This window comes from Pseudomonas algeriensis, assembly GCF_048847255.1.
GTDB lineage: Bacteria > Pseudomonadota > Gammaproteobacteria > Pseudomonadales > Pseudomonadaceae > Aquipseudomonas.
Genome location: NZ_JBKKRK010000011.1, coordinates 1 through 163,329 on the forward strand (window position 1 = coordinate 1; position 163,329 = coordinate 163,329).

The 163,329-nt window shown below is 61.6% G+C and carries 137 protein-coding genes and 1 pseudogene; 62 read left to right on the forward strand and 76 right to left on the reverse strand.

Features of this window, described 5'->3' with window-relative positions; all coding sequences use genetic code 11:
* On the reverse strand, positions 1 to 262 hold a 262-nt coding region (locus tag ACLK1G_RS17185), incomplete at its 3' end, for a carbon starvation CstA family protein (RefSeq protein ID WP_306110013.1).
* A 329-nt stretch (positions 263 to 591) separates the two neighbouring features.
* Between ACLK1G_RS17185 and ACLK1G_RS17190 the strand changes: the two genes are divergently transcribed.
* Both ACLK1G_RS17190 and ACLK1G_RS17195 read left to right on the forward strand, forming a co-directional pair.
* On the forward strand, positions 592 to 1,953 hold the full coding sequence (locus ACLK1G_RS17190) for a cache domain-containing protein (protein ID WP_420766510.1): 1,362 nt from the start codon (positions 592 to 594) through the stop codon (positions 1,951 to 1,953).
* Between the two features lie 31 nt (positions 1,954 to 1,984).
* Positions 1,985 to 2,617, forward strand: a complete 633-nt coding sequence (locus tag ACLK1G_RS17195; RefSeq protein WP_420766511.1) for a response regulator — start codon at positions 1,985 to 1,987, stop codon at positions 2,615 to 2,617.
* On the opposite strand, the gene ACLK1G_RS17200 is transcribed toward ACLK1G_RS17195, so the two are convergent.
* Positions 2,604 to 3,476, reverse strand: a complete 873-nt coding sequence (locus tag ACLK1G_RS17200; RefSeq protein ID WP_420766512.1) for an SDR family oxidoreductase — start codon at positions 3,474 to 3,476, stop codon at positions 2,604 to 2,606. The genes ACLK1G_RS17195 and ACLK1G_RS17200 overlap by 14 nt on opposite strands.
* A gap of 58 nt (positions 3,477 to 3,534) precedes the next feature.
* Positions 3,535 to 4,764 carry an arabinose transporter gene (locus ACLK1G_RS17205; RefSeq protein ID WP_420766513.1) on the reverse strand — a complete coding sequence of 410 codons (1,230 nt, stop codon included), beginning with the start codon at positions 4,762 to 4,764 and terminating at the stop codon, positions 3,535 to 3,537.
* Between the two features lie 143 nt (positions 4,765 to 4,907).
* Between ACLK1G_RS17205 and ACLK1G_RS17210 the strand changes: the two genes are divergently transcribed.
* The 4 genes from ACLK1G_RS17210 to ACLK1G_RS17225 all read left to right on the forward strand — a co-directional run bounded on the left by ACLK1G_RS17210 (position 4,908) and on the right by ACLK1G_RS17225 (position 9,120).
* A complete protein-coding gene (locus tag ACLK1G_RS17210) occupies positions 4,908 to 5,555 on the forward strand; it encodes a TetR/AcrR family transcriptional regulator (protein WP_420766632.1) in 648 nt (215 codons plus the stop codon).
* Between the two features lie 90 nt (positions 5,556 to 5,645).
* Positions 5,646 to 6,437, forward strand: a complete 792-nt coding sequence (locus tag ACLK1G_RS17215; protein WP_420766514.1) for a transporter substrate-binding domain-containing protein — start codon at positions 5,646 to 5,648, stop codon at positions 6,435 to 6,437.
* Positions 6,438 to 6,526: 89 nt separating this feature from the next.
* Positions 6,527 to 8,404, forward strand: coding sequence for a DUF294 nucleotidyltransferase-like domain-containing protein (locus ACLK1G_RS17220; protein WP_420766515.1), 1,878 nt, complete (start codon positions 6,527 to 6,529; stop codon positions 8,402 to 8,404).
* Positions 8,401 to 9,120: a 3'-5' exonuclease gene (locus ACLK1G_RS17225; protein WP_420766516.1), complete on the forward strand. Its 720-nt coding sequence runs from the start codon at positions 8,401 to 8,403 to the stop codon at positions 9,118 to 9,120. The genes ACLK1G_RS17220 and ACLK1G_RS17225 overlap by 4 nt, the downstream gene beginning before the upstream one ends.
* 39 nt (positions 9,121 to 9,159) lie before the next feature.
* Here the strand turns inward: ACLK1G_RS17225 and ACLK1G_RS17230 are convergent, their stop codons facing one another.
* The 4 genes from ACLK1G_RS17230 to ACLK1G_RS17245 all read right to left on the reverse strand — a co-directional run bounded on the left by ACLK1G_RS17230 (position 9,160) and on the right by ACLK1G_RS17245 (position 14,009).
* The gene (locus ACLK1G_RS17230; protein ID WP_420766517.1) at positions 9,160 to 10,830 is read right to left on the reverse strand and encodes a BCCT family transporter; all 1,671 of its coding nucleotides are present in this window, start codon (positions 10,828 to 10,830) and stop codon (positions 9,160 to 9,162) included.
* Positions 10,831 to 11,114: 284 nt separating this feature from the next.
* Positions 11,115 to 12,134, reverse strand: a complete 1,020-nt coding sequence (locus ACLK1G_RS17235; RefSeq protein ID WP_420766518.1) for a TRAP transporter substrate-binding protein — start codon at positions 12,132 to 12,134, stop codon at positions 11,115 to 11,117.
* Positions 12,135 to 12,186: 52 nt separating this feature from the next.
* Complete coding sequence (locus ACLK1G_RS17240; protein ID WP_420766519.1) at positions 12,187 to 13,467, reverse strand: TRAP transporter large permease subunit; 1,281 nt, start codon at positions 13,465 to 13,467, stop codon at positions 12,187 to 12,189.
* Entirely contained in the window at positions 13,464 to 14,009 is a 546-nt protein-coding gene (locus ACLK1G_RS17245; protein ID WP_420766520.1) for a TRAP transporter small permease, read from the reverse strand. The genes ACLK1G_RS17240 and ACLK1G_RS17245 overlap by 4 nt, the downstream gene beginning before the upstream one ends.
* Positions 14,010 to 14,513: 504 nt before the next feature.
* On the opposite strand from ACLK1G_RS17245, the gene ACLK1G_RS17250 reads away from it, so the two are divergent.
* A complete protein-coding gene (locus ACLK1G_RS17250) occupies positions 14,514 to 14,768 on the forward strand; it encodes a phage infection protein (RefSeq protein WP_420766521.1) in 255 nt (84 codons plus the stop codon).
* Positions 14,769 to 14,996: 228 nt separating this feature from the next.
* Here ACLK1G_RS17250 and ACLK1G_RS17255 read toward each other — a convergent pair whose 3' ends face one another.
* Positions 14,997 to 19,865 (reverse strand): NAD-glutamate dehydrogenase, encoded by a 4,869-nt coding sequence (locus tag ACLK1G_RS17255; protein WP_420766522.1) that lies wholly within the window; start codon positions 19,863 to 19,865, stop codon positions 14,997 to 14,999.
* A 476-nt stretch (positions 19,866 to 20,341) separates the two neighbouring features.
* On the opposite strand from ACLK1G_RS17255, the gene ACLK1G_RS17260 reads away from it, so the two are divergent.
* A complete protein-coding gene (locus tag ACLK1G_RS17260; RefSeq protein WP_420766523.1) occupies positions 20,342 to 20,695 on the forward strand; it encodes a hypothetical protein in 354 nt (117 codons plus the stop codon).
* Positions 20,696 to 20,924: 229 nt separating this feature from the next.
* Here the strand turns inward: ACLK1G_RS17260 and ACLK1G_RS17265 are convergent, their stop codons facing one another.
* On the reverse strand, positions 20,925 to 22,973 hold the full coding sequence (locus tag ACLK1G_RS17265; RefSeq protein ID WP_420766524.1) for a WG repeat-containing protein: 2,049 nt from the start codon (positions 22,971 to 22,973) through the stop codon (positions 20,925 to 20,927).
* Positions 22,974 to 23,256: 283 nt separating this feature from the next.
* On the opposite strand from ACLK1G_RS17265, the gene ACLK1G_RS17270 reads away from it, so the two are divergent.
* The 5 genes from ACLK1G_RS17270 to ACLK1G_RS17290 all read left to right on the forward strand — a co-directional run bounded on the left by ACLK1G_RS17270 (position 23,257) and on the right by ACLK1G_RS17290 (position 28,568).
* Complete coding sequence (locus ACLK1G_RS17270; RefSeq protein WP_420766525.1) at positions 23,257 to 24,282, forward strand: LacI family DNA-binding transcriptional regulator; 1,026 nt, start codon at positions 23,257 to 23,259, stop codon at positions 24,280 to 24,282.
* 155 nt (positions 24,283 to 24,437) lie between these two features.
* Positions 24,438 to 25,220 (forward strand): sugar phosphate isomerase/epimerase family protein, encoded by a 783-nt coding sequence (locus ACLK1G_RS17275; RefSeq protein WP_420766526.1) that lies wholly within the window; start codon positions 24,438 to 24,440, stop codon positions 25,218 to 25,220.
* On the forward strand, positions 25,213 to 26,223 hold the full coding sequence (locus ACLK1G_RS17280; RefSeq protein ID WP_420766527.1) for a sugar kinase: 1,011 nt from the start codon (positions 25,213 to 25,215) through the stop codon (positions 26,221 to 26,223). The genes ACLK1G_RS17275 and ACLK1G_RS17280 overlap by 8 nt, the downstream gene beginning before the upstream one ends.
* 55 nt (positions 26,224 to 26,278) lie before the next feature.
* Positions 26,279 to 27,574, forward strand: coding sequence for an MFS transporter (locus ACLK1G_RS17285; RefSeq protein WP_420766528.1), 1,296 nt, complete (start codon positions 26,279 to 26,281; stop codon positions 27,572 to 27,574).
* 16 nt (positions 27,575 to 27,590) lie between these two features.
* On the forward strand, positions 27,591 to 28,568 hold the full coding sequence (locus ACLK1G_RS17290) for an NAD(P)-dependent oxidoreductase (protein ID WP_420766529.1): 978 nt from the start codon (positions 27,591 to 27,593) through the stop codon (positions 28,566 to 28,568).
* 1,193 nt (positions 28,569 to 29,761) lie between these two features.
* Here the strand turns inward: ACLK1G_RS17290 and ACLK1G_RS17295 are convergent.
* Both ACLK1G_RS17295 and ACLK1G_RS17300 read right to left on the reverse strand, forming a co-directional pair.
* A pseudogene (locus ACLK1G_RS17295) lies at positions 29,762 to 30,072 on the reverse strand (transposase); the annotation flags it as partial.
* A gap of 423 nt (positions 30,073 to 30,495) precedes the next feature.
* Entirely contained in the window at positions 30,496 to 30,864 is a 369-nt protein-coding gene (locus ACLK1G_RS17300; RefSeq protein ID WP_420766530.1) for a DUF6124 family protein, read from the reverse strand.
* Positions 30,865 to 31,463: 599 nt separating this feature from the next.
* Here ACLK1G_RS17300 and ACLK1G_RS17305 point away from each other — a divergent pair.
* The 9 genes from ACLK1G_RS17305 (at position 31,464) to ACLK1G_RS17345 (ending at position 44,053) form a co-directional block, all read left to right on the forward strand.
* Positions 31,464 to 32,423, forward strand: coding sequence for an AAA family ATPase (locus ACLK1G_RS17305; RefSeq protein WP_420766531.1), 960 nt, complete (start codon positions 31,464 to 31,466; stop codon positions 32,421 to 32,423).
* Positions 32,424 to 32,432: 9 nt separating this feature from the next.
* Positions 32,433 to 33,377: a DUF58 domain-containing protein gene (locus ACLK1G_RS17310; protein WP_420766532.1), complete on the forward strand. Its 945-nt coding sequence runs from the start codon at positions 32,433 to 32,435 to the stop codon at positions 33,375 to 33,377.
* A complete protein-coding gene (locus ACLK1G_RS17315; RefSeq protein ID WP_420766533.1) occupies positions 33,374 to 33,868 on the forward strand; it encodes a DUF4381 domain-containing protein in 495 nt (164 codons plus the stop codon). Before ACLK1G_RS17310 ends, ACLK1G_RS17315 begins: the two co-directional genes overlap by 4 nt.
* Positions 33,861 to 34,940 carry a vWA domain-containing protein gene (locus ACLK1G_RS17320; RefSeq protein ID WP_420766534.1) on the forward strand — a complete coding sequence of 360 codons (1,080 nt, stop codon included), beginning with the start codon at positions 33,861 to 33,863 and terminating at the stop codon, positions 34,938 to 34,940. The genes ACLK1G_RS17315 and ACLK1G_RS17320 overlap by 8 nt, the downstream gene beginning before the upstream one ends.
* Positions 34,937 to 36,670, forward strand: coding sequence for a tetratricopeptide repeat protein (locus ACLK1G_RS17325; RefSeq protein ID WP_420766535.1), 1,734 nt, complete (start codon positions 34,937 to 34,939; stop codon positions 36,668 to 36,670). Before ACLK1G_RS17320 ends, ACLK1G_RS17325 begins: the two co-directional genes overlap by 4 nt.
* Positions 36,667 to 38,304: a BatD family protein gene (locus ACLK1G_RS17330; protein WP_420766536.1), complete on the forward strand. Its 1,638-nt coding sequence runs from the start codon at positions 36,667 to 36,669 to the stop codon at positions 38,302 to 38,304. Before ACLK1G_RS17325 ends, ACLK1G_RS17330 begins: the two co-directional genes overlap by 4 nt.
* Positions 38,305 to 38,571: 267 nt before the next feature.
* Positions 38,572 to 39,816, forward strand: a complete 1,245-nt coding sequence (locus ACLK1G_RS17335; protein WP_420766537.1) for an exonuclease SbcCD subunit D C-terminal domain-containing protein — start codon at positions 38,572 to 38,574, stop codon at positions 39,814 to 39,816.
* Positions 39,813 to 43,454 (forward strand): AAA family ATPase, encoded by a 3,642-nt coding sequence (locus tag ACLK1G_RS17340; protein ID WP_420766538.1) that lies wholly within the window; start codon positions 39,813 to 39,815, stop codon positions 43,452 to 43,454. Before ACLK1G_RS17335 ends, ACLK1G_RS17340 begins: the two co-directional genes overlap by 4 nt.
* Positions 43,451 to 44,053, forward strand: coding sequence for a glutathione S-transferase (locus ACLK1G_RS17345; RefSeq protein WP_420766539.1), 603 nt, complete (start codon positions 43,451 to 43,453; stop codon positions 44,051 to 44,053). The genes ACLK1G_RS17340 and ACLK1G_RS17345 overlap by 4 nt, the downstream gene beginning before the upstream one ends.
* Before the next feature lie 53 nt (positions 44,054 to 44,106).
* Here ACLK1G_RS17345 and ACLK1G_RS17350 read toward each other — a convergent pair whose 3' ends face one another.
* From ACLK1G_RS17350 to ACLK1G_RS17380, 7 genes are all read right to left on the reverse strand, one after another.
* Positions 44,107 to 44,232: a hypothetical protein gene (locus tag ACLK1G_RS17350; protein WP_264433351.1), complete on the reverse strand. Its 126-nt coding sequence runs from the start codon at positions 44,230 to 44,232 to the stop codon at positions 44,107 to 44,109.
* A gap of 166 nt (positions 44,233 to 44,398) precedes the next feature.
* Positions 44,399 to 44,578 (reverse strand): hypothetical protein, encoded by a 180-nt coding sequence (locus ACLK1G_RS17355; RefSeq protein WP_420766540.1) that lies wholly within the window; start codon positions 44,576 to 44,578, stop codon positions 44,399 to 44,401.
* A gap of 156 nt (positions 44,579 to 44,734) precedes the next feature.
* Positions 44,735 to 45,910 carry a lactonase family protein gene (locus ACLK1G_RS17360; RefSeq protein ID WP_420766541.1) on the reverse strand — a complete coding sequence of 392 codons (1,176 nt, stop codon included), beginning with the start codon at positions 45,908 to 45,910 and terminating at the stop codon, positions 44,735 to 44,737.
* Positions 45,897 to 46,193: a DUF5629 family protein gene (locus ACLK1G_RS17365; protein ID WP_420766542.1), complete on the reverse strand. Its 297-nt coding sequence runs from the start codon at positions 46,191 to 46,193 to the stop codon at positions 45,897 to 45,899. Before ACLK1G_RS17365 ends, ACLK1G_RS17360 begins: the two co-directional genes overlap by 14 nt.
* Positions 46,194 to 46,430: 237 nt before the next feature.
* Complete coding sequence (locus ACLK1G_RS17370) at positions 46,431 to 48,011, reverse strand: aldehyde dehydrogenase (NADP(+)) (protein ID WP_420766543.1); 1,581 nt, start codon at positions 48,009 to 48,011, stop codon at positions 46,431 to 46,433.
* 13 nt (positions 48,012 to 48,024) lie between these two features.
* Positions 48,025 to 49,017 (reverse strand): AraD1 family protein, encoded by a 993-nt coding sequence (araD1, locus tag ACLK1G_RS17375; protein ID WP_420766544.1) that lies wholly within the window; start codon positions 49,015 to 49,017, stop codon positions 48,025 to 48,027.
* Positions 49,018 to 49,175: 158 nt separating this feature from the next.
* On the reverse strand, positions 49,176 to 50,498 hold the full coding sequence (locus ACLK1G_RS17380) for an MFS transporter (RefSeq protein ID WP_420766545.1): 1,323 nt from the start codon (positions 50,496 to 50,498) through the stop codon (positions 49,176 to 49,178).
* A gap of 193 nt (positions 50,499 to 50,691) precedes the next feature.
* Between ACLK1G_RS17380 and ACLK1G_RS17385 the strand changes: the two genes are divergently transcribed.
* The 3 genes from ACLK1G_RS17385 to ACLK1G_RS17395 all read left to right on the forward strand — a co-directional run bounded on the left by ACLK1G_RS17385 (position 50,692) and on the right by ACLK1G_RS17395 (position 58,252).
* Positions 50,692 to 52,428, forward strand: coding sequence for an IlvD/Edd family dehydratase (locus tag ACLK1G_RS17385; protein ID WP_420766546.1), 1,737 nt, complete (start codon positions 50,692 to 50,694; stop codon positions 52,426 to 52,428).
* Positions 52,429 to 52,688: 260 nt separating this feature from the next.
* The gene (locus tag ACLK1G_RS17390) at positions 52,689 to 53,414 is read left to right on the forward strand and encodes a FadR/GntR family transcriptional regulator (protein WP_420766547.1); all 726 of its coding nucleotides are present in this window, start codon (positions 52,689 to 52,691) and stop codon (positions 53,412 to 53,414) included.
* Positions 53,415 to 53,527: 113 nt separating this feature from the next.
* Entirely contained in the window at positions 53,528 to 58,252 is a 4,725-nt protein-coding gene (locus ACLK1G_RS17395; RefSeq protein ID WP_420766548.1) for a dermonecrotic toxin domain-containing protein, read from the forward strand.
* A gap of 150 nt (positions 58,253 to 58,402) precedes the next feature.
* Here ACLK1G_RS17395 and ACLK1G_RS17400 read toward each other — a convergent pair whose 3' ends face one another.
* The 8 genes from ACLK1G_RS17400 to ACLK1G_RS17435 form a co-directional block, all read right to left on the reverse strand.
* The gene (locus tag ACLK1G_RS17400; RefSeq protein WP_420766549.1) at positions 58,403 to 60,778 is read right to left on the reverse strand and encodes an efflux RND transporter permease subunit; all 2,376 of its coding nucleotides are present in this window, start codon (positions 60,776 to 60,778) and stop codon (positions 58,403 to 58,405) included.
* Between the two features lie 43 nt (positions 60,779 to 60,821).
* Positions 60,822 to 61,874 carry a WD40/YVTN/BNR-like repeat-containing protein gene (locus ACLK1G_RS17405; protein WP_420766550.1) on the reverse strand — a complete coding sequence of 351 codons (1,053 nt, stop codon included), beginning with the start codon at positions 61,872 to 61,874 and terminating at the stop codon, positions 60,822 to 60,824.
* A gap of 359 nt (positions 61,875 to 62,233) precedes the next feature.
* The gene (pepN, locus tag ACLK1G_RS17410; protein WP_420766551.1) at positions 62,234 to 64,891 is read right to left on the reverse strand and encodes an aminopeptidase N; all 2,658 of its coding nucleotides are present in this window, start codon (positions 64,889 to 64,891) and stop codon (positions 62,234 to 62,236) included.
* 13 nt (positions 64,892 to 64,904) lie between these two features.
* A complete protein-coding gene (locus ACLK1G_RS17415; RefSeq protein WP_420766552.1) occupies positions 64,905 to 65,735 on the reverse strand; it encodes a DUF2797 domain-containing protein in 831 nt (276 codons plus the stop codon).
* On the reverse strand, positions 65,732 to 65,992 hold the full coding sequence (locus ACLK1G_RS17420; RefSeq protein ID WP_420766553.1) for a YeaC family protein: 261 nt from the start codon (positions 65,990 to 65,992) through the stop codon (positions 65,732 to 65,734). Before ACLK1G_RS17420 ends, ACLK1G_RS17415 begins: the two co-directional genes overlap by 4 nt.
* Positions 65,993 to 66,037: 45 nt before the next feature.
* Positions 66,038 to 66,910 (reverse strand): rhomboid family intramembrane serine protease, encoded by an 873-nt coding sequence (locus tag ACLK1G_RS17425; RefSeq protein WP_420766554.1) that lies wholly within the window; start codon positions 66,908 to 66,910, stop codon positions 66,038 to 66,040.
* Entirely contained in the window at positions 66,907 to 67,881 is a 975-nt protein-coding gene (locus ACLK1G_RS17430; protein WP_420766633.1) for a metallophosphoesterase, read from the reverse strand. Before ACLK1G_RS17430 ends, ACLK1G_RS17425 begins: the two co-directional genes overlap by 4 nt.
* Complete coding sequence (locus ACLK1G_RS17435) at positions 67,878 to 68,768, reverse strand: NAD(+) kinase (protein ID WP_003180647.1); 891 nt, start codon at positions 68,766 to 68,768, stop codon at positions 67,878 to 67,880. Before ACLK1G_RS17435 ends, ACLK1G_RS17430 begins: the two co-directional genes overlap by 4 nt.
* 105 nt (positions 68,769 to 68,873) lie before the next feature.
* Between ACLK1G_RS17435 and ACLK1G_RS17440 the strand changes: the two genes are divergently transcribed.
* Complete coding sequence (locus tag ACLK1G_RS17440; protein WP_420766555.1) at positions 68,874 to 69,824, forward strand: DUF1853 family protein; 951 nt, start codon at positions 68,874 to 68,876, stop codon at positions 69,822 to 69,824.
* 149 nt (positions 69,825 to 69,973) lie between these two features.
* Here the strand turns inward: ACLK1G_RS17440 and ACLK1G_RS17445 are convergent, their stop codons facing one another.
* A complete protein-coding gene (locus ACLK1G_RS17445) occupies positions 69,974 to 70,531 on the reverse strand; it encodes an NADPH-dependent FMN reductase (protein ID WP_420766556.1) in 558 nt (185 codons plus the stop codon).
* A 185-nt stretch (positions 70,532 to 70,716) separates the two neighbouring features.
* On the opposite strand from ACLK1G_RS17445, the gene ACLK1G_RS17450 reads away from it, so the two are divergent.
* Positions 70,717 to 70,947 carry a hypothetical protein gene (locus ACLK1G_RS17450; RefSeq protein WP_420766557.1) on the forward strand — a complete coding sequence of 77 codons (231 nt, stop codon included), beginning with the start codon at positions 70,717 to 70,719 and terminating at the stop codon, positions 70,945 to 70,947.
* Positions 70,948 to 71,033: 86 nt separating this feature from the next.
* Complete coding sequence (locus ACLK1G_RS17455; protein ID WP_420766558.1) at positions 71,034 to 71,927, forward strand: LysR substrate-binding domain-containing protein; 894 nt, start codon at positions 71,034 to 71,036, stop codon at positions 71,925 to 71,927.
* Here the strand turns inward: ACLK1G_RS17455 and ACLK1G_RS17460 are convergent.
* From ACLK1G_RS17460 to ACLK1G_RS17475, 4 genes are all read right to left on the reverse strand, one after another.
* Positions 71,893 to 72,507, reverse strand: a complete 615-nt coding sequence (locus ACLK1G_RS17460; protein ID WP_420766559.1) for a GNAT family N-acetyltransferase — start codon at positions 72,505 to 72,507, stop codon at positions 71,893 to 71,895. The two genes, ACLK1G_RS17455 and ACLK1G_RS17460, sit on opposite strands and share 35 nt — an antisense overlap.
* A gap of 169 nt (positions 72,508 to 72,676) precedes the next feature.
* Positions 72,677 to 73,438 carry a DNA polymerase III subunit epsilon gene (dnaQ, locus tag ACLK1G_RS17465; protein ID WP_420766560.1) on the reverse strand — a complete coding sequence of 254 codons (762 nt, stop codon included), beginning with the start codon at positions 73,436 to 73,438 and terminating at the stop codon, positions 72,677 to 72,679.
* 225 nt (positions 73,439 to 73,663) lie between these two features.
* Positions 73,664 to 74,116 (reverse strand): ribonuclease HI, encoded by a 453-nt coding sequence (gene rnhA / locus ACLK1G_RS17470; RefSeq protein ID WP_420766561.1) that lies wholly within the window; start codon positions 74,114 to 74,116, stop codon positions 73,664 to 73,666.
* 86 nt (positions 74,117 to 74,202) lie between these two features.
* Positions 74,203 to 74,961, reverse strand: coding sequence for a class I SAM-dependent methyltransferase (locus tag ACLK1G_RS17475; protein ID WP_420766562.1), 759 nt, complete (start codon positions 74,959 to 74,961; stop codon positions 74,203 to 74,205).
* Between the two features lie 65 nt (positions 74,962 to 75,026).
* On the opposite strand from ACLK1G_RS17475, the gene gloB reads away from it, so the two are divergent.
* From gloB to ACLK1G_RS17520, 9 genes are all read left to right on the forward strand, one after another.
* Positions 75,027 to 75,794: a hydroxyacylglutathione hydrolase gene (gene gloB, locus ACLK1G_RS17480; protein WP_420766563.1), complete on the forward strand. Its 768-nt coding sequence runs from the start codon at positions 75,027 to 75,029 to the stop codon at positions 75,792 to 75,794.
* A gap of 99 nt (positions 75,795 to 75,893) precedes the next feature.
* Positions 75,894 to 77,342 (forward strand): transglycosylase SLT domain-containing protein, encoded by a 1,449-nt coding sequence (locus ACLK1G_RS17485; protein ID WP_420766564.1) that lies wholly within the window; start codon positions 75,894 to 75,896, stop codon positions 77,340 to 77,342.
* Between the two features lie 194 nt (positions 77,343 to 77,536).
* Complete coding sequence (locus tag ACLK1G_RS17490; protein ID WP_420766634.1) at positions 77,537 to 79,366, forward strand: extracellular solute-binding protein; 1,830 nt, start codon at positions 77,537 to 77,539, stop codon at positions 79,364 to 79,366.
* A complete protein-coding gene (locus ACLK1G_RS17495) occupies positions 79,363 to 81,216 on the forward strand; it encodes an extracellular solute-binding protein (RefSeq protein WP_420766565.1) in 1,854 nt (617 codons plus the stop codon). The genes ACLK1G_RS17490 and ACLK1G_RS17495 overlap by 4 nt, the downstream gene beginning before the upstream one ends.
* A gap of 4 nt (positions 81,217 to 81,220) precedes the next feature.
* On the forward strand, positions 81,221 to 82,297 hold the full coding sequence (locus ACLK1G_RS17500; RefSeq protein ID WP_420766566.1) for a microcin C ABC transporter permease YejB: 1,077 nt from the start codon (positions 81,221 to 81,223) through the stop codon (positions 82,295 to 82,297).
* Position 82,298: 1 nt separating this feature from the next.
* Entirely contained in the window at positions 82,299 to 83,318 is a 1,020-nt protein-coding gene (locus ACLK1G_RS17505) for an ABC transporter permease (protein ID WP_420766567.1), read from the forward strand.
* Position 83,319: 1 nt separating this feature from the next.
* Positions 83,320 to 84,930, forward strand: coding sequence for an ABC transporter ATP-binding protein (locus ACLK1G_RS17510; RefSeq protein WP_420766568.1), 1,611 nt, complete (start codon positions 83,320 to 83,322; stop codon positions 84,928 to 84,930).
* A 19-nt stretch (positions 84,931 to 84,949) separates the two neighbouring features.
* Positions 84,950 to 85,744: an enoyl-ACP reductase FabI gene (fabI, locus tag ACLK1G_RS17515; protein ID WP_003202751.1), complete on the forward strand. Its 795-nt coding sequence runs from the start codon at positions 84,950 to 84,952 to the stop codon at positions 85,742 to 85,744.
* Positions 85,745 to 85,925: 181 nt separating this feature from the next.
* Positions 85,926 to 86,750, forward strand: a complete 825-nt coding sequence (locus ACLK1G_RS17520; protein WP_420766569.1) for an AraC family transcriptional regulator — start codon at positions 85,926 to 85,928, stop codon at positions 86,748 to 86,750.
* 137 nt (positions 86,751 to 86,887) lie between these two features.
* Here the strand turns inward: ACLK1G_RS17520 and ACLK1G_RS17525 are convergent, their stop codons facing one another.
* Entirely contained in the window at positions 86,888 to 87,475 is a 588-nt protein-coding gene (locus ACLK1G_RS17525) for a LysE family translocator (RefSeq protein ID WP_420766570.1), read from the reverse strand.
* Positions 87,476 to 87,649: 174 nt separating this feature from the next.
* Between ACLK1G_RS17525 and ACLK1G_RS17530 the strand changes: the two genes are divergently transcribed.
* From ACLK1G_RS17530 to ACLK1G_RS17545, 4 genes are all read left to right on the forward strand, one after another.
* Entirely contained in the window at positions 87,650 to 89,104 is a 1,455-nt protein-coding gene (locus ACLK1G_RS17530) for a TrkH family potassium uptake protein (RefSeq protein ID WP_420766571.1), read from the forward strand.
* A 64-nt stretch (positions 89,105 to 89,168) separates the two neighbouring features.
* On the forward strand, positions 89,169 to 90,251 hold the full coding sequence (locus ACLK1G_RS17535; RefSeq protein ID WP_420766572.1) for a bifunctional transcriptional activator/DNA repair enzyme AdaA: 1,083 nt from the start codon (positions 89,169 to 89,171) through the stop codon (positions 90,249 to 90,251).
* Positions 90,252 to 90,273: 22 nt separating this feature from the next.
* A complete protein-coding gene (locus tag ACLK1G_RS17540; RefSeq protein WP_420766573.1) occupies positions 90,274 to 90,900 on the forward strand; it encodes a DNA-3-methyladenine glycosylase family protein in 627 nt (208 codons plus the stop codon).
* Between the two features lie 113 nt (positions 90,901 to 91,013).
* Positions 91,014 to 91,502 (forward strand): GFA family protein, encoded by a 489-nt coding sequence (locus ACLK1G_RS17545; RefSeq protein WP_420766574.1) that lies wholly within the window; start codon positions 91,014 to 91,016, stop codon positions 91,500 to 91,502.
* On the opposite strand, the gene ACLK1G_RS17550 is transcribed toward ACLK1G_RS17545, so the two are convergent.
* Positions 91,499 to 92,101, reverse strand: coding sequence for a MiaE family protein (locus tag ACLK1G_RS17550; RefSeq protein ID WP_420766575.1), 603 nt, complete (start codon positions 92,099 to 92,101; stop codon positions 91,499 to 91,501). The genes ACLK1G_RS17545 and ACLK1G_RS17550 overlap by 4 nt on opposite strands.
* A gap of 158 nt (positions 92,102 to 92,259) precedes the next feature.
* Here ACLK1G_RS17550 and ACLK1G_RS17555 point away from each other — a divergent pair, with 158 nt between their 5' ends.
* The gene (locus ACLK1G_RS17555) at positions 92,260 to 93,123 is read left to right on the forward strand and encodes a universal stress protein (RefSeq protein WP_420766576.1); all 864 of its coding nucleotides are present in this window, start codon (positions 92,260 to 92,262) and stop codon (positions 93,121 to 93,123) included.
* An 83-nt stretch (positions 93,124 to 93,206) separates the two neighbouring features.
* On the opposite strand, the gene ACLK1G_RS17560 is transcribed toward ACLK1G_RS17555, so the two are convergent.
* On the reverse strand, positions 93,207 to 93,677 hold the full coding sequence (locus ACLK1G_RS17560; protein WP_420766577.1) for a DUF1289 domain-containing protein: 471 nt from the start codon (positions 93,675 to 93,677) through the stop codon (positions 93,207 to 93,209).
* A 407-nt stretch (positions 93,678 to 94,084) separates the two neighbouring features.
* Here ACLK1G_RS17560 and acnB point away from each other — a divergent pair, with 407 nt between their 5' ends.
* Entirely contained in the window at positions 94,085 to 96,694 is a 2,610-nt protein-coding gene (gene acnB / locus ACLK1G_RS17565; RefSeq protein ID WP_249877324.1) for a bifunctional aconitate hydratase 2/2-methylisocitrate dehydratase, read from the forward strand.
* A 281-nt stretch (positions 96,695 to 96,975) separates the two neighbouring features.
* Here acnB and ACLK1G_RS17570 read toward each other — a convergent pair whose 3' ends face one another.
* Complete coding sequence (locus tag ACLK1G_RS17570; RefSeq protein ID WP_420766578.1) at positions 96,976 to 98,256, reverse strand: serine/threonine transporter; 1,281 nt, start codon at positions 98,254 to 98,256, stop codon at positions 96,976 to 96,978.
* Between the two features lie 286 nt (positions 98,257 to 98,542).
* On the opposite strand from ACLK1G_RS17570, the gene ACLK1G_RS17575 reads away from it, so the two are divergent.
* The 4 genes from ACLK1G_RS17575 (at position 98,543) to ACLK1G_RS17590 (ending at position 102,856) form a co-directional block, all read left to right on the forward strand.
* A complete protein-coding gene (locus ACLK1G_RS17575) occupies positions 98,543 to 99,508 on the forward strand; it encodes a 2-hydroxyacid dehydrogenase (RefSeq protein WP_420766579.1) in 966 nt (321 codons plus the stop codon).
* A gap of 145 nt (positions 99,509 to 99,653) precedes the next feature.
* On the forward strand, positions 99,654 to 100,721 hold the full coding sequence (locus tag ACLK1G_RS17580) for a phosphotransferase family protein (protein WP_420766580.1): 1,068 nt from the start codon (positions 99,654 to 99,656) through the stop codon (positions 100,719 to 100,721).
* Between the two features lie 24 nt (positions 100,722 to 100,745).
* Positions 100,746 to 101,513, forward strand: a complete 768-nt coding sequence (locus ACLK1G_RS17585; protein WP_003180553.1) for an SDR family oxidoreductase — start codon at positions 100,746 to 100,748, stop codon at positions 101,511 to 101,513.
* 230 nt (positions 101,514 to 101,743) lie between these two features.
* Complete coding sequence (locus tag ACLK1G_RS17590) at positions 101,744 to 102,856, forward strand: Gfo/Idh/MocA family protein (protein ID WP_420766581.1); 1,113 nt, start codon at positions 101,744 to 101,746, stop codon at positions 102,854 to 102,856.
* A gap of 165 nt (positions 102,857 to 103,021) precedes the next feature.
* On the opposite strand, the gene ACLK1G_RS17595 is transcribed toward ACLK1G_RS17590, so the two are convergent.
* Together ACLK1G_RS17595 and ACLK1G_RS17600 are read right to left on the reverse strand one after the other, a co-directional pair.
* Positions 103,022 to 104,458: an FAD/NAD(P)-binding protein gene (locus ACLK1G_RS17595; protein WP_420766582.1), complete on the reverse strand. Its 1,437-nt coding sequence runs from the start codon at positions 104,456 to 104,458 to the stop codon at positions 103,022 to 103,024.
* A 15-nt stretch (positions 104,459 to 104,473) separates the two neighbouring features.
* Positions 104,474 to 105,037 (reverse strand): helix-turn-helix domain-containing protein, encoded by a 564-nt coding sequence (locus ACLK1G_RS17600; protein ID WP_420766583.1) that lies wholly within the window; start codon positions 105,035 to 105,037, stop codon positions 104,474 to 104,476.
* On the opposite strand from ACLK1G_RS17600, the gene ACLK1G_RS17605 reads away from it, so the two are divergent.
* Positions 105,032 to 106,054 carry a DMT family transporter gene (locus ACLK1G_RS17605; protein ID WP_420766584.1) on the forward strand — a complete coding sequence of 341 codons (1,023 nt, stop codon included), beginning with the start codon at positions 105,032 to 105,034 and terminating at the stop codon, positions 106,052 to 106,054. The two genes, ACLK1G_RS17600 and ACLK1G_RS17605, sit on opposite strands and share 6 nt — an antisense overlap.
* A gap of 25 nt (positions 106,055 to 106,079) precedes the next feature.
* On the opposite strand, the gene ACLK1G_RS17610 is transcribed toward ACLK1G_RS17605, so the two are convergent.
* The 3 genes from ACLK1G_RS17610 to ACLK1G_RS17620 all read right to left on the reverse strand — a co-directional run bounded on the left by ACLK1G_RS17610 (position 106,080) and on the right by ACLK1G_RS17620 (position 109,200).
* Positions 106,080 to 107,918: a bacteriocin immunity protein gene (locus ACLK1G_RS17610; protein ID WP_420766585.1), complete on the reverse strand. Its 1,839-nt coding sequence runs from the start codon at positions 107,916 to 107,918 to the stop codon at positions 106,080 to 106,082.
* Positions 107,919 to 108,001: 83 nt separating this feature from the next.
* Positions 108,002 to 108,280 (reverse strand): bacteriocin immunity protein, encoded by a 279-nt coding sequence (locus tag ACLK1G_RS17615; RefSeq protein WP_420766586.1) that lies wholly within the window; start codon positions 108,278 to 108,280, stop codon positions 108,002 to 108,004.
* Positions 108,277 to 109,200 carry an HNH endonuclease signature motif containing protein gene (locus ACLK1G_RS17620; protein WP_420766587.1) on the reverse strand — a complete coding sequence of 308 codons (924 nt, stop codon included), beginning with the start codon at positions 109,198 to 109,200 and terminating at the stop codon, positions 108,277 to 108,279. The genes ACLK1G_RS17615 and ACLK1G_RS17620 overlap by 4 nt, the downstream gene beginning before the upstream one ends.
* A gap of 251 nt (positions 109,201 to 109,451) precedes the next feature.
* Between ACLK1G_RS17620 and ACLK1G_RS17625 the strand changes: the two genes are divergently transcribed.
* From ACLK1G_RS17625 to ACLK1G_RS17650, 6 genes are read left to right on the forward strand one after another with little or no spacing between them, the layout of a single operon-like run.
* Positions 109,452 to 112,376, forward strand: a complete 2,925-nt coding sequence (locus ACLK1G_RS17625; RefSeq protein WP_420766588.1) for a monovalent cation/H+ antiporter subunit A — start codon at positions 109,452 to 109,454, stop codon at positions 112,374 to 112,376.
* Positions 112,376 to 112,720 (forward strand): Na+/H+ antiporter subunit C, encoded by a 345-nt coding sequence (locus ACLK1G_RS17630; RefSeq protein WP_005789164.1) that lies wholly within the window; start codon positions 112,376 to 112,378, stop codon positions 112,718 to 112,720. The genes ACLK1G_RS17625 and ACLK1G_RS17630 overlap by 1 nt, the downstream gene beginning before the upstream one ends.
* Positions 112,717 to 114,402, forward strand: coding sequence for a monovalent cation/H+ antiporter subunit D (locus ACLK1G_RS17635; protein WP_420766589.1), 1,686 nt, complete (start codon positions 112,717 to 112,719; stop codon positions 114,400 to 114,402). Before ACLK1G_RS17630 ends, ACLK1G_RS17635 begins: the two co-directional genes overlap by 4 nt.
* The gene (locus ACLK1G_RS17640; RefSeq protein ID WP_420766635.1) at positions 114,402 to 114,890 is read left to right on the forward strand and encodes a Na+/H+ antiporter subunit E; all 489 of its coding nucleotides are present in this window, start codon (positions 114,402 to 114,404) and stop codon (positions 114,888 to 114,890) included. The genes ACLK1G_RS17635 and ACLK1G_RS17640 overlap by 1 nt, the downstream gene beginning before the upstream one ends.
* Positions 114,887 to 115,165, forward strand: a complete 279-nt coding sequence (locus ACLK1G_RS17645) for a K+/H+ antiporter subunit F (protein ID WP_420766590.1) — start codon at positions 114,887 to 114,889, stop codon at positions 115,163 to 115,165. Before ACLK1G_RS17640 ends, ACLK1G_RS17645 begins: the two co-directional genes overlap by 4 nt.
* Positions 115,162 to 115,524, forward strand: a complete 363-nt coding sequence (locus ACLK1G_RS17650; RefSeq protein ID WP_420766591.1) for a Na+/H+ antiporter subunit G — start codon at positions 115,162 to 115,164, stop codon at positions 115,522 to 115,524. Before ACLK1G_RS17645 ends, ACLK1G_RS17650 begins: the two co-directional genes overlap by 4 nt.
* A gap of 74 nt (positions 115,525 to 115,598) precedes the next feature.
* Here ACLK1G_RS17650 and ACLK1G_RS17655 read toward each other — a convergent pair whose 3' ends face one another.
* From ACLK1G_RS17655 to ACLK1G_RS17665, 3 genes are all read right to left on the reverse strand, one after another.
* Complete coding sequence (locus tag ACLK1G_RS17655) at positions 115,599 to 116,036, reverse strand: DUF3995 domain-containing protein (RefSeq protein ID WP_420766592.1); 438 nt, start codon at positions 116,034 to 116,036, stop codon at positions 115,599 to 115,601.
* Positions 116,037 to 116,172: 136 nt separating this feature from the next.
* A complete protein-coding gene (locus ACLK1G_RS17660) occupies positions 116,173 to 117,183 on the reverse strand; it encodes an ABC transporter substrate-binding protein (RefSeq protein WP_420766593.1) in 1,011 nt (336 codons plus the stop codon).
* Positions 117,184 to 117,366: 183 nt separating this feature from the next.
* Positions 117,367 to 117,816: a hypothetical protein gene (locus tag ACLK1G_RS17665; protein ID WP_420766594.1), complete on the reverse strand. Its 450-nt coding sequence runs from the start codon at positions 117,814 to 117,816 to the stop codon at positions 117,367 to 117,369.
* A gap of 411 nt (positions 117,817 to 118,227) precedes the next feature.
* On the opposite strand from ACLK1G_RS17665, the gene ACLK1G_RS17670 reads away from it, so the two are divergent.
* From ACLK1G_RS17670 to ACLK1G_RS17680, 3 genes are all read left to right on the forward strand, one after another.
* The gene (locus tag ACLK1G_RS17670; protein ID WP_420766595.1) at positions 118,228 to 118,485 is read left to right on the forward strand and encodes a hypothetical protein; all 258 of its coding nucleotides are present in this window, start codon (positions 118,228 to 118,230) and stop codon (positions 118,483 to 118,485) included.
* A 99-nt stretch (positions 118,486 to 118,584) separates the two neighbouring features.
* Positions 118,585 to 118,815 (forward strand): hypothetical protein, encoded by a 231-nt coding sequence (locus ACLK1G_RS17675; protein ID WP_420766596.1) that lies wholly within the window; start codon positions 118,585 to 118,587, stop codon positions 118,813 to 118,815.
* A gap of 90 nt (positions 118,816 to 118,905) precedes the next feature.
* On the forward strand, positions 118,906 to 119,142 hold the full coding sequence (locus ACLK1G_RS17680) for a DUF2789 family protein (RefSeq protein WP_420766597.1): 237 nt from the start codon (positions 118,906 to 118,908) through the stop codon (positions 119,140 to 119,142).
* A 192-nt stretch (positions 119,143 to 119,334) separates the two neighbouring features.
* On the opposite strand, the gene ACLK1G_RS17685 is transcribed toward ACLK1G_RS17680, so the two are convergent.
* From ACLK1G_RS17685 to ACLK1G_RS17750, 14 genes are all read right to left on the reverse strand, one after another.
* Positions 119,335 to 120,942: a methyl-accepting chemotaxis protein gene (locus ACLK1G_RS17685; protein WP_420766598.1), complete on the reverse strand. Its 1,608-nt coding sequence runs from the start codon at positions 120,940 to 120,942 to the stop codon at positions 119,335 to 119,337.
* A 169-nt stretch (positions 120,943 to 121,111) separates the two neighbouring features.
* On the reverse strand, positions 121,112 to 121,516 hold the full coding sequence (locus ACLK1G_RS17690) for a TraR/DksA family transcriptional regulator (RefSeq protein ID WP_030141286.1): 405 nt from the start codon (positions 121,514 to 121,516) through the stop codon (positions 121,112 to 121,114).
* A gap of 326 nt (positions 121,517 to 121,842) precedes the next feature.
* Complete coding sequence (locus tag ACLK1G_RS17695; protein WP_420766599.1) at positions 121,843 to 122,865, reverse strand: ABC transporter permease; 1,023 nt, start codon at positions 122,863 to 122,865, stop codon at positions 121,843 to 121,845.
* 88 nt (positions 122,866 to 122,953) lie between these two features.
* On the reverse strand, positions 122,954 to 124,507 hold the full coding sequence (locus tag ACLK1G_RS17700; RefSeq protein ID WP_420766600.1) for a sugar ABC transporter ATP-binding protein: 1,554 nt from the start codon (positions 124,505 to 124,507) through the stop codon (positions 122,954 to 122,956).
* Between the two features lie 72 nt (positions 124,508 to 124,579).
* On the reverse strand, positions 124,580 to 125,506 hold the full coding sequence (locus tag ACLK1G_RS17705; RefSeq protein ID WP_420766601.1) for a sugar ABC transporter substrate-binding protein: 927 nt from the start codon (positions 125,504 to 125,506) through the stop codon (positions 124,580 to 124,582).
* Between the two features lie 53 nt (positions 125,507 to 125,559).
* Complete coding sequence (locus ACLK1G_RS17710; RefSeq protein ID WP_420766602.1) at positions 125,560 to 125,760, reverse strand: hypothetical protein; 201 nt, start codon at positions 125,758 to 125,760, stop codon at positions 125,560 to 125,562.
* 94 nt (positions 125,761 to 125,854) lie between these two features.
* Positions 125,855 to 126,907, reverse strand: coding sequence for a Gfo/Idh/MocA family protein (locus tag ACLK1G_RS17715; protein ID WP_420766603.1), 1,053 nt, complete (start codon positions 126,905 to 126,907; stop codon positions 125,855 to 125,857).
* Positions 126,908 to 127,061: 154 nt separating this feature from the next.
* Positions 127,062 to 128,072 (reverse strand): bifunctional inositol 2-dehydrogenase/D-chiro-inositol 1-dehydrogenase, encoded by a 1,011-nt coding sequence (iolG, locus tag ACLK1G_RS17720; RefSeq protein ID WP_420766604.1) that lies wholly within the window; start codon positions 128,070 to 128,072, stop codon positions 127,062 to 127,064.
* Positions 128,073 to 128,102: 30 nt separating this feature from the next.
* The gene (gene iolD, locus ACLK1G_RS17725; protein ID WP_420766605.1) at positions 128,103 to 130,034 is read right to left on the reverse strand and encodes a 3D-(3,5/4)-trihydroxycyclohexane-1,2-dione acylhydrolase (decyclizing); all 1,932 of its coding nucleotides are present in this window, start codon (positions 130,032 to 130,034) and stop codon (positions 128,103 to 128,105) included.
* Positions 130,035 to 130,198: 164 nt separating this feature from the next.
* Positions 130,199 to 131,020 (reverse strand): TIM barrel protein, encoded by an 822-nt coding sequence (locus tag ACLK1G_RS17730; RefSeq protein WP_420766606.1) that lies wholly within the window; start codon positions 131,018 to 131,020, stop codon positions 130,199 to 130,201.
* A gap of 32 nt (positions 131,021 to 131,052) precedes the next feature.
* Positions 131,053 to 132,555 (reverse strand): CoA-acylating methylmalonate-semialdehyde dehydrogenase, encoded by a 1,503-nt coding sequence (locus ACLK1G_RS17735; protein ID WP_420766607.1) that lies wholly within the window; start codon positions 132,553 to 132,555, stop codon positions 131,053 to 131,055.
* A 30-nt stretch (positions 132,556 to 132,585) separates the two neighbouring features.
* Positions 132,586 to 133,395, reverse strand: a complete 810-nt coding sequence (iolB, locus tag ACLK1G_RS17740) for a 5-deoxy-glucuronate isomerase (protein WP_420766608.1) — start codon at positions 133,393 to 133,395, stop codon at positions 132,586 to 132,588.
* Positions 133,392 to 134,285, reverse strand: coding sequence for a myo-inosose-2 dehydratase (iolE, locus tag ACLK1G_RS17745; protein WP_420766609.1), 894 nt, complete (start codon positions 134,283 to 134,285; stop codon positions 133,392 to 133,394). Before iolE ends, iolB begins: the two co-directional genes overlap by 4 nt.
* A gap of 189 nt (positions 134,286 to 134,474) precedes the next feature.
* Positions 134,475 to 136,412, reverse strand: a complete 1,938-nt coding sequence (locus ACLK1G_RS17750) for a bifunctional 5-dehydro-2-deoxygluconokinase/5-dehydro-2-deoxyphosphogluconate aldolase (RefSeq protein WP_420766610.1) — start codon at positions 136,410 to 136,412, stop codon at positions 134,475 to 134,477.
* A gap of 313 nt (positions 136,413 to 136,725) precedes the next feature.
* On the opposite strand from ACLK1G_RS17750, the gene ACLK1G_RS17755 reads away from it, so the two are divergent.
* Complete coding sequence (locus ACLK1G_RS17755; protein ID WP_420766611.1) at positions 136,726 to 137,646, forward strand: MurR/RpiR family transcriptional regulator; 921 nt, start codon at positions 136,726 to 136,728, stop codon at positions 137,644 to 137,646.
* Between the two features lie 33 nt (positions 137,647 to 137,679).
* Positions 137,680 to 138,291 (forward strand): glutathione S-transferase, encoded by a 612-nt coding sequence (locus tag ACLK1G_RS17760; protein ID WP_420766612.1) that lies wholly within the window; start codon positions 137,680 to 137,682, stop codon positions 138,289 to 138,291.
* Between the two features lie 50 nt (positions 138,292 to 138,341).
* On the opposite strand, the gene hcnC is transcribed toward ACLK1G_RS17760, so the two are convergent.
* Genes hcnC through hcnA form a run of 3 tightly spaced genes read right to left on the reverse strand, consistent with a single transcriptional unit; the run spans position 138,342 to position 141,320 of the window.
* Positions 138,342 to 139,601 (reverse strand): cyanide-forming glycine dehydrogenase subunit HcnC, encoded by a 1,260-nt coding sequence (gene hcnC, locus ACLK1G_RS17765; protein WP_420766613.1) that lies wholly within the window; start codon positions 139,599 to 139,601, stop codon positions 138,342 to 138,344.
* Positions 139,594 to 141,003, reverse strand: coding sequence for a cyanide-forming glycine dehydrogenase subunit HcnB (hcnB, locus tag ACLK1G_RS17770; protein ID WP_420766614.1), 1,410 nt, complete (start codon positions 141,001 to 141,003; stop codon positions 139,594 to 139,596). The genes hcnC and hcnB overlap by 8 nt, the downstream gene beginning before the upstream one ends.
* Positions 141,000 to 141,320 carry a cyanide-forming glycine dehydrogenase subunit HcnA gene (gene hcnA, locus ACLK1G_RS17775; RefSeq protein ID WP_420766636.1) on the reverse strand — a complete coding sequence of 107 codons (321 nt, stop codon included), beginning with the start codon at positions 141,318 to 141,320 and terminating at the stop codon, positions 141,000 to 141,002. Before hcnA ends, hcnB begins: the two co-directional genes overlap by 4 nt.
* A gap of 1 nt (position 141,321) precedes the next feature.
* On the opposite strand from hcnA, the gene ACLK1G_RS17780 reads away from it, so the two are divergent.
* The 3 genes from ACLK1G_RS17780 to ACLK1G_RS17790 all read left to right on the forward strand — a co-directional run bounded on the left by ACLK1G_RS17780 (position 141,322) and on the right by ACLK1G_RS17790 (position 143,647).
* Complete coding sequence (locus tag ACLK1G_RS17780) at positions 141,322 to 141,522, forward strand: hypothetical protein (protein ID WP_420766615.1); 201 nt, start codon at positions 141,322 to 141,324, stop codon at positions 141,520 to 141,522.
* 78 nt (positions 141,523 to 141,600) lie between these two features.
* Positions 141,601 to 142,284 carry a response regulator transcription factor gene (locus tag ACLK1G_RS17785; RefSeq protein WP_047230191.1) on the forward strand — a complete coding sequence of 228 codons (684 nt, stop codon included), beginning with the start codon at positions 141,601 to 141,603 and terminating at the stop codon, positions 142,282 to 142,284.
* Positions 142,262 to 143,647 (forward strand): sensor histidine kinase, encoded by a 1,386-nt coding sequence (locus ACLK1G_RS17790; protein ID WP_420766616.1) that lies wholly within the window; start codon positions 142,262 to 142,264, stop codon positions 143,645 to 143,647. The genes ACLK1G_RS17785 and ACLK1G_RS17790 overlap by 23 nt, the downstream gene beginning before the upstream one ends.
* Positions 143,648 to 143,692: 45 nt before the next feature.
* Here ACLK1G_RS17790 and ACLK1G_RS17795 read toward each other — a convergent pair whose 3' ends face one another.
* The 16 genes from ACLK1G_RS17795 to ACLK1G_RS17870 all read right to left on the reverse strand — a co-directional run bounded on the left by ACLK1G_RS17795 (position 143,693) and on the right by ACLK1G_RS17870 (position 163,115).
* Positions 143,693 to 143,941 carry a DUF1652 domain-containing protein gene (locus ACLK1G_RS17795; RefSeq protein WP_420766617.1) on the reverse strand — a complete coding sequence of 83 codons (249 nt, stop codon included), beginning with the start codon at positions 143,939 to 143,941 and terminating at the stop codon, positions 143,693 to 143,695.
* A 240-nt stretch (positions 143,942 to 144,181) separates the two neighbouring features.
* Complete coding sequence (locus tag ACLK1G_RS17800) at positions 144,182 to 145,666, reverse strand: PAS domain S-box protein (RefSeq protein ID WP_420766618.1); 1,485 nt, start codon at positions 145,664 to 145,666, stop codon at positions 144,182 to 144,184.
* Positions 145,667 to 145,748: 82 nt separating this feature from the next.
* The gene (locus tag ACLK1G_RS17805; RefSeq protein WP_420766619.1) at positions 145,749 to 146,828 is read right to left on the reverse strand and encodes a tartrate dehydrogenase; all 1,080 of its coding nucleotides are present in this window, start codon (positions 146,826 to 146,828) and stop codon (positions 145,749 to 145,751) included.
* Positions 146,829 to 146,868: 40 nt separating this feature from the next.
* Entirely contained in the window at positions 146,869 to 148,326 is a 1,458-nt protein-coding gene (locus tag ACLK1G_RS17810) for an NAD-dependent succinate-semialdehyde dehydrogenase (RefSeq protein ID WP_420766620.1), read from the reverse strand.
* 290 nt (positions 148,327 to 148,616) lie between these two features.
* Positions 148,617 to 149,774 carry an acetylornithine deacetylase gene (gene argE, locus ACLK1G_RS17815; protein ID WP_420766621.1) on the reverse strand — a complete coding sequence of 386 codons (1,158 nt, stop codon included), beginning with the start codon at positions 149,772 to 149,774 and terminating at the stop codon, positions 148,617 to 148,619.
* On the reverse strand, positions 149,771 to 150,922 hold the full coding sequence (locus tag ACLK1G_RS17820) for an NAD(P)/FAD-dependent oxidoreductase (RefSeq protein ID WP_420766622.1): 1,152 nt from the start codon (positions 150,920 to 150,922) through the stop codon (positions 149,771 to 149,773). The genes argE and ACLK1G_RS17820 overlap by 4 nt, the downstream gene beginning before the upstream one ends.
* Positions 150,919 to 152,295, reverse strand: a complete 1,377-nt coding sequence (locus ACLK1G_RS17825) for an FAD/NAD(P)-dependent oxidoreductase (RefSeq protein WP_420766623.1) — start codon at positions 152,293 to 152,295, stop codon at positions 150,919 to 150,921. Before ACLK1G_RS17825 ends, ACLK1G_RS17820 begins: the two co-directional genes overlap by 4 nt.
* Positions 152,277 to 152,585: a (2Fe-2S)-binding protein gene (locus ACLK1G_RS17830; protein ID WP_420766624.1), complete on the reverse strand. Its 309-nt coding sequence runs from the start codon at positions 152,583 to 152,585 to the stop codon at positions 152,277 to 152,279. The genes ACLK1G_RS17825 and ACLK1G_RS17830 overlap by 19 nt, the downstream gene beginning before the upstream one ends.
* Positions 152,582 to 154,426 carry an ABC transporter ATP-binding protein gene (locus ACLK1G_RS17835; protein ID WP_420766625.1) on the reverse strand — a complete coding sequence of 615 codons (1,845 nt, stop codon included), beginning with the start codon at positions 154,424 to 154,426 and terminating at the stop codon, positions 152,582 to 152,584. Before ACLK1G_RS17835 ends, ACLK1G_RS17830 begins: the two co-directional genes overlap by 4 nt.
* A gap of 1 nt (position 154,427) precedes the next feature.
* Positions 154,428 to 155,303, reverse strand: a complete 876-nt coding sequence (locus ACLK1G_RS17840) for an ABC transporter permease (RefSeq protein ID WP_420766626.1) — start codon at positions 155,301 to 155,303, stop codon at positions 154,428 to 154,430.
* A complete protein-coding gene (locus ACLK1G_RS17845) occupies positions 155,300 to 156,256 on the reverse strand; it encodes an ABC transporter permease (protein WP_420766627.1) in 957 nt (318 codons plus the stop codon). The genes ACLK1G_RS17840 and ACLK1G_RS17845 overlap by 4 nt, the downstream gene beginning before the upstream one ends.
* A gap of 42 nt (positions 156,257 to 156,298) precedes the next feature.
* On the reverse strand, positions 156,299 to 157,942 hold the full coding sequence (locus tag ACLK1G_RS17850; protein WP_420766628.1) for an ABC transporter substrate-binding protein: 1,644 nt from the start codon (positions 157,940 to 157,942) through the stop codon (positions 156,299 to 156,301).
* An 84-nt stretch (positions 157,943 to 158,026) separates the two neighbouring features.
* On the reverse strand, positions 158,027 to 159,301 hold the full coding sequence (locus ACLK1G_RS17855; protein ID WP_420766629.1) for an NAD(P)/FAD-dependent oxidoreductase: 1,275 nt from the start codon (positions 159,299 to 159,301) through the stop codon (positions 158,027 to 158,029).
* Between the two features lie 37 nt (positions 159,302 to 159,338).
* Positions 159,339 to 160,007, reverse strand: coding sequence for a haloacid dehalogenase type II (locus ACLK1G_RS17860; RefSeq protein WP_420766630.1), 669 nt, complete (start codon positions 160,005 to 160,007; stop codon positions 159,339 to 159,341).
* A 338-nt stretch (positions 160,008 to 160,345) separates the two neighbouring features.
* Positions 160,346 to 161,992 (reverse strand): phospholipase D-like domain-containing protein, encoded by a 1,647-nt coding sequence (locus tag ACLK1G_RS17865; RefSeq protein ID WP_420766631.1) that lies wholly within the window; start codon positions 161,990 to 161,992, stop codon positions 160,346 to 160,348.
* A 160-nt stretch (positions 161,993 to 162,152) separates the two neighbouring features.
* Positions 162,153 to 163,115, reverse strand: a complete 963-nt coding sequence (locus ACLK1G_RS17870; protein ID WP_420766129.1) for an IS110 family transposase — start codon at positions 163,113 to 163,115, stop codon at positions 162,153 to 162,155.
* Positions 163,116 to 163,329: the final 214 nt, after the last annotated feature.

The following is a 163,329-nucleotide window of genomic DNA, read 5'->3' on the forward strand; positions in this document are numbered from 1 at the left end:
TGTGCTTGTTGGTCGGGACGTAGTCCAGGCCATCGTTGTTGAGCACGGCAGGCGTGGCCCGGCGCGCATCGAGTTGCATCACGTTGTTGGCGATGAAGAGGCTGTAGTAGCGATAGGCGACCAGGTAGATGGCCACGGCTGCGACGACGATCCAGAGGGCGTTGATCGGCTCTCCGCGGCGCAAGGCCACGACACTCAGCGCACAAGCTCCCAGAACAGCCACGGCAAACCAGGCGAGGTGTTTAACCAGACGGGTTGTCATTGCGTGTCTCCTGCCGATATCCAATGGATTGCGGCGATTGTTTTTATAGTGTGCCCCGGCTATTCGGAGCCGGCCCAATATCCCTGCATGCCGTCAATAAATAAATCCGTAGTACTACGTAGAACCCCGATTCCCTTGTGGGAGCGAGCCTGCTCCGGGCGGCGATCCGACGAAAGCGGCGTGTCAGTTAATGATGATTTGACTGCCCCATCGCCTTCGTCGGATCGCCGCCCGGAGCAGGCTCGCTCCCACAGGTCTTATGCCGCGCGCACAGGTTTGGCATATGATGCCGCCATTCGCCTCCCCGCCGCGCCCGGACTGGAGTAAAGATGCTGCTCAAACACAAAATCGTTGCTCTCGGGATCCTGCCGCTGGTCCTGGCGATTGCTGTCATCGGTGCCTTGGTCATCTCGCTCAACCGCCAGTTGGGTGATCAACAGGCGCAACTGATCGAAGACAGCATCCTGGCGAGCAAGCGCGCCGAATTGAAGAACTACGTCGAGATGGCGCAGAGCCTGATCGCGCCGCTGTATGACAACGGCCAGGGCGACGCGCGGGCACAGCAGCAGGTACTGGAAGAGCTGCGCAAGCTCAGCTTCGGTATCAACGGATATTTCTTCGTGTACGACCGCCAGGGTCGCAGCCTGATGCACGCCCGGCAGTCGGAACTGGTCGGGCAATACCTTTGGGACATGAAAGATCCCCAGGGCTTGCCCGTCATCCAGGCGTTGCTCAAGAGCGCCGAATCGGGTGAAGGCTTCCAGCGTTATGCCTGGAACAAGCCGTCCTCCGGCCAGGTGACCGACAAACTGGCCTATGTCGTGATGCTCGATCGCTGGGGCTGGATGCTCGGCACCGGGATTTACCTGGAGGACGTGGAGCGTGCCACCCAACAAGCCCGCGCCGAAGTGGCCCAAGGCATCCACACCACGATGCAGGCAATCGCCGCCATTGCACTGATCGCAGTGCTGCTGGTGTTCGCCGGCGGCATTACCCTCAACGTCAGCGAGCATCGCCTGGCCGACAAGAAACTGCAGCGCTTGAACCAGCGCATTGTCAGCTTGCAAGAGGAAGAGCGCTCCCGGGTATCCCGTGAACTGCATGACGGCATCAGCCAACTGTTAGTGTCGATCAAGTTCCAGTTCGAGCTGGCCAGCCACGTCATCGAGAACGGCCAGGAAAATGGAGTGGGCATCTTGAAAAACGCCACGGACCGACTGGGTGAAGCCATCGGTGAAATCCGTAGCATCTCCCACGACCTGCGCTCGTCTTTGCTCGACACCCTGGGCCTGCCTGCCGCCATAGGCCAGCTTGCGGCCGAATTCGAGCAACGCAGCGGCCTGGAAGTGTCCTACCGAAGCAACGAATTCGACTGTCGCCTGGAAAACGGCGCACCGGTCTCGCTGTTTCGCATCGCCCAGGAAGCGCTGACCAACATCGAGCGTCACGCCGGGGCGAAGCGTGTCGCCATCACCCTGTTCGGCTCCGGCCAGTCCTTGCGACTGACCGTTGTGGATGACGGGATGGGCTTCAACGTTCCACAGGTCGAGCGCGGCCATACGGGCATCGGCTTGCGTAATATCCGCGAACGGGTCGAGCATTTCGGCGGGCGGCTGGACATGACATCGGTGCCAGGACGAAGCGAACTGGATATCCTCTTGCCCATGACCATGTCCACCACGGAAAGCTGATGCGCCTTGAATTCAACAAGAGCCCTTGTCGATGACCCTGTCTCCAGCCATACGCGTCGCCCTGGTCGACGATCATTCCCTGGTCCGGGACGGCATCCGCGCCCTGCTGTCCGTCATGCCCCGGCTGGATGTGGTTGGCGAAGCGGAGAATGGTGTACAGGCCATCGAAATGGTCGAACGCTGCCAGCCGGATCTTCTGTTGATGGACATCGGCCTCAAGGACATGAACGGCCTTGAGCTGACCCGGCTGCTGGGCAAGCAACACCCACGCCTGAAGATCCTGATGCTGAGCATGTACGACAATCATGAGTACGTCAGCGAATCGGTGCGCGCCGGCGCCAGCGGCTATGTCCTGAAGAACTCACCGTCCAAGGAAATCATCGCGGCCATCGAAGCCATCATCAGCGGCGGCACCTTCTACACCGCCGAGATTGCCCAGCGCCTCGTCACCGACCCGAACACCGACAGCGAGCTGACGCCGCGCGAGACCCAGGTACTGAAAAAAATGGTCGAGGGCCTCAATAACAAGGAAATGGCCCGCGAGCTGGACATCAGCGTCCGTACCGTCGAAACCCACCGCCTGAGCATCCGCCGCAAGCTCAACATCGACAAGCCCGCGGCCCTGGTGAAATACGCGATCGACCACGGGATCATTCCGCGCTGATGTAGTAACCAGGATGTTCAAGATCATCCAGCAACCCCGGCCCGCTCGGCACCCAACCCAATAAACCGCGGGTGTATTCACTGGATACCGCCATGTTCGCGCCTGCCATGTGAGCGAACCAGCCAAAATGCTCGCGCTCTCGGGACTCGATCGGCACCCCCAACCCACGTCCTATCGCGTGGGCAATTTCCTTGAAGGGCACGGCCTCGTCGGTAACGGCGTGGTAGACGGACTGGGTCACGCCCTGCTCCAGCGCCAATCGATAGACCCGTGCCGCATCCAGCCGATGCACGCCCGACCAGCAATGGCTACCGTCGCCGGGGTAAGCCGATACGCCCTGCTCACGGGCCAGACGAATCAGGATCGGTACGAATCCATAGTCGCCAGCGCCATGGACAGATGGCGCCAACCGTACCGTCGCCACGCGCACACCGCGCTCGGCCAGGTCCCTCGCCGTGGCCTCGGACTTGCGGGGCGAGGCCGGGCTGACCACTTCCAGCTCACTGGCGCCCCGGGTCAATCCGAACAAGCCCGAGGTCACCAATAGAGGTCGCTCGGAGCCTTGCAACGCGCCGCCCAATGCCAGAATCGCACGGCGGTCTTGCTCGGCATTCTCGGCAAATCGTGAAAAATCATGATTGAACGCGGTGTGAATTACCGCATCCGCCGCCAAAGCTGCGTGATGCAGGACATCCAGATCATCCAACGTCCCTTGAATTACTCTCGCGCCGGTGGCGGCGAGCGCGGCAACCTTTTCTTCGCAACGGGCCAGGCCGGTGACTTGATGCCCGGCGCCGAGCAAATCCTGCACCACGGCCGACCCAACCCAGCCCGTGGCACCGGTAACGAATACGTGCATGAGCAACGCTCCTGTCTGGAAAAGCGAGATAGAAAGTCTTCTATAACCTGAACAAGGCTCAGGATTTGTATTGAACTTGTATTTCCCGACTTCGGAGCAACATCAAGGCCACCCCGAACGACAACGCAACCGCAACAGCACCGCCCAGGTAAACCGCCTCGATGCCCCAACCACTGGCCAGCACACCAGCCAGCGGGCTGGTCATGCCCAGGGAAATATCGAGGAAGGCAACATAGGCGCCCATGGCGAGGCCACGTGACTGCGGCGGAGCACGCCGCACTGCTTCCACGCCAAAACCGGGAAACGCCAGGGAATAACCGAAGCCGGTAAACGCGGCGCCGAGATAGGCGATGAATGCCGTATCGGCGCCCCAGATGAGCAGCAGCCCAACGGCCTCGATCACGACGCAGACCAATGCGACACGCGCGCCACCGATCTTGTCTGGAAGATGCCCGAACAACAGCCGCGCGCTGATGAAGGCCAGACCGAACGCCGTGAACGCGAGCGAAGCGTTGCCCCAATCCCTGGCCGCGAATAACAAGGCAATGAATGCTGTGACGACACCAAAGCCGACGCTGCAAAACGCCAGGCCCATGCCGGGAACCCATACCGCGCCGAACATCTTGTAGAACGGTGTGCGCCGGGTCGCCGTAGGGGCTACGCCGCGGACGCCGGCGACAACCGCCAAGGCCAACAGCGCAATAAACGCCGACGCCACAACGATGCCCATGAATCCCCAACCCGAATCGAGCGCCACGCCAAGCGGGGCGCCCAGGGCGAACGCGCCATACATGGCAATGCCATTCCAGGCCATGACCTTGCCGGCATGCTGCCCCCCTACAAGACCGATGCCCCACCCCAACGCCCCGGTGACGATCAGGCTTTCACCGATCGCCAGCAGCACGCGACCGCCTACTAACAGCCAGACTGACAACACCGGCGTAGCGACGAACGCCAGGGACAGCAGATAGACCAAAGCGGAAACCGCCGCCGTCACCAGCCCGACCATGACCGCGCGCTTGCCACCGCGCAGATCGGCGAAATTGCCGGCCCAGGATCGCGACAGCAGCGCCGCGGCGAACTGTGCACCCACTACCAGGCCAATCACCAACGTGCCCATCCCCAGCGTGTCGTGCAAATGAAGCGGCAAAACTGGCAGTTGCATGCCGATGGTGAGAAAGCCGATGAACACGGTCAACGTGAGCGGCAACAACTTGAATACCGGATTGGTTTCGACGGCTGCCGGGGGCGCCGCAGAGGCACCCGGATGAATATCTTCTTGAGTCATAACCCTACCCATGGAAAGGGACGCGAAGTGAAGTTGAATGCCGCTTGCGCAGCCGCCTAAAATGCGATCAATTAGTCGCATTCAAGATACGAATAATCCGTCGTATTTCCTATTCGCATTCCTTTTCCGAGGCCGATGCCGCCATGTCCGATCGCCCAAGCCCGCAGATTTCCTCACGCAAGCAGCCTAAACAGGCACGGTCCACCGAGCTTGTGGCGGCAGTCCTCGAAGCGGCTGTTCAGGTTTTGGCGAGTCAGGGCGCCCAACGCTTCACCGTTGCCCGCGTTGCCGAGCGAGCGGGTGTGAGCGTCGGATCGGTGTATCAGTACTTTCCGAACAAGGCAGCGATCCTGTTTCGGCTGCAAAGTGATGAATGGCGGCAGACCAGCGATATGTTGCGAGACATTCTGGAAGATCCCTCCACGCCGCCCCTCTCGCGGTTACGAACCCTTGTGCAGGCGTTCATCCAGTCCGAGTGCGACGAAGCGCAGATTCGCGTCGCGCTCAACGACGCTGCGCCACTTTATCGGGATGCGCCTGAGCACCAGGCGGCACGTACTTCAGTGCAGGCATCGGTGGATGCGTTCATGCAGCAAGTGCTGCCGGACGCGAGTATGCAAACCCGCGCCCTGGCCGGTGAGCTGATCATCGCCACCCTCAGCTCCGTGGGGAAACGGTTTTCGGCAACGCCTCGCGTTCGGCAAGAAGTCCAGAGCTATGCCGATGCCATGGCAGATATGTTCTGCGCCTACCTGAAAAACCTCCAGGCGTGCGAGAGCACGGCAGGCTGAGCATTCGCGTCGACGTTCCAGTGACAGCCCGCCGGCAGTTTTACTACACTCCCCCGTCTTGTCCCCTTCCCTTGCGAGACGTCCCATCCCATGAAAACCATAACAAGCACGATGACGCTCTTTGGCCTGTTGGCATTCTGCGGCAGCGCCCTGGCCGAACCAACGGCTTCGCATCTGGACAAAGTGATCCAGCAAGGTGAACTGCGCGTGTGCACCACCGGCGACTACAAGCCCTACACCTACAAGGCCGAATCGGGGGAATACGAAGGCATCGACATCGACATGGCCCGCTCGCTGGCCGCCAGCCTGGGCGTCAAGGCGCAATGGGTCCAGACCACTTGGAAAACGTTGATGCCGGACATGCTGGCGGGCAAGTGCGACATCGGGATGGGCGGGATTTCGGTGACCCTGGAACGACAGAAGAAAGCCTATTTCAGCAACACCCTGGACGTGGATGGCAAGATCCCGCTGGTGCGTTGCGAAGACCAGTCGCGCTACCAGACCATCGAGCAGATGAACCAGCCTTCGGTGCGCCTCGTCGAGCCGGCCGGTGGCACCAACGAAGCCTTCGTGCGGGCATTCCTGCCCAAGGGCCAGCTCGCCTTCCATGACAACGTGACGATCTTCCAGGAGCTGTTGGACAAACGCGCCGACGTCATGATCACCGATGCCTCCGAAGCGCTCTACCAGCAGAAACTCAAGCCGGGCCTGTGCGCCGTCAACCCGACCCGCTACCTGCAATATGGCGAGAAAGCCTATCTGCTGCCCCGTGACGACAACACCTGGAAGATGTACGTCGACCAGTGGTTGCACCTGAGCAAGGCCAACGGCAGCTATCAGAAAGTCATCGGGCAGTGGCTGGCCGTGCCCCAAGCCCAATAACGAAGCGGTGGCCGTACACGCTCCCTGGTTTGTGTGCGGCGCCATGGTCTGGCATGTTGGGCCTTCAAACAGAACTGTCACGAGGCCCCATGCAGATCGAATTATTGGAAATCAGTGAGCACCTTCATCGTTTTCCGCCATTCGATGCCCTTCCCCAGGAGACCCTGGAGGAAATTGCCCGGCGCGTCGAAGTCGCGTATTTCAAGGCCTCAAGCCCGATCCTCGAAGCAGGTGCGGCCATCCATGACCTGCACTACGTACGCAGTGGCGCGGTCGAGATCTATCGGCGAAGCGGCGAATTGTACAACCGGCTGGTCGAGGGCGATATCTTTGGCCAGGCGGGCTTGCTGCGCAGCAACCGGGTGCGCTTCCCGGCCAAGGCCCTGGAAGACAGCCTGATCTATTTCATTCCGGCGGATGTATTCGCCCAGTTATGCGAGCGGCACGACAGTTTCGCCGACTTCGTCGAAGCCGAGGGGCATTCCAGGCTCAAGTCAGCCGTCGAGGCCCAAGGCCGTGCGAGCGAGCTGATCCAGCTCAAGTCCCGAGCATTGATTTCCCGGGATCTGGTCTGGGTTACGCCGCAAACCAGCGTCCGGGAAGCCGCACAGTTGATGACCGAACGAAGCGTTTCCTGTGTCGTGGTCCTTGAGCCAGCCGGGAAACACCCCGAGCAGATGCTCGGCATCGTGACCGACCGGGACCTGCGCACCCGCGTTGTGGCCGCCAACCGCAGCGGCGAAACCACCATCGGCGAAGTGATGTCGATCGACCCGGTGGCCATCCAGGCCGATGACTCGGTGTTCGAGGCGATGCTGTGCATGCTCAGGAGCAACATCCATCACCTTCCGGTGATGCACAAGGGCCGCACGCTGGGCTTGATCAATCTGTCGGACATCATCCGACACGAGTCTCAGAGCAGCCTGTACCTGGTGAACAGTATTTCCAACCAGACCAGTGTCGAGGGTCTTCGCTCATTACTGCGCGACCTACGCGGGACCTACATTCGCATGGTCCGCGACGGCGCGACCGCCCACATGATCGGCAGCGCCATCTCGGGCATTGGCCGTGCCTTCACCCAGCGCCTGCTTGAACTGGCCGAACGCGAACTGGGACCACCACCGGTTCCGTATTGCTTCATGGTGCTGGGCTCGATGGCCCGTGACGAACAATTGCTTGTCACCGACCAGGACAATGCCCTGGTGCTGGACGATCGTTTCGACCCAGCGCTGCATGACGATTACTTTCGCAAGCTGGCTGCGTTCGTCAGCGACGGGCTCGCCCAATGCGGCTACAGCTACTGCAAGGGCGGGATCATGGCGACCAACGTCCAGTGGCGCCAGCCATTGCGAGTGTGGCGTGGCTATTTCAGCCAGTGGATCGAGAAACCGAACGCCGCCACCCTGCTCAACAGCTGCATCTTTTTTGACTTGGACGGGGTCTATGGCGCGCTGGACATGGTCGAATCGCTCAAGACGCTTTGCGCGCAGAAGTCCAGGGATACTCCGGCTTTCCTAGCGGCGATGGCGCGCAACGCATTGAATCGCACGCCGCCCCTGGGTTTCTTTCGCACATTTGTCATGGAAACGGATGGGGAACAAAAACAGATCATCAACCTCAAGGGCCGTGGCACGGCGCCCCTCACCGACCTGATCCGCATCCACGCGCTGGCGTGTGGCACCACGGCGCAAAATTCATTCGATCGGCTCGATGCCATCGGCCAAACGCAATGGGTACCACCCGAGGCCATCGAGCATCTGCGCTACGCATTGGAGTTCCTGTCGATGGTGCGCATACGGCACCAGGTCGATGCCATCGAACAGGGTCGCAAACCGGATAATTACATCGAGCCCGAGCGCTTCTCAACCGCTGAGCGGCACAACCTCAAGGAAGCCTTCCAGGTGTTGAGCAATGCCCAGAAATTCCTGCGTTTCCGCTACCCCGGTCACGCCCGGCCATCCCGATGAACGCCCCACGAGTAGCGACCGAACGGACGATGCCGGACTGGGCGGCGCGCTTCGAACAACTGGCGCGACAAGCACGCCATCCCCTGCTGCAGCGTTTCTACCAGACAGGGGTGATCGACGGCCAGACCGCGTTGGAACAAGTGGAACTGCTGGCCATGGACTTGGAAACCACTGGTTTGAACGCCCGCAGCAACAGCATCGTCAGCATTGGCCTGATGCCTTTCACCCTCAAGCGAATACGTTGCGGCGAAGCCCTGTACTGGGTCATCAAACCTTCCACGCTGACCCATGAGTCGGTGACATTCCATCGCATTACCCATGCCGACATCCGTCATGCCCCTCGATTCCCGGACATCATGGACAACCTGCTGGAAGCATTGGCGGGGCGAATCATGGTGGTGCACTACCGGGCCATCGAGCGCGACTTTCTGGACGAGGCGTTTCGGCGTCACCTTGGAGAGGGCCTGCAGTTTCCGGTCATTGATACGATGCAGCTGGAGGCATGGCGGGTCAGGGGTCGTCGCCGTTGGCTGGACCGGCTGTTGCGGCGGCCACCGGCCTCCATCCGGCTGGCCGATACGCGTCTGCGTTATCGACTGCCCACCTATCACGCCCACCATGCATTGACCGATGCACTGGCCACGGCCGAGCTGTTGCAAGCGCAGGTAGCCACCCATTACAGCCCGTCCGTGGCGGTCGGGCAGCTCTGGGATTGAACGCTGGGGCGCGTCTCGCCCCAGCCAATCTTCAGGCGATCAGGATCGCGGTTCTGACATCAACCCCTTCACCAGGGAAATACAACCCAGCAGCAGAACGATGGCAAAGGGAAGCCCGGTCGAAACCGCCATGGCCTGCAAGGCGACCAGCCCCCCACCCAACAGCAGCGCAATCGCGATCACGCCCTCGATGACAGCCCAGAAAACCCGTTGGGGCACAGGCGCATCGACCTTGCCGCCGGCCGTGATGGTGTCGATTACCAGCGAGCCGGAGTCCGACGAAGTGATGAAGAACACGATCACCAGCACGATGCCCAGCAACGAGGAAATTTCCTTGAGGGGCAGCGCCTCCAGCATCGCGAACAGCTTAAGTTCCAACACTGCATCCTTTACCCCACTCAATCCCTGCAAGGTGGCCTGGTCGATGGCCGTCCCGCCAAAAGTGGTCATCCACAGCACCGATACCAGCGAAGGCACCAGCAAGACAGAAATCAGAAATTCCCGGACGGTCCGGCCCCGGCTGACCCGCGCAATGAACATGCCTACAAAGGGCGACCAGCTGATCCACCAGGCCCAGTAGAACGCTGTCCAGCCCTGGGTGAACTCGGCGTCCGTACGGCCGAAAGGATTGGACAATGCGGGCAGGTATTCAGCGTAGGTCACCACGTTCTTGAAGAAGCCGGTAAGAATGGCCAAGGTGGGACCGACCACGATGATGAAGAGCAGCAACAGGAGCGCCAGGCCCATATTGATTTCCGAGAGCAGCTTGACGCCCTTCTCCAGCCCGGCCAGAACCGACCACAGGGCAATCAGCGTGATACCGATGATCAGTACCACTTTGCTGACGTTGGACGATGGAATGCCGAACAGATGTTCAATCCCCGCCGCGGCCTGCTCGGCACCGATGCCCAGCGAGGTCGCCAGCCCGAACAGCGTGGCGAACACCGCCAGGATATCGATGATATGCCCTGGCCAGCCCCAGACGCGCTCCCCCAGCAACGGATAGAAAATCGAGCGAATCGACAGCGGCAAGCCTTTGTTGAACGAGAACAGCGCCAAGGACAACGCCACGATGGCGTAGATGGCCCAGGGATGCAGACCCCAGTGAAAAATCGTCGCAGCCATCGCCAGGTCCGCAGCGCCTTTCATATCGCCCGCTGCGCCATCGAGGGGGGCCCAGTCCGTGCGTACCCCGCTGGGATCGAGCGTCACGCCCCCCATCGCGGCGGCATAATGCGACATGGGCTCCGCTACGCCGTAGAACATGAGCCCGATGCCCATCCCGGCGGCGAACAACATGGAGAACCAACCCACATAGGTATGATCGGGCGTGGCATCGCGACCGCCCAATCGCACCTTGCCCAGTGGCGAAACGATCAACGCCAGGCACAACAGAACGAAAATATTGCCTGCGCTCATGAAGAACCAGGCCAGGTGCCGGGTCAGCCATCCGCGCATGGCGCTGAAAAGCGGCTCGACTTCATTTTGCAGCGCCAGCGTCACGATGACGAACAACAAAACGGTGGCGGCAGAGATGAGGAAAACCTTGCCATGGATGTCCAGGGAGAAAGAAAACTCACCGCGGAAATTGTCCTGTCCGATGACGTAGTCTGTTTCGATGAGATTTGCCCCGCCGCTAGGGGCAGGTATCCCCTCCGTACCGGGCGTCTGGGATTTTCCTGATAGATCGTCTACAGGATCTTTACCCACGTGAACCTCCTTTGATTATGCAACACGCACGCGCGCGTGATGGTCTGAAAAGCCCCGCTGTTCCAAGTGAAAACGAGAGTAAGTGCCATAGCCTAACAAGTCTGGAGGCATGCCTGTGACATCGACCGGCCATGACTGTTCCACAAACGACATCAGGTTGGGCCTACGAGACGCCGCGACCGTACTGGTTGCGCATCGAAGTCATCCGCCCCCAGGCAAAACGAAGGGCGCCGGGACAGTGTCCGGGCGCCCTTCGTATGGACCGTCCGTGGGGGTGCTTCAACTCACTGCGCGGCACGCACCTTGTTGATTTCGTCGTACATCATTTTCACCAGATCCCCGTCCAACGACTTGGCGAACTTGTCGACGACTGGCTTCACGCGCTCGCGAAAGCGGTCTTTCTCGGCCGGGGTGATTTCATTGACGGTCATCGCACCGGCCAGCGTCGCCTTGGCCTTTTCCATGCTCGTCTCGGTGACTTCACGCTGGAAGGTCTGCGCCTCGGCCGCGGCTGCGCGAATCATTGCCTTTTCGTCGTCGTTGAGGCGGTTCCAGGTTTTCTGGCTGATGATCAACGACTGCGGGTTGAAGATGTGGCCGGTGACGGAAAGATATTTCTGCACCTCGTAGAACTTGTTGCCCTCGATCACCGTGAACGGGTTTTCCTGGCCGTCGATGGTGTGCTGCTCAAGGCCCGTGTACACCTCGGGGAACGCCATCGGCACCGGGTTGGCGCCCAGGGCTGAGAAGGTTTCCAGGTAGATCGGTGACTGGATGACGCGCAGCTTCAAGCCCTGCAGGTCTTCGAGCTTGGTCACCGGGTGCTTGCTGTTGGTCAGGTTCCGGAACCCCAGGTCCCAATAACCCAGCCCTACCAGCCCCTTGCTGTCCAGCTGTGCCGCCAGTTTCTGCCCGACCGGCCCATCGATGACGGCATGGGCCTCCTTGACGTCGTTGAACAGGAAGGGGAAATCGAGCATGGCGTAATCCGGTGCCTGGGCGGCCAGGATGCCGGAGTTGAGCACGGTGATGTCCAAGGTGCCGCCCTGCAATGCCGACACCGTTTGCACGTCGCCGCCCAGGGTTCCGCCAGGGAACAGGCGGACCTTTATCTTGCCGCCGCTCTTTTCACTGAGCAGGTCGGCGAACTTCTGCGCGCCCTGGCCCTGGGGATGTTCCTTGACGTTCTGGAACGCGAATCGCAAGGTCCGCTCACGGATCTCGTCCGCGTGGCTGGCCACGCCGGTCAGCAGCAAGCCCGTCGCGCACGCCCCGGCCAGCAAGGTTTTCATCAGTTTTCCCATGTCACTCTCCGATCGTTATTGTTTTTAAAGGTCGAGCCAGCGAGCACCGGTGTCAGCCGGTGAAGAATTTCAACGGTCCCAGTACCAGTTGCGGAAACAGCACCAACAGCAACAGCACCACAAATTGCGCAATCATGAACGGCCAGACCCCCCGGACTATTTCCTCGAACTCCAGCTTCGCCACGCTGCAGACCACGTTCAGCACCGTGCCCACGGGCGGCGTGATCAAGCCAATCGCAGTGTTGATCAGAAACAGCACGCCGAAATACACCGGGTCGATCCCCGCCTGGATCACCGCTGGCATCAATACCGGCGTCAGGATGAGGATGGTCGGGGTCATGTCCATCACCGTACCGACCAGGATGATCAACGCCATCATCACCAGCAGCAGGAGCGTCTGGTTGTCCATGAACGGCGCGAGCAGTTCCGCCAGCTGGCCCGGCAGGTCGGCGATGGTCACCAGCCACGATGAAACCATGGCCGCCGCCACCAGCAGCATCACCACCGAGGTGGTCCTGGCCGAAGACAGGATCACTTCGTACAGCTGGCTGATCTTCATCTCCCGGTAGATCACCAGGGACACGAACAGCGAATAGACTGCCGCGACCACTGCTGCCTCCGTTGGCGTGAAGATGCCGAACTTGAGGCCCAGGATGATGATCAACGGCAAGCCCATCGCCCAACTGCCATCGAGCAACGTGCGTAGCACCTCGGCACGGGAACGCTTGGGCGCCGTCTCGACGTTCTCGCGCCGGGAGATCAACCACCAGGCGATGGCCAGCCCGACGCCGAGCATCAGCCCCGGCACGATACCGGCCAGGAACAGCTTGGAAATCGACACGCCGGACGCCACGCCAAAAACGATGAAGCCGATGCTGGGCGGAATCACTGGCGCAATGGTGCTGCCGGCGGCGATCAGCCCGGCCGAACGTCCCCGGTTGTGCCCCGCCAACACCATCATCGGCACCAGCAACGCCGCCAACGCCGCCGCATCGGCCACCGCCGAACCGGAAAGCGAGGCCAGCAGGCAGGAGGCAATGATCGCGACGTAACCCAGGCCGCCGCGCTTATGCCCAACCAGCGCCATGGCAATGTTGACGATGCGCTTGGATAACCCGCCGACATTCATGACTTCGCCGGCCAGCATGAAGAACGGCACGGCCATCAGCGGAAAGCTGTCGGCGCCATTGAGCAAATTCTGCGCAATGATCTGCGCGTCGAACAAGTCCAGGTAAAACATCAACGCGACGCTGACCACCAGCAAGGCAAAGGCAATCGGGATACCCAACGCCATGCTGCCCAGCAACGACCCGAGAAAAATAGCCAACGTCATGGGCGGGTACTCTTGAGGGTGTCAGAGTTGAGGCCGGCGGCTTCGCTTTCCTCGACTGACAAAGGATCGTCATCCCGCAGTTTGCCGAACAATGCCAGGTACAGTTCGTACAGCAGGATCGCCGTGGCGCTGACCCCGAACACCAGCCCGGCGGCGTAGAACAGCGCCATCGAAAGGCCCGAAGCCGGCGCGACCACGTTGAGGTTGATCACCGCCTGCTGCCAACTGCCGCTGACGATCAGTCCGCAAATGTAGAGCATCAGCAGATGCCCGATGACCAGGCAGGCACGCTTGCCTGCTGGCGGCAAGCGCTTGACCAGGCTGTTCATGCCCAGGTGCGCCCGGTCCTTGAGCGCCACGAGGGCACCTAGAAAAATCATCCAGACGAAGAACCAGCGCGACAGTTCCTCCGACACACTGATGCCGGAGTTGAAGGCATAGCGCAGCACTACATTGCCGAACACCAGCACGATCATCGCGACCATGCACAGCACGATCAGCAACTTGAGCAGCTTGAAATACAGATCGACGACTTTTGTCATCTTGACACCTCCAGGTTGATCCAGACACCGGCCGTGTAGCCGGCGACAGGGCGAGCGCTATCGGATCGACGCTGGAATATTCCGGAAAGCACCGCAAAGGGAGGTACGCAATGAGGACAAGTTCGGTTGACGGGCACGCATGAGGGGATCCTCTGTTTTTATTATGGCCTCGCCTGGACATGGCAAGGCTGGGTGACCGCTAAAATGTACTACCCAGTTAATCCGGTCAATAACCTTGCTTGACCGGATGACCGATCCAGGCGGAACTACCGTGCGATTATCGGTCACCGTTGCGAGGCGCCCCGCAGCCTCCCGGTTGGGCGAGGGATTTTTCGAATGCGTTTTGTATCGCTCTGTATAGGAGCAGCCGATTGATACGAATCCGCCGATTTCGGTCCTTTGCGGCACACATCCTCGATACACCCGGGCGCTTAACTGCACACACCGGACAGCAGCACACACCCGCTGCACTGGCCCACTCAATCAAGCGCAAGGAGAACTACCATGATCAACTTCTCGAAACTCTCGTCCCTGGCAATCGCCCTGACCCTGGTTGGCGGCGCCGGCCTGTCAAACATCGCCTCGGCCCAGGGTGCGCCGGCCGCTGACCACGCAGCGCATCAGCTGGCTGAAGGTGGATCGGATCGCCTGATCGAGAATCGCGTAGCCGAAGGCGGCTCCGATCGTTTGATCGAGAATCGCGTAGCCGAAGGCGGGGCTGATCGGTTGCAGGAGCTGCGTGAACGCAGCACTGTGTGACAGCGCTTTTCTGTGGCGAGGGGATTTATCCCCGCTGGGCTGCGCAGCAGCCCTAAAGCCTTCGCCTCTGTCTTACAGGCCCACCGAGCTGCCTGATTTGGGTCTGCTGCGCAGCCCAGCGGGGATAAATCCCCTCGCCACAAGAGCTTTCTGGCCTTCATGGGCTGGAACATCACCCATAAAAAAGCCCCGCATCTCTCGATGCGGGGCTTTTTATTCAACGGTGAATCAGTTGGCCGTCACGACCGCCTGACCACTCAGCGCCAGGTCCAGCAGCTCGCGGTTGGCCACCGCATACATGGCGTAGTCGGTGCCGCTGGCGGCACGGATGTCCACCAGCATGGCGCGCCAGCGCTCGACCATTTCACGATGCTGCTCGAGCCACAGCGCCAGGCGGGTTTCCACGTCCTGGCTACCGTCACCTTCCTGCAGGACCGAGATGGTGATCGCCCGTTGCTGCCAGTCGATGTCATCGCGGAACGCTTCACGGGCCAGGGCCTGCCAGTTGTTTTCAACCGGCAAGGCACTGATTTGCTGCAGGTACCAGGTGATGTCAAGCGCGCTGCCCACGGCGAAGTAAGCCTTGGCCACGTCGGCGGCGTTCTGGCCGGTGACGTCGGACGCCTCGATGATCGGCAACAAGGTGTACAGGTGCGTAGTACCGGCAACCATGCGCGCCAGCAGTTCCGGCACGCCGGCCGCCACGTAGGCCTGGTAGCGAGTCTGCCAACCTTCGCGGGTCGGGCCTTCCAACAGTTCGTCGAGCTTGAGGCCCAACGCCGCCAGGTGCGGACCGAAGTGAGCGACGTCACGGGCAGCGTTCTGCTCGTTGCGGCGGCTGCGCAGGAACCAACGCGTGGCGCGACGACCCAGGCGCATCAGCTCATCCATCAGCTCCAGCTGCACGTCGGCGGAAACCTGGTGGTCCAGGGCTTCGATCTGGCGGAACCAGTGTGGGAGATGGAAGATATCCCGCACGATCACATAAGCACCCGCCACGTTCGCCGGGCTCATGCCCGTCGACTCTTTCAACCGCTGGACGAAGGTGATGCCCATGTGGTTGACCAGGTCGTTGGCGATCTGGGTGCTGACGATCTCGCGCTTCAGGCGATGGCGACGCATGGCCTCGGAGAACTTGCTCACCAGCGTTGGCGGGAAAGCCGTCTCCATGTCACGGGTCAGGTAATCATCGTCCGGCACCAAGGAGTTGAGCAGCGCTTCCTTGAGGTCGATCTTGCTGTAAGAGATCAGCACCGACAGTTCGGCACGGGTCAGGCCATGGCCCGCCGCGACACGTTCGGCCAGTTGTTCTTCGGTCGGCAGGAACTCGATGGCGCGGTCCAGCTTGCCACGGGCTTCCAGGTCGTTCATCAAGCGCTTGTACTCGGCGATCCGCACGAAGGCGCGGCGTGCCGCCAGGGACAAGGCCTGGGTCTGCTTGTAGTTGTTGCCCAACACCAGGCCACCGACTTCGTCGGTCATGCTCGCCAGCAACTGGTTGCGTTGCTTGTCGGTCATGTCGCCGGCCTGCACCACTTCGTTGAGCAGGATCTTGATGTTCACTTCGTGGTCGGAGCAGTCCACGCCACCGGCGTTGTCGATGAAGTCGGTGTTGGTGGCGCCGCCATTGAGGCCGAACTCGACGCGACCCAGTTGGGTCATGCCCAGGTTACCGCCCTCGCCCACCACCTTGCAGCGCAATTCGTTGCCGTTCACGCGCAGTGCATCGTTGGCCTTGTCGCCGACATCGGCGTGGCTTTCGGTGCTGGCCTTGACGTAAGTGCCGATACCGCCGTTCCACAACAGGTCCACCGGCGCCTTGAGCAAGGCGTTCAGCAGTTCTGTCGGGGTCAGTTTGTCGGCCTTGATGTCGAAGCGCTCTTTCATCTGCGGCGAGATCGCGATGCTCTTCGCGCTGCGCGAGAAGATGCCGCCGCCCTCGGACATGATGCTGGTGTCGTAGTCGGTCCAGGCCGAACGCGGCAGCTCGAACAGACGCTTGCGTTCGGCAAAGCTGCTGGCAGGCTCTGGGTTCGGGTCGATGAAGATGTGCAGGTGGTTGAAAGCCGCGACCAGTTGCAGCTTGTCGGACATCAACAAGCCGTTGCCGAACACGTCGCCGGCCATGTCGCCGACGCCCACCACGGTGATGCTGTCTTGCTGGACGTTGATGCCGCGCTCGCGGAAGTGGCGCTGCACGCCGACCCACGCGCCCTTGGCGGTGATGCCCATTTTCTTGTGGTCGTAGCCGGCCGAACCGCCGGAGGCGAACGCATCGCCCAACCAGAAGCCGTAGTCGATGGCGATGCCGTTGGCGATGTCGGAGAAGGTCGCGGTGCCCTTGTCCGCCGCGACCACCAGGTACGGGTCATCGTCGTCATGCCGCACAACGTTGGCCGGCGGTACCAGCGCGCCGTCCTTCAGGTTGTCGGTGATGTCCAACAGGCCCGAAATGAAGATGCGGTAGCAGGCGATGCCCTCGGCCGCGATCTCGTCCCGGCTGCCGCCCAATGGCAGGCGACGCGGCAGGAAACCGCCCTTGGCGCCCACCGGCACGATCACCGAGTTCTTCACTTGCTGGGCTTTTACCAGGCCCAGCACTTCGGTGCGGTAGTCTTCTTCACGATCCGACCAGCGCAGACCGCCACGGGCAACGTTGCCGAAGCGCAGGTGCACGCCTTCGACCCGTGGCGAGTAGACGAAGATTTCGAACTTCGGCACCGGCTTCGGCAGTTCCGGAATCAGGTGCGGGTTGAACTTGAAGCTGAAGTACGACTTGTTCTGGCCGTTGGCGTCGGTCTGGTAGAAGTTGGTCCGCAAGGTAGCCTTGATCAGGTCCAGATAGCGACGCAGGATGCGGTCTTCGTTGAGTACCTGCACCTCGTCCAGGGCCGAGAGGATCGCTTGCTCCAGACGCAGTTGCTTGTCTTCCAGGTCGTCGCCGCTGAGCTTGCGCGCCAGGTAGAAACGGGTCTTGAACAACCGGGTCAATTCGCGAGCGATGTCGGTGTGGTTGTTCAGGGTACTGGCGATGTAGCCGAGGTCGAAGCCCAGGCGGATCTGTTTCAGGTAGCGGGCGTAGGCACGTAGCAACGCCACGTCGCGCCATGGCAGGCCGGCGGTCAGCACCAGGCGGTTGAACGCATCGTTCTCGGCATCACCACGCACGATGTGGACGAACGCGTCCTGCAAGGTGTCGTTGAGTTGCTGGATGTCGAGGTCCAGGCCTTCGGCGGCGGTGAAGGCGAAATCATGGATCCAGAACTCGCGGCCATTGGTGTGGCGCAGGCGGTACGGGAACTCGCCCAGCACGCGCAGGCCGAGGTTTTCCAGGATCGGCAGCACGTCGGACAGCGCCAGCGGCGTGTCGGCGTGATACAGCTTGCAGTGCAGCTCACGCTGGCCGGAGACCTGGCCCAACGGTTGGTAGAAGCTCATCACCAGCGGGTTGGTTTCACTCAGGCTCAGCAGGTGTTGCATGTCCACCACGGCGGAGTGCGCGGCAAAGCGCTCGCGGTAGCCGGCCGGGAAGCCTTTCGGGAAATCCGACAGCACGTTGGTGCCCTGGGCTTCGCCGAAGCTCTCGATGACCAGGCTGGCGTAGTCGTCCTTCCAACTGCGGCAGGCCTGCACGACTTCTTTTTCCAGCAGCAGCGGGTCGATGTCGATGCGGTTCTTCGGGTCCACCCGCAGGATCAATTGCACGCGGGCCAGTACGGACTCGGAGAAGAAGGTCCAGAACTCGCAATCCGACGCCTTCAGGCGATCCATCAGCACTTGCTGGATCTTCTGGCGAACTTCGGTGGAGTAGATGTCACGCGGCACGTAGGCCAGGCAGTAGCAGAAACGGCCGTACGGGTCCTTGCGCAGGAACACGCGAATCTTGTTGCGTTCCTGGATCTGCACGATCGACATGACGGTGCTGAACAGCTCGTCCACCGGGGTCTGGAACAGGTCGTCGCGGGGCAGCACTTCAACCACCTGGGCCAGTTCCTTGCCCAGGTGCGCCTTGGCCTGGAAGCCCGAGCGACGTTCGATTTCCTCGACCTTGCGGCGGATGTACGGAATGACCCGCACGCTCTCGCCATACACCGAGGAGGTGTAAAGGCCCATGAAGCGGCATTCCTTGACGACCTTGCCGTTGGCGTCGATCTCGCGGATCGATACGTAGTCCGGGTAGGCCGGACGGTGTACGCGGCTCGGGTGCGCGGCCTTGGCGAACGACAGCAGGGTCGGTTCGCGCAGGTAGTTGACGGCGTAGTCTTCGATGCGCAGGTCTTCGGCGGTCAGGCCGGCGCGCAGCAATTTGGTCAGGCCGAGGAAGGACTCGGGGTCGTACTCGATGTGACCGCCATCGGCTTCGTCGCGAACCACGAACTCTTCATAGCCCAGGAACGTGAAGTGGTTACCCACCAACCATTCCAGGAAGCTCTTGATCTCGGCCTTTTCGTCGGCGTCGGTGGCGTAGGCGCTGTTGTCCAGGCTCGCGAGGATTTCCTGCACCTTGGCTTTCATCGGCTCGAAATCAGCCACGGCGACGCGCACTTCGCCCAGCACCTGCTCAAGCTCCTTGCTCAGGACGTTGAGTTCGGCGGCGTTGGCGCAGCGGTCGATTTCCAGGTACATCAGCGACTCTTGCAGCACGTCGTCGCCCTGGGTGCCCTTCGGCAGGATCTCCAGCAACTCGCCCTTGCTGCCGCGACGCACGCTCAGGACGGTGGTTTGCAGGGTATGGATGCTGTAGCCGCGACGGTTCAGCTCGGTGCGGACCGAATCCACCAGGAACGGCAGGTCATGGTGCAGCACTTCGACGGCGGTGTGGGTCGATTGCCAGCCGTGGCGTTCGTAATCGGGGTTATAGACGCGCACCTGCGGTTGCGCGTGGTCGAAGCGCTCAAGCAGGCGCCAAGCGGACAGGGTGCAGCCGGCGAGGTCGGACAACCGGCGCTGGGTGAGTTCATCGAGGGAAATGATGCCGAAAAATTGTTCAGCGAACAGCGCCACTTGTGGCAGTGCCTGTTCACTGATGTGCTGCGCCAGTGCCGCTTGCAGTTGATGCTGGAAGTCGGCTTTGCTGGCTGCGGTGAAGAACGCCATCTGTGGTACTCCGCTTGGGCTTGTTATTGATGAAAGCGTCGCGTGCAGCCCCTTTCGGGGCCGTCGGCCATCCCGTTCCTGATTCTCGGGCAGAGGAAACAGGATGACAGGTGGGTGAAGCTGGACGCGACCCGCAGGTCACATCCTTTTCTCACCTAATTGCAACGTAATGACCACCTGCAAAAAACACTCCGCGATGCTCTTTGCAGGTACACATCCGTTGCGCAGCTTAACGAGTGCGACAACGTGCCTGCTTGCAGCGCTGCGACATATTCGGTCATCGGCTAGCTCCCCCGCTCGCCAGGCATCGAACAACCCTAGGCTGTGTATGAAATGTGCGCGAGCACATTTCATACAGACCCTAGCAGTCCCAGGGCCAAACGGCACCCTGCGGTGGTAATCCAGCAGAAATTCGCCGGGACTGGCAGAATCCCGTTTTTGCCCCCGCAAGGCTCATCGGAGCCAGGAGCCTTCCCATGCAAATGACCACCGCCCTGCTGATCGCCAACCCATGCGATGACGAAGAAGACAACATGGCCATGCTCTGCTGCCACAGCGCCCAGGGCGAAATGTTCCTGATGACGCGCTATCCGGACGAAGACGAACTGGAGATAACCCTGGACGGCGAGCCCTCGACGCTGGACGGCGTCAAGGTCACCCTCAGCCCGACCCTGCTGAAACTCGAAATCGCCGCGACGGACGCCGATGCGCTCAATGGCGATGATGTGCTGGAAATAACCTTCGATCCCAAGGTGACGGACGTGGCGGAAGTGGAGCTGACCTTGCAGAACATCCTCAGGGGCACGGGGACCTATATAAGCCAGCTCTGACGCCCAAGGCGACCGCACCTCTGTGGCGAGGGGATTTATCCCCGCTGGGCTGCGAAGCGGCCCCCAAACCAGGCAACTCGGTGCGCCAGGAGGATTGAGTTCACTGCTTTAGGGCTGCTTCGCAGCCCAGCGGGGATAAATCCCCTCGCCACAAGATCAGTGCGCCAGCTGTTATTCGTCGTTCTGCACCAGATTGCCATCGGCGTCATAGGCCAGGTACTCGTCACTGTTATTCCGATCCCTCACGTAATAACGGGCCTCGTTGCCGTTCTCCGGCACTTTCATGCTGGTGTACGAACCGAGTTCCTTGGACAGTTTGTTTTCCGGGCTGATCAAGACCAACGAGGTACCCCCCACCGGCCCGGATCGCCGCTGCATAACGGGTCTGAAACGCGTTGATCTGGTCGTAATCCAGCGGCACTTTCAACCGCCCCGCCAGGTCGATGGCACCGTAGCTGCCATCACGTCCCACCACCGCCATACCGTTGGAGAACGGCGTCACTTCGTCATAGGGCAACTTGATCGGTAGCCGCGCGCCCTGGCGATCGATAAAAGCGAACTTCCTGCTTTTGGTGTCCTGCACCAGCAGCGGCTGCTGCCCCGCGAACCGACCAATCACGTTGTAGCCCTGAAGGTTGATCCGTCTACCTTCCAGGTCGAAAACATCCTCACGACTCCTATCGGCGGAGCTGGCGTAGAGCAGACCCACGCTGTGCTCGATGCCCGAGAATTGCGTCGGCAGGATCTCCTTGCCGTCCAGGGTATAAGCGCCGTACAGGCCTTCCATGAGATCAGTTCGCTTGCCAATACGGGCAATGAACAGGCTGTCCGTTACGGTGGGGTTGACGAATTTCATCGGCAACACGAACCGATGATGCCTGGCATCGTAGAGCCCATAAGGACCGTTGGTTTCACGCTCCACCAGCAGCAGGCCATCGCTCAGCGCCTCGGTGATGTGTTCGAACGGCAGGTCGACAAGCTTGTTGCTGCCGGCGGGGAAATAGGCCAGCTGGCTGCGCAACGCCTGCCACTGCGACTCTGGGTCGCTGGGCTTCTCCGGAAAAGACAACGTGTAGGTATCGGCTACCTGGGTATCTTGTACCTGCACCCAACGGGGCTTGATCAGCCACTGGCCGGCCTGGTCGATAAAGCCATAGCGCTCGGCCTTGCGGTCCAAGGCGATGTACCGCGCCTGAGCTGCCAGGACGTTGTCGACCTGGGTGAACTCAACGGTGTAGTCCTCCATCGGGTCGAGCACATGGATGACGATACGTTGCGGGGTGGCTTCAAATCGATAGTCGACCTCGGTGTTTTTCAATGGCCCCGCCTGAGCGGCCAGCGCCTCGCTCAGGCGTTCCAACTGCTGTTGCACCGCCTGGCCGGTCTTGAGCTGCTTGAAGTCGTCCTTGGCCTGCAGCAGCGCGTTGTAATAGTCGTGCAACGCCGCGATGTCGCCATCGGAGGGGAACGCCCGGGAGCTGTTCCCGTTGCTGTAGAGCGCCCTGCCCTTATCGTCCAGCCCCTGCACCACGAAAGTCGATAGTTTCGGCGTACTCAAGCGCACGGAGGCGCTGCCATCACCCAGGGCCATGAGCTGGAAGGACTGGCCGTCCAGGGTCACTTTCGGCTGATCCTTATCCAGCACCACTTTCCGGAACGCGGGATAACTGCGGTAAGCGACCGTCAGACCCAGACTCGCCAGCGGTTTGTTCACCGCAAGTGCGAAGGCATCATGAGACGCGATCATGTCCTCGGACTCGACCTTGGGCGGCGCCTTGAACTCGGCGAAGGTTTTTTCGCTGCCATCGCGAAAAACCAAGCGCTGCGGCAGATACTGCTCGGCCGTCGGCTCATCCGGCATGGCGGCGCGCTTCCAGAGCGGATCAAGCGTGCTGGTATCGAGCCGCACCTCAGAACCATCGGCAAACAGCCTCTGGGCAAAACGCAGGCCTTGGATCGACGCCAATTCAGCTTTCAACTGCGCGCTGGTGTACGGAACAAACAGCGACTCGTATTGCAACGGCTGCTCGCCGGCAGGCTCGCTCGTCGAGAGGGTCAGGCTCAATTGCACGTCACTGAGCCGCTCCAGGGACCTGAGGGTTTCACCGGTATCCTGGATCAAGTAATTAAGGCGCTTCTGCACCTCGGAAGGCGCCAGCGCGCTGATGTCCTCGATGCCCCCTTCATTCAGTTCTTCGGCGCCAAAACCTTCATCGACCGGCGCACCGCCGTGGCGAAGCCAATAGAAGGACGCACAACCCACCACCAACAGGGCCACACTCCGACAGCAATCTCAAACGAGGCTGGGTAAAGTTCATAGTGGCTTTGGCAGTCTAAGAGCTGGGAAAGGCAGGCAGCTAACCACACGGCCTGGCGCGCTGCAAATCGCCTGGCTGGCCCGGTTCTGTTGAAGGCCTGCTTGGATCGTCGCGTCTGTCCTAGTGATGCGAAGCACCGTCGGTCGTACCTGTGACGCGCCGCCCTTGACGACCGAATGAGTTCTGGTGTTTCCTGAAACCGGTTTCAGAGCCTCAATAAATCTAAAAAGCAGGTTTCAATCCGTGAATTCTTTCTCCGCCGCCCAGCGCAGCCGCGTGACCATGCTCGACGTCGCCGAACGCGCTGGGGTCTCCAAGGCCAGTGTCTCGCGTTTCATTGGCGAGGACCGCGCCCTGCTCTCGGAAGCCATCGCCCGGCGCATCGAGCAGGCGATCAGCGAGCTGGGCTACCGGCCGAATCAGATGGCCCGCGGCCTCAAGCGCGGGCGCACGCGCCTGATCGGCATGCTCGTGGCCGATATCCGCAACCCCTATTCGATTGCCGTGATGCATGGCGTGGAAACCGCCTGCCGGCGCCACGGCTACAGCCTGGTGGTGTGCAACACCGACCGCGACGATGAGCAGGAGCGCCAGCACCTGGCGCTGCTGCGCGCCTATAACGTCGAAGGGCTGATTGTGAACACGCTGGGTCATCACCGCGATGAGCTGGTCGAACTGCGCAGCGAGATGCCCATGGTGCTGGTGGATCGCAAGGTCGATCGACTCGAAGCCGACCTCGTCGGGCTGGACAACCCGGCCGCCGTCGAGATGGCCCTCGATCACCTCGAACAGCGCGGCTACCGCGACCTGCTGTTGGTCACCGAGCCGTACGATGGCACCAGTTCGCGGATCGAGCGGGTCGACAGTTTCAAGGCCAGCATCGAACGACGCCCAGCCCTGGCCGGCACCGTGGTGGAAACCTGCGATCAACTGCTCCCGCGCATCAAGACCTTTCTCGCCCAGCCGGACCGTGGCCCCAAGGCGTTGTTTTGCGCTAACGGTATCGCCGCGCTGGCTGCGACCCAGGCATTACGCGATTTGGGTTGCCACTTGTTCGACGATATCGGTTTGATCGCCCTCGATGACCTGGACTGGTATCCCTTGGTGGGCAGCGGCATTACCGCCCTCGCCCAACCCACCGCTGAAATCGGCGCCCGCGCGTTCGAATGCCTGCTCAAGCGTCTGCGCGGCGATAACGGGCCGGTGCAGACGCTGGATTTCTCGGCGCGGTTGATTGAGCGTGGGTCGACGCTTGGGAATGTTCGGTGATGGTGAGGGCCTTATCGCGAGCAAGCTCGCTCCCATAAGGGATTTTCAGTGTCGCGCGGACCTGTGGGAGCGAGCTTGCTCGCGATAGGGCCCTCCAGCACACCACCTAAATTTTTTTGACCAAAACTGAAACCGGTTTCAGAGGTACAACAACAATGACCAAACCAGCCGTTTCCATCAGCCTCTCCAGTTACGGCGCCGACCTCGTACGCCAGCATGGTCAAGGCAGCTTCATCGCCCTGCTGGCCGCCGCCGGCGCGTCGCGCATCGAATGGCGCGAAGAGCTGCTCACCACCGAACAACCCGCCGAACTGGCCGCTGGGGCGCGGGCCCAGGGGTTGGAAAGTATCTTTTCATCGCCGATCGAACTCTGGCTCCCCGGCCAGCCCAGGCCCAATCCCGCCCTGGCGTCCACCCTGCAACGTTGCGAAGCGTTCGGCTCGGCTTGGCTGAAGGTTTCCCTCGGCCACTTCACTGACTCCCACGATGTATCAGCCCTGGCGGATGCCCTATCGGCAAGCCCGGTGCAACTGCTGGTGGAAAACGACCAGACCTTGCAAGGCGGGCGGATCGAGCCCTTGCAACGCTTCTTCGCGGCGGTGGAAGAACGCGGGGTACCCATCGGCATGACCTTCGACATCGGCAACTGGCAATGGCAGGACCAATCAGCCACCGTGGCCGCCCGGCAACTCGGACGGCACGTGGCATATGTGCATTGCAAGGCCGTGGCCCGACGCGCCGATGGCAAGCTGGTCGCGGTGCCGCCAGCCGCGACCGACCTGCACCTGTGGGAGCAATTGCTCAAACACATGCCGGTCGGCGTGATGCGCGCCGCCGAGTACCCGCTAGAAGGCGATGACCTGCTGCAACTGACCGCTGAACATGTCGCCACCCTGTCCCGCCTGGGGCAATCGCGCCGGGAGGCCGCTCATGTCTGAGATCGATGTGCTGTCGTTCGGTGAAACCATGGCCATGCTGGTGGCCGACGAGACCGGCGACCTGGCGGCCGTCAACCAGTTTCACAAACGCATCGCCGGGGCCGACAGCAATGTGGCCATCGGCTTGTCGCGGCTGGGCTTTCAAGTCGCGTGGCTCAGTCGGGTCGGCGCCGACTCGCTGGGCCGTTTCGTGGTGCAGACGCTGGAAAAGGAAGGCCTGGATTGCCGTCACGTGGCGGTTGATCCGGCGCACCCTACCGGGTTCCAGCTCAAGTCCCGTACCGACGATGGCAGCGACCCGCAAGTCGAATATTTCCGGCGTGGTTCGGCGGCCAGTCACTTGTCCGTGGACTCCATCGCACCGCCATTGCTCGCCGCCCGTCATTTGCATGCCACCGGTATCGTGCCAGCGCTGTCTGTGACTGCACGGGCGATGTCCTTCGAATTGATGACCCGCATGCGCGAGGCCGGCCGCAGCCTGTCGTTCGACCCCAACCTGCGCCCGAGCCTGTGGTCCAGCGAAGCGACGATGATCAGCGAGATCAATCGCCACGCCGCCCTCGCCCACTGGGTCTTGCCCGGCCTCGGTGAAGGTCGGTTGCTGACCGGTTTTGACGACCCGGCCGACATCGCCGCGTTCTACCTGGACCAGGGCGCCGAAGCCGTGGTGATCAAGCTCGGCCCGGACGGCGCTTATTACCGCACCTCGCGTGACCAGGGATTCATCGCCGGCGTGCCGGTGGCCCGGGTGGTGGACACCGTGGGCGCCGGGGATGGCTTCGCCGTCGGCCTGATCAGCGCATTGCTCGAAGGCCGCGACATCACCGAGGCGGTACGGCGGGCGAACTGGATTGGCAGCCGCGCGGTGCAGAACCGTGGAGATATGGAAGGGCTGCCGACGCGCCGGGAATTGTCGGCTGAATTTGAAACCGCCCATCGCGAGCAAGCTCGCTCCCACAAAGATTCGAGTTACCCCTGTGGAAGCGAGCTCGCTCGCGATTGAATCCACCGCTAAACGCACCTGCTGCATAAAAACAACAAGCTCAGGAGTCAACGACATGCAAACGCTCAACCTCGCCACCCGCCGCTGGTGGTACATCATGCCCATCGTCTTCATCACCTACAGTCTGGCCTACCTGGACCGGGCCAACTATGGTTTCGCCGCGGCTTCGGGCATGGCCGAAGACTTGATGATCACGCCAGGGCTGTCCTCGTTGCTCGGCGCGCTGTTTTTCCTCGGCTATTTTTTCTTCCAGGTCCCTGGGGCGATCTACGCGCAGAAGCACAGCGTGAAGAAGTTGATCTTCGTCAGCCTGATCCTCTGGGGCTCGCTGGCGACCCTCACGGGCGTGGTCTCCAATGCGTATTGGCTGATCGTGATCCGCTTCATGCTCGGCGTGGTGGAAGCCGCCGTGATGCCGGCGATGCTGGTCTATCTCTGCCATTGGTTCACCCGGGCCGAACGCTCGCGGGCCAACACCTTCCTGATCCTTGGCAACCCGGTCACCATGCTGTGGATGTCGGTGGTCTCGGGGTACCTCGTCGAGCAATTCGACTGGCGCTGGATGTTCATCATCGAGGGCCTGCCGGCGGTGCTCTGGGCTTTTGTCTGGTGGCGCCTGGCCGATGATCGTCCAGCCCAGGCCAAGTGGCTCAGCGAGCAGGAGAAGAAGGACCTGGAAAGCGTGCTGGCCGCCGAGCAGGTCGGTATCAAGGCCGTGAAGAACTATGCCGAGGCCTTCCGCTCGCCGAAAGTGATCATCCTGGCGTTGCAGTTTTTTTTCTGGAGCATTGGCGTCTACGGGTTCGTGCTGTGGTTGCCGTCGATCCTCAAGGCAGGCCTGAAGATGAACATGGTCGAGGCCGGATGGCTGTCATCGCTGCCTTATCTGGCGGCAGTGATCGCCATGCTGATCGTGTCCTGGGCGTCGGACAAGGTCCAGAAACGCAAGCGTTTCGTCTGGCCGCCGCTGCTGATCGCCTCCATCGCGTTTTACGCCTCCTATCTGCTCGGAGCTGAACACTTCTGGTGGTCCTATGCCTTGCTGGTGATTGCCGGCGCCTGCATGTACGCGCCCTACGGGCCGTTTTTCGCCATCGTTCCGGAGATTCTCCCGGCCAATGTCGCGGGTGGCGCCATGGCGCTGATCAACAGCATGGGCGCGCTGGGTTCGTTCGGCGGCTCCTATCTGGTGGGCTACCTCAACGGTTCCACCGGCTCCACCGGCATGTCCTTCCTGCTGATGAGCGGCGCCTTGCTGCTGTCGGTGGTGCTGACCCTGGCCCTCAAGCCCGGCGCCAGCGACCGGGTCGTGTCCAAAACCGCGACGCCTCACGCGGCGCCTGTCCGTTAACGAATCGGGAACCCCTATGAAAAAGCACGTGGTGTTGTACAAAAAGCTGTCAGCGCAACTGATGGATCGCTTGCAGGCGCATGCCCAGGTCACCCTCATCGAAAACCTGGACGCCCAGGGCCTGGCGCAACTGCGCACCGCCCTGCCCAGCGCCCATGCCCTGCTGGGCGCGAGCCACAGGCTCGATCCGTCGCTGCTGGACCTGGCCCCCAACCTTGAGGCGATCGCCAGCGTTTCGGTGGGCGTCGACAATTACGATATCGATTACCTGACCGAACGCCGGATCCTGCTCACCAACACGCCGGATGTGTTGACCGAAACCACCGCCGACACCGGCTTCGCCTTGATTCTGGCAACCGCCCGACGCGTGGTGGAGCTGGCCAACCTCGTCCGCGCAGGCGGTTGGCAACAGAGCATCGGGCCCCGACATTTCGGCAGCGACGTCCACGGCAAGACCCTGGGCATCGTCGGCATGGGCCGCATCGGCGAAGCCCTGGCCCAGCGCGGGCACTTTGGCTTCGGCATGCCGGTGCTCTATCACAGTCACTCGCCCAAGCCTGCGGTGGAGCAGCGTTTCAATGCGCGCTATTGCGATCTGGATACGCTGCTGCAACAGGCCGACTTCATATGCCTGACCTTGCCGTTGACCGCTGAAACCGAAGACCTGATCGATGCACGGGCGTTTGCGCAGATGCGCCCTGACAGCATCTTCATCAACATCTCCCGAGGCAAAGTCGTCGACGAAGCGGCAATGATCGACGCCTTGCGCAACGGGCAGATCCGTGGCGCCGGGCTGGACGTTTTCGAGCGCGAGCCCCTGGACCCGGGCTCGCCATTGTTACTGATGGACAACGTGGTGGCGACGCCGCACATCGGCTCGGCCACCCATGAGACAAGGGAAGCGATGGCCTGTTGTGCCGTGGACAACCTGCTGGCAGCGCTGGCGGGTGAGCGGCCGATGAATCTGGTAAATGCAGGGGTTTGGAAAGGCTGAGTCTCAAGTCGTCAATTCTATCGCCCTCACGGGCAGACTCGCATAGTTCGTCGGTGTTATTTCTGAACTTACGCCTCCCTACTTTTCACCTGTTGAGGCGCAAGACTGGAATCCGGTGCTGGAACAGGCCTCCTGGGGCCCGGCGCAACGCTTGCTGTCGCCGCTGTAAGGTCGGAGCGGTGCCGTTGCAGTGGGCTTTGGCGGCTACGAAGTTGGGGGTTCATCCGCCACAGCGGTGGTGAATTCGAAATTGCCTCGCGGGCAGGCCACTCTCATCACACAAAAATTAATCCATTGATTTCAAATAGAAAAAATCACGCCATTCTTACCAGATCCATACTTATGACGGTGCAGAGGGCCTGATGCAAGTGTGCTTGTTCCGGCGCCGACCGATGAGGACTGCGCTGGATTTTGGTGGCGGGCTGAGGCGCGTTTTGACGAACGGGCAACAGCTCCGCTGCTTGACCGATAAGCTTTAACTATAAAACTTATTGCAAAAGCGTATAAAACCTGTCAGAACTGACAGTAGATAAACACTCTGAAAAAAACTACTGTTTATACGAAAGCCGAGATCTTAAATCGACTTTCACATAGGCGAGAATCGAAATTACAAGTTGTTTTTTGTATATTTCATATTTCACTGCAAATTTTAATTTGGAGAAACAAATGGCTATGGATCCTAGAACCGCACCTATAATTAAAAACCTAACTAACAACAGTGTTACGGGCCCGACTCCGACAGTTATAGGGACGGGCGTTGAAAGCGCGACCCTTCAACTTTGCGAATCCGGCTATGGTACTCTGCTCGCGCAGACTACAACCGATTCTAATGGACATTGGAACGTTGGCTTAACTATCGGCCGCCCCGTTACAGTAACCGCTCGAACCATTAAGAATGGCGTTGAGTCGGCCTGGAGTACGTCGTACACCATCAGCCCTAATTAAAGATAAAACAGAGGCGGTTTTTTGTATTCGCCTCCCCTCAAGTTTTAGACTTTTTCTTTTTACTCAGAAATATTCTTTTTAACGCCCACTCAACCGCTCTAGGGATGGTCTGAAATAGCCGGATATTTTCCGGCTATTGAACCGTCAGCACTTTTCAAAAAACGACCCGTGTCATAATTTGATCCATTCTCTTCATTTTTCAGCCCTTCCGGGCGCAGCAAGGCGCTTCGCAGCGCTCATTTGCTGTACTACATGCGCACCTCTCCTGTGCTCGCCAATAATATCGACGTGCCATCCATAGGTTTGACAGGGCGAACAACGTCACCATCTGAGCAGTGTTCTTGGCCAACCCTCGAAAGCGCACCTTTTCATAACCAAACTGGCGCTTGATCACCCGAAACGGGTGCTCGACCTTGGCGCGAACATGAGCCTTGGCCTTCTCGATCGTGCGCACCGCTTTGTACAAGGCACTGTGTTTTCCATGTTTTTTGTAAGTGCTGCGCCGGGCTGCAATCTGCCAAATAACCTCACGCCCCTCGTGCTCTTCGCGCTTCTCGATTCGACGTTTTCGCCGGGCAGGGGCTGATATGTGTCACCCATGACATTGACCACCTGCATCGGTTTGACCGGGTCATTGTGATGCATGACGGGGCAATCGTGGAGGATGGTCGCTGGCTGGATCTTATCGACAGGCCAGCAATCAAGCTGCTGGTGGATGAGATTCGGATGCAGAACTAGCGAAATAGGGTGCTGGATCTGCTGCCGTCATCGTCGGATCGCCGCCGGAGCAGGCTCGCTCCCAAGGTTTTGCCGTTTGCCCAAATTTAAGGAATGACACAAGTCCCTTGTGGCGAAGGAGCTTGCTCCCGTTCGGCTGCGCAGCAGTCGCAGGCCCGGCGGGCGCGGTGTGTATGGGGAACCGCGCCGGCTCGGTTTGGGGCTGCTGCGCAGCCCAGCGGGAGCAAGCTCCCTCGCCACGGGGTTATGTCGGCTGACGGGTTTCGATGTTGTCCAGTGCACGGTTCGCCAGCAGGCTGCCCAGTTCGATCAGTTGCTGAATGCCCAGGAGGAAATGCCGGCGTGAACCGTCCAGGTCGAAAGCCAAGTCATTGGCCATGGCATTGGCCGAAGCCAGGGTTTCGCTGAGGTAGGCAAGCAAGCTTTCGGTGTCGATGTCTTTGTTGACGGTAAAGAGTTGGCCGGGGGCAGGTTCTGCTCCGGGTTTGGCCGGTTTGCGTTTTAGGTAATGGTCGAGGACTCGGTCGGTGACTTCGTCGTGTTTTTGGGACTTGGTTTTTGGGCGCGGTGAGGACGAATCGGTGTTCGGTGGGTTGGGCGTTACTTTGAACATAGATGAAACTCCAGATTAGAAAATTGGAGCCATCTCTCTCGCTACCAAACGAAGGGAGGTGGCCATACGAAGGTTGGTAGACCGGTTATCTGGCAACCCGGCGCGTCCAAGGACGCCCTGCGCATGACCACCATAAAACAGAGGACGAAAAGCCCCCTATATCAGGCTGCACCTGCGCCAGAAAACCGGGCTACCAAACCCGATCGCTGATTCCTCAACGACCCGGAAACGATAGAACCTGCCTTACAAGCGCACAAGCCGGCGGATTCTGGCGCAGTCGTAGGCAATGGCGCAAGACAACGTAGCCTGTTCCAGAGCACTCCTACGTCCGGATAAACACCCCTTCATTTTGAGAGTGCGTTGCACTGGAGCGCCAGCCCGGTCAAGCGGGAGCAAGCTTCCTCGCCACGGGGTAAGTGCGCCTGTCCGGGTGGGATTCTTGGCAAGCAAACCCACCCCCCAATGTTTCCAAGCCGATCACAATTCACACGGCCGATCAAAATCCCGTTAGTCGCCACCCCCCGCCATGCATTAAAGTAACGCCCCCAGCCCCGGCGTTATCCGAACGCCTGGGCCACCCTTTCCAGGAACAGTCATCGATGGAACATCGTGAAGCGCTGCTGGCGCTGCGAACCTTTCTTTCTACGCAGATTCTCGGCCAGGAAAAACTCATCGAGCGCCTGCTCATCGCCTTGCTCGCCGATGGGCATATGCTGGTGGAAGGCGCGCCAGGGCTGGCGAAGACCAAGGCGATCAAGGAGCTGGCCGAGGGGATCGAAGCGCAGTTCCATCGCATACAGTTCACCCCCGACCTGTTGCCGGCCGACATCACGGGCACTGAGATCTATCGTCCCGAAACCGGCAGTTTCGTGTTCCAGCAAGGGCCGATCTTTCACAACCTGGTGCTGGCGGATGAAATTAACCGGGCCCCGGCCAAGGTCCAGTCCGCCTTGCTCGAAGCGATGGCCGAGCGGCAAGTCAGCGTCGGGCGCAGCACTTATGAACTGTCGCCGCTGTTCCTGGTGATGGCGACACAGAACCCGATCGAGCAGGAAGGCACCTACCCCCTGCCCGAAGCCCAACTCGACCGATTCCTGATGCACGTCAAGATGGGTTTTCCCGACGCTGCGGTGGAACGCCGCATCCTGCAACAGGCCCGAGGCGAGGCACTGAACGGCGAGACCAAGCCGGAGCGGCGCGTCAGCCAGCAGGCGATCTTTTCGGCGCGCAAGGAAATCCTCGGGTTGTACATGGCCGATGCCGTGGAGGAATACCTGGTGCAACTGATCATGGCCACCCGCAACCCGGCCAAGTTCGATCCGGAAATGGCCGAGTGGATCGCCTACGGCGCCAGCCCACGGGGCTCGATTGCACTGGATCGCTGCGCCCGCGCCCACGCCTGGCTGGCCGGGCGTGACTTCGTCAGCCCGGAGGACATCCAGGCCGTGCTGTTCGACGTGCTGCGCCATCGCATCATCCTGTCGTTCGAGGCCGAAGCCGCCGGCATCGATCAGGACCGGGTCGTGCAGCGGATTCTCGACGTCGTCGCCGTCGCTTGAGTATCGACAATGAATAACCCACTGGCGCCCGTCCCGGGCATCCGCGTCAGCCTTTCGGAGCTGATCGAGATGCGCCATCGCGTGCGCGAAGTGCAGTTGTTCTCCACGCCCGGCCAGCGCAGCCCACTGATCGGCCTGCACCATTCCAAGCTGCGCGGGCGCGGGGTGGATTTCGATCAGGTGCGGGTCTACCAGGCCGGCGATGACGTGCGCACCATCGACTGGCGGGTCACCGCGCGGACCCAGGAACCCCACACCAAACTGTTCCACGAAGAACGCGAGCGGCCGATCTTCATCATGATCGAGCAGAGCCACCGCCTGTTCTTTGGCTCCGGGCTGATTTTCAAGTCGGTGCTGGCCGCTCGGGCCGCAAGCCTGATCGGCTGGGCCGCGCTGGGGCATAACGACCGGGTTGGCGGACTGGTATTCGGCAACAACGCCCATTACGAAGTCAAACCACGGCGCAGCAAGCAGAGCCTGTTGCAATTGCTCAACCGTCTGGTCCGGGTCAATCAGTCCCTCCAGCCCGACGGCGAGTCGGACCGCGACTCTTTCGGCGTTGCCTTGCGCCGGGCCCGGGAGGTGCTGCGCCCCGGCAGCCTGGCGATCATTATTTGCGACGAGCGCGCCTTGTCCGACAGCGCCGAGCAGCAGCTGACCCTTCTCTCGCGCCATTGCGACCTGCTGCTGTTGCCATTGTCCGACCCGCTGGATCACGCCCTCCCCGCTGCCGGATTGCTGCGTTTTGCCCAGGGCGGCGAGCAACTGGAACTCGACACGCTGAACCTGGAGTTACGCCAGACCTATCGCGCCAAGGCCGAAGCACGGCTGGAGCGCTGGGAGATGTTGGCCCAGAAGCTGCGGATCCTGATGCTCCCCTTGAGCACTCAAGGCGACATGGTCGAACAACTGCGTGAGTACCTGAATCCCAAGCGCCCGGGGAAAGCCCGATGAGCAGCCTGGATCAGTTGCAGCCACTGATGGCCCCGCCTCCCATCGGATTCTGGCCGCCCGCGCCGGGCTGGTGGCTGTTGCTGTTGTTACTGCCGATGCTGGGCCTGGGCTTGTGGCAGTTACGCCGATTCATCCCCATCAAACGCAGCAGCGCCCGGGCCGAACAACCGCTGGACCCGGTGCGTCTGGCCGCACTGGCCGAGCTCGCGCTGCTGCCCAAGCCCTACGACGGCGCACCGGCCGGCGCCTGGTTGCAACAACTCAACGGGCTGCTCAAGCGCTTGTGCCGCAATCACTATCCGTACAGCCAGAGCCACACACTCAATGGGCGCAAATGGCTGGCCTTCCTCGATAACCGCTGCCCGGCCGCCGGCCTGACCCGATGGATGATTCTCGTGGAGGGCGCCTACAAACCCGAATGCAAGCTCGATGACAAAGCCATCGCCGGCCTGACCCAAGCCGTCGAAATCTGGATTCGCAAACATGTTTGAATTCGCCTGGCCGTGGATCTTCGTCCTGTTGCCGCTGCCCTGGCTGATGCGCCTGGTGCTGCCGGCTGCAGACAGTGGCGAGCCGGCGCTCAAGGTCAGCTTCCTCGATGAACTCGAAGGGTTGGTGGGCCGCCGGGCCCGGGCCAATCTACCGACGTGGCGCCAGCAGGCCCCCTTCATCCTGCTTTGGCTCCTGTTGTTGATCGCCGCCGCCCGCCCGCAGTGGCTGGGCGAGCCGTTGCCGATCGCCGCGAGCGGTCGCGACCTGCTGGTGGCGGTGGATGTGTCGGGGTCGATGGACTTTCCCGACATGCAATGGAAGGACGAAGACGTCAGCCGTCTGGCGTTGGTCCAGCGCACGCTCGGCGATTTCCTCGAAAGCCGCGAAGGTGACCGGGTCGGCCTGATTCTGTTTGGCACCCAGGCGTATCTGCAAGCGCCCCTGACGTTCGATCGCCACACCGTGCGGCGCTGGCTCGACGAAGCGCGCGTAGGCATCGCCGGCAAAAACACCGCCATTGGCGACGCCATCGGGCTGGCCCTCAAGCGCCTGCGTCAACGCCCGGCGCAGAGCCGAGTATTGATTCTGGTGACCGATGGCGCCAACAACGGCGGCGAGATCGACCCGCTGACCGCCGCGCGGTTGGCTGCCGATGAAAACGTGAAAATCTATCCGATCGGCGTGGGCGCCGATCCGGAACAAAGTGGCACCGCCGGGTTCCTGGGCGTCAACCCGAGCCTGGACCTCGACGAAGCGACACTCCGAGAAATCGCCCAGGTGACCGGCGGCCAGTATTTCCGGGCCGAAGACGGCGAGCAACTGCAGGCGATCAAGACAACGCTTGACCAGCTCGAACCGGTGTCCCAGCAACCGACCCAGGCCCGCCCGGCCCACGCGCTGTATCAGTGGCCGCTAGCCGTCGCACTGGTGTTGAGTATGTTGCTGGTGGCACGGGAGCGCTGGCCGGACAATCCATTGCAGCGCCTGTTCACCCAGCCGCTGTTTCAACCCGCGCACCCTTCCGAATGGCGCCAGCGGCTCAAGCGCCTGCGACTGCGGAGGCGCCGATGATCGCGCTCTGGCCGCACTGGCTGCGCCCCGGTTTCATCCTGCTGCTGCCCTTGCTGGGCTGGCTGCTCTGGCAACTGTGGCATCGGCAGAAACGGGTGGGCCGTTGGCAGATGATCCTGCCCCCGGCATTCCATGGGGTGCTGCTCAGCGGCGGCAGCGGAAGTGAAAGCAAACTGCCCTGGATTGCCCTGGGCCTGGGCTGGCTGCTGATGGTGCTGGCCTTGCTTGGCCCCAGCTGGACACGGGTCGAGCAGACCAGCCAGAAACCCGCCGATCCGCTGGTGGTTATCCTCGAACTGACCCCGGAGATGCTTGCCACCGACGTCCCGCCCACGCGTTTGGAACAAGCCCGTCGCAAAATACTGGACGTGCTGCACAACCGCAGCGACGCCCAGACCGCGATCATTGTCTACGCCGGCAGTGCCCACACCCTGGTGCCGCTGTCCGATGACCTGGCCACCAGCGCCAACCTGCTCGAAGCCCTGCTGCCATCGATCATGCCCCAAGGCGGCCACCGCGCCGACCTTGCCGTCAACAAGGCCATGGCCCTGCTGGACCAGGCCGGGCTCGGCCACGGGCGTATCCTGCTGATCGCTTCGTCGCTGAACGAGCAGGAACGCATGGGCATTCGCCAGGTCCTGGACGGTTCCGCCACCCGCTTGCTGATGCTGGGCATTGGCACCCGCGAAGGCGCGCCGGTGGCCCAGGACGACGGCAGTTACCTCAAGGACGCCCAGGGCGCTATCCTCGTGCCGCGCCTGGACAGTCCGAGCCTCAAGTCCTTCGTCAATGAGCTGGACGGCCGTTACCGCGCCACGCATGTGGACGACAGCGACCTGCGCGGCCTGGGCCTGATGGACGCACCGCGCCAACTGCGCAGCGATGGCCAGACATTGCGCCTGGACACTTGGGCTGACCAGGGTTATTGGCTGCTTCTGCCGCTGTTGCTACTGGCGGCGTGCGCGGGGCGGCGCGGCTGGCTTTTCTGCCTGCCGCTGCTGTTCGTCCTGCCGCAAACGGGCCATGCCTTCGAATTCCAGGATTTGTGGTTGCGTCCCGACCAGCAAGGCCAGCACCTGCTCAAGCAAAAACGCCCGGCCGAGGCCGCCGCCCGTTTCGAGGACAGGCAATGGCAAGGCGTCGCCCTCTACGAAGCCGGCGAGTACAGCGAAGCGGCTCGGCGATTCGCCGAAGGCAACGACGCCCGCTCCCACTACAATCGCGGCAATGCACTGGCCCGCAGCGGTGAGCTGGAGGCGGCGATCGATGCCTATGAGCAGGCTTTGGAGTTGCAACCGGACCTGCGTCCGGCGCAGACCAACAAAGCCCTGGTGGAAAGCCTGCTCAAAGAACAGACTGCGCCACCGGACGAGCCCGAACCTGCCGAAAACCAGGAACCGCCTCCCACGGAGCAACCGCAGGAGACCGACAGGCCCAGCCAGTCGTCCGAGCAGGGCCACCCCTCCTCCGAAGCGACAGCCACGCCGGACGACTCCCAGGCGTCCGAGGCCCCACCGCCCGGCGCCCAGGATGTGCCGGGCAGCGAGTTGCCCGACGAGCAGACCACCACCCCGCCGCTTCGCCCGGCCGCGGGTCAACGCAACGAAGAAGAACAACGCCAGGCGCTGGAACAATGGCTGCGCCAGATCCCGGACAACCCGGGTGAGCTGCTCAGGCGTAAATTCTGGTATGAACAGCAAAGCCACCAGGCCCAGGAAAAAGATCAATGACCCGCTTCACCGTCTACCTCCTCGCCTTGCTGCTCTGGACTGCCGGGATCCAGGCTGCGCAGTTGACTGCCAGCGTGGATCGCAGCCGCCTGAATTCGGGGGAGACCGTGGAACTGACGCTGGAATCCAACGACGCCACGCTGTTCGGCAAACCCGATCTGAGCCCGCTCCAGGAATTGTTCGACGTACGAGGCACCCGCCAGGTCAACCAACTGACCACCCTCGACGGCGAGAATCGCGCCACGACCCGTTGGATCGTCACACTGCTTCCCCGCCAGAGCGGCACCGTGGTGATCCCGGCCCTGAAATTGGGGGAAGTGACCAGCCAGCCGATCACGTTGCAGGTGATCGAAAGCGAAACCCGCAACGCTTCCGGCACCCTCGCACCGGTGTTCATCGAAGCCAGCCTCGACCAGGCCGAAGTGTACGTGCAGGCCCAGGCGATCCTGACCTTGCGCATCTACCATTCGGTGTCGCTCTACGACGACAGCAGCCTGACACCCTTGCACATCCCCGATGCGCGCACCGAGCAACTGGGCGAATCGCGCACCTACGAGAAAGTCATCAATGACGTGCGCCACGGCGTGATCGAACTGCGTTATGGCATTTATCCGCAGCGCAGCGGCGAGCTGGCGGTCCCGGCCCAGACCTTCAGCGCCACGCTGGTCGAACCCACCGCCCAGGGCGGCGCATCGCCCGTCGCCAAGCCCGGCCAACTGATGCGCGTAAGCTCCACGCAGTTGCTGCTGACCGTCAAGCCAAAACCCGCCAGCTACCCGGCCGACCTTCCCTGGCTGCCGGCCCGCAGTCTGTCCTTGAGCGAAAGCTGGAGCCCGGAACCGACCCACAGCCAGGTCGGCGACTCATTGACCCGCAGCTTGACCCTGGAAGCCGAGGGTCTGACCAGCGCCCAATTGCCGCCACTGCCTGCTACCGAAATCAACGGCCTGCGCCGTTACCCCGACCAGCCGGTGCTGAGCAGCCGCAGCAGCGAACGTGGCCTGGTGGGCAGCCGCGAAGACCGCGAGGCACTGGTGCCCAACCGCAGCGGCACTATCGAGCTGCCGCCGGTTGAAGTGGTCTGGTGGAACACGCTGGAAGATCACCTGGACCGCACCAGCCTGCCCGCGCGCACGCTGCAAGTGGCGAACAATCCAAGCTTGATGGTCGACACGCCGGCGGGCACTGCGCAGATCGTCACGACCGTCGACAGCGAGACACTTTGGTATTGGCAGTTGAGCACGCTCATTCTGGCGTGTACGACGCTGCTCGGTTTCGGCCTGTGGTGGCGCGCCCGCTGGCAACCCGCCGTCCTGCGCTCGACCCAGGCCGGGCCAAGCCCGCGCACCCTGCTCGATGACCTCAAGCGTGCCTGCCTGGCCAACGACTCGCACGCTACTCGCCAGGCATTGGACGCCTGGGCCCGGCAGCAACCGGAAACCCTGGCCGACATGGCGGCGCGTTTCGTGCCGCTGTCCGATGCCCTCGACGGCTTGAACGGCGCCCTCTACAGCGAAACCGGCCAATATTGGCAAGGCGAAGACCTGTGGCGCGCCATCCGCGCCATTCCGCCGCTCGAGGGAACGCCGGACGCGGCGGGTGATTCCAGCTTGCCGCCGCTTTATCCCAAATAGCCGGGATGTTGGAAGCTGTTGTGGCGAGGGAGCTTGCTCCCGCTGGGGCGCGAAGCGGCCCTGAATCATCAATGCAACCCTTCTGACGCACCTGGGTGCCTGGTTTTTGGGCTGCTGCGCAGCCCAGCGGGAGCAAGCTCCCTCGCCACAAGTGCTGTGCGGGTCCCGACAAAGTTGAGCCGCCCCCTCCCCCGCGTTTCCCAGTAAACTATGCATTTTTGCGCCGCCTCTCTTCCCGCGGCCATCGTCTGTTTTCTGGAGTCTGCCTTGCGTCTGTTTCACACCTCCGACTGGCACCTGGGGCAAAACCTCCACGGCCAGGATCGCGACTTCGAACACGCCTGTTTCCTTGATTGGCTGCTGCGTCAGCTGGCCAGCGAAAAACCCGACGTCCTGTTGATCGCCGGCGACATTTTCGACACGGTCAACCCGCCCGTCAAAGCCCAGGAGCGTCTGTACGACTTCATCGTCAGCGCCCATGAACAAAACGCCAACCTGACCATCGTCATGATCGCGGGCAATCACGATTCCGGTTCGCGCATCGAATTGCCGGCGCCGCTGATGCGCCGCCTGCGCACCCATGCCCTGGGCCGCGTCCTGTGGCTGGACGATGGGCAACTGGACGTCGAGCGCCTGCTGCTGCCGCTGCCCGACGCCAAGGGCAAGGTCCGGGCCTGGTGCCTGGCCCTGCCGTTCCTGCGGCCGGCCGAGGTCACGGGCGCGCAACTGGGGGATGATTATTTGCGCGGCATCGGCCAGGTCCACGAATGGCTGATTGCCGCCGCCAACGCCAAGCGCAAGAAGGGCCAGGCGCTGATTGCCGTCAGCCATGCACACATGGCCGGTGGCTCGGTATCGGAGGATTCCGAGCGCAGCCTGATTATCGGCAACGCCGAAGCCCTGCCAGCCAGCCTGTTCGGCCCAAGCATCACTTATGTCGCTCTCGGTCACTTGCACAAGCCACAAAAGGTCAACGGTGAAGAACGCATCCGCTACAGCGGATCGCCGATTCCGTTGTCGTTTTCCGAAATCGGCTACCGGCACCAGATCCTCGACATCGCCCTAAACGGCGAAACCCTGGTCAGCGTCGAACCACGGCTGATTCCCCGCGCCGTCAACTTGCAACGCCTGGGCCCGGCGCCCCTGGCCGACATCCTGGTGCAACTGAAGGACTTGCCGGACATCGACTTGCTGGCCGACATCCATCGCCAGCCCTGGCTCGAAGTCCGGGTGCGCCTCGATGAACCGCAGCCGGACCTGCGACATCAGGTCGAAACCGCCCTGCAAGGCAAAGCCGTGCGACTGGTGCGGATCGCCGCCGAGTATGCCGGCAGCGGTGGCTCCGGCGATGCCGATGGAGGCGCGGCGCTGATTGAACTCGACCAGCTCAGCCCACAGGAACTGTTCAGCCGCGCCTGGCAGGACACCTACGGCAACCCAGTCGATGACCAGACCCTCAAGGACTTTGCCGTGCTGTTGCAGGATGTACAGATGGAGAGCGAACAGCCATGAAAATCCTCGCGATCCGTCTCAAGAACCTCGCCTCCCTGGCGGGGCCGTTCGAAATCGATTTCACCGCCGAACCCTTGGCCAGTGCCGGTCTGTTCGCCATCACCGGCCCCACGGGCGCCGGCAAGAGCACCTTGCTCGATGCCCTGTGCCTGGCGCTGTTCGGCGCGGTGCCACGGCTGAACAACACCGGTCGTGACGCCAAGGTGCCCGACGCCGACGGCGAAATCGGCACGGGCGATCCACGCACGCTGCTGCGTCGTGGGACCGGCGAGGGTTATGCCGAAGTGGATTTTCGCGGCATCGACGGTCGCCGCTACCGGGCTCGCTGGGAGGCCAATCGTGCCCGGGAAAAAGCCTCCGGCAAGCTGCAAGCCAGCCGCCAGAGCCTGCGTGACCTGGACAATGACCAACTGCTGGCCAGCCAGAAAGGCGAATACAAAGCGCAACTGGAAGCCGTCCTCGGTTTGAATTTCGAGCAGTTCACCCGTGCCGTGCTACTGGCCCAGAGCGAGTTCAGCGCCTTCCTCAAGGCTGACGACAACGACCGCAGCGAATTGCTGGAAAAGCTTACCGACACCGCGCTGTATACACGCCTTGGTCGTCGTGCTTTCGACAAGGCCAAGCAGGCCAAGGAAACCCACAAGCAATTGCAGGACCAGGCCACGGGCGTCACACCGCTATCGCCCGAAGCCCGCGCCGAGCTGGATCAGCACTTCAACGAAGCCCAGCAGCAGCTCAAAACCCAACAGGCGCAGCTCAAGCAACTGGAGCAGCAACAAGCCTGGCTCAAGGACCTGCGCCATCTGCAGGACGAACAGGCCAGCGCCGCCGAGCAATTGCAACGGGCCCAGGCCGATTGGGAGGCGCTGACAGACGAACGCCTGAAACTGACCCGCCTGGAACAGCTGGCACCCCAGCGGCATCAGTTCATCCGTCAGGCGGAACTGGCCCGGCAGCTGGACCCGCTCGCGGCCAGGATCCAACAGCTGACGCAGCAACACGTCGAGTTGCATGAACGGCAGGCCGAACTGGAAAAAGGCCTCGGCATCGCGCAGCTGGCCGTGGCCGCCGCCCGCCAGCAGAGCACCGACAGCACGCCACTGCTGCGTCAGGCCTTCGACGAACAAAGCAGCCTCGCCCGCCTGGCCAGGGAGGCCGAGCAAGGCGCCGAGCAGTTACAGCACGCCCAGCAGGCAAGCACCGACGGCCAGCGCACGATCGACACCTTGCTGGAACAACAGCAGCAGGTTGGCGAACGGCTTGAACGGATTGCCGGCGAACTGGAACAAAGCACAGACCTCGCATCACTGAGTGATGCATGGGGCGCCTACCGCGATCGCCTCCAGCAACTGATGCTGATCGGCAATCGACTGAACCAGGGCCAGGAAGAACTTGCGCTGCTGGAACAAACCGCCGCTCGTGCCGCCGAAGACCTCGCAACCCGCCGACAAAGTCTTGAGGTGCTCTACAAGGAGGCCGGTGCCGAACCGCAAGCCGTGGCCGAACAGATCCAACTGCTTGGCAACCTGCTGCAAGACAACCGCAAGCAGTTACGTGCATTCGAAGACCTTGCTCGGTTGTGGGCCAGCCAGCAGGATTTGGACAAGCGTGTCGCCGAACTGGAACAGCGCCAGCAGCAAGCCTTGCAGCAACGCGACCGACTGGTGCGTGAAGGCAGCGAAGCCAAGGCCGAGCTGGCGGTCGCCGAACAGACGCTGACCGTGACCCGCGAGCTGCTGGAACGCCAGCGCCTGGCCCGTAGCGAAAGCGTCGAGCAACTGCGCGAACAATTGCAGGACAACCAGCCCTGCCCGGTGTGTGGCAGTGTCGAACATCCCTACCACCAACCCGAAGCGCTGCTGCAAAGCCTCGGGCGCTTCGATGAAAGCGAACAGGCCAACGCTCGCAAGGCCGTCGACCTGCTCAATGAAAAAGTCATCGAACTGCGGGCCCAGTACAGCGGGGTCATTGCTCAGCTCAAGGAATTCAAGCAGCAGCAAGAACAACTCACCGACCAACAACGGAGCGTGGCGCCAAGCCTTGAAGCTCACCCGCTGTCAGCGCAGCTGCTGGCCCAGGATTCATCCAAGCGCGACGCCTGGCTGGCCCAGCAAACCGCACAGCTGAATCAACTCATCAGCCAGGACGAACATCGCCAGGCCGCCCTGCTTACGCTACAACAGGACGCCGCCAAGCTGGCGCAGCAACTGCGCGATGCAGAAACAGCCAGCCAACAAGCCTCGCAGCATCTGAACAACCAGCTACAGGCACTGGCCCGGGATCGCCAGCGCCTGGACGAGGAGCTTGAGCACTTCAGCGCACTGTTGCCGGCCGACACGTTGCAGGCCCTGCGCAGCGAACCTGCCGCCACGTTCATGCAACTCGACCAGCGGATCAGCCAGCGCCTCGCGCAACTGGAACAGCAACGCGAAGAGCTCGCCGACCAAGTCCAGCGCCAGCAAGCCCTGGAGAAAGAACAGGATCGCCAGCAGATACGCACACAGCAACTGGAATCGGCGCAGCGCCAGTTCAGCGCGTTGAACGCGCAACGACAGGCGTGCGAGGAAAAGCTTCACCAACTGCTCGGTGAACACGCCAGCGCCGAACAATGGCAGCACCAAATCGACCTGGCCCTGGAACAGGCTCGCCATGCCGAGACGACGGCCAATCAACAATTGCAGGATCTGCGCAACAGCCTCGTGCAACTGGCTGCCGAACTCCAGGCACGCCATGAGCAGGTCCAATCCCTGGAGGCCGAACAGCAGGCGTTGGCCGCGGGTATTGCCCAGTGGCGCGCAGCTCATCCGGAACTGGACAACGCCGCGCTGGGCGCGTTGCTTGGTCTCGACGACCAACAGGTCGCTCACCTGCGGCAACGCTTGCTCAACAGCGAAAAAGCCATCGAGCAGGCCCGCGTATTGCTCACCGAACGGGAGCACCGGCTGCAAAACCACCAGTCGCAACACAACGGCAACCTGCCGGCTGAACAATTGGCCGAAGCCCTCGCCACGCTTCACGGGCAGTTCGCGGCCAGCGAACAACGCTGCGCAGAGCTGCGTGCCAAACAGGCCGAGGACCAGCGCAGGCAGACTGCCAACCAGGCCCTGGCCCAACAAATCGAACGAGCCTACGCCGAGTACCAGCGCTGGGCACGCCTGGACGCATTGATCGGGTCGGCCACTGGCGATCGCTTCCGCAAACTGGCCCAGGCGTACAACCTCGACTTGCTGGTCCACCACGCCAACGCCCAGTTGCGACAATTGGTTCGCCGCTACCGCCTCAAGCGCGGCGGCAGCATGCTCGGCCTGCTGGTGATGGATACCGAGATGGGCGATGAATTGCGCTCGGTGCATTCGTTGTCCGGCGGCGAAACCTTCCTTGTTTCCCTTGCCCTGGCACTGGGCCTGGCCTCGATGGCGTCCAACACGCTGAGAATCGAATCGCTGTTCATCGACGAAGGTTTCGGCAGCCTCGACCCCGAGTCGCTGCAACTGGCGATGGACGCCTTGGATGGGTTGCAGGCCCAGGGGCGCAAGGTCGCGGTCATTTCCCACGTGCAGGAAATGCACGAGCGCATCCCGGTGCAAATCCAGGTTCGGCGCCAAGGCAACGGATTGAGCACGGTGGAGGTGAAATGAGCCGCGCCACGCTGTATTCGTTCCGCCGTTGCCCCTACGCCATGCGCGCCCGCATGGCGTTGCGCTACAGCGGTATCGCGCTGGACATCGTCGAAGTGAGCCTCAAGGCCAAACCACCGGAAATGCTCGCGCTGTCGAGCAAAGGCACGGTGCCGGTCTTGCATGCCGATGGACGGGTCATCGATGAAAGCCTGGAGATCATGCACTGGGCCTTGGGCTTGCATGATCCGCAGGATTGGACATTGCTGAATGATCCCGACGGTCGTGCCCTGACGGCGACCTTGATCGAAGAAAACGACCAGGTTTTCAAGCTTCACCTCAACCGTTACAAATATCCGGAGCGCCATCCGGACCACTCGGCGCTGCATTACCGGAGCGAGGGTGAAGCGTTCCTGCGCAAGCTGGACGGATTGCTTGAAAACCGCCAGTTCCTGGCCGCGGATCACCTGAGCCTGGCGGACGTGGCGCTGATGCCGTTCGTGCGCCAGTTCGCCCATGTAGATCGCGAGTGGTTTGCCCAGTCGCCCTACCCTCGGCTTCGGAAATGGTTGCAGGGTTTACTGGATTCAGAGCTGTTTGTGGCGATCATGGCCAAGTAACCGCTTGCATACAGCCACAAAAGCAGCACGCCCCCCCCCTGTTATCGAAGCTATCAGTCGCTGATCAGGCTCAACAATCGCTCGCGAGCCACTTCCAATTCACCGGGAACAGGCTGGGCCGCCGAAACAATCGGGGTGGAATAAAGGAACAGCAACATCACTGCCAGACGCATCGCCATGGTGTCGATCCTTATTAGCAAGGAGTCAATTAACTAGCGTCAAATTTAAACACATGGCTATGTGATATCACAACAAAACTTTCTCCTGAACGCACGAAGCCTGCGATCTTGTCTCTCCGTATTCGATGAGGAGATGAAAAGATCGCAGGCTTCAGTGTGAGCGTGCTCAGTGTTGAGTCTTGTGATCCAGCGCCGCGTAGAAGTTGGCGCTCTGTTGCAGGTATTTTTCGGTGTAGCTCTGGGTGCGGTTTTTCTTGTCGCTGATCTCGATGCTGGCACTGGCGGGCAATGCCACGGTGGCGGAGATGGCGGAAGCGGCGATCACGGAAAAAAGATTCATGTTCATGGCGGTAATCCTCGGATTCAGTTGGCTGACTTGCCCGGTGGGGCCGTGAAGCAAACTTACGCGCCGAGGCGTCTCGCCTTGAAATGCTTTGTAATACTAGCGACTATCAGTCTCGTTGATACAACTCCGAAAGCCCCCGAAAATCGGGGCCTCGGGTTATTGACGAACGAGGAATTTCACATCGCTCGGTGCGTCCATGGGCAGCTTCTGGACGGTCTTGCCCAGCAGGCCGGTCTTCGGATCGCGCTCGATGACCACGATCTGATTGCTTTTCTGATTGGCGACCAGAACGAATTTTCCGCTCGGGTCCAGGCTGAACTCCCGAGGATGGTCACCCTCGACGGAGCGTCGCTGCAGCTCTTTCAAGGTGCCTGAAGCCGGGTCGACGGCGAACACCAGCATCTCGTTTGTGGTGCCACGATTGCTGACGTACAGGAACTTGCCGTCTTTGGAAGCATGGAGCGCTGCCGCGGCTTTACCTGGCTGCGGCTTTCCATCGGCCAGCGCGACAAGCTGGCGCTGGGTCAGACGACCGTCCTGGTAATCGAACACGGCCACCTGGGCCGTCATTTCCATCGTCAGCCAGGCGTGCTTGCCGTCCCCACTGAACAATAGATGGCGCGGTCCGCTGCCCGGTGGCAACTGCACGAACGGCGGATCGGCAGGCGTCAGCGGCATTTCGGGGTTGGCCTTGGGGTCGTAACGGTAGACAAACACCTTGTCTGCCCCCAGGTCGTTGGAGAACACATATTTGCCATCGGGTGACGACACCGAGGAATGCACATGACCCGACTTCTGCCGCTCGGAATTGACCCGACTCGGCTGATGGCTGCCCATCTGCACCACCGGCGCCAACCTGCCGTCCGCGCCCACCGGCAACACCACCAAGGTGCCGCCCGGGTTTTCCAGGACGGAATAATTACTCACCAGCAAATGCTGGCCATCATGGCTCAGGCTGGAGTGGGTCGGCTCGTTGCCCAAAGATTGCACCTGATTGATCAGGCTCAGTTCAAAGGTCTTCGGGTCGATGGCGTAGCTGCTGACCTTGCCCACCGGGTCTTTCTGGCCCGGCCCGTTTTCGTTGACCACGAATAACCGGGTCATGTCCTTGGAAAGGGTGAGCCAGGAAGGGTTGTGCGTCTTGATCACTTGCAATGGGTTGGCATCGATCTGGCCGGTGCGGCTGTCGAATCGCAGGCGGTAGATGCCCTGGCTCTGGTCCGCCGTGTAGGAACCCACCAATAACTGATGGCGCTCGCCAGTGTCCGCCTGGACGCCCATGGCGCCGACGCTGCCGGCCATCAACAAGGGCCAGAAACTACGCATCTTCATGATCGGAGTCCTCATCGTCGTGGCCGCTGGTCGCTTCCACGCATTCCAAGTGGTGATCGCCCGAATCGCTGGTGATGATCCAATGCTTCAGGGCTTCGTCGAAGGTCGCGGCCTGCATCTGCGCCTCAGTGAAACGCCAATGCTCGCGGGTGCGACCGTTCATGCACTCGACGTGCAATTGGTCTTGCTCATCGAGGGAGAAATCGAACGCGTGCAGCCCGTCGATGATCAGCATGTCGCAGTGTTCGAGGGCATGCAGCAGGGTGTCGGTCAAGGCAATCATGGCGGTCAACGTTCATTGGGAAAGGCGGCATGATAACCCAATGTCAGAGTGAGCCTTGGGCCATAAGGTTCGAAAGCAGTGTTGCCTGACATATCGCTTTCGCGAGCAGGCTCGCTCCCACAGGGGATCTCCAGTGAATGCAAAATTTGTGTTCGCTGAAAATCCAACTGTGGGAGCGAGCCTGCTCGCGAAGAGGCCGGCACATTCAACTCGAATGTAACGACCTCACCGCAACCCTCAAAGCGCCTCGCGCCCCGGCACCCCATCCACCAACCGCAGGATGCCCAGCGGATTGGCGTTTTTCAGCGGTTCCGGCAGCAGGCTGTCCGGGTAGTTCTGGAAGCATACCGGACGCAGGAACCGGTCGATCGCCAGCGTACCCACCGACGTGCCACGGGCATCGGATGTCGCCGGATAAGGCCCGCCATGGACCATCGAATCACACACCTCCACGCCGGTTGGATAACCATTGAGCAAGATGCGCCCGACTTTCTGCTCCAGCAACGGCGTCAGTTCGCCAAACTGTTCGAAGTCCTCCGGCTCGCCAATCATCGTGGCGGTGAGCTGGCCATGAAGGCCGTTCAGGGCTGCGGTCAGTTGCGCCTGGTCCGCGACCTCGACGAACACCGTGGTCGGGCCGAAGACTTCTTCCTGCAACGCTTCGTCGCTGTTGATCAGCAGGCTGGCATCGGCCTTGAACAATTGCGGCTGGGCCTGGTTGCCCTGCTGTTCGCGACCGGCCAGGTGTTCGATGCCCGGGTGAGCCAGGAGCTTCTGCAAGCCCTTGCCGTAGCTTTGCAGCGTGCCGGCGTTGAGCATGGTCTGCGGCGCCTGGTCGCCGATCAGCGAAGCTACCTGCTGGGTGAACGCGGTGAATTCCGGCGAGCGGATGCCGATCACCAGGCCAGGGTTGGTGCAGAACTGACCGCAGCCCTGCACCACCGAGGCGGTCAAGTCGCGGGCAACGCTGTCAGCGCGGTTTTTCAAGGCCTGCGGCAATACGATCACCGGGTTGATGCTCGACATCTCGGCAAACACCGGAATCGGCTGGGGCCGAGCGGCCGCCATGTCGCACAGGGCGCGCCCGCCCTTGAGGGAACCGGTGAAACCGACGGCCTGGATCGCCGGATGCTTGACCAGCCATTCGCCAACGCCACCGCCGTAGATCATGTTGAACACGCCGGCCGGCATCGCGGTTTTTTCCGCTGCGCGAATGATCGCATCGGCCACGTGCTCGGCGGTCGCCATGTGGCCGCTGTGGGCCTTGAACACAACCGGGCAACCGGCGGCCAGGGCGGCGGCGGTGTCACCACCGGCGGTGGAAAATGCCAGCGGGAAGTTGCTGGCGCCGAACACGGCCACCGGACCCAGGCCGATGCGGTACTGACGCAGGTCCGGACGCGGCAGCGGCGTGCGCTCCGGCAAGGCGCGATCGATACGCGCACCGTAGAAATCGCCACGGCGCAGGACCTTGGCGAACAGGCGCATCTGGCCGCTGGTGCGACCGCGCTCGCCCTGGATGCGGGCCGCTGGCAAGGCGGTTTCGCGGCAGACCACGGCGACGAAATCATCGCCCAGGGCGTCCAGCTCATCGGCGATGGCGTCGAGGAACTCGGCCCGGCGCGCCGCGCTCAAGCTGCGGTAGATCGGATGCGCCGCCGCAGCGGCCTTGGCGGCCGCGTCGACTTCTTGCTCCGTGGCCTGGACGAATTCATGGGGCAAGGCTTCGCCGGTGCTGGCGTCGACGCTCTGCAGGCGAGTCTGGCCGGCCGCGCTGCGCGCACCGCCGATGTAGTTGTGACCAAGGATCTGGTTCATCGCAAGTCTCCTCTTAAAGTGTGCCGATAGTACCCGGATTGAATACCGCGTCTACCGGGGCAATGCCGTTGACCAGCGGCGCGCCGAACTCGGCCTGGCTGATTTCGAACACGTCCCCCGGCTGGGTGCGGATGCCGTCGGCGAACGACAGCGTCGCGGTGCCGAAGAAGTGAACGTGAACGTCCCCCGGGCGAAGGAACTGACTGTACTTGAAGTGGTGGAATTCCAGGTTTTCGAGGCTATGGCACATGTTCGCCTCGCCGCTGAGGAATTCGTTCTGCCACAACACTTCGCCGTTGCGCAGGATACGACTGGTCCCGGACAGATGTTGAGGCAATTCACCCACGCGAAGTTCCGGGCCAAAGCTGCAACTGCGCAGTTTCGAATGGGCCAGGTACAGATAATTCTTGCGCTCCATGACGTGATCGGAAAATTCGTTGCCCACCGCGAAGCCCAGTCGATACGGCTTGCCATCGTGCCCAATGACGTACAGGCCGCTGATCTCCGGCTCTTCGCCGGCGTCTTCGGCAAACGGTGGCAACGGGAACGGATGGCCCGGGCGGACCACGATGCTGCCGTCGCCCTTGTAGAACCATTCCGGCTGCACGCCGGCCTGCCCGGCCTGTGGTTTGCCGCCCTCGACGCCCCATTTGAAGATGCGCATGGTGTCGGTCATCGCTGCTTCGTCGCCGGCCTGTTGGTGCATCTTGTCCCGGGCCGAAGCGCTGCCCAGGTGGGTCAGACCGGTGCCGCTGACCAGCAAGTGCGCCGGGTCCGGGTGGTCCAGCGGCGGCAGGATACGCAGTCCGCCCAGCAGTTGCGCGTAGTCATGGCTCGCCCCCAGGCCCAAGCCGTTGACCTGCTGCTCAAGCTTCACGCCCGCCTCGATCGCGGCCAGCGCCAGCTCCCGCACAGTGGCGGTGCCCTGCACTTCACGTACCTGATCGCCCTCGACCACACCGACGCGGCGCTCGCCGTTACTCAATTCGAACTGAACTAAACGCATGGGTTTTTCTCCCGTAAACAAATTTTGACCTCTGTGCAGTCCCCTGTGGGAGCGAGCCTGCTCGCGAAAACGGTCTGACAGTCGACATTATTGGTGGATGGAAAACCGCTTTCGCGAGCAGGCTCGCTCCCACAGTTTTTCAGCGTCAGCCCTCAGGTTCAGCTACGCGTCGCCCCCCGGGCGCTCGCCGCGAACTGATCCGCCGGCAGCACATGCTTGCGCTCCAGCAGGCGATAGACCACGCCGGTCAGCACCAGGCCGAACACCATCACGCACGACAGGAAATAAAGCCCCGAAGCCAGGTTGCCGGTGTACTCCTTCAGCGCACCGATCACGAACGGCCCGATGTAGCCACCCAGGTTGCCCACCGAGTTGATCAACGCAATGCCCGCCGCCGCGCTGGCGCCAGCGAAGAAACGTCCTGGCAAGGTCCAGAACACCGCTGTGCAGGAGAACAGCGCGAATGCCACCAGGCACAGCGCGGCCAGTTGCAACACCGGTACCGACAGCCAGGCACTGAGGAACAGGCCGATGGCGCCCAGTACATACAACACGGCCAGGTGACCGTAGCGATCATTCAAGCGATCGGAACTGCGGGGAATGATCAACAGGCCGATGATGCCGAAGATATACGGTACGGAAGACACAAAACCGGTCACCAGGTCACTGCCGCCAAACTGCTTGATCAGTGTCGGCAACCACAAGCCCAGGCCGTAGATGCTCAAGGTCACTGGCAGGTAGAACAGCGCCAGCAGCAAGACTCGCTTGTCTTTCAGCGCATGCAGTGGATTGCCGTGGCGCGTCTGGCCGTATTGCTCGAGGTCTTTTTGCAGCTCGCCGGTCAGCCAGTCCTTCTCGGCCTGGTCCATCCACTTCACTTGTTGCGGGCCATCTGGCAGATAGCGCAGCACGGGCCAGGTCAACAGCACCGCCGGCAGGCCGATGACGATGAACAGCCACTGCCAGCCATGCAGGCCAAGGATGCCATCCATGCCCAGCAAGCCACCGGACACAGGGCCGGTGATCATCATCGCGATGGGCTGGGAAAGAATGAACAGCCCGAGGATCTTGCCACGATGGCGCACCGGGAACCATTGGGTGATGTAGTACAGCACGCCCGGGAAGAACCCGGCTTCGGCCGCACCCAGTAAAAAGCGCATCACGTAGAAACTGTGAGGCCCTTGTACAAACGCCATGCCGATGGTGATGGCGCCCCAGGTGATCATGATCCGGGCGAACCAGCGCCGGGCACCGAAGCGTTCGAGCATCAGGTTGCTGGGGATTTCGAGCAGGAAATAACCAATGAAGAAAAGTCCTGCGCCCAGGCCATAGGCGGCGTCGCCGATGCCGATGTCGGCACCCATGTGCAACTTGGCGAAGCCCACCGCAGAGCGGTCCACGTAGGCGATCAAGTACAGCAGGATCAGGAAGGGAATCAGTTTGAGAGTGATGCGACGAATAAGCCGCAATTCCTGGCTCATGGGGCCGGTCTCCGATTGTTGTTGTTATAGAACCTTGGGGGATTTCTCTCGCGAACGAACGCCAGGACAACCCCTCCGTTGAATCGGACTATATAGTAATACTATTTACTCAACAACACTTCCAAACCGCGCAAATTGCGCTTATGTTACGCTTCAGCTCGAACAATATAGTCATACAATAAGAGAATCGATCATGTCTGATAAGAAACCCTCCCTGCGCTCGGCCCAATGGTTTGGCACTGCCGACAAGAACGGCTTCATGTACCGCAGCTGGATGAAAAATCAGGGCATCGCCGACCATCAGTTCCACGGCAAGCCGATCATCGGCATCTGCAACACCTGGTCGGAGCTGACGCCGTGCAATGCGCACTTCCGCCAGATCGCCGAGCACGTCAAACGCGGCGTGATCGAGGCTGGGGGTTTCCCGGTGGAATTCCCGGTGTTCTCCAACGGCGAATCGAACCTGCGCCCGACCGCCATGCTGACCCGCAACCTGGCGAGCATGGACGTGGAAGAGGCGATTCGCGGCAACCCGATCGATGGCGTGGTGCTGCTCACCGGTTGCGACAAGACCACCCCGGCCTTGCTGATGGGCGCCGCCAGTTGCGACGTGCCGGCCATCGTCGTCACCGGTGGCCCGATGCTCAACGGCAAGCACAAGGGCCAGGACATCGGATCAGGCACGGTGGTTTGGCAGTTGAGCGAGCAGGTCAAGGCCGGCACCATCACCATTGACGACTTCCTCGCCGCCGAGGGCGGCATGTCCCGCTCTGCCGGCACCTGCAACACCATGGGCACGGCCTCGACCATGGCGTGCATGGCTGAAGCCCTCGGCACTTCCCTGCCCCACAACGCGGCGATTCCGGCCGTGGACGCCCGTCGTTATGTGCTGGCCCACATGTCCGGCATGCGCGCGGTGGAAATGGTCCGTGAAGACCTGAGATTGTCGAAGATCCTGACCAAGGAAGCCTTCGAAAACGCCATCCGCGTCAACGCCGCCATCGGCGGTTCGACCAACGCGGTCATTCACCTCAAGGCCATCGCCGGACGCATCGGCGTGCAACTGGACCTGGACGACTGGACCCGCATCGGTCGTGGCATGCCGACCATCGTCGACCTGCAGCCATCCGGGCGCTTCCTGATGGAAGAGTTCTACTATGCCGGCGGCCTGCCCGCCGTGCTGCGTCGCCTGGGTGAAGCCAACTTGATCCCTCACCCGAACGCGCTGACAGTCAACGGCAAGAGCCTCGGTGAAAACACCAAGGACGCGCCGATCTACGGCCAGGACGAAGTCATCCGCACCCTCGACAACCCGATCCGCGCCGACGGCGGTATCTGCGTGCTGCGCGGCAACCTGGCGCCATTGGGCGCAGTGCTCAAGCCATCCGCCGCCACGGCGCAACTGATGCAACATCGTGGTCGCGCGGTGGTGTTCGAGAACTTCGACGAGTACAAGGCACGGATCAACGACCCCGAGCTCGATGTGGACGCCGACTCGATCCTGGTGATGAAGAACTGCGGGCCGAAGGGTTATCCGGGCATGGCCGAAGTCGGCAACATGGGCTTGCCGGCCAAGCTGTTGGCCCAAGGCGTGACGGACATGGTGCGTATTTCGGACGCGCGCATGAGCGGCACCGCCTACGGCACCGTAGTGCTGCACGTGGCGCCGGAAGCCGCAGCCGGTGGGCCTTTGGCCGCCGTGAAGGAAGGCGACTGGATCGAGCTCGATTGCGCCAGCGGCCGCCTGCACCTGGACATCCCCGACGCCGAACTCGCCGCGCGCCTGGCCGACCTCGCGCCACCGCAACAACTATTGGTGGGCGGCTACCGCCAGTTGTACATTGACCATGTGCTGCAAGCGGACCAGGGTTGCGACTTCGACTTCCTGGTGGGCTGTCGCGGCGCCGAGGTGCCCCGCCACTCTCACTGACCCGAGATGCGCTACTGTGCAGGAGCTGTGTAGAGCTGTTGTAGGAGCTGCCGAGTGCAACGAGGCTGCGATCTTTCCCCAGCCACTTGAATCTCAAGCGAAAGATCAAAAGATCGCAGGCTTCGCCAGCTCCTACAGGGTCCAGCAGAAGCATTCTCTGGCCACAAGGCCACCAGGCCCAAGGGGTTTGGCCTGATGAATATCCGCCGCGCCTGCTATCATGCGCAACACTCCCCTCGCACAGGATCGCGCCGCGTCCCATGGATTACCGTAAACCCTCCGACCGCAAAAGCATGCATGCGCGCATCGTCCAGGAACTGGGCATGCAGATTGTCTCCGGGCGCTTCAAACCGGACGATAAACTGCCCGCCGAAGCCTTGTTGTGCGAAGAGTATGCAGTCAGCCGCCCGGTGCTGCGCGAAGCCACCCGGGTACTGGTCGCCAAAGGCCTGGTGTATTCGCGCCCGCGGGTGGGCACGGTGGTCAAGGCCCGTCGGGAATGGCACATGCTCGACCCGGACGTGCTGCACTGGTTGATGCAAAGCAGCCCGCAGAATGAATTCTTCGGCCTGCTCACCAGCGTGCGCAGCATCATCGAACCCGCCGCCGCCGCCCTCGCCGCCCAGTTCGCCACCTATGAAGACATCGCCGCCATCAGCGAAGCCTACCAGCGCATGGAAGCGGCCCCGACGCCCGAAGCGTTGCTGCAACCGGACCTGGACTTTCACAGCCGCATCGCCGACGCCACCCACAACGACCTGCTCGCCAATCTATGCAACATGTTGTCCGTGGCCATCGCCGAAGCGCTCAAGCACTCCAACCAGCGGCCCAACCTGCATGAACTGGCGATGCCGCGACACAAGGCGATCCTCACCGCCATCGAGAACCGCGACGCCCTCGGCGCGCGCCACGCGACGCTGGTGCAACTGGACGATGCCCGCAGCGCCCTGAACGTGGTGCTGGGCAGCGATCCCGACCAAGCCTGACACAACCCGCCCCAAGCGGGTGGTATCTATATACCGCACACAGAGGACGGGAATCCCGACACTTGACCCTCGTCGTCATTCCGACGGCCATGCGTTCGAGAAAAGGAATTCCCATGACCTCGCTATCCCCAACCGACAGCGTTACTGCGCTTGAAGAAAACAGCAGCCAACCCTTCGCCGACCGCCCGACCTTCGAGCAGGTCGTACAGCACATGCTTGAGCAGGCACTCAAGGAAAAATACCCCGAACTGACCATTGACCTCTCCAAGACCCGTCTCGCGGTCCCGGATGCAGCCGCCAAAGGCTGGAACTTCCAGCCCTTCATGCCGTTGGTGCTCGATTACCTGGCCCTCGGCACGCCCATCGATTTCAGTCCCCAGGGCGCGCTTGACTGCTATCTTTCCGACTCGCCCCCCAGCCGCCTATGGTCGGGCAATAGAAGGCTGGACATAACGGTTGTCGAAAAATGCTTGCTTGAATTGCCCTGGATCGTACCGATCGGGTTGGAAGATGCGCTGACCCGTTATTGGAATGGCGACATCAGCACGACCGCCCTGAGCGAAACCACGCTGCGCATCAGCCGCTGGCGAGGCCTCAGCGACACCCTCAGAAACGGCTTGCATATTCGCCGACTGCAACAACCCGGCTTGAGTGTACCGGCACGCCAAGCCCTGGACCAGATCGCCCGGTGGCCGGAGCGCGCCCAGCGTTTCCAGGCCAACGCCTCGCCTGTCTATGCCTATGGCCTGAAAAGCACTGTCACCCGTGGCTCCACCACTATCGAGCTGCCAGGCACCGATATCCTGCTGGTTCATTACACCGAATATGGCCTTACTCTCCTGCTGTGCAGTCCGGGTGGCACCGTACAGCCCTTCGAATCGATGGACGCGGTCAATCGCTACCGAGGTGAACAGATCGCCAAGCGCTACGTGGTCGACACGGTCACTTGCCAACGCTACGAGCTCGCCGGTGATGCCTTCGAAGCCCAGGCCGCCATGATACTGGGGCAGCAATTGGTTGATCTGCGGGCCATGCAATTGCCTGCCCGAATCGGCCTGGCAGATCTCAAGGCGCTGTACAGCGAATTGAGCGACCCGAGCCGCTACCTTCGCGATCTCCCAGGTCTAACGCCACAAGCATCGGCACGGCTGGACGCGCTACGGCCCGATTGGTTGAAAAAAGCATCGCCGACCGATGAGGCCCACTTCAGGCGCGCCACCCTGGCGCTGGCCAGCGCCACGAAAAATGCATCAGCGCAAACCGATATCACCGACATCAACGCTTATACCGTCGACGCGCTGCTCACGGAGATGGAGAAAATCAACGACAGCAGCCCGAACAAGGTTTCCACCAGCCAGTTCCACCCCGACGACATCGAGTTGATATTCACCGTTTCCGCGGGGTTCCCCGGTACCGTTGGCATCAGCGAAAAAAGAACCATGAGCCTGACGCAACTGGCCATCGCCAATCTTGTCGGCCGCCCAAGCGGGCACCTGAAAATCAGTCATCGCAAGGGCTTCGTACTGCCTGCCTGGCTGACCCAAGAGCTCATCACAGAAAAAAACGGATTGATCGAACGGGTCGACATCGGTGCGACCTATCCTCAATACCTGCGCAAAGAACTGTTGGGCGACTCCCCCCAGGCCCGGAAACATCAGCAAGTATTCGCCGAACAGCTCTCGGCGCAGTTGCCGCTTCAGGCGCTGCAGCAAATGCTGAACCACGAACATGGCCTGTCCCGCCAAGGGCTGCAGCTCATCGAAGCCCTGCTGCAACCCGACGCCGAAGACCGCCAGGTTGAGGGTCGCCCCGTCGTCATCCGGCACCTGGCCTTCCTGCGTAAACCCCAGGCCCAGCCCGATATCGTGGGCAACATGTTCATTGTCGAGGCGAAAGACGCTAAAACCGGGCCGCACCTGTTATATCGCCCATTGTGCAAGCCTTCGCTGGTGGAGTTTGCAACGCAGCAGGCGCTGCTCCAGGCCATCGCCACGGCCGGTGACGTGCAGAAAAGCGTCCTGACCTGGATGTCTGATGCCGCCCGGCCGGTGTATGCCAACGGTGGGTTCAAGGAACCGCATATTGTGCGCTTCCTCCAGGGCGACGAATTTACCGCGCCTGAAAAACCCGCCCCTGCGACGCTAGCCATCGACGGCGTTAACGAAGAATTGCTGCAATACCTGAAAAACGGCAAGTTGCTGCAGTACCTGTATGGCTGCAACGCACAGGCTCTGGTCACCCAGGCCGACCGCAACTCCGTCTCCAACAGCGAGAGCCGCTGGGCGATGTTGCTCGAAGGCGGCGGTCTGCTGTTCAACACGCTGCTGTTTCCCTTGCTGCGCGGTCCGGCCATGGCCATTGCCTGGCTATGGAACCTGATGGCCAGTGCCAGCCATGACCTCCCGGCCCTGGCCAGCGAAGACCCGGCAACACGGGAAAGCGCTTTCGTCGACTTTTTGGTCAACCTGGCCCTGCTGACAAGCCACGTGTTCTCAGGCCCTGCTCCGTCTCGTGCACCCATCGCCGAATCCCTCAAGGAGCAGGCGATGCGCCCCCCAGCCCCACGCGTCATTGCCGAGCAATGGCCCGCGCCGGCGAAGCCGGACATCCTGGAGGGGGCTGTCACCCTGCCAGACGCGCACGCCGATACCCTGAGCCAGATCCTGGACCTGAGTTTCACCAGCGCCCACCATCGCCTGACACCGGAACAACGCACTCAATTGCGAAACATGACAGTGCCGCGCCCCATGACGCTTCCCGAGCCCTTCTCTGTGGGCGCTTTCAACGGGCTGTATGTGATCGACAGCAAATGGCACGCCCTGGTAGACGAAACACTGTTTCGAGTCATACCGGAAATACAAGGCGACAAGCTCGTCGTCAGGGTCGTTGATCCACTTGACCCGCTCATCCCAGGCCCGCAGTTGCAATCGGACGGTCAGGGCAACTGGTCCATGGACCTGGACTTGCGCCTGAGAGGGGGAATGCCGCCCAAGCGCATCGCAGAGCAGCGGCGGCTCAAGGACCAGAGAAGGACGCAACTGAACGATGACTTGGCCGGCTTCTTGTTCCGACAACCCGAACAATATGCGGCGTTGAGAGTTGCTGAACAGGTACTGAAGAAAGTCGAAGAGGGAAGCACCTACACTGAAGCGCAGCGCGCTCCTAAACGTCAAACTTTCTACACACTGATAGAGCAGCAGATCGACATTCGCCGCAAACTGCTCGATAGCATGCCCGAACGCGACGAGCTGAACATAAGCTTGCCCGCTGACCGCGTCCGTGAACTGTTGGGGGACGTGGCCAGCTACGCCGGCATCGCCTCTGAAGCAACCCATACCGAACACCAAGCGCTCCAAGTCGAAAACTCGCGCTTTTTACCCCCTGCGCCCGAGGTATTACGTAACCACACGGAAAGCTATTTGGACTACCTTAAAAAAACACTCGACATCAACAGTCGGCGAATCCGTTGGCTGGAGCTCAACGAAGAACACCTGGAGAAACTATTCAATCAGGGCTCCGCAGGCGTCAAGGTGTATGAAAAACTGACAAAAAATCGCCCCTTGGATGCAATAAACTCAATGACTGCGAAATCCTTGCAGATGAGTACGCTCAATCTATTGTCATTGAAAAATCCCGGCAGCAGCCTGTCCGTGTACATGTACCGGGTTTTCGAGCCGCTTGGAAAACAAGTACGCACGCACTCCGATCTCCACCTGTATGAGCTGACCCCATCGGAGGAGCTGCTGGTTTTGGAAAGCCTGAGCGAGCAGTACGCCAGGACCCTGGACCATTTGCAGGGCATGAGGACTCTCTATCCCGACGATATAAACCAACCCTACTTCAACCAACTGACCGAGTTGATGGAAAGTCTGTACCAGGACGCCTCCAGCAAACTGGCCACTGAAGTCAAGCCCGAGCCGGAACCGGAACGCGTCAAGCAGCCACCGAAACGTCCCAACGCGGCCGAGGGACGCCCGCGGAAAAAAGTGATCAAGACCCGCAACAATGGGGTTTTGATCGGCGACTTCAAGCCGGCCGGCACCAGCCTGCCGATAGATGTCGTCGAGCTGCGCTCGGATATCAATGATGAGGTCGTCGCCACCTATTCGCTCCACGATGATGTGTGGGACCCGGTCGATGTGCGTAAACCGGAGCCTGCCGCTGCACCAGTACCCGCTCCAGCACCTAAAACGCGGCGTGTCGAAACGATAAGCCGCGATGCACGCAAATTGCTCGGTCAACTGAATCAGCGGTTGCGCCGCGCCGAAGATTACAAAACGCGCTGCCGTTATCCTCAGGAAATCGAGGAGATCCTGAACAATGAGGCGAGCAGATTCCGCGCCCTGTCCGACGAACTCGACAAAGCCATCGCAAGCTCACAAACGCCACGGACCCCGGAAGATGGGGCGCTGCGCACCCAATTGACGGATGCGATTACCCGGCTGACCAACAGGGGCAGCACCCTGCGCACCGAGCTGAGCCTGAGTTTGCCGCCCACCGATGGCAACCTGCGCTATCTGTTCGAAAAAGACCTGATCCAGGTTGCACGACTCGGCGGACGCGAGGCCTTGGCAGGCGCCCGCAAGGACTTTCTCCAGGAATACGCCGTCAACGACCGTGATGGTTTCCCGCTCTGGTATGCGCATTTTCATTATGAAGCGGTGGACACGCCGAAAGCCCACTACAGCGTTGCACACCTCAAGACCAACGCGCAGCGTCGAGAGCACTATTACTCGTTGCTCGCCAAGGCCAGCAATCCCTACGCGGTGATCGATGTGCACCGTGGCCAGATCGGCAGATCGCTGGCGCAAAGCAGGTTTCTACCGTTGGCGCCGTGATCGAGGTACATGAAAGCCTGTGGGAGCGAGCTTGCTCGCGATGGCGGATGGACATTCAACGCCTTAATTGACTGTCACACCGCTATCGCGAGCAAGCTCGCTCCCACATCAGTTCACCACCTGGGGCTGTGCTGAAGGTTCTGCCATCGGTCAATGGGCAAACAGCGAATTGCCCTTCTGCCCCGCCAGTTTTTCCGGCTTGATCAGAAAGCGCGCCAAGGCCGGCAGCAGCCACAACGCGCCGAACATGTTCCACAGCAGCATGAACGTCAGCATCAAGCCCATGTCAGCCTGGAACTTGATGGCCGAGAAGATCCACGTGCACACCCCGATCGCCAGGCACAGCCCGGTGAACAGCACCGCTTTGCCGGTGGACTTCAGCGTCTGGTAATACGCTTCCTGCAACGGCAGGCCGGCCCGCAGGAAACTCTCCAGGCGGCTGTAGATGTAAATGCCGTAGTCCACGCCGATCCCTACACCCAAGGCCACCACCGGCAGGGTCGCGACCTTCACGCCAATCCCCATGAAGGCCATCAACGCGTTGCCCAACACCGACGTCAGCACCAGCGGCAGGACGATGCACAGCGTCGCCGCCCAGGAGCGGAAGGTGATCATGCACATCGTCGCGACGCAGATATAAACCAGGATGAGGATGATCAGCTCCGATTCCTTGATCACTTCGTTGGTGGCGGCCTCGATGCCGGCGTTACCGGCGGCCAGGATGAATTCCAGGCCATCGCGGTTGTTCTCCTTGGCGAAGTCCTGCACCGCCTTCACCGCGCGGTCCAGGGTCTCGGCCTTGTGGTCGTTGAGGAACACCAGCACCGGCGCCAGGGAACAGCTGTTGTTGTACAGGCCATCGGCCCGGGCAATGGAGCTGTTGAGCACATCGGGGTTACGGGACAGGGTTTCCCATTTCAGGTTGCCCTCGTTCATGCCCTTGATCATTTGCTTGGACACGGTCACCAGGGAAATCGCCGATTGCACGCCCTCGGTGTTCTGCATCTTCCACATCAGCTCGTCGATCGGCGCCATGGCTTCATAGCGCGAGCAGCCTTCGGCCTTGGTCTTGACCATCACCACCAGCACATCGGAACTGGTGGAATAGTTACTGATGATGAAATTGTTGTCTTGGTTGTAGCGCGAATCCGGTCGCAGCTCGGGTGCGCCCTGGTCCAGGTCGCCGATCTTCAGGTTCTGGCTGTACCAGAGGCCGCCGCCGAAAGCGAGTACCGCCAAGGCAATCGACACCGGCGCGACCTTGGCACTGGCGAACTTCGACAGCAGGCGCCAGAACGGATGCTCGCGGGTCGCGTCTTTCTTGCTGCGCTCGACGGCCCGCTTGCTGATGCCTACATAGGAAATCGCCACCGGCAACAGGATCAGGTTGGTGAACACGATCACCGCCACACCGATGGAGGCGCCGATGGCCAGTTCGCGAATCACGCCGATGTCGATGATCAACAAGGTAATGAAGCCGACGGCATCGGCCAGGATCGCGATCATCCCCGGCAGGAACAACTGGCGGAAGGTACGCCGGGCAGCCGTCAGCGCGTTGTCCGCTTCGCTGGACTGCAAGGCGATGCCGTTGATTTTCTGTACGCCATGGGAAATGCCGATGGCAAAGATCAGGAACGGCACCAGCATCGAGTAGGGGTCAAGGCCAAAGCCCGCCGCGTGCATCAGCCCCAACTGCCAGACCACCGCCACCAATGTGGTGCTCAACACCGCCACGGTGCTGCGCATGCAGTTCGTGAACCAGTACAGGAGGATCAACGTAATCACGAAGGCCACGCCAAAGAACATCACCACCATGACCAGGCCGTCGATCAGGTCGCCGACCTTCTTGGCGAAACCGACGATATGGATCTGCACATTGGGGTTCTGGGCTTCGAACTTGTTGCGGATCTTGTCTTCAAGCTCATGGGAAAACTTGCGGTAGTCCAGGGCGAGCAACTTGCCTTGGTCTTGCGGGTCCGGGTAGGACTCCAGCAGCGGGATATCGATGATGCTCGATTTGAAATCGTTCGCCACCAGGCGTCCGACCTGGCCGGACTTGAGCACGTTGTTGCGCAACAAGTCGAGGCTGTCCGCCGAGCCATCGTAGCTCTGGGGAATCACCTCACCGCCGGCGAAGCCCTCCTCCGTCACTTCGGTCCAACGCACGCTGGGGCTCCACAACGACTTGAGCCCGGAACGGTCGACACCGGAGATGTAGAACACCTCGTCATGGATCTGGCGCAGGGTCTCCATGTAGTCCTTGGAGAAAATATCGCCGTTGGTGGCTTCCACGGAAATGCGCACCGTGTTGCCCAGGTTCGCCAGGTCGTTGCGGTGCTCAAGCATCTTCTCGATAAAAGGATGCTCGAGGGGAATCATTTTTTCGAAACTGGTGGAGGGCCGGATCAGCGTCGCCTGCCAGAAAAGGAAGATGCTGACCAGCAGGCAAATGACAATCACTGCCGGGCGGTTGTTGAAAATCAGGCGTTCGAGAAACGTCGCCTTGTCTTGGTGATGACTGCTCATGGGGTCCGCCTTGTTGTTATTGTGCCCGTCTGACAGGTCCGGCTCATTTGCTCAATTCGGCGCCAGTGGACGTGGTGGCGCGAACACCGCCCTGTCCCGCCAAGATCAGGTTACCGTTGCCCGCCGACGTGACGGCCGCCACGGAAATTCGATCCGGACGGTTGAACACGCTGAACGTCACGCCATCGTCGGTGCTGCGGATCACGCTGCCACCGTTGCCGACGATGACGATCGAGCCGTCCGGCAACAGCGTTGCACCCGACAAGCCGAACTCCAGCGCGCCACGGGCGGCCTTGAGCTCGACCTGCTCCCAGGTCGTGCCAAAATCGGTGGAACGATAAAGATTGCCGCGAAGGCCGTAGGCCAACAGGGTCGAAGGCTGGGCTGTGCCAACGACGCCAAACAGCGAGCCTTCATAAGGGCCTTGGATTTTTTCCCAGGTCTGCCCCCAATCGGAGGAACGGAACATGCTGCCGGCCTCGCCGACGATGAACAGCCCTGTATCTTTCACGGCGGTAACAGCATTGAGGTGGTATTGATCTTCATTGTCGAGGCGATCGCTGGCGTCTTCCCAGTGCTTGCCGCCATCGTTGGTCTCGTACAGCGCACCGTAGGCACCCACGGCGAACCCATGGCTGGGGTCCTGGAACCAGACGTCCAGCAAGGGCGCCTCGCGAGGCAGGTCTTCGAATTGCTTGGTCCAGGTGGTGCCGCCGTCGACGCTGGCGAGGATCTGCGCGTCGTGTCCTACGGCCCAGCCATGCTTGTCATCCACGAAGAACACCGCAGTGAGCAGCTGGCGGGTCGGAACCTTGGCCTGGGTCCAGGATTTACCCTGATCATCGGAATAGACGATGTGGCCACGGTCACCGACCGCCACCAGTCGCTGGCCGGCCTGGACCACATCAAGCATCAGGGTCTTGCTGGCCTTGGCCGACTCGACGGAATAGATGACATCGGATGTCGATGCGGCCACCGCCAGCACGGGTGCCGACAAGACGGCGGAGCCCAGCAGTGAGAGCGCCGAGGCCAGCAACGCCACACGGCGCAGCATCGGCGGCCGGCAGCGGCCCACAGCCATGACAGGCTCATTCATAGACCTTTCCCCCATTATTATTGTTATGGCTTGGTACGTTGCCAGGCTTGGAGCATAGCCCTGAAACCTGCAATCTAGAGCCACTCGCAAGCGGAACCTATCCTATCGGGCTTTCGAAAGGTCTGACAATCGACGCCACGTTATCTTTTGTTAACCATGGGGATAACGGGAGGGGGTGAATCAGAAGATATTCGTGAGAATGATGACTGTGGCGAGGGGATTTATCCCCGTTGGGCTGCGCAGCAGCCCCAAAGCAGTGAACTCAGTTTTCCTGACACACCGAGTTGCATGGTTTGGGGGCTGCTTCGCAGCCCAGCGGGGATAAATCCCCTCGCCACAAAAGGCAGCGCGAAGCCTGGTCAAGCCAGGCTCTTGCTCACCACTTCAAACACATCGGCCGACAACCCGCCAGACGCCAGGATGCGCTCCAGCTCGGCCTTCATCAGTGCCTGGCGGGCACTGTCGTATTTGCGCCACCGGGTCAGCGGCGCCAGTTGCCGCGAGGCGATCTGCGGGTTGAAACCGTTGAGCTGGATGACCAGATCCGCCAGGAAGCGGTAGCCCGAACCGTCGGCGGCGTGGAAGTTGATCAGGTTCTGCCCGGCGAACGCGCCGATCAACGCCCGCACCTTGTTCGGATTCTTGATGTTGAACGCAGGGTGCTCCATCAGCGCCTTGACCCGCGCCAGGCCACCCGGCAACGGGCTGCCCGCCTGTACGCTGAACCATTGGTCCATGACCAGTGGGTTGCCCTTGAAGTTTTCCGCGAACACTTCCAGGGCGCGAGCCTTCTCGGTTTCGAACGGAGAGTTGACCAGCACCGCCAGCGCCGTGAGGCGCTCGGTCATGTTGTCGGCAGTGTCGAACTGATCGAGCGTCGCGCTCAACACTTGCGGTTTGTCGGTCAGCATCAGGTACGACAGCGCAATGTTCTGCAACGCGCGACGGGCGAAGTGTTCAGCCTCGGCCACGTAAGGCGTGCGCCGGGACAGGTCGCGATTGGCCTCATAGCGCAGCCATAAGGCTTCGAACAGGTCCTGCGCCAACTGCCGGCGGGCAAACTCGCGGGCGACGTGGATCGCCTCGACGTCGGCGATTTCGCTGATTTCGGTCAGGTAGGCTTCGCTTGGCAACGAGAGCATTTCCGCGACCATCGCCTGATCCAGCGATTCATCCGACAGCACGGTGCGCAATGCGCTGACCAGCCGTGGATCCAGCACCAGGCTCTCGCCCCGCTGGTGCTGGCCGATCAGTTCCTGCAACACCTGCACCGACAACTGCTGGCCGGCATCCCAGCGGTTGAAGCCATCGCTGTCGTGCTGCATCAGGAACATCAGTTGGTCGCGGTCGTATGGGAAGCTCAGTTTCACCGGTGCGGAGAAACCGCGCAGCAACGAAGGCAGAGGCTTCTCGGCGATATCGACGAAGGTGAAGGTCTGCTCGGCTTCGGTCACCGAGATCACCCGGGTCGTGCCGCTGGCCGCCGCTTCGCCGTTCAGGCGTAGGGGCATTTCACCGCCCTGGCTGTCCAACAGGCCCAACTCGACGGGAATCACGAACGGCAGCTTTTCCGCTTTGTCCGGGGTTGGCGGGCAGCTCTGGCGGAAGGTCAGGCTGTAGGTCTTGGCCGCTGCGTCGTAGGACTCGCTCACCACCAGCCGTGGGGTACCGGCCTGGCTATACCAGCGCTTGAACTGGCTCAGGTCGACACCGTTGGCATCTTCCATGGCCTTGATGAAATCGTCGCAGGTTACGGCCTGGCCGTCGTGACGCTCGAAATACAGGTCGCTGCCCTTGCGGAAGCCTTCGGCCCCCAGCAGGGTGTGGATCATGCCGACCACTTCCGAGCCCTTTTCGTACACGGTCAGGGTATAGAAGTTGGAGATCTCGATGAAGCTGTCCGGGCGCACCGGGTGGGCCATTGGCCCCGCGTCCTCGGCAAACTGGTGGGTACGCAGGTACGCCACGTCCTGGATACGCTTGACGGTGGCCGAGTTCATGTCCGCCGAGAAGCCGGCGTCGCGGAACACCGTGAAGCCTTCCTTGAGCGACAACTGGAACCAGTCGCGGCAGGTCACGCGGTTGCCCGACCAGTTATGGAAATATTCGTGGGCAACGATCGCCTCGACCCGCTGGTGCGCGGCGTCGGTGGCGGTTTCGGCACGGGCCAGCACGGCGCTGGAGTTGAAGATATTGAGGCCCTTGTTTTCCATGGCGCCCATGTTGAAGTCGTTGACCGCGACAATCATGAAAATGTCGAGGTCGTATTCGCGACCGTACACCTCTTCGTCCCAGCGCATCGACTTCTTCAGGCTGGTCATGGCGTGCTGGCATTTGTCGATGTTTTCTGGCTCGACGTAGATGCGCAGCGCCACGGTGCGGTCGGTCATGGTGGTGAACGTGTCTTCGACGCACCACAGGTCACCGGCCACCAGTGCAAACAGGTAGGCGGGTTTCTTGAACGGATCTTCCCAGGTCGCCCAGTGCCGACCGTCCTCGCCGGGGCCGCTGGCAATCGGGTTGCCGTTGGACAGCAGCACCGGATAGCTGTGCTGCTCGGCCACCACCGTGGTGGTGAACTTGCTCATCACATCAGGGCGGTCGAGGTAGTAAGTGATCTTACGGAACCCCTCGGCCTCGCACTGGGTGCAAAACATACTGCCGGATTTATAGAGGCCTTCCAGCGCTGTATTGGTTTCCGGATGGATCCGCACAGTGGTATCGACCGTGAACGTCTGGGCCTTGGGCTGCAAGGTCAGGTGGCTGTCATCGAGCTGGTAGTCGCCCTGCCCCAGGTCGGCGTCGTCGAGCTTGATCGACAGCAATTCCAACTGCTGGCCATCGAGCACCAGCGGCGGCAGTCCGGCACCGCGCTCGGGGTTGCGGCGCATCACCAGTTGCGCATGGACCAGGCTGTGGTCCTCGAACAACTCGAAGGTCAGGTGTGTTTCGTCGATCAGGTACTCGGGGGCCTGATAGTCCTTGAGGTAGATCATCTTCGGTTGTTCGGTGCGCATGGGTCGAATCCTTCTACTGATGCACGGCGAGCTGGTAAGCCGTGTATTTACGAATATTGATCACGCCGGTGTCGAAAATCAGGTATTGGCCCTTGATTCCCAACAGCGTGCCCTCGGCGATCGGGTCCTTGTCCAGGTTGAAGCTGACGATCTTGGCCGGGTATTGCTCCACCGGGTAACGGATCTCGATGGGTTCGACGTCCGCTATGGTCTGGATCGCCTGCAAGCCGAATCGTTCCTGAAGGCCCTGCAAGCCCGGGGCGCAGCTTTCGAAGAGGGAATCGCGGATGGCGGGCAAGTCCACCGCCGCCGCGTCGCCCTTGAGCAAGGCGCGCCAGTTGGTCTTGTCCGCCACCTGGCTGCGGAACAGGTCCTCGACGAACCCCGACTGCTGGCGGCTGGCGACCCGCAGGATCGGCAGCGCCTGGCTCGCACCCTGGTCGAGCCAGCGGGTCGGCAACTGCGTGGCGCGGGTGATGCCGACTTTCACGCCCGACGAATTGGCGAGGTAGACCACGTGATCGGTCATGCAGAACTGCTCGCCCCACGCTGGGTCGCGGCAGGTGCCCGCGTCGAAATGGCAGCGCTCGGGGCTCATGATGCACAGGTCGCACTGGGCCAGCTTGGTCATGCAAGGGTAGCAATAACCCTGGCTGAAACTGGTCTTGGTCCGGCGTCCGCAATGGGTGCAGTGGATCGCACCAAGGTATTGCAGGCGAATCGTGCTGCCGATCAACGGATTGACCGGCACCTCGACGTCACCCAGGCGAAAGGCATATTGAACAGTCGGCCCGTCAAGGCGCGCCGACATCTTGCTGATTGCACCGCGGCCAATCTCGATCAATGGATGGCATCCGACTTGAACAGGATATTGGGCACTTCGATGGCTTTGGACTGGCATTCCTGCGGGCCCATGTAGCCGGTGCGCTCTTCCTCGGGCAGGTTCTGGATTTCCCAGGCGATCATCGCCTGCAGCGACAGCTCGCGCTGCTCGGCGGTGAGCTTGTTGCCATCGGCCCATTTACCGATCTCCACGGCCAACTTCAGGCTGCGGTAGATGTCGGGGGTGATGTTCTGGATCATTTCGTTGAAGGAAGACATGGATTCTCCGCGCAATCGCGCATTTTCAAAAGACACAGGCGCCTGTCAAAGAGACATTTTACGGCGAGCGAACAGCCCGCCCAACAGCCCGGTAAAGCAGCCGACGAGCAGCCCACCGACATGGGCCGCGTTGGCGATCTCGCCGAAACCGATAAGCGAAACCAGCCCGGACAGGCACAGCAGCAACCACACCAGCATCATCACCAGCACCCCTCGGGGCAAATGATAGGCCGGGTTCGGTGCGAGCAGTTGGTAGATCCAGCAATGCCCCAGCAGGCCGTACAACACTCCAGACAACCCGCCGAACAGGGTCGGTCCGCTGAAAAAATACTGGCTGAAGTTGGAGACCAGGCTGAACAGCAGCGTCAACCCCAACAGGTTGATGCCACCCTGGCGCGCTTCGATCCGCCGCCCCAGCTCCCAATACCACATGCCATTCATGGCGATGTGCAGGAAGCCGAAGTGAATCAGCATCGGCGTCACCAGGCGCCACCACTGCCCCGCCGCCAGGCTATCGGCCAGCGGTGTGAACTGGATGTACTCGCCGACGACGCGAAACTGGAGAAAGGTCAGCCAGCGCAAGGTTTCAAGATTGTCCCCCAGCAGGGTCACGGCGCTGACGATCAGGCTCAGCAGCAATACCAGGGCCGTCACCGGACTGCGGGTCAGCTGTTGCACGAACCCGGTTCGCCGGGAAGTGCTGCCCTTGTCCGGCAGTTCCAGCTGTTGCTCGGGATCGCCAGCAGGGAATCGCGCATACAACGAGCGCACGTCTTCACTGATCTCGTTCGGCACCCAGAGCACCTGCTCACCCGCCTCTTCACTGACGCGATGGGGGACCTGCATGCGTTGCAGCAGTTTGACGAAACCGCTGAGGTCTACCGCCAGGGGCAGGCGCAGGACCGCGACGACGCTCATTGCACCACCTCCGGTCGCTCGACATCGACCCAGACGAACTTGTGCGGATCCAGGCGGGTTTCCTGGTCGAGGCGATACGCAACGAGCTTGCCATAGAGCACCGCGCTGTAGTCCAGGCACGCCAGGTTCGAGCGGATCGGCGCAGGCTTGCCGCTGCGCCAATAATGGCCGACGAACAACATCGGCTGATCGACGCCATAACGCAGCAGGTTGTTTTTTTCATCCGGGGACAATGGCGTGCGGGCCACAGGTTCTGGCAATGCATCAGGCTGGAACACGATGTCGCCGTAGGTCTGCGGGTTGTCTTCCCAGAACTTGGTGCGGAAGAATGCCCGCGTCAGGCCATCGCCACCCGTCAGGGTCATGCCATGGGGCAGGCGCATGTCGGTGCCGCGCAGCAGGCGGTCGAAGACCGTACAGGCGAAACTGCCGGATTCGGCCGACGCCTGGAGAAAATGCTCGTCGACGCAGCCATTCGGAAACAGGCCACGCAAGGGTTCGATGAGGCCGGCATCCCAGCAAGCGTGCACGACCCGGAAACGGCCGGCATCGACAAACAACGGCAGCTCATAGAACCATTTGAGGAAATCGCGCCACTCGCCAGGGTGCTGCTCGAACTGGCTCAGCGTCTCGTTGAGCAGGCGGGCATGGCGCGGCGTGTGCTCACGCACGTAGCGCTGGCCGCTGCCCGGCAGTGCCGGCGTGCTCCAACCCAGCGCATTGAATTCATGGTTGCCCATGATGCACAGCGCCTGGCCGGCCTGCACCATGTCGTGGACGATGTGCAGCGCCTCGCGAATACGCGGGCCACGGTCGATGATATCTCCGAGGAACACAGCCATGCGCGACGGATGCCGCCAGACCCCGCCCTGCTTGTGGTAACCGAGCCGGTCAAGCAGGTGTTCCAGGGTCAAGGCGCATCCGTGCACGTCGCCGATCAGGTCGTAACTGCGCGCGGGATCGAGCATCAGTCGCCTCCACCCCCCAGACGACTGCCCCAGCCGAGCTTGGTCCGGCAGACTTCGTAGTAGTTGTGATCCAACGGGTGGATCAGGCGCAGCTTCTGGGCCTTTTTGCTGACGGTGATGGTGTCACCTGGCGCGCAGGTGAAATGGTTCTGGCCGTCGCACGATACTTGCGGGTAGATCTGCATATCCTTGGACACGACGATTTTCAGTTCACTGTTGCCATCGACCACGATGGGTCGCCCAGACAAGGTATGGGGGTACATGGGCACAATCACAATAGCGTCGAGCTTGGGATGCATGATCGGCCCGCCCGCCGACAGCGCATAGGCGGTGGAACCGGTGGGCGTCGCGACGATCAGGCCGTCGGCCTTCTGGCTGCAGACGAACTGGCCATCGATGTACAGCTCGAATTCGATCATGCGGGTGGACTTGCCGGGGTGCAGCACCACGTCGTTGAGGGCATCGCCTTGGCCGATGGCCTCGGCGTGACGACGGACCTCGGCTTGCAGCAGGAAGCGGTTCTCCACCAGATAATGGCCGTCCAGTACCTCGGCAACCTTGATTTCCAGCTCGTCCGGGCGGATATCGGTGAGGAAGCCAAGGCTGCCACGGTTGATGCCCAGTACCGGAATGTTGTGCCGCGCCAAGGCCCGGGCGGCGCCCAGCAGGCTGCCGTCGCCGCCGACGACGATGACCATGTCGCAGACTTCGCCGAGCATCTTGCGCGACGATGTCTGCAGACCGTGGCCCGGCAGCACTTCGGCGATGGTGTCTTCGAGGATCACATGCAGGTGCCGCTCCAGGAGGAAGCGTTTGAGACGGCGAACGGTGTCCAGCACCTGTGAACTGCCCAGGCGACCGATGATGCCGATATTGCGAAATTGCTCCATGAGGCTCCTGCGAGGGTCTGCGACGGGCGAAAAATACGATTATGGGCGAAAGCGCTCCGTAGACAAAATTCTTTAAGCCTCCAGCGCAACGGCTATGCTCGCAAGATGATCCTGTTCCCTGAGTTGCTGGACCTGCCCCGCCGCCTGCGCCATCCCGAAGTGCGGGATCTAGCGTGGGTGATCGTCGCCCCACCGATGCTCATCGACACCCCTTGGCCCCAGCGTCATCCGCTGGCGGGCAGCGACTGGGTCCAGCAACCCCATCGATTGGAGCACTGGCTGCGCCAGCTGGACCGCGACAGCTACCCGCTGCTGCAATGCCTGTCCCAAGGTCGGACGCGGCGCCTGGGCCTGTATTACGAAAGGTTGTGGCAGTTTGCCGTGCAACACGCGCCGGGCATCGAACTGATCGCGGCGAACCTGCCGATCCGTCGCGAAGGCCATACGCTGGGGGAACTGGACCTGCTGCTGCGCGATGGCGAAGGTGTGCACCACCTGGAACTGGCGATCAAGCTGTACCTGGGCCCGCAACAGGGCAACGGCCACGACACTGCGCAATGGCTCGGCCCCGGCTGCCATGACCGTCTCGACCGCAAGCTGGCGCACCTGCGCGAGCACCAACTGCCGATTTCAGCCCGCCCGGAAAGTCGTCAGGCCCTGGCTGCGCTGGGCATCGAATCGTTTCGCCCACACCTATGGCTCGGCGGTTATCTGCTCTACCCCTGGCCCGGCGAGGCCGAACCACCGAGCGGCGCGCACCCCAGGCATTTGCGCGGCCGTTGGCTGCATCAACGCGATTGGCCTGGGTTCATCGGCCAACGGCCTCCGGGCCGCTGGCAGCCCCTGCCCCGCGCCGCCTGGCTGGCCCCGGCCCATTATCCGCCGGACCAGGTCTGGACTGCCGCGCAACTGGACGCCTGGCGAACCGCACTCGACCCCATGGCGCCGGCACAACTGATGGTGCGCCTGACGGAAAATGCCGAGGGCGAATGGGAAGAAGCTGAGCGGGCGTTCCTTGTGGCGGATCTTTGGCCGGATGTGCCGGGCAACGGCTAAGCTTTGAAATGCCCTTCTGGGCACCATCGCGAGCAGGCTCGCTCCCACATTTGGAATGCAATTTCCTGTGGGAGCGAGCTTGCTCGCGATTGAGGCCGACGCCATCTAAGGGACAACCGCACAACCAACGCCGGCACCGTCAACACAGATCAAAGCTTCTTGTGCTGCTCGACCCACTTGCTATAGCTATCGATGAACTTCTGCAAAAACGGCCTGACCGAATCCGAGAGGTTGCCCGCTTCGTCGAACGCGGTCCCCGCGCCACTCAGGTAGGCTTCCGGTTGTTGCATGCAGGGCACATCGAGAAACACCAGGGATTGGCGCAGATGATGGTTGGCGCCGAAACCACCCATCGCACCGGGTGAAGCGCTGATCACCGCGCCTGGCTTGCCACTCAGGCAACTCTGGCCGTAAGGGCGCGAGCCAACGTCGATGGCGTTTTTCAGAGGGGCCGGCACCGAGCGGTTGTATTCCGGGGTTACGAACAGCAGCGCGTCGGCGGCGCCTACTTGCTCGCGAAACCTGGCGTAGGCTTGGGGCGGTGTCACGTCAATGTCTTCGTTGTACAGCGGCAGTTCGCCTATCTCGACGATATTCAGCTTGAGGTTGGTTGGCGCCAGCTCCGCCAACGCCAGCGCAATCTTGCGGTTGATCGACGCCTTGCGCAGGCTGCCCACCAAAACGGCAACGTTGTAGACATTACTCATCAGAGGTTCTCGATTGTCGGCTCATAGGAAGCCTGTAGTTATAGATGATCGGCACGACAATTGGACCAATGGAGCGTCGAAAACCTGCCGCACGGACTATTTTTTTCTTGTAGGAAAACTTACCGCGCTCGGCAAAGGTCTACAGAACCGCAAATCGAGTGATCTATTTCCAGAGGTTCTAAGCAATGGCAACAGTACTTGTCGGACAGTTTCATGCGCGGGACGCTGAAGGACGCGTCTATTCTGTGCATGAATTCCAAGAATCAGACCCGTCCCAGGACGGCATTGGCAAGGATGTCATCACCTATAAGCTGGCCATTGGCGATCGAGTCAGCAAGTTGGATGAGGAGAAATTTCTCCTGGTGCAGTCCGGCATCGAACTGATCCGCGAACCCGAACCGCAAATAGCGCTGTAACCCGGTTTCTTGAGCAGAAGTCGCACCCGTAATTGGGTTAGGATTCAGCCTCCCAATGGCTTACCTGCCTAAAACGGACTTCTTGCATGCGTTTACGCCACATCGAAGTGATCCAGGCGCTGCTGCAGACCGGCCACCTCGCAACCGCGGCCGAATGGCTGCAATTGCCGGTGGCCGAAGTCGAGTCGATCCTGCGCGATGCGGAAGCCCAGCTCGGTTTCATGCTGTTTGCCAGCGTTCGCGGACGATTGCAGCCCACCCGCGAAACCCTGGAGTTGCGCGAAGGCATTACGCAGCTTTACGACACCCTCGAGCCAATACAGCGGCTGGCCAGCAGCTTGAAACATCATCAGGCCCCGCCCCTGCGCATCATCTGCACCCCGCCGCTGGCGCAACAGTTGCTGCCCCTGGGCATTGCCGCCCTGCGTCGGCGCCATCCGGATGCGCCTTGCACCCTGCTCAGCGAACCAACCCGCGAAATCGTCAAGAGCCTGTTGCTGCGTGAAAGCGACTTGGGCCTGAGCCTGCACGATCCGGAACACCCGGACATCCAATGCCAGACAATCGCCCAAGGCAAACTGCAATTGCTGGCGCCCCACGGCTGGCTGCAACCTCGGCAGAAATACATTTCAATACAGGACTTGGCGGGCCAGTCGCTGGTGGGGCTTGATGGTCATGACCCGCTGAGCCCGGCATTCGACCACAAGCTCGCGGCGCTGCGCCCCGCACCGGTGATCCAGATTCGTGTGCAGACGCACCAGATGATGCGCGCGATGGTCGAAGCCGGCGAAGGCCTCGCCATCGTCGATCCATTCACCGCCTCGGGCGCCAAGGGCAGCGGGCTGGATATCTGCCCGGTGTCACCAGCCGTTCCGATCTGCCTTTACGCACTGAGCCTGAACGGCGTGCAGCCCTCGCCCACGGTCCAAGCGCTGCTGGAACGAATTACGGAACAAGCCGAGGCGTTGCTGAACCACTGATCGTCATGCCCAGCGGATCGTCGAACAACCGGTACCAGAACAGCGCCACCTCGGCGGTATGCCGATCGATGCCGCGATAGCGCAAATGATCGATCCCGCCGAGCACGTAGCCGCAACGTTCGTAGAGACGGCAGGCACCCAGGTTATTGTTCTGGGTTTCCAACATGATGCCCGGCAGTTTTTTCTTGCGGCTCCAGAACTGGGCCACGTCCAACAGTGCCTTGGCCACCCCATGCCGGCGAGCCGGGGCATGCACCGCCAACTCATCGATATGGGCATAGCCATTCCAGTTGGTGCTGATCACCAGGTGACCCACTGGCTGGTCGTCCAGGTAGGCCATGAAGATTTCGCTGTCGGGGGCATCCCGGAAACTGGCGAATTCTTCAGGATCGATACCGTAGCACTTGCGGTAGGGAACGATCGGCGTCACCGGCCATTGGCTCACCGGCCGGCCGATCTGCGGCGTACCGTAGGCGCTGACGTCAAAACTGAAATCACTGCCCCAGACATACACGGCAAAGCCGTCGTCGACGACGCGTACCGAGAGGCCGGGATGCTTGGGATTCTTGACCGGTTGCATACAGGGAAAGGTCCTCATTCCTTGAGGCAATCAACGGCACAGTGCCATCCATTGCCCTTGCCTCTCGAATCTTCACACATCAAGCGGGTATCCATGGCCTGCCTTGCTTCAGGTTAGAAGGTACTGGCGATTGTCGCGAGAAATGATCGGTATGAACCGTGGATCCGGATCAATTCGCGGCGGCCTGCGCCTCAGCCAGTTGCGTCCACAATGCCGGGGCGCCCGCGGACTTGGCGATCGCTTCCAGACGCGCGGCATGTTCGGCCAGGTCGCTTTCGCTGGCGCGGATGATCCGGGCCGGCTTGCGGTCCGCAGGCAAGCGACGGATTTCGGTCGCCTGGTTGCCCGAACCTTCGCCGGTGCCGTTGCCGTCCGAGGCGTTACCGGCCAGGGACAGGCTGGTCTGCCCGCCGGTCATGGTCAGGTAGACGTCGGCAAGGATTTCGGAGTCGAGCAAGGCGCCGTGCAGCTCACGGCCGGAGTTGTCGACGCCGTAGCGCTTGCACAAGGCGTCGAGACTGTTGCGCTGCCCCGGATGCCGTTCCCGGGCCATCATCAACGTGTCGAGAATAGTGCAGTGCTGGGTGATATCGGCGCGGTCGTGCTGGCCCAACAGGGCGAATTCATTGTTGATGAACCCGACGTCGAACGCCGCGTTATGAATGATCAGTTGGGCGCCCTGGATGAACTCGAAGAATTCATCGGCCACCTCGGCGAAACGCGGCTTGCCCACCAAAAATTCATTGGTGATGCCGTGCACGCCAATGGCACCCTCGTCACTTTCGCGGTCCGGTTGCAGGTAAACGTGGAAATGACGGCCGGTCAGGCGCCGACCCATCAGCTCGACACAGCCGATTTCAATAATCCGGTGACCGTCGGTCACCGGCATGCCGGTGGTTTCGGTATCCAGTACTACAGATCTGTTGGCCATCAGTGTTCAATTCTCAACGGGCAGTCTTGCAAAAGCGCGGATCTTACCATGCTATGAGGTGGGATTAGCCTGGGACCGCTTTTGTGGCGAGGGAGCTTGCTCCCGCTAGGTTGCGCAGCGACCGCCGAAAGGGGCCTGCTTCGCCCGAGGTGGCGGACCGGTCCAGCGGGAGCAAGCTCCCTCGCCACGATTATTTCCATCTGCCAAAAATCAGATCCGGCCGGATCAGGACTGCTTGTAGCCGCGCACCTCATCCACTCCTCGATTGGCCAACTGGTCGGCCCGTTCGTTTCCGTGGTGACCAATGTGGCCACGTACCCATTTCCAGGTAACGTTGTGGCGGTTGACCTGCTCGTCCAGCAGTTTCCAGAGGTCGGCGTTCTTGACCGGTTCCTTCGCCGCCGTCTTCCAGCCGCGCTTCTTCCAGTTCGCCATCCACTCGTTGATGCCTTTCATTACATACTGCGAGTCGGTCACCAGCAGCACGTCGCAAGGACGCTTGAGCTCTTCCAACCCCCGAATGGCGCCCATCAGCTCCATGCGGTTGTTGGTGGTATTGGCTTCGCCGCCCCAGAGCTCCTTTTCCACGCCCTTGCACACCAGCAATGCACCCCAGCCACCCGGGCCAGGGTTGCCCTTGCAGGCGCCATCAGTGAAGAGTTCCACGCTATCGCTCATGCCAATCAATCCAAAAAACAAAAGGCCGCCGCCCAGGGCCGATCAGCGCCCGGAGCCGGATACGGCCAGAACCATCGATAAAGGTATTACGGCTCGATGTGGCGACGGTTGACCTTGGCCATCGGCAAGGGAATCAGCTTGCCCATCGGCTCGCGTCGCGCCTGACGCACCGGGCGCAGCCCGACCGCGATCTTGCGCGCCACCAATAAATAGAAGCCGCCACCGGACAATTGCCAGTCACCCGCCTTGCGCTCCCAGCCAGCCAATCGGGCCTGCCACTTGGGCGACGCAAGCGGCGGACGATAGCACCCGAAGCGGCGTTTCTCCAGCGCGAAACCCAGCAGGTTGAGCCAGTCGCCGACCCGCGAGGCCGAAATGCAACGGGCCTGGCGCAGCGCATCGCTGGCGAATACATGGCGCAATCCCCAACTGCTCCAGGGGTTGATGCCGATGATCAACAGATGCCCACCGGGCCGCACGCTGCTGGCGGCTTCGCGCAACAGCCCATGGGGCGACAGGCAGAAATCCAGGCCGTGCTGCATCACCACCACATCGGCGGCATGCTCGCTCAAGGGCCAGGCCTGCTCCTCGCAAACGATCTCGACGCCCGGCAACGGCGCTCCCAAGCGCACGTTGCGCTGGACCTGAGGCGCCGACGGTGGCGTTTGCGCCGAAGGACCGTAATGCACCAGATAGCCGCCAAAGAACCGGCCCAACTCGTCTTCGAGCATGCGCCGTTCTTCTTCCAGCAGAAATTGCCCGACAGGGCCGGACAGCCACTCACGGGCAGAGCTGATCAATGCCAGCCAGTCAGGATCGGCCTGAGCGAACGCTTCATCGGTCATTGCATTCTCCAACGCGTCAGGAAGTTCTAAGATGCGCCTTTGTTTTGAGCTTGGCGAATTCGACGATGATACAGATCACTGCCCTGCCCGCGTTTAACGATAACTACATTTGGTTGTTACAAGATCACTCGACGCAGACTTGCGCCGTGGTCGATCCAGGCGACGCCGCGCCAGTGCAGGGGTGGCTCGAGGCTCATCCCGACTGGGTCTTGAGCGACATCCTGGTCACCCACCATCACCACGATCATGTCGGCGGTGTCGCCGCGCTGAAAAGCGCGACCGGCGCCACCGTCTACGGCCCGGCCAGCGAAAACATCCCGGCGCGAGACATCGCCCTTAACGACCACGCGAAAGTCAATGTGCTGGGCCTGGACTTCGATGTTTATGCGGTTCCCGGGCACACATTGGGGCATATCGCCTACTACCACCGTGGCCTGCTGTTCTGTGGCGACACGCTGTTCGCCGCCGGTTGCGGACGGCTTTTCGAGGGCACGCCCGAACAGATGCACCACTCCCTGGGCCGCCTCGCCGCGCTCCCTGAAGATACGCTTGTCTACTGCACCCATGAATACACCTTGAGCAATCTGAAATTCGCCGCCGCGGTCGAGCCGTCCAACCCAGACGTTGCCGCCCGCCTGGAGAAAGTCACCCAGCAGCGCAACCAGGGCATCATCACCCTGCCCTCGACCCTGGCTCTGGAAAAACTCACCAATCCGTTTTTGCGCACCGCTGAAACATCCGTTAAACAAAAAGCAGACGAACGGAACGGTCAACCCAACCAGACGGCGAGTGAGGTTTTTGCGGCCTTGAGGGCCTGGAAAGATAAGTTCTAAGGCAGCTACCGATTGATACAAAAATTCTGAATGGTTGACCTGCTGGGGTGCGCTTCCTAGAATCGGCCGACATTTTTGCCCGGAACTTACTTCCAGCCAATGTCGTCATCTATTCGCAGGTCCGTCCAGTCAGACACACTGACCCGCTTGGCCCAGGCCATCGCGGTGGCAGTGTCCGCCACGCTGGCGGGCTGTCAGAGCACCGGCCAGGTGCCACAGAGCGATGCTGCGCATAAGCCGAATGTCGCCGCGCGGGCCAAGCAAAAACCTGTGTGGCTCACGGAAAAGCCTACCCCCCAGGTGCCCCAGGATGTGTGGGAACGCATGCGCCAGGGCTTCCAACTCCAGGAAACCGCCGGCGTCAACCCGCGCATCGAGCAGCAGCGTTTGTGGTTCGCCAGCAACCCTTCATTCCTGGAAAATGCCGGCGAGCGCGGCAGCTTATATATCCACTACATCGTCGAGCGTCTTGAAGAACGCAACATGCCGCTGGAGCTGGCGCTGTTGCCGGTGATCGAAAGCGCCTACAACCCCATGGCCTATTCCCGGGCCAATGCAGTGGGACTGTGGCAATTCATCCCTTCCACCGGGCGCTATTTCAACCTGCGCCAGACCCGCTTCTACGACGGCCGTCGTGACATTACCGCGTCCACCACCGCCGCGATGGACTACCTGACGCGCCTGCACGACATGTTCAACGGTGACTGGTTGCTGGCACTGGCGGCCTATAACGCTGGTGAAGGCACGGTCAGCCGCGCCATCGAGCGCAACGAGAAGCTTGGCCTGCCCACCGACTACTGGAACCTGCCGCTGCCCAGCGAAACACAGGCCTACGTGCCCAAGCTGCTCGCGCTGTCCCAGGTCGTGTTGGCTCCGGACGCCTATGGCGTGAACCTCAACCCGATCGCCAACGAGCCGTACTTCCAGGTCGTCGAGATCAACCAGCGCATGGACCTGTCGAAGGTCGCGGCGGTGGCGAACATCGACGAGGACGAGCTGTTCCAGCTCAACCCGGCCTTCAAGCAGCGCACCACCATCGACGGCCCGCAGCACCTGCTGGTGCCGACCTCCAAGGCGCAACTGCTGACCGCCAGCCTGTCGACCATGCGCCCGGAAGAACTGATCAGCCCTCGCTCGCTCAAGCCAGTCTTCGAGACCGCCGATGACAGCGAAGTGGAAGGCGCAAGGCGCACCTACCGCGTCAAGCGCGGCGACAACCTGGCCCAGATCGCCAAGGCCAACAAGGTCCAGACCAAGGACTTGCAGCGCTGGAACAAGCTCAGCGGCAACAAGCTCAAGGTCGGTCAAACGTTGGTGATGCAGGACGTCAAGGCCACCAAGGCCCGCGGCAAGCGCATCAACACCGTCGTGGCCGCCAAGGGCAAGGAACAAAAGAAGCAGACCCAATACAAGGTCAAGCAGGGTGACTCGCTGTACGTCGTCGCCAAGCGCTTCAATGTCGAAATGCAGCACCTCAAGCGCTGGAACCCGCGCATGGGCAAGGCGCTCAAGCCTGGGCAGATGTTGACGGTCTATTCCCCGCACTAAGCTTATCGATGGCTGAAGGGCTGTGCCCGAGCAGCATTCGTGGCGAGGGAGCTTGCTCCCTCGCCACGAATGCATTCTCGCCCCGGCTTCGCCTAATCTGAGAGGCTTTGGCCCACCGCCTTTTTCCCGCCCATACAAGCTGTTACTGTACAGGCCATAAATGCCCAAGCCGCCTGGATCGGATCCCAGACTTGATACGCCCCCTCCTCCTGCTCCTGATCAGCCTGGCATCGAGCCCTGCCGCCGACGCTACCATCAGCGAAAGCCATGGCTATGCGCAGTTCGGCACGCTGAAATACCCGGCCCGGTTCACCCACTTCGACTGGGTCAACCCGCAAGCGCCCAAGGGCGGCACCTTGCGGATCATGGCGTTTGGCACCTTCGATACCCTCAATCCCTATACATTCAAGGGCAGCAGCCCGGTTTCCACGCCGAACTTCCTGCAATACGGCATCAATGAGCTGAACGAACCGCTCATGGTAGGCACTGGCCAATATGCGCCCTCAGGGGATGAGCCAACGTCGAGTTACGGCTTGATCGCCCAGTCGGTGGAGTACAGCGAGGACCGCAGCTGGGTGGTGTTCAACCTGCGGCCCGAAGCGCGCTTTCATGATGGCGTGCCGATCACTGCCTATGACGTCGCGTTTTCCTACCGAACGCTGCTCAAAGATGGCCATCCGCAATACCGGACCAATTTGCAGGAAGTGCTGCGGGTGGATGTCCTCAACCCGCTGAAAATCCGCTTCGTGTTCAAGCGCTCGGGCAATCCGCTGCTGATCCTGCGCCTGGGTGAGCTGCCGGTGTTGCCGCAACATTATTGGAAAGACCGCGATTTCAAGGCGACCACCTTCGAGCCGCCGTTGGGCAGCGGGCCTTATCGCATCACCAAAGTGCAGCCAGGTCGCCAATTGGTGTTCGAGCGAGTCAAGGACTACTGGGGCAAGGATCTGCCGGTCAATCGTGGCAAGTACAACGTCGATCGAATGGAAGTGGATTTCTACCGAGACAGCGGCGTCGCCTTCGAAGCCTTCAAGGCCGGTGAGTTTGACATCTACATCGAGCACCAGGCCAAGAACTGGGCCAACGGGTACAACTTTCCGGCGGTGAACCGTGGCGATGTGATCAAGGCGCAGATTCCCCACCAGATTCCGACCCAGACCCAGGGCCTGTTCATGAACACCCGGCGCGCCACCTTCGGCGAGGTCAAGGTCCGAGAAGCCCTGGGGTTGATGTTCGATTTCGAATGGACCAACCGCACCCTGTTCAGCGGCGCGTACAAACGAACCCTCAGCTATTACCCCAACAGCGAATTCTCCGCCACTGGCCTGCCCGTCGGCCACGAGTGGCTGTTGCTCAAACCTTACCGTGAACAACTGCCCCCTCGATTACTGACCGAGCCCTTCAGCCTGCCCCAAACCGACGGGCGCGGCATTCCCCGGGAAACCCTGCGCAGGGCCCTTGGCCTGCTGAGGGAAGCCGGCTGGACCCTCAACGGCCAGCACCTGCTCAACGCCGACGGCCAACCCCTGCGCTTCGAGATCCTGCTGGTCAACCCGAACCTGGAGCGCATCCTGCAGCCCTACGTCGAAAACCTGGCCAGCATTGGCATCCAGGCCCGAGTGCGCACAGTGGATCGTGCCCAGTACAAGCAGCGATTGGACCAGTTCGACTTCGACATGATTTTGCTGACCCTGGGCCAGACCCTCAGCCCGGGCCTTGAACAATGGCAGTATTTCCACTCCAGCCAGGTCGGGGTCAAGGGCAGCAAGAACTACGCAGGGATCGCCAATCCGGTGGTTGACCATCTGCTGGAAAAACTGCTCTCCGCCCAGACCCGCGACGAACAAGTCGCCGCCGGCAAGGCCCTGGACCGGGTCCTGCTGTGGCAGCATTACTGCATTCCCAACTGGTATATCAATTACCATCGCCTGGCGTATCGCAACCGGTTCGCCTTTGTCACCACGCCGCCCTACACCCTGGGCCTGAGCGCGTGGTGGCTGAAATCTTCGGAGAAAGATCAATGAAGCCTCTACGCGCCCTGCTTCTGCAGGCCGGCAGTTTGTTATTCGCCGGGCTGGCCTGCGCCGCGCCGCAGCACGCCGTGACCTTGTACAACGAGCCACCAAAGTACCTGGCCAATTTCAAGCATTTCGACTACGTGAACCCCGATGCCCCCAAGGGCGGAATATTCCGTCAGGGTGGCTTTGGCAGCTTCGACAGCCTCAACCCATTCATCAGCAAAGGCGTACCCGCCGATGACATCGGCCTGATCTACGACACCTTGGCCAAGCAAGGCCTGGATGAGCCCTTCACCGAATACGGCCTGGTCGCGGAAAAAATCGAGAAAGCGCCGGACAACGGCTGGGTGCGCTTTTACCTGCGCCCCGAAGCGCGCTTCAACGACGGCCACCCCATGCGCGCCGAAGATGTCGTGTTCAGCTTCGAGACCCTGACCAAGGATGGCGCGCCGATGTTCCGCGGCTATTACAACGATGTGGCCGAGGTCATCGCCGAAGACCCACTCAAGGTTCTGTTCAAGTTCAAGCACACCCATAACCGTGAACTGCCGCTGATCCTCGGCCAACTGCCGGTATTGCCCAAGCATTGGTGGGCCAGCCGCGATTTCAGCAAGGGCAACCTGGAAATCCCCCTGGGCAGCGGGCCCTACAAGGTCACCGAAGTGAAGGCCGGACGTTCGATCCGCTATGAGCGGGTGAAGGATTATTGGGGCAAGGACCTGCCGGTGAACCGCGGTTTCTATAACTTCGACGTATTGACCACCGACTATTACCGCGACAACACCGTGGCGGTGGAAGCCCTCAAGGCCGGACAGTTCGATTACTGGCTGGAAATGACCGCGAAGAACTGGGCCAACGCCTACAACATCCCCGCCGTGACCGAAGGCCGCCTGATCAAGGAACAGATTCCCAACGGCAACCCTACGGGCATGCAAGGCTTCATCTTCAACCTGCGCCGCCCGGTGTTCCAGGATGTACGGGTGCGCCAGGCCCTGAGCCTGCTGTTGGACTTCGAATGGACCAACAAGCAATTGTTCAACGGTGCCTACGCCCGCACCCGCAGCTATTTCGAGAATTCGGAAATGGCCGCCACCGGGTTGCCCGGCGAAGACGAGCTGAAGATTCTCGAACCCTTGCGCGGCAAGATTCCCGAGCAAGTCTTCACCGAAGCCTTCCAACCATCGGTCTGCGACGGCAGCGGCATGATCCGCGACCAGCAACGCAAGGCCTATCAGCTGTTGCAGGAAGCCGGCTGGCGCATCGTCGATGACAAGATGGTCGATGCCCAAGGTAAGCCGGTGGTGCTGGAGTTCCTGCTGGCCCAGACCGAATTCGAACGGGTCCTGCTGCCCTTCAAACGCAACCTGAGTGACCTGGGCATCGAACTGGTGATCCGCCGCGTCGACGTGTCGCAATACATCACCCGCGTGCGCTCGCGGGACTTCGATATGGTGGTGGGCAGCTTTCCGCAATCCAGCTCGCCAGGAAACGAGCAGCGCGAATTCTGGATGTCGGCCGCTGCGGACAAACCCGGCAGCCGCAACACCATGGGCCTCAAGGACCCTGCCGTGGACCAACTGGTGGAACAGTTGATCAACGCTGACTCGCGCAAGAGCCTGGTGGCCCATGCCCGGGCGTTGGACCGGGTCCTGCAATGGGGCTATTACGTAATTCCCAACTGGCACATCAAGACCTGGCGCGTGGCCTACTGGAACCACATCGGCCACCCGAAAGTCACGCCGACCTATGACATCGGCACCACTACATGGTGGGTCAAGCCGGAGGTCAAGCCAGCCGATGAGGTAGAAAAGCAGGTCATCGAGCAGCAAATCGCCGCTCCCGAGAGTGTGGAGTAACCCGATGCTGGCTTATATTTTTCGGCGGCTGTTGCTCATCATCCCGACGCTGTTCGGCATCCTGCTGATCAACTTCGTCATCATCCAGGCCGCGCCCGGCGGCCCGGTGGAGCAGATGATCGCCAAGCTCGAAGGGTTCGAAGGCGCCACCAGCCGCATCGCTGGCGGCGGTGCCGAGGTATCGGTGGCAGGTTCGTCCTCCTACCGCGGCGCCCAGGGCCTGGACCCGGCGCTGGTCAAGGAAATCGAGCGCATGTACGGCTTCGACAAGTCCGCCCCGGAGCGCCTGTGGATCATGATCAAGAACTACGCCCGCCTGGACTTCGGTGACAGTTTCTTCCGCGACGCCAAGGTCATCGACCTGATCAAGGAAAAGATGCCCGTGTCCATCTCCCTCGGGCTATGGAGCACACTGATCATGTACCTGGTGTCCATTCCCCTGGGGATCGCCAAGGCGACGCGGCACGGCAGTCATTTCGATGTGTGGACCAGTTCGGCGATCATCGTCGGCTATGCGATCCCGTCGTTCCTGTTTGCCATCCTGTTGATCGTGGTGTTTGCCGGCGGCAGCTATTTCGACTGGTTCCCGCTGCGTGGGCTGACATCCAACAACTTTGATGAACTGACCCTGGGCGGCAAGATCCTCGACTATTTCTGGCACCTGGCCTTGCCAGTGACCGCGCTGGTGATCGGCAACTTCGCCACCATGACGCTGCTGACGAAGAACAGCTTCCTCGATGAAATCAACAAGCAATATGTGGTCACCGCCAAGGCCAAGGGCCTGACCCGCAACCGCGTGCTGTATGGCCATGTGTTTCGCAACGCAATGTTGTTGGTGATCGCCGGCTTTCCTTCGGCCTTCATTGGCATTTTCTTCACCGGCTCGCTGCTGGTGGAAGTGATCTTCTCCCTCGACGGCCTGGGCCTGATGAGTTTCGAAGCCGCGATCAACCGCGACTACCCCGTGGTATTCGGCACACTGTTCATCTTCACCTTGCTGGGGCTGGTGGTGAAATTGATTGGCGACCTGACCTACACCTTCGTCGATCCGCGCATCGATTTCGAAAGCCGGGAGCATTGAGATGAACCTGTCCCCTCTCAATCGCCGCCGTTTCGAACTGTTCAAGGCCAACAAGCGCGGCTGGTGGTCGCTGTGGCTGTTCCTGGTGCTGTTCGTGCTGAGCCTGGGCGCCGAGCTGATCGCCAACGACAAACCGCTGGTGGTGCATTACGACGGCGGCTGGTATTTCCCAGCCCTAAAGCGCTACCCCGAGACCACCTTTGGCGGCGAATTCCCGCTGGAGGCCAACTACAAGAGCCCGTACATCCGTGAGTTGCTGGCCGCCAAGGACGCCTGGGTGGTGTGGGCACCGATTCCGTTCAGCTACCAGAGCATCAACTACGACCTGAAAGTCCCGGCACCGGCGCCACCCTCCTCGGTGAACTGGCTCGGTACCGATGACCAGGGGCGCGATGTGCTGGCGCGGGTGATCTACGGTTTTCGTATCTCGGTGCTGTTTGCCCTGACGCTGACGTTGCTCAGCTCGATCATCGGGGTGATCGCCGGTGCCCTGCAGGGTTTCTACGGGGGCTGGGTGGACCTGGCCGGCCAGCGCTTCCTGGAGATCTGGTCCGGGTTGCCGGTGCTGTACCTGCTGATCATCCTCGCCAGTTTCGTCCAGCCCAACTTCTGGTGGCTACTGGGCATCATGCTGCTGTTTTCCTGGATGAGCCTGGTGGACGTCGTGCGCGCCGAGTTCCTGCGCGGCCGCAATCTGGAATACGTGCGCGCCGCTCGGGCATTGGGCATGCAGAACGGCGCGATCATGTTCCGCCACATCCTGCCCAACGCCATGGTCTCGACCATGACGTTCATGCCGTTCATCCTCACCGGCGCCATCGGCACCCTCACCGCCCTGGATTTCCTCGGCTTCGGCCTGCCGGCGGGCGCGCCTTCCCTGGGCGAGCTGGTAGCCCAGGGCAAGTCCAACCTCCAGGCGCCGTGGCTGGGCATCAGCGCGTTCGCCGTACTGGCGATCATGCTGAGCCTGCTGGTGTTCATCGGCGAGTCCGCTCGCGATGCCTTCGATCCGAGGAAGTGAAATGAACCAGGACAATCTGATCGAAGTACGCGACCTGGCGGTGGAGTTCGTCGTCGGCGAACGCCGCCAGCGGGTGGTCGAAGGCGTCAGCTTCGACATCAAGCGAGGCGAAACCCTGGCCCTGGTGGGCGAAAGCGGTTCGGGCAAGTCCGTGACGGCCCACTCCATCCTGCGCTTGCTGCCCTATCCGCTGGCCCATCATCCCACCGGAACCATCCAGTACGCGGGCCAGGACCTGCTGGGCCTGAAGGAAAAAACCATCCGCCATATTCGCGGCAACCGGATCGCGATGATTTTCCAAGAGCCGATGACGTCGCTGAATCCCTTGCACTGCATCGAAAAACAGCTCAACGAAGTGCTCGGCATCCACAAGGGCCTGACTGGCAAGGTCGCTACCCGCCGCTCCCTTGAACTGTTGGAGCTGGTCGGCATTCCTGATCCGCACAAGCGCCTCAAGGCCCTGCCCCATGAACTGTCCGGTGGCCAGCGGCAACGGGTGATGATCGCCATGGCCTTGGCCAATGAGCCGGAACTGCTGATCGCCGACGAACCGACCACCGCGCTGGACGTCACCGTGCAGCTGAAAATCCTCGAACTGCTCAAGGATTTGCAGGCACGCCTGGGCATGTCGCTGCTGCTTATCAGCCACGATTTGAACCTGGTGCGAAGAATTGCGCACCGCGTATGTGTCATGCAGCGCGGTTGCATCGTCGAACAGGCATCGTGCGCAGAGTTGTTCCGCGCGCCGCAACATCCGTACACTCGGGAATTACTGGCCGCCGAGCCCAGCGGCAACCCGGCAAACAACGTCGTCGGCCCGCCGCTGTTGCAGGTCGAGGACCTGAAAGTCTGGTTCCCGATCAAGAAAGGCGTGTTCAAGCGTACGGTGGATTACATCAAGGCGGTGGACGGAATCCGCTTCAGCCTGCCCCAGGGCCAGACCTTGGGCATCGTCGGCGAAAGTGGTTCCGGAAAGTCGACCCTGGGGCTGGCGATCTTGCGGTTGATCGGCAGCCAGGGCGCGATCCGCTTCGAGGGCCAGCAGCTCGACTGCCTGTCACAGCAGCAGGTCCGGCCGCTGCGCCGGGAGATGCAAGTGGTGTTTCAGGACCCGTTCGGCAGCCTGAGCCCACGGATGTGTGTGAGCCAGATCGTCGGCGAAGGGTTGCGGATCCACAAGATCGGCACCCCGGCAGAACAGGAACAAGCGATAATCGCGGCATTGAAGGAGGTAGGCCTGGACCCGGAAACCCGGAACCGCTACCCCCATGAATTTTCCGGAGGGCAACGGCAGCGCATCGCCATTGCCCGGGCCCTGGTGCTCAAGCCGGCGTTGATTCTGCTGGATGAGCCGACGTCGGCCCTGGACCGTACCGTGCAACGCCAGGTGGTGGAGCTGTTGCGGTCGCTGCAAACCAAGTACAACCTGACGTACCTGTTTATCAGCCATGACCTGGCTGTCGTCAAAGCGCTGAGCCACCAGCTGATGGTGGTCAAGCATGGCCAAGTGGTCGAACAAGGTGATGCCCGCAGCATATTCGCCGCGCCGCAACACCCCTATACACAGCAGTTGCTGGAGGCCGCCTTCCTGGCCCCAACAACTGCCGAATAACCTGAAAGAGGAGCAACACATGGGTTTTCTCGCCGGTAAGCGCGTACTGATCGTCGGTGTCGCCAGCAAGCTGTCCATCGCATCCGGCATCGCTGCCGCCATGCATCGCGAGGGCGCTGAGCTTGCCTTCACTTATCAGAACGACAAACTCAAGGGTCGTGTCGAAGAGTTCGCGCAAGGCTGGGGTTCGAGCCCGGAGCTGTGCTTCCCATGCGACGTGGCCAGCGATGAAGAAATCGCCAAGGTCTTCGAAGAACTGAGCAAGAAGTGGGATGGCCTGGACTGCATCGTGCACTCCGTGGGCTTCGCCCCGGGCGACCAGTTGGACGGCGACTTCACCGAAGCCACCACCCGCGAAGGCTTCCGCATCGCCCACGACATCAGCGCCTACAGCTTCGTGGCCCTGGCCAAAGCCGGCCGCGAAATGATGAAAGGCCGCAACGGCAGCCTGCTGACCCTGTCGTACCTGGGCGCCGAGCGCACCATGCCGAACTACAACGTCATGGGGATGGCCAAGGCCTCCCTGGAAGCGGGCGTTCGCTACCTGGCCGGCTCCCTGGGCCCGGACGGCACCCGCGTGAACTGCGTATCGGCCGGCCCGATCCGCACCCTCGCCGCTTCCGGCATCAAGAATTTCCGCAAGATGCTGGCCGCCAACGAAGCGCAAACCCCGCTGCGTCGCAACGTCACCATCGAAGAAGTCGGCAACGCCGGCGCCTTCCTGTGCTCTGACCTGGCGTCGGGCATCAGCGGTGAAATCATGTACGTGGACGGCGGCTTCAACACCACCGCCATGGGCAACATCGAAGAGTAATCTTCGCGTTGCAACAAAAACGCCGCTTGGCCTGGAAAGGTCAAGCGGCGTTTTTTTGCTCTGCACGTTATCTGTGGAAGCGAACTTGCAACCCAGTCCAGACCCGCACCGATCTCGAACGGGCATTTTTGGGCGCAGGCGAATACACTCAGGCACAGCCAACAAAACAGGACATCGACCGATGAAGCCCGCCAACCATGACGCTGCCCCACGTTTCTGGCACGACGCGGCGCTGCCTTTCATCGAAGCCCGGGCCATCGCCGATGGGCGCAAGGTCTGTTATTCGCGTCACTCCCACGACCATTTCTCGATCGGTGCGATCACTGCCGGGCGCAGCACGTATCTGCATGAGCAGTCGAGCTTCCAGGTCGGGGGTGGCACGGTGGTGCTGATGAATCCTGGCGACGTCCACGCCTGCAATCCCATCGACAATCAACCCTGGTCCTACGTGATGCTGTATGTCGATACCCAATGGCTAAGGGACCTGCAACGGCGGATCGGCTTTGATCCGTCCATGGAGTTCCAGGCGTTCGACACCACCCACAGCCGCGATGCCGCGCTTTTCTCCGGCCTGTGCGAGCTTTACGAAATACTGGTGGATGAACAGGTCGATACCCGCGCCAAAAAAGATGCCGTCGAGGCGTTTTTCACCGACCTCCAGCATCGGCTCAATCCGGCCGGGCGCCCGGACCGGGGCAGTCACCCTGCTTTGATGCGGGCCGCGCAGTTCATCCATGACCATTGCACCGAAGCCCTTAAGCTCGAGGATATCTGCGCGTTTGCACAGCTCTCGCCGTCCTACTTGAGCCGGGCCTTCAAGCGTCACTACGGTATGACGCCCCACGCTTTCCTGATCAATCGCCGGATCCAATTCGCCCGTCGCCAATTGCGCGAGGGCAAGTTGATTGCCGATGTCGCGCTGCAAAGCGGTTTTGCCGACCAGGCGCATTTCCAACGGGCATTCAAGCAACACCTGGCCGCCACGCCCGGGCAATACCGAGGCTGACACTGCCCCGTCCCGTGGCGAGGGAGCTTGCTCCCGCTGGGCTACGGAGTAGCCCTCGATTCCAAGCGACCGCTGCGCAGTCGAGCGGGAGCGAGCTCCCTCGTCCCGACAGCGCTCCAACCCCAAGGACGGGTTGCTCACGGCAACAACAGATACACCGCGCTCGCCACCAGCAACGCCGCCATGGCCCGATTGAACAGGCGCATGGTCACCGGATTCCCCAGCCAGGTACGCAGGAAGCTGCCGGCGTATGCCCAGCAGCCCACGGACAGGTAGCAGATCACCAAATAGATCGCCGCGAACTGCCACACCAGCGATGCCTCGCCATCGGCGACGAAAGCGCCCATCCCCGCCACGCAGGCCAGCCAGGCCTTGGGGTTGAGCCACTGCATCAGTGCGCCGTAGATCATCGACGGCGCGCGCCCTTCGTCCCGCTCACCCAGCTCGCCGTTGTCCATCGCCAGCTTCCAGGCCATGAACAACAGGAACGCCACCCCCGCCAGTTGCACCACGCGGGTGAGCCCTGGCCAGCGCTGCAAGACTTCGTGCAACCCCAACCCCATCAAGACCAGCAGCAGGACAAACCCCAGGGTGGCGCCGGCGACGTGGCGCAAGGTGGCGCGCAAACCGTACCGTGCGCCGGAACTGAGGGCCACGATATTGACCGGGCCCGGCGTAATGGACGCGACCAGCGCAAAGGTCGCCATGGATAATATCAAGCTCATCACATATCTTCTTCGTTTGAGGAAAGAGGCCCCAAGTTAAACGGGTTGCCCGCACGGGTATTGAAGAAAACTGCCTTCGTCATCAAGCACGCCCGCTTCTTTTTTTACGCAAACTTTACGCGCTGACCGACTCGCCAAATCGATACTGTGCAGCTTTTGAATCAGGCGTTATCCATGTCCATAGCGGTTCTGCGTCTCATCGGTTTCATCCTTGGGATTTTCCTGATCACCCTCGCGGTCAGCATGGCGATTCCGCTGTTCACGCTGATGTTCTACGAGCGCAACGATGACTTGTCGGCGTTTCTCTGGTCGAGCCTGATCACTTTTGTCTGCGGTGTGGCACTGGTCGCCCGTGGAAGACCGGAACAGGCCCAGATGCGGCCCCGGGAAATGTACCTGCTGACCACCGCCAGTTGGGTATTCGTCTGTGCGTTCGCCGCCCTGCCAATGGTGCTCATTCAGCACATCAGCTACACCGATGCGTTTTTCGAGACCATGTCCGGCATCACTACCACCGGCTCGACCATCCTGACCGGTTTGGACACGGCATCGCCCGGCCTGTTGATATGGCGCTCGATGCTGCACTGGCTTGGTGGAATCGGCTTTATCGGCATGGCCGTGGCGGTCCTGCCGTTATTGCGGGTCGGTGGCATGCGGCTGTTCCAGACCGAATCTTCGGATTGGTCGGAGAAAGTCACGCCGCGCTCGCATGTCGCGGCCAACTACATCCTGTGGATCTACGTAGGCTTGACCGCGCTCTCGACGTTGGCGCTGTGGCTTGCCGGCATGACGCCTTTCGAGGCGATCAACCATGCGATGTCGCTGATTTCCACCGGAGGATTCTCCACCTCCGATGCGTCCCTCGCCCATTGGCCGCAACCGGCGGTCCATTGGGTGTCGGTGGTGGTCATGATGGCGGGGGCGCTGCCCTTCACGCTGTATGTGGCGACATTGCGAGGCCACCGGCGCGCCTTGCTCAAGGACCAGCAAGTCAGGGGATTCATAGGCTTTCTGGTGGTCACCTGGCTCGCGGTCGGCACCTGGCTGAGCCTGAACAGCGACCATGCATGGTGGGACGCGGTCCGTATCGTCGCGGTCAACGTCACCTCCGTGGTCACAACCACTGGCGTGGCCCTGGGGGACTACACGTTGTGGGGCAGCTTCGCCCTGCTGCTGTTCTTTTACCTGACGTTCGTCGGCGGCTGTTCGGGGTCCACGGCCGGGGGCCTGAAGATCTTTCGGTTTCAGGTCGCCAAGGTCCTGTTGATGGGCAGCTTGAAGCAATTGATCCACCCCCGGGCGGTGATCCAGAAGAAGTACAACAACCACCCCATCGACGAGGAAATCGTTCGCTCGCTGCTGACGTTTTCGTTCTTCTTCGCGATCACCATCGGCGCCATCGCCCTGGGCCTCGCGCTGATCGGCCTGGATTGGACGACCGCCTTGACCGGCGCCGCCACCGCCGTGTGCAACGTCGGCCCGGGCCTGGGCAATATCATCGGCCCGGCCGGCAACTTTTCGACCCTGCCGGACGCGGCGAAATGGCTGCTGACCCTCGGCATGCTGCTGGGACGCCTGGAGATCCTGACGGTGCTGGTGTTGTTCACGCCAGTGTTCTGGAAATATTGATATCGGCAAATTCACTGTCGATTTTTCGGTGGAGGGCTTTGGGCCACGGTTCTATGCTCCTCCCATGAACCTACAAGACTCGCTGCTCCCGCCCCACGCCGAAATGGTCCGCGCCATGCTCGAACGAGACACCGCCTACGAGGGGGTGTTTTTCACCGCGGTCAAGACCACCGGCATTTTCTGTCGTCCCAGCTGCACGGCACGCAAGCCGAAGCCGGAGAACGTGGAGTTCTTCGCCCACGCCGACGAGGCCATGTCGGCCGGCTATCGAGCCTGCCTGCGCTGCAAGCCATTGGATGCCGCGGCCATCGCACCGGCCTGGATCCAGGCGCTGCTCATGGCCGTGGATGCCGGGCCCGACGTGCGCTGGACCGATGCGCTTCTGCACGAACAGGGCATCGAACCGCTGAAGCTGCGCCGCTGGTTCAAACAGCATTTCGGCATGACTTTTCACGCCTACCTGCGGACCCGGCGCCTGGGCATCGCCTTGGGCGGAATCAAGGAAGGCGCCTCGATCGACAACGCCGCGTTCGATTCCGGCTATGAATCCCTGAGCGGTTTTCGTGATGCGTTCGTGAAGTCTTTTCATATCACCCCCGGCCGCGCCGGCCTCAGCGAACCGTTGCTGTTCACCCGACTGACAACCCCTCTGGGGCCGATGCTGGCCATGGCCGAACGTCGCGGACTGGTGCTGCTGGAATTTCTCGACCGCCCGGCCTTGACCAAAGAATTGGAAGAACTGCAGCAACGCTACGGCTACACGGTCGCCCCGGGGCATAACGCTCATTTGCAACAGATCGAAACCGAACTGGCGGATTATTTCGCCGGCAAACAAACGACTTTCCACGTGCCGCTGCACATGCCTGGCAGCGCCTTTGCAGTCCGGGTCTGGGCCGAACTGCAAAAGATCCCCTATGGCGAAACCCGCAGCTACGGCGCCGTCGCCTGCGCCCTGGGCAGCCCTGGCGCCAGCCGCGCGGTGGGCTTGGCCAACGGGCAGAATCGCCTGGCGATCGTCATTCCCTGCCATCGGGTGATCGGCGCGGACGGCGCGCTGACCGGTTACGGTGGCGGCCAGCCGCGCAAGGCGTTTCTGTTGCGGCTGGAAAAAGCCGCGGTGCAGGTTTCGTTGCCCTTGGCGTTTTGATCAGCCCCGAACAGAGATCCGGATGAGCGCGCCTTACGACGAAGCGAGTACTTTCCTGGCCAATCTTGACGAAGACTGGCGGCGTCACATCGCGTCCGTCGGCCCGTGCCTGCTGCAACCCAAGCCGGCCCGCGATCCCTATGAGGCACTGGTGCGGGCGATTGCCTACCAACAACTGCACGCCAAGGCCGGGGACGCCATTCTCGGGCGGCTTGTCGCGCTGTTTGCCCCCGCCGCGTTTCCCGCCCCCGAACAACTGTTGGCAACAGACAGCACGCTACTGCGCAGTTGCGGATTCTCCGCGAGCAAGCTCGCGACCCTCCAGGGCATCGCCCAGGCGACACTGGATGGAATCGTGCCGGATTACGCCACGGCCCGGGCCATGGACGATGAAGCACTGATCGAGCGCCTGGTCAGCCTGCGCGGCGTCGGGCGCTGGACCGTGGAGATGCTGTTGATCTACAGCCTGGAACGAGTGGATGTCTTGCCGGCGGATGACTTTGGGGTTCGCGAAGGATATCGACGGCTAAAAGGTCTGGAGACTCAGCCGAATCGCCGGCAGATCATCGCTATCGGCCAGGCCTGGAGTCCTTATCGGACGGTGGCGGCTTGGTATTTGTGGCGGGTGCCCAAAATCAAGTCCGCATGATCATTCATCGCCGGCAAGCTCTTCCACTGGCGTCGGCGCATCAACTCAAAAGTTGAGAACATCACCCCATCGAGGTTGTCCAGATTATTCAGTCCCTAACCGGAGGTCCCCCCATGCACCTCGAAGGATCCTGCCACTGCGGCGCCGTTTCGTTCAGCCTGGACAGCACCCATCCCTACCCTTACCAGCGCTGCTATTGCTCGATATGTCGCAAGACCCAGGGCGGCGGCGGTTTTGCGGTCAACCTGGGGGGCGATGCGAAAAGTCTCAAGGTGCAAGGCCGCAAGCACATCACGGTCTACCATGCGCGACTCAAGGATGAAGGCGATAAACGCGCCCATCGCAGCAGCGCCGAACGGCATTTCTGTTCGCTTTGCGGTTCGGGGTTGTGGTTGTTCAGCCCCGAGTGGCCGGAGCTGATCCATCCGTTTGCCTCAGCCATCGACACGCCGTTGCCGGTACCGCCGGAGCACACCCACCTGATGCTGGGTTCCAAGGCGCCGTGGGTGGAAGTCGAGGCGCATCCGGGCGACCAGCAGTTCGAGGTATATCCCGAGGAATCGATTGCCCAGTGGCATGAACGGTTGGGTTTGACCCGTTAGGCCGGCACGCCGCTGTGAAACCGGAACTCCCCATCCGGCGACTCGATCAGCTCGCGCTCGGCCTCGCGAACCTTGTCGATCACCTGGGCGATGTCCTTGGCGTCTCCATACTGATAAGCCAGCTTCAGATAACCCTGGAAGTGCCGGGCCTCACTTTTCAGCAAGCCGAAATAGAATTTGCCGAGTTCCTCGTCCAAATGCGGCACCAGCGCCTCGAATCGCTCGCAGCTGCGGGCTTCGATGAAGGCGCCGACCACCAGGGTGTCCACCAGTTTCACCGGCTCGTGGCTGCGCACCACTTTGCGCAAGCCCGAGGCATAGCGCCCGGCAGAGAGCTGGCGAAGACCTACCTTGCGTTTTTTCATCAGGCGCATGACCTGCTCATGATGCACCAGCTCTTCCCGGGCCAGGCGCGACATCATGTTGATCAAATCTACATGGGAATGGTACTTGGCGATCAGGCTCAGGGCGGTGCTGGCGGCCTTGAACTCGCAGTTCTTGTGGTCGATCAGCAGCGTTTCCTGATCGGCCAGCGCAGCCTGGACCCAGGCATCGGGGGTGCGGCAGCCGAGGAACTCGTGAATTTCGGGAAGGATCATGTGGCTCACGGAAAAGGTAGTCGAGCAAAGGGCGCCGATTATACCGGCCTGCCTCCAGACCACCAGTCACACCGATTGATATGCATCAAGTCGACGCGTCATCCATAGCAACTATAGTTGAGCAACGCCATGCCTCTTTATTGCTGGAGACGCCGATCATGCAAGCCATTCGCAGCATCCTGGTGGTCATCGAACCCGAACATTCGGAAAGCCTTGCGCTCAAGCGCGCCAAATTGATCGCCGGAGTAACCCAGGCTCATCTGCATCTGCTGGCATGCGACAAACACCACGATCATGCCGGCCTGCTCAGCGTGCTGAAAAGCGCATTGCTGGCCGACGGCTATAGCGTCACCACCGAACAGGCCTGGAACGAAAGCCTCTACGAAACCATCATCGACGTGCAGCAGGCCGAAGGCTGTGGCCTGGTCATCAAGCAACACTTCCCGGACAGCCCATTGAAAAAAGCCCTGCTGACCCCGGCGGACTGGAAGTTGCTGCGCCATTGCCCGACTCCGGTGCTGCTGGTCAAGACGTGCGGTTCCTGGAAAGACCGGGTCATCCTGGCGGCAGTCGATGTCGGCAATGCCGATGGCGAGCATCGTCACCTGCACTCGACCATCATCGATCACGGCTATGACATTGCCCTCCTGGCCAAGGCGCACCTGCATGTAATCAGCGCCCACCCGTCACCGATGCTCTCGTCGGCCGACCCGACCTTCCAGCTCAAGGAAACCATCGAAGCGCGTTATCGCGAACAATGCCGGGCGTTCCAGGCCGAGTTCGACATCGATGACCAGCATCTGCACATCCAGGAAGGCCCGGCGGACGTATTGATTCCCTACATGGCCCACAAGCTTCAGGCCGCGGTCACCGTGATTGGCACCGTGGCGCGCTCCGGCTTGTCAGGCGTGTTGATCGGCAACACCGCCGAAGCCGTGCTCGATGCGCTGGAAAGCGATGTGCTGGTGCTCAAGCCACAGGAAGTCGAAGACCACCTGGTGGAGTTGGCGTACAAGGGTTGAGGCTTTGTGGATTCAGCCGAGTTTCCGTGGCGAGGGAGCTTGCTCCCTCGCCACAAAAGCTATCTGGTCCGAATGACAGGCTGTCAGCCGTCCATCGCATCCTTGAGGAACCCCGGCGCGATATAACGTTGGTAATGCGCTTCGGACAGGAGGAAGAATTCCCGATCAATGGCATCTCGCAGGTCCGGCAGGTCCCAATCGCGAAACTCCGGCAACAGGACCATGCCGTACGCTTCCAGGTTATTGATCACCCGCGCGCCCCGGGCGATCAGTTGATAGGCCCAGCAATATTCCGATTGGTGCGGCACGAAGCGGATCTTGCGCGCCTCCAGTTGCTGACGCAGCAACGCCGGGTCGAAAACCTCCAGCTTCGCCACCATTACCTGCACCAGCAGTTGCTCGAGCCGCATCCACACCGCGCGTTTTTCTTCCTCGTTGTAGCCGTTCCAGTGGATCACTTCATGGTGGAACCGCTTGCAGCCACGGCAGACCAGATCACCGTAGACAGTGGAACAGAGGCCGACGCAGGGGGTCTTGATGAGCTGGTTGGGCATAAGGCAACGCACACGCAAAAACAGGACAGACGGGCATGTTAGCCCTTTGTCTAAGATTGATCACCCCTCAAACCTGGAAGCCCAACTTACCTTTAATTTTTTTTTCCCGTAGAATCAGCCAGCCTTTTAAGGCGCCAATGTCCGTTAGAAGCTGTTTTCAAAGCGTCACGAGCACAGTCGTTCCTTCAGAGCGGTGTTGGCGAAGGGTCTTTCCAGCGGGGAAAGCCCAACGCCAACCCTCATCAGCTCCCCGTTCTGCAGGCGTAAAACTTTGAAAGCAGCTTCTGTGAGGAACTCCGTCAACTCTGGCGTGGAGGCCCAAAAAGCCCCTGTCGCGCATGAGTGCCGTGAGTTTCTGGATGAGCGTCCCGGACACCCATTTGGGACCACTGATGAGGGTAATAACTGTGCTTGAAGCCTACCGCAAACATATCGAAGAGCGTGCAGCCCTGGGTATCGTTCCCCAGCCGCTTAACGCCGAACAAACCGCAGGCCTGATCGAGCTGCTGAAGAATCCTCCGGCTGGCGAAGAAGCCTTCCTCGTTGACCTGATCACCAATCGTGTTCCGCCAGGCGTCGACGAAGCCGCCTACGTCAAGGCCGGCTTCCTGTCCGCCCTGGCCAAGGGCCAGGCCCAATCCCCTCTGTTGGACAAGAAGCGCGCTGTAGAACTGCTCGGCACCATGCAGGGTGGCTACAACATCGTGACCCTGGTCGAGCTGCTGGACGACGCCGAGCTGGCGCCAGTCGCCGCCGAAGAACTCAAGCACACCCTGCTGATGTTCGACGCCTTCCACGACGTGGCTGAAAAAGCCAAGAACGGCAACGTTCACGCCAAGGCCGTGCTGCAATCCTGGGCTGACGGCGAGTGGTTCAAGAAGCGCCCGGTGCTGGCCGACAAGATCAGCCTGCGCGTGTTCAAGGTCACCGGCGAAACCAACACCGACGACCTGTCCCCTGCCCCGGACGCCTGGTCGCGTCCTGACATCCCGCTGCACGCCCTCGCCATGCTGAAAATGGCCCGTGACGGCATCGTTCCGGACGAGCAAGGCAAGACCGGCCCGATGAAGCAGATCGAAGAAATGCGCGGCCAGGGCTTCCCGATCGCCTACGTCGGCGACGTGGTGGGTACCGGCTCCTCGCGTAAATCGGCCACCAACTCGGTGCTGTGGTTCTTCGGCGACGACATTCCCTACGTGCCGAACAAGCGCGCAGGCGGTTTCTGCTTCGGCAGCAAGATCGCACCGATCTTCTACAACACCATGGAAGATGCCGGCGCACTGCCGATCGAGTTCGACGTGTCGAACATGAACATGGGCGACGTGATCGACCTGTACCCGCACGCCGGCAAAGTCTGCAAGCACGGCACCGACGAAGTCATCACCACCTTCGAAATGAAGACCCCGGTGCTGTTGGACGAAGTCCGCGCTGGTGGCCGCATTCCGCTGATCATCGGCCGTGGCCTGACCGAGAAGGCTCGCGCCGAACTGGGCCTGCCACCGTTCGACCTGTTCAAGAAGCCTGAAGCGCCTGCTGAAAGCACCAAGGGTTTCACCCTGGCGCAGAAGATGGTCGGCAAGGCTTGCGGCCTGGCAGAAGGCCAAGGCGTTCGTCCTGGCACCTACTGCGAACCGAAAATGACCACCGTGGGTTCCCAGGACACCACAGGTCCCATGACCCGTGACGAACTGAAAGACCTGGCGTGCCTGGGCTTCTCGGCTGACCTGGTGATGCAGTCCTTCTGCCACACCGCGGCCTATCCAAAGCCGATCGACGTCACCACCCACCACACCCTGCCTGACTTCATCATGACCCGCGGCGGCGTTTCCCTGCGTCCGGGCGACGGCATCATCCACTCGTGGCTCAACCGCATGCTGCTGCCAGACACCGTGGGCACCGGTGGCGACTCGCACACCCGTTTCCCAATGGGCATCTCGTTCCCGGCCGGTTCCGGCCTGGTCGCGTTCGCCGCTGCCACCGGCGTCATGCCGCTGGACATGCCGGAATCGATCCTGGTGCGCTTCAAAGGCAAGATGAAACCTGGCATCACCCTGCGTGACCTGGTTCATGCCATTCCTTACTTCGCTATCCAGAACGGTCTGCTGACCGTCGAGAAGAAAGGCAAGAAAAACGCCTTCTCCGGCCGCATCCTGGAAATCGAAGGCCTGGAAGGCTTGACCCTGGAGCAGGCGTTCGAGTTGTCCGACGCCTCGGCCGAACGTTCGGCTGCCGGTTGCACCATCAAGCTGTCGAAAGAGTCGATCACCGAGTACCTGCAGTCCAACATCACCTTGCTGCGCTGGATGATCGGCGAAGGCTACGGCGATGCGCGTACCCTGGAACGTCGCGCGCAAGCGATGGAAGCCTGGATCGCCAACCCGCAACTGATGGAAGCCGATGCCGACGCCGAATACGCCGAAGTCATCGAAATCGATCTGGCCGACATCAGCGAGCCTGTGCTCTGCGCGCCGAACGACCCGGACGACGCCCGTCTGCTGTCCAGCGTTGCTGGCGAGAAGATCGACGAAGTGTTCATCGGTTCGTGCATGACCAACATCGGTCACTTCCGCGCTGCCGGTAAACTGCTGGATCAGGTCAAGGGTCAGCTGCCAACCCGTCTGTGGCTGTCGCCACCGACCAAGATGGACGCTCACCAACTGACCGAAGAAGGCTACTACGGCATCTACGGCAAGGCCGGTGCTCGGATGGAAATGCCAGGCTGCTCGCTGTGCATGGGTAACCAGGCACGCGTCGAGCCGAACTCCACCGTGGTGTCGACTTCGACCCGTAACTTCCCGAACCGTCTGGGTGACGGCGCGAATGTCTATCTGGCCTCGGCCGAACTGGCATCCGTAGCGTCCATCCTGGGTCGCCTGCCGACCGTCGAGGAGTACATGGAATATGCCGGCAAGATCGACAGCATGGCAGCGGACGTGTACCGCTACCTGAGCTTCGACCAGATCGCCGAGTTCCGTGAAGCGGCTGCAAACGCCAACATCCCGGTCGTCCAAGCGTAACGCTTAAGACGCCCGCCTAAAAACGCCGCCCCTCTCACGAGGGGCGGCGTTTTTTTATGCCTGGGATTTCACTGTCGGATGAAACTGTGGGAGCGGGCTTGCTCTCACAGGGATTGAGCATGAACACAAATTTTGAGAACACCCCAAAACCAATGTGGGAGCGAGCTTGCTCGCGATGGCGGCGGCACAGCCAACATCCTTGCCGACTGACCCACCGCTTTCGCGAGCAAGCTCGCTCCCACAGGGATCTATGCCGGACGCAACACCCACAAAAACGCAGGTCAGGCCAAGAGGGAATAGACCAACGCAGTAATCGCCACCAAACCCACCGCCACCACAAAAACATTCGACGCTTGTCCGCGATAACGAGCCATGGCCGGGACCTTGCGGATGGCGTACATCGGCATCAGGAACAGAATCGCCGCGATCACCGGGCCGCCCAGGGTTTCGATCATGCCCAGGATGCTTGGGTTGAGAGTGGCGACAACCCAACACACCACCAGCATGAACGCTGCCGTGAGGCGGTCCAGGGTCTTGGGGGCTGGGCGGCGGCCGCTCTTGACGATCAAGCCCTTGAGGCCTTCGCTGGCGCCGATGTAATGCCCGAGGAAGGATTTGGCGATCGCCACGAAAGCAATCAACGGCGCCGCGAAGGCGATGGTCGGGTTGCTGAAGTGGTTGGCCAGGTACGACAGGATCGACAGGTTCTGCGCCTTGGCCTCGGCCAGTTGTGCCGGGGACAGGGTCAGCACGCAGCTGAACACGAAGAACAGCACCATTACGACCATCAGCACATGGGCGCGCGACAGGATTTGCGCACTGCGCTTTTCAGCGTCATTGCCGTAGCGGCGTTTCTGGTCCACTGCGAATGCCGAGATGATCGGCGAATGGTTGAATGAGAACACCATCACCGGAATCGCCAGCCACAAGGTATGCAGCAACGCCGAAGGCTGCGGCACCGTCGACGCCGTGCTCAGGATCCCGCCGTTCCAATGGGGCACCAGGAACACCGCCAGAAACAACAGCGCCACGATAAATGGATAGACCATCAGGCTCATGGCCTTGACGATGACCTGCTCGCCGCAGCGGACCACGGCCAGCAGGCCGAGGATGAGCATCAGCGACAACAAGGCCCGGGGCGGCGGCTGCACGTGCAGCTGGTGTTCCAGGAAACTGCCGACCGTGTTGGTCAGCGCCACGCTGTAGATCAGCAAGATCGGGAAGATGGCGAAGAAGTACAACAGCGTGATCAGCGCACCGGCCTTGATACCGAAATGCTCTTCCACCACCTCGGTGATGTCCGCGCCGTCGCGGCCGGACAATACAAAACGGGTCAAGCCCCGATGCGCATAGAACGTCATGGGGAACGCCAGCACCGCCAGCACCAGCAGCGGCCAGAAACCGCCAAGGCCGGCATTGATCGGTAAGAACAGCGTGCCGGCACCAATGGCGGTGCCAAACAGGCCCAGCATCCAGGTCGTGTCTTGGCGACTCCATTGGCTGAGGGTGGCTGGGGCTGTCGTTTCAAAGCGCTCTTCGACGCTGTTGGCCTGATCATTCATCCGGTCGGATCTCCGCTTTCCGGTCACATGCACCCGGCCGGGACGAGTCGGAAAAACCCGACAGGCAGCGCCCCTGGCCGAAACAGGGGCGCGATTGTCCGGGATTAACGAGCAGAAGCAAAGACTTAGCTGAGGAGCGGTTCTGCGGAGCAGCGTTTTTCAGTTCGCCCCCACAAGAACAGCGCAGCAGGACAAATGATCATAAAAAAGCCCAGGCCATCCCTCCCGCCGGCTCCTACAATCAGGTTGAATATCGATGATCGAAAAGCGCCTACAGGAGCCCAGCATGACCGCAACCGTTCTGGTACTGGTTGAAACCGTCAACGAATACCTGCCAATCCTGGAGCGCCAGGGTTATCACTTGGAATTGGCGCCCACGCCCGCCGAACGCAAGACAGCGATTTTCGAACACGGCGACCGGTTCAGCGCGGTGTTGACCCGTGGCCCCCTCGGTTTGACGGCTGAAGAAATGACGGCTTTGCCCAACCTCAGGATCATCTGTGTAATCGGCGCCGGTTATGAGCAAGTGGACCTGCAAGCCGCCAGCGAGCGAGGCATCGTCGTCACCAACGGTGCCGGGGTCAATGCCTCCTCGGTGGCCGACCATGCCATGGCGTTGTTGCTGGCGTTGGTGCGCGATGTGCCTCGATCCGACGCGGCCCTGCGCCGTGGCGAGTGGCCGCGAACCATGCGCCCTTCCCTCGCGGGCAAGCACCTGGGCATCCTGGGGCTCGGCGCCGTGGGCATGGCCATTGCCAAGCGGGCCGCCCTCGGTTTCGACATGAAGGTCAGCTACCACAACCGTCGCGTGCGCAGCGATGTGCCCTACGCCTTCTGCGCCACCCCCACCGAGCTCGCCAGGGTGTCGGATTTCCTGATTGTCGCCACGCCCGGAGGCCTGGACACCCGCCAATTGATCAACAAGCAAGCCCTCGATGCCCTGGGGCCCCACGGTTTCTTGGTGAATATCGCCCGGGCCAGCGTGGTCGCCACGACCGAACTCATCAGCGCCCTTGAACACCGACGAATTGCCGGGGCTGCGCTGGATGTGTTCGATCACGAGCCCGAAGTGCCTGACGCCCTGAAACACTTGCCCAATGTCGTGCTCACGCCCCACGTGGCCGGCCTGTCGCCGGAAGCGACACGCGCCACGGTGGAGTTGGTGGGTGAGAACCTGAACGCGTTCTTTTCCGGCAAGCCGGTGCTGACGCCAGTGCAGCTACCCGATGCGCAGGCTTGCGTTGACCGGTAGGCCAGACGCAACCACGGCTCATCAAATCCGCTGATCACCCAGCAACACGCTAACCTATAAGACCCCGGCGTGCTTGTGACGGCTGCCGCACGCCATTAGATTAGCCAATGATCGATGGCCTCCAAAATAAGCAGAAGGGATAAGCATGGCAGTTACTGATCAGTCCACCCGCGTGCGCGACGGTGAAGAACTCGATGCCAACCTGATCGACCCGTACCTCAAGGCCCACATTCCTGGCTTGGCCGGCACGCCGGTGATCAGCCAGTTTCCCGGTGGCGCGTCAAACCTGACGTACCTGCTCGAATACCCCGAACAGGAGTTCGTCCTGCGCCGGCCCCCGTTCGGTCACAAGGCCAAATCGGCCCACGACATGGGCCGTGAGTTCCGCATCCTCAATCAATTGCGTGAAGGTTTTCCGTACTGCCCGAAAGCCTACGTCCATTGCACCGACGAGTCGGTGATGGGCGCCGAGTTTTACGTGATGGAGCGGGTCAAGGGCATCATTTTGCGCTCCGAGCTGCCACCGGAACTGGGCTTCGACGCCGCCCGCACCGAAGCATTGTGCAAGAGCTTCATCGACCGGCTTGTCGAGCTGCACCGCGTCGACTACACCGCTTGCGGCCTGGCCGACCTGGGCAAGCCCGAGGGCTACGTGGCCCGGCAGATCCGTGGTTGGAGCGACCGCTACGACAAGGCCTTGACGCCCGATGCGCCGAAATGGGAGACGGTCAAGGCCTGGCTCAACGACAAGATGCCCGCCGACCATCCAACATCGAGCATCGTCCACAACGACTACCGCTTCGACAATGTCATCCTGGACCCGGACAACCCGATGCAGATCATCGGCGTGCTGGATTGGGAACTGACCACCCTCGGCGATCCGTTGATGGACCTGGGCAACAGCCTCGCCTACTGGATCGAAGCCGGTGATCCGGCGCCCGTGCAACTGATGCGGCGCCAGCCAAGCCACGCGCCGGGCATGCTGACCCGCCGTGAGTTCGTCGATTACTACGCCGAACGCGCCGGGATCCGCATCGACAACTTCGACTTCTACTACACCTATGGACTGTTCCGCCTGGCCGGTATCGTCCAGCAGATCTACTACCGCTTTTTCCATGGCCAGACCCAGGACAAACGCTTCGCGCAGTTCGTTCAGATGAACAAGCTGCTGGAGCAGATGAGCCTGCAAGTCATCAGCAAATCCACGCTCTGAGCGCACCTATAACAAGGAAACAGCATGTCCAAGACCCAGTTGTTCGACCTCGACGGTAAGATCGCTTTCGTTTCCGGCGCCAGCCGCGGCATCGGCGAAGCCATCGCCAAACTGCTGGCCCAGCAAGGCGCCCACGTGATCGTCTCCAGCCGCAAGCTCGATGGTTGCCAGCATGTCGCTGACGCCATCATCGCTGCCGGCGGCAAGGCCACCGCCATTGCCTGTCACATTGGTGAAATGGAGCAGATCAGCCAGGTGTTCGCCGGCATCCGCGAACAGTTCGGGCGTCTGGATATCCTGGTGAATAACGCCGCCACCAACCCGCAATTCTGCAACGTGCTGGACACCGACCTGGGCGCGTTCCAGAAAACCGTGGACGTGAACATTCGCGGCTATTTCTTCATGTCGGTGGAGGCCGGCAAGCTGATGCGCGAAAACGGTGGCGGCAGCATCATCAACGTGGCGTCGATCAACGGCATTTCTCCGGGAATCTTTCAGGGCATCTACTCGGTCACCAAGGCCGCGGTGATCAACATGACCAAGGTCTTCGCCAAGGAATGCGCGCAGTTCGGCATCCGCTGCAACGCCCTCCTGCCGGGCCTGACCGATACCAAGTTTGCCTCGGCGCTGGTCAAGAACGACGCCATCCTCAAAACCGCCCTGGCGCAGATTCCCCTCAAGCGTGTGGCCGACCCGAGCGAAATGGCCGGCGCGGTGTTGTACCTGGCGAGCGACGCGTCGAGCTATACCACGGGCGTGGCGTTGAATGTGGATGGCGGGTTCCTTTCCTGACAACGAGCCGCGAGGCAGACCTTTGGAATTCCCGTGGGAGCGAGCTTGCTCGCGATAGCGTTGCATCAGGCACAACAGTATCGGCTGATCCACCGCAATCGCGAGCAAGCTCGCTCCCACAAGGGACGCTGAGCGGCAACAGAATGAATATTTATTCCAGTATTTGCAATTAGCGAATATTTATTCCATAAAGAGCCCTCCTGAAAATAAAAATTCAAAGGGCTCTTCTCATGCGTGAACTCGGCATCGGTCTGATTGGCACTGGTTTCATGGGCCGTGCCCATGCCTTGGCGTTCCACAATGCCAAGGCGGTGTTCGACCTCCCCTTGAACCTGAAACTGGCGGCCCTGGCCGACGCCGATCCGCAGCGTGCCCGGCAATGCGCCCAGAGCTGGGGGTTCGAGACGGCTCACAGTGACTGGCAACGGCTGATCGACGACCCGAAGGTTCATTTGGTCGCCATCACCACGCCCAATCATTTGCACTTTCCGATGGCCATGGCCGCGTTGGCGGCGGGCAAGCCGGTCTATTGTGAAAAGCCGTTGGCGGTATCCCTGGAACAGGCCGAGCAGATGCGCCAGGCAGCCAAGGCGGCTGGCGTGGTGACGCGGGTCGGCTACAACTACCAGCACAACCCGATCATCCAACTGGCGCGGGGGATGATCCAGCGCGGAGAGCTTGGACAGATCATCAGTTTCCAGGGCGAATTCAGCGAAGATTTCATGGCCGACCCGGCCTCACCCTGGTCGTGGCGCTGCGAGGCCGCGCATGCCGGTGGCGCGCTGGCGGACCTGGGCAGCCATCTCCTGGCGATGGCGCGGCATTTGTTGGGCGAGGTAGAGGCTGTGTGTGCCGACAGCCAGACCGTGCACAAACAGCGTCCTGCCAAGGTTGGCAGCACCGAACAACGCGCGATCGCGGTGGATGATCAGGTCAGTGCACTGCTGCGCTTTGCCAGCGGCGCCCGGGGCACGGTGAGCAGCAGTTGGCTCAAGCACGGCTGCAAGAATCACCTGAGCTTCGAAATCAGCGGCACACTCGGCACGCTGGCGTTCGACCAGGAAAGGCTGAACGAGCTTCGGGTGTGCCGCGCCGGCCAGGCGGGTTTCCAGCGACTGCTGGCCGGCCCGGATCTACCCGGCTATGCCGCGTTCAGCCCTGCCGCCGGGCACCAGCTGGGCTACAACGAACTGAAGACGTTGGAGGTGCAGGAGTTGATCATGGCCTTAGCCGGCGAAGGCGCCAACGGAACGGATTTCGAGGAAGCCTGGGAAGTGGAGCGGCTGGCGTCGGCGATTCGCCTGGCGGCACTGGAACAGCGTTGGGTTAAGGTTAGCGAATAGTCACGGCCCGCCGCTGACCTGCTTTTGTGGCGAGGGGATTTATCCCCGCTGGGCCGCGAAGCGGCCCTGAGATATACCTGACACACCGAGGCGTCAGGTCTTGGGGGCGCTTCGCACCCCAACGGGGATAAATCCCCTCGCCACAGAATGTGTCCAGCTTCAATTTTAGGCGTGCAGTTCAGCCAACCGCCTCGCCAACGCCTTCGCCTGGCTCGCCACATCAGTCACCGCCGTGCTTTCCCACCACATCCCGCGTAACGGCGGACCCATGGCGAACAGGCGGCTGGCCGGCTCGCCTTGGGCGTCCAGCACTGCGCCGTCGGCACGCGCTGCAATACCCAGCGCCAACGGACCGGGCTGGACCAACTCTCGGGCCAACAACTGCTGCGGCAACGGCCGGGCAACACGGCGCCAGTCATATTCAATGCCGCTGGAGTTGATCAACGCGGCGCCCTCCACCACTTCCAGTCCAGCCTCGCCCCTTCGGCGAATATTGATCGCCACCGATCCTTCGCCAGACGACACAAGCCCCTTGTACGACGCCGCCTGGATCCGCAACCGTCCCTCCCCGTGCAGACGCGCCACCAGTTCCGCGCTCAACGGAGGCGAGCGATGGTGATGGCTTTCCCACCAAGGTCGCACATGCCGCACGAACTGTCGGCGCTGCACATCGCTGGCCTGACTCCACAAACGCCCGATATGGGCACGCACCGTGTCCAGCGGGGCTTGCCAATCGATGCCCTGGGCTTGGGCCAAGCGGCATTGCCCACGCAGCGCGCGCATCAACTGGCGTGGCGAACGCAGGCTGTGATCATCGGCGAGAAAGTCCACCCAGGCCGGTGGCTGCCGACGTACATGGGGCAACAAACCGTGACGGGAAAATACTTCGATAGGCCCGCGATGCCCGGCCTGTTCCAGCGATACCACGGCATCGACCATGGTCAATCCCGAACCGATGATCATGACCGTCGCTAGCGGATCAAGCTGGCGCATCGCAGCCACGTCCCACGGATCAAGCGCCGCGGCGTTCAAGCCGCTCGACTCGGTCTGCGGGGTTCGTGCCGCGGGGAACATGCCGGTGGCGAGCACGGCAAAGCGTCCTTGCAATACTTGGCCATCGCCGAGCGTCACTTGCACGGCATCATCGATGACCCGCAAATCGACGGCCTCCCCGCGCACATGCTCCGCCACCGATCCATGGCGCGCGCCCAACGCACGAGCCTCGGCCAGACGCTGTTGCACATACAGGCCGAACATCCCCCGCGGAGGAAACAACTCGCTGACCGGCACATGTTGCTGATCGGACTCAGGCCAACCACCGGCCACGATGAACGCAGCGAGCCATTGCGTGAGATCATCGGCATTGTCCGGGTCGACGCTCATGCGTGCCGCGTTGCCATTGAGGGTGTGGCCCAGTTCCACGGCGCTGTAGGCCTCGCCCCGGCCCAACTCGCTGCGCGGCTCGACAATCAATGCCTCGCGCCGGCCCGGCAGCCGCAGCAGTTGCGCCGCCAACAGGGTTCCGCTCAGGCCGCCGCCGATAATCAGGATATCGGCCTGGCGGGCGGTGCCGATCACAGATTGCTCCAGCGCTGTGTCCATACCGCTCTCCAGGAGTCAAATCACCACGTTGCGGACGAATCTCACCGCCACCGGACCATCGTTGCGATAAGCATGGGGCTGGTTGCTGGCAAACATGAAAAACTCGCCGGCCCCGACTCGACGTTCTTCGCTGCCCAACAACAATGTCAGGCAGCCCTCGAATACGTAGAGCTGTTCGCTCCAACCGTCCGCGTCGGGTTCTGAATGGTAATGCTCGCCGGGTTCCAGGCGCCATTCCCAAAGCTCCACCTCTCGGTTGGCGGTGGCCTTGGCCAATAAGATGGCTTTGCTGCCGGGAATCACACCGGCCCAGGCCAGCTCATTGATCCGGCTCGGATCGCGGGCGTCAGGCGCCTGGATGAGGTCGCTGAAAGCCACGTCCAAGGCTTCGGCAACGCGGTCCAGGGTGGTCAGGCTGACATTCTTTTCGCCCGCCTCGATGGCAACCAGCATCCGCCGGCTAACACCGGACAATTCGGCCAGCGCCGTCTGGCTGAGCTGCGCGGCATGCCGCAGGCGGCGGACGTTCTGGCTGACGTGTTGCAGGACGGACGCCCGCTGGCCATTTTCTTTGTGCACTATATTGCTCATCTGCCGGGGTTGCGCATTATACTGCCCAACTTCGGGCGCATTGTGCGTCCGCCTCAAGTAGTGCGCAAGGTCATGGCATCGGTGAACTCCCCGCAAACTTCCTCCCATCTGCCCAGGTTCAGCAAGGCCGAATGCGTGCTCGTACTGATCACCATGATCTGGGGCGGCACGTTCCTGCTGGTGCAACACGCCATGACGGTCAGCGGACCGATGTTCTTTGTGGGCCTGCGCTTTGCCGCCGCGGCGGCGTTTGTCGCGCTGTTCTCGTGGCGCCACTTGCGTGACCTGACCCTGTTCGAGCTCAAGGCCGGGGCCTTCATCGGAGTGGCGATCATGCTCGGCTACGGCCTGCAGACCGTAGGCCTGCAAACCATTCCCAGCAGCCAATCGGCCTTTATCACCGCCCTGTATGTGCCTTTCGTGCCGCTGTTGCAATGGCTCGTGCTGGGCCGGCGGCCGGGGTTGATGCCAAGCATAGGCATCATGTTGGCGTTCACTGGGCTCATGCTGGTGTCCGGGCCGGCTGGGGCCTCGCTGAGCTTCAGCCCCGGTGAAATCGCCACGCTGATCAGCGCCGTCGCGATTGCGGCGGAGATCATTCTGATCAGTGCCTATGCGGGCCAGGTCGATGTACGGCGGGTAACCGTGGTGCAACTGGCAAGCACGGCGGTGCTGGCATTCCTCATGGTGGTGCCGACGCAAGAGGTCATCCCAGGCTTTTCCTGGCTGTTGCTGATCAGCGCGGTGGGCCTGGGCGCCGCCAGCGCAGCGATCCAGGTGGCGATGAACTGGGCCCAGAAAAGCGTCTCGCCGACCCGCGCCACGCTTATCTATGCCGGCGAACCGGTATGGGCCGGCATCGCCGGACGCCTGGCGGGTGAGCGGCTGCCGGCGATTGCGTTACTCGGGGCGGGCTTGATCGTGGCGGCGGTGATCGTCAGCGAGTTGAAAACGCGGAACAAAGGTGTCGTAGGGGCGGATGAAGCGCTTGAGCGCGAGGGCTGACCGTCCATGCGTCAGCCCTCGGGTTTCAGTAGCGAATAATCAGATTATCGAGATCGTAGACCCCACCGCCCTGCGTGATGTCGACGCGGTGCAGAATGCGCAGCGAACGATGATCGTCGGGCTGCTCGCTGCGGGGCGCTGAACCGTTGAGCAGTAACACCCTATTTTCGATATTGAATTGTGCATTCAAGGTCGGTACGGCCGCAACGGCCCTCCAGAATGCACGTTTGAACAGATCGAAACGCTCGAAAACTTGCCCGCGCAATGAATCGGCGACTGACGCAGGGACCGACGCTCCCTGGCTGCTCAAGGCTTGCGTTCGCCAATCGTCAGCCTCCGCGTGCCCTTCTCCACTGACGACACCTGGACAATCCCGACGGTCATTGAATAGCACATAGACCGGCTCAAGCCCTGACTCCCGCGCAAACACCACCACATAATCATCGAATCGCACCTCTTCGATAGATTCGAACGTGGCCAATTCGGGCACTGGCGATGACCGGACGAAACCAACGGAATCGAGCCGATCCGGTTTTGGCGCCACCGGCGCTTCCAGGCCATGGGGTACTGCCCACTCCATAACGGAGGGCTGCGGGCCATCGCTCGTGAACCGATAGGCCCTCTCGCCTTCCTGCCAGACGGCGAGCCTGACACGAACCTTCGCAGGCAAAACCCCGGCGCAGGGAGTGATAAAGACTTCGAAGAGTTCGCGTATTTCCTTTAATCCATACGACAGGCTGCCGGCCTTCACGGGAACCGTCGAGGTGCTCATTCGCAGCGGCAGTTCTACTTCGCCTTGCTGGGCGGCCAATAGTTGCCAATCAGGATCGATCAGAGAAAGCTCATTCAGCGCAACGCAGAGGCCAAAACGCACGGCCTTGGCGCGGCTGGCGAACCTGAAGTGCAGCACGCCGGCGTACTGTCCAAGATGCTCCTGCGCACCGTCGGTCAATGACCAATTGAATTCGGCGACTGCGGAACGCAGGGTCTTATGCAAGTCCACTCGTTGTACCGACATCAACGGCTGTACGTCGCTGATCAAAAGTTCCGGTCGTTCCAGGTTAGCGACGACAGACAGGCGAAACTCGCTTGGGTATCGGTCGGGAGTCCGTAGGCGCACCAGTTGCTGCCAGGCATGATCAACCAAGGCTTCGGCGTTGGTGTGGAGTTCGGCATGGCGCTGGGTATTGGAGGGCAGACGCGCCAGATAACCAGCCTGATTGGCAGTGGCCTGCTGCAAAACGGCTTGCCAGAGGGGCCTCTCCGCCTGGCTGTAGGTAAGATTTCGCTGTGCCGCGGCTTTGTCGAACTCGACACGCATTTTTTTACCTTCGAATGCACGAACCGCCATTAGCACCTCGTGCTGCGCATGTTCAACCCGACGGATACCTTTTTCCAGTGCCTCAAGCGTCGCGTTCGAATGCTGTTGGATTGGCAGATGCTGGATAGCGCTTTCAAGCAGAGAGAATGCTGAATCGACCGTTTGCTCCGCAGAGGCGATGTCCGTAGCCACTCGCTGAGCGTTTGCAAGTTCGTGCTTGGCTCTCGCCGTGGCGTGCCCGGCATGACTCAACGTGGGCGCAGGCTTGACCGGCGCGGGAAGCACTCCACCCTTGAACGCTACGATGTTGTTCTTTTGATGCCAATGTTTTAGCCCATGGACAACACCTGCCGGGGAGTTGCGGTTCACCGTGTCCTGCGGATAAAAAAGCAGATCCGCGCCCTTGGGATGACCGACAATGCGGTCGAAATGGTTGATCAATCGATCATGCTCATCCTTGCGCATGTCGGCGTTCCATATTTTTTCGACAAACGTTTGAAACTCGGACTCGGTGTAATCCTGAAGCTTGGGTTTAAGTTCCATCTTTGGTTTTTCCTTTTTTAAGCATGCGTCCTTGATGACGCACCTGCTCGCGGGGGATTGAGCAGGTGCGTTCCACGGCTGACTTATTCTGGTTTGAAACCTGGTTTGTTATTGCGGGCTCGCCATTCCTTGACTTCTTTCAGGATTCCAGCGGGGCTGTCTTCTTGGCCTTCCTTTGGGTAGAAGAGAACATCTGAGCCATCAGGGTGCTCAGTAATCAGTTCAAAATGGTCCACCAACCTATCGGTATATTGGCTCAACGCATCCCCCTCCAAAGCAACGGAGTAATCAAAAAATTTTCGAAGAAATGTCAGAAATTCAGCCTCCGTATAATCTTCCAGCCGTTCTTTGAGCACGCTCATGGCTTCTCTCCTTTGTGAAAATCAATATGCCGCCTTGCAGTCATAACTAGCAGATTTTCCAAGTCATAAACTGCACCGCCTTTCGCAACTTCGTGCTTATGATGGATTTCAAACTTCCTTCTCCCGCCAACCTGATCCAATCGACTAGCGAACGGCGGCGCTCCCTTGGTCATCTCTCGCAGATTTGAGCCATTAAACTGCTTACTTAAATCACGATCCGCCGCCACCGCCCTCCAAAACGCCTCCCTAAACCGATGAAAGTTCGCAAACTCCCTCCCCCTCAACTGATCCGCAATCCGATCAGGAATCGCCGCCCCAGTCGTTCTCGCCGCCTCCCCCAACCAAATGCCTGAAACTGGCTGCCCAAAGCCGAGCGCCATCCCGGGATCATCTCGCCGGTCATAAAACAGCGCATCCGGCGAGGGCAGTTCCATATCCCCCGGATACCCAGGAATACTCGCACCGGTCTGCACTGGATCAACAGCCGGAAGCGTCTCGTTTTCCGGTAGGACGGGGATGACAGGCTTGCCGGGATAAATCTGCGAAAACGGTGGCGTGACGGGCAGCGTGGTCGGGCCAAGTTGTTCGATGCCCGGCGGAACCAAAGGCGTTCGGGTACCGTGGCCGATGGGAGGCGCCGGCCAGGGGATGACCGCCGGGACGATGCCCGGCCTGCCGAGCAGGCTGTTTGGTGTGGTGATGCTGATCCGGTCGAGGTTGAATGGATTCTCACCCAGCTCCGCACGCTCCCGATAACGCAGCTCGAATTCTCGACGCTCTCCCACCCATGTGCTTTTTGGCGCATAGGGCGCAAAGCCGCGTTCGATGCGTTTGCGGTTGAGTTCGTCTGTGTTTGCCCACAGAGCCGGATGTTCAGCGAGGGTCCGCCATAGCGCCTGGTCGAAGGCACTGAACGACATCTCTTTTTCTGTATGGCGCAGGATGGCGATGAAGCCCTGCTCGGGTGCGGTACATACTTACCGCACCCGAGCAGGGTTCGTGTGGTACGAGTGCCTTGATACCCATGGTCGATCCCGACGACCCGGCGCTCGCAAAACGACTCAAAACAGGAAAACTTCCCCCTCCTTGTAGGATTCTGCGACACCCTTGCGGTTGGTGATCGGGAATACGCCACGTATGATCCCGAACAACCTTTGCCGAATAGAAGCCTATGTCGCTGATAGTTCTATTGCTTTTGCCCTTCGTCGGCAGCTGTGTCGCGGCGTTGCTGCCGCATAACGCGCGCAATGCCGAATCATTGCTGGCAGGACTTGTGGCCTTGGTGGGCACCGTTCAGGTGGCTTTGTGGTACCCGCAGATCGCCGACGGCGGGGTTATCCAGGAGCAATATGCCTGGCTGCCCAGCCTGGGCCTGAATTTCGTCCTGCGCCTGGATGGCTTCGCCTGGCTGTTTTCGTTGCTGGTGCTGGGCATCGGCACGCTGGTGTCGTTGTATGCCCGCTACTACATGTCGCCGGACGATCCGGTGCCGCGGTTCTTTGCGTTTTTCCTGGCTTTCATGGGCGCGATGCTCGGGCTGGTGATTTCCGGCAACCTGATCCAGATGGTGTTCTTCTGGGAATTGACCAGCCTGTTCTCATTCCTGCTGATCGGTTACTGGCATCACCGCGCCGACGCGCGGCGCGGCGCCTATATGGCGTTGATGGTGACCGGCGCCGGCGGGCTGTGCCTGTTGGCCGGGGTGATGCTGCTTGGCCATGTGGTGGGCAGTTATGACTTGGACAAGGTCCTGGCCGCCGGCGACATGATTCGCCAGCACGGCCTCTATCCAGTCCTGTTGCCGCTGATCCTGATCGGCGCCTTGAGCAAAAGCGCCCAGTTTCCTTTCCATTTCTGGCTGCCCCACGCCATGGCCGCGCCCACGCCGGTGTCGGCGTACCTGCACTCGGCGACCATGGTCAAAGCCGGTGTTTTCCTGCTGGCACGGTTGTGGCCCTCGCTGTCGGGCAGTGAACAGTGGTTCTATATCGTCGGCGGCGCCGGGGCGTTCACATTGATGCTGGGCGCTTATTGCGCGATGTTCCAGAACGACCTCAAGGGCCTCCTTGCCTATTCGACCATCAGCCATCTGGGGCTGATTACGCTTCTGCTTGGCCTCAACAGCCCGCTGGCGGCGGTCGCGGCCGTGTTTCATATCCTCAACCACGCCACGTTCAAGGCCTCGCTGTTCATGGCCGCCGGCATCATCGACCACGAAAGTGGCACCCGGGACATCCGCAAGCTCAGCGGCCTGGTGCGGCTGATTCCGTACACCGCCACCCTGGCGATGGTTGCCAGCGCGGCGATGGCCGGGGTGCCGTTGCTCAACGGCTTCCTGTCCAAGGAAATGTTCTTCGCCGAGACCGTGTTCATTTCCGCCACGGCCTGGGTCGAGCTGGCACTGCCGATCGTCGCCACCATCGCCGGCACGTTCAGCGTCGCCTATTCCCTGCGTTTCACCGTCGACGTGTTCTTCGGCCCCACTGCCACCGACCTGCCCCACACGCCCCATGAACCGCCGCGCTGGATGCGCGCGCCGGTTGAGCTTCTGGTGTTTACCTGCCTGTTGGTGGGCATCTTTCCGGCACAGGTGGTTGGTTCGTTGCTGGCGGCGGCGGCGCTGCCGGTGGTGGGCGGTCCGCTGCCCCAGTACAGCCTGGCGATCTGGCATGGCCTGAACGCGCCCATGATCATGAGCCTGGTGGCGATGTCGGGTGGGATCGTCCTGTACCTGCTGCTGCGCAAGCAATTCAAGCAAGGCCATATCAAGCAGCCACCGCTGATGGGGCGTCTCAGCGGCAAGCGTTTGTTCGAGCGCAGCCTGGTGCTGATGATGCGCCAGGGCCGACGGTTGGAGCGCAAGATCAGTACCCGGCGCTTGCAGGCTCAGTTGTTCCTGCTGGTGCTGGCGGCCGTATTGGCCGGGCTGATTCCGATGCTCAGCAGCACGCTGGCCTGGGGCGACCGCCCCAGGATTCCCGGCTCCGTGGTGTTCGTCACGCTGTGGGTGCTGGCCATCGCTTGCGCGTTGGGCGCTGCCTGGCAGGCCAAATACCACCGCCTCGCGGCGCTGACGATGGTCAGTGTCTGCGGCCTGATGACGTGCGTGACTTTTGTCTGGTTCTCGGCCCCGGACCTGGCCTTGACTCAACTGGTCGTGGAGGTGGTCACCACGGTGCTGATCCTGCTGGGCCTGCGCTGGTTGCCACGGCGGATCGAAGATGTGTCGCCGCTGCCCAGCAGCGAACGCCGCGCGCGCATCCGTCGTCTGCGGGACTTGCTGCTATCCATCGCAGTGGGCGGCGGCATGGCGTTGCTGTCCTATGCGATGCTCACGCGCCAGACACCCAATGACATTTCGTCGTTTTACCTGAGCCGGGCCTTGCCCGAAGGTGGCGGCAGCAATGTGGTAAACGTGATGCTGGTGGACTTCCGCGGCTTCGACACCCTGGGCGAAATCACCGTACTGGTGGCGGTTGCGCTGGCGGTATTCGCCCTGCTGCGGCGCTTCCGGCCACCCAAGGAAAGCATGCAGCTCCCGGCGCAACAGCGCCTGCTGGCGCCAGACGTGGTGACCGACCTGGTCAACCCGCGTCACGCCAGCGACACCGCGCTGGGCTTCATGATGGTGCCGTCGGTGCTGGTGCGCCTGCTGTTGCCGATTGCCCTGGTGGTGTCGTTCTACCTGTTCATGCGCGGCCACAACCAACCGGGTGGCGGTTTCGTCGCCGGCCTGGTGATGTCGGTGGCGTTCATCCTCCAGTACATGGTCGCCGGCACCCAGTGGGTCGAAGCACAAATGAGCCTGCGACCGCTGCGCTGGATGGGCACGGGGCTGTTGTTCGCCACCGCGACGGGGTTGGGGGCGATGGCGGTGGGTTATCCGTTCCTGACCACTCACACCTGGCATTTCGAGTTGCCGCTGCTGGGTGACCTCCATCTGGCGAGTGCGCTGTTCTTCGACATCGGCGTCTACGCCGTGGTGGTCGGCTCCACGCTATTGATCCTTACCGCCCTGGCTCACCAGTCGGTGCGGGCCCATAAACCGGGGCTGCACGCCAAACCCGTCGCCCCCCTCAAAGGAGCCAACGCCTGATGGAAGAAGTCATCGCAATCGCAATCGGCGTATTGGCCGCCTCCGGCGTCTGGCTGGTGCTGCGGCCCCGGACCTTTCAGGTGGTCATGGGGCTTTGCCTGCTGTCCTATGGCGTCAACCTATTCATCTTCAGCATGGGCAGCCTGTTCATCGGCAAGGAACCGATCATCAAGGACGGCGTGCCCCAGGACCTGCTGAACTACACCGATCCGCTGCCCCAGGCCCTGGTGTTGACCGCCATTGTGATCAGCTTCGCCATGACCGCGCTGTTTCTCGTCGTCTTGCTCGCGTCCCGCGGGCTGACCGGCACCGACCATGTGGACGGCCGGGAGCCCAAGGAATGATGCTGACGCCTCACTTGATCGCCGCGCCCATCCTGCTACCGCTGCTGACCGCCGCGTTGATGCTGATGCTGGGCGAGAAACATCGCCCGCTCAAAGCGCGGATCAATCTGTTTTCCAGCCTGCTGGGCCTGGGCATCGCCGTGCTGCTGTTGGACTGGACCCAGGACCAGGCATTGCCCGCGTCCTTTGGCGTGTACCTGCCGGGCAACTGGCAAGCGCCGTTCGGCATCGTGTTGGTGGTCGATCGCCTGTCGGCGCTGATGCTGGTGCTGACGGGCATCATCGGCGTCTGCGCGCTGCTGTTCGCGATGGCGCGGTGGGATCGGGCCGGCGCCAGTTTCCATGCGCTGTTCCAGATTCAGCTGATGGGCCTTTACGGCGCTTTCCTGACGGCGGACCTGTTCAATCTGTTTGTGTTTTTCGAAGTATTGCTGGCCGCGTCCTACGGCCTGATGCTCCACGGATCGGGGCGGGCCCGCGTCTCGTCGGGGCTGCATTACATCGCCATCAACCTGCTGGCGTCGTCGTTGTTCCTGATTGGCGCGGCGTTGATCTATGGCGTCACCGGCACCTTGAACATGGCCGACCTGGCCTTGAAAGTGCCCTTGGTGCCCGAAGCGGACCGCGGCCTGCTGCACGCCGGTGCCGCGATCCTGGCAGTGGCGTTCCTGGCGAAGGCTGGCATGTGGCCGCTGAATTTCTGGCTGGTGCCGGCCTACAGCGCGGCCAGCGCCCCGGTGGCGGCCTTGTTCGCGATCATGACCAAGGTGGGCGTCTACACCGTGTTGCGGTTGTGGACCCTGCTGTTCTCGGGGCAAGCCGGCGCGTCGGCGTATTTTGGCGGCGACTGGCTGGTCTACGGCGGCATGGCGACCATCGCCTGCGCGGCCATCGCCATCCTCGCGGCCCAGCGCCTGGAACGCATGGCCAGCCTGAGTATCCTGGTCTCGGCCGGCATCCTGTTGTCAGCCATCGGCTTCGCACAGCCCAACCTGATAGGCGCCGCGTTGTTTTACCTGGTGAGCTCGACCCTGGCGCTGTGCGCGCTGTTCTTGCTGGCCGAACTGATCGAGCGCTCACGCTCCGCCAATGACCTACCGCTGGAAGATGACCTCGACACCCTGCCGCGCCCCCTGGAATCGCTGCAGCCGCCCAAGGGCATCAACCTCGATGACGAACAGAAAGCCGTGGTCGGGCAAGTGATCCCCTGGACCATGGCCTTTCTAGGTCTGAGTTTCATCGCCTGTGCACTGTTGATTGTCGGCATGCCTCCCTTGTCGGGGTTTATCGGCAAGCTGGGGCTGCTCAGCGCGCTGCTCAACCCCCAGGGCCTGGGGGCGAGTGCCGACGTGCCCGTATCGGCCGCCGCCTGGGGCCTGCTGGCGCTGTTGATCCTGTCCGGGCTCGCCTCGTTGATCGCCTTTTCGCGCTTGGGCATCCAGCGCTTCTGGACACCGCAGGAACGGCCCTCCCCGCTGTTGCGGCCGTTCGAATGCCTGCCGATCCTCGCGTTACTGGGGCTGGGGATCGTCTTGACGTTCAAGGCCGAGCCATTGCTGCGCTACACCCAATCCGCCGCCGATGGGTTGAATACGCCTGAACATTATGTGATGGCGGTTTTTTCCACCCGCGCCGTCCCCAACCCTGAAGGCAACACTCGATTGCAGGTGGTGCAGCCATGATCAAGCATTTGTTTCCCGCACCGTGGCTGTCCCTGGCATTGGGGTTGCTCTGGCTGTTGTTGAACCTGTCCCTGAGTGCCGGCCACCTGCTGCTGGGCGCCGCGCTGGGTTTCCTCGCGCCACTGATGATGCGTCCGCTGCGGCCACGACCCATCCGCATCCGGCGTCCCGGGGTCATGCTGCGACTGCTCTTGCTGGTGGGATGGGACGTGCTGGTGTCCAACCTGGCCGTCGCCTGGCGCGTACTCAACGCCGGGCGCCGCCCGCCTCGCTCGCGGTTTATCAAGGTGCCGCTGGACCTGCACGACGCCAATGGGCTGGCGGTGCTTTCGATGATCACCACGGTGATTCCAGGGACGGTCTGGTCGGAGTTGGCGCTGGATCGCAGCATCCTGTTGATACACATTTTCGATCTGGAGGACGAAGGGGCGTTTATCGATCATTTCAAGGCCACCTACGAGCGTCCGCTGATGGAGATTTTCGAATGAGCGCGCTGCTGTCCAATGCGATCCTGCTGAGCCTGTTCCTGTTCTCGCTGACCATGGTGCTGACCCTGGTGCGCCTGTTCAAGGGCCCCTCGGCACAGGACCGGGTCCTGGCCCTCGATTACTTGTACATCGTCGCGATGCTGATGATGCTGGTGCTGGGCATTCGGTATGCCAGCGACACGTATTTCGAGGCGGCGCTGTTGATCGCCCTGTTCGGCTTTGTCGGCTCGTTTGCCCTGGCCAAGTTCCTGTTGCGTGGCGAGGTGATCGAATGACGGGAGAACTGTCGATGTGGGTCGAGATCCCAGTGGCGATCCTGCTGGTGCTCGGCAGTCTTTTCGCCCTGACCGGGGCGATCGGCCTGGTGCGGCTCAAGGATTATTTTCAGCGCATGCACCCGCCTGCCCTGGCTTCGACGCTGGGGGCCTGGTGCGTTGCGCTGGCCTCGATCATTTATTTCTCGGCGCTCAAGTCGGGCCCGGTGCTGCATGCCTGGCTGATACCGATCCTGCTGTCCATCACGGTGCCGGTAACGACCCTGCTGCTGGCCCGGGCGGCTTTGTTCCGCAAGCGCATGGCAGGGGACGATGTACCGGCGGAAATAAGCAGCCCCAGGACCGGGAGCGATGGCTAAGGAAGCTTGAGCCAGGCTTTGTTGTGGCGAGGCGATCTATCCCCTCGCCACAACGGCGTTCGCCTCTGGATTGCTCAAGCCCACGCCACCGTCAGCAACCCTGCCCCCAGCACGACACACAACGGCGAGTAGACCCAGGTATCGAGCCGGGCGAACGTCGACCCCTTGACCTCCTTGAAGAAGCCCACCAGGTTCGACTCGCCAATGGCCCGGGCAAACATCAACAGGGCAATCGCACTGATCAGCCATTGCAAGGCACGATGGGTCACGGGAGGCGCGATCAGGCCGACCCGCAGACACACCAGCACCGCAATCATCAGCAGCGCCAGCGCCACCAAAAGCGTCAGCCATCCCGACGGGTTGAACGCCGGTTGCAGTGTGCCGCCCTGCTTCACCGGCACCTGCGGCACTACCGCCAGCGCCGCCCACTGCCCGCCCAGGGCCCAATACAAATGAATCAAGCTGATGGTCGCAAACACCGCGACCAGCGACCGAGCCAATACAAGCGTCATTCGCCAGCCTCCTGAAAAAGGTTGAACAATCATCCTAGCTGGAATCTGGCATTTCGCTGGACGGGCGCAGGTTGCCGGATTCCAGTGAATGACGACTTGCCCAGGATCAACTGTTCAATTGACTGGCCTTAACGCGCTACAGCCCCGCGGTCACCTTGTCGGCGACCTCCTTGGGCAACCAGGCCTGCCAAACCTCGGGGTGAGCCTTGAGGAAGGCTTCGGCGGCCTCGCGGGAGGGCGTGCGTTTCTCGCTCATATCGGCCAGGGCCTTGTTCAGCGGGTCGATCGGCAGGTCGACCTTGCTGAAGAACTCGGCAATGTCCGGGTGTTGTTTCTGGAACGGTACCGACACGCCAATGGACAACTTCGAAGCCAGGGACCGCGTCGGCCTGGGGTTGGGGTTGTCGGCATCGGTCAGGGTTTTCCAGGCCTCGGCATCGAATGGCGGCTCTTGCAACTGCACCAGTTTGAAACGCCCGAGCAGCGGCGTGGGCGACCAGTAGTAGAACAGGATCGGCTTGCCACGGCGGATCGACGAAGTGATCTCGGCATCGAGCGCGGCCCCTGAGCCGCTGCGAAAGTTCACATAGCTGTCGGAAAGACCGTAGGCCTTGAGCTTTTGCTTGTTGACCACCTCGGAAGTCCAACCGATGGGACTGTTGAGGAAGCGTCCCTTGCTGGGGCTTTCCGGGTCCTTGAACACGTGCTTGTAGCGCGCAAGGTCCTCGACGCTGCGCAAGTCCGGCGCCAGGGGCTTGATGCCCTTGGCAGGGTCGCCCTTGATGACGTATTCCGGCACCCACCAGCCTTCGGTCGCGCCCTTGACCGTATCGCCCAGGGCGACCACCTTGCCCTCGGCCTCGGCCTTGACCCACACCGGACTGCGACCTGCCCACTCCTCGCCGATCACTTGGATATCGTTATTGGCCAGGGCGGTTTCCAGGGTAATGGTGGTGCCCGGCAACGTGTCCGTCGGCAACCCGTAGCCCTTTTCGACAATGACCCTCAGGATGTCGGTGATCAGGCTGCCGCTTTCCCAGTTCAGGTCGGCAAAGTGGATCGGCGTCGATGCAGCGGATGCCGGAAGGGGTGAAACCAACACAGCGAGGGTGGCCCAGGCAGCCAGCCACTGTCGAACTCGTTTCATGTTTGATACCTCATGCCGGATGCAGCAATAGCCGAACGGCGTGCGAAGCGAACGCAAGCCTGTGACTAGTTCAGTCAATTGACTGTAGCCAAGGTTCCAGCAGGAGCGTTTTAAAACTGTTACGAGTATAAAAAGAACAAAGGACATCAACCCGATTCGTCATCCAAGGATGAAAGCCGCTTCCTACTCGCTGGCCTTGAATGTCACAAGTTCACCCTTGCGCCATTTGGCAGCCTTGGCGGTGACTGCTTTCAACGTCTTGGTCAAACCTTCCTGCAACTGTTCGTTGGCGGCCAATACGGTCACTACGCTGTGCCCTTCCTTGAACAGAATGGCGTGGCCCTCGGCGGTCGTGACGAACGCGTAGTCACCCAGGCCATAGACCGTCAACTTGATTTCACGAAACCGGATTTCAAACTTGCCTCCCTCGCGACTGGGAAGTACCGCCGCGCGAAAATGGTCGCCAACCTTGAGTTCCAGCCGGGGTTTGTCATCGACGACCAATGCCGACTCGGTGTCGATTTCGGCAATATAGATACCTTCGGCGGTCTGCTCGGTGATATAGACAAACCGTGACTGGAATTGCTTGACCAGTTTTGCCCGCAGGTCGCCCAGTACAAATAACGCATGCATGTCGAGATTACTTACTGCCAAGGAAACATCCCCATCTTTAAACGGCCCACTCTTTGAGAATGGACCACGAGAACCCGCACGGCCCCATGGACCTGTCATTGAATTCGAAAGTGAACGGTGCGCCCTGACCCAGGGCGGGAGAAGACTATAGGATCGCTACTCTCGCCGTCTTTCCCGGCGGTCGTCAGAGGCTGAAGGAAAACACCACTCTGAGCATCGGAAAAGGTGGGACTACTAACTTTAGGGAAATTTCTCACTTAGAAAAGCATTTTTCTGACATCGAGGCCAAAAAAAATTGCTTTAGATAGGCGCAACCGTACACACGGTGCTGCCGATTCTAGAGCAGCCGCTGACGCGCAGACTACTTAAAACAGCCGGCAATCCGTCGGTAACCATAGAAAAGGAATTCACATGGCTACGTTTCCAACCCTGATCCGCCCCGCCATCTCATGTGTCGCCCTGGCGCAAGACGCCACTCATGACGACGGTTACGCACCGATTGCATTGATCCAGCCCAGATACCGGGTCGTTCTTGCCGGCAAGTGTTTTTTTCATATCGAAGAAACCTCTACCGGGCGCGTAAGAGGTTTCCGCGCCGACCATAACGAAGCCTGCTATCTCGCCCGCACCCTCGAACAGAACCCTTCAACGGCAGGCGCCATGACTTAACTCAGCCGCCGACCGGCAACTGCTGCCATACTGCCTGCCCAGCGAGCGCCTCCATCGGCGGTGCTCGTACAACAATATGACTTGAAGGGAAGGCGCGACGTGACGGAACTAGACATCGGCGATTTTTTCATCCGCGGCGAAGCCAGAGAGGTAGAAGGCGAATTCCAAGCGGTCATCGTCATGCGCGCCAAAACCGCCGCCACTGCGGTCACCTATCACCAGGTAGAAAGGGATCGCTGGTTCAAGACGCCGGAACTTGCGGCCGAGGCCGCCAAGGAGTCAGCCCGGGCCCTGAAGCTCGCGGTGGATGAAGGTGCGCTGAAAGCCTGAAGCCAATCGAACTCCTGACGACTGCTCGCCTCAGATAGAGGGAAGCAACCGAGGCGCCATGACGGCGGTAGTCCAGAGGAGTCCTACAAAATGGAACAACCATCCCACGAACTCAGCACCCTGTTTGACCAGCTTGGCCTGCCTTCGGACGGCAACGCCATCGATGATTTCATCATGGCGCACCCGCTGGATCCGAACACCAAGTTGGTCGATGCGCCTTTCTGGTCGAATCAGCAACAAGATCTGCTTCGCGAATGGCTGCTTGCCGACGGCGAAGAGGCGGTATTGGTGGATCAACTGAACGTACGCCTGCACGACGGTAAATAACCCCTACATGAGCCAATGACAGTTGAGTTTTTGTGGCGAGGGGATTTATCCCCGCTGGGCTGCAGAGCAGCCCCTCGAAAGACTGGAATGCAGCCCCCTGACGTACCGCAGCGATAGCTATTAGGGGCGCTGCGCACCCCAGCGGGGATAAATCCCCTCGCCACAGGTTAGTCATATCGCCGGTGATCAGACTCAGCGCGGCTTCTCGGGCTTATAGCCCAGCCGCAACCCACCCCAATGACGTCCCTTGAGCATGATTGGCACCGACAGGTCATGCATCAGCTCGCCCGTGTCCCGCGTATAGGTTTGCAGCAACACCGGCTGTTGATGACTGCCGCAGCGGATCCCGGTGCGATCGGAGAACTTGCGCTTGGTGCGATTGTTCAGCGTGTCCACTTGCGGATCGCCAGTCAACGGCTGACAGAACGTATTGTTGTGAGTCGGCACGTAGCCCTGCTGAGTGCAGGCAATCGCGAAGACCAGCCCCTCATGCCGCGCCAGCAACGGTTCCTGGATCGCTGGCAGCACCTGGTCGGTGTAGCGGTCGAAACGGGTCTGGAACTTCGCCGGATGGGTATTGGGGATCGGTTGGTAGCTGCGATCGAACAGATCCTCCAGGCTGACGCGCCCCTGGTCGATATCCGCCTCGAACTGTGCGGCAATCCGGCTTGCCCCTTCCCGCGCCAAGTCATAGACCCGCTGGTGATAATCGTCCAGGCCCACCTCGGCCAAGCGCTCGCTGATGGTCTCGGCCTGGCCTTCCATCTGCACAGCGGCCTCGGCCAGGCGCTGGGTCTGCTGGTCGCTGATCGCCAGGTCACCGCGCATTTGCTCGATCGCATGAAACAGGCTATCGAGTTGTCCACGGTTAGTGTCGGTACCCTGGGCGATAGCGCTGACCTGGGTTTCGACACCGGCCGCAAGCCGCGCAATGTTTTCCAGGTGCTGGCCAGTGTGCTCGACTTGCTGCACACCGCTGTCCAGGTCACCGGCCAATTGGCGGATCTGCTCGACGACCTGCGCGGTGCGCTGCTGGATATCCGCGACCATCACGCCGACCTCGCCGGTCGCCGCGGCAGTGCGCCCGGCCAACCCCCGGACCTCGTCGGCCACCACCGCAAAACCGCGACCATGTTCCCCGGCACGGGCCGCCTCGATCGCAGCGTTAAGGGCCAACAGGTTGGTCTGGCTGGCGATCGATTGAATCACCAGGGTCACCCGCTGGATTTCGTCGCTGCGCACGCTCAGCGCCTCGATGAGTTCGCGGCTTTCATTGGCGCGCTGACTGAGCTGATGCATGCGGCTGATGGATTCGACCAACTCGCTGCGCCCGGCGACACTGCTGCGATGGGCCTCGCTGGCCGCGCCCAGGGCCTCTTGACTGAGCTGCGAGGTGGCCTGCTCGGTCGCGATCATCGCTTCGGCGTTGCCAACGATCCGCGCCGCGGCCCCGAGCTGTGACTGGACCTTGCCCGCCAGCTGCTTGACCGAATAGGCAACGCCAGCGGCGGACAGTGCATTATGGCTGGTGGTGTAGGAAAGATCGCGGGTGAGCTCGGCCAGGCTGTCGCTTGCCGTCGGCACCGGTGTGCTGTTCAGCCGCGAGCGCAGGCGTGGCAACCAGACGATGAGCAGCGCCAGCGGCAACGCCAGGTACAACGACCAACCGCCCAAGGTCATGCCACACAGCAGCGAAACCAGCGCCAGGCTTTGCAGAGTCGGCGCAAGCCAGCGCGCTGTAACGCGCGCTACTGGCACCGAGGCCGACGCTGTCGCCGCCAGAGATCCTTCTGTCGCCATTTTCGTCACCCACTTTTCTCATTGTTATGGCCGCATTAAACGCCACTATCGAGCCATTATCCATGGTCCATTAGTCGTGTTTTCGGCAAAAAAACGAGAAGCGTGATGACCAAAAAGCAAAAAGACCGCAGCTTCGGATGAAGGGCTGCGGTCTTTTTCGAAAACGGTATCAGGCCTGGCGCTGGTGCTTGTCGATCTGCTCGTGACGTTCCTGGGCTTCGATGCAGTATTTGGTGGTCGGACTGATCAACAGGCGCTTGAGGCCGATCGGCTCGCCGCTGTCGTCGCACCAGCCGAAGCTTTCGTCGTTGATACGGTCCAGGGCCTGCTCCAGTTGCGGCAGCATGCGCTGGTCGCGATCGATGGCGTTGACCAGCCAGGTGCGCTCTTCTTCTACGGAAGCTGCGTCCGCCGGGTCGGCCGGGCTGTCCAGGCTCTCAATGGCGATTCGGTTCTGTTCGATGCGCTCGTGGGTTTCGACTTTCATGTTCTGCAACAGCTTGGTGAAGTAAGCCAGTTGCTCGGCATTCATGTAGTCATCCGCCGGCATGGCCAGCAACTTTTCCTTTGTCATTGATTTCTCTATAAAAAAACGTGCATTAAGGCGAATTATGGAGCGTCCCGCATCAAGCAGCCACGCTCATCGGGAAGGCGCCGTTTATTCCAAGCGCCACCCGGCACTCAATTTACGAGGGGCGGCAGTCTAAGGCCGAGTCGGGGCGTCAGCAACCGAAAACATGGGGAAAATGTCCGACAACCGCTTCAAATGCTGTCTGACAGGCTTCTGCCGGCCGTCGGAGTGCGTTTATAACAAGAAATTCGCTGCGATGGCTGTATCAAGAAGACAAATGGCAACGCCACGCGGGTCAGGCGTGGCGCTTTGTCGCAACCTCAGGCATGTCAGCGTTTGAGTTTGCGCTTGTTGCGGTACTGATCGATCACCACCGCGACGACAATGATCAGACCCTTGATGATGTCCTGGATATAGGCATCGACACCGACAAAGGTAAAACCACTGGCCATTACCCCGAGGATCAGCGCACCGATCACCGTCCCGGTGATGCGCCCCACTCCACCGGCCAGGCTGGTGCCGCCAATGACCGCCGCGGCGATCGCGTCGAGCTCGTAAGACATGCCCATGCCGGCCTGCCCGGTCGCCGCCCGCGCCGAGGCCACGACGCCGGCCAAGCCCGCCAGCAGCCCCGCGATGCTGTAGACGATCACCAGGTGGCGCTTGACGTTGATGCCCGAGGTCCGCGCCGCCTGCATGTTGCCGCCGATGGCGTAGGTGTATTTACCGTACTTGGTGTAGCGCAAGGCGACGTGGAAGATCACCGCCACCACCAGGAAGATGATCACCGGCATAGCGCCATGACCGATGGCGGTGTACGAATCGGACAACATGCTCACCGGCTGGCCTTCGGTGTAATAACGCGCCAAGCCACGGGCCGAGACCATCATGCCGAGGGTGGCGATAAAAGGCGGGATGCCGGTAACGGCGATGATGCTGCCGTTGATCGCCCCCGCCAGCAGCCCCACGCCGAGGCCCGCCACCACCGGTATCCACACGGGCAGGTCCGTCAGGGAAGGAAACACCGCCCGGGAAAAATCCGAAGTCTGGGCCAGGCTCGCGGCAATCATCGCCGACAACGCCAGCACCGAACCTGACGACAAGTCGATGCCGGTGGTGATGATCACCTGGGTCACGCCGATGGCCAGCAGGCCGATGATCGACACTTGCAGGATCATCAGCACCAGGCGCTGGGAGTTCATCAGGAAACTCTGGTCGCGCATGATCCAGCCGAACAGCTCGAACACCAGGCCGATGCCGATCAGCACCAGGAAAATGCTCAGTTCCGTGGGCAGCCGCCGACGCGTCCTGGCCGGTGCGGCGGCGGGTTTGTTTTCCAATATCGCGTTCATAGCCAATCACCTTTTTTATCTGTGGCGAGGAAGCTTGCTCCCTCGCCACGGGATTATTGCTCGACGTTATTGATTCGCCCGGCAGCCATCAGGACAGGCCCGACGCCAGTTGCATGACTCGTTCCTGGGTGGCTTCGCTGCGGTCGAGGGTGCCCATCAGGTCGCCTTCGTGCATCACCATGACGCGGTCGCTCATGCCCAGCACCTCAGGCAGCTCCGAAGAAATCATGATGACCGCCATGCCTTCGCTGGCGAGGTAGGCAATGAGTCGGTAGATCTCGGCCTTGGCGCCGACATCGATGCCGCGGGTCGGTTCGTCGAGGATCAGGATGCGCGGGTTGGTCATCAGCCAGCGGGCCAGCAAGGCCTTCTGCTGGTTACCGCCGGATAGAGTGTCGATGCACTGCTCCAGGGACGGTGTCTTGACCCGCAGCTTCTTGCACATGTCTTCGCACAGCGCACGCAGGGCTTTCTGCTGGATGAAACCGTTGCCGACGTAATGGGGCAGCACGGCCATTTCCATGTTCTCCAGCACTGACAGGCACGGGAACAGGCCACTGAGCTTGCGGTCCTCGGTCAACAGCGCGAAGCCCTTCTCGATCGCCATGTGCGGGTCGGTGATGCGCACCGGCTGGCCGTCCAGCAGGATCTCGCCGCCGGTACTCGGGGTCACGCCGAAGATCGCTTCGGCAACGTTGGTCCGGCCCGAGCCCATCAGCCCGGCGATGCCAAGGATTTCCCCGGCATGCAGGTCGAACGACACGCCTTTGAAAATGCCGTCCAGGCTCAGGTCGCGCACCGACAGGACCAAGTCACCGATGGGCTTGTCCCGCACCGGGAACAACTGGCTCAGTTCGCGTCCGACCATCATCGAAATCAGGCTGTCGCCGTCCATGCTGTCGGCCCGTTGCAGGCCGATATAGGCACCGTCGCGAAACACCGCCACTTCATCGGCGATGGCGAAGACTTCGTTCATTTTATGGGTGATGTAAATGATGCCCTTACCCTGCGCCTTGAGGTCGGCGATGATCGAGAACAAATGGGCGACTTCGGTCTCGGTGATGGCCGAAGTCGGTTCGTCCATGATCAGGATGTCGGAGTCATACGAGACGGCCTTGGCGATCTCCACCATCTGCCGTTCGGCAATGCTCAGGTTGCCCACCTGTTCCTCCGGGTCAAGCTTGATGCGCAAGCGCTCCAGCAACCGGGCGGTGCAGCGGTGCATTTCACCATGATCGATCATGTGCAGGCCGTTGAGCTGTTCGCGGCCGATCCAGATGTTTTCGGCGATGCTCATGTGGGGCATCAGGTTCAGTTCCTGGTGGATCATGGCGATCCCGGCCTGCAAGGCCGCCAGGGGGGTGTCGAAGGTTACCGGCTTGCCCCGCAGGCGCAGCTCGCCGGCGTCGGGCTGGTAGATGCCGGCGATGATCTTCATCAGCGTGGATTTGCCCGCACCGTTTTCCCCCATCAAGGCCAGCACCGAGCCGGGGCGTACCCGCAATTGCACGTCTGACAGGGCCACGACGCCAGGGAAGCCTTTGCTGACGTTGACGACCTCCAACAGGTACGGTTCGTCAGGTAATGCGTCCGGCCGGAACGTTGCCGCCGGGGCGCTCGAAGCAGTCGCTGATGCGAACATGGTGGGTACTCCCTGGGCAAGGTCGGCGCGGCGACCTTGCCTGTTTATTGTTGTGATGAAACAGGTGAAGCGTTACTTGAACTGATCGACGTTCTCCGGCGTGATCAAGCGATATGGCACCCAGACGGATTGCTCGACCGGCTGCTTCTTGACCATTTTCACCGCGGTATCGATCGAGCCGTCGGCTTGACCCTTGGCGTCCTGGAACACCGAGACCGCCATGTCGCCTTTCTTGATGGCGTTCAAGCCGTCCGGCGTGCCGTCGACCCCTGCGATCAACACGCTGCCCTTCTTGGCGCCCGTTTGCCTGAGGGCCATGGCGGCGCCAATGGCCATTTCATCGTTGTTGGACACCACGGCGTTGAACTCGCGGCCTTGGGTCAGCCAATCATTGACCAGGGTCATGCCCTTGTCCCGGGACCACGTGCCCGTCTGCTCCTGCTCGATCTTGATGTCCGGGTACTTGGCGAGGACTTCCTTGACGCCTTTGGTGCGGTTCGTGGTGGAGTTGTTCGCCAAATCGCCCAGCAGGATCACGATCTCACCCTTGCCGCCCATCTTGTCGGCCAGGTACTGCATCTGCATGCGCCCGGCCTCAAGGTCATCCGAGGCCACGGTGACCACGCCTTCCGGCAGTTTCGGGTCGTCCGGACGGCGGTTGACGTACACCAGCGGAATGCCGGCGGCCACGGCGGCCTTGGTGATGCGTTGGGTCGCGGCGGTGTCCACCGGGTTGACGATGAGCGCGTCGACCTTCTGGCTGATGAAGCTTTCTACCTGACTCAATTGCTTGACCACGTCGCTGCGCGCATCTTCGAACTGCAACGTGACGCCGTCCGGCAGGGCCTTGGCTTTCTTGTCCATGGACTCGCGCAGGTAGGTCAACCAGGTGTCATCGAACTGGGACATGCTGACGCCGATCTTCAGGTCCGCCAGGGCAGCGCCGCTGGCAAACATCAATGACAGGGCCAGCGAGGCAATACGGGTCTTGGTGTTCATGAACGTTCTTTCTCCACTTTTTTGTTGGTCTTATGGATAAGGCGTGACGGACTTCAGGAACGTGGTAAACGCACGATCGGTGCGCCGGGCATGCAGCACACCACGGCGCCCCTGCGCTGGATGCACAGGGCTTCGAACAAGGGAAGGATTGCGGACAGGCGCAAGGACAATGGCAGGTGAAACGCAGAGCGGTTGAAGGTTTTCATCGACGGTACCTGGCTGTGTTTCTTGTTTTTGTTTCGTCCTTCGTCCATTCAGGGCGAGCCTGGATAAACGCGGACAGGGTTGTCGGTAACCTGGAATCGACTTTATTGGAAAATATTTTCCATATCAACTCATTTTAGAATTTTATTCGTTTTTTATTCCATGTCCTACAGGCTCAGATAAACACACCACCTGACCCTGCTCCGCGCTCTGTCTTGCCGCGTCCAGGAGGCGTGTCGTGGCCAGGGCATCGCGGGCCGCAACGGGCAGCGGGCCGTCGCCCTGCAACGCTGTCTGTAGACGCTGATAGAACGCGAGCCAGCAGCCCCGTTCCGAGGCTACCCGCTCGCGCTCGGCACCGTGTTCGAACCAGCCCCAGCGCCGATGTTCTTCCGCGCCCCAACGTTCGCCCTCGGTGGCGGGGCTCAGTCCCGCCAACGCCAGGGCCTCCTGACCATCGAGGCCTTCGACGGTATAGCAGCCTTCACTGCCACTGACCCGAAACCTTGGGCGCGGAGCGCTTTGCAGGCAATTGCCGCTCAAGTGCGAGACCACACCGCTTGCGTGGACCAACGACATGAAAAAACCGTTGTCGTAGGCCTGGCCTGGCTGTCGATAATCCAGCTCGGCATACACCCGGGTCACCGGCCCGAACAATTGCAGCGCCTGGTCCACCAGATGGCTGCCCAAATCCCGCAGGAAGCCCCCGCCACTGGCTTTGCCCACCGAGGTCGGCGAGTAACGTTCGACGCTGGACTCAAAACGAATGACCTGCCCCAGGGCACCGGATGAAAGCAATTTGCGCACCGTCAGGAAATCCGAATCCCAGCGGCGGTTCTGGTACACGCTCAACGGTACGTTGCGTCGTTCGGCAGCCAACACCATCGCTTCGGCCTGCCCGGCATCAAGGGCGAATGGCTTGTCGCTGACCACCGCCACGCCGTGCTCGATGGCCTCCATCACAATGACGGGGCGCGCTTGCAGCGGCGTGGACACCACCACCGCATCGACGCCGGCCGCCACCAGTTGCTCAAGGCTATCGAAGGCCTGGACCCGCGGATGCTCGGTTGCCAATTGCTGGCGTCGCTCGGCGGAACGGGTCACCACCCCGACAAACGTAGCGCCCGGCAGGCTGCTGATGAGCGGCGCATGAAAAAACCGCCCGCCCTTGCCATAGCCGACTAGTCCGATTCGCATGAACACTCCTTATCTGTCATTGAACATGCCATCCCCTGTGGGAGCGAGCTTGCTCGCGATGGCGGTGGATCAGCCCGCATTGTCTTGACTGACCCACCGCTATCGCGAGCAAGCTCGCTCCCACAGTTGAACTGCATGCCCACGGGAAATGTGGTCAGCCGTAGAAACGCGGCCGCTCCGGCAGCTCGACCTTGATGATCTGCCCACTCTGCTGCGCTTGGACACAGGCATCCGCCGCCACCGCCGCGGCGAAACCATCCCAGGCCGACGGCCCGCCTACTTGCCCGGCACGCACGCCGTCGATGAACGCCTGCAATTCGACGTCATAAGCGGCGATGAAGCGATCCTTCCAATCCATCAGGATGGCATTGGACAGCTTGGCGCCGCTGCGCAGTTGCACCTGGGACGGTTCCGGCAGCTTGGCGATGCCGGTCTCCCCCACCACTTCGCATTGGATGTCGTAACCGTACTGGCAGTTGACGAACACCTCGACGTCGATCCGCGTGCCCTTGGCGGTTTCCAGCAGAACGATCTGCGGATCCCGCAGGTGGGCCAAAGCCTTGCTGCTCTTGCGCGGGAACACCACCTGTACCGACACATAGTCGTCGGCCAGCAGCCAACGCAGCACGTCCAGCTCATGGATCAGGGTATCGGTGATCGCCATGTCGGTCTTGTAGTTCTCCCCCACGCTCGGGTTGCGGTGGGCGCAATGCAGCATCAACGGCTCGCCGATCTGGCCGCTGTCGATCACCGATTTGAGCGCGCGGTAACCTTCATCGTAAGGGCGCATGAAGCCCACCTGCACCAGGCGCTTGCCGTGGGCCACTTCGGCGTCGACGATTTTGCGGCAGCCTTCGGCCGTGACCGCCAGGGGCTTTTCGCAGAACACCGGTTTGCCTGCCGCGATGGCCGCCAGCACGAACTCTTCATGGCTCGGCCCCCAGGAGGTGACAAGGATCGCCTCGACGTCCGGCGCCGCGATCAACGCGTGGCCGTCCGGATAGACCTCGGCGGTCAGTTTGAGGTCGGCCACCACTTTCGCCGCCTGGGCAAGGTTGATGTCAGTCACTGCCACCACCTGGCTGTTGAGCAAGGTCTGGCTGCAACGACGGATGTGGTCCTGGCCGATGGCCCCGGTGCCGATGACGCCCAGCTTCAAAGACATGTTGAACTCCTTATGTAGGTGTTGGCGCAATCAGTATTGACGGGCCTTGGCCAGTCGTTCGTTGAGGGTCTTGGCGACGGCATCGGTGCGGGCGCTGGTGGAGACCTGCGCCACGCCGACCCGCCACCAGGATAGGTACTTGTGGATCATGGTCTTGGGCAGGACCTTGATGTCGATCAGGGTCGAGACCGTCTGGCGCCGGGCGTCGGCCAATGCCGCGTACAACTCGTCCAACGTCTTGACCGTGTAGGTCTTGCAGCCATAGGCCGCCGCGCTCATGGCGAAATCCACCGGCACAAAGCCGCCATCGAGCTTGCCCGTCTCGGGGTTGCGGAAGCGGAACTCGGTGCCGAAGCTGTCCATGCCGTGTTCCATTTGCAGGTTGTTGATGCAACCGAAGGTCATGTTGTCCAGCAGCACGATGTTGATCTTGCGCCGCTCCTGGATGGAGGTTGCGAGTTCCGAGTGCAGCATCATGTAGGAGCCGTCGCCCACCAGCGCGTAGACCTCTTTATCGGGCTCGGCGAGTTTCACCCCCAGGGCGGCATTCACCTCATAGCCCATGCATGAATAAGCGTATTCGACGTGGTAAGTATTCACGCCCTTGCTGCGCCAACTGCGCTGCAGGTCGCCGGGCAGGCTGCCGGCGGCGGCGACGATGATGGCGTCGTCCGCCAGGGTTTCGTTGAGGGTGCCAAGCACGCGACTTTGGGTCAGGCAGGACCCCGTGAGCTCGATGAATTCACGAAACACTGCGGGGTCCATGTGATCGTTGATTTCCGGGACGAAGTCCTGGGTCTGGAAATCTGCCTGGTAGATCCGGTCCACTTCGGCGTCGAGCTGGGCCTTGGCGTCGGCGATCTGCGCGCCCCATTCGGCACGGTAGTCCCCCAGCTTGTCGGCCAGCGCCTCCAGGCCCGAACGGGCGTCGGCCAGCAGTTGCACGCCATCGAGTTTCAGCGCATCGCACGGGCTGATGTTGAGGTTGAGAAATTGCACGTCGCAATGCTGAAACAGCCATTTCGACGCCGTGGTGAAATCGCTGTAGCGGGTGCCGATGCCGATGATCAGGTCCGCTTCCTTGGCCAGCAGGTTCGCCGCCAGGCAGCCGGTCTCGCCAACGCCACCGACATTCAGCGGGTGGCTGGAGACGATGGCGCTTTTTCCCGCCTGAGTCTCGGCAAAGGGGATCTCGAAGCGCTCGGCAAAGGCTTGCAATGCAGCATTGGCCCCGGAGTACTTCACCCCGCCACCGCAGATGATCAATGGCTTGCGCTTGCCCTTGAACAACGCCAGGGCATCGCCGAGCATCGCTTCGGTGGCCGGCCGGCGGTCGATGCGGTGCACGCGTTTCTGCAAAAAACAATCCGGGTAATCGTAGGCTTCGGCCTGCACGTCCTGGGGCAGCGCCAGGGTCACCGCGCCGGTCTCGGCCGGGTCGGTGAGCACGCGCATGGCCTGGATCGCGGCGGTCATCAATTGCTCGGGGCGGTTGATGCGATCCCAGTATTTGCTCACGGCCTTGAAGGCATCGTTGGTGCTGATGCTCAGGTCATGGAATTGCTCGATCTGTTGCAGCACCGGGTCCGGCTGACGACTGGCATAGACATCGCCAGGTAACAGCAGCAGCGGGATGCGATTGGCCGTCGCGGTGGCGGCGGCGGTCAGCATGTTCGCCGCGCCGGGACCAACCGACGAGGTACAGGCGTAGATCCTGCGCCGCAGATGCTGCTTGGCAAACCCGATGGCGGCATGAGCCATGCCTTGTTCGTTGCGGCCCTGATGAACCACCAGGTCGCCGCTGTCCTGCTCCAGCGCCTGGCCCAGGCCCAGCACATTGCCGTGGCCGAAAATGGTAAACACCCCGGCGACGAACTTGCTCTGGACGCCATCGACCTCGACGTACTGGTTATCGAGAAATTTCACCAGGGCCTGGGCCATGGTCAGTCTTGTTGTGGTCATGCTTGCACCTTATTGGAATGCAAATCCGGCAAATTTACTCACCCCCTGTGGGAGCGAGCCTGCTCGCGAAAGCGGCCTGTCAGGCGACATCAGTGTTGGATGTACTGCCGCCTTCGCGAGCAGGCTCGCTCCCACAAGGGGATCTTCATCAAGTCAAAATCAGCTCAGGCCTGGGACTTCTGCAAGTGATTCATACTCGCCCCCAACGCTTGGCGAATATCGGCCAACTCATGAACACTTTCGGCAAACGGCTCGAAGGACAGGTAACCGTCATAGCCGCCGCGGAGCAGCGCCTCGATCTGCCCGGCATTGCCGAGAATATCCCCCTCGCCCACCAGCACTCGGTGGCCGTCGCGAATGGTCGCCAGTGGCGCTTGGGCATCCTCGACCCCTGAGATGTGAACCAGCCCGGTCAATTCAGGGAAGAACTCCTGCTCGCCGGCCAGATGGTGATGGAAGGTGTCATGCACCAGGCGAAACACATCCAGCCCGTCGGTGGCCTTGATCGCTTCCACCGCCGTGCGCTTGCGGCGTAGCGAGCACTCTGCAAAACCCAAGGGTTCGATGAAACCGTAGATGCCGAAGGCGCGCAGGATCGGCGCAAGTTCACTTAAGGCAGTACGCAAACCCGCCGCTCGCTCGACCTCGCTGCGCGGATCGGCGCGATCGTTGAGCGGGCACATCACCAATCCATCGGCGCCACACTCGCGGGCGTAATCGGCCAGGCGCACGGCCTGGGCACGGCGCTCTTCGTTCCACACATCGAACGGGTACAGGGCGTTGATGGAAAGCACTTTGATACCGCGCGCCTCGCACAACTCGCGGACATGGGCCGGCGGCATGCCGTCTTCGATCTCGACACCTTTGAGGTCATTGCGAATCTCGATGGCATCGGTCTTCAACGCCAGCGCCAGGTCGATGAAAGCAGGCAGTGACAGGCGCGGGGCAACCATTCGATTCAAGGCAAAACGCAGGGGCTTGTTCATTGTTGTTCTCCCTCCGGCATTCATGAAATGAGTTATTGGGCAGTGGGCATGCTGAACTCGGGGCCCTTGGCGATGCTGTCGGGCCAGCGCTGCATCACGCTCTTGTAGCGGCTGTAGAAACGCAGGCCTTCCTCGCCATAGGCATGGTGATCCCCGAACAGCGAACGCTTCCAGCCGCCAAAGGAGTGCCAGGCCATGGGCACCGGGATCGGCACGTTGATGCCCACCATGCCGACCTTGATGCTGCGGGCGAACGCCCGGGCGATGCCGCCATCACGGGTGAAGCACGACACGCCGTTGCCAAACTCATGGGCATTGATCAGCGCCACCGCCGTGGCGAAATCCGGCACACGAACGATGCCCAGCACCGGGCCGAAAATCTCCTGTTGGTAGATGCTCATCTCGGCGGTGACCTGGTCGAACAGCGTCGCGCCGACAAAAAATCCCTGCTCGGCCCCCGGCACCTTGAAGCCCCGGCCGTCGACGATCAGTCGCGCACCCTCGGCCACGCCAGCATCGATGAAGCCTTCTACCTTGGCCTTGTGTTCGGCGGTGACCAACGGCCCCATGTCGGTGCCGGGCTGCTGGCCATTGCCGACTTTCAGTTGGTCGATACGTGGCAACAGTCGGGCGATCAGCTCATCGCCCACGTCGCCCACCGCCACCGCGATGGAAATCGCCATGCAGCGCTCGCCGGCAGAACCGTAGGCCGCGCCGATCAGCGCGTCCGCCGCCTGGTCGAGGTCGGCATCGGGCATGACGATCATGTGGTTCTTCGCCCCACCCAGGGCCTGCACGCGCTTACCGTGCGCCGTACCCTGCTGGTGGATGTATTCGGCGATGGGCGTGGAGCCGACAAAGGAGATCGCCTCGATGTCCGGGTGCTGCAATAGCGCATCCACGGCCGCCTTGTCGCCCTGGACGACATTGAATACGCCGTCCGGCAGGCCGGCTTCGGTCAGCAAGCGGGCCATCAGCAAACTGGCGGACGGGTCGCGTTCCGAAGGCTTGAGGATGAAGCAGTTGCCGGCAACCAGCGCCAGGGGAATCATCCACAACGGCACCATGACCGGGAAATTGAACGGCGTGACGCCGGCGCAAACACCCAGAGGCTGACGCAGGTTCCAGTTGTCGATGCCGCCGCCGATGTTGTCGCTGAAATCGGTCTTGAGCAGGCTCGGCGCACCGCAGGCGTACTCGACGATTTCGATACCGCGGGTGACTTCGCCGTGGGCGTCGGACAGCACCTTGCCGTGTTCACGGCTGATGATCTGCGCCAACTCATCATGGTGGCGGTCGAGCAATTCCTTGAACTTGAACATCACCCGCGACCGTCGCAACGACGATTGCTCGGACCAGGCCGGGAACGCCGCCAGCGCCGAGGCCACCGCTGCCTCGACGGTACTCGGCTCGGCCAGGGCCACCCGGGCCTGCACCGCGCCGGTGGCCGGGTTGAAGACATTGCTGGAGCGAGCGGTGTCGCCATCCTGCACTTGGCCGTTGATGTAATGGCCTATTACCGGGGTGTCGCTCATTGTCCTGGTTCTCCGTTGGAATGTTCGAATTCAGAGGTCGAGCAGCCAGCTGTGCTGCGGGTCGTTATGGAACTGCCAGACCCGCTTCGGACCGGCCATGACATTCAGGTAATACGACTCGTACCCGTAGGGCACGCTGACCGGGTGGTAACCCTTGGGCACCACCACCAGGTCACTGTTTTCCACGGCCATGGCCTGGTCGATGCTGCGGTCGTCGGTGTAGACCCGCTGGAACACGAAGCCCTGGGACGGGTTGACCTGGTGGTAGTAGGTCTCTTCGAGAAAGCTCTGGTGCGGCAGGTCGTCGGTGTCGTGCTTGTGGGGCGGATAGCTGGACGAATGACCGGACGGCGTGCGCACTTCCACCACCAGCAGCGAGTGGGCCGGTTCGCTGTCGGGCAGGATGTCGCAGACATAACGGGTATTGGCGCCCTTGCCGCGAACGCTGCGTTTCATGCTTTGCGGGCGGATCAGTCGTGGTCCGTATTCATTGCTGGCCGCGCCCGGCGCGGCGCACACCGCTACTTGCACGTCGCTCAAGGCCGTCACCTGGGCCTGGCTGCCGGGTGGCAGGTATGCGGCGTAGGGGGATTTATCCTCGAACACCGAGTGGCGGTCACCGAGGTTGTCCCAGTTGAAGGTTCCCTGCCCCGGCGCTTCGCCCTTGAGGTCGATACGCCCGCTGAGCAAGACCACACACAACTCCTTGTCACCGGCCATCACCGGAAGGGTTTCTCCGAGGCACAGGCGGTAGGCCGCGAAGCCCACGTAATCCAACGCACCATGGGGCAGTTCGACCAGTTTCTGGCCGCCGGGATTGCTCTTGATCAACAGGCTCATGCCGGCATCCTCTCTTGCAGCAGGGCACGCAAGGTGTCGTAGCCCTTCTTGGCGTAGACATAACTCGGCGCCACGGCGGGGTCCTGCTCGGCTTCCACCACCAGCCACCCTTGGTAGTCGGCAGCCAGCAGGACGTCGAGCAACGCAGCGAAATCGATGTCGCCATCCCCCGGCACGGTGAAGGTGCCATTGATGATGCAGTCGGGGAAACTCCAGAGGTTGTTGCGCGCCAGCTGCACCACGGGTTTGCGCACGTCCTTGAAATGCACGTGACAGATGCGCTCGATGTGCTTGTGCAAGACTTGCAGCGGTTCGCCACCGCCCATGTAGCAATGGCCAGAGTCGAACAGCAGGCCCACTTCGCTGCCGGTCAGGGCCATCAGCTTGTCGATGTCCGAAGGCGATTCGACGTAGGCGCCCATATGGTGGTGATAGGCCAGTCGCACGCCCTGGGACAGGGTGAAGCGCGCCAGTTCGGTGAGCTTGTCGGCGTAGGCTTGCCAGGCTTCGTCGGTGTGAAAGCGCGGGCGTTCGATCAATGGGATGCGCTGGCCCTGGATGGAGTCAGCCACTTCGCCATAGACCAATACCGTCGCGCCGTTCTGCGCCAGCAGTTCGACATGGCTGGCGATGGCGTCGATTTCCTCGGCCGCCGAACGCCGCGCCAATCGACTGGAATACCAGCCGGAAACCAGCGCCAGGTCGTACGGGCGCAACACATCGCCGACGCCCTTGGCGTCCTTGGGGAACTTGCCGTTGAGCTCAAACCCTTCGTAGCCGATTTCCTTGCCTTCGCTCAGCGCCGTGCTCAAGGGCGTCTCGCCGCCAAGGGACGGCAGGTCGTCGTTGCTCCAGGAAATCGGGTTGATGCCAATTCGAATAGCGGGCATGGCTGCACCTTTTATTGTTGTCTCTAATGTTCAGCCGATCACCTGTGGCGAGGGAGCTTGCTCCCGCTCGGCTGCGAAGCAGTCGCAAAACCTATGGATGCGGTTTACCTGTCGAATCAAGGGTGGCTGATTTGGGACTGCTTCGCAGTCCAGCGGGAGCAAGCTCCCTCGCCACAAAAGCCCTGTCCATCAAGCCCGGGCACTGCGCCACGCCTCGATCAATTCCACAAACCGCCCCTGCACGTCCCGGATCAACGTTTCGTCATCGATCTCCCCGGCCATCCAGGCCCGGCTCGGCTCCTGGAAAATCGTCCGGCCCACGGCAAAGCCCCGGCAGGTGGTGCTCTGGCTGGCCTGGCGGAAGCCCTCGGCCAATGCGGCGGCCGGGGCGTTGAGGCCCAGCAGCACCACGCCACGGCAGTACGGGTCGCGCTGCTGGATCAACTCGTCGAGTTGCTTCCACTCTTGGGCCGTCTGCGCTTCGATCTTCCACCACGCCGGGAAAATACCCAGGTTGTAGAGGCGCTTGAGGGCGCGATAGAGCACGTCCGGATGGGCTGATGGATGATCCTTCGGCGGGATGACTTCCAGCAGCAACTCATGACCGCTGACCTGGGACGCCTTGTACAAGCCCATCAACTGAGCCTCTTGTTCCAGGCGCAGCAGCGGTTCGTCGTCGGGGTGAAATTGAACCAGGCATTTGATGATCTGTTCCTGCGGCCAGGCAATCAGGTTGCTGCCGATGGAGCGCCCGTGCTCGAACGCCAGCGGCCGCGAGCCCTGCACTTCCACCGGCCGCGCCACCCACCAGCCACGCCCGGTGGCCGCGTTGAGGGAGTCCTGGCCAAAGCGCTGGTCGGCCAGCAAACCGACATCGGCGGCGATACCCTGGCGTTGCAGGTCGACCTCGACCCGCTGCACAGCCTGGATGAACAGTTGCTTGAGCTCGCTGATACTGTCGAGGCCACGCCCGCCGCGCTGAGCCAGTTCCACCAGTTGCCAGCGATGGTCGAAGGCGAAGATGAACAACTGCTTCCAGGCCCTGCGCGGCACGCTCACCTGATGCAGCCGTTGCAGCGCGGCATCCTGGTCCGGTCGGGTGATGGGCACCGGGCTGTTGAACAAATAGTCGAGTTCGGCCCGGGTCGGCATCGCCGGAGCGCAGGCATGGCGCGAAACCACCAGGCCACCGCAGGCATTGGCCAACTGGCAGCAGCGCTCATCGTCGGCGTCCTCCAGCCAACCGGCGAGGAACCCGGACATGAACGCATCACCGGCACCCAGCACATTCAAGACTTCGACCCTAACGCCCGGGTAAATGGCGCCGTCTTCCAATCGGTTCGGGATGTCACCGTGGATCACCGTGCATCCTTGTGGACCGAGCTTGACCACCAGGGTTGCCGCCGTCAGCGCGCGCACCGTACGCAGCGCGGCCAGCAGGTCCTCGCTGCCGCCAGCGATAAGGAATTCTTCCTCGGTGCCGACGATCAGGTCGAAACGCGCCAGGATGCCTTGCACGTGCTGGCTGACCTTGCGGTCGGCAACGAAACGGGTTTCACCGTCGGCCTTGCTCGCCAGGCCCCAGAGGACCGGGCGGTAATCGATGTCGAGAACGCATTTGACGTTGTGTTTTCGGGCATGGTCCAGCGCCTGGATGCTCGCGTTGTAGACGCCTTCGGTAGAGAAATGAGTGCCGGTGATCAGCAGCGCCTTGCTGGAAGCGATAAAGGTTTCGTCGATGTCTTCGGCCCGCAGCGCCATGTCCGCGCAGTTTTCCCGGTAGAACACCAGGGGAAAGGTCTCGCGATCCTTGATACCCAGCAAGACCATGGCGGTCAGGCGCTCGGCATCGACCTTGATGCCGCTGACGTCACAGCCTTCCCGGGCGAGGGACTGCACCAGGAAACGCCCCATGTGATCGTCGCCTACACGGCTCAACATCGCCGATTTCAGCCCCAGGCGGGCCGTACCGAAGGCGATGTTGGCCGACGATCCACCCAGGTACTTGGCAAAACTGCTGACATCTTCCAGCCGCGCGCCGACCTGCTGCGCATAGAGATCGACGCCCAGGCGTCCCAGGCAGATGACATCCAATTGACGCCCACTGGCAAAACGAGTCTGGCCCATGCTGGCTCCTGTTATTTTTATCAGCCTGCGCTTGACGTCGGAACCGACGCCAACGCTTTGGTGGATGCAGACTAAAACGAGCAAGCGCCAAGAATCAATATTTTTTCCATATATTTTTATCGTGGAATATTTTTTCCAATATGCTATTGCTCAACCGGGCCAGACGCGGTGCATCGTTTCAGCAGGCGCCACAACTTCGTTCACCCATGATTTTCCTCCCGCCTACGCTGTAGACTGCGACCAGCCAACCTATTGTCGAGGATCGGCCCGTTTTTCAGGGGCGTCCTATAAGAACAAGCCAGAAGGATTTCCTATGACCCGCCCCGATCTGCCGGCGCCGTCCGAGAGCGCGTCCGAAGCCGCCCTCCCCAGCCCACCGATCAATGCCGAGCGGCTGTTGCAACTGATCACCGAGGAATACGAGGGCCTGCCGCGCCAACTCAAGCGCATCGCCAGCTACATGAGCCAGCAAAGCGACCGGATCATGGTGGATCGCATCAGCGACATTGCGCGCGAATGTGAAGTGCATCCCTCGGCCATCGTGCGCTTTTCCCAGCGTTTCGGCTTCAGCGGGTTCAGCGAAATGCAGGCTTTGTTCCGCGAGGCATACACCCACAAGACCACGCCGGTACAGAACTACCAGCAACGCATTCGCAGCATGATCGCCAACAAGTCCCAGAAGGCCAGTGCCGGCGACCTGGCCCGGGAATGCGTCAACGCGACCCTGTCGGGCATCGAACGCCTGGGGTTGGAACTCGAAGACGAGGCGTTCGAAAAAGCCGTGGACCTGGTGGTCAACGCCGACAACATCTATGTCGTTGGCGTGCGGCGCTCATTCGCGGTGGCCGATTACCTGGTCTACAACCTGCAGCACACCAACAAGCGCATTCATCTGGTTTCCGGCCTGGGCGGCAGTTACCGCGAGCAGATGCGCAGCGTGCGGGCCAACGACCTGGTGATTGCCATCAGCTTTACGCCCTACGGCAAGGAAACCCAGCACTGCCTGCGCATTGCCCAGCATCACCAGGCGAAGACACTGATCATCACCGACAGCAACTTGTCGCCGCTGGCCAAGCGGGCCAACGCGGTGTTGCTGGTCAACGAAGGCAGCTCCTTCGCGTTCCGCTCGTTGAGCGCCACGTTGTGCCTGTGCCAGGCGTTGTTCATCGCCGTGGCCTACCGCCTCGAACTCAAAGTCGATGAAATCCATGAACAGGTCGGCTTCGAGGATTGATACCCGACCTGCCAAACCGCTGAAGGAGAAGCCATGAAACTGATCGGCATGTTGGACTCGCCCTACGTGCGACGCGTCGCCATTTCCGCCAAATGCCTAGGGATTGCCCTAGAACACGAATCGGTGTCGGTGTTCCGGCAATTCGAGCATTTCCAGAGCATCAACCCGGTGGTCAAGGCCCCCACGCTGGTGATGGATGATGCCTCGGTGTTGATGGATTCCACCTTGATCATCGATTACCTGGAGGCACTGGCCGGCCCGGCGAACAGCCTGATGCCGTCCGATCCAGCCCAACGATTGCGCTCCTTGCAATTGGTCGGGCTGGCGCTGGCGGCGTGCGAAAAGTCGGTGCAGATCTATTACGAACGCACCCTGCGACCGGCGGATATCCAACATGCTCCGTGGCTGTCACGAATTTCGGGCCAGTTGCTGGCCGCCTACGGTGAGCTGGAGCAAGCCCTGGCAAAACAACCGCTGCCCACCGATGGTTCCATCGATCAGGCCGGCATCACCGTCGCCGTGGCGTGGACCTTCACCAACCTTTTGGTGGCGGATCAAGTACAGGGCAAGTCCTTCCCGCAGATCAGCGCATTCACCGCCTATGCCGAAGGGTTGGAAGCCTTTGTCAGCACGCCGGTGGAATGACGGCTGGATACATGCCTTTGTGGGAGCGAGCAAGCTCGCTCCCACAGGGTTCAGGCCGGTTCCATTTTTCTAGGCTCTGGAGTCGGCGCTACCTCGAAGCGGTCGGCCAGGAATGGCGTGATGTCCAGTGGCAGCGGCTCCTGGTTCACCAGTTTGTCCAGCAGCACGCCGGTGATGGCCGAGGTCAGGATACCGGTGCGAAAGTGCCCGCAGGCGTTGAGGTAGCCCTCGACACCGCGCATCGGCCCCAGGATCGGTAGCTCATCGGGTGAGCCTGGACGCAGGCCGGCCCAGGTGCGCTTCAGGTTGATATCGACCAGTTGCGGGATACAGCGCACGGCACCCTGTACCAGCCCTTCGATCTCCGGGTAGGTGGTGGTCACGTCGAACCCTTTGTCCTCCGTGGTGCTGCCGATGAGGATTTCGCCGTTGTCTTTCTGCGCCACATAGCAGTCGCTGGTGGTCAGGCAGCCATTGAGGATTTTGGGCATGCGCTCGGTCAAGAGGATCTGGCCCTTGACTGGCTTGACCGGGATCCGCACGCCCGTTGCCTGCTCGCTCAGGTCCGCCGCCCAGGCGCCGGCGGCGTTGATCAAGGTCTGGCAAGTGAATGTACCGGCCTCGGCGGTCTTCACGCCGGTGACCCGCGTCCCGCTTCGCAACACGTCAGTCACGTTGGTGTTGAAGAACAGGTCGACACCGTTCTGCCGCGCGCCCTCGGTGTAGGCGTCTGCCAGGCGGAATGGGCTGACCTGATGGTCGCACAGGAATTCCAGGGCACCCCGGGCCTCGTGGCTGACGTTCGGCTCGGCCTCGCGCAATGCCGCCTGGTCGAGCCAGCGCACCTGATCGGCCAGATGAGGAATGCAGGCGACGATATGCTCGGCATACAACCGATCTTCATCGTCGTAGATCACGAACTTGAGCCCGGTCCGTTCGAACTTGAAATCCATGCCATGACGATCGAACAGTTCCCGGTGCAATTGCGGGTACATCGCGTTGGACTGCAAGGCGAATTCGAAAAACGAGTCGGGCAGGATGTGCGGCGTGCTGGCATCCACCGCCACGGCGGCGCCCTGGGTCTGGCGCTTGCGATTGGCTGACATCATCCTGAAGAAAATCACCCCGCAACCCAGGCCCACCGATTCGCCAATGGCCCAGAGGCCACCCGCCGAGGCGCGGGTGGCGTTGCCTGGACGCTTGGCGTCGATCAGGGCGATCTTCAGATGGTTGCGCTTGGACAGCTGGTAAGCGCAGGAGGCGCCGATCACGCCGCCACCGGCAATCACAACATCGTAATGCCTAATCATGGGAAACGGCCTCCGTGCCGAGGTACTGGAACGCTGAAAAAGGAACAGGATCTATGGGGAAACGTGGCCGCAGCCACCCTACATCAGCGCGCCCGGTGGCCTCGCGCAACCGGTCGCTGCAATAACCGACGCACATGCGCCCCTGGCAGTCGCCCATGCTCACGCGGGTGCGCATCTTCAGGCTGGCCATGTCTTGCACGCCCTGCGCCAGGGCCCGGTCGATGTCTGCGCGGGTGGCATGTTCGCAGCGGCAGATCACCGTGTCGGCGGCAGGCAGCGCCGTTTGGCCCGCCCCACGCTGGGTGTAGCGATCGACCGCGGCGCGAAAACGAATGATGCGGTCCAGTTGTGCCTGGTACCGCTCGCGACGCCCGAGGGCTGCCGCCTCATCCAGGACATTGCGTTGCACCAGCACCGACAGCGCCGCGATGCGCCCGCTCAGCATGGCTGCTTCTCCCCCGCGAATCCCGCCCATGTCGCCCGCCAGATGGACATGCGCCTCGCTGCCCCGTTGCCAGGCATCGGACTCGGCACGCAGATAGCCGTCGTCGCTGAAGCCATGTTCCAGGCCCATCTGCTGGCTCAGCTGGGTGCGCGGGATAAATCCGTAGCCGACGGCCAACGTCTGGGCCGGCACCTGTTCGGCGCGCGCAAGGTCCGGTTCCCAATTTACGGAGTACGGCGCTACGGTCACGGCGCTCAACTCGCCCTCGCCTTCGGCACGCACCACGCCCCAGCCATAGCGCACGGGGATGCGATGGCGCTTGAGGTACGCGAGCATGCCCAGGCCGTCGAGGAACAGTTGCGGCTTGTTCAGCAGCGCTAGGCTTTCCTTGGCGATCCTGCCGAACGCACACGCCTCATAGACACCCGCCACGGTGACGCCCGAGGCGTGAAGCTGACAGGCCACCAATGGCAATAACGGGCCCGTCCCGGCGATCACCACCGGGCTCGGCGGCTTGACCACGCCGCTCTTGATCTGCAGCTGCAAGCCGCCAAGCATCATCACGCCCGGGAGGGTCCAGCCAGGGAACGGTACGCTGCGTTCATGGCACCCCGCTGCCAGGATCAACTGCGAATAGGCAACCGACCGCAAGCGCTCGTGCGCATCGAGCAGGGTCAGCGCCCGGAATCCCTCCGCCCCGATGACACGGCTGCCCAATTGCACGTCGATCAGGTCGGCGTGGCGCTGGAAGTCCCCGTGGAGCTTCTCCAACGCTTCGCTGTAGCGGGCCCCCAGGTAATCCAGGCATACGCCATCGCGCAAGGGGCCGCGATACACCACGCCACCGAGGCGCGGCGCCTCTTCGAGCAAGGTGCAGCGCACCCCGTGGGAGGCCAGCTCGGTAGCCGCCGCCATGCCCGCCGGCCCGCCGCCTACGATGACCGGATCGAGGTTCATGGCGCCTCCGTTTCAGCAATGCGGTTGGCCCGGGTCTCGATCTGCATGCCGGGGCGCACGAGAGTCTGGCAGGCGCGGCGCTTATGGCGACCATCGATCTTGACCAGGCAGCAGTGGCAAACCCCCATGCCGCAATAGGCGCCACTGATCTGGTCGTGGTCGTTGCGGGCCACCTGCCGGCGACCCAGGGCCTGGATCACGGTAAGCACGGTTTCGCCCTGGGCGGCATTGACAGCCTGTCCGTCCAGGAGCACGGTCATGTCAGCCTCGAGCGGCTGGATATCGTATTGTCGGTGTATGAGGTCTTGAGGTTGCATCATGCAGCTCTTCCTTGAAGGTTCAGTCGGTCTTGGCTCCTTGCGGCACGCCACCACCCGCCTTGCGGCGATGCCCATAGGCGACTGCGCGCCAAAACAGGGCAACAGGCGCAGCATGCTGGTGCGCGGCGCAATGATGTTAGGGATTATTTGTGACGAAGTGTTGATCCAGGCCAATCAATGCGCACGTCCGCGCCCATGAACTTTTTTTCAGAAAGCCGACAGGTATTCTTTGGCAGAATGCTGCGCAGTCGCTCCAATTACTCACCCGGTACTGACCATGAACCGCATCCTGACCATCGAAGACGACGCCGTGACCGCTCGGGAAATTGTCGCCGAACTGACCCGCAACGGCCTGGACGTCGACTGGGTCGACAATGGCCGCGAAGGCTTGGAGCGCGCGGTCAGCGGTGACTACGACCTGATCACCCTCGACCGCATGCTCCCCGAACTGGACGGCCTGGTGATTGTCACCACGCTACGGACCATGGGCGTGGCCACGCCGATTCTGATGATCAGCGCCCTGTCCGATGTCGACGAACGCGTCCGCGGCCTGCGCGCCGGTGGCGACGATTACCTGACCAAGCCGTTCGCCACCGATGAAATGGCCGCCCGGGTCGAGGTGTTGCTGCGCCGCAACAACGGTGCCCGTGAACCCGAGACCGCGCTGCGGGTGGCGGACCTGGAGCTGAACCTGATCAGCCGCGAAGCCAGCCGCAACGGGCAACTGCTCAGCCTCTTGCCCACCGAATACAAACTGCTGGAATTCCTGATGCGCAACAGCGGCCAGATCCTGTCGCGCATGATGATTTTCGAAGAGGTCTGGGGGTATCACTTCGACCCCGGCACCAACCTGATCGACGTCCACATCGGTCGCCTGCGCAAGAAAATCGACCCGCCGGGCCTGGAACCGCTGATTCGCACGGTACGAGGGTCCGGCTATGTCATTGCTGAACCCCGCTAAGGGCTGGCGATCCTCCAGCAGCCGCCTGCTGGCGCTCTACAGCGCGCTGTTCGTGATCTGGAGCGCCATCCTGATGGGGGTGATGTATTACGAAGTGTTTGGCTACCTCGACAGCCTAGCCAAACATTCCCTGATGCAACGCCAGCACCTGTTCGCGCGCATCCACGGCGACCAGCTGGAGGACGCGCTGATGGCCAGCCTGACGTTGGACGAACGCGGCGTCGACGCCTACGGCCTGTTCGATCCGCAGTTGCGCCATCTGAGCGGACCGATCCAACGCATCCCCGCCGATCTGCCGCTCGATGGCAAGATCCATATGCTCGGCGGTTGCGTCGATTCCGACGACCCGGGCGTGCCGTCCGACAGTTGCGACGCGATAGCGACCCGGACCCAGGATGGTCGCTGGCTGGTACTGGCGCGGGACAACGGCTCGTTATTCGCCGTGACACGCATCATTTCACACGCGCTGTTCTGGGGCGTATCGCTGACGATCCTGCCGGGCATCTTCGGCTGGCACCTGCTGCGGCGCCGGCCGTTGCGGCGGATTCGCAAGCTGCAAGCCAGCGCCGAAGCCATCGTCGCCGGTGACCTGACCCATCGCCTGCCGCTGTCGAGCCGCCGCGATGAACTGGACATGCTGGCGGCCATCGTCAATGCCATGCTCGACCGCATCGAACGGCTGATGAACGAGGTCAAGGGCGTCTGCGACAACATCGCCCATGACTTGCGCACGCCACTGACCCGCCTGCGGGCCCAGCTCTATCGCATCCAGCAGGAAGCGGCGGACGGCTCGCCCGAAGCCTTGCAGATGGATCAGGTGATCGCCGAGACGGATACGCTGATGGCGCGGTTTCGCGGGCTGTTGCGGATATCGGAGTTGGAGGACCAGCAGCGTCGCTCCGGCTTCATGCGCCTCGATCCCTTGCAGTTATTGCAAGAACTGCACGATTTCTACCTGCCCCTCGCCGAAGAGCGCGAGCTGGTTTTCAAGCTGGAGGTGCCCGCCAGCCTGCCCCTGCTCAACGGCGACCGGGCGTTGCTGTTCGAGGCCGTGTCGAACCTGCTGAGCAATTCCATCAAATTCACCCCACCGGGCGGTGAGGTGATCCTGCGCGGCGTCGACCAGGGCGACAGCACCCGCATCGAAGTGCTCGACTCCGGCCCTGGCATCCCGGAGGCAGAGCGCAAGGCGGTGTTTCGCCGTTTCTACCGCGCCGAGGGCAGCAGCCAGCACGGCGGATTCGGCCTTGGCCTGTCCATTGTCGCGGCGATTGTCAATTTGCACGGATTTACCCTGGAAGTGGATCGCAGTGAGTCGGGCGGCGCCCGGCTGGTGCTCGATTGCCGGGCGACATTGCTCTGATTCGTTGGCCCGTGGCGAGGGAGCGCGTCTTACCGGACCAGGAAATCAGGCAGGATCACTGCGGTGCAACGGCGTGTTCTGCAGTTCGTAGCGCAGCTCGTCAATCAGCTTCTCCAGGCCCTCTTCAGAGCGGATGCTCTCGACGCTCATGCCGCTCACCACCAGGTCGACCTCGCCGCTTTCCTGGTGATACAGACGAATAGTCAGCGTGCCATCGCCATTGAGGTTGCATGCGCAGGACAGCGGAGCAAAACTTTTTTCGAGGCGGGCGCGAAGCGGAGCAAGATGGGTCATCGTTTGCACCTCAGCTTCGAAGTCGCAAATGACCGGTGGACACACCCGGACTCCTGGCTCCCGCAGACTTCCTGTCGATCTCGCACTTGAAGGGCTTGTTGCGCATTGTGGCGTATTCCTTGACTGTTTCGTGGGGGACGCGACATCAACAGCTATGCCGCACCCTCTCAGCCTAAGGAAGGAGGCGCCCGCGAAGAACCCGAATTTGCACTAGCACGGCAGGTGCATATGCACTGGCTACTATGGTGCCTTCATCCGCCATTCATTTGCGTACAACCCCCGCTCCCGCGCCCAGACAATCGCTTCGCTGCGGCTATGCACGTCCAGTTTGGAATATAGCGTAGCCACGTGATTGCGCACGGTGTTTGGCGCGAGCTTGAGCCGCGCGGCGATTTCCTTGTCAGCCAGGCCCTCGCAGATCAGGCCAAGCACATCGCGTTCCCGGGCCGTCAGCTCGGTGAACGATGTCGTGGGGCTTTGCGCGTTGATACTTTTCACATTGGCGAGTTTTTCGATCAAGGTCCGACTGAACCACGAGGCGTCCTTCATCACTTCCTCGATGGCCGCCACCAGTTCCAACTCCGAACGCTTGCGTTCGGTAATGTTCATCAGCACCAGCAAATAGCAGGGTTTGTCCTGGATGACCACAGTGTCGGCCGCCACTTCGCAGTCGATCTGTTCGCCCCCTTTCCTGTGAACCTTGATGTCGACGCCGGACACAGTGGCGGTCTTTTCCAACCGCGCAAAAAGCGTCGCGCCTGCGTCCTTGTCGAGAAAACCGATTTCCTCGACGGTCTTGCCCAACAACTCTTCGCTGGCATAACCGGTCGCCTGGAGGAAGGCTTCGTTGATTTCCAGCAATTGCTGCTCAGCGCTACAGATCAGCGTTGGCACCGGCGACAGGCGGAATGACTTGGCAAAGCGCTCCTCGCTTTGGCGCAGCGCCGTCTCGGCCTTGCGCCGGGGCTCCATGTCCATGAAGGAAAACAGCATGCAGTCTTCATCGTGCAGGTCCAGGGGCTGGCCGGCGACGATCACTTGCTTGCTGCTACCGTCCGGCAAACGCATTTCGGCCTGCATCTGCGGAATGGTCGCACCCTGGCCCAGGCGCTCGATGGCCAGGTCACGCTTCTCGGCCGCTTCGAGCACATCCAACTCATACACCGAACGGCCGATCACCTGCTCGCGGCTGTAGCCGGTCATTTCCAGGAAGCCCGCGTTGACCTTGATATAGCGCAGGTCGCTGAGGCGGCAGATCACCGCAGGCGCCGGATTGGCGCCAAAGGTTCTCTCGAACCGTTGCTCAGCGCTGGCCCATTCAGTGGCATCGCTGAGAATCAGCACCAGATATTCCGGCTCGCCGGCACGGTCACTCAGGACCATGCTGCGGATGCGGTGAACCCAGGTCCGATCCGGGTCGGCGTCTGGCGTGACTTCCACCAGCACATCGCTGAATTCATCGCCACGAGCGACGCGGGCGATGGGGTAATTGTCTTCGGGCAACGAATGGTTATTGCGATAGCGCAGGTGGAAACGCTTGGCGTATTGCTTGGCATTGGCGCCCAACTCGCCGAGCTCCGTGACGCCGTGCATGGTCAGGGCGGCTTCATTGGCCCAGGCAATGGTCTGGTCGACCTCGACCAGTATCACGCCGTCAGACAATCCGGCGATGATTTGCAGCAATTGGCGGCGATTGGTATCGGTGTTCGGGACGTCCTGATTCATTGGGTCTCCATGGGTCGTGACGTTCAGGCATGGATGCGTTGAAGGTTACGACCACATGGGCTTGCGATAGTGCGCCAGGCCCTCAAAGCCCCGCGGCGATAGCCTTGCCGACGTCCTGGGTCGAGGCTTGTCCGCCCAGGTCCGGGGTTATCGGCCCGTGTGCGATCACCTGCTCGATGGCCCGCAGGATCCCGTCATGGGCCGCGCGATAACGCTCATCGCCGTTGCCAAGGAAATCCAGCATCAACGCTGCCGACCAGATCATCGCGATCGGGTTGGCAATGTTTTGCCCATAGATATCCGGCGCCGAGCCGTGCACCGGTTCGAACAGCGAGGGAAAGCGCCGCTGCGGATCCAGGTTCGCCGACGGCGCGATGCCGATAGTGCCGGCGCAGGCGGGGCCGAGGTCGGAAAGGATGTCGCCGAACAGGTTCGAGGCGACCACGACATCGAAGCGGTCTGGTTGCAGGACGAAACGGGCGCACAGGATGTCGATGTGCTGTTTGTCCCATGTCACCTCGGGGTATTGCTCGGCCATCAAGGCCGTGCGTTCGTCCCAGTACGGCATGCTGATGGAAATCCCGTTGGACTTGGTCGCGGCCGTCAGGCGCTTGCGCGGTCGGGATTGGGCCAGGTCGAAGGCGAACTTGAGAATCCGGTCGACGCCTCGGCGAGTGAACACCGATTCCTGCAGGACGAATTCATGCTCGGTGCCTTCGAACATCTTGCCGCCGACCGAGGAATATTCACCCTCGGTGTTTTCGCGGATTACCACGAAATCGATATCCCCCGCCTCCCGTCCGGCCAGCGGACAGGGCACGCCCGGGAACAGCCGTACCGGGCGGATGTTCACGTACTGGTCGAAATCGCGGCGGAACTTGAGCAACGAGCCCCACAGGGAAATGTGGTCCGGGACCTTGTCCGGCCATCCCACGGCGCCGAAGTAGATCGCGTCGAAGCCCTTGAGTTGCTCGAACCAGTCGACGGGCATCATCTGCCCGTGCTCCAGGTAATAATCGCAGTGAGCCCAATCGAACACTTGGATGTCCAGGTCCAACTGCCATTGCCTGGCGGCCTGCTCCAATACTCGCAGGCCTTCGGGCAATACTTCCTTGCCAATGCCATCGCCGGCAATCGCGGCGATTCTAAAGGGTTTACTCATCAGTCCTGACTCCCGGTTGTCTGTTCAAACGAAGGCCGCATCACAGCCCACCGATATGGAAAGCTTTCACTTCAAGGTATTCATCCAGGCCGTACTTGCTGCCTTCGCGCCCCAGGCCGGACTGCTTGATGCCACCGAAAGGCGCCACCTCCATGGAGATGATCCCGGTGTTGAGCCCGATCATCCCGAACTCCAACGCCTCGCCGAAATGCCACGAGCGCCGCAGGTCCTGGGTAAAGAAATAGGCACCCAGGCCATAAGGCGTGGCATTGGCCAAGGCCAGTGCCTCGTCCTCCGTCGAAAAGCGCATCAGCGGTGCAACCGGGCCGAAGGTTTCTTCATTGGCAAGCAACATCCCGGCGTGGGCGTCGCCCAGCACCGTCGGCTCGACGAACTGGCTGTCGCCTTGAGGAATGCCGCCACACAGCAGGCGCGCGCCCTGGCTCAGCGCATCGTCGATATGCCGGGCGACCTTGCTCACCGCAGCAGGATTGATCAATGGGCCGATCATCACGTCGGCTTCGAGCCCATCGCCGATCTTCAGCTTGCGCACTTCCTGCACCAGCCGCTCGGCAAAACGTTCGTAGATACCTTCCTGCACCAGGATGCGGTTGGCGCAGACGCAGGTCTGGCCGGCGTTGCGAAACTTGCTTTGCATGATGCCGGCCACGGCCTGTTCCAAATCAGCATCGTCGAACACGATGAACGGCGCATTGCCACCGAGTTCCAAGCTCAGGCGCTTGATGTGCTCGGCGCTCTGGCGCATCAACAGGCGGCCGACCGCCGTCGAGCCGGTGAAGGAAATCTTGCGCACCGTCGGGTTGCCGGTCAGCTCTTCGCCGATGCCAGCGGGCATGCCCGTGACCACATTGAAGACCCCGGCCGGAATCCCGACCCGCTCGGCCAGCACGGCGAGCGCCAGGGCGGACAACGGTGTCAGGTCCGACGGCTTGACGATCACCGGGCACCCCGCCGCCAGCGCCGGAGCGCACTTGCGGGTGATCATCGCGTTGGGGAAGTTCCACGGTGTGATGGCGGCGCAGACGCCGACCGGTTGCTTCAGGGTGAGCAGGCGACGGTCGCCGCTGGGGGCCGGAATGGTCTCGCCATAGACCCGACGGGCCTCTTCGGCGAACCATTTGACGAAGCCGGCGCCGTAGCGAATCTCGCCCCTGGCTTCGTTCAGTGGCTTGCCCTGTTCATGGGTCATGATCAGCGCGAGGTCTTCGAGGTTGTCCATCATGGCTTGATACCAGCGCTCCAACATCGCCGCCCGCTCCGCCGCCGGACGCGCGCGCCATGCCGCCCAGGCCGCGTCCGCTGCCTCGATGGCGCGTCGGGTTTCGCTGCCTTGCATCGCGGGGACGCGGGCGAGCGTTTGGCCGGTGGCCGGGTTGATGACGTCGAGGGTGGCGCCATCGTCGGCCCCCACCCACTGCCCGTCGATATAAGCCAGTTCCGCCAGCAGGCTGGGGTCTTTCAGAAGTTGAGTGAGCATGGTCGCGTCCTGTTCCGAGGTAGTTCCAGTCTAAGGAGGTGCCGCGGCGCAGGATGCTGAAAGCGGAGGTTGGGCGGTGTTGGATGCTGAAGTTTTGGGGTGAAGCGGCAGGCTATACCGATAGGACCGCGACTGCTTTGTTCTTGCTTGGTGCGTGGGAACGGGCTTGCTCGCGAAGGCGGCGTATAAGCCCATGAGTGAGTCGGATGTGCTGGGCCCATCGCGAGCAAGCTCGCTCCCACAGGTTTCTTTGGCGCGGCTAAATCTGGGGGCCTTGCGGTGGACGCGGTTTAAACCTTCAAAGCCCCAAGCAACCCAGCCAGGAACCGCTCCCCCGCCTCCATCTGAGCCACCTCGATAAACTCATCCGGCTTATGCGCCTGTTCGATGGAGCCCGGCCCACACACCACCACCGGCACGTCCAGCCGCTGCTTGAACAACCCACCCTCGGTGCCGAAAGAGACCTTCGCAGTCCCCGTATCCGGCTCAGCGAAATGCTTGAGAAACCGCACCGCTTCGACGCTCGGATGCGTATCAAGCCCCGGATAGACATTCAGCGTCTCGATCTGGATGTCCGCTACGTTCGAGAGCTTTTTCGCCTCGCGGACGATCACTTCGGCGTGCTCGTGCAGTTGCTCCAGAAACCGATCCAGATTGTCGGCCGGCAGGTTGCGCACTTCGAAGTCCAGCGTACACAGGTTCGGCACGATATTGAGTGCCTTGCCGCCGACGATCTGCCCGACATGCACCGTGCTGTAGGGCACGTCATAGTCGCTGTCCTGGGCGCCCTGCTCCTGCAACTGCCGTTGACTCTGGCGCAACGCCGCGATGAAGTCGCACGCCACGTGGATGGCGTTGACCGAGCGCGGGGCCAGGGATGAGTGCGCTTCCAGGCCTCGGCAGTAGGTGCGGTAGGAGCCCTTGCCCTTGTGGCCCAACACGAATTGCATGTTGGTCGGCTCACCGATCACGCACAGGAACGGCCGCACCGGGGCCAGGTGCAGCACGTCGAGCAGGCGGCGAACGCCTACGCAGCCGATTTCTTCATCATGGGAAAGCGCCAATTGCAGCGGCCGGCTCAACAGCTGGTCGGCCGCGTCGAGCATGGCGTCGATCGCCAGGGCGATGAAGCCTTTCATGTCACAGCTACCGCGCCCGTAGACCCGGCCATCGCGCACCGTCGCCTGGAATGCCGGAACGGTCCAGGCCTGCCCCGCCGCCGGCACCACGTCGGTATGGCCAGATAGCAGGACCCCTGGCACCTCACGGGGGCCGGTGCTGGCGAACAGGTTGGCTTTCTTGCCGCTCTCGTCCTTGACGATCAGCGATTCGATGCCTTTGCCCGCCAACACATCGCGGACGTATTCGATCAGCGTCATGTTCGATTCCGAGGAAACCGTTTCGAACGCCAACAGGCGCTCGAAAATAGCCAGGACGCGAGGTTTCATGAGGCTTTGCTCCGTTGTTCGGACGGGGTGAACCGGCGGATGGAGAACGGTTCGATCGACGTGCTGGTGGTGCCGGTGCTGATCAGCTCGGCCATGACGTCGCCGACGCCCGGACCGAGTTGGAAACCATGGCCGCTGAAGCCGAAGGCGTAGTACAGGCCGTCGACGTTGCCGCTGGCGCCCATCACCGGCAGGTTATCGGGCAGGTAGCCTTCGATACCGCTCCACACGCGGATGATGTTGAGGTTGCCAATGCCCGGCACCAGGCGCCGCATCTGGTCCAGTTGGTTGAGCAGGCTGCGCGGTTCGACATGGGCGCGGCGGTTGAGCATGTCCGGCTCGCAACGGTAGCCACCGCCGATGATGATGTTGCCCCGTGGAATCTGCCGGAAGTAGATCACTTCTTCGGGAATCTTCGTGTACACCCCGATCACCGTCGGCAAGGCATAGGGCACCGGCTCGGTGACGGCCATTTGCGGACCGTTGGGTGCCAGCGGCACCGGCTCACCGAACTGCCCGGAAAGTTTTTGCCCCCAGGCACCGGCTGTGATCAGCAACTGGGAGGCGCGGAACTGGCGGCCATCGGTCGTGGTGACGCTGAATTCGCCATTGGCCTTGTGCACCTCGGCCACTTCCGTGCGTTCTTCGATGCGGGCACCGAGGCGCCGCGCCGCGCGGGCAAATGCCGGTGCCGCGAGACGCGGGTTGGCGTGACCGTCATGGGGGGCGTACGAGCCGCCCTTGACGTCCTTGCCCAGGAACGGAAAGCGCCCGTGCAGTTCACTGCCCCGATAGATCTGCAGTTCCAGTTGCCGGGCTTCGGGGGCATCGGCGTAGGCTTGCAGCTCCTCGATTTGCTCTTCCCGGTAACACACGCGCATGTGTCCGCTGGGAATGAATTCCAGGTCCTCGCCGATCAGTTCCGGCAGGCGTTTCCACAGCGCCCAGGAACGGTTCGCCAATTCCAGCTGCCCGAGAAAACGGCCCTGGCGTCGCACGTTGCCAAAATTGACGCCGCTGGCATATTGGCCAATCTGGTCGCGCTCCAGCAGGATCACCGACCGGCCCCGCTGGCGCAGGAAAAACGCCGACGCCGCGCCCATGAAACCACCACCGACGATCAGTACATCGGCCTTTTCAACGGTCATGGCGTGACCTCCTGAGTCAGCATGGAAAGCGGTTTGACCGGTGCCTGTCCTCGCTGGCGTCCGACTTCTTGCACCGGCACGCCCGCCGCCGCGGCAATCACCTCCGCCCCGGCCTGGGAGCAATAGCGACCCTGGCAGCGACCCATGCCGACCCGGCTGAAAGCCTTGGCCCGATTGACTTCACAGGCCCCCTTCTCGCTGACGGTACGCCGCAGCTCACCGGCGCTGATCATTTCGCAGCGGCAGACGATGGCTTCGTCCGGCAAGGCCTTGGCTTGCGCGGCCGGCCAGGGAAACGCCTGGGCGAGGCCGAGGCGGAACTCGTCCATCACCTTCAACGCCCCGCGCTGTTCGGCCAATCGGGCCGCATCCACCGGTTGCTGCAAGTCACCCAGTAGCGCCATGGCCACCAGCCGCCCGGCATGCTCGGCGCCGTCGGCACCCCGGATTCGCGAGCCGTCCCCCGCCGCATAGATGCCACTGACCGACGTCCGGCCTTCTTCGTCGGTGTCCAGCAGCCATTGCCCGGAAGCCTCGTCGAAGCGCAGGCGGCAGCCCGCCAGGTCGGCCAGCTGGGTTTCGGGACGCAGGTGATACCCCAACGCCACCGCGTCGCAATCCACCGTCAGTTCCTGGCCGTCTGCGCGACGTACCCGAACGCCGCTCACTCCGGCGGTCGCTTCGCCGAGCACTTGCAGCGGCGAAATACCCAGGTGTACCGCAACCTTCGCCCGGTACAGCTGCGCCAGCAGTTTCATGCCCGTGAACAGCAGGCCAGGACGCGCCATGAGCTTGGGCAAGGCCAGGATGCGCTTGACCAATGGCGAGGTGTCCAGCACCGCCGCGACCTGGGCGCCAGCCTTCACGTATTGGCTGGCCACCAGGTACAGCAACGGCCCGCTGCCCATGAACACCACCCGGTGCCCAATGGACACCGCCTGAGCCTTCAAGGCAATCTGCGCCCCACCGAGGCTGTAGGTGCCGCCCAACTGCCAGCCCTCGACGGGCATCAAGCGGTCGGTGGCACCGGTACAGAGGATCAGTGCGTCAAAATCCACTGTCGTGTGGCGACCCTGGCTGACGCAGCTCAATTGACCCGGCGTCAGGTTCCACGCCAGCGTATCCGGACGATAGTCGAGGTTGGGGCGCAGGCGATCGAAGCTTTCGTGCAAATCACGGGCCTTGGCCGCTTCGGTGCCGTACAGCGTCCCGTAGTCTCGGGTGAACCCTTCGGGCTGGCGCCGGTAGATCTGCCCGCCGTCGCGACGGTTCTCGTCGATCAGGATCGGCCTGAACCCCGCCGCGACCAACGTCTGGGCACAGCGTACGCCGGCTGGTCCGGCGCCGACGATGACTATCCGCGCAGTGGCCATATCGCCTCCGGTTGCGTGGTGATGATATCCAGCCCTTCGCGGACTTCGTTGGAGCAGGCGCGCAAGCGTTCGCCGCTGCGGGTCCAGACCCAGCAATCCTGGCAGGCGCCCATCAGGCAAAAGCCGGCGCGGCTGCCGGGATCGAATTCCGACTGGCGCAACGCTGGGCCATGGGTCAGCAAGGCGACCATCAACGTATCGCCCTGCAACGCCGTGATGGGCACGCCATCGACCTTCAGATTGACGACGGGTCGACCCTGTTCGGCCAACCTCACGAAACGCGCGTTCATGCGTAGGCTCCCACGATCATGCTGTTTGAATCCCGCTGGCTTTTCAGCAGTTCGCCGCTGTCGTGGTGACAGAGCACCTCGCTGCCGCCATCGATGATGCGCCGGGGTGGCGCGATATGGTTGCACACCCCATCGACCCGTACCGGGCAGCGACCGAGGAATGTGCACAGATCCGGTTCATTGGCCGTTGGCCCCAACGCCGGCAACGTACCGCAAGTCGTCGCGCCGCAGGTTTCCAGCCAGCCCTGGCGCAGCTCTGGCACCGAATGGATCAGCAGGTCCGTGTAGGGATGAAACGGTGCCTGGGCGAACGATTGCCGAGACCCCGACTGGACCTTGTGGCCGCTGTACATCACCACGATGTCGTCGCACAGCGCTCGCACGGTGGAGATGTCGTGGCTGATGAACAGGTACGACACGCCCAGTTGTTGGCGCAGGTCGCGCAGCAGTTCAAGGATCGCCGCGCCGACCACGGTATCGAGGGCCGACGTCACTTCATCGCAGAGGATCAGGTCCGGCTTGGCCGCCAGCGCCCGGGCCAGGTTGACCCGCTGTTTCTGACCGCCGGACAGCTCGCTCGGACGGCGCTCGGCCAAGTCCCGGGGCAAACGGACGAGGTCGAGCAACTCGCCGATGCGCTCGCGCAGGGCCGCGCCCTTGAGGCCGAAATACATCTTCAACGGCCGGCTCAGGATGGCGCTGATGCTATGCATGGGGTTAAGGGCGGTGTCGGCGTTCTGGAAAACCATCTGGATGCGGCGGAACTGGTCAGCAGTGCGTTCCTGCAAGCTGCCGCCCAATGGCTGGCCGTCGAAGGTCAACCCGCCAAGGGCCGGAGGCAGCAACCCCGCCACCACCCGGGCCAAGGTCGATTTACCTGAACCGGACTCACCGATCACGCCGATGGCCTGGCCCCGGCGCACGGTGAGGTCGATGTCCTCCAGCACGCGAATCGCCGGCATGCCTTGCGGGTTCTTGTTGCCGTAGCCGGCGGTCAGCCCCCGGATGGTCAACAGCGGAGCGTCCTCCGCGAGGCCGCAGGGCGGACGGATCGTTGTGTCCGGACGCGCCGCCGCCAGCAGGCTTCGGGTATAGGCATGGGCGGGCCCCTTGAGCAACGGCGCGGTCGCGCTCTGCTCGAATATCTCGCCGCCGTTGAGTACTACGATCTGGTCGGCCATCTGCGCGACGACAGCCAAGTCATGGGACACGTACACCGCCGTCGCGCCCCGCTCGCGCACCACGCGTTTGAAAGCGCGCAGCACATCGATCTGGGTCGTCACATCCAGGGCGGTGGTGGGCTCATCGAGCACCACCAGCAGCGGATCGCTGATCAGCGCCATTGCCGCCATGACCCGTTGCAATTGCCCGCCGGAGACTTGATGGGGATACCGCTGACCGATGCGCTCGGGGTTCGGCAACGCCAGGTCACGGAACAGTTCGATGGCCTTGGCTTCGAGCACCGCCCGGCTGCCCAGGCCATGGATCAGCGCGCCCTCGACCACCTGGTCGATGAGCTTTTTCGCTGGGTTGAATGCCGCCGCGGCGCTTTGGGCAATGTACGAGACGCGATTGCCGCGCAAGCCTTGCAGCTCGCCTTCGCTCAAGGCCAGCATGTCGTGCTCGCCGATGCGCACCACGCCACCGGCCAGGCGACAGCCGCGTCGGGCATAACCCAGAAGCGCCAGGGCAATGGTGGTCTTGCCGGAACCGGACTCGCCGATCAATGCGAGCACTTCGCCTTTTGCCAGAGAAAAACTGACGCCCTTGACGATCTCCACCTCGCCGCGTTCGCCACAGGCGACTACCCGCAGGTTTTCGACTCGAATCAATTCGCTCATTTCAATGACCTCCCGTGCGTCGATTGCGCCGCGAAGACAGGCGATCGATAAACAGATTCACGCCGATCGTCAGGGTGCCAATGGCCAGGGCCGGAATCACGATGGCTGGCGCGCCCTGGTTGAGACCGCCGATGTTCTCGCGCACCAGGGAACCCAGGTCCGCGTCCGGCGGCTGCACGCCCAGGCCGAGAAAGCTCATGCCACTGAGCAGCAGCACGATAAAGCCAAAGCGCAACCCCAAGTCGGCCAGCACCGGGTTGAGCATGTTCGGCAGGATCTCCACACAAGCGATGTACAACCTGCGCTCGCCACGGGTACGGGCCACCTGCACGTACTCCAAAGCCTCGATATTCACGGCCATGCTGCGGGCGATCCGGAATGCGCCCGGCGTGAAGCTCAGCACCGCCGTGCAGATCAACAAGGTCACCGAGGAGCCGAAGGCCGAAACCATGATCAACGCAAGCATCTTGCTCGGGATCGAAATGAAGGCGTCCATCAGGCGGCTGATCAGCTCGTCCAGCCACTTCGGCGAGACCACTGACAACAGCGCGCAAGTGGTTCCCAAGCCGCTCGCCAGGACCGCCGCGACCAAGGCCAGGCCGACGGTGAACCTTGCGCCCACCATGATCCGGCTGAGCATGTCGCGGCCCAGGTAGTCGGTGCCCAACGGGTACGCCGCGCTGAAGCTGTCGAAGACGTTGTCGGACACCACTTCGCCCACCGGGTGCGGCGCCAGCCAGGGTCCGAAAATGGCCACCAGCAACCAGATGACGCACATGGCGGCGCCGAGCAGGCCGAGCCAGGAGGCGCCGTTGGAAACCTTGCCATAGGCCAGTTCGGGCGCAGCAGGCGGGGACTTCGCAATGAGATTGTTCATTGGTTTCTCAGCCTCGGGTTGGACAGGATTGCGCACAGGTCGGCAATCAACACCAGCATCAGGTACGCCGTGCAAAACAGCATCGTGCAGGCCTGGACCAATGCCATGTCGCGGTTCGTCACGGCATCGACCATGAGGCTGGCGATGCCGGGATAGTTGAAGATCGTCTCGACGATCACCACGCCACCCAGCAGGTAGGACAAGCTCAAGGCGATGGCATTGGCGATCGGCCCGATGGCATTGGGCAAGGCGTGGCGCAAGACCACCCGCACCGGACTCACGCCTTTGAGGCGAGCCATCTCAACATAGGGGCTGTCGAGCTGATCGATCACCGCCGCCCGGGTCATGCGCGCCATCTGCGCAACGATCACGCAGCACAGCGTCATGACCGGCAAGGCATAGGTGCGCATGAATTGCAGCGGTGAGGTGATTTCGCTGGAGTAGGACAGCGCCGACAGCCAGCCCAGGTTGACCGCGAAGATCAACACCGCCAGCGTCGCCACCAGGAACTCCGGCACCGCCACCATCGTCAGCGTGAAGAAACTCAGGACGCTGTCGATGCGCCCCCCTCGGCCCATCGCCGAGCCGATTCCGAGGATCAGTGCCACCGGCACCGACACCAGCGCCGTGGCGGCCGCGAGCATCAAGGTGTTGGGCACTCGTCCGGCCATCAGCTCGCTGACCGGCACGGCATTGGAAATCGATACGCCGAGGTCGCCGCTGAGCAGGCTGGTCAGCCAGTGCAGGTAGCGCAATGCGCCTGGCTGGTCGAGGCCCATCTTCACCCGCAGGGCCGCCACTTGTTCAGGCGTCGCGAACTGTCCAAGGGACTGTTGCGCCGCGTCTCCCGGCAATACCGCCGTGATGGCGAACACCACCATCGAGACGATCAGCAGGGTCACGATCGCGGCGCCGAGGCGCCGGCCGATCAACCACAATGTGTTGCTATTCATCACCCGATCCTCCTGCCATGTCACGGAGCCAGACCACGCTCATCAAGCGTCCAGCCAGACTTGCTCGCAGAACATGTAGCCCATGAAGCCACCCAGCGGATTGGTGCCGTAGCCCTTGACGCGTTGGTCGACGCCATCGATGTTGCTGATGAACACCGGGATGCCGATGCCACTGTGCTCATGCACCAGCGTCTGCATGTCGGCGTACATCTTGCCGCGCTTGGCCTCGTCGGTTTCGCCACGGGCCTGCACCAGCAGTTGGTCGAATTGCGGGTTTTTCCATCCGGACTCGTTCCACGGCGCCGAGGACTGGAAAAACTGCGAGAACAGCATGTCGGCGTTCGGCCGTGGGTTGATGTTGCCGAAGCTCAGCGGGTGCTTGGCCCAGTGGTTGGACCAGTAGCCGTCGCTCGGCAGCCGATTGACGTTGAGCTTGAGCCCGGCCTCCTTCGCCGACTGCTGCAAGAGCACGGCGACGTCCACCGAACCGGTGGCGGCCGGCGAGCACATCACCGGCATGCTGATGTTTTCCATGCCGGCTTTCTTCAGCAGGAAACGCGCCTTTTCCGGGTCATAGGTGCGTTGCGGCAGGTCGGCGTTGAAGAAGCGCGCGCCCGGCGCAATCGGATGATCGTTGCCGACCCTGGCGAAGCCACGGAAAATCGCCGACTTGACCTGCTCGCGGTCCAGCAACAGTTTCATCGCCTGGGTGAAATCCGGGCTCTGGCCTGGCATCTGGTCCTGACGAATGATCAGGTCCGTGTAGTTGCCCGAGGGCGAATCGACGACACGGTGGCCTGCGCTGTCCTTGATGCGGGTCGTCGAGCGCGGGTTGACCTCGTTGATGATCTGCACATCGCCCGACAGCAGCGCGTTGACCCGCGACGGCTCGTCGCCGATGCCAATGAACTCGATCTCGTCCAGGTAGGGCAAGCCGGGCTTCCAATAATTGGTGTTGCGGGCGCCGATCGAGCGTACTCCCGGCTTGAACTCCTTGACCTTGAACGGACCGGTGCCGACCCCCTGGCTGAAATCCGTGGTGCCCTCGGGCACGATCAGCATGTGGGACACGGCCAGAATCGACGGCAGTTCGGCATTCGGGCCGCTCAAGCGGATCTGCACCTCGTGGGTACCATTGGCCTTGACCTCCTCGAATTGCGAGGCCAGCGGCAGGACCTTCGAACCGGTGACCGGATCCTTGTGCCGCAGCAGGGAAAACACCACGTCCGCCGCTGTCAGCCCTTTACCGTTGTGGAAGGTGACTTCCTTGCGCAGGGTAATCACCCACAGCGTCGCATCGGTGGTATCGATGCGTTCGGCCAGCTCCAGTTGCGGCACCATGTGGCTGTCGAAACGGGTCAGGCCGTTGTAGAACATGTAGTGGCGCACGTAGTCGGTGGACGACGAGCCCTTGGCCGGATCCAGGGTATCGGCGGTGGAACTGGTGATGCCCGCCACTCGGATACGTCCGCCGGGCTTGCCCTTGCCTGGGCTCGTGGTGTCATCGGCCCACAACTTGCCGGCGGCGCCGAACAGGCTGCCGGCCCCGGCCGCGGCGACCCCGGCCAGCCCGAGCATTTGCAAGGCGTGGCGGCGCGACATGCCGCGATTGAGCCCTTCGAAAACCCGCAGACTTTCTTCGCCCGTAATCAACTGGCCGTCGATGCTGTTCTTATTGTCAGTCATGTCAGTTCTACCTTCCGCAAGTGATAGGGGCTCGGTTGCGCACGGTCGTCGCAACGGTTGAAACGCCAAACAACGCCTTATGAATCAGTGTAGGTAGTCCTGCAGGCGGTAATACGCGCCTACAAACGGCAGGAACCAGGGCTTGCCGAAGTGCCCGGGAATCGCCGGCCAGTCGAGCTCGCGCCAAGGGTTGGCCTCGACCTTGCCGGCCATGACGTCGGCCATGACCTGGCCCATGTGCACCGACATCTGCACGCCGTGGCCGCTGTAGCCCATGGAGTGGTAGATGCCGCCATGCTGGCCGGCGCGGGGCAAGCGGTCAGAGGTCATGTCCACCAGTCCGCCCCAGCAATAGTCGATTTTCACGTCGGCCAACTGCGGGAACATCTGCACCATCGCCGCTTGCAGCACCTTGCCGCTCTTGGCATCGGACACACTGTTGGACATGGCAAACCGCGCACGGCCGCCAAACAGCAAGCGGTTGTCCGGGGTCAGGCGAAAGTAATTGCCGATCATGCGACTGGTGACGTAGGAGCGACGGGCCGGCAGCAAACTGTCGATCAGCGCCTGTGGCAGTACCTCGGTGGCGACCACGAAACTGCCCACCGGGACGATGCGTCGCCGATACCAACCCAGCCCGCCTTGCTGGCACGCACCGGTGGCCAGCAGAATTTGCGAGGCATGCAGCACGCCTTTGTTCGTGTTGACCTGATAGCCGCTGCCGCGGGTCTTCCAGTCCTTCACCTCGACGCCCTGGAAAATCAACGCGCCATGACGGGCGGCCGCCTCGGCCAGGCCGACACCAAAGCGCCCGACATGCATCTGTACGCCATTGCGCTGCAGCAGGCCGCCGTGGAACTGGTCCGAATTGACCTCGGCGCGAACCTCCTTCGCCGACAACAATTGAACCTCGGCATCGACCTCCTTGCGGATCAGTTCACAGGTGCGCGCCAACCCTTCGTAGTGCATCGGCTTGGCGGCCAGCTTGAGCTTGCCGTGACGCGTCAGGTCGCAGGCAATCCCTTCCTGCTCGACCAACGAAACGACGCTCTGCACGGCGCTTTCGTAGGCCAGGTAATAAGCGCGGGCCTTATCGGCGCCCAGGCTTGCTGACAATGCCGCATAGTCCTGGGCGACGCCGGTGTTGCACTGCCCGCCATTGCGCCCGGACGCCTGCCCGTTCACCCTTCCCGCCTCCAGCACCGCCACCCGGGCGCCCTTCAAGGCCAGGGCCCGAGCCGCCGCCAGACCGGTGAAACCGCCACCGACGATGGCGACGTCGACCTGGTCGGGCAACCCGCCGACCTGGGCACCGGTGAAGGCCGGTGCGGTATCGAGCCAATAAGACTCACTGCCCATGTCTAAACCCCTTTCGCCTTGAAGCGTTCGCTCGGTTTCAGAGCCCGACCAGTCCAGGCAGCCCGCCGATATCGGGGATCTGGTGGTAGTTGTAGATCGAGTTGCCCGGTTGCTCATGACCACGAGCAACGAAGGCCTTGTGCTTGATCTTCATGTCATTGGCCGGCATCAGGTCGTAACGGAAGCTCGACGACACATGCAGCACATCCTCCGGCCCGCAGCCGAGGTTATCGAGCATGTATTCGAACGCGGCCAGCCGCGGCTTGTAGGCCTGGGCCTGCTGGGCAGTGAACACTTTATGGAAAGGCGCGCCGAGCTTGTCGACGTTGGACATGATCTGCTCGTCCATCGCGTTTGAGAAAATCACCAGGGGGATCTTGTCGGCGATCTTCGACAGGCCCGCCGGCACATCGGCGTGGGGGCCCCAGGTTGGCACGGCGTCGTAATAGAGCTGGCCTTCGCCGCGGTATTCGACGTTCCAACGCTTGCAGACCCGCATCAGGGAGGTCTTGATGATCTCATCATAAGGCCGCCAGTCACCCATCACCTGGTCCAGGCGATAAGCGGCGAAGTCCTTGACGAATTGGTCCATCTGCCCGGCATCGACACGGTCGGCGAACAGCTCGCGCGTCATGTTGCCCATCTGGAAGTTGGTCAACGTGCCGTAGCAGTCGAAGGTGATGTACTTGGGTCGAAGAAAGCTCATGAGTGCGGTCCTGGATTTGTTGTTGAAGGCATGACGAAGCAAACATTGACGCCATTCGTGAGGCTCGCGGCAACGCTGCATCACGTTTTCATTACAACACCATGAGACCGTGGAAAAACCGTTAAAAATAGTCGCCGCTTGGTACAAACCACCGTTTTGCGGGGCCCGCTCAGCAGACTTTGCGGGATGCTCCAGACACGGGCGCTGCGCCCGTGTTTCTGAGGGTTTGGGGGCAGTTATGGTGCGCCAGGCGACGTTTTGCCGAGCGGTTTACGGCAGGATCTGCGCCGTGGCGCAGCGATTGGCAGCACAACGTGGAAACGTTTTCGACGGCCGCCTCAACGGCCGCAAAACCTGATCCTGGACAACATCCGCAGATCGCCCTCGCGGTAATAGTCATCGCTCCAGCTGTCGTCCGGCGCCAGGGGCCGGACCTGCTTGAGGGCGAGCTTTTTTGCGAAATAGCGAAACCGGTAGTGCTCATAGAAGCGCAGCAGTTCCAGCCCGTAGCGGTCGGCCAGGTCGGTGTCGCCCTGGATGATCAGATAATTCTCGTCGTTGCTGGCGCTGGCGGCGGCGCTCAGGTTGTGGCTGCCGCTGATGATGGTCGGCGAATCACTGGTGAAGTCGGTGACCACGGCCTTGGTGTGGACCAGCAGGTTGCCCTTCTGGCCTTTCATGTTTTCCCGCAGCCAACCCTCCAGGCCGGTATTGAGCAGCGCGGTGGCGGCGAATTCGGCGGTGCGGTCGGCATGGAAACCGGTGATGCGGCTGGTGGTGTTTTGCAGGCCGTAGCGCAACACGTCGTCGTTCGGCTGGCCGAGCAAGGCATCGAGAATCCGCTCGGGCAAGACGAATGCGGTGACGAACAGCAGGTCCTTGCGCGCGGCCGCGATGATCTCGACAAAGCGATCGAGATCGCCCTTGCCGTTGCGGGGCGAAAAACCGGCGAAGAGTTTTTCGTCGCCGTCCATGGGATTGCTGAGCGTCAGCCAATCGCGGGTGGCGTCGACGTCCCCGGGGTTGGCCCAGATCTGCTCGAAAACCTGGCGATAACTGTCACTGATGCGTGGATCGTCCAGCACATGGATGACGTTGGCCTGGCGATAGACGCCGTTGGCGGTGAAGTTGGTGCTGCCACACAATACGGCCTCGGGCGTCGGCACTCCATGCCGGGCGATTTTGCTCAGGACGATGAACTTGTCGTGGAAAATGCCATGGGTGACTCGACCACGCTTGTTCGCCGCCGGCAGTTTTTGCAGGCTGGCTTCGTTGCTGATCGTCGCGTCGTCCTCCGGCTGGGCATGGTAAAGCACCCTCACCCGAGCGCCGCGCGCATGGGCCGCGTTGACCGCCTCGACGATCACCGGCAGTTCGTATTCATAAATGGCCACGTCCAACGCCCAGCTTGCATCCAGGGCCCGGTCGATGAAGCCGACCAGGCGCCCCAGCAAACCGTTTTCCAGCCAGCGACGCGGCGCATCCGGCCAGTCTTCAATGGACAGGCTCCGATTGGCGCTGATCAGGCTGTCCAGTTCCGGAAACTTGCGCTGGAACGCCTGGCTGGCGGCCACCGCGCGATTGAAGATGACGCTCTGGTTGGCAGGCTGGCCGTCATCGCTGGTGACGGTCAACTCAAGGGCCTCGCCCAACTGCGGCGCATCGGGACTGCCGTAGGCCAGGTGCACGCGGTAATGGATCGTCGTGCCCGGGTTGACCGCGTAATCGGCCCAGCGAAATTTCTGCAACGGCGCCTTGTCGCTGGGCGTGGCATGGAACTGCGGGAAGGTGTGGGCCTTGTCGGGGAAGGTCAGACTGTTGAACAGGAACAGCCACGGCTTGTCACCGTGCTGCTTCTCGATGGCGAAGCCCAACAGCCCCTTGCGCCGTGGCTCGGCGAGGTCCATGGCGAGCAGCACACCGTTGGTGCCTGCGTAGGCCTTGACCCTGAAATCGTCCTGGGGGTTGGTGACGAGTACGCGCATGGTTCATTCCTTTGAGAGTTGCTTGAGCATAGAGCAGTGATGCGGGTTGGGTGGGCAGAGCATTGGAACCGGGGTGATGCCATCGCGAGCAAGCTCGCTCCCACAGGGAGCTGGGGTGTTCAGCAGTTATGTGTTCACAGCGAAACCCATGTGGGAGATTCTATGTTGCAGGGGAACCCTGCAGCATAGAATTAGGGCGATATTCGCTCTGGTTTTTCATCAGGGCGAATGCCACCCGACACAATTTACGGGCGAGGCTCACCAACGCTTGGGTTCTGGCGAAACCTCTTGCCAAGCAGGACTCGTAGTAAGGCTTCCAGACTGGAGACCGGCAAGCCGCCATTGCTGCGGTGTGTGCCAAGCGTCGCAGCTCGCCATCTCCTTTCTTGCTCAGGTGTCTGGGACTGTGTTTTTTTCCGGAGTCCTTTGGCCTCAGGTCCATCCCTAAAAAGGCAATGAACGCATCGCCGCTGGCGAAGTCACCTCGCATGAATGCGGTCGCCAGGCTTGTTGCCGTCAGTTCGCCCACACCCTCAATGGCTTTGCAGCGGTTGATATTCTCAGTAATTCCCGCCCCTTGGCTGGCTTCACGCAATAATTTCTGAATGGCCCGATCGCTTTGCTTGAAGGCGTCCAGTTGCTGGGTCAGGATATCTTTCAGAAGCGGTTCGCCCGACCAGCTCAGCATGAGGCTGACGCGAGCTTTGATCAGTTCTGCACGCTTGCGTAGCAGGCTTCTTAGCACTTTGTAGGCATCGGGAGGTGGTGTCCAGGCACGTAGCCGTTGCTGTTCATTCGTCAGATAACGCGCCAGCAAACGTGCATCACAAGGGTCGGTTTTTGCCCGCTGCCCAATGCTTTCACGGTAATGGGCCACACGATAGGCATCCACAACATAAACCCTGTGCCCCATCCCATGGGCCAGTTCAGCCGTATCCAGGTGATAAAAGCTGGTGGCTTCCAAGGCAATCAAGCTTTGCGCTGGCAACATTTTGAGCCAGCGGACAAGGGCTTCACGATTGTTATCGACGATTTGAATGCTTTTCAGATCCTCGCGATAAGCGACAATTTCAGCCTTGGCGACATCAATACCGATAACCGCTGGAGAGGTAAGGATTGTCATGTCGAATCCTCGGAGCTAGGGTTTAGATGCTTGTCGGGGTCTACCGTAGCGCTGGCTTGCTTCTATCGTCGGTTTTACCGATGAATTCCTTATCGGCGCTTTAGGTAGAAAGGGCGGGACGAGAAGTCTCCCACGGTCCGTACTGGCTAGAGTCGGAATCGAGCTTTTAGTCCTGCCCACCCCTTCAAGTCTAAACATACAAGCGAGCTTGCTC

Excerpts from the sequence above, each read along its gene's own strand:
- ACLK1G_RS17870 (WP_420766129.1), bottom strand. The coding sequence starts at position 163,115 with ATGACAATCCTTACCTCTCCAGCGGTTATCGGTATTGATGTCGCCAAG.
- ACLK1G_RS17625 (WP_420766588.1), top strand. The coding sequence starts at position 109,452 with ATGTCGCTGATAGTTCTATTGCTTTTGCCCTTCGTCGGCAGCTGTGTC.
- ACLK1G_RS17520 (WP_420766569.1), top strand. The coding sequence starts at position 85,926 with ATGAAGCCCGCCAACCATGACGCTGCCCCACGTTTCTGGCACGACGCG.
- ACLK1G_RS17255 (WP_420766522.1), bottom strand. The coding sequence starts at position 19,865 with ATGGCGTTCTTCACCGCAGCCAGCAAAGCCGACTTCCAGCATCAACTG.
- rnhA (WP_420766561.1), bottom strand. The coding sequence starts at position 74,116 with ATGAGCGATAGCGTGGAACTCTTCACTGATGGCGCCTGCAAGGGCAAC.
- ACLK1G_RS17485 (WP_420766564.1), top strand. The coding sequence starts at position 75,894 with ATGTCGTCATCTATTCGCAGGTCCGTCCAGTCAGACACACTGACCCGC.
- ACLK1G_RS17290 (WP_420766529.1), top strand. The coding sequence starts at position 27,591 with ATGAAAAAGCACGTGGTGTTGTACAAAAAGCTGTCAGCGCAACTGATG.
- ACLK1G_RS17205 (WP_420766513.1), bottom strand. The coding sequence starts at position 4,764 with ATGACTCAAGAAGATATTCATCCGGGTGCCTCTGCGGCGCCCCCGGCA.
- ACLK1G_RS17370 (WP_420766543.1), bottom strand. The coding sequence starts at position 48,011 with ATGAACCAGATCCTTGGTCACAACTACATCGGCGGTGCGCGCAGCGCG.
- ACLK1G_RS17435 (WP_003180647.1), bottom strand. The coding sequence starts at position 68,768 with ATGGAGCAATTTCGCAATATCGGCATCATCGGTCGCCTGGGCAGTTCA.
- ACLK1G_RS17850 (WP_420766628.1), bottom strand. The coding sequence starts at position 157,942 with ATGACTGACAATAAGAACAGCATCGACGGCCAGTTGATTACGGGCGAA.
- hcnC (WP_420766613.1), bottom strand. The coding sequence starts at position 139,601 with ATGATTAGGCATTACGATGTTGTGATTGCCGGTGGCGGCGTGATCGGC.
- ACLK1G_RS17445 (WP_420766556.1), bottom strand. The coding sequence starts at position 70,531 with ATGAGTAATGTCTACAACGTTGCCGTTTTGGTGGGCAGCCTGCGCAAG.
- ACLK1G_RS17835 (WP_420766625.1), bottom strand. The coding sequence starts at position 154,426 with ATGAGCGAATTGATTCGAGTCGAAAACCTGCGGGTAGTCGCCTGTGGC.
- ACLK1G_RS17525 (WP_420766570.1), bottom strand. The coding sequence starts at position 87,475 with ATGAGCTTGATATTATCCATGGCGACCTTTGCGCTGGTCGCGTCCATT.
- ACLK1G_RS17280 (WP_420766527.1), top strand. The coding sequence starts at position 25,213 with ATGTCTGAGATCGATGTGCTGTCGTTCGGTGAAACCATGGCCATGCTG.
- ACLK1G_RS17825 (WP_420766623.1), bottom strand. The coding sequence starts at position 152,295 with ATGGCCACTGCGCGGATAGTCATCGTCGGCGCCGGACCAGCCGGCGTA.
- ACLK1G_RS17325 (WP_420766535.1), top strand. The coding sequence starts at position 34,937 with ATGATCGCGCTCTGGCCGCACTGGCTGCGCCCCGGTTTCATCCTGCTG.
- ACLK1G_RS17300 (WP_420766530.1), bottom strand. The coding sequence starts at position 30,864 with ATGTTCAAAGTAACGCCCAACCCACCGAACACCGATTCGTCCTCACCG.
- ACLK1G_RS17340 (WP_420766538.1), top strand. The coding sequence starts at position 39,813 with ATGAAAATCCTCGCGATCCGTCTCAAGAACCTCGCCTCCCTGGCGGGG.
- ACLK1G_RS17845 (WP_420766627.1), bottom strand. The coding sequence starts at position 156,256 with ATGAATAGCAACACATTGTGGTTGATCGGCCGGCGCCTCGGCGCCGCG.
- ACLK1G_RS17190 (WP_420766510.1), top strand. The coding sequence starts at position 592 with ATGCTGCTCAAACACAAAATCGTTGCTCTCGGGATCCTGCCGCTGGTC.
- ACLK1G_RS17685 (WP_420766598.1), bottom strand. The coding sequence starts at position 120,942 with ATGGCGACAGAAGGATCTCTGGCGGCGACAGCGTCGGCCTCGGTGCCA.
- ACLK1G_RS17455 (WP_420766558.1), top strand. The coding sequence starts at position 71,034 with ATGCGTTTACGCCACATCGAAGTGATCCAGGCGCTGCTGCAGACCGGC.
- ACLK1G_RS17305 (WP_420766531.1), top strand. The coding sequence starts at position 31,464 with ATGGAACATCGTGAAGCGCTGCTGGCGCTGCGAACCTTTCTTTCTACG.
- ACLK1G_RS17650 (WP_420766591.1), top strand. The coding sequence starts at position 115,162 with ATGACGGGAGAACTGTCGATGTGGGTCGAGATCCCAGTGGCGATCCTG.
- hcnA (WP_420766636.1), bottom strand. The coding sequence starts at position 141,320 with ATGCAACCTCAAGACCTCATACACCGACAATACGATATCCAGCCGCTC.
- ACLK1G_RS17660 (WP_420766593.1), bottom strand. The coding sequence starts at position 117,183 with ATGAAACGAGTTCGACAGTGGCTGGCTGCCTGGGCCACCCTCGCTGTG.
- ACLK1G_RS17630 (WP_005789164.1), top strand. The coding sequence starts at position 112,376 with ATGGAAGAAGTCATCGCAATCGCAATCGGCGTATTGGCCGCCTCCGGC.
- ACLK1G_RS17320 (WP_420766534.1), top strand. The coding sequence starts at position 33,861 with ATGTTTGAATTCGCCTGGCCGTGGATCTTCGTCCTGTTGCCGCTGCCC.
- iolE (WP_420766609.1), bottom strand. The coding sequence starts at position 134,285 with ATGCCCGCTATTCGAATTGGCATCAACCCGATTTCCTGGAGCAACGAC.
- ACLK1G_RS17855 (WP_420766629.1), bottom strand. The coding sequence starts at position 159,301 with ATGGGCAGTGAGTCTTATTGGCTCGATACCGCACCGGCCTTCACCGGT.
- ACLK1G_RS17590 (WP_420766581.1), top strand. The coding sequence starts at position 101,744 with ATGCGTGAACTCGGCATCGGTCTGATTGGCACTGGTTTCATGGGCCGT.
- ACLK1G_RS17345 (WP_420766539.1), top strand. The coding sequence starts at position 43,451 with ATGAGCCGCGCCACGCTGTATTCGTTCCGCCGTTGCCCCTACGCCATG.
- ACLK1G_RS17830 (WP_420766624.1), bottom strand. The coding sequence starts at position 152,585 with ATGAACGCGCGTTTCGTGAGGTTGGCCGAACAGGGTCGACCCGTCGTC.
- ACLK1G_RS17390 (WP_420766547.1), top strand. The coding sequence starts at position 52,689 with ATGGATTACCGTAAACCCTCCGACCGCAAAAGCATGCATGCGCGCATC.
- ACLK1G_RS17585 (WP_003180553.1), top strand. The coding sequence starts at position 100,746 with ATGTCCAAGACCCAGTTGTTCGACCTCGACGGTAAGATCGCTTTCGTT.
- ACLK1G_RS17805 (WP_420766619.1), bottom strand. The coding sequence starts at position 146,828 with ATGAGTAAACCCTTTAGAATCGCCGCGATTGCCGGCGATGGCATTGGC.
- ACLK1G_RS17400 (WP_420766549.1), bottom strand. The coding sequence starts at position 60,778 with ATGAGCAGTCATCACCAAGACAAGGCGACGTTTCTCGAACGCCTGATT.
- ACLK1G_RS17755 (WP_420766611.1), top strand. The coding sequence starts at position 136,726 with ATGACCCGCCCCGATCTGCCGGCGCCGTCCGAGAGCGCGTCCGAAGCC.
- hcnB (WP_420766614.1), bottom strand. The coding sequence starts at position 141,003 with ATGAACCTCGATCCGGTCATCGTAGGCGGCGGGCCGGCGGGCATGGCG.
- ACLK1G_RS17570 (WP_420766578.1), bottom strand. The coding sequence starts at position 98,256 with ATGAATGATCAGGCCAACAGCGTCGAAGAGCGCTTTGAAACGACAGCC.
- ACLK1G_RS17195 (WP_420766511.1), top strand. The coding sequence starts at position 1,985 with ATGACCCTGTCTCCAGCCATACGCGTCGCCCTGGTCGACGATCATTCC.
- dnaQ (WP_420766560.1), bottom strand. The coding sequence starts at position 73,438 with ATGGCCAACAGATCTGTAGTACTGGATACCGAAACCACCGGCATGCCG.
- ACLK1G_RS17800 (WP_420766618.1), bottom strand. The coding sequence starts at position 145,666 with ATGAATCAGGACGTCCCGAACACCGATACCAATCGCCGCCAATTGCTG.
- ACLK1G_RS17215 (WP_420766514.1), top strand. The coding sequence starts at position 5,646 with ATGAAAACCATAACAAGCACGATGACGCTCTTTGGCCTGTTGGCATTC.
- ACLK1G_RS17795 (WP_420766617.1), bottom strand. The coding sequence starts at position 143,941 with ATGACCCATCTTGCTCCGCTTCGCGCCCGCCTCGAAAAAAGTTTTGCT.
- araD1 (WP_420766544.1), bottom strand. The coding sequence starts at position 49,017 with ATGCGTTTAGTTCAGTTCGAATTGAGTAACGGCGAGCGCCGCGTCGGT.
- ACLK1G_RS17505 (WP_420766567.1), top strand. The coding sequence starts at position 82,299 with ATGAACCTGTCCCCTCTCAATCGCCGCCGTTTCGAACTGTTCAAGGCC.
- ACLK1G_RS17635 (WP_420766589.1), top strand. The coding sequence starts at position 112,717 with ATGATGCTGACGCCTCACTTGATCGCCGCGCCCATCCTGCTACCGCTG.
- ACLK1G_RS17235 (WP_420766518.1), bottom strand. The coding sequence starts at position 12,134 with ATGGGAAAACTGATGAAAACCTTGCTGGCCGGGGCGTGCGCGACGGGC.
- ACLK1G_RS17595 (WP_420766582.1), bottom strand. The coding sequence starts at position 104,458 with ATGGACACAGCGCTGGAGCAATCTGTGATCGGCACCGCCCGCCAGGCC.
- ACLK1G_RS17750 (WP_420766610.1), bottom strand. The coding sequence starts at position 136,412 with ATGGGCCAGACTCGTTTTGCCAGTGGGCGTCAATTGGATGTCATCTGC.
- ACLK1G_RS17220 (WP_420766515.1), top strand. The coding sequence starts at position 6,527 with ATGCAGATCGAATTATTGGAAATCAGTGAGCACCTTCATCGTTTTCCG.
- ACLK1G_RS17245 (WP_420766520.1), bottom strand. The coding sequence starts at position 14,009 with ATGACAAAAGTCGTCGATCTGTATTTCAAGCTGCTCAAGTTGCTGATC.
- ACLK1G_RS17535 (WP_420766572.1), top strand. The coding sequence starts at position 89,169 with ATGAACCTACAAGACTCGCTGCTCCCGCCCCACGCCGAAATGGTCCGC.
- ACLK1G_RS17715 (WP_420766603.1), bottom strand. The coding sequence starts at position 126,907 with ATGCGAATCGGACTAGTCGGCTATGGCAAGGGCGGGCGGTTTTTTCAT.
- iolD (WP_420766605.1), bottom strand. The coding sequence starts at position 130,034 with ATGACCACAACAAGACTGACCATGGCCCAGGCCCTGGTGAAATTTCTC.
- ACLK1G_RS17560 (WP_420766577.1), bottom strand. The coding sequence starts at position 93,677 with ATGCCCAACCAGCTCATCAAGACCCCCTGCGTCGGCCTCTGTTCCACT.
- ACLK1G_RS17655 (WP_420766592.1), bottom strand. The coding sequence starts at position 116,036 with ATGACGCTTGTATTGGCTCGGTCGCTGGTCGCGGTGTTTGCGACCATC.
- ACLK1G_RS17695 (WP_420766599.1), bottom strand. The coding sequence starts at position 122,865 with ATGAACGCGATATTGGAAAACAAACCCGCCGCCGCACCGGCCAGGACG.
- ACLK1G_RS17395 (WP_420766548.1), top strand. The coding sequence starts at position 53,528 with ATGACCTCGCTATCCCCAACCGACAGCGTTACTGCGCTTGAAGAAAAC.
- ACLK1G_RS17690 (WP_030141286.1), bottom strand. The coding sequence starts at position 121,516 with ATGACAAAGGAAAAGTTGCTGGCCATGCCGGCGGATGACTACATGAAT.
- ACLK1G_RS17210 (WP_420766632.1), top strand. The coding sequence starts at position 4,908 with ATGTCCGATCGCCCAAGCCCGCAGATTTCCTCACGCAAGCAGCCTAAA.
- pepN (WP_420766551.1), bottom strand. The coding sequence starts at position 64,891 with ATGCGCACCGAACAACCGAAGATGATCTACCTCAAGGACTATCAGGCC.
- ACLK1G_RS17385 (WP_420766546.1), top strand. The coding sequence starts at position 50,692 with ATGTCTGATAAGAAACCCTCCCTGCGCTCGGCCCAATGGTTTGGCACT.
- ACLK1G_RS17540 (WP_420766573.1), top strand. The coding sequence starts at position 90,274 with ATGAGCGCGCCTTACGACGAAGCGAGTACTTTCCTGGCCAATCTTGAC.
- ACLK1G_RS17310 (WP_420766532.1), top strand. The coding sequence starts at position 32,433 with ATGAATAACCCACTGGCGCCCGTCCCGGGCATCCGCGTCAGCCTTTCG.
- ACLK1G_RS17730 (WP_420766606.1), bottom strand. The coding sequence starts at position 131,020 with ATGAACAAGCCCCTGCGTTTTGCCTTGAATCGAATGGTTGCCCCGCGC.
- ACLK1G_RS17545 (WP_420766574.1), top strand. The coding sequence starts at position 91,014 with ATGCACCTCGAAGGATCCTGCCACTGCGGCGCCGTTTCGTTCAGCCTG.
- ACLK1G_RS17460 (WP_420766559.1), bottom strand. The coding sequence starts at position 72,507 with ATGCAACCGGTCAAGAATCCCAAGCATCCCGGCCTCTCGGTACGCGTC.
- ACLK1G_RS17620 (WP_420766587.1), bottom strand. The coding sequence starts at position 109,200 with ATGTCGTTCAGTGCCTTCGACCAGGCGCTATGGCGGACCCTCGCTGAA.
- gloB (WP_420766563.1), top strand. The coding sequence starts at position 75,027 with ATGATACAGATCACTGCCCTGCCCGCGTTTAACGATAACTACATTTGG.
- ACLK1G_RS17420 (WP_420766553.1), bottom strand. The coding sequence starts at position 65,992 with ATGTCTTCCTTCAACGAAATGATCCAGAACATCACCCCCGACATCTAC.
- ACLK1G_RS17665 (WP_420766594.1), bottom strand. The coding sequence starts at position 117,816 with ATGCATGCGTTATTTGTACTGGGCGACCTGCGGGCAAAACTGGTCAAG.
- ACLK1G_RS17315 (WP_420766533.1), top strand. The coding sequence starts at position 33,374 with ATGAGCAGCCTGGATCAGTTGCAGCCACTGATGGCCCCGCCTCCCATC.
- ACLK1G_RS17240 (WP_420766519.1), bottom strand. The coding sequence starts at position 13,467 with ATGACGTTGGCTATTTTTCTCGGGTCGTTGCTGGGCAGCATGGCGTTG.
- ACLK1G_RS17580 (WP_420766580.1), top strand. The coding sequence starts at position 99,654 with ATGGCAGTTACTGATCAGTCCACCCGCGTGCGCGACGGTGAAGAACTC.
- ACLK1G_RS17450 (WP_420766557.1), top strand. The coding sequence starts at position 70,717 with ATGGCAACAGTACTTGTCGGACAGTTTCATGCGCGGGACGCTGAAGGA.
- ACLK1G_RS17780 (WP_420766615.1), top strand. The coding sequence starts at position 141,322 with ATGCAGCTCTTCCTTGAAGGTTCAGTCGGTCTTGGCTCCTTGCGGCAC.
- ACLK1G_RS17610 (WP_420766585.1), bottom strand. The coding sequence starts at position 107,918 with ATGGAACTTAAACCCAAGCTTCAGGATTACACCGAGTCCGAGTTTCAA.
- ACLK1G_RS17495 (WP_420766565.1), top strand. The coding sequence starts at position 79,363 with ATGAAGCCTCTACGCGCCCTGCTTCTGCAGGCCGGCAGTTTGTTATTC.
- ACLK1G_RS17275 (WP_420766526.1), top strand. The coding sequence starts at position 24,438 with ATGACCAAACCAGCCGTTTCCATCAGCCTCTCCAGTTACGGCGCCGAC.
- ACLK1G_RS17200 (WP_420766512.1), bottom strand. The coding sequence starts at position 3,476 with ATGCACGTATTCGTTACCGGTGCCACGGGCTGGGTTGGGTCGGCCGTG.
- ACLK1G_RS17360 (WP_420766541.1), bottom strand. The coding sequence starts at position 45,910 with ATGAAGATGCGTAGTTTCTGGCCCTTGTTGATGGCCGGCAGCGTCGGC.
- ACLK1G_RS17330 (WP_420766536.1), top strand. The coding sequence starts at position 36,667 with ATGACCCGCTTCACCGTCTACCTCCTCGCCTTGCTGCTCTGGACTGCC.
- ACLK1G_RS17670 (WP_420766595.1), top strand. The coding sequence starts at position 118,228 with ATGGCTACGTTTCCAACCCTGATCCGCCCCGCCATCTCATGTGTCGCC.
- ACLK1G_RS17615 (WP_420766586.1), bottom strand. The coding sequence starts at position 108,280 with ATGAGCGTGCTCAAAGAACGGCTGGAAGATTATACGGAGGCTGAATTT.
- ACLK1G_RS17575 (WP_420766579.1), top strand. The coding sequence starts at position 98,543 with ATGACCGCAACCGTTCTGGTACTGGTTGAAACCGTCAACGAATACCTG.
- fabI (WP_003202751.1), top strand. The coding sequence starts at position 84,950 with ATGGGTTTTCTCGCCGGTAAGCGCGTACTGATCGTCGGTGTCGCCAGC.
- ACLK1G_RS17785 (WP_047230191.1), top strand. The coding sequence starts at position 141,601 with ATGAACCGCATCCTGACCATCGAAGACGACGCCGTGACCGCTCGGGAA.
- ACLK1G_RS17355 (WP_420766540.1), bottom strand. The coding sequence starts at position 44,578 with ATGAACATGAATCTTTTTTCCGTGATCGCCGCTTCCGCCATCTCCGCC.
- argE (WP_420766621.1), bottom strand. The coding sequence starts at position 149,774 with ATGAAACCTCGCGTCCTGGCTATTTTCGAGCGCCTGTTGGCGTTCGAA.
- ACLK1G_RS17250 (WP_420766521.1), top strand. The coding sequence starts at position 14,514 with ATGATCAACTTCTCGAAACTCTCGTCCCTGGCAATCGCCCTGACCCTG.
- ACLK1G_RS17225 (WP_420766516.1), top strand. The coding sequence starts at position 8,401 with ATGAACGCCCCACGAGTAGCGACCGAACGGACGATGCCGGACTGGGCG.
- ACLK1G_RS17440 (WP_420766555.1), top strand. The coding sequence starts at position 68,874 with ATGATCCTGTTCCCTGAGTTGCTGGACCTGCCCCGCCGCCTGCGCCAT.
- ACLK1G_RS17380 (WP_420766545.1), bottom strand. The coding sequence starts at position 50,498 with ATGAGCCAGGAATTGCGGCTTATTCGTCGCATCACTCTCAAACTGATT.
- ACLK1G_RS17860 (WP_420766630.1), bottom strand. The coding sequence starts at position 160,007 with ATGAGCTTTCTTCGACCCAAGTACATCACCTTCGACTGCTACGGCACG.
- ACLK1G_RS17700 (WP_420766600.1), bottom strand. The coding sequence starts at position 124,507 with ATGTTCGCATCAGCGACTGCTTCGAGCGCCCCGGCGGCAACGTTCCGG.
- ACLK1G_RS17810 (WP_420766620.1), bottom strand. The coding sequence starts at position 148,326 with ATGCTCACTCAACTTCTGAAAGACCCCAGCCTGCTGGCGGAACTGGCT.
- ACLK1G_RS17365 (WP_420766542.1), bottom strand. The coding sequence starts at position 46,193 with ATGATTGCCTTGACCGACACCCTGCTGCATGCCCTCGAACACTGCGAC.
- ACLK1G_RS17705 (WP_420766601.1), bottom strand. The coding sequence starts at position 125,506 with ATGAACACCAAGACCCGTATTGCCTCGCTGGCCCTGTCATTGATGTTT.
- ACLK1G_RS17820 (WP_420766622.1), bottom strand. The coding sequence starts at position 150,922 with ATGACCGTTGAAAAGGCCGATGTACTGATCGTCGGTGGTGGTTTCATG.
- ACLK1G_RS17510 (WP_420766568.1), top strand. The coding sequence starts at position 83,320 with ATGAACCAGGACAATCTGATCGAAGTACGCGACCTGGCGGTGGAGTTC.
- ACLK1G_RS17405 (WP_420766550.1), bottom strand. The coding sequence starts at position 61,874 with ATGAATGAGCCTGTCATGGCTGTGGGCCGCTGCCGGCCGCCGATGCTG.
- iolG (WP_420766604.1), bottom strand. The coding sequence starts at position 128,072 with ATGTCTTTGAAGCTGGGCGTCATCGGCACCGGGGCCATCGGCCAGGAC.
- ACLK1G_RS17475 (WP_420766562.1), bottom strand. The coding sequence starts at position 74,961 with ATGACCGATGAAGCGTTCGCTCAGGCCGATCCTGACTGGCTGGCATTG.
- ACLK1G_RS17425 (WP_420766554.1), bottom strand. The coding sequence starts at position 66,910 with ATGAGCGTCGTCGCGGTCCTGCGCCTGCCCCTGGCGGTAGACCTCAGC.
- ACLK1G_RS17550 (WP_420766575.1), bottom strand. The coding sequence starts at position 92,101 with ATGATCCTTCCCGAAATTCACGAGTTCCTCGGCTGCCGCACCCCCGAT.
- ACLK1G_RS17555 (WP_420766576.1), top strand. The coding sequence starts at position 92,260 with ATGCAAGCCATTCGCAGCATCCTGGTGGTCATCGAACCCGAACATTCG.
- ACLK1G_RS17645 (WP_420766590.1), top strand. The coding sequence starts at position 114,887 with ATGAGCGCGCTGCTGTCCAATGCGATCCTGCTGAGCCTGTTCCTGTTC.
- ACLK1G_RS17530 (WP_420766571.1), top strand. The coding sequence starts at position 87,650 with ATGTCCATAGCGGTTCTGCGTCTCATCGGTTTCATCCTTGGGATTTTC.
- iolB (WP_420766608.1), bottom strand. The coding sequence starts at position 133,395 with ATGAGCCTGTTGATCAAGAGCAATCCCGGCGGCCAGAAACTGGTCGAA.
- ACLK1G_RS17865 (WP_420766631.1), bottom strand. The coding sequence starts at position 161,992 with ATGCGCGTACTCGTCACCAACCCCCAGGACGATTTCAGGGTCAAGGCC.
- ACLK1G_RS17260 (WP_420766523.1), top strand. The coding sequence starts at position 20,342 with ATGCAAATGACCACCGCCCTGCTGATCGCCAACCCATGCGATGACGAA.
- ACLK1G_RS17760 (WP_420766612.1), top strand. The coding sequence starts at position 137,680 with ATGAAACTGATCGGCATGTTGGACTCGCCCTACGTGCGACGCGTCGCC.
- ACLK1G_RS17735 (WP_420766607.1), bottom strand. The coding sequence starts at position 132,555 with ATGAGCGACACCCCGGTAATAGGCCATTACATCAACGGCCAAGTGCAG.
- ACLK1G_RS17840 (WP_420766626.1), bottom strand. The coding sequence starts at position 155,303 with ATGAACAATCTCATTGCGAAGTCCCCGCCTGCTGCGCCCGAACTGGCC.
- ACLK1G_RS17790 (WP_420766616.1), top strand. The coding sequence starts at position 142,262 with ATGTCATTGCTGAACCCCGCTAAGGGCTGGCGATCCTCCAGCAGCCGC.
- ACLK1G_RS17285 (WP_420766528.1), top strand. The coding sequence starts at position 26,279 with ATGCAAACGCTCAACCTCGCCACCCGCCGCTGGTGGTACATCATGCCC.
- ACLK1G_RS17350 (WP_264433351.1), bottom strand. The coding sequence starts at position 44,232 with ATGGCGATGCGTCTGGCAGTGATGTTGCTGTTCCTTTATTCCACCCCG.
- ACLK1G_RS17500 (WP_420766566.1), top strand. The coding sequence starts at position 81,221 with ATGCTGGCTTATATTTTTCGGCGGCTGTTGCTCATCATCCCGACGCTG.
- ACLK1G_RS17680 (WP_420766597.1), top strand. The coding sequence starts at position 118,906 with ATGGAACAACCATCCCACGAACTCAGCACCCTGTTTGACCAGCTTGGC.
- ACLK1G_RS17710 (WP_420766602.1), bottom strand. The coding sequence starts at position 125,760 with ATGGACGAAGGACGAAACAAAAACAAGAAACACAGCCAGGTACCGTCG.